This is a genomic window from Kitasatospora sp. NPDC004615 (assembly GCF_042873545.1).
Taxonomy (GTDB): domain Bacteria; phylum Actinomycetota; class Actinomycetes; order Streptomycetales; family Streptomycetaceae; genus Kitasatospora.
In genome coordinates, this window is sequence record NZ_JBIALQ010000004.1 from 234,922 (window position 1) to 445,991 (window position 211,070).

The 211,070-nt window shown below is 73.4% G+C and carries 157 protein-coding genes; 95 read left to right on the plus strand and 62 right to left on the minus strand.

Going from position 1 to position 211,070, the window contains the following annotated elements; all coding sequences use genetic code 11:
• Positions 1 to 83: 83 nt before the first annotated feature.
• Positions 84 to 431 (minus strand): hypothetical protein, encoded by a 348-nt coding sequence (locus tag ACFYS8_RS15945; protein WP_387641218.1) that lies wholly within the window; start codon positions 429 to 431, stop codon positions 84 to 86.
• A gap of 83 nt (positions 432 to 514) precedes the next feature.
• Here ACFYS8_RS15945 and ACFYS8_RS15950 point away from each other — a divergent pair, with 83 nt between their 5' ends.
• The 5 genes from ACFYS8_RS15950 to ACFYS8_RS15970 all read left to right on the plus strand — a co-directional run bounded on the left by ACFYS8_RS15950 (position 515) and on the right by ACFYS8_RS15970 (position 5,135).
• Positions 515 to 922 carry a heavy metal-responsive transcriptional regulator gene (locus tag ACFYS8_RS15950; protein ID WP_387641221.1) on the plus strand — a complete coding sequence of 136 codons (408 nt, stop codon included), beginning with the start codon at positions 515 to 517 and terminating at the stop codon, positions 920 to 922.
• Positions 923 to 1,016: 94 nt separating this feature from the next.
• Entirely contained in the window at positions 1,017 to 2,582 is a 1,566-nt protein-coding gene (locus ACFYS8_RS15955; protein WP_387641223.1) for an AMP-binding protein, read from the plus strand.
• A gap of 92 nt (positions 2,583 to 2,674) precedes the next feature.
• On the plus strand, positions 2,675 to 3,298 hold the full coding sequence (locus ACFYS8_RS15960; protein WP_387641226.1) for an MBL fold metallo-hydrolase: 624 nt from the start codon (positions 2,675 to 2,677) through the stop codon (positions 3,296 to 3,298).
• Between the two features lie 266 nt (positions 3,299 to 3,564).
• A complete protein-coding gene (locus ACFYS8_RS15965; protein ID WP_387641229.1) occupies positions 3,565 to 4,512 on the plus strand; it encodes a phosphatase PAP2 family protein in 948 nt (315 codons plus the stop codon).
• 428 nt (positions 4,513 to 4,940) lie between these two features.
• Complete coding sequence (locus ACFYS8_RS15970) at positions 4,941 to 5,135, plus strand: hypothetical protein (RefSeq protein ID WP_387641232.1); 195 nt, start codon at positions 4,941 to 4,943, stop codon at positions 5,133 to 5,135.
• Positions 5,136 to 5,158: 23 nt separating this feature from the next.
• Here ACFYS8_RS15970 and ACFYS8_RS15975 read toward each other — a convergent pair whose 3' ends face one another.
• Positions 5,159 to 6,220, minus strand: coding sequence for a hypothetical protein (locus ACFYS8_RS15975; RefSeq protein WP_387641235.1), 1,062 nt, complete (start codon positions 6,218 to 6,220; stop codon positions 5,159 to 5,161).
• 24 nt (positions 6,221 to 6,244) lie between these two features.
• Positions 6,245 to 6,688, minus strand: coding sequence for a hypothetical protein (locus ACFYS8_RS15980; RefSeq protein WP_387641238.1), 444 nt, complete (start codon positions 6,686 to 6,688; stop codon positions 6,245 to 6,247).
• Between the two features lie 261 nt (positions 6,689 to 6,949).
• Here ACFYS8_RS15980 and ACFYS8_RS15985 point away from each other — a divergent pair, with 261 nt between their 5' ends.
• Positions 6,950 to 7,384, plus strand: a complete 435-nt coding sequence (locus tag ACFYS8_RS15985) for a VOC family protein (protein WP_387641241.1) — start codon at positions 6,950 to 6,952, stop codon at positions 7,382 to 7,384.
• A 59-nt stretch (positions 7,385 to 7,443) separates the two neighbouring features.
• Here the strand turns inward: ACFYS8_RS15985 and ACFYS8_RS15990 are convergent, their stop codons facing one another.
• The 3 genes from ACFYS8_RS15990 to gcvH form a co-directional block, all read right to left on the minus strand.
• Positions 7,444 to 7,971 (minus strand): SixA phosphatase family protein, encoded by a 528-nt coding sequence (locus tag ACFYS8_RS15990; RefSeq protein ID WP_387641244.1) that lies wholly within the window; start codon positions 7,969 to 7,971, stop codon positions 7,444 to 7,446.
• A gap of 116 nt (positions 7,972 to 8,087) precedes the next feature.
• On the minus strand, positions 8,088 to 9,074 hold the full coding sequence (locus ACFYS8_RS15995) for an endonuclease/exonuclease/phosphatase family protein (protein WP_387641246.1): 987 nt from the start codon (positions 9,072 to 9,074) through the stop codon (positions 8,088 to 8,090).
• Positions 9,075 to 9,229: 155 nt separating this feature from the next.
• Positions 9,230 to 9,613, minus strand: coding sequence for a glycine cleavage system protein GcvH (gene gcvH, locus ACFYS8_RS16000; RefSeq protein WP_387641249.1), 384 nt, complete (start codon positions 9,611 to 9,613; stop codon positions 9,230 to 9,232).
• Between the two features lie 299 nt (positions 9,614 to 9,912).
• Here gcvH and ACFYS8_RS16005 point away from each other — a divergent pair, with 299 nt between their 5' ends.
• The 4 genes from ACFYS8_RS16005 (at position 9,913) to ACFYS8_RS16020 (ending at position 16,441) form a co-directional block, all read left to right on the plus strand.
• Entirely contained in the window at positions 9,913 to 11,565 is a 1,653-nt protein-coding gene (locus ACFYS8_RS16005; RefSeq protein WP_387642154.1) for an acyclic terpene utilization AtuA family protein, read from the plus strand.
• On the plus strand, positions 11,562 to 13,160 hold the full coding sequence (locus ACFYS8_RS16010) for an acyl-CoA carboxylase subunit beta (RefSeq protein ID WP_387641252.1): 1,599 nt from the start codon (positions 11,562 to 11,564) through the stop codon (positions 13,158 to 13,160). The genes ACFYS8_RS16005 and ACFYS8_RS16010 overlap by 4 nt, the downstream gene beginning before the upstream one ends.
• Before the next feature lie 46 nt (positions 13,161 to 13,206).
• A complete protein-coding gene (locus ACFYS8_RS16015) occupies positions 13,207 to 15,177 on the plus strand; it encodes an acetyl/propionyl/methylcrotonyl-CoA carboxylase subunit alpha (RefSeq protein ID WP_387641255.1) in 1,971 nt (656 codons plus the stop codon).
• Between the two features lie 73 nt (positions 15,178 to 15,250).
• On the plus strand, positions 15,251 to 16,441 hold the full coding sequence (locus ACFYS8_RS16020; protein WP_387641257.1) for an acyl-CoA dehydrogenase family protein: 1,191 nt from the start codon (positions 15,251 to 15,253) through the stop codon (positions 16,439 to 16,441).
• A 128-nt stretch (positions 16,442 to 16,569) separates the two neighbouring features.
• Here the strand turns inward: ACFYS8_RS16020 and ACFYS8_RS16025 are convergent, their stop codons facing one another.
• The 3 genes from ACFYS8_RS16025 to ACFYS8_RS16035 are packed head-to-tail and all read right to left on the minus strand — an operon-like array spanning position 16,570 to position 23,509.
• Positions 16,570 to 17,526, minus strand: a complete 957-nt coding sequence (locus tag ACFYS8_RS16025; RefSeq protein ID WP_387641259.1) for an ABC transporter ATP-binding protein — start codon at positions 17,524 to 17,526, stop codon at positions 16,570 to 16,572.
• Complete coding sequence (locus ACFYS8_RS16030; protein ID WP_387641261.1) at positions 17,523 to 20,270, minus strand: hypothetical protein; 2,748 nt, start codon at positions 20,268 to 20,270, stop codon at positions 17,523 to 17,525. The genes ACFYS8_RS16025 and ACFYS8_RS16030 overlap by 4 nt, the downstream gene beginning before the upstream one ends.
• Positions 20,267 to 23,509: an FtsX-like permease family protein gene (locus ACFYS8_RS16035; RefSeq protein WP_387641264.1), complete on the minus strand. Its 3,243-nt coding sequence runs from the start codon at positions 23,507 to 23,509 to the stop codon at positions 20,267 to 20,269. The genes ACFYS8_RS16030 and ACFYS8_RS16035 overlap by 4 nt, the downstream gene beginning before the upstream one ends.
• 371 nt (positions 23,510 to 23,880) lie before the next feature.
• Between ACFYS8_RS16035 and ACFYS8_RS16040 the strand changes: the two genes are divergently transcribed.
• The 6 genes from ACFYS8_RS16040 to ACFYS8_RS16065 all read left to right on the plus strand — a co-directional run bounded on the left by ACFYS8_RS16040 (position 23,881) and on the right by ACFYS8_RS16065 (position 31,901).
• Positions 23,881 to 24,714: an inositol monophosphatase family protein gene (locus tag ACFYS8_RS16040; RefSeq protein ID WP_387641267.1), complete on the plus strand. Its 834-nt coding sequence runs from the start codon at positions 23,881 to 23,883 to the stop codon at positions 24,712 to 24,714.
• A gap of 163 nt (positions 24,715 to 24,877) precedes the next feature.
• Positions 24,878 to 26,455 carry an AMP-binding protein gene (locus tag ACFYS8_RS16045; protein WP_387642157.1) on the plus strand — a complete coding sequence of 526 codons (1,578 nt, stop codon included), beginning with the start codon at positions 24,878 to 24,880 and terminating at the stop codon, positions 26,453 to 26,455.
• A gap of 53 nt (positions 26,456 to 26,508) precedes the next feature.
• A complete protein-coding gene (locus tag ACFYS8_RS16050; RefSeq protein ID WP_387641269.1) occupies positions 26,509 to 27,123 on the plus strand; it encodes a TetR/AcrR family transcriptional regulator in 615 nt (204 codons plus the stop codon).
• Between the two features lie 140 nt (positions 27,124 to 27,263).
• Positions 27,264 to 29,789 (plus strand): SpoIIE family protein phosphatase, encoded by a 2,526-nt coding sequence (locus ACFYS8_RS16055; RefSeq protein WP_387641272.1) that lies wholly within the window; start codon positions 27,264 to 27,266, stop codon positions 29,787 to 29,789.
• A gap of 110 nt (positions 29,790 to 29,899) precedes the next feature.
• Positions 29,900 to 30,370: a hypothetical protein gene (locus tag ACFYS8_RS16060; RefSeq protein ID WP_387641275.1), complete on the plus strand. Its 471-nt coding sequence runs from the start codon at positions 29,900 to 29,902 to the stop codon at positions 30,368 to 30,370.
• Positions 30,371 to 30,500: 130 nt separating this feature from the next.
• A complete protein-coding gene (locus ACFYS8_RS16065; RefSeq protein WP_387641277.1) occupies positions 30,501 to 31,901 on the plus strand; it encodes an MFS transporter in 1,401 nt (466 codons plus the stop codon).
• Positions 31,902 to 32,054: 153 nt separating this feature from the next.
• Here the strand turns inward: ACFYS8_RS16065 and ACFYS8_RS16070 are convergent, their stop codons facing one another.
• The 5 genes from ACFYS8_RS16070 to ACFYS8_RS16090 all read right to left on the minus strand — a co-directional run bounded on the left by ACFYS8_RS16070 (position 32,055) and on the right by ACFYS8_RS16090 (position 36,282).
• On the minus strand, positions 32,055 to 32,630 hold the full coding sequence (locus tag ACFYS8_RS16070; protein ID WP_387641280.1) for a hypothetical protein: 576 nt from the start codon (positions 32,628 to 32,630) through the stop codon (positions 32,055 to 32,057).
• Entirely contained in the window at positions 32,627 to 34,027 is a 1,401-nt protein-coding gene (locus ACFYS8_RS16075; RefSeq protein WP_387641282.1) for a hypothetical protein, read from the minus strand. Before ACFYS8_RS16075 ends, ACFYS8_RS16070 begins: the two co-directional genes overlap by 4 nt.
• Complete coding sequence (locus tag ACFYS8_RS16080; RefSeq protein ID WP_387641284.1) at positions 34,024 to 34,830, minus strand: ABC transporter ATP-binding protein; 807 nt, start codon at positions 34,828 to 34,830, stop codon at positions 34,024 to 34,026. Before ACFYS8_RS16080 ends, ACFYS8_RS16075 begins: the two co-directional genes overlap by 4 nt.
• 76 nt (positions 34,831 to 34,906) lie before the next feature.
• Positions 34,907 to 35,725 carry a zf-HC2 domain-containing protein gene (locus ACFYS8_RS16085; RefSeq protein ID WP_387641286.1) on the minus strand — a complete coding sequence of 273 codons (819 nt, stop codon included), beginning with the start codon at positions 35,723 to 35,725 and terminating at the stop codon, positions 34,907 to 34,909.
• Positions 35,722 to 36,282: an RNA polymerase sigma factor gene (locus tag ACFYS8_RS16090; protein ID WP_387641289.1), complete on the minus strand. Its 561-nt coding sequence runs from the start codon at positions 36,280 to 36,282 to the stop codon at positions 35,722 to 35,724. The genes ACFYS8_RS16085 and ACFYS8_RS16090 overlap by 4 nt, the downstream gene beginning before the upstream one ends.
• Before the next feature lie 989 nt (positions 36,283 to 37,271).
• Here ACFYS8_RS16090 and ACFYS8_RS16095 point away from each other — a divergent pair.
• Entirely contained in the window at positions 37,272 to 37,760 is a 489-nt protein-coding gene (locus ACFYS8_RS16095) for a hypothetical protein (RefSeq protein WP_387641292.1), read from the plus strand.
• Between the two features lie 430 nt (positions 37,761 to 38,190).
• The gene (locus tag ACFYS8_RS16100) at positions 38,191 to 38,577 is read left to right on the plus strand and encodes a hypothetical protein (RefSeq protein WP_387641295.1); all 387 of its coding nucleotides are present in this window, start codon (positions 38,191 to 38,193) and stop codon (positions 38,575 to 38,577) included.
• A 261-nt stretch (positions 38,578 to 38,838) separates the two neighbouring features.
• Here the strand turns inward: ACFYS8_RS16100 and ACFYS8_RS16105 are convergent, their stop codons facing one another.
• Positions 38,839 to 40,509, minus strand: a complete 1,671-nt coding sequence (locus ACFYS8_RS16105; RefSeq protein WP_387641298.1) for an FAD-dependent oxidoreductase — start codon at positions 40,507 to 40,509, stop codon at positions 38,839 to 38,841.
• A gap of 216 nt (positions 40,510 to 40,725) precedes the next feature.
• On the opposite strand from ACFYS8_RS16105, the gene ACFYS8_RS16110 reads away from it, so the two are divergent.
• The 10 genes from ACFYS8_RS16110 to ACFYS8_RS16155 are packed head-to-tail and all read left to right on the plus strand — an operon-like array spanning position 40,726 to position 49,463.
• Positions 40,726 to 41,874: a SchA/CurD-like domain-containing protein gene (locus ACFYS8_RS16110; RefSeq protein ID WP_387641301.1), complete on the plus strand. Its 1,149-nt coding sequence runs from the start codon at positions 40,726 to 40,728 to the stop codon at positions 41,872 to 41,874.
• Between the two features lie 41 nt (positions 41,875 to 41,915).
• Positions 41,916 to 42,347 carry a cupin domain-containing protein gene (locus ACFYS8_RS16115; RefSeq protein WP_387641304.1) on the plus strand — a complete coding sequence of 144 codons (432 nt, stop codon included), beginning with the start codon at positions 41,916 to 41,918 and terminating at the stop codon, positions 42,345 to 42,347.
• A complete protein-coding gene (locus tag ACFYS8_RS16120) occupies positions 42,344 to 43,606 on the plus strand; it encodes a beta-ketoacyl-[acyl-carrier-protein] synthase family protein (protein ID WP_387641307.1) in 1,263 nt (420 codons plus the stop codon). Before ACFYS8_RS16115 ends, ACFYS8_RS16120 begins: the two co-directional genes overlap by 4 nt.
• Positions 43,603 to 44,826 (plus strand): beta-ketoacyl synthase N-terminal-like domain-containing protein, encoded by a 1,224-nt coding sequence (locus ACFYS8_RS16125; RefSeq protein ID WP_387641310.1) that lies wholly within the window; start codon positions 43,603 to 43,605, stop codon positions 44,824 to 44,826. The genes ACFYS8_RS16120 and ACFYS8_RS16125 overlap by 4 nt, the downstream gene beginning before the upstream one ends.
• Positions 44,827 to 44,852: 26 nt before the next feature.
• Positions 44,853 to 45,107, plus strand: coding sequence for an acyl carrier protein (locus tag ACFYS8_RS16130; RefSeq protein ID WP_387641313.1), 255 nt, complete (start codon positions 44,853 to 44,855; stop codon positions 45,105 to 45,107).
• A gap of 1 nt (position 45,108) precedes the next feature.
• Positions 45,109 to 45,567, plus strand: coding sequence for an SRPBCC family protein (locus tag ACFYS8_RS16135; RefSeq protein ID WP_387641316.1), 459 nt, complete (start codon positions 45,109 to 45,111; stop codon positions 45,565 to 45,567).
• A complete protein-coding gene (locus tag ACFYS8_RS16140) occupies positions 45,564 to 45,893 on the plus strand; it encodes a TcmI family type II polyketide cyclase (protein ID WP_387641319.1) in 330 nt (109 codons plus the stop codon). The genes ACFYS8_RS16135 and ACFYS8_RS16140 overlap by 4 nt, the downstream gene beginning before the upstream one ends.
• 34 nt (positions 45,894 to 45,927) lie before the next feature.
• On the plus strand, positions 45,928 to 47,604 hold the full coding sequence (gene accA, locus ACFYS8_RS16145) for an acetyl-CoA carboxylase carboxyl transferase subunit alpha (RefSeq protein WP_387641322.1): 1,677 nt from the start codon (positions 45,928 to 45,930) through the stop codon (positions 47,602 to 47,604).
• On the plus strand, positions 47,601 to 48,098 hold the full coding sequence (locus tag ACFYS8_RS16150) for an acetyl-CoA carboxylase biotin carboxyl carrier protein (protein ID WP_387641325.1): 498 nt from the start codon (positions 47,601 to 47,603) through the stop codon (positions 48,096 to 48,098). Before accA ends, ACFYS8_RS16150 begins: the two co-directional genes overlap by 4 nt.
• 9 nt (positions 48,099 to 48,107) lie before the next feature.
• The gene (locus tag ACFYS8_RS16155; RefSeq protein WP_387641328.1) at positions 48,108 to 49,463 is read left to right on the plus strand and encodes an acetyl/propionyl/methylcrotonyl-CoA carboxylase subunit alpha; all 1,356 of its coding nucleotides are present in this window, start codon (positions 48,108 to 48,110) and stop codon (positions 49,461 to 49,463) included.
• A 65-nt stretch (positions 49,464 to 49,528) separates the two neighbouring features.
• Here ACFYS8_RS16155 and ACFYS8_RS16160 read toward each other — a convergent pair whose 3' ends face one another.
• Positions 49,529 to 50,644 (minus strand): methyltransferase, encoded by a 1,116-nt coding sequence (locus ACFYS8_RS16160; RefSeq protein WP_387641331.1) that lies wholly within the window; start codon positions 50,642 to 50,644, stop codon positions 49,529 to 49,531.
• 46 nt (positions 50,645 to 50,690) lie between these two features.
• Positions 50,691 to 51,893, minus strand: a complete 1,203-nt coding sequence (locus ACFYS8_RS16165; protein ID WP_387641334.1) for a nitrous oxide reductase family maturation protein NosD — start codon at positions 51,891 to 51,893, stop codon at positions 50,691 to 50,693.
• A 229-nt stretch (positions 51,894 to 52,122) separates the two neighbouring features.
• On the opposite strand from ACFYS8_RS16165, the gene ACFYS8_RS16170 reads away from it, so the two are divergent.
• Positions 52,123 to 52,410, plus strand: a complete 288-nt coding sequence (locus tag ACFYS8_RS16170; protein ID WP_387641338.1) for a hypothetical protein — start codon at positions 52,123 to 52,125, stop codon at positions 52,408 to 52,410.
• 91 nt (positions 52,411 to 52,501) lie between these two features.
• Here ACFYS8_RS16170 and ACFYS8_RS16175 read toward each other — a convergent pair whose 3' ends face one another.
• Positions 52,502 to 53,206 (minus strand): hypothetical protein, encoded by a 705-nt coding sequence (locus tag ACFYS8_RS16175; RefSeq protein WP_387641341.1) that lies wholly within the window; start codon positions 53,204 to 53,206, stop codon positions 52,502 to 52,504.
• Between the two features lie 254 nt (positions 53,207 to 53,460).
• Here ACFYS8_RS16175 and ACFYS8_RS16180 point away from each other — a divergent pair, with 254 nt between their 5' ends.
• Positions 53,461 to 54,822 carry an alpha/beta-hydrolase family protein gene (locus ACFYS8_RS16180; RefSeq protein ID WP_387641344.1) on the plus strand — a complete coding sequence of 454 codons (1,362 nt, stop codon included), beginning with the start codon at positions 53,461 to 53,463 and terminating at the stop codon, positions 54,820 to 54,822.
• A 55-nt stretch (positions 54,823 to 54,877) separates the two neighbouring features.
• Here the strand turns inward: ACFYS8_RS16180 and ACFYS8_RS16185 are convergent, their stop codons facing one another.
• The 4 genes from ACFYS8_RS16185 to ACFYS8_RS16200 form a co-directional block, all read right to left on the minus strand.
• Positions 54,878 to 56,461 carry an MFS transporter gene (locus ACFYS8_RS16185; RefSeq protein ID WP_387641347.1) on the minus strand — a complete coding sequence of 528 codons (1,584 nt, stop codon included), beginning with the start codon at positions 56,459 to 56,461 and terminating at the stop codon, positions 54,878 to 54,880.
• On the minus strand, positions 56,458 to 57,012 hold the full coding sequence (locus tag ACFYS8_RS16190; protein ID WP_387641350.1) for a TetR/AcrR family transcriptional regulator: 555 nt from the start codon (positions 57,010 to 57,012) through the stop codon (positions 56,458 to 56,460). Before ACFYS8_RS16190 ends, ACFYS8_RS16185 begins: the two co-directional genes overlap by 4 nt.
• A 342-nt stretch (positions 57,013 to 57,354) precedes the next feature.
• A complete protein-coding gene (locus ACFYS8_RS16195; RefSeq protein WP_387641352.1) occupies positions 57,355 to 57,750 on the minus strand; it encodes a cell division protein SepF in 396 nt (131 codons plus the stop codon).
• A gap of 426 nt (positions 57,751 to 58,176) precedes the next feature.
• The gene (locus ACFYS8_RS16200; protein ID WP_387641354.1) at positions 58,177 to 58,710 is read right to left on the minus strand and encodes a DinB family protein; all 534 of its coding nucleotides are present in this window, start codon (positions 58,708 to 58,710) and stop codon (positions 58,177 to 58,179) included.
• Positions 58,711 to 58,857: 147 nt separating this feature from the next.
• Between ACFYS8_RS16200 and ACFYS8_RS16205 the strand changes: the two genes are divergently transcribed.
• Entirely contained in the window at positions 58,858 to 59,214 is a 357-nt protein-coding gene (locus ACFYS8_RS16205; RefSeq protein WP_387641357.1) for a YrdB family protein, read from the plus strand.
• A 183-nt stretch (positions 59,215 to 59,397) separates the two neighbouring features.
• Here ACFYS8_RS16205 and ACFYS8_RS16210 read toward each other — a convergent pair whose 3' ends face one another.
• Positions 59,398 to 60,192: a TVP38/TMEM64 family protein gene (locus tag ACFYS8_RS16210; protein WP_387641360.1), complete on the minus strand. Its 795-nt coding sequence runs from the start codon at positions 60,190 to 60,192 to the stop codon at positions 59,398 to 59,400.
• Positions 60,193 to 60,307: 115 nt separating this feature from the next.
• Positions 60,308 to 61,210, minus strand: coding sequence for a deoxyribonuclease IV (locus tag ACFYS8_RS16215; protein WP_387641363.1), 903 nt, complete (start codon positions 61,208 to 61,210; stop codon positions 60,308 to 60,310).
• A gap of 180 nt (positions 61,211 to 61,390) precedes the next feature.
• Here ACFYS8_RS16215 and ACFYS8_RS16220 point away from each other — a divergent pair, with 180 nt between their 5' ends.
• On the plus strand, positions 61,391 to 62,035 hold the full coding sequence (locus ACFYS8_RS16220) for a class I SAM-dependent methyltransferase (RefSeq protein ID WP_387641365.1): 645 nt from the start codon (positions 61,391 to 61,393) through the stop codon (positions 62,033 to 62,035).
• A 146-nt stretch (positions 62,036 to 62,181) separates the two neighbouring features.
• Here ACFYS8_RS16220 and ACFYS8_RS16225 read toward each other — a convergent pair whose 3' ends face one another.
• The gene (locus ACFYS8_RS16225; RefSeq protein WP_387641367.1) at positions 62,182 to 63,375 is read right to left on the minus strand and encodes an MFS transporter; all 1,194 of its coding nucleotides are present in this window, start codon (positions 63,373 to 63,375) and stop codon (positions 62,182 to 62,184) included.
• A gap of 86 nt (positions 63,376 to 63,461) precedes the next feature.
• On the opposite strand from ACFYS8_RS16225, the gene ACFYS8_RS16230 reads away from it, so the two are divergent.
• The 4 genes from ACFYS8_RS16230 (at position 63,462) to ACFYS8_RS16245 (ending at position 68,517) form a co-directional block, all read left to right on the plus strand.
• A complete protein-coding gene (locus ACFYS8_RS16230) occupies positions 63,462 to 64,769 on the plus strand; it encodes an ROK family transcriptional regulator (protein WP_387641369.1) in 1,308 nt (435 codons plus the stop codon).
• 327 nt (positions 64,770 to 65,096) lie between these two features.
• Positions 65,097 to 65,510, plus strand: coding sequence for a molybdopterin-binding protein (locus ACFYS8_RS16235; protein ID WP_387641372.1), 414 nt, complete (start codon positions 65,097 to 65,099; stop codon positions 65,508 to 65,510).
• 197 nt (positions 65,511 to 65,707) lie between these two features.
• The gene (locus ACFYS8_RS16240; RefSeq protein WP_387641374.1) at positions 65,708 to 66,409 is read left to right on the plus strand and encodes a glycerophosphodiester phosphodiesterase; all 702 of its coding nucleotides are present in this window, start codon (positions 65,708 to 65,710) and stop codon (positions 66,407 to 66,409) included.
• Between the two features lie 974 nt (positions 66,410 to 67,383).
• Positions 67,384 to 68,517: an AI-2E family transporter gene (locus tag ACFYS8_RS16245; RefSeq protein ID WP_387641377.1), complete on the plus strand. Its 1,134-nt coding sequence runs from the start codon at positions 67,384 to 67,386 to the stop codon at positions 68,515 to 68,517.
• Positions 68,518 to 68,697: 180 nt separating this feature from the next.
• On the opposite strand, the gene ACFYS8_RS16250 is transcribed toward ACFYS8_RS16245, so the two are convergent.
• Entirely contained in the window at positions 68,698 to 69,651 is a 954-nt protein-coding gene (locus ACFYS8_RS16250; RefSeq protein WP_387641379.1) for an alpha/beta hydrolase, read from the minus strand.
• Between the two features lie 187 nt (positions 69,652 to 69,838).
• Here ACFYS8_RS16250 and ACFYS8_RS16255 point away from each other — a divergent pair, with 187 nt between their 5' ends.
• The gene (locus ACFYS8_RS16255) at positions 69,839 to 70,684 is read left to right on the plus strand and encodes a spermidine synthase (RefSeq protein ID WP_387641381.1); all 846 of its coding nucleotides are present in this window, start codon (positions 69,839 to 69,841) and stop codon (positions 70,682 to 70,684) included.
• A gap of 213 nt (positions 70,685 to 70,897) precedes the next feature.
• Here the strand turns inward: ACFYS8_RS16255 and ACFYS8_RS16260 are convergent, their stop codons facing one another.
• Positions 70,898 to 71,902, minus strand: coding sequence for a GNAT family N-acetyltransferase (locus ACFYS8_RS16260; protein ID WP_387641384.1), 1,005 nt, complete (start codon positions 71,900 to 71,902; stop codon positions 70,898 to 70,900).
• A 736-nt stretch (positions 71,903 to 72,638) separates the two neighbouring features.
• Entirely contained in the window at positions 72,639 to 72,854 is a 216-nt protein-coding gene (locus ACFYS8_RS16265) for a heavy-metal-associated domain-containing protein (protein ID WP_387641386.1), read from the minus strand.
• A gap of 543 nt (positions 72,855 to 73,397) precedes the next feature.
• Between ACFYS8_RS16265 and ACFYS8_RS16270 the strand changes: the two genes are divergently transcribed.
• Complete coding sequence (locus ACFYS8_RS16270) at positions 73,398 to 73,970, plus strand: chloramphenicol phosphotransferase CPT family protein (protein WP_387641388.1); 573 nt, start codon at positions 73,398 to 73,400, stop codon at positions 73,968 to 73,970.
• A gap of 504 nt (positions 73,971 to 74,474) precedes the next feature.
• Positions 74,475 to 75,191, plus strand: a complete 717-nt coding sequence (locus tag ACFYS8_RS16275; protein ID WP_387641391.1) for a carbon-nitrogen hydrolase family protein — start codon at positions 74,475 to 74,477, stop codon at positions 75,189 to 75,191.
• 33 nt (positions 75,192 to 75,224) lie between these two features.
• Here the strand turns inward: ACFYS8_RS16275 and ACFYS8_RS16280 are convergent, their stop codons facing one another.
• The gene (locus ACFYS8_RS16280; protein WP_387641394.1) at positions 75,225 to 75,719 is read right to left on the minus strand and encodes a DUF5709 domain-containing protein; all 495 of its coding nucleotides are present in this window, start codon (positions 75,717 to 75,719) and stop codon (positions 75,225 to 75,227) included.
• 372 nt (positions 75,720 to 76,091) lie between these two features.
• On the opposite strand from ACFYS8_RS16280, the gene ACFYS8_RS16285 reads away from it, so the two are divergent.
• Positions 76,092 to 78,926: an AAA family ATPase gene (locus ACFYS8_RS16285; protein ID WP_387641396.1), complete on the plus strand. Its 2,835-nt coding sequence runs from the start codon at positions 76,092 to 76,094 to the stop codon at positions 78,924 to 78,926.
• A 78-nt stretch (positions 78,927 to 79,004) separates the two neighbouring features.
• On the opposite strand, the gene ACFYS8_RS16290 is transcribed toward ACFYS8_RS16285, so the two are convergent.
• The 3 genes from ACFYS8_RS16290 to ACFYS8_RS16300 form a co-directional block, all read right to left on the minus strand.
• Positions 79,005 to 79,157 (minus strand): hypothetical protein, encoded by a 153-nt coding sequence (locus ACFYS8_RS16290; protein WP_387641398.1) that lies wholly within the window; start codon positions 79,155 to 79,157, stop codon positions 79,005 to 79,007.
• 137 nt (positions 79,158 to 79,294) lie between these two features.
• The gene (locus tag ACFYS8_RS16295) at positions 79,295 to 80,524 is read right to left on the minus strand and encodes a glutathionylspermidine synthase family protein (protein ID WP_387641400.1); all 1,230 of its coding nucleotides are present in this window, start codon (positions 80,522 to 80,524) and stop codon (positions 79,295 to 79,297) included.
• A gap of 6 nt (positions 80,525 to 80,530) precedes the next feature.
• Positions 80,531 to 80,869: a hypothetical protein gene (locus ACFYS8_RS16300; protein ID WP_387641402.1), complete on the minus strand. Its 339-nt coding sequence runs from the start codon at positions 80,867 to 80,869 to the stop codon at positions 80,531 to 80,533.
• A 145-nt stretch (positions 80,870 to 81,014) separates the two neighbouring features.
• Here ACFYS8_RS16300 and ACFYS8_RS16305 point away from each other — a divergent pair, with 145 nt between their 5' ends.
• Positions 81,015 to 81,437 (plus strand): DUF350 domain-containing protein, encoded by a 423-nt coding sequence (locus ACFYS8_RS16305; RefSeq protein ID WP_387641404.1) that lies wholly within the window; start codon positions 81,015 to 81,017, stop codon positions 81,435 to 81,437.
• Between the two features lie 32 nt (positions 81,438 to 81,469).
• Here ACFYS8_RS16305 and ACFYS8_RS16310 read toward each other — a convergent pair whose 3' ends face one another.
• The 3 genes from ACFYS8_RS16310 to ACFYS8_RS16320 all read right to left on the minus strand — a co-directional run bounded on the left by ACFYS8_RS16310 (position 81,470) and on the right by ACFYS8_RS16320 (position 85,066).
• Positions 81,470 to 82,612, minus strand: a complete 1,143-nt coding sequence (locus tag ACFYS8_RS16310; protein ID WP_387641406.1) for a homoserine O-acetyltransferase — start codon at positions 82,610 to 82,612, stop codon at positions 81,470 to 81,472.
• A gap of 8 nt (positions 82,613 to 82,620) precedes the next feature.
• Positions 82,621 to 83,940, minus strand: coding sequence for a bifunctional o-acetylhomoserine/o-acetylserine sulfhydrylase (locus tag ACFYS8_RS16315; RefSeq protein ID WP_387641409.1), 1,320 nt, complete (start codon positions 83,938 to 83,940; stop codon positions 82,621 to 82,623).
• A 241-nt stretch (positions 83,941 to 84,181) separates the two neighbouring features.
• Positions 84,182 to 85,066, minus strand: a complete 885-nt coding sequence (locus ACFYS8_RS16320) for a LysR family transcriptional regulator (protein WP_387641412.1) — start codon at positions 85,064 to 85,066, stop codon at positions 84,182 to 84,184.
• 91 nt (positions 85,067 to 85,157) lie between these two features.
• On the opposite strand from ACFYS8_RS16320, the gene ACFYS8_RS16325 reads away from it, so the two are divergent.
• Complete coding sequence (locus tag ACFYS8_RS16325; RefSeq protein ID WP_387641415.1) at positions 85,158 to 86,108, plus strand: EamA family transporter; 951 nt, start codon at positions 85,158 to 85,160, stop codon at positions 86,106 to 86,108.
• A 36-nt stretch (positions 86,109 to 86,144) separates the two neighbouring features.
• Here ACFYS8_RS16325 and ACFYS8_RS16330 read toward each other — a convergent pair whose 3' ends face one another.
• Positions 86,145 to 87,182 (minus strand): NlpC/P60 family protein, encoded by a 1,038-nt coding sequence (locus ACFYS8_RS16330; RefSeq protein WP_387641418.1) that lies wholly within the window; start codon positions 87,180 to 87,182, stop codon positions 86,145 to 86,147.
• A gap of 395 nt (positions 87,183 to 87,577) precedes the next feature.
• On the opposite strand from ACFYS8_RS16330, the gene ACFYS8_RS16335 reads away from it, so the two are divergent.
• Positions 87,578 to 88,270: a DUF4253 domain-containing protein gene (locus tag ACFYS8_RS16335; protein WP_387641420.1), complete on the plus strand. Its 693-nt coding sequence runs from the start codon at positions 87,578 to 87,580 to the stop codon at positions 88,268 to 88,270.
• Positions 88,271 to 88,473: 203 nt separating this feature from the next.
• A complete protein-coding gene (locus ACFYS8_RS16340) occupies positions 88,474 to 89,883 on the plus strand; it encodes an oxygenase MpaB family protein (protein ID WP_387641423.1) in 1,410 nt (469 codons plus the stop codon).
• 121 nt (positions 89,884 to 90,004) lie between these two features.
• Here ACFYS8_RS16340 and ACFYS8_RS16345 read toward each other — a convergent pair whose 3' ends face one another.
• The 3 genes from ACFYS8_RS16345 to ACFYS8_RS16355 form a co-directional block, all read right to left on the minus strand.
• Entirely contained in the window at positions 90,005 to 92,527 is a 2,523-nt protein-coding gene (locus ACFYS8_RS16345; protein WP_387641426.1) for an FtsX-like permease family protein, read from the minus strand.
• Positions 92,528 to 92,648: 121 nt separating this feature from the next.
• Positions 92,649 to 93,461, minus strand: coding sequence for an ABC transporter ATP-binding protein (locus ACFYS8_RS16350; protein ID WP_387641429.1), 813 nt, complete (start codon positions 93,459 to 93,461; stop codon positions 92,649 to 92,651).
• A 339-nt stretch (positions 93,462 to 93,800) separates the two neighbouring features.
• Positions 93,801 to 94,847 (minus strand): hypothetical protein, encoded by a 1,047-nt coding sequence (locus ACFYS8_RS16355; RefSeq protein ID WP_387641431.1) that lies wholly within the window; start codon positions 94,845 to 94,847, stop codon positions 93,801 to 93,803.
• Positions 94,848 to 95,485: 638 nt separating this feature from the next.
• On the opposite strand from ACFYS8_RS16355, the gene ACFYS8_RS16360 reads away from it, so the two are divergent.
• Positions 95,486 to 95,914 (plus strand): DUF6086 family protein, encoded by a 429-nt coding sequence (locus ACFYS8_RS16360; RefSeq protein WP_387641434.1) that lies wholly within the window; start codon positions 95,486 to 95,488, stop codon positions 95,912 to 95,914.
• 33 nt (positions 95,915 to 95,947) lie between these two features.
• Here ACFYS8_RS16360 and ACFYS8_RS16365 read toward each other — a convergent pair whose 3' ends face one another.
• The 5 genes from ACFYS8_RS16365 to ACFYS8_RS16385 all read right to left on the minus strand — a co-directional run bounded on the left by ACFYS8_RS16365 (position 95,948) and on the right by ACFYS8_RS16385 (position 100,590).
• The gene (locus ACFYS8_RS16365) at positions 95,948 to 96,370 is read right to left on the minus strand and encodes a hypothetical protein (protein ID WP_387641436.1); all 423 of its coding nucleotides are present in this window, start codon (positions 96,368 to 96,370) and stop codon (positions 95,948 to 95,950) included.
• 262 nt (positions 96,371 to 96,632) lie between these two features.
• Complete coding sequence (locus ACFYS8_RS16370; RefSeq protein WP_387641439.1) at positions 96,633 to 97,145, minus strand: tetratricopeptide repeat protein; 513 nt, start codon at positions 97,143 to 97,145, stop codon at positions 96,633 to 96,635.
• A gap of 914 nt (positions 97,146 to 98,059) precedes the next feature.
• Positions 98,060 to 98,857, minus strand: coding sequence for a hypothetical protein (locus ACFYS8_RS16375; RefSeq protein ID WP_387641442.1), 798 nt, complete (start codon positions 98,855 to 98,857; stop codon positions 98,060 to 98,062).
• A gap of 53 nt (positions 98,858 to 98,910) precedes the next feature.
• Complete coding sequence (locus tag ACFYS8_RS16380) at positions 98,911 to 99,042, minus strand: hypothetical protein (RefSeq protein ID WP_387641445.1); 132 nt, start codon at positions 99,040 to 99,042, stop codon at positions 98,911 to 98,913.
• An 810-nt stretch (positions 99,043 to 99,852) separates the two neighbouring features.
• Positions 99,853 to 100,590: a hypothetical protein gene (locus ACFYS8_RS16385; protein ID WP_387641448.1), complete on the minus strand. Its 738-nt coding sequence runs from the start codon at positions 100,588 to 100,590 to the stop codon at positions 99,853 to 99,855.
• Between the two features lie 329 nt (positions 100,591 to 100,919).
• On the opposite strand from ACFYS8_RS16385, the gene ACFYS8_RS16390 reads away from it, so the two are divergent.
• Entirely contained in the window at positions 100,920 to 101,900 is a 981-nt protein-coding gene (locus tag ACFYS8_RS16390) for an NAD-dependent epimerase/dehydratase family protein (RefSeq protein ID WP_387641451.1), read from the plus strand.
• Between the two features lie 440 nt (positions 101,901 to 102,340).
• On the opposite strand, the gene ACFYS8_RS16395 is transcribed toward ACFYS8_RS16390, so the two are convergent.
• On the minus strand, positions 102,341 to 102,631 hold the full coding sequence (locus ACFYS8_RS16395) for a hypothetical protein (protein ID WP_387641453.1): 291 nt from the start codon (positions 102,629 to 102,631) through the stop codon (positions 102,341 to 102,343).
• 76 nt (positions 102,632 to 102,707) lie between these two features.
• Between ACFYS8_RS16395 and ACFYS8_RS16400 the strand changes: the two genes are divergently transcribed.
• Positions 102,708 to 103,415 carry an HAD family hydrolase gene (locus ACFYS8_RS16400; protein ID WP_387641455.1) on the plus strand — a complete coding sequence of 236 codons (708 nt, stop codon included), beginning with the start codon at positions 102,708 to 102,710 and terminating at the stop codon, positions 103,413 to 103,415.
• Between the two features lie 390 nt (positions 103,416 to 103,805).
• Here the strand turns inward: ACFYS8_RS16400 and ACFYS8_RS16405 are convergent, their stop codons facing one another.
• Entirely contained in the window at positions 103,806 to 104,300 is a 495-nt protein-coding gene (locus ACFYS8_RS16405; RefSeq protein WP_387641457.1) for a cupin domain-containing protein, read from the minus strand.
• A 309-nt stretch (positions 104,301 to 104,609) separates the two neighbouring features.
• On the opposite strand from ACFYS8_RS16405, the gene ACFYS8_RS16410 reads away from it, so the two are divergent.
• The gene (locus tag ACFYS8_RS16410) at positions 104,610 to 104,984 is read left to right on the plus strand and encodes a nuclear transport factor 2 family protein (protein WP_387641460.1); all 375 of its coding nucleotides are present in this window, start codon (positions 104,610 to 104,612) and stop codon (positions 104,982 to 104,984) included.
• A 31-nt stretch (positions 104,985 to 105,015) separates the two neighbouring features.
• On the opposite strand, the gene ACFYS8_RS16415 is transcribed toward ACFYS8_RS16410, so the two are convergent.
• Positions 105,016 to 105,834: an MBL fold metallo-hydrolase gene (locus ACFYS8_RS16415; RefSeq protein ID WP_387641462.1), complete on the minus strand. Its 819-nt coding sequence runs from the start codon at positions 105,832 to 105,834 to the stop codon at positions 105,016 to 105,018.
• Positions 105,835 to 106,318: 484 nt separating this feature from the next.
• Here ACFYS8_RS16415 and ACFYS8_RS16420 point away from each other — a divergent pair, with 484 nt between their 5' ends.
• The 3 genes from ACFYS8_RS16420 (at position 106,319) to ACFYS8_RS16430 (ending at position 107,510) form a co-directional block, all read left to right on the plus strand.
• Positions 106,319 to 106,669 (plus strand): 5-carboxymethyl-2-hydroxymuconate Delta-isomerase, encoded by a 351-nt coding sequence (locus ACFYS8_RS16420; protein ID WP_387641464.1) that lies wholly within the window; start codon positions 106,319 to 106,321, stop codon positions 106,667 to 106,669.
• Between the two features lie 124 nt (positions 106,670 to 106,793).
• A complete protein-coding gene (locus ACFYS8_RS16425; protein WP_387641466.1) occupies positions 106,794 to 107,324 on the plus strand; it encodes a HEAT repeat domain-containing protein in 531 nt (176 codons plus the stop codon).
• Between the two features lie 42 nt (positions 107,325 to 107,366).
• Positions 107,367 to 107,510: a hypothetical protein gene (locus ACFYS8_RS16430; RefSeq protein ID WP_387641468.1), complete on the plus strand. Its 144-nt coding sequence runs from the start codon at positions 107,367 to 107,369 to the stop codon at positions 107,508 to 107,510.
• 8 nt (positions 107,511 to 107,518) lie between these two features.
• On the opposite strand, the gene ACFYS8_RS16435 is transcribed toward ACFYS8_RS16430, so the two are convergent.
• Positions 107,519 to 107,902: a DUF4345 domain-containing protein gene (locus ACFYS8_RS16435; RefSeq protein ID WP_387641470.1), complete on the minus strand. Its 384-nt coding sequence runs from the start codon at positions 107,900 to 107,902 to the stop codon at positions 107,519 to 107,521.
• 91 nt (positions 107,903 to 107,993) lie between these two features.
• On the opposite strand from ACFYS8_RS16435, the gene ACFYS8_RS16440 reads away from it, so the two are divergent.
• On the plus strand, positions 107,994 to 108,602 hold the full coding sequence (locus ACFYS8_RS16440; RefSeq protein WP_387641473.1) for a TetR/AcrR family transcriptional regulator: 609 nt from the start codon (positions 107,994 to 107,996) through the stop codon (positions 108,600 to 108,602).
• A 13-nt stretch (positions 108,603 to 108,615) separates the two neighbouring features.
• Here the strand turns inward: ACFYS8_RS16440 and ACFYS8_RS16445 are convergent, their stop codons facing one another.
• Complete coding sequence (locus tag ACFYS8_RS16445; protein WP_387641475.1) at positions 108,616 to 109,062, minus strand: aldo/keto reductase; 447 nt, start codon at positions 109,060 to 109,062, stop codon at positions 108,616 to 108,618.
• A 108-nt stretch (positions 109,063 to 109,170) separates the two neighbouring features.
• Here ACFYS8_RS16445 and ACFYS8_RS16450 point away from each other — a divergent pair, with 108 nt between their 5' ends.
• From ACFYS8_RS16450 to ACFYS8_RS16475, 6 genes are all read left to right on the plus strand, one after another.
• Positions 109,171 to 110,385 (plus strand): NAD(P)/FAD-dependent oxidoreductase, encoded by a 1,215-nt coding sequence (locus tag ACFYS8_RS16450; protein ID WP_387641478.1) that lies wholly within the window; start codon positions 109,171 to 109,173, stop codon positions 110,383 to 110,385.
• Positions 110,386 to 110,395: 10 nt separating this feature from the next.
• The gene (locus ACFYS8_RS16455; RefSeq protein WP_387641481.1) at positions 110,396 to 111,334 is read left to right on the plus strand and encodes a sigma-70 family RNA polymerase sigma factor; all 939 of its coding nucleotides are present in this window, start codon (positions 110,396 to 110,398) and stop codon (positions 111,332 to 111,334) included.
• A gap of 49 nt (positions 111,335 to 111,383) precedes the next feature.
• On the plus strand, positions 111,384 to 112,208 hold the full coding sequence (locus ACFYS8_RS16460) for an alpha/beta fold hydrolase (protein WP_387641484.1): 825 nt from the start codon (positions 111,384 to 111,386) through the stop codon (positions 112,206 to 112,208).
• 86 nt (positions 112,209 to 112,294) lie between these two features.
• Positions 112,295 to 113,065: a MerR family transcriptional regulator gene (locus ACFYS8_RS16465; protein WP_387641486.1), complete on the plus strand. Its 771-nt coding sequence runs from the start codon at positions 112,295 to 112,297 to the stop codon at positions 113,063 to 113,065.
• 24 nt (positions 113,066 to 113,089) lie between these two features.
• Positions 113,090 to 113,497 (plus strand): DUF6193 family natural product biosynthesis protein, encoded by a 408-nt coding sequence (locus tag ACFYS8_RS16470; RefSeq protein ID WP_387641489.1) that lies wholly within the window; start codon positions 113,090 to 113,092, stop codon positions 113,495 to 113,497.
• Between the two features lie 10 nt (positions 113,498 to 113,507).
• Positions 113,508 to 113,687: an Imm7 family immunity protein gene (locus tag ACFYS8_RS16475; protein WP_387641491.1), complete on the plus strand. Its 180-nt coding sequence runs from the start codon at positions 113,508 to 113,510 to the stop codon at positions 113,685 to 113,687.
• 7 nt (positions 113,688 to 113,694) lie between these two features.
• On the opposite strand, the gene ACFYS8_RS16480 is transcribed toward ACFYS8_RS16475, so the two are convergent.
• Positions 113,695 to 114,420: a class I SAM-dependent methyltransferase gene (locus ACFYS8_RS16480; RefSeq protein WP_387641494.1), complete on the minus strand. Its 726-nt coding sequence runs from the start codon at positions 114,418 to 114,420 to the stop codon at positions 113,695 to 113,697.
• Positions 114,421 to 114,702: 282 nt separating this feature from the next.
• Between ACFYS8_RS16480 and ACFYS8_RS16485 the strand changes: the two genes are divergently transcribed.
• Positions 114,703 to 115,077: a VOC family protein gene (locus ACFYS8_RS16485; RefSeq protein WP_387641497.1), complete on the plus strand. Its 375-nt coding sequence runs from the start codon at positions 114,703 to 114,705 to the stop codon at positions 115,075 to 115,077.
• A gap of 41 nt (positions 115,078 to 115,118) precedes the next feature.
• Complete coding sequence (locus ACFYS8_RS16490) at positions 115,119 to 115,688, plus strand: maleylpyruvate isomerase N-terminal domain-containing protein (RefSeq protein WP_387641500.1); 570 nt, start codon at positions 115,119 to 115,121, stop codon at positions 115,686 to 115,688.
• A gap of 107 nt (positions 115,689 to 115,795) precedes the next feature.
• On the opposite strand, the gene ACFYS8_RS16495 is transcribed toward ACFYS8_RS16490, so the two are convergent.
• Entirely contained in the window at positions 115,796 to 117,076 is a 1,281-nt protein-coding gene (locus ACFYS8_RS16495) for a YhgE/Pip domain-containing protein (RefSeq protein WP_387641503.1), read from the minus strand.
• Positions 117,077 to 117,228: 152 nt separating this feature from the next.
• On the opposite strand from ACFYS8_RS16495, the gene ACFYS8_RS16500 reads away from it, so the two are divergent.
• Both ACFYS8_RS16500 and msrA read left to right on the plus strand, forming a co-directional pair.
• Positions 117,229 to 117,807, plus strand: a complete 579-nt coding sequence (locus ACFYS8_RS16500; protein ID WP_387641505.1) for a YbaK/EbsC family protein — start codon at positions 117,229 to 117,231, stop codon at positions 117,805 to 117,807.
• Between the two features lie 131 nt (positions 117,808 to 117,938).
• Positions 117,939 to 118,445, plus strand: a complete 507-nt coding sequence (msrA, locus tag ACFYS8_RS16505; RefSeq protein WP_387641508.1) for a peptide-methionine (S)-S-oxide reductase MsrA — start codon at positions 117,939 to 117,941, stop codon at positions 118,443 to 118,445.
• A gap of 414 nt (positions 118,446 to 118,859) precedes the next feature.
• Here msrA and ACFYS8_RS16510 read toward each other — a convergent pair whose 3' ends face one another.
• Positions 118,860 to 119,429: a TetR/AcrR family transcriptional regulator gene (locus tag ACFYS8_RS16510; RefSeq protein WP_387641511.1), complete on the minus strand. Its 570-nt coding sequence runs from the start codon at positions 119,427 to 119,429 to the stop codon at positions 118,860 to 118,862.
• Between the two features lie 87 nt (positions 119,430 to 119,516).
• Between ACFYS8_RS16510 and ACFYS8_RS16515 the strand changes: the two genes are divergently transcribed.
• The gene (locus ACFYS8_RS16515) at positions 119,517 to 120,014 is read left to right on the plus strand and encodes an FBP domain-containing protein (protein ID WP_387641513.1); all 498 of its coding nucleotides are present in this window, start codon (positions 119,517 to 119,519) and stop codon (positions 120,012 to 120,014) included.
• A gap of 268 nt (positions 120,015 to 120,282) precedes the next feature.
• Positions 120,283 to 121,113, plus strand: coding sequence for a class I SAM-dependent methyltransferase (locus ACFYS8_RS16520; protein WP_387641516.1), 831 nt, complete (start codon positions 120,283 to 120,285; stop codon positions 121,111 to 121,113).
• Here the strand turns inward: ACFYS8_RS16520 and ACFYS8_RS16525 are convergent.
• Positions 121,110 to 121,481 carry a winged helix-turn-helix transcriptional regulator gene (locus ACFYS8_RS16525; protein WP_387641519.1) on the minus strand — a complete coding sequence of 124 codons (372 nt, stop codon included), beginning with the start codon at positions 121,479 to 121,481 and terminating at the stop codon, positions 121,110 to 121,112. The two genes, ACFYS8_RS16520 and ACFYS8_RS16525, sit on opposite strands and share 4 nt — an antisense overlap.
• A gap of 102 nt (positions 121,482 to 121,583) precedes the next feature.
• Between ACFYS8_RS16525 and ACFYS8_RS16530 the strand changes: the two genes are divergently transcribed.
• Positions 121,584 to 122,213: an NAD(P)-dependent oxidoreductase gene (locus ACFYS8_RS16530; RefSeq protein WP_387641521.1), complete on the plus strand. Its 630-nt coding sequence runs from the start codon at positions 121,584 to 121,586 to the stop codon at positions 122,211 to 122,213.
• 38 nt (positions 122,214 to 122,251) lie between these two features.
• Here ACFYS8_RS16530 and ACFYS8_RS16535 read toward each other — a convergent pair whose 3' ends face one another.
• A complete protein-coding gene (locus tag ACFYS8_RS16535) occupies positions 122,252 to 122,968 on the minus strand; it encodes a GNAT family N-acetyltransferase (RefSeq protein WP_387641524.1) in 717 nt (238 codons plus the stop codon).
• A 153-nt stretch (positions 122,969 to 123,121) separates the two neighbouring features.
• Between ACFYS8_RS16535 and ACFYS8_RS16540 the strand changes: the two genes are divergently transcribed.
• Entirely contained in the window at positions 123,122 to 123,862 is a 741-nt protein-coding gene (locus ACFYS8_RS16540; protein WP_387642160.1) for an alpha/beta hydrolase, read from the plus strand.
• A 38-nt stretch (positions 123,863 to 123,900) separates the two neighbouring features.
• On the opposite strand, the gene ACFYS8_RS16545 is transcribed toward ACFYS8_RS16540, so the two are convergent.
• Positions 123,901 to 124,179 carry a hypothetical protein gene (locus ACFYS8_RS16545; RefSeq protein WP_387641526.1) on the minus strand — a complete coding sequence of 93 codons (279 nt, stop codon included), beginning with the start codon at positions 124,177 to 124,179 and terminating at the stop codon, positions 123,901 to 123,903.
• A gap of 28 nt (positions 124,180 to 124,207) precedes the next feature.
• Entirely contained in the window at positions 124,208 to 124,807 is a 600-nt protein-coding gene (locus ACFYS8_RS16550) for a hypothetical protein (RefSeq protein WP_387641527.1), read from the minus strand.
• A 160-nt stretch (positions 124,808 to 124,967) separates the two neighbouring features.
• Between ACFYS8_RS16550 and ACFYS8_RS16555 the strand changes: the two genes are divergently transcribed.
• The gene (locus ACFYS8_RS16555; RefSeq protein ID WP_387641530.1) at positions 124,968 to 125,333 is read left to right on the plus strand and encodes a S26 family signal peptidase; all 366 of its coding nucleotides are present in this window, start codon (positions 124,968 to 124,970) and stop codon (positions 125,331 to 125,333) included.
• Positions 125,330 to 126,106 carry a class I SAM-dependent methyltransferase gene (locus ACFYS8_RS16560; protein WP_387641532.1) on the plus strand — a complete coding sequence of 259 codons (777 nt, stop codon included), beginning with the start codon at positions 125,330 to 125,332 and terminating at the stop codon, positions 126,104 to 126,106. The genes ACFYS8_RS16555 and ACFYS8_RS16560 overlap by 4 nt, the downstream gene beginning before the upstream one ends.
• A gap of 7 nt (positions 126,107 to 126,113) precedes the next feature.
• On the opposite strand, the gene ACFYS8_RS16565 is transcribed toward ACFYS8_RS16560, so the two are convergent.
• Together ACFYS8_RS16565 and ACFYS8_RS16570 are read right to left on the minus strand one after the other, a co-directional pair.
• Entirely contained in the window at positions 126,114 to 126,911 is a 798-nt protein-coding gene (locus ACFYS8_RS16565; protein WP_387641534.1) for a GNAT family N-acetyltransferase, read from the minus strand.
• 111 nt (positions 126,912 to 127,022) lie between these two features.
• Positions 127,023 to 127,541, minus strand: coding sequence for an NUDIX domain-containing protein (locus ACFYS8_RS16570; RefSeq protein WP_387641537.1), 519 nt, complete (start codon positions 127,539 to 127,541; stop codon positions 127,023 to 127,025).
• A 250-nt stretch (positions 127,542 to 127,791) separates the two neighbouring features.
• Between ACFYS8_RS16570 and ACFYS8_RS16575 the strand changes: the two genes are divergently transcribed.
• The 3 genes from ACFYS8_RS16575 (at position 127,792) to ACFYS8_RS16585 (ending at position 129,796) form a co-directional block, all read left to right on the plus strand.
• Positions 127,792 to 128,655, plus strand: a complete 864-nt coding sequence (locus ACFYS8_RS16575; RefSeq protein WP_387641539.1) for a S1 family peptidase — start codon at positions 127,792 to 127,794, stop codon at positions 128,653 to 128,655.
• Positions 128,656 to 128,794: 139 nt separating this feature from the next.
• Positions 128,795 to 129,229: a DUF6228 family protein gene (locus ACFYS8_RS16580; RefSeq protein ID WP_387641541.1), complete on the plus strand. Its 435-nt coding sequence runs from the start codon at positions 128,795 to 128,797 to the stop codon at positions 129,227 to 129,229.
• Between the two features lie 114 nt (positions 129,230 to 129,343).
• On the plus strand, positions 129,344 to 129,796 hold the full coding sequence (locus ACFYS8_RS16585) for a DUF2199 domain-containing protein (RefSeq protein WP_387642163.1): 453 nt from the start codon (positions 129,344 to 129,346) through the stop codon (positions 129,794 to 129,796).
• Positions 129,797 to 129,901: 105 nt separating this feature from the next.
• Here ACFYS8_RS16585 and ACFYS8_RS16590 read toward each other — a convergent pair whose 3' ends face one another.
• Positions 129,902 to 130,264, minus strand: coding sequence for a hypothetical protein (locus ACFYS8_RS16590; RefSeq protein ID WP_387641544.1), 363 nt, complete (start codon positions 130,262 to 130,264; stop codon positions 129,902 to 129,904).
• 385 nt (positions 130,265 to 130,649) lie between these two features.
• On the opposite strand from ACFYS8_RS16590, the gene ACFYS8_RS16595 reads away from it, so the two are divergent.
• From ACFYS8_RS16595 to ACFYS8_RS16605, 3 genes are all read left to right on the plus strand, one after another.
• Positions 130,650 to 131,465, plus strand: a complete 816-nt coding sequence (locus ACFYS8_RS16595; RefSeq protein WP_387641546.1) for an ArsR/SmtB family transcription factor — start codon at positions 130,650 to 130,652, stop codon at positions 131,463 to 131,465.
• Between the two features lie 53 nt (positions 131,466 to 131,518).
• Positions 131,519 to 132,010: a YfbM family protein gene (locus tag ACFYS8_RS16600; RefSeq protein ID WP_387641549.1), complete on the plus strand. Its 492-nt coding sequence runs from the start codon at positions 131,519 to 131,521 to the stop codon at positions 132,008 to 132,010.
• 136 nt (positions 132,011 to 132,146) lie between these two features.
• Positions 132,147 to 133,784, plus strand: a complete 1,638-nt coding sequence (locus tag ACFYS8_RS16605; RefSeq protein WP_387641552.1) for an alkaline phosphatase D family protein — start codon at positions 132,147 to 132,149, stop codon at positions 133,782 to 133,784.
• Positions 133,785 to 133,876: 92 nt separating this feature from the next.
• On the opposite strand, the gene ACFYS8_RS16610 is transcribed toward ACFYS8_RS16605, so the two are convergent.
• Positions 133,877 to 134,632 (minus strand): alpha/beta fold hydrolase, encoded by a 756-nt coding sequence (locus ACFYS8_RS16610; protein ID WP_387641554.1) that lies wholly within the window; start codon positions 134,630 to 134,632, stop codon positions 133,877 to 133,879.
• An 819-nt stretch (positions 134,633 to 135,451) separates the two neighbouring features.
• Between ACFYS8_RS16610 and ACFYS8_RS16615 the strand changes: the two genes are divergently transcribed.
• The 11 genes from ACFYS8_RS16615 to ACFYS8_RS16665 all read left to right on the plus strand — a co-directional run bounded on the left by ACFYS8_RS16615 (position 135,452) and on the right by ACFYS8_RS16665 (position 144,968).
• Positions 135,452 to 136,480, plus strand: a complete 1,029-nt coding sequence (locus ACFYS8_RS16615) for a zinc-binding dehydrogenase (RefSeq protein ID WP_387641556.1) — start codon at positions 135,452 to 135,454, stop codon at positions 136,478 to 136,480.
• Complete coding sequence (locus ACFYS8_RS16620) at positions 136,477 to 137,394, plus strand: ROK family protein (protein ID WP_387641559.1); 918 nt, start codon at positions 136,477 to 136,479, stop codon at positions 137,392 to 137,394. Before ACFYS8_RS16615 ends, ACFYS8_RS16620 begins: the two co-directional genes overlap by 4 nt.
• 82 nt (positions 137,395 to 137,476) lie before the next feature.
• On the plus strand, positions 137,477 to 138,490 hold the full coding sequence (locus ACFYS8_RS16625; RefSeq protein ID WP_387641562.1) for a phosphotransferase family protein: 1,014 nt from the start codon (positions 137,477 to 137,479) through the stop codon (positions 138,488 to 138,490).
• Positions 138,491 to 138,647: 157 nt separating this feature from the next.
• On the plus strand, positions 138,648 to 139,172 hold the full coding sequence (locus ACFYS8_RS16630; protein WP_387641565.1) for a dioxygenase: 525 nt from the start codon (positions 138,648 to 138,650) through the stop codon (positions 139,170 to 139,172).
• A gap of 26 nt (positions 139,173 to 139,198) precedes the next feature.
• Positions 139,199 to 140,467 (plus strand): aspartate aminotransferase family protein, encoded by a 1,269-nt coding sequence (locus ACFYS8_RS16635; RefSeq protein ID WP_387641568.1) that lies wholly within the window; start codon positions 139,199 to 139,201, stop codon positions 140,465 to 140,467.
• The gene (locus tag ACFYS8_RS16640; protein ID WP_387641570.1) at positions 140,467 to 141,405 is read left to right on the plus strand and encodes an inositol monophosphatase family protein; all 939 of its coding nucleotides are present in this window, start codon (positions 140,467 to 140,469) and stop codon (positions 141,403 to 141,405) included. The genes ACFYS8_RS16635 and ACFYS8_RS16640 overlap by 1 nt, the downstream gene beginning before the upstream one ends.
• Entirely contained in the window at positions 141,402 to 142,265 is an 864-nt protein-coding gene (locus ACFYS8_RS16645; RefSeq protein WP_387641573.1) for a diiron oxygenase, read from the plus strand. Before ACFYS8_RS16640 ends, ACFYS8_RS16645 begins: the two co-directional genes overlap by 4 nt.
• A gap of 54 nt (positions 142,266 to 142,319) precedes the next feature.
• Positions 142,320 to 143,198 (plus strand): hypothetical protein, encoded by an 879-nt coding sequence (locus ACFYS8_RS16650; RefSeq protein WP_387641576.1) that lies wholly within the window; start codon positions 142,320 to 142,322, stop codon positions 143,196 to 143,198.
• Complete coding sequence (locus tag ACFYS8_RS16655) at positions 143,195 to 144,238, plus strand: NAD(P)H-dependent flavin oxidoreductase (protein ID WP_387641579.1); 1,044 nt, start codon at positions 143,195 to 143,197, stop codon at positions 144,236 to 144,238. The genes ACFYS8_RS16650 and ACFYS8_RS16655 overlap by 4 nt, the downstream gene beginning before the upstream one ends.
• Positions 144,231 to 144,476 (plus strand): acyl carrier protein, encoded by a 246-nt coding sequence (locus ACFYS8_RS16660; RefSeq protein ID WP_387641581.1) that lies wholly within the window; start codon positions 144,231 to 144,233, stop codon positions 144,474 to 144,476. Before ACFYS8_RS16655 ends, ACFYS8_RS16660 begins: the two co-directional genes overlap by 8 nt.
• Entirely contained in the window at positions 144,477 to 144,968 is a 492-nt protein-coding gene (locus ACFYS8_RS16665) for an MOSC domain-containing protein (RefSeq protein ID WP_387641584.1), read from the plus strand.
• A 16-nt stretch (positions 144,969 to 144,984) separates the two neighbouring features.
• Here ACFYS8_RS16665 and ACFYS8_RS16670 read toward each other — a convergent pair whose 3' ends face one another.
• A complete protein-coding gene (locus ACFYS8_RS16670; RefSeq protein ID WP_387641586.1) occupies positions 144,985 to 146,562 on the minus strand; it encodes a long-chain fatty acid--CoA ligase in 1,578 nt (525 codons plus the stop codon).
• A gap of 7 nt (positions 146,563 to 146,569) precedes the next feature.
• Positions 146,570 to 148,114, minus strand: a complete 1,545-nt coding sequence (locus ACFYS8_RS16675; RefSeq protein WP_387641588.1) for an AMP-binding protein — start codon at positions 148,112 to 148,114, stop codon at positions 146,570 to 146,572.
• Between the two features lie 211 nt (positions 148,115 to 148,325).
• Here ACFYS8_RS16675 and hemA point away from each other — a divergent pair, with 211 nt between their 5' ends.
• The 10 genes from hemA (at position 148,326) to ACFYS8_RS16725 (ending at position 210,933) form a co-directional block, all read left to right on the plus strand.
• Positions 148,326 to 149,537, plus strand: coding sequence for a 5-aminolevulinate synthase (gene hemA / locus ACFYS8_RS16680; protein ID WP_387641591.1), 1,212 nt, complete (start codon positions 148,326 to 148,328; stop codon positions 149,535 to 149,537).
• 268 nt (positions 149,538 to 149,805) lie between these two features.
• Complete coding sequence (locus ACFYS8_RS16685) at positions 149,806 to 164,055, plus strand: type I polyketide synthase (protein ID WP_387641594.1); 14,250 nt, start codon at positions 149,806 to 149,808, stop codon at positions 164,053 to 164,055.
• 16 nt (positions 164,056 to 164,071) lie between these two features.
• Complete coding sequence (locus ACFYS8_RS16690; RefSeq protein WP_387641597.1) at positions 164,072 to 179,065, plus strand: type I polyketide synthase; 14,994 nt, start codon at positions 164,072 to 164,074, stop codon at positions 179,063 to 179,065.
• A 37-nt stretch (positions 179,066 to 179,102) separates the two neighbouring features.
• Positions 179,103 to 190,853: an SDR family NAD(P)-dependent oxidoreductase gene (locus tag ACFYS8_RS16695; protein WP_387641600.1), complete on the plus strand. Its 11,751-nt coding sequence runs from the start codon at positions 179,103 to 179,105 to the stop codon at positions 190,851 to 190,853.
• 103 nt (positions 190,854 to 190,956) lie between these two features.
• Positions 190,957 to 201,168: a type I polyketide synthase gene (locus tag ACFYS8_RS16700; protein ID WP_387641603.1), complete on the plus strand. Its 10,212-nt coding sequence runs from the start codon at positions 190,957 to 190,959 to the stop codon at positions 201,166 to 201,168.
• A gap of 31 nt (positions 201,169 to 201,199) precedes the next feature.
• Positions 201,200 to 207,460 (plus strand): type I polyketide synthase, encoded by a 6,261-nt coding sequence (locus ACFYS8_RS16705; protein WP_387641605.1) that lies wholly within the window; start codon positions 201,200 to 201,202, stop codon positions 207,458 to 207,460.
• Between the two features lie 17 nt (positions 207,461 to 207,477).
• On the plus strand, positions 207,478 to 208,347 hold the full coding sequence (locus ACFYS8_RS16710; protein ID WP_387641608.1) for a 3-hydroxyacyl-CoA dehydrogenase family protein: 870 nt from the start codon (positions 207,478 to 207,480) through the stop codon (positions 208,345 to 208,347).
• Positions 208,348 to 208,407: 60 nt separating this feature from the next.
• Positions 208,408 to 208,689 carry an acyl carrier protein gene (locus ACFYS8_RS16715; protein ID WP_387641610.1) on the plus strand — a complete coding sequence of 94 codons (282 nt, stop codon included), beginning with the start codon at positions 208,408 to 208,410 and terminating at the stop codon, positions 208,687 to 208,689.
• On the plus strand, positions 208,682 to 209,797 hold the full coding sequence (locus ACFYS8_RS16720) for an acyl-CoA dehydrogenase family protein (protein WP_387641613.1): 1,116 nt from the start codon (positions 208,682 to 208,684) through the stop codon (positions 209,795 to 209,797). The genes ACFYS8_RS16715 and ACFYS8_RS16720 overlap by 8 nt, the downstream gene beginning before the upstream one ends.
• Positions 209,798 to 209,832: 35 nt before the next feature.
• A complete protein-coding gene (locus ACFYS8_RS16725; RefSeq protein ID WP_387641615.1) occupies positions 209,833 to 210,933 on the plus strand; it encodes an HAD-IIIC family phosphatase in 1,101 nt (366 codons plus the stop codon).
• Positions 210,934 to 211,070 lie beyond the last annotated feature (137 nt).

Below are 211,070 nucleotides of genomic sequence, written 5' to 3' on the forward strand. Positions count from 1 at the left end.
GCCGGGGCGGCCTGCCCGGCCGATCTTGTCGAGCGCGCGCCGCCGGATCATCCGACAGGACCGGCCGGCCAGGCCCGAGCCGGTCAGTCGGTCGAGCAGCAGTCCGCGGCCCCGCCGTGCTGCGCCGGGGCGGCCTGCCCGGCGAGGGCCCGGCGGAGGGCGGCGGCGTCCGGCAGGCCGGACATCGTGCCGTCGGCGTGCCAGTAGAGGCGGCAGGACAGGCTGGGCTCCGCGCCGGGCGGGGCGAACGGGTCGGCGCCGTCGATCAGGACGGTCGGCGAGCCGTACATGCCCAGCCGGGCGGCCTCGGCCTCGTCTGCCACCTCGACCAGGCTCACCTCGGCCTCCCGTCCGGCCAGCGCGCCGGTCACCAAGTCCAGCGCGGGGCGCGCGTTCGGGCAGTCCGCCACCGTCAGCACCGTGATGCGCATGGGCGAGTCCTCCACTCCTCCGGGTCGTCGTCCGAGGCTAAACCTTCCACCGCGCTGGAAGGTCAAGCGTTAGCGTGGAGAGCATGCGCATCGGCGACCTCGCCGCCCGGGCCGGGCTGACGACCAAGACCATCCGCTTCTACGAGGACAGCGGCCTGCTGCCCGCGCCGCCGCGCACCCCGGGCGGCTACCGGGACTACCCGGACACCGCGGTGACCCGGCTCGCCTTCGTCCGCGACGCGCGGCGGGCGGGCCTCACGCTCGCCGAGATCCGCTCGGTGCTCGAGCTGCGCGACGACGGCCACGCGCCGTGCGCCCACGTCACCGATCTCCTCCACGAGCACCTCGCCGACATCGAGCGGCGGATGGCCGACCTCGCCGCCACCCGGGAGGCGCTGCGCGGCCTCGCCGCGCGCGCCGCGAGCACCGATCCCGCCGCGTGCGGCACGGACGGTATCTGCACCATCGTCAGCCCCGGAACGTTGACCTGACGCACCGTCAGAAATGCGCCGGTGGCGGACAGTTCGCGCCAATTCCCCGCAATCCCTCCCCGGTGCGGCGGCCCTGCGGGGTTAGCCTGAGGCCATGGTTGCCAACCACAACGAAGAAGTAGCCATGCCCGACGCGGAGTTCGTCAGCGGTCCCGCGACAGTCCTCCGGTCCCTCGCCACCGACCCCCACCGGCGGGCCGTCGTCGCCGCCGACGGCACCGAGATCATCGCCGGCGAGTTCGCCGCCGCCACCTACCGCCTCGCCCACGAACTGATCGCCCGCGGCGTCACCCGCGGCACCACCGTCACCCTGCTGACCGGCAACACCCCCGAGGCGCTGAGCGCCCGGTTCGCGGCGGGCCTCGCCGGTGCCCGGGTGGTGAACCTGTACGACGGCATGAGCGCCCCGATCCTGGCCGAGATCACCACCAGCGTGGACACCGGCGTGCTGCTGATCGACGCCGAACGGTACGCCGACGCACCCGAGTTGATCCCGCTGATCGACGTCCCGACCATCCTCGCCCTCGGCCCGGGCAGCGTCGTCGCGGAGGACGTGATCGCCGCCTCCGCCCACCGCCCCGCCGAACCGCCGGACGTCCGGATCGGCCCCGAGGACGACCTCAACATCCGCCACACCGGCGGCACCACCGGCATCCCGAAGGGCATCCTCAGCCTGCACGGGCCCTACCGCAGCATCTTCGACGCCCCGGTCGGCAGCGACCCCGCCGAAGGCGCGCCCCGCCTGCTCGCCGCCACCCCGCTCGCCCACCTCTCCGGCGTCCTCGCCGACATGACCCTGTACCGCGGCGGCACCGTGGTCCTGCTGCGCTCCTTCGACCCCGGCGCCGTCCTGCGGGCCGTCGAACGCGAACGCATCACCGAGTTCTGGGTGCTGCCCGCGCTGCTCCACCAGCTGCTCGACCACCCGGCGATCGGCCGCACCGACCTGTCCAGCCTCCGGCAGATCATCTACGGCGGCAGCGCGGCCTCGCCGACCCGGCTCCGCGAGGCGCTCAAGGTCTTCGGGCCGGTCCTGGTCGGCGGCTACGGGATGTCGGAGGCCCAGCTGATCACCGTGCTCGCCCCCGAGGACCACGACCGGATCACCAACGGCGAACCCGTCCCGGTCGGCCGCCCCCTGCCGGGCGTCGAGGTGGCGATCCGCGGACTCGACGGCGCCGACCTGCCGGCCGGCGAGCAGGGCGAGATCCACGTGCACTCCGACACCCTGATGGCCGGGTACTGGAAGCGGCCCGACCTCACCGCCGAGGTGCTCCGGGACGGCTGGCTGAACACCGGCGACGTCGGCTACCTCGACGAGGACGGCTTCCTCCACCTCTCCGACCGGGTCAAGGACCTGATCATCGTGGTCGGCGGGCACGTCTACCCCTCCGAGGTCGAGGACCTCCTGCTCACCCACCCGGCGGTCGCCCGCTGCGCGGTCTTCGGCGTCCGCGACGAGCAGGAGACCGAGCACGTCCACGTCGCCGTCGTCCCCGCCCCCGGCCGGCAGCCGCACCTGGACGAACTCCGCGCCTTCGTCACCGCCCGCAAGGGGCGGATCTACGCCCCCGAGGTGCTCCACCTGGTCGACGAGATCCCGCTGACGCCCGTCGGCAAGCCGGACAAGAAGCGCCTGCGCGCGGCCGCGACGCGCTGACGATTCCCGGAGCCCCCCGGCGCTGACGAGGCGTCAGGGGGCTTGGGGAAAAAGGGAGGCGGCTCTCCGGAGGGGGCCGGTACGTTGACCCGATGCTGCTGACGAAGTATGCCCACGCGTGCGTCCGGATCGAGGACGACGAGAAGAAGTCCGTATTGATCGACCCGGGGTGCTGGACGGCGCCGGAAGCCTTCGCGGGAGTCCGCGCCGTGCTGATCACCCACGGTCACCACGACCACGTGGACCGCGAGCTGCTGGCGGCGGCCCGCAAGGCCGACCCGGCACTCGAGGTGTTCGCCCCCGAGGACGTCGCGGCCGAACTGGGCGACGGCGTCCGGGCGTTGGCGGTGGGGGAGCGCTTCGAGGCCGGCGGCTTCGCGGTGCGCGCCGTCGGCGGGCGGCACGCCCAGGTGATCGACAATTACCCGGACTGCCCGAACCTCGGCTACCTGGTCGAGGGCGTCTACCACCCGGGCGACTCGCTGCACGTCCCCGACCAGGAGGTGCACGCCCTGCTGCTGCCCACCACCGGGCCGTGGCTGACGATGCGCGGGGCGATCGAGATGGTGCGCGCCGTCCGCCCAGGGCAGGTCGTCCCGATCCACGACGCCTACCACAGCGAGGCCGGCAGGGAGAACTTCGACGGCTGGCTCGACGGCGAGGCGGACGCCCGCTACACCCGCATCGCCGTCGGTGAGTCCGTCCGGCTCGGCTGAGACCGGGCGCTTTCCCTCCCCGCCTGGCCACCCGGCAGCGCCGGGCCGGCCGGGCCCCGGGGTGGGCCGGAGGGGCGTCGGGGCGGGCCGGCGGGGCGTCGGGGGAGGCGGCTCACCCTCGTGGCCCGTCCGTGTGCCGTCTGGGAATTCACTGGGAGCCCGGTCGCGCGGCTCGAGGTTTCTCAAAGACGGTCTTGCTAGCTTCGTGACGCATGATCGACTCGTCCCACTTGGCAGCCCGGTCACGCTCGCTGATGGTCAATCTGGTGACCAGACTCCGCCCCCGGCACGTTGCCTGGCCCCTGTTCGCCCTCACCTTCTGGTGGTACCTCGCGGTCTACGGACTGCCGTACGCCAACGACGTGGTCTTCCTCTGGCTGATCGGCGCGCTGGTCGCCGCGTCCGTGCACAGCGGCGGCCGCAAGGGCTGGCTGTACGTGCTGCGCGACTGGGTGCCGGTGATGGCCGTGGTCTGGGCGTACTCGCTGCTCAGGGGCTACGGCGCGCACACGCCCTGGCAGCCGCACTACGCTCCCCAGCTCGCCTTCGACAAGGTCCTCGGCTTCGGCGAGACGTGGACGGTGCGCCTTCAGCACCTGCTCTACCACCCAGGCCGGCCGCAGTGGTACGACTATGCGATAGTCGGCGTGTACATGTCGCACTTCTTCGCGGTGTTCGTGATACTCGCCGTCCTCTGGAAGCGCGACCACGCCCGGTTCCGGCACTTCCTCGCCTGCTACCTGTCCATCACCTTCGCCGGCTTCCTCACCTACGTGCTGTACCCGGCAGTGCCGCCGTGGCTGGCCGGGATCGAGAACCACATGCCGGCCGTCGACCGGATAGTCAACGCCGTCCTGGAGAACAGCGGCCTGCACCGGGCCGGCACCATCTTCGAGAACGGCAGCCGCTTCGCCAACGACGTCGCCGCGATGCCCTCGCTGCACTCCGCGTACCCGATGATGATCGCCCTGGTGTTCTGGCCCCGGGCCGGCCGCACCCTGCGGGTGCTGCTCGCCGCGTACCCCCTGGCCATGGGCTTCACGCTGGTCTACGGCGGCGAGCACTTCATCATCGACGTGCTGGTCGGCTGGGCCTACGCCTGGGTGGCAGTCGCCCTGGTGAACCGTTTCGTCGCCCGCCGGGCCGCGGCCCGCGCCGCGAAGCAGGAGGCCGTCGCCGTCAACGCGACGCCGACCACCGTCCCGGTCGGCTGATCCTCGATTTCCCCCGGGCCCCCGGCCCCGGTTTCGGCAAAGTGGTGCCGGACCGGGCCCGGGGGCTTTTTGCGCACGACCTCCGCAGAGCCGCCGCGCACTCGTCGCGTTCTCCTCACCACCCGCGCAACCCTCGCGGAACCCCCCTACGAGCGGGCCGGGAGTTTCCTGGGCGTTCGCTGGGAATCGAACGACGCCCGTCGCCGCCGGTTGGACCGCGTGCACGAGCTGACGCACCGTCAAAAACCGGAACCCGCCCGACCGCCCGACGGTCGCGGTGAAGGCTTTGCCAATCCGTGGCGGAGTCTTGTTACGGACGGAGGTAGCGTCGTGCGGAACACCGCAGGAGGACCCACCATGGCCGCACCCCACGCCCCATCTGCGCCCGGCGGGCGCCCCCGACCGGCCGCCACCCAGCAGACGGCCCGATGATCTCCGGTTACGCTGTCGCGCCCCTGCTCTGGGTGGTCCTGACCCCGCTCGGCGTCCTGCTCTTCGGCATCGGCCTGGCCTCCACCATCCGGATCCGCCCCGGCACCGACCGCCCGCGCGACCACCTCCTCGGCCCGCTCCTGATCGCCACCGGCATCCTGGTCACCGGCTTCGGCCTCTGGCTCCTCTGACCGGTCCCGGCGCGGCTCGTGGATCAGCCGGTGGGCGCGAGCGACCAGCGGTGGACGAGGCCGGAGCGTGGTTCGAAGGTCAGCCAGGTGCCGTCGCCGAGGGGGCGGGCGTAGCCCGGGGTGTGGCCGGGCGGGTAGCTGAGTCGGTTGCGGAGGGTGAGGGTGGTGGCGTCAAGCAGCCAGTGGGCGCCGTCGTCGTCGTAGTCCAGGGTGGAGGCGAGGACGGTGCGCGGGTCGACGAAGCCGCACTGCCAGTCCCAGCCGGCCGGGCTGTCCGGGTCGGTGGACGGCGGGGGTGTGCCCTCGGCGAGCAGTGTGCCGTCCAGGTCGTGCAGCTGGACGTCCCAGCCGTCGTGCTGCACGGTCAGGTAGGCGGGACGCTCGGGGTGGACGTCGGTCAGGATGCGCTCGCCGACCTCCTCCACGCGGACGTCGCGCAGCCGTTCGCCGTCCCAGCGCGCCCAGTACAGGCCGATGCCGTCCTGCCCCATGCCGACGCACAGGCCCACGTGGCCGGTGTCCGGGTGCGACTGCTGGTGCGAGCCCTCCGCGACGGACTCCAGCGGCAGGCGGGCCAGCTCCCGGCCGTCCTCGGCGTCCAGCACCACCCACGCCTCCGCGTAGTCGTCCTCGCCCGGGCCCGACACCGGAACGTGCGCCCACACCAGCAGGCCGTCGTCCGAGACCCGGCAGGAACCGTGCTCGGAACCCTCGCACACCTGCTGCTCGTCCCCGCTGTGCGGATGCCCCACCTCCGGCCCCCAGCAGGCATGCCGGTACTCCCACCGGGTCGAGCCGTCACGGTTCACGGCCCGGACGGCGCGCTGCCCCGAGAACGCGGCGAACGCGCCGTCCGGGCTCACCGAATGCACCCCGCCCGACCAGCCCGGCCACGGCAGCGGAAAGGCGGCGGACGGCTCCGGCCGCCCGCCGAACACCGCGTCCAGCTCGAACACCGCCAGCCGCGCCCCGTCCCGCAGCGCCGCGCGGCGCGCACCCGGGCGCCCCTCCCACCCGAACCCGAGCACCAACTCCCGCCCGCCCGGCAGGGCCACCGCACCACGCAACACCGCATCGACCGCCATGCCGCCCGACCCTACCGTCCGCCCTCAGGGGCAGGCCCAGCAGTACAGCCGCGCACCGCCGGCCACCGCCCGCGACGCGAGCCCGGCCAACTCCCGCAGAAAGTCAGCGAGGTCGGCCGGCTCGTAGTGGACGCCCTCGGCCACCGCCCACCGCTCGGCGACCTCGCGCAGCGCGGCGTCCTCGTGCCGCGCCAGCGCGTCCCGGAACGCGTCCGACAGTGTCAGCACCACCACCTCGCCGTCCTCGATCATGCCGACCAGCGCCGCGCGCCGCGGGTCCGCCCAGAGTTCGGCGGGCGAGCGGCCCGTCACCAACTCCTCGGCGGGCTCGAGCATCACGACCGGATCGATGCCCTTCACCACCACCTCGTCGTACCCCGCCCCGAAGGGCTCGTCGTCGTCCCGGACGATCGCCCCCAGGGCGTCGTCATCGTCAGTGGCGGCGAAGTAGCCGATCAGCGTTCCCATATGCCGGAGCATCACACGACGCACCGACATGTCGCCGCTCCGTCTCTGGTTCGGCCTGGAGGAGTTCCGCACGATGCTGCAGCGGGCCGGCTTCACCGGGATCACCGTGCACGGCGGCTACCGGGCGGGCAGCGCGCCGACCGCCGGCGACGAGGTGTGGACCTTCGAGGCCACCCGCGGCTGGCGCCCGCCGGCGTCAACTGTCCGGCGCCGCCGCTTAATTCGGTCGAGGGCAAGATCGGCTGCTGCTACGGTGGCGCGATGCCAACGGTCAAGAAGTTCCAGGTCACCTTCGACTGCGCCGAGCCGGAGCGCGTCGGCCGCTTCTGGTGCGAGGCGCTCGGTTACGTTCCCCCGGCCGTGCCGGAGGGCTTCGACAGCTGGGACGCGTACCAGGAGGCGCAGCCGGCCGAGACGCGCGGATCCTGGTTCGTGGCCAGCGACCCGGAGGGTGTCGGCCCGCGGATGTACTTCCAGCGCGTCCCCGAGGGCAAGGTCGTCAAGAACCGCGTCCACCTCGACGTCCGGATCGGCACCGGCCTGGTCGGCGCGGAGCGCCTCGCCGCTCTCGAAGCCGAATGCGCCCGCCTCGAAGCCCTCGGTGCGACCCGCGGGCAGCTCCTGATCGCCGACGGGGTCAACGAGTCCTGCCAGAACATGCAGGACGTCGAGGGCAACGAGTTCTGCCTCGACTGACGGTCCGCTCGTCAGCAGGCGCCCGGTCCAGCTCCCCAGCCGGACCGGGCGTCGTCCTGTTACGGCATCCAGAAGCCGGTGACCCGTGCGGTGCCGGGACCGAGGTCCTGCCAGGAACCGTCGAACTCCAGGACAGCCACCGAGGCGGTCGGGAACCCGGAGTCCTCCACCAGCTGCGCGAGTGCGCCGCCAGCCGTTCCGGCGAGAACCGTTCCGACGAGAAGCCCGATCAGCTCGGGCAGGCTCGGGTTGTGCCCGACCACGACCAGCTCGCCCACGTCGTCGGACGTCCCCTGCAGCAGCGTCACCAGCTCGCCGAGACCGTTCGCCCGCCGGTGGATCTCCACGCTGAGGTCGTAAAGCCCCTGCTCGTGGACCGTCTCGGGCAGCCGCGACAGCGCCGCGGCCACGCACTCCCAGGTCTCCCTGGTCCGCCGGGCGCCGGACACCCGCGCGAGATCCGGCGCGACGCCGCGACCCGCGAGCCACCGGCCGGCCGCGAACGCCTCCGCCCGCCCCGGCCCGTCGAGACGCCGCTCCTGATCGACCGCCGTCTCCCGCTCCGCCTGCGCATGCCGAACCAGCACAAGCCTCCGACCGGTACCCGCGCTCACGTTGCCCTCCCTCGCCCGCCGGCCGGTGGTGCGGCCCGGCGGAATCGCTTGATCATTTTCCCCCCGCACGCTATCCGTCGTTCCGGAGCTCAGCTGTCGCGTACGGCGAGTTCGGCCACCACCGCGCGGTGGTCCGTCCGGGCCAGGGTGTGTTCCTCGATCGACACCGGGAGCAGCGCCGGGCCGTGCAGGACGTGGTCGATCTGGAGCATCGGCGGCAGGTACGGGAGGTCGAGATTGTGCTCCGGCCAGGTCGGGAACAGCCCGGCCCCCAACTCGTCGTGCGTGTCCGCCAGTCCGGTGGCCAGCAGGCTCCGCATCGGCGCGTGGTCGAGGGTCGCGTTGAAGTCGCCCAGCAGTACCGCGTTGTGGTTGCGGCCCGGCACGGCGTCCCGCAGCGCGTGCATTCCGGCCGCCCACTTGCGGGCGTCGCCCAGGGGGTAGTACGTGTGCACCGCCACGAGTTGGACCGGCCGGCCGTCCACGGTGATCGTCACGTTGGTGGTCGGCCAGGCCGGGTCGGCGGCCGCCGTCACGGGCAGGCGGGTGTAGATCGCGGTGTCGGTGCCGTCCGGCAGCTCGCGGTGCGGAAGCAGCTCGCGGATGCCCGCCGCGTCCAGCGCGTCCGCCGCCGAACCGCTCAACTCCTCGACCGCCAGCGCGTCCAGGCGTTGCGACCGGACCAGGTCGACCAGCGCCGTCGGTGAGATGTTGCCCATGTAGGCGTTGCTGGTGGCCACCCGCAGTCGCGGCGCACCGGCCGGCACCTCCGTCCCGTCCGGGACGAACCGCGGTACCAGCCACCACAGTTGCAGCCCGACCAGGACGGCCGCCAGGCCCGCGAGCCAGCGGCGGCGCAGCACGGCCAGCGCCGCCGTCAGCAGCAGCGTGAGCAGAGCGGCGTACTGCAGCCCGGCCATCGGCAGGGCGAGGACGGTCCCGTCGTCCAGGCCCAGGACCCGGACCGCCGCGAGGGCGGCCGGTCCGAGCAGCAGCAGGCCGCACAGGGTGGTCAGCGTCGGACGCCACCACCGTCTCCGCGCGGGTGAACCGGTTTCCGACCTGCCGTCAGCCACGATGCTCCTCCGATGGGGGCGCCGGTGGCATTCATGATCACCGGTCGCCGTTGTCGGGAGAAGACGTCCGGGGGCGGAGCTCAGTTCCGGACAGCTGTGCGCGGGCCCCGGCCGTGTGCGGGCCGCAGCCGGGACCGTCGGGTCCGGCCGGACGGCTATTCGCCGATGACCTTCTTGTAGCCGGCCGCGTCCAGCAGGTTCTTGAGGTCGGACTTGTCGGTCGGCTGGAGCTTGAAGATCCAGGCGTCGTAGGGCTCGTCGTTGAGGAGTTCCGGGCTCTCGTTCAACTCCTCGTTGACGGCGAGCACCTTGCCGCCGATCGGCGCGTAGATGTCCGATGCGGCCTTGACCGACTCGACCACTCCGGCCGGGTTGCCGGCCTTGAGGGCCCTCCCCACCTCCGGCAGTTCCACGAACACCACGTCGCCGAGCGCCTTCTGGGCGTGGTCGCTGATTCCGATCAGCACGGTGCCGTCGGCCTCCAGGCGCGCCCACTCGTGGGACTCGGCAAACCGCAGATCAGCAGGGATGGTCGACATGCTCGCTCCTCCGGAAGGTGGTCGATCACAGCAGGCTCAGCATGCCCGAGGCCGTCTCCTCGCCGGTGGATTTCCTTCGCAAAACCGACGAAACGTCAGTTTTGGTTGACAGGCGGGCGGGCGGGCCACTACTGGCAGAAAAACAAGCACGCGTGCTTGATTTGTCGGCGGGCCAGTGCCACGCTCGGTCGCGACCGGAACGCGAACGGTGGTCGGACGGCCGGGAGTTGGGAGGCTTCGTGCTGCGGATCGGCAATGCTTCGGGGTTCTACGGGGACAGGTTCGCCGCGTTCCGGGAGATGCTGACCGGCGGCCCGCTGGACGTGCTGACGGGCGACTACCTGGCCGAGTTGACGATGCTGATCCTGGCCCGCGACCGGCTGCGCGACCCGCAGCGGGGGTATGCGCGGACGTTCCTGCGGCAGGCCGAGGAGTGCCTCGCGGAGGCGATCGACCGCGGGGTGCGGATCGTCGTCAACGCGGGCGGCCTCAATCCGGCGCGGCTGGCCGAAGCGCTCGGGGAACTCGCCGACCGGCAGGGCGTGCAGGCCCGGATCGGCTACCTGACGGGCGACGAACTACTGCCCCGAGCCCCTGAGTTCGGCTGGACGGGCGAGGACCCGCGGCGCCCGCTGCTCGCCGCCAACGCGTACCTGGGGGCGTTCGGCATCGCCGAGTGCCTGCGCGGCGGCGCGGACGTGGTGGTGACGGGACGGGTGACCGATGCCGCGCTGGTGGTCGGGCCGGGGATCGCGCACTACGGGTGGACGCCCGGAGACCTGGACGCGCTGGCAGGTGCGGTGGTGGCCGGGCACGTACTGGAGTGCGGGGCGCAGGCCACCGGCGGGAACTACGCGTTCTTCGCCGAACACGGGGACGACGGGGGCCTCGACCACCCCGGCTTCCCGCTCGCCGAACTGCACGTCGACGGCAGCAGCGTCATCACCAAGCACCCGGGCACCGGCGGCGTGGTGAACATCGGCACCGTCACCGCCCAACTCCTGTACGAGACAGGCGGACCGCGCTACCTCGGCCCGGACGTCACCGCCCGCCTGGACACCGTGACGCTCACCCAGGACGGGCCGGACCGGGTGCGGATCGACGGGGTGCGCGGCGAGGCCCCGCCGGCCACCCTCAAGGTCGGGCTGAACCGGATCGGCGGCTATCGCAACGAGCTGGAGTTCGTCCTCACCGGGCTCGACATCGAGGCCAAATCGGCCTTCGTGCAGCGGCAGTTGACCCGGGCCCTGACCGACCCGCCGGCCGAACTGCGCTGGACGCTGGCCCGCACCGACCACCCGGACGCCGACACCGAGGAGCGGGCCAGCGCGCTGCTCCGGCTCACCGCCCGCGACCCGCAGGAGACGAAGGTCGGCCGCGCCCTGACCGCCGCCGCCGTCGAACTCGGCCTGGCCGGCTACCCGGGCTTCCACCTGACCGCCCCGCCCGCCCCGGCCGCGCCCTACGGCGTCTTCGAGGCAGGGGAGTTGGACGCGAAGGAGGTCGATCACCTGGCTCACCTGCCCGGCGGCGCTACCGTCGCCGTCCAGCCCGGGCGGGTGGGATCGGGACAACTCGCTCCCGATGAACCGAAGTTGCCGCCGGAGCCCGAGCAGGGCCCGACCCGCCGGGCCCCGCTCGGCCTGATCGTGGGCGCTCGCAGCGGCGACAAGGGCGGCGACGCCAACCTCGGCGTGTGGGCCCGCAGCGAGGCCGGCTGGCGCTGGCTCGCACACACCCTGACCATCGACAGGCTCCGCGAACTCCTGCCGGAGACCGCACAGTTGACCATCGAGCGGCACCTGCTGCCGAACCTCCGCGCCGTCAACTTCACCATCCGCGGCCTGCTCGGCGAGGGCGTCGCCGCCCAGGCCCGGTTCGACCCGCAGGCCAAAGCACTGGGGGAGTGGCTGCGCTCCCGGCACCTCGACATCCCGGAGGCACTGCTGTGACCGTACTGCCCACCCGGCTGGACACCAGCGGGCCCGCGTACACCGCCAACCGCGCCGCCATGCTGGAGAAGCTCACCGCGCTGGACGCCGAGCACGCCAAGGCGCTGGCCGGCGGCGGGCCCAAGTACGTGGAGCGGCACCGCAGTCGGGGCAAACTGCTGGCCCGCGAGCGGATCGAGCTGCTGATCGACCCGGACTCGCCGTTCCTCGAACTGTCGCCGCTGGCCGCCTGGGGCAGCGACTACCCGGTCGGCGCGTCGCTGGTCACCGGGATCGGCGTGATCGAGGGCACCGAGTGCGTGATCACCGCCAACGACCCCACCGTGCGCGGCGGTTCGTCCAACCCGTGGACACTGCGCAAGGCCTTGCGGGCCAACGAGATCGCGCTGCGCAACCGGCTGCCGCTGGTCAACCTGGTGGAGTCCGGCGGCGCGGACCTGCCCAGCCAGAAGGAGATCTTCATCCCGGGCGGCGCACTCTTCCGCGACCTCACCCGGCTCTCCGCGGCCGGAATCCCCACCGTGGCCGTGGTGTTCGGCAACTCCACGGCCGGCGGCGCGTACGTGCCCGGCATGTCCGACCACGTCATCATGGTCAAGGAGCGGGCCAAGGTGTTCCTCGGCGGACCGCCACTGGTCAAGATGGCCACCGGCGAGGAGTCCGACGACGAATCCCTCGGCGGCGCCGAGATGCACGCCCGCACCTCCGGCCTGGCCGACCACCTCGCCCTCGACGAACCCGACGCGCTGCGCCTCGCCCGCCGGGTGGTGTACCGGCTGCACTGGCGCAAGTCCGGCCCACAGCCGACAAGTTGGTACGAGCCGCCGAAGTACGACGAGGACGAGCTGCTGGGCATCGTCCCCGGCGACCTGAAGGCGCCGTTCGACCCGCGCGAGGTGATCGCCCGGATCGCCGACGGCTCCGACTTCGACGAGTTCAAGCCGCTCTACGGCAGCAGCCTGGCCACCGGCTGGGCCACCGTCCACGGGTACCCGGTCGGCATCCTGGCGAACGCGCAGGGCGTGCTGTTCAGCCAGGAGTCGCAGAAGGCGGCCCAGTTCATCCAGCTCGCCAACCAGCGCGACCGGCCACTGCTGTTCCTGCACAACACCACCGGCTACATGGTCGGCCGCGACTACGAGCAGGGCGGCATCATCAAACACGGCGCGATGATGATCAACGCGGTGTCGAACAGCACCGTCCCGCACATCTCGGTCCTGATGGGCGCCTCCTACGGCGCCGGGCACTACGGCATGTGCGGCCGCGCCTACGACCCGCGCTTCCTGTTCGCCTGGCCCAGCGCCAAGTCCGCCGTGATGGGACCGCAGCAACTCGCCGGTGTGCTCTCGATCGTGGCCCGCCAGTCCGCCGCCGCCAAGGGCCAGCCCTACGACGAGGACGCCGACGCCACCATCCGTGCCATGGTCGAGCAGCAGATCGAGGCCGAGTCGCTGCCCGCCTTCCTGTCCGGCCGGCTCTACGACGACGGGGTGATCGACCCGCGCGACACCCGGACGGTGCTCGGCCTCTGCCTCTCCGCGATCCACAGCGGACCGGTCGAAGGCGCCCGCGGCTACGGCGTGTTCCGGATGTAGCGCCATCAGTAAGGTCAACTTCCCTACCGAGAAAGCGAACTGACGGATGATCAGCTCTGTGCTGGTGGCCAACCGCGGTGAGATCGCGCGCCGGATCTTCCGCACCTGCCGCACCCTCGGCATCGCCACCGTCGCCGTGTACGCCGACCCGGACACCGACGCCCGGCACGTCCGGGAGGCCGACACCGCCGTCCGGCTGCCCGGCGCCGCGCCCGCCGACACCTACCTGCGCGCCGACCTGCTGATCCGCGCCGCACTGGACGCGGGCGCCGACGCCGTCCACCCCGGCTACGGCTTCCTCTCCGAGAACGCGGGCTTCGCCCGGGCCGTCCAGGACGCCGGACTGGTCTGGGTCGGCCCGCCGCCCTCCGCGATCGCCGCCATGGGCTCCAAGACCGCCGCCAAACGGCTGATGGCCGCCGCCGGCGTCCCCGTGCTGAGCGTCGGGCCCGAGCCCGCCGAGGCCGACCTGCCGCTGCTGGTCAAGGCCGCGGCCGGCGGCGGCGGACGCGGCATGCGGGTGGTGCGCACCCTTGCCGAACTGCCCGCCGCGCTGGCCGCCGCCCGGGCCGAGGCGGCGGCCGCGTTCGGCGACGACGAGGTGTTCTGCGAGCCCTACCTGCCCACCGGCCGGCACCTGGAGGTCCAACTGCTGGCCGACGCGCACGGCACCGTCTGGGCCGTCGGCGACCGCGACTGCTCGTTGCAGCGCCGGCACCAGAAAGTGATCGAGGAAGCCCCCGCCCCCGGCCTCGACCCCGAACTCCGCACCCGCCTGCACACCGCCGCCACCGCCGCCGCCCGCGCCATCGGCTACCGCGGCGCCGGCACCGCCGAGTTCCTGCTCGCCCCCGACGGACGACTCGCCTTCCTGGAGATGAACACCCGCCTCCAGGTCGAGCACCCCGTCACCGAAGCCGTCACCGGACTCGACCTGGTCGCCCTCCAACTCGCCGTCGCCGAAGGCGAGAAGCTCCCCGCCGCCCCGCCGCCCACCCAGGGCTGCGCGATCGAGGCCCGGCTGTACGCCGAGGACCCCACCCGCGACTGGCAGCCCGCCACCGGCACCGTGCACCTGCTCGAAGTCCCGGGCGTGGACGTCGAGTTCGACACCCTCCCGGCCCCCGCCGGCCTGCGCCTGGACGCCGGAATAGGCGAACGCACCGGCACCGGCAGCGCGGCCGGCACGAGCACCGGCGGCGACCGGATCACCGTCCACTACGACGCCATGCTCGCCAAGGTGATCGCCTGGGCCCCCACCCGCCGCGCCGCCGCCCGCCGTCTCGCCGACGCCCTCGCCCGCACCCGCCTGCACGGCCCGGCCACCAACCGCGACCTGCTGGTCCGCGCACTGCGCCACCCGGCCTTCCTGGACGGCGCCGTACACACCGCCTTCCTCGCCGAGCACGCCGACCAACTCCTCGGCCAGGACGGCAAATCCGCGCCACTGGCCGCCCTCGCCGCAGCCCTCGCCGACGCCGCCCGCCACCCCGGCACCGGACCGTCCGGCTGGCGCAACCTCCCCTCCCAGCCGCAACTCAAGCGCTACCGCACCGGCGACGGCACCGAACTCGACGTCCGCTACCGCCTCACCCGCGACGGCTTGCTCGCCGAGGACCACCCCGACGTCCAACTCCTCGGCAGCACCGCCGAATCCGTCGACCTCGCGGTCGGCCCGCTGCGCCGCCGCTACCGGATCGCCCGACACGGCGACCAGGTCTTCGTGGACGGCCCGACCGAACACCACACCCTGACCGTCCTCGACCGATTCCCGGACCCCGCAGCCCAGTTGGCCCCCGGAACACTGCTCGCCCCGATGCCCGGCACGGTCGTCCGGATCGCCGCCGAGGCGGGCCGGCCCGTCACCGCCGGCCAGCCGCTGCTCTGGCTGGAGGCGATGAAGATGGAACACCAGGTCGCCGCCCCGGCCGACGGCATGCTCGCCGAACTCCCCGTCACCGTCGGCCAACAGGTCGAGACCGGCGCCGTCCTCGCCGTGGTCCGCGCCGAATCCTGAACCAACTCCCCTTAACAGAAAGCCGGTTGTGCGATCCGCGCCGCCCGGCGACCCCGCCCGGAAGGACCCCGTGATGTCTGCACCGCGCACCACCTCGCTACCCGCCTCCCCGCTGATCGAGTCCGAGGACCGCCGCGCTCTGCGCGAAGCCGTCGCCGCGCTCGGCCGCCGCTACGGGCGCGACTACTTCCAGCGCAAGGCCCGCGCCAACCAGCCCGTCGAGGAACTCTGGTCGGAGGCCGCCAAGTTGGGCTACCTCGGCGTCAACCTGCCCGCCGAATACGGCGGCGGAGGCGCCGGAATCAGCGAACTCGCCATCGTGCTGGAGGAGTTGGGCGCGGCCGGCTGCCCACTGCTGATGCTGATCGTCTCGCCCGCGATCTGCGGCACCGTGATCGCCCGGTTCGGCACCGAGGAGCAGAAGCAGCGCTGGCTGCCCGGCCTCGCCGACGGCAGCAAGGTGATGGCGTTCGGCATCACCGAACCCGACGCCGGCTCCAACTCGCACCGGATCGGCACCGTCGCCCGCCGCGACGGCGAGGACTGGCTGCTCAGCGGCCGCAAGGTGTTCATCTCCGGCATCGACCAGGCCGACGCCGTCCTGTTCGTCGGCCGCACCGAGGACGCTCGCACCGGCAAGCTCAAGCCCGCCCTGTTCGTCGTCCCGCGCGACACCCCCGGCTTCGAGTACCGCCCCATACCGATGGAACTCACCGCCCCCGAACGGCAGTTCCAGGTCTTCCTGGACGACGTCCGGCTGCCCGCCGACGCCCTGGTCGGCGACGAGGACGCCGGGCTGCTGCAACTGTTCGCCGGACTCAACCCCGAGCGGATCATGACCGCCGCCTTCACCCTCGGCATCGCCCGGTACGCCCTCGACACCGCCGTCGGCTACGCCCGCACCCGCACCGTCTGGGACAAGCCGATCGGCGCCCACCAGGGCATCGCGCACCCGCTCGCCCAGTGCGCCATCGAGGTCGAACTCGCCCGCCTGATGACCCAGAAGGCCGCCCACCTCTACGACGCGGGCGACGACCTGGCCGCCGGCGAGGCCGCCAACATGGCCAAGTACGCGGCCGGCGAAGCCTCCTGCCGAGCCGTCGACCAGGCCGTCCAGACCCTCGGCGGCAACGGCCTCACCCAGGAGTACGGCCTCGCCGCCCTGATCACCGCCACCCGGGTCGGCCGGGTCGCCCCCGTCAGCCGCGAAATGATCCTCAACTACGTCGCCCAGCACACCCTGGGCCTGCCCCGCTCCTACTGACGCATCCGCAGATCCGGTCGGGCGCTCGGGCGGATCCGGAAGCCGCGACCACGGCCCGGCGAAGCCCACCGCCCGCACCGCCCGCCACCACCTCGGCCACACCCCAACTGCGCTGCGCCGCCCAGCGGTTAGTCCTGGTCGGTGTCGTCCGGGTGGAGGGCGATGTGGTCCGCGGCGAGGTCGGCGGCGACCCGGTGTTCCATGCCGAGGGCGGCGAGGAACTTGGCGGGGAGCTGGATGCGGCCGGTGCGGTCGAGCATGACGTATTCGCGTTCGCTGACGGTCTCTTGGCCGTGTTCGTCGGTGATGGTGCGGCGGAGGACTTCGCTGCTGGTGCGGCCGTCGCGGATGGCGACCGTGCGGCGGACTTCGCCGGCGACCATCGGGTCGTGGGTGACGACGACGACGGTGGTGCCGAGTTCGCGGTTGACGGTGCGGAACGCTTCGAAGATGCCGACGGCGGTCTCGGAGTCGAGTTCGCCGGTGGGTTCGTCGGCGAGCAACACGGCGGGGTCGTTGGCGAGTGCGACGGCGATGGCGACGCGCTGCTGCTGGCCGCCGGAGAGTTCGGCGGGGCGGCGGTGGCCCAGCTCGGCGATGTCCAGGGCCTCCAGGAGTTCGGTGACGCGGCCGCGCTGCCGTTTGGCGGCGCGGTGGCCGGAGCGGAGCTCCATCGGCAGGGCGACGTTCTGGGCGGCGGTGAGGAACGGCAGCAGGTTGCGCGCGGTCTGCTGCCAGATGAAGCCGACCACCTCGCGGCGGTAGCTCAGCCGGTCCTTGGGGGTCATGGTGAGGAGGTCGCGGCCGGCGACGGTGGCGTTGCCGGCGGTGGGGGTGTCGAGTCCGGCGAGCACGTTCAGCAGGGTGGATTTGCCGCTGCCGGACGCGCCGACGAGGGCTACGAGGTCGCCCTGGTCGACGGTGAGGTCGAGGCCTTGGAGGGCTTGGACCTCGATGCCGTCGGTGCTGAAGATCCGGACCAGTCGTTCGCAGTTGATCGCGACGTCGGTTCGGACGGTCCGGGGTGCGGAGGCGGCCAGGGCCTTGGTGCGGAGCTCGTCCAGGCTCGGGGGCGGAGTGCTCATTGGGTGTCTCCCGCTCGTAGCTCGGTGGTGATCTGGCGGCGGGCGGTGACGGCGGCCTCGGCCAGCACCGCGAGGGCGGCCAGCAGGGCCAGCCCGACGGCCTGTTGAAGGATCGGTGCGGTGGTGAGCCGCAGCCCGGTGGGGGTGTCGGCGCCGACGAGTGGGGCGAGGTCGACGGCGGGGCCGAGCAGCAGGACGCCGCACACGGCCGTGAGTGCCCCGCCGAGGGCGGCGACCAGGGACTGCGGCAGTGCTTCGGTGAGGATCAGCGCCAGCCCCTGCCGGGGCCGCAGGCCCATGGTGCGCAGCCGGGCCAGGGTCGCGGCCCGTTCGGGTCCGGCGCGGAACAGCGTGAGCAGGACCGAGAGCACCGCGAACAGCGCGGTGGCAGCGACTGCGACCCAGAACATCCGCTCGGCGGAGGCCTGCAGCGGGTCGTCGCCGAGTGCGGCGGCCTCGCCGGTCACGGTCCGCACCACGTGGCCCGGTCTGATGTCGGTGGCGGGCGGCCCGAGGTACTGCAGGGCCAGCGCGCGCAGTTGGGCGTCGTCGAGGTGACCGGTGGCCATCCACTTCTTCGCGGCGCCGAATCGCGGCAGCAGGTCGGTGGCCGGGCCGAGCGGCAGCAGCACGGTGGTGCCGGCCGTCCCGTTCAGGGCGGGGGTGCCGTCGGCGACGGCGACGGGGTGGACCGGGACCGCCTCGCCGCCTCCCAGCCGGAGGTTGAAGGTGCCGTTCGGCAGGTCGCTGCTGAACAGGGCGGGCATCGAGTTGTCCGGTTGGGCGGTGAAGACCGCCGGGTCGAACCGGCCCCGCCCGGCGGCTTCGGCGAGCTTCGCGTACTTGACCGGGTCGGCCAGCAGCACGTTGACCCGGGCCGAATAGCCGTTGCCGAACGACAGGGTCACGTCGTCCACGGTCCAGACCGGCAGCGAGACGTCCACGCCGGGCAGCCGGTCGGCGGCGGAGAGGAAGGCGTCCGGCAGCGCGCTGCCCAACGGGGCGTCGACCTGGGCGTCGCCGCCGATGTTGTACCGGGCGGCCGTGGCGCGCTTGCCGGCCACCGAGCTCAGCACGGTGGCGCCGATCGCGCCGCAGGTCACCGCCAGCACCAGGGCGAGCAGCGGCAGCACCGAGGGACGCGAGCGCGGGCCGCCGCTGCCGCGGGCGGCGCGGGCCAGGCCGAGGAAGCCGATGGCGCCGGGCCACCGCCCGGACCAGCGGGCCAGCAGCCCGATCACGACGGGCTGGATCCGGGCCAGCAGCAGCGCGCCGGTCAGCGCCAGCAGCAGCGGGGCGGCCACCAGCAGCAGGTCCACCCCTCCGCCGGCCGGGGCCACCCCGCGTCGGACGACCTGGGTGACGGCGGCCGCGGTGGTGGCCAGCACGGCGAGTTCGGCCATCAGGCGGCGGCGTCCGGAGAAGCCGCTGCCGGCCTTGTCGCGGAGCAGCAGCGCCGCCCGGACCGGGAAGGCCAGCAGGGCGAGCAGGGTCACCGAGCCGGCCGCGACGGCGGCGGGCAGCCAGCGCGGGGTGGGCAGCAGGGTGAAGGCGAGCAGCGCGCCGAGCGCGGCGGCCGGCAGCACGGTCAACGCGCTTTCGCCGAGCAGCCGTTGGAAGATCCCGCGGACTCCGGCACCGCGGGCCAGCAGCAGTCGCAGCTCGGCCGTGCGCCGTTCGGTGCTCAGTGCCGCGGCGAGGCAGAGCACCACGGCGGCGACCCCGGCCGCGCCGGCGGGGCCGACCTCGGCGAGCGAGTCGATGGCGCGCTGCCGCTTCAGGGCGCGGTCGATCATGGTGCGCAGCTGGGAGGTGATCCGGACGTTCTCCCGCGCGAGGGCGTTGGTCATCTTGATGGAGACCGGCCCTGCGGTGACCGCGGCGAGGTCGTAGGAGGTCTGCTGGAGCCGGTCGGCCCGCAGCGCGTCCACCCGCACCGGCAGCCGCCAGTAGTCCTCGGCCCCGTGGCCCCAGGTGGCCACCAGCGGCGCGGCCTCGGGGCCGGTCAGCGCGACGGCGTACCAGTACGGGAACGGGGGTTCCCCCGGGCCGCTGCCGGGGGTGAGGTTCAGGCACGCCTTGAGCGCGCAGCCGATCTCGGCCCAGAACGGGTCCGACGGGTCGTCGACGGTGTACAGGCCGACCACCCGGACCTGCTGGGGCGGCGGCGGGCCGGTGCGGTCCATCACCGACCGGCCGCCGTCGTACACCGAGCCGAGCCGGAGTCCGAGGGTCCTGGCGGTGGCCTCCGACACGGCGATGGGGATCGGCTCGCTCTCCGTGGCGGCGCCCGGCCACTGACCGGAGGTCAGCTTCAGGTGCTCGCGCGCCCCGTGCTGGTACTGCACGGCGATCTCGGGCGGGACGCTGTCGGGGCGGGTCAGCGGGGGCTCGCCCGGCGCGTCGGCCAGCGAACGCGGCTGGGTGCCCCGGCGCCCGTAGACCGGGCCGCTCGGGTCGAGCGGGAGCACCGGGCCGACGGATTGGGCGAGTCGGCCCGCGGCGACGTCGAGCACTTGCGCCGGGTCGATCGCCCGGGAAACGGGGGCGGCGACCTGCACGCCGGTGGCGGCCGGACCGGCCGTGCGCAGGTAGCTGCGCAGCGCGCCGTCCGCGCCGCGGTCCTTGGCCAGGGGCAGCGCGGCGGACAGGAAGACCACGGTGAACGCCAGGGCGGCGGCGAGCAGGGCCGCCACTGGCGCGGTGCGCAGCCGGGTGCGGACCCAGGGGGCCGGGGTGCTCAATTGTCCTCCACGAACCGGAGCCGGGCGCCCACGTCCCGGCGGCGACCGCCGACCAGGAAGGCGGACAGCAGGGGCAGGGCGGCGGTCCCGGCCGCCAAGGCCAGCGTCTGGCCGAGCGGCAGCCCGACCAGGACCCCGGGAACCGGCGGGCGGGCCGCCGGGGTGAGCACCACCAGTGGCACCACCAGGTGGACCAGGACCGTTCCGAGCAGCAGCCCGACGCCGGTGCCGATGCCGACCAGCACGACCTGTTCGGCGGTGGCGGTGCGCCGCAGCAGCCGTCGGGGCGTGCCGAGGGCGAGCAGTACGGCCGATTCGCCGGCCCGTTCGCTCGCCGAGGCGGCCGCGGCGGCGGCGAAGCCGATGGTGGCGAGGACGGCGGCGGCCACCGCCAGTGCGGCCAGCGCGCTCTGCGGGGCGGCGCTCAGCGGGTCGCCGGAATGGGCGGCGGCGTCCTCCTCGCGGAGGGTCAGCTGCTGGGCGGTCGGTCCGGCGCGCAGGGCGGCGGCGGCCTCGGCGGGGGTGCGGTCGCCGGTGCCGGTGGCGGGCAGCCACCACTCGGTGACGGGCGGGACCTGGGCGCCCCGCTCGGTCAGCCAGCGGTGGGTGCCGGCCAGGTCGAGCAGCAGGCCGGTGTCGCCGTACACGGGCAGCGCCTCGACCTGGCCGGTGATCCGCACCGGCATGCTGGTGCTGCCGAGCTGGACCTTGATCAGGTCGCCGACCTTGGCGCCGGAGTCCGTCAGGTACGTGCGGGTGGCCAGGGCCTTGACCTCCGGGCCGGTCCCGGTGTCGCCAGGGGGGAGCACCAGGGCGCGAATGGCGTCGTGCCGGACCGAGCTGCCGGATGCGTTCGAGGTGTAGGAGACGGTCGGCAGCCGGTTCCCGGCGGGGTCGTCGGTCACCCGGGCCGCGGAGCCGTCCGCGGCGCTCCAGGAGCCGGGGGGCGCCGGGACGGGCGTGGCCGGTCCGGCTGCGGTGTCGGAGACGGCCAGTTGTCGGATCGTCAGTTCGTTGGTGGTGAAGCCCGTGCTGGAGCCGTACGTCAGCTCGAAGCCGGTCAGGGTCAGCGGCGCGGCGATCGAGCCGAGCGGGGCGGCGGTCTGCGGGCCGAGGTCGACCGAGACGGTGGCCTCGCCCTGGTTCGGGAGCTGCGGCATCAGGATGCGGTAGGCCGCGCCGAAGCCGTCCCGCAGGTTCAGCCAGACGAAGGGCGCCGCCGGCTGCGGCATCCACTCGGGGAGCGGGAGGCCGACGCCGATCCGGACCGCCACGGTCAGGTCGATCCGGGCCGGCTTTCCGGGCAGCTTCATACCGGTCGGCTGCGGTTCGGCCAGCGGCGCGAACAGCTCGGTGGCGGGCCGGCCGCCGAACAGGTCGGGCCGGACGTGCAGTTCGGTGGCGGCGCGGGCGGTGTCGGTGAGCAGCACCCGGCCCCGCTTGTCGCCCGGGAGCCACTGGTCGAACTCGGCGACCGGCAGCAGCCGGTCGCCGCCGGGCAGCGCCGAATACCGGCCGCCCTGGCCGAGCGCGGGCAGCCCGGAGGCCTGGATCCGCAGGCCGCCCGCCGAGGCGAAGTCGGCCTGGTCGCGCTGCGAGTCGCGCCAGGCGGCGTGCTGACCGAGCGCCAGCACACCGGTGGCGACGGCCAGCACCAGCAGCAGCACCGGGCCGTTCGCCCGGCCGGGGCGGCGGGCCAGCTGCCAGCCGGCGAGCGCCGGGCCGAGCGCGCGGCCGCGGGCGGCCAGGCGGGCCCCGAGCCGGGCCGCGAACGGCAGCACCCGCAGCACCAGCAGCGTTCCCGCGCACAGTGCCAGGGTGGGTGCCGCGACCAGCACCGGGTCGATGCCCAGCTGCCCGGCGGCGTCCGCCGAGAGGCCGCCGGTGCGGGCGGCCAGCTGCTGGTAGGTGATCACGGCCAGGGCGAGCAGGGTCAGGTCGGCGCCGGAGCGGGCCACGGTGCTGACCACGGCCTGCCGGCGCGACACCACCCGGTCGGCGTCGCGCCGCAGCACGGCGGGCAGGGCGGTGAGCGCGACACAGGCCAGCGCGCAGGCCGCGGCCACCGGCCACCGGACGGTGGTGTCGGTGTGCTCCAGCGGCATCCCGGCCAGCGGGCCCCACGCGGTCAGCAGCCACAGCACCGGTCCGGTCAGCAGCGGGGCGAGTACCGCGGCGGGCAGGGCGAGCAGCAGCGCCTCGACGGCCGTCCAGGCGGCGAGTTGCCGCCGGGTCGCGCCGCGTGAGGTGAGCAGGGCGTTCTCCGGGCGCTGCCGGTCCGCCACCAGGTGCACCACCAGCAGCAGCGCGGCCGCGGCCAGCACCGCCAGTTGCAGCGCCCCGATCAGCAGGCTGGAACGGGCGACCAGCGTCGCCGAGTGTAACTCGCCGAGCAGGGCCGGCAGTTCGGTCTGCGGTTGGAGGCCGGCGCTGTAGTGCCTGACCAGGTCGGGCAGCTTGTCGGCGCGGGCCCGGACCTGGTCGACGCGCTCCGGGTCGGCGGCGGAGAAGTCGGCGGTCAGCAGCAGGCTTCGTCTGCCCTGCGGCAGCAGGCCGGAGGTGAAGAGGCCGTCGTCCACCGCCATCGGCCCGTACGTGGTGAAGCCCTTGACCTGGATCTCGCGGCCGCCGAGCGGGTCGAGCCGCCAGTACGGTGCCTCCCGGTCGGCGACCTGGTAGGCGCCGGTGACCTCGACGGTGAGCGGGCGGCCGCCGTACCGGTCGGACAGCGTGACCTTGGCGGGCAGCGCGCCGTCGGTCAGGCCCAGCCGGCTCAGGGAGCTCTCCGGCACGGCGGCCTGGACCGTCCCCGCGGTGTCGGGGCCCGCGGGGGCGCCCTTGGCGGTCGGCCACTGGCCGGCCGCCAGCTTCAGCCGGCCGCGGTCCAGCGAGGCCAGCACCGTCAGGTCCGGGTCCTGGGCGTTCGACAGTCCGGGCAGCCCGTACGCGCGGCTGAGCGCGAGCGACTGCGTGGCGACCGGCAGCCCGTTGAACAGCTGGGTGCCGAGCGCGGCGGCCTTCGCGTCGTCCGCCACCCGGGCGTCCACCGCGTCGTCGGCACTCAGCACCACACCGACCCGGTTGCCGCCGTCGAGATTCCGGCGCAGGCCGGCCTCGGCGGCGGTGCGGTTGAAGGCCACCAGGGCGGTCAGCACGGTGGTGGTGATCAGCACCGTGAACAGCACGGCGGCAGCCAGCGGCAGCCGCCCGCGCAGTCGGCGCAGCACAAAGCCAAACATTGTTCCCCGTACCCCCGTTCCGGTCAGCGTGTACCGGATGGCGGACGACTCTGTCAGATGGGATCGGGCAGTGGAAGGGGCTTGCGCGAACCGTTGTCAGAGTGAGCAGAATCGAGGACATCCGCGCCCAACTGCCAATGAGGGCAAGTGAGATGACGGAACCGGCAGCTCCGGAAAGCCGCCCTCCGAGACCGGGCTGGCCGTGCTGGAGCTGCCGCGCGCGGCGGGTGCGGCCGCCTGATCCCGCTCCGGTGCCGACGTCCAACGGGCAGGCGCCCCGGACGCCGTCGCGGGCGGCCTCTGCGCACCGGTGCGCGGTCACATTCGGCGGATCATCGGACTGCACCGGCACGGGCGGTTACGCTCCCGCCATGCCGATCACGTACAAGTCCGACGAGCGCACCGACGCGGACCTCGCCCGCCGGGCCGCCGAGGCCGGCGCCGAGGCGGTTCGCGCCCAGTCCTGGGCCACCGCCGAACGGCACCACAAGGGCGGCGGCGACTTCGCCACCGCCGCCGACCTGGCCGCCGAGGGCGCCATCCTCGACCTGCTGCGCGCCGCCCGCCCCGGCGACGCGTTCACCGGCGAGGAGAGCGGCCGCACCGGCGCGGCGGACGCCGACCGGCGTTGGCTGATCGACCCGCTCTGCGGCACGCTCAACTACGCCGTCGGCACCCACCTGGTGGCCGTCAACGTCGCCCTGCGCGCCGACGGCCGGACGGTCGCCGCCGCCACCGCCGACCCGTACACCGGCGAGACCTACTGGACCGACGGCGAGCGGGCCTACGTCCGCCACGACGGCCAGGACACCCCGCTCGTCCCGTCCGCCGAGTCCCACCTGGTCGACCTCAACCTCGACCCGCCGTACCCGAACGCCGCCGAGTTCCGCGCCGCGCACCTGCTCACCGACCCCGACTTCGAAGCCGCGTTCCGCCCCCGGGTGGTCTCCAGCACGCTCGCCGTCGCCTGGGTCGCCGCCGGCCGGCGCGCTGCCTACATCACCGACGGACACCTCGCCGACAGCGTGCACTTCGCCGCCGGCCTCGCGCTGTGCGAAGCGGCTGGCTGCACCGTCACCGACCTGCGCGGCAAGCCCCTGCACAGCGGCGACGGCGGCCTGCTGGTCGCCGCCGACCCGGACACCCACGCCCGCCTGCTCGACCTGATCGACCGCCAGTACCGCCAGGACCACCAGCACCGCTAGGACCACCAGCACCGCCGCGCGACCCCGTAAGCCCGCCACGCGCCCTGCCCGCGCCCCTCCCCGCCCCGGCAGTCTTGGCCGGCGACACACACGCGTACCACCAGCACCGATGCACCGCACCGCGCCGTCACTCCCGCCCGCCGAGCCCGCCCCGGAGGCCCGCATGGTGTTCCACAGCGACTACCCGACCGTCGCCCCGCTCGACCGGCCCATCCACGACGCCGTCCTCGGCGACTGCGCCACCGGCGAGCACGCCGAACTGCCCGCCCTGGTCGACGCGCTGACCGGACGGACCGTCAGCTACCGCGAGCTGGACGCGGGCAGCCGCCGGATCGCCGCCGGGCTGGCCGCCGCAGGCGTCGGCAAGGGCGAGGTGGTGGCGCTGTTCAGCCCGAACACCGTGGCCTACCCGATGGCGTTCTACGGCACCACCCGCACCGGCGCCACCGTCACCCCCGTCAGCTCGCTCGCCACCGCCACCGAACTCGCCGACCAGCTCCGCGACTCCGGGGCCCGCTGGATCATCACCATCGCCGCGTTCCTGCCGGTCGCCCAGGAGGCCGCCGCCACCCACCCCGTCGCCGAGATCTTCGTCTGCGACGGGGCGGACGGCCACCGCTCGCTCGCCGACCTCGCCGCCGCCGACGCCCCCGAACCGGCACCCGAACTCGACCCGGCCAACGACCTCGCCGTGCTCCCGTACTCCAGCGGCACCACCGGCCTGCCCAAGGGCGTGATGCTCACCCACCGCTCGGTCTCCACCAACCTCGCCCAGACCGACGCGCTGCTGCGCACCGCCCCCGGCGAACGCATCCTCGCCGTCCTGCCGTTCTTCCACATCTACGGCCTCACCGCGCTGCTCAACCGCCCCCTGCGAGCCCGCTCCACCATCGTCGTGCTGCCCCGCTTCGACCTGGAGCAGTTCCTGACCGCCATCCAGGACCACCGCATCGAAGGGGTGTACGTGGCCCCGCCGATCGCCCTCGCACTGGCCAAGCACCCGCTGGTGGACCGCTTCGACCTGTCCTCCGTCCGCTACGTGCTCAGCGCCGCCGCCCCGCTGGACGCCGAACTCGCCGCCGCCTGCGCCCGTCGCCTCGGCCTGCCGCACCTGCTCCAGGGCTACGGCATGACCGAACTCTCCCCGGTGACCCACGTCGTCCCGCCGCACGACCCCAACCCGCCGGCCGGCACCGTCGGCCGCCTCGTCCCCGGCACCGAACTGCGGGTGCTGTCCTGCGACGAGCCGCGCCGCGACCTCGGCCCCGGCGAGGACGGCGAACTGCTGTTCCGCGGCCCGCAGGTGATGAAGGGCTACTTCGGCCGGGACTCCGACACCGCCGCCACCGTCGACGCCGACGGCTGGCTGCACACCGGCGACGTCGGCCACGTCGACAGCGGCGGCTACCTGTACGTGGTCGACCGCGTGAAGGAGCTCATCAAGTACAAGGGCTACCAGGTCGCCCCCGCCGAACTGGAGGCCCTGCTGCTCACCCACCCCGCGATCGCCGACGCCGCGGTGATCGGCGTCACCGACGCCGAGGGCACCGAACGTCCCAAGGCGTACGTGGTGCCCGCGTTCGGCTGCGAACTCGCCGAGCAGGAGGTCATCGAGTACGTGGCCCGCCGGGTCGCCCCGTACAAGAAGGTGCGCGAGGTGGAGTTCCTGGACGCCGTCCCGAAGTCCGCCAGCGGCAAGATCCTCCGCCGCGAACTGCGGGACCGTGCCGCAGGCAAGTGACGATCTGCCAGGATCGGGACGCGCACACCCGCCCAGCCGAGCAGGAGCCGCCGATGACGACCAGCACCCCCGCCGCGCGCGCCCCCCAGCAGGACCGCAGCCGCGCCACCCGCCGCCGGCTGCTGGAGGCGGCGGTGGAGTGCCTGGCCGAGGTCGGCTGGAACGGCTCCACCGTCGCGGCGGTCGCCGAGCGGGCCGGCGTCACCCGCGGCGCCGCCCAGCACCACTTCCGCACCCGCGAGGACCTGTTCACCGCCGCCGTCGAACACGTCGCCGCCGAGCGGCTGGCCGCCGTCCTGTCGCACGTCCAGGAGCTGCCGCCGCCCGGGCCGGCGCGCACCGAGGCGGTGGTGGAGATGATCGTCCGGCTCTACACCGGCCCGCTGTTCCGGGCCGCCCTGCACCTATGGGTGGCCGCCGCCACCGAACAGCCGCTGCGCGAACGGATCCTCAGCCTGGAGAACCACGTCGGCCGCGAGGCGCACCGGGCCGCCGTCGAATGCCTGGGCGCCGACGAGAGCGCCACCGGCGTCCGGGAGACCGTCCAGGCGACGCTGGACCTCGCCCGCGGCCTCGGCCTGGCGAACCTGCTCACCGACGACGGCCCGCGCCGGGCCGGCATCGTCCGCCAGTGGTCCCGCCTGCTGGACGCCGCACTCGCCGGCTGAGCGCCCCGTCATGCCCCTGACCGGCGGCGACCACCGGCAGATCACCGTCTGCCCCTTGCCCCGAAAGGCCAGGATCGAGGAGACTCTCACCTTCGGTCACGTCGCCCGCACGATCACCAGTCGCAGGCGTGCGGCAGGCCATGCAGTCTGGTGGAAGCCGGAACTACCGGCAGAACCGGGGAAGGTACCGGGCAGGTGGCCAACTGAGCACGCACGGATTCGAACAGACGCCTGGCCGGGACGCGGCGGGCGACGCTTCCGCGCGCCTGGCCGGGCACCGCCTGGTCCCACTGGCCACCGCGCTGGTCCAGGACGACGGCCGCATCCTGCACTGGAGCGAGGAGGCCGAGGCCCTCACCGGCTGGTCCGCCCACGAGGCCCTCGGCGCGCACCCCGCCCGGCTGCTGCTCGCCGACGACGGGATCGACACCGGCGAGAAGGTGTTCCGCAAACTGCTGGCCGGCCACGGCTGGACCGGCACCCACTCGGTCCGCCGCCGGGACGGCTCCACCGTCGAGCTGGAGTTCCACACCTACCCGATCGCCGGCCCCGACGGCCGCACCCTGCTGCTGGCCACCGCCTCCGACGTGCACGCCCTGCACGAGGTGGAGTCCGACCTGGCGGTCTTCGACGGTTTCTTCAACCAGTCGCCGATCGGCCTCGCCGTCTACGACACCGACCTGCGCTTCGTCCGCCTCAACGAGGCACTCGCCCGGATCAACGGCCTCACCATCGAGCAGCACCTCGGCCGGCGGATCACCACCGTGCTGCCCGGCATCAACGCCGCCGAGGTCGAAGCCGTGATGCGGCAGGTGCTGGCCACCGGAAAGCCCGTCATAGACGCCCGCTCGCACGGCCGCGTCCCCGCCGACCCGCGCCACGACCGGGCCTGGTCGGCGTCCTACTTCCGGCTGGAGGACTCCACCGGCCGGGTGCTCGGCGTGTCCTCCTCGATCATCGACGTCACCGAGCGCTTCCGGGCCGAGGCCCGCGCCGCCCGCGCCCAGGAACGCCTCGCGCTGATCGCCTCCGCCAGCGCCCGCATCGGCACCACCCTCGACCTGAAGCGCACCGCCGAAGAACTGGTCGAGGCGGTCATCCCGCGATTCGCCGACTTCGCCACCGTCGACCTGCTCGAACCGGTGGTGCGCGGCGAGGAACCCGCCCCGATCCAGCCCGGCAAGGCCGTCCAGGTCCGCGCGCTGGCCGTCGGCGAGGCCTACGGCACCAGCCTGACGGGTGCCGCCGACCAGGTCGGCGGCACCACCGAGTACGGCGCCGAGCGCACCTACACCCAGTGCATGCGCAGCGGCCGCCCGCTGTTCAAACCGCACGTCGACGAAGAGGTGCTGCGCGGCATCGTGCCCAGCGAGGACCGGGTCGCCCCCGGCATGGCCGCCGGCATCCACTCCTACCTGCTGGTGCCGCTGATCGCCCGCGGCATGGTGCTCGGCGGCGCCGAGTTCATCCGCACCCGCAACCCCGAACCGTTCAGCGCCGCCGACGTCTCGCTCGCCGAGGAACTCGTCGCCCGCACCGCCCTCGCCATCGACAACGCCCGCCTCTACCGGCGCGAACGCGAAACCGCCCTCACCCTGCAACGCAGCCTGCTGCCGCAGGAGATCCACCGCACCCTCGGCCTGGAGATCGCCCACCGCTACCTGCCCTCCAGCGTGGTCAGCGAGGTCGGCGGCGACTGGTTCGACGTGGTCCCGCTGTCCTGCGGACGGGTCGCCCTGGTGGTCGGCGACGTGATGGGCCACGGCATCCGGGCCGCCGCCACCATGGGCCAGCTGCGCACCGTCGCCCGCACCCTGGCCACCCTCGACCTGTCGCCCGAACAGGTCCTCGGCCGGCTCGACGAGACCGCCTCCGCGATCGGCGACGGCCAGTTCGCCACCTGCGTGTGCGCCGTCTACGACCCCGTCGACCGCAGCGTGGTGATCGCCTCCGCCGGCCACCTCCCGCCGGTACGGGTCGACCCCGACGGCAGCGCCCACGTGATGCACCTGCCGCCCGGCGTCCCGCTCGGCATCGGCGGCGGCGCGTTCGAATCCACCGAGTTCACCCTGCCGCCCGGATCGACCTTCGCGCTCTACACCGACGGCCTGGTCGAACGCCGCGGCCGCGACATCGACGAGGGCATCGACCTGCTCGCCCGCACCCTCGCCGCCCCCGGCCGCACCCTGGAGGAGAGCTGCGACGCGGCCCTCGCCGCGCTGGTCACCGACGGCACCGAGGACGACATCGCGATGATCATGGCCCGGGCGCTGCCCGTGCCCGCCGACAAGATCGCCACCCTGATCCTCCCCACCGAGGGCCCGCTGCCCGCCCGCGCCCGCCGATTCACCCGCGCCACCCTGGACAGCTGGGGCCTGTCCACCCTCACCGACTACGCCGAACTCGTGGTCAGCGAACTCGTCACCAACGCCCTGCTGCACGCCGCCGCCCCCCGCCGGCTGCGCCTGTTCCGCGACCGCACCCTCACCCTGGAGGTCTCCGACGCCGGCGGCCAGCCGCCCCGGCTGCGCAGCTCCGCCGAGGAGGACGAGGGCGGCCGCGGCATCCACCTGGTCAGCGAACTCGCCCACCGCTGGGGCACCCGCCCCACCAAGAACGGCAAGGTGGTCTGGGCGGAGATCGAACTGCCCTACCGCCCCGGCTGACATCCGCCGCGCAGACACGCCGGGACAACACCCGCCTGGCGGCCACGACTCGCCCGCACGGCGGGGCTGACGGACAGTCGGAGAAATCCCTCCGTCCGGAAGGCCCCGCCGTGCAGCTCCGCCTCCCCACCGCCCTCACCGCCCTGGCCCTGGGCCTGGCCCTGGTGCCCGTCGCCCTCGCGCCCGCCGCCCTCGCAGACCAGGACCCCGACGCCGACGCCGCGACCGTCATCGGGATCACCGGGGTCAGCATCGACCCGAAGATCCCCAGCCGGGTCCGCGTCGAACTCACCTACACCTGCGCCCCCTCCGACGGCCCGCGCTCCCTCAACACCTCCGTCGAACAGACCGACCCCGAGGACCCCGCCAGCATCGCCTTCGGCTCCACCCGCACCTCACCCACCCAGGTGTTGTGCGACGGCACCGAACACATCCAGACCGTGGTCGTGCAGTCCAAGACCAGCAACTGGCTGACCGGCGTCGACGCCGTCGTCATCACCACCCTCACCGACCTCGGCGCCGAGCCGGCCGCCTTCGCCGACGCCCAGCAGCTGCTCCTCGACCTGCCGTCCGACGCCTGACCTGCCGCCCGACGCCCGACCCGGCGTCCGCCGACCGGTCGTCCACCCCGGCGCGCCGCCCGCCCGCCACCGTCCGCGCCGCCCAGACTGGACGCCGCCCGGACCGGGCGCCGGACGGAAGGACACACGTATGGCCCAGCCCACGACAGTCGGCGGCGCGACCACCGGAGTACGCCGCTGGCGGGCCCTCGCGGTGTGCCTGACCGCCGGATTCATGACCCTGCTCGACGTGTCGATCGTCAACGTCGCGCTGCCGTCCGTACGCACCGGCCTGCACATGTCGGAAGCCGGACTCCAGTGGGTGCTCTCCGGCTACTCGCTGGCGTTCGGCCTGGTCCTGGTCCCCGCCGGACGGCTCGGCGACGCGATCGGCCGCCGCCCGGTCTTCCTCACCGGACTCGCGGCGTTCACCGCCACCAGCGCGCTGGCCGGCGCCGCCCAGAACGAGGACTGGCTGGTCGTCGCCCGCCTGCTGCAAGGCATGTCCGGCGGACTGCTGGTACCGCAGGTCTCCGGCTTCATCCAGCAGCTGTTCCGCGGCGGCGAACGCGCCCGCGCGTTCGGCCTGCTCGGCACCACCATCGGCTTCTCCACCGCCGTCGGCCCGATGCTCGGCGGCCTGCTGATCGCCGCGTTCGGCACCGAGGAGGGCTGGCGCTGGGTGTTCTACGTCAACCTCCCGATCGGCTTGGCCCTCCTCCCGTTCGCCGGCCGCCTGCTGCCCGCCCCCACCCCCGACACCTGCGCCCGCCGCGACTTCGACCCCGTCGGCGTGCTGCTGCTCGGCACCGGTACCGTCCTGCTGCTGCTCCCGCTGGTCCAGGCCCAGTGGCACGACCCCCGCAAGTGGCTGCTGCTGGCTGCCTCGGTGCTGGTGCTCGCCGCGTTCGCCGGATGGGAACACCGGTACGCCCGCAGCCGCGAACCACTGGTCCACCCCGCGCTCTTCCGCACCCGCTCGTTCACCTCCGGCTCGCTGGTGTCACTGCTGTACTTCGCCGGATTCACCGCCGTGTTCTTCGTGTTCACGCTCTACCTGCAGGCCGGCCGCGGCTACAGCGCGCTCTACGCGGGCCTCGCCATCACCCCGTTCGCCCTGGCCTCCGCGGTCGCCTCCACCATCGGCGGCCGGATCGTGGTCCGCTACGGCCGACGGCTGATCGCCGTCGGCCTGGCCACCGTCGCCGTCGGCCTGGCGTTCGCCGCACTCGCCGTCCACCTCTTCAACGGCCCGTTCGTCGGCTGGGCCACCGCCCTGCCACTGCTGGTGGCCGGCCTCGGCAGCGGACTGGTGGTCTCCCCGAACCAGGCCCTCACCCTCAACGAGGTACCCGTCGCCCGGGCCGGCAGCGCCGGCGGCGTCCTGCAGACCGCCCAGCGGATCGGCTCCGCGGCCGGCATCGCCACCGTCGGCGCGACGTTTTTCGGGCACCTGCACATGCCGGCCGACTACCCCGGCGCGTTCCAGCTCAGCCTCGCCGTGGTGATCGCGTTCGTCCTGCTGGCGCTCATTGCTGCGCTGCGCCCATAAGGGGTGCGAAATGCAGGCGGGCGCGAAAACAGGGGCGCGGGGAACTGCGCGAAGCGGAAGGCACCCGTCAGCAAGATCGCGACGCACGACAATGACTTGCACTTGATCGCGACCTTGCGGACGGGCTTTGCGCTTGTCGCGCGCCAATTTCGCTTACCGTCGCGGACCCGCCGCAGCGTAGAGCGTGGTGCCAACCACCAGCAGCGCCGACGCCGTCACGGTGGCCGCCGTGGTCCCGGCCGGCTGGATCAGCCACATGCCCACCCGGCCCTGGACGCCGCCCAGTGGCGGAACCAGCATCGTGAACGCCAGCCAGCCGGTCGGCAGCGCCCACGCGTACGTGGTGCCCCAGCAGGCCGCGCCGAGTGCGGCCAGGCCCGCCAGGCCCGCACTGTCGCGGACCACCACCGAGACGGAGGCCAGCTCCGGTCCGACGGCCTGCACGGCCAGCACGGCCGCGCCGGCGGCGGCGCCGATCAGCAGGACGTGCGCGGCCCGGCGTGGCGCCCAGCGGATCGCGGCGGTGCGGTCGAGCACCGCGTCCTGCCCGCCGAGGCCGACGACGGCGGCCAGCACGTTGGCGGTCAGCACGAGCGCGGTGGTGCCCCGGTCCTCCGCGCCCGCCGGGGCGGTGTCCACCAGCGCCCACACGCTCAGCGCCACGGCCGCGACGACGGCCGCCGAGAGCGGCACCTGACGTGAACGGGCGTACAGCACCAGCCAGTTCATCGGGCCTCCGATCCGGCCAGGACGTTCAGGCGGCGGTCCGTCGAGCAGGACAGCGCGTCGTCGTGCAGCGCGGCGATCCGGGCGCGCTGTTCGGCCGGGGGAGCGGCGGCGAACGCGGTCCAGGCGGCCCGGGCGTTCTCCCAGGCCTGCTGGTCGTACGAGCTGTCGCCCGGGGTCTCCACCGGCACCAGCGCGCTCTCGCCGAGCGCCCAGCTCGCGGCGACGCTCTGCGCGGCGGCGTCGTCGACCAGTCCGCCCTCCCGGTCGGTGCGGGCGTAGCAGGTCGGGACGAGGCCCTGCGCGACCAGGGCGCGGGTGAGGTCCCGGCCGCTCGCGTGGCCGAACTCCCGCTCGTCGAAGTCGACGAGGATCGTCCCGGCGTCGATCCGTCGCAGGTCGCCGAGGGCGCGCGGCTCGGCGTCCTCGCGGATCGCCCGCGGCGCCCCGTCGCCCAGTACGTCGTGCAGGATCCGCAGCGCCTCGGCGCCGCGCTCCGACAGCTCCGGCAGCCGGTGCCGGTCGGCCGTCGTCACGCACACCGGACCGTCGCAGACGGGCCGGGCCGCCGCCGCGTCCACCACGTACGTGTGACGGGCGTCGCCGGGCAGCACCGCCAGCGCCAGCGCCGCGCCCACCAGCACCGGGGTGAGGGCCAGCAGCCGGTTCCGGCGGGTCGCGGCGACCAGCAGGGCGAGACCGGTCGCGGCCAGGCCCAGCAGCCACAGCGTCTGGCCGAGGTGGACGGAGCCGGACAGGGTGAGCAGCGCCTCACGCGGATCGACCGTCACCGGGGAGAACAGGGCGAGCCGGTTCGGCGCGACGGTGGCGCCGGGCACCGCGCCGTCGCCGGTGAACCGCAGCGTGCCCACCGTCACCAGCGAGAGCACCACCAGCGCGGGCGGGGTCAGCACCGACGGCACGGTCTTCGCCACGCCCATGCCGAACACCGCTCCCGCCGCCAGGGCGAGCGCCGCCACCAGCGAGATCGGCACCCAGCCCAGCGTCCGGTACCCGGAGTCGCCGAGCGCCACCTGCACCGCGCCCGCCGTCACCACCACGCCGTACCCGGCCACCAGGACCCCGGCCATCGCCCCGGCGGGCAGCGCGGCGCGCCGCCAGGCCGGCTTCGGCACCGTGCCGAACAGCTCCGCCGTTCCCGAGCGGGCGTCGCGCAGGCCGTACAGCGCGCCGACGCCCACCGTCAGCGGCCACCAGAAACCCAGCAGCCAGCGCGTCCACATCGCCATCGGCGTCCACTGCGCCGTCCAGCCGGCCGTGCCGCGCCACCAGATGCCGTCGATCAGGAACAGGACCGCCAGCGAGCCGCCGAGCACCAGCAGCCCGGCCCACGGGGCGGCCGAGCGACGCAGCTCGGTCCGCAGCACACGTACGTTCACCAGATACCCCCGGGCTGCTCGGTGCGGCGGAGCAGCGCCGAGTAGCCGCGCTCCAGCGGGCTGTCGCCCGGGTGTTCGGGACCGCCGGCGGCGGCCAGGTCGTCCGGGGTGCCCTGGAAGACCAGGCGGCCGTCCGCGAACAGCACCACGTCGGAGCAGGCGGCGGCGACGTCCTCGACCAGATGGGTCGAGACCACCACGCAGGTGTCCCGGCCGAGTTCCTGCAGCAGCTCGCGGAACCGCAGCCGCTGCGCCGGGTCCAGCCCGGCGGTCGGCTCGTCCAGCAGCAGCAGGTCGGGGTCGTTCACGATGGCCTGCGCGATGCCGGCCCGCCGCACCATGCCGCCGGACAGCGTTTTCATCCGGTGATCGGCGCGGTCCGCGAGGCCGACCCGCTCCACCGCCCGCTGGACGGCGCCCGGGATCTCGGCCTTCGGGACCTCCTTCAGCCAGGCCATGTACTCGACGAACTCCCGCACGGTGAATCGCCGGTAGTACCCGAAGTCCTGCGGCAGGTACCCGATCCGGCGGCGCAGCGCCCGAAGGTCGGCGTGGCCGGCGGCGGTGCCGAGCAGTTCCAGCTCGCCACCGGCGGGGCGCAGCACGGTGGCCAGCGCCCGGATCAGGGTGGTCTTACCGGCCCCGTTCGGGCCGAGCAGGCCGTGGGCGCCGGTGCCCAGGGCGAGGTCGAGGCCATTGACGGCCATTTTCTTGCGTCCGGCCCGGACGAGCAGGCCCTCGGCCCGGATCTCCCAGGCATGGGTTTTGGGCGCGACGGAGGCCGCGCTGACGGCGCGTGGCATGGAGGTGGTTCCTTCCGGAAAAGGGGTGGGTCAGGTGCGGCGCTGGTGGCCCAGACGGCGCGTGGCAGGGAGTGGTTCAGGTACGGGGTGCGGAGTAGGCGCGCCGACGGGCGAGCACCGTGGCGGCGCCGAGGACGAGCAGCAGCGCCCAGCCGGGCAGCTGCTCGGGCCGTAGCACGAACGGCAGGCGGCCGGTGGCCCAGACGGGTGCCGCGACGGCCGCGGCCCAGACGGCGACCAGCGCGGCGGCGGCCCGGCCGACGCCGACGACGCTGCCGAGAGCGAGCGCGGTGCTGGTGAAGGCCAGCGAGGGCAGCAGCCACTGCGCGGCCGTCATCGCCCCGGTCAGCCCGCCCGAGGCCAGCAGTACCGGCAGCACCACGGCCAGTGCGGCGACGGTGCGCCGCAGCAGCAGCGGGAGGCCGGAACGCGGGGTGGCGGCGGTCAGTTCGTGCGCCGGGTCGAGGACGGGCGCCCAGGCGGCGGCGGCCGCGCACAGCGGCAGCACGGGCGCCACCAGCAGCAGCGGCGACACCTGGCCGAACATGTCCGGCGGCCCCGCGGAGTCCAGCGTCAGTGCCAGCAGTGCCACCGCGACGGCGGTCAGCAGCCAGGGCGAAGCGGCCGGCGCGGCCCAGGCCGGCAGCCACCGGGTCCGGCGCCGCACGGGCACCGGGCGGGCCGCGTCCAGCTGCGGCCGCAGCGCGGCGTGCACGGAGCCGACGAGCGCCGCGACGCCGGGCGCCGCGTCGGGCACGGCCGCCGCCAGCAGCCCCCGGCAGGGCGCGCAGCCCTCCAGGTGCGCCTCCAGGGCCCAGACGGTGTCCGCGGGCAGCCCGTCGCCACCTCGCGCATACGCGTCGATCAGCCCCGCCGATGCGTGGTCCGCGCTCATGCCAGTTCCTTCCGCATCGCGATCCGGGCCCGGCGGGCACGGGTCTTGACCGTGCCTTCGGGCAGTCTGAGCAGGACGGCCGCCTCCCGCACGGAGAGCCCGTCGAGGACGGTGGCCTGCAGCACCGCGCGCAGCTCGGGGGCCAGGCGCCGCAGCGCGTCCCCCACGTCGCCGCCGACCGACGCGGCCAGCGCCTCGTCCTCGGCGGCCGGCGCGATGGCCGTCCCGGCCGCGGCGGCCGGCGGTTCGGCGTGGTGCGCGCGGCGGCGGAAGGCGTCGACCAGGCGGCGGGCCGCGATGGTCCACAACCAGCCGACGGCGCTCCCGCCCACCGCGCTGCCGGCGAAAGCGCCCGCCGCGCGCCACACCGCGAGATAGGTCTCCTGCATCACCTCGGCGACGATCTGCTCGTCCGCACAGCGACGGCGCAACCGCACCGCCAGCCACGGCGCGGTGCGCCGGTACAGCTCGTCGAACGCCGCCCGGTCGCTCCTGGCGACCAGCCGGAGCAGACGTTCCTCGTCCAGCTCGTCCAGTGCTCTCCTGCGTGCTCTCACACCTGCCAGACGCGAGCACCCGCGGCCGGGTTCTCGATGTGGCGTGATCCGTGTCACACGTTGGCAGCAGGGCGTGGCAGGGGGCGGGACAACCTCGACCGGCCCCGGACCGGCCTCCACGGCGGCCCGACGGCCACCCGGACCGACCACCCGGCCCCGGCCCGCAACGGGCACACCCAGCCGGAAACGGGTCCCAGGTTTGGGCGGCGGCTGGGCAAGGCACAGCGGCCCGGGCCGGGAACGCGGGCGCAAGTGAAGCCGGTCAGCCCCGGCGTCAGATCAGCTCGACCAAGAGACGGGCGCCGAGCTCGGCGAATCCGAGCCCGTGCGCGACCTTCCTCGCCGCCGCGCTCCGTGTCCGCCACTGCGGGAGCATGCCTTGCGCCACCCGGTCGGCCACTCGAGACAGACGGCCGCAGCAACGACCTGGCCATCTACTCGGAGGTCACGCACCAGCCCGTTCGACCGGCCATCGTCGGACATTTCGGTTCCGGTTCCCGCTCCTCGCCCAAGGCGTCCGCCGCCCTCCCGGCCCGCACGGCACCGGTCATGAACTGTCGCCCGTGACACAGGAAGTGACGATGCGACAGATGTGACTCAGCCCGGTCCTCGCACCGCGAACTTCCCCAAAGGGAAGCCGGTCGCTCGTAAGGGAATGGGTAGATAACCTTCATGGAGATTCTGATCTGGGCCGGCATCATCTGGGCTGCCGTCACGGTCATCAGCTGGCTCTCGAACCAGGACGACGCTAACAGGCGATCGCGGTACAACGGCGGCGGCGGAGACAGCGGCGGCGGGGACAGCGGCAGCGGCGGAGGTGGCTGCGGAGGCGGCGGCGGTTGTGGCGGGGGAGGTGGAGGTGGCTGCGGAGGGGGTTGCGGCGGCGGAGGCTAAGTGCCCAGCCGTACCGACGTCTCGTCGGGACCGGAGCGGTCGGCACGAACCTGCTGCCGAGGTAGTTCTTTGGCCATCCAGGACGGAGAAGCGGCGTGCTTTCAGGACGGTTCTCACGACGGCTCGACCGTGTGCAGTCGGCGGTCGACGCGCTTGAACTTCCCCCTGCCGTCTACAGGACCTGTCCCTTCCGGCCGCGGGAGCTGGTCGAGACCGGGCTGCGACAGTGGCTACGGTGCTGCGGAGCGGCCCTGCTGGACGAGCAGATCATCGGCATGCCCTCGTTCGCTGTGGACGAGGCGTGGCACGGGTTGATTCTGTGCACCGCGCGCTACGCGGCCTTCTGTCAGGCAGGCTACGGGCAGTTCCTGCATCACCATCCCCAGGGCGGTGAGCTCCCCGGGGATGCGAGACGCGCGGGATCGATGCGGGAACAGCTGCACCGGACGGCCGTGGCATGGTCGTTCGTTGCCCGGCCGGACGAGGAGTGCGTCCTCTGGGACCTCGACGTGCGAGTGGGCGTGCCCGAGCCGTGGAGCACGGGCCGGCCCGCTCCCGTTCCCGGCGATTCGGCGCCACGTTGAATCCCCGGCGTAGCTCACAGCAGGTGAACCGGCCTGCCGACTGGAGCGTGACCGCCGAGGTGCCGCTCGAGTCGGCGGTGACGGTACGACCGCTCGCGGGGCAGCGCAGCCGGCGGCACCGGCCGGACCCGTTCAATGTCGGCCAGTACCACCGAAGTGAGCTGCTCCTGGTGATCGCCGGCGGTTTCGCGATGTCCGCCAGGACATCCCCGCCGTCCGGGCGCCGCGGGGTGAGGGTGAAGGTCGGACAGGTGGTGTGCCACGGGCGAACACCTGCCCCACGTTCGTGTGTGTGACCGACGATGTTCGGGCAAGTCCCCCTGGAGGCCGATCACTTTGAGTCACTGGCAATGTCGGATGTGTGACACGCCGGGGCTGCCGGGCACGCTGGGAGCCAGTCAGTTCGCAGGCACACAGCCAGGAGTGAGACGTGCTCAGCAAAGTCCGAACCGCCAGGATCACCGCCGCCGTTGTCGCCACCGCCCTCGCCGTGAGCCTGGGTGTCGTGGCAGCGCCGTCCGCCTCGGCGGCCGACAACTGCTGGCCCGGTGAGAGCAACCGGTGGTACTGCTACAACGTGCCCGGCTCTCCGGTCTACGGCACGGTCGGCAACAACCACCTCTACCCGGACCCCTCCACCGTCGTCGGCTACATGAACTCCAACCCCAGCTGGTTCTACTGCAAGGAGGACGGCCAGGCCTGGGTCGGCGGGCCGCACCCGAACCGCTGGCTGATGACCGTTGCCGACAACGGTCAACTCGGGTTCATGAAGGACACCGACATCACCAGCGAAACCGATCCCGTTCGGGACTGCTGACCACGAGGCGGCGCCGCACCAGTAGCCCGGGCAGGCAAGCGGCGGGTACCTTGACCAGCCGTCGGCGCCTGCCCCGATGGACCCGGGCTGGAGCGGGGCGGAGAACTGCGCGAAGCGGAAGGCACCCGTCAGCAAGATCGCGATGCGGAACAGTGACCTGCACTCGATCGCGACCTTGCGGACGGGCTTTGCGCTTGTCGCGCAGTTCCGCCCCCTCGGCTTCGCCTGGGGGTACCCCAGCGCCCCTGATTTCGCGCCCTGTCAGGCCAGGCCGGCCACCCCCCGCACGCCGACCAGCAGTGCCGCGGCCGGGTCGCCCACGGCTCCGGTCGCGCGCCAGCCGACGAACCCGTCCGGACGGACGAGCGCGGCGCCGCCCGGGTGCAGCCCGTACGCCTCGGGCCAGGTGGTGGGGGAGACCGGGCCGGTGGGGCGGGCGCCGGAGGGGAGGTCGGCGGGGGGCTCGGGACGCAGGTCGCCGCCCTCGCCGATCAGGAGGCAGCGCACCGGGACTCCGGTCTGCTCGGCCACCTTGCGGGCGGCCTCCGGCCATGCCGTGCCGCCCTCGGCGGGGGCCAGCAGGAGCGGTCCGCCGCCGAACAGGTCGAGGGTGGACAGGCGCTTGCCGGCGGCGTCGCGCAGCCATACGTGCGGGGCGCGGGTGCCGGGTTCGCCGGTGGCGGCGAATCGCTCGGGGACGACGCCCGCCGTGGCGTCCGCGCCGACCAGCGCGCCTTCCGGGTAGCGGTAGCCGAGCGCCACGGCCAGGACGTTGGTGCGCGGCCCGCCGGCGGGGGCGGCGTCGAATCCGGGGTGCTGGTGCTCGACGGAGCGGGCCGCGGCCCGGGCCGCGGTCTGTACGGCGACCGGGCGGCGTTCGCTCTCGTAGGAGTCGAGGAGTCGGGGCCCGCCCCAGCCGGCCAGTACGGCGGCGAGCTTCCAGGCCAGGTTGTGGGCGTCCTGGATGCCGGTGTTGGAGCCGAACGCGCCGGTCGGCGGCATCTCGTGGGCGGCGTCCCCGACCAGGAACACCCGTCCGGCGCCGTACCGGTCGGCGACCCGTTCGGCGGCGTGCCACGGGGCCCGGCCGGTGATTTCCACCTCGAGGTCGGGGACCCCGGCGGCGGCCCGGATGTGCGCGATGCAGCGGGCGTCGGTGAAGTCCTCGACGGCCTCGCCGCGTTCGGGGTGCCACGGCAGGTGGAACACCCACTTCTCGCGGTTGTCGACCGGCAGCAGCGCGCCCGCGCCCGCGGGGTCGGTCAGGTAGCAGGCGATGAACAGCCGGTCGCCCACCACGTCCGCCAGCCGCTTGGCCCGGAAGGTGACGCTGACGTTGTGGAACAGGTCGCCGCGCCCGGACTGTCCGATGCCGAGGCGTTCCCGGACGGGGCTGCGCGGCCCGTCCGCGGCGATCAGATAGTCGGCCCGCACCTCGCGTTCCTCGCCGGTGGCCCGGTCCAGCAGCCGCCCCGTCACCCCGTCGGCGTCCTGCTCGAAGGAGACCAGTTCGGTGTTGAACCGCACGTCGCCGCGTTCGGCGGCGTGCCGCTGAAGGACCGGCTCCAGGTCGTTCTGGCTGCACAGGCACCACGAGGACGGGCTGAATCTGGCCAGGCCCCCGCCCGGGTCGATCTCCCGGAACAGCCACTCCTGCTCGCCGCCGGACAGCGTCTCGGCCTGCAGGATGCCGTGGTTGTCGGCCAGCACCGACGCGGCCGCCCGGATGTCGTCCTCCACCCCGGCGGTGCGGAACAGCTCCATGGTCCGCAGGTTGTTGCCGCGCCCGCGCGGATGCCGGGACGTCTCCGCGTGCCGTTCCACCAGCAGGTGCGGCACGCCGAGCCGGCCGAGGAAGAGGGACGCCGACAGCCCCACCAGGGAACCGCCCGCGACCAGGACCGGCACCCGGTCCGCCATCTGTGTGTTCATCAGACCTGCTCCATCCGTGCGGGGCGCTGGATGCGCCAGACCCCGCAACCATCCCCCGCCGCCGACGGCCACGCAGGGTGCTTCGCCCGGATGGCCGCGAACTCTCGCGCCACCCCCGCACCCCCGTGACGATCGAGTGCGAACCACGACCCGCCCGCCGACCCGACGACCGGCCGGCCGAGCACCCATGTGAACAAACGACAGGATCCCGCTGCCATGACCCTGCTCTCCACAACCGAGGAGACCGCCACCACCACCGGCCGGCCCGCCACGGGCCGGCTTCGCGTCGTCCTGATGCTCGACGTCCACGACGGCGCCCAGGACCACTTCCTGAACGTCTACGAACTGCTCCGCCATCAGGTGGCCGCCGTCCCCGGCCACATCAGCGACCAGCTCTGCCAGTCCATCGACGACCCGTCCCGCTGGCTGATCACCAGCGAATGGGAGAGCGCCCCGCCGTTCCTCGCCTGGGTCGACAGCCCCGCCCACCGCGACATGGTCAAGCCGCTGCACGGCTGCGTCCGCGACACCCGCTCACTGCGCTACACCGTGCTGCGCGAAACCCAGGGCACGCACACCATCGACAGCCTCGCCGCCCCGCTGGGCCCCGGCGAACACCACCCGGGCGTGCCCGCCGCACCCCGGCCCGGGCCCGACGGCGTGGTCCGGCACGCCCTCAGCTTCACCGTCCGGCCCGGCGCCGAGGCCAAGGCCGCCGAACTGCTGTCCGGCTACCGCTCCCCGCAGGCCCGGGTCGACGACACCACCCGGCTGCTGCGCACCTCGCTGTTCATGCGCGGCAACCGGGTCGTGCGCTGCGTCGAAGTCGCCGGCGACCTGGTCGCCGCGCTGCGGCACGTCGCCCAGCAGCCCGAGGTGCGGGCCGTCGAACAGGCCATCAACCCGTACCTGGAGGAGCACCGCGACCTGGACGACCCGATGGCCGCCCGCGACTTCTTCCAGCGCGCCGCCATTCCCGCCGTCCACCACCACGCCGCGCTCAAGTCCGGCCCGGTGCAGCGGCACGCCTACCTGTACCCGGTCCGCCCCGGCTGCGGCGCGGCGCTCGCCGAACTGCTGGCCGGCGAGGACGAGCACGCCGCCGCCGACCCCGGCTCGCCGCTGGTCCGCGCCACCGTCCACCGCCGCGACGACCTGGTGGTCCGGCTGGTCGACCTGCTCACCGACCCCGCGAGCGACCCCGCCACCGCCCTCGGCGTGGCCGGCCCGCGCGCCGCCGCGGTGCTCGGCAAGCTCGCCGACATCCCCACCGAACACCCCGTGCCCAGCGCCGACGGCCTGCGCCACCTGCTCGCCGAATGCACCATGACCCCGGTCACCGACCGCCGCTCCGCCGACGCCTGACCACCCGTCCCGCACATCCCACGCCCGGAAGGAAGTCCACCGTGACCACCGAGATGCCACCTGTCGTCCACGTCGACGACGCGCCCCCGAACCGCAAGCGCGGCGGCGACCTGCGGGCCATGCTCACCCCGACGGCGTGCGGCGCCACCAGCGGATTCATGGGGGTGGCGATCGTCGAACCGGGGGAGCGGATCGGCGAGCACTACCACCCCTACTCCGAGGAGTTCGTGTTCGTGATGTCCGGCGAACTCGAGGTCGACCTCGACGGCAAGACCCAGCCGCTGCGCCCCGACCAGGGCCTGATGATCCCGATCGGCATGAAGCACCGGTTCCGCAACGTCGGCACCGGCCAGGCCCGGATGGTCTTCCACCTCGGGCCGCTCGCGCCGCGCCCCGAACTCGGCCACGTCGACACCGAGGAGCAGCGCACCTCCGAAGCAGGGCCGCCGGAACCGGCAGGAGCGGCCTCGTGAACCGCCGGGTCGCGGTGACCGGGATCGGCGTGGTCGCACCCGGCGGCATCGGCGTCCAGCAGTTCTGGAAGCTGCTCACCGACGGCCGCACCGCCACCCGCGGCATCACCCTGTTCGACCCCGACGGCTTCCGCTCCCGGATCGCCGCCGAGTGCGACTTCGACCCCGCCGCGCACGGCCTGACCGCCGACCAGATCGCCCGCAACGACCGCTACGTGCAGTTCGCGCTGGTCGCCACCGCCGAAGCGATCGCCGACGCCGGACTCGAACCCGACCGCGAGGACCCCTGGCGGATCGGCGTCTCGCTCGGCACCGCGGTCGGCGGCACCACCCGGCTCGAAGCCGACTACGTGCTGGTCAGCGGCCGCGGCGAGCACTGGGACGTCGACCACCGGCCCGCCAAGCCGCACCTGGAACGGGCCTTCACCCCGGCCACGCTGGCCTCCGCGGTCGCCGAACGGATCGGCGCGCACGGCCCCGTGCAGACCGTCTCCACCGGCTGCACCTCCGGCCTCGACGCCGTCGGCTACGCCGCCCTCGCCATCGAGGAGGGCCGCGCCGACGTCATCGTCGCCGGGGCCTGCGACTCACCGATCTCACCGATCACCGTCGCCTGCTTCGACGCCATCAAGGCCACCTCGGCCCGCAACGACGACCCCGAACACGCCTCCCGCCCCTTCGACAAGAGCCGCGACGGCTTCGTGCTCGGCGAGGGCGGCGCCGTCCTCGTGCTGGAGGAATGGGAGCACGCCAAGCGGCGCGGCGCCCGGATCTACGCCGAACTCGGCGGCTTCGCCACCTTCGGCAACGCCTACCACATGACCGGACTCACCCAGGAAGGCGTGGAGATGTCCGAAGCCATCGACCGCGCCCTCGCCCACGCCCGGCTGCCCGGCGACGCCATCAACTACGTCAACGCGCACGGCTCCGGCACCAAGCAGAACGACCGGCACGAGACCGCCGCCGTCAAACGCTCCCTCGGCGCGCACGCCAGGTGCACCCCGATGAGCTCCATCAAGTCGATGGTCGGGCACTCGCTCGGCGCGATCGGCGCCATCGAACTGGTCGCCTGCACCCTCGCCCTGCACCACGGCGTGGTCCCGCCGACCGCCAACTACACCGAACGCGACCCCGAGTGCGATCTCGACTACGTCCCCCGCACCGCCCGCGAACTGCCGCTGCGCCACGTGCTGTCGGTGGGCAGCGGCTTCGGCGGCTTCCAGTCCGCGGTGGTGCTGAGCAGAGCGGAGGCGGCATGAGCCGAACTCGTAATGCGGTGATCACCGGCGTCGGCGTGGTCTCCCCGCAGGGCATCGGCGCCGACGACTACTGGAAGGCGCTCAGCCAGGGCCGCTCCGCGCTCACCCGGATCGACCGCGAAGGCTGCGAGAACCTTCCGCTGCGGATCGCCGGCCTGGTGCGCGGCTTCGACGCCGAGGAGTACGTCGAGCCGCGCTACCTGGTGCAGACCGACCGGTTCACCCACTTCGCGATGGCCGCCGCCGAACTCGCCATGGCCGACGCCGACCTGACGTCCCACCCCGACGACCCGTTCCAGGTCGCCGTGGTCACGGCGGCGGGATCCGGCGGCGGCGAGTTCGGCCAGCGCGAACTCCAGCACCTGTGGGCCGAAGGACCCCACCACGTCGGCCCCTACCAGTCCATCGCCTGGTTCTACGCCGCCTCCACCGGCCAGATCTCCATCCGCGGCGGCTTCAAGGGCCCGTGCGGCGTGGTCGCCTCCGACGAGGCGGGCGGCCTCGACGCCCTCGCGCACGCCGCCCGCGCCGTCGGCCGCGGCACCGACACCGTGCTGGCCGGCGCCGCCGAGGCACCCATCGCCCCCTACTCGATGGTCTGCCAACTCGGCTACCCCGGGCTGTCCACCACCGACGACCCCGACCGCGCCTACCGGCCGTTCGGCTCCGACGCGGCCGGCTTCGTCCCCGCCGAGGGCGGCGCCATGTTCGTGGTCGAGGACGCCGACACCGCCCTGCGGCGCGGCGCCCGCACCCGGGCCCGGATCGCCGGACACACCGCCACCTTCACCGGCGCCGCCCGCTGGGCCGAGAGCCGCGAAGGACTCGCCCACGCCATCCGCGGCGCCCTCGCCGAGGCGCACTGCGCACCCGACGAGATCGACGTGGTCTTCGCCGACGCCCTCGGCGTCCCCGAGGCCGACCGCGCCGAAGCCCTCGCCCTGACCGACGCACTCGGCGAACACGCCGAACGCGTCCCCGTCACCGCCCCCAAGGCCGGCTTCGGCCGCGCCCACTGCGGCGCCCCCGCCCTCGACGTGGCCGCCGCCGTGCTCGCCCTCGAACAGGGCCTGATCCCGCCCACCCCGCACACCGAGGACTGCCCGTACGGCCTCGACCTGGTCATCGGCCACCCGCGGCCCGCCGAACTGCGCACCGCCCTGGTGCTCAGCCGCGGCCAGATGGGCTCCAACACCGCCCTGGTACTGCGCCGGGCCTGACCCCACCCCACCGCTAGGAGCAACAGATGGCATCCGAGATCACCTACGAGGAACTCGCCACCCTGATCAAGGCCCGGGCCGGCGTCCAGGTCACCGTCGACGAACTGGCCGACCCGGGCTGCATGTTCCTCGACCTCGGCGTCGACTCGCTGGGGGTGCTCGGCGTCCTCGCCGACCTGGAGAACCGCTACGGCGTCTCCATCGACTCCTCCGAACTGCTCGGACGCCCCGTCGCCGAGTTCCTGCAGACCGTCAACTCCACTGTGAAAGCTGGTGCCTGAGATGCCCGGACACACCGACAACACCATCCTCATCGACGCCCCCGTCGACCTGGTCTGGGACATGACCAACGACCTGGAGAACTGGCCGCAGCTGTTCAGCGAGTACGCCTCCGTCGAAGTCCTCGACCGGCAGGGCCAGCTGGTGAAGTTCCGGCTCACCATGCACCCCGACGACAACGGCCAGGTGTGGAGCTGGGTCTCCGAACGCGAGACCGACCGCGACGCGCTCGCCGTCCGGGCCCGCCGCGTCGAACCCGGCCCGTTCGAATTCATGGAGATCCGCTGGGAGTACGAGGACCTCCCGCAGGGCACCCGGATGCGCTGGATCCAGGACTTCGCGATGAAGCCCACCGCCCCCGTCGACGACCTCCAGATGACCGACATCATCAACCAGAACTCCAAGGTCCAGATGGAACTGATCCGCGCCAAGGTCGAACACCGCGCCGGCGGGGCCCGATGACCGGCACCCACCGCGCCCTGATCGTCGCCAGGATGAAGCCAGGCACCGCCGACCACATCGCCGGTGTCTTCGCCGACTCCGACCGCGGCCCGCTGCCCGGGCTGATCGGCGTCCACGGCCGCAGCCTGTTCCAGTACGGCGACATCTACCTCCACCTGATCGAGTCCGAACGCCCCCCCGGACCCGAGGTCGCCAAGTACACCGACCACCCCGAATTCCGCGACATCAGCGAACGGCTCGCCGTCTACGTCGACGCCTACGACCCGTCGACCTGGCGCAGCCCCAAGGACGCCATGGCCCACGAGTTCTACCGCTGGGACCGCTGACCACCCGCCGTTGCACAGGGAAGGGAGAGCCGCCGTGGCCGAACAGAGCGAACCGGCGGACTGGGTGCGCTGCGAAGGCTGCGCCGGCCTGGTCTACGGCAGACGCTACGCACGCACCCTGCAGGTGTGCCCCGACTGCGGGCACCACGGACGGCTCACCGCCCCGCAGCGGCTCGCCCAACTCCTCGACCCGGGCACCGCCGAACCCCTCGGACCGGTGCCCGCCCTGCACGACCCGCTGGGCTTCGTCGACAGCCGCTCCTACCAGGACCGCCTCGACGAGGCCCGCGCCCACACCGGCCTGCACGAGGCCGTGCTGTGCGCCGCCGGACAGATCGAGGGCCAGCCCTGCATCGCCGCCGTCATGGACTTCCGCTTCCTCGGCGGCAGCCTCGGCTGCGCCGTCGGCGCCCTCATCACCCACGCCGCCACCGTCGCGCTGGAGCGCCGCGCCCCACTCGTCCTGGTCACCGCCAGCGGCGGTGCCCGGATGCAGGAAGGCGTGCTGTCACTGATGCAGATGGCCAAGACCGCGCAGGCCATGGCCGAACTCGACGAAGCCGGCATCCTCACCGTCTCGGTGATCACCGACCCCACCTACGGCGGCGTCGCCGCCTCCTTCGCCACCCTCGCCGACGTCATCATCGCGGAACCCGGCGCCCGGATGGGCTTCGCCGGACCCCGCGTCATCGAACAGACCACCGGCGAGAAACTCCCCGCCGGCTTCCAGACCGCCGAATTCCTGCTCGCCCACGGCATGGTCGACGACGTCGTGCCCCGGATCGGCCTGCGCCCCGTCCTCGGCCGGCTGCTCGGCCTGCGGCCCCCCGCCGAACCCCGGCCCCCCGGCGACCCCGCCGCCATCCTGCGCGCCGCCGACGAACTCGCCGACCGCGACCCCTGGCAGAACGTCCGCCTCGCCCGGCACCCCGAACGGCCCAGCACCCTCGACTACATCCGCCGCCTGGTCGACGACTTCCAGGAACTGCACGGCGACCGGCTCACCGAGGACTGCCCCGCCATCGTCGCCGGCACCGGACGCCTGGCCGGCACCCCCGTCGTCCTGATCGGCCACCACAAGGGCGGCACCGACCTCGGCGAACGCAAACGCCGCCGATTCGGCATGGCCCAGCCCTCCGGCTACCGCAAGGCCAACCGGCTGATGCGGCTCGCCGCCAAACTCGGCCTGCCCGTGGTCACCATGATCGACACCCCCGGCGCCAACCCCGGACCCGAGGCCGAATCCGGCGGACAGGCCGCCGCCATCGCCGAGAACCTGCGCCTGATGGCCCGCCTGCCCGTCCCCATCGTCGCCGTGCTGATCGGCGAGGGCGGCAGCGGCGGCGCCCTCGCACTCGCCGTCGCCGACCGCGTCCTGGTCAGCGCCAACGGCATCTACTCGGTGATCAGCCCCGAAGGCTGCGCCGCCATCCTGTGGAAGGACCCGCAGGCCGCACCCACCGCCGCCGCCTCGCTGCGCATGCACCCCGGCGACCTGCTCAGCCTCGGCGTCGTCGACGGCATCGTCCCCGAACCGCCCGAAGGAGCCCACCAGGACCACGCCGCCGCGGCCGACCTGCTCGAAGCCGCCGTCACCGAGGCCCTGCGCGAACTGATCCCCTGGGACCCGGACCGGCTGCGCGCCGCCCGCCGGGCCCGCTTCCACCGCTACGGCGCCGACACCGCCGCGGCAGATTGGAGCCAGCCATGACCGTCGAGGTGAAAAACCAGCCGTCCCATGGACGGATCACCCTCACCGGTGACGGATCCGGCGGCCCCGACCAGGTCGCGGACCTCGCCGAACTGTGCCGCAGCGTCGCCGAACTCGCCCGCACCCGTGCCCAGCCGCCCCGCCGGATCCGGCTCGAACACCTCGGCACCGCCGTCGAGATCGAATGGGACGAGTCCGGTGCGCCGGACCGGACCAGCCCCGAGGTGGAACCCGAGGCGGAACCCGAAGCAGCCGGCCACCACGTGTGCGCCCCGATGATCGGCACCTTCTACCACGCGCCCGAACCGGGCGCGCCGCCGTTCGTCGCCGTCGGCGACACCGTCACCGCGGGCCAGCCCATCGGCATCCTCGAAGTGATGAAGATGATGAGCCCCGTCGAGGCCGACCTCGCCGGCCGGGTGGTGGAGATCCTGGTCGCCGACGGCACCGCGGTGGAGTTCCAGCAGCGCCTGATCGCCGTCGAACCCGCGTAAGGGGCCCGCATGTTCACCACCGTGCTGATTGCCAACCGCGGCGAGATCGCCCTGCGGATTGCCCGCACCTGCCGGGAGATGGGGATCCGCACCGTCGCCCTGTACTCCACCGCCGACCGCGACTCGGCGGTGGTCCGCTTCGCCGACCGGGCCGTCCACCTCGGACCCGCCGCCGCCAGAGCCAGCTACCTGCACATCCCGTCCATCGTCGAAGCCGCCCGGCTCACCGGCGCCCAGGCCGTCCACCCCGGCTACGGATTCCTCTCCGAGGACCCCGACTTCGCCGAGATCTGCGAAGCCAACGGCCTCACCTTCATCGGCCCGCCCCCGCACGTGATCGAACAGCTCGGCGACAAATCCGCCGCCCGCCGGCTGATGGCCGAAGCCGGACTGCCCGTCCTGCCCGGCTCCACCGGCGCCGTCCGCAGCCCCGCCGAAGCCCGCGAGATCGCCGCCCGCACCGGCTACCCCGTCATCCTCAAAGCCGTCGCCGGCGGCGGCGGACGCGGCATGGCCGTGGTCCGCGACCCCGCCGACATGCCCACCGCCTTCCAGGAGACCCGCGCCCACGCCCGCGCCGTCTTCGGCGACGACCGGCTCTACCTCGAGCACTACGTCGACGGCGCCCGGCACATCGAGGTCCAGGTGCTCTGCGACCGCCACGGCAACGCCGTCCACCTCGCCGAACGCGACTGCTCCGTGCAGCGACGCCACCAGAAACTCATCGAGGAATCACCCGCACCCAACCTGTCCGACCCGCTGCGCCACGAGATCTGCGCCGCCGCCGTCCGCGGCGCCCTCGCCGTCGGCTACGTCGGCGCCGCCACCTTCGAATTCGTGCTCGCCACCGACGGAGCGTTCTACCTGATGGAGGTCAACTGCCGCCTCCAGGTCGAACACCCCGTCACCGAGATGGTCACCGGCATCGACCTGGTCCGCGAACAGCTCACCATCGCCGCCGGCGAACCCCTGACGCTCCGCCAGGACGCCGTCCGCCCGCGCGGCGCCGCCGTCGAGGCCCGGGTCAACGCCGAGGACCCCGAACGCGGCTTCCTGCCCACCCCCGGACTGCTCACCGAATTCGTCCCGCCCGGCGGCCCGTTCGTCCGGGTCGACACCCACGCCTACCCCGGCTGGCCGATCGGCCCCGACTACGACTCGCTGCTCGCCAAGACCATCGCCTGGGCACCCGACCGCGAACAGGCCATCGCCCGTCTCGACCGCGCCCTCGCCGAGTTCCGCATCGACGGCCCCGGCGTGCGCACCACCACCGACTACCTGCGCCGCACCCTCGCCGACCCGCGCTTCCGGGCCGGCCGGCACACCACCGCGCTGGTCGCCGAAATGGCCGCGGAGGTGTCGTAGCCCTTCTTCTCGCGATGGAAAAGCCGTCCGGACCGACGTGGTCCGGACGGCTTTCGGCTCTCCCGCTACGGCACCGTGCAGGTGAAGGCGTGCAGGTACGGGTTGACCGGGGCGACGGCCTTCAGCAGCAGGCCGGACTCCTCGATCAGCGCGGTCAGACTGCCCAGGGTGTGCTTGGCGCCGCCGACATTGAGCAGCAGCAGCAGGTCCATCGCGGTGGTGAAACGCATCGACGGGGAATCGTCGACCAGGTTCTCCACGATCACCACCCGGGCACCCGGGCGGGCCACCTGACGCAGATTGCGCAGAGTGCGGCGGGTCGACTCGTCGTCCCACTCCAGGATGTTCTTCACCAGATACAGATCGGCCTGCACCGGGATCGCCACCCGGCAGTCGCCCGGCACCAGCCGCGCCCGGTCGGCCAGCGCGCCACCGGGCAACAGCCGCGGATCGGCGTGCTCGACCACCTTCGGCAGATCCAGCAGCGTGCCGTGCAGGCCCGGCTGGCGCTCCATCAGGGCCGCCAGCGCCTGGCCCTGACCGCCACCGATGTCGGCGGCCGTGGCGACGCCCGTCAGATCCAGGAAGTCGGCCAGATCCTGCGCGGACTGGCGGCTGGACTGCGTCATCGCCCGGTTGAACAGCGCCGCGGACTCCGGCGCGTCGTCGTGCAGGTACTGGAAGAACTCCTTGCCGAACGCGTCGGCGAACACGCTGCGCCCGGTGCGCACCGCGTCGTCCAGCCGGGACCAGGACTGCCAGGTCCACGGCTCGGTGCACCACAGCGCGATGTCGCGCAGGCTGCCCGGCTCGTCGGAGCGCAGCAGACGCGACAGCGGGGTGTGGCAGAAGCGGCCGTCACCGGCGGCGGCGAACACCTCGTAGCTGGCCAGGGCCCGCAGCAGGCGCTCCAGCGGGCCGGCCTCGACGCCCAGCCGCACCGCCAACTCCTCGGCGGTGGCGGGCTGTTCATCGAGCGCGTCGGCCAGCTTCAGACTGGCGGCGGCGCGCACCGCACCGGCGCAGGCGGCGCCGAAGACCAGCTCGCGGAGCAGCATCGCGGGCGGCACACCGGTGCGGGCAGCCGGGGCGGTGACGGGTTCGGAGGGGGTGGTGGTCACCGGAGCGGTCGCCGCGGGGGAGGAGGACGGCGGGACCGGTCGGGTCGGGGCGGAGGTCATGGGCGCGGCGGCCTTTCGTCGGGGCTGGAGGGCTCGGGAGGGCCGGTCAGCAGTGGCCGGCGGGCTGGGAAGTACTGCAGATGTTGTTCGTGAAGGAGTCCCCGGTGCCCTGGTCACGATCGGCGAGATCGGTGGGCCGGTTGTCGTTCAGCGTGTTGCCGGTGACGACCGCGCGGGTGTTCGGCGCGCCCACCACGCTCGGGTACAGCACGATGCCGCCCGACATCGGGGAGTTGCCGGAGTGGTCGGCGACCAGGTTCTCGACGACCGCGACGTCCTCGGTGCCGGTCAGCAGGATGCCGGTCCCCTGGACCGAGTCCAGGCGCGGATTGGGCGCGCAGTAGCGGTTGTTGGCGCGCACCACATTGCCGGTGACGGTCAGCGCACCGGCCCGCGGCACCCCGTCGTCGCCGACCACGAAGATGCCGCCGCAGTTGCCGGACACCAGGTTGGCCATCGCCGTCAGGTCGCGCACCCGGCGCAGCTGCAGGCCGATCCGGTTGCCGGTCAGCCGGTTCGCCGCCACCTGGGTGCCGCGGGTCTCCAACGCGCCGCCCTTGCGGTCGAACCAGTTGGCGATGAAGATCCCCGCCTGGCCGTTGTTCCGGGCCTCGTTGTCGATCACCGTGGCGCGGGTCGACATCTCCACGCTGATGCCCTGCAGGCCGTTGTCGTGGGACGTCACCCGGCGGACCGTCAGCCCGTCGGTGACGGCGGCGGCGATCCCGTTCTTCGCGAACCCCGCCACCGTCAGCGCCTCCACCACCGCGCCCGACACCGGCCGCACCGGCGCCCCGTTGTCGTCCGCCACACCCGTCACGCACAGCCCGTTGCCGGCCTTGGCACAGGCGCTGCCGTCCGCCGGGTCGGGCACCAGCACGGTGCGGCTGCCCTGCCCGCGCAGCGTCACCCCGTCGGTGGCGAGGGTGACGCTGCCCGGGTAGCTGCCCGCGGCCAGCTCCACCACGTCACCCGGGTGGGCCGCGTCGACGGCGGCCTGCACCGAGGCACCGGGCGCGAGGTGAACCACGTTCGGACGCGCGGCAAGGGCAGAACCGGCGAACGCGGCGCCCGGGATCGGGACGGGGACGAGGACGTGGCCGGGGGCGGCGAAGAGAGCGGACGGCAGGACGGTGGAGACGGGCGGTGCCGGACTGACGGCCAGCAGGGCGGGCACGGTGGCGGCGGAAGCGAGCAGGACGGCGGCGAGGCGGGTGCGCGGGCGCGCCGGAGCGAAGAGAGGAGTCATCAGGGAGAGCCGGTTTCCAAGGGGTTGCGGTCGCGGACGGCCTTGGCGCGCGCCCGCCGCCTCGAAGCTATGGCCGCGACCCGCCCGCGGCCAGCCGGGTTCGGTCGCACGAGTTGCCCACACCCGCCGACCGGGTGGCCCGGGAGGACGGCACCACCCGTACACCCGATCGGGGGGCACTTCGGCCGGGCACCGGGCCCCCCTCGGCCGGTCGAACCACTATGGACCCATGACCCTGCAACGTGGACGCACCTCCGAACAGACCGACCCCGCCCCCGACGACCTGCGCCCCACCGGCGCCGGCCGGACCGACCTGTTCCCCGCCGAACCGCACTCCGCCGACCACTACCGCACCGAGCGGCAGCGCAGCGAGGAGTACCGGCTCGACGAGGAACTCGCCGCCCGGCCCACCGCCGCGGACATCGGCCCCGAGAGCGAAGTGGAGACCGCGAGCTGGCCGGACGCCGAGGACCCCTCCTGGGACTACGACGACGTCATTTTTCGGTCGGTCAACTGAGTGCCCCTCAGCACACTGTGCCCGCCACTCGACCGTGATCGAGCGGCGGGCACAGTGCGCTGAGGGGCGCTCAGCGGACACTCGCTGCGGGTCAGTAGCGCTGGGCCTTCACCACCACCGGCGTCAGCGTGGTGCCCGCGCCCTTGGTGGAGAACGCCACCGGGTTCACGGTCGCGCCCGGCGCGACGTTCTCCACCCCCACCACCGAGGAGTCCACGCTCTGCCCGTTGGGGTCCGTGAAGTCCACCTGGATCGCGTACGAGCGGGTCTCCTGCGTGCTGTTGGTGATCGTCACCTTCGCCGCCGACACATCGCCGGTGGTCTGAGTCGGAATCCCGGTCAGGGTCACATCGCCCAGCGCGTTGCCCGACCCCTGAACGGTCGACAGCACCGCCGTCGCCTTCTCCCGGCCCGCCGCCAGCTGCGCGTTGGCCGACGCCTCGAACTCCGCCGCCCGCTGCGAGGCCGACGCCTGCGCCGCCGACACCGACGCCAGCGCGGACGAGTGCAACGAACCGAGCGGGGACGGCGGCTCGCCCGAGAACCGCTCCGTCCCCACCACGAACGTCGACATCGCCGCCTGCACCGGATCCTCGCCCGACGTGCCACCGCAGGACGCCATCACCGCGATCCCGGCCGCGCCCGCGCCCAGCGCCAGCATCAGCCGCGCGCCGCGGTGGACCCGCCGCCGTCCGGGCTGCTCCGCCCGGGCCGGCGGGCCGACCCGGCCCTGGCGCACCAGCGGCTGGCGGGGCGTCGGCCCCTGGCCGGAACTGTTCTGGTCCGCGTCTCGCATCGCGCTGCACCCTTTCGCTCAGAACCGCGCCGGCCACTGCGCGCCGCGGTCGATCCGACGAGCCGTCGGCCCGCGCCCGGACGTGCGGAACCAACGCTCCGCTCTCCGTCCCCATCGTCGGAGCCGGGCAACCCCTCCGGCCAGCGGCGCTGCGCCATTCGGGGGGAGTCCGACGGGGCATCAGATCGGCAACGGCGGTGGGGAGATACGTATGCCGGGTGACTGACGGGCGAAGGAGTACGGGGAGGACGCCGATGCCGGTGGGGGAACAGCGGATCGTACGGCGGCTGCCGAGCTGGAGCGCGCTGGTCGGGGCGGTGCTGTTCTACTGCCTGTCGTTCACGCCGTCGCTGCTGCCCGGGCCCTGGCTGCTGCAGGCCGCCGCCGGGGCGATCACCGCGTTCTTCGGGTACGGACTCGGTGCGTTCTTCGGCATGGTCGCCCGCCGCTGCGGGCTGCTTCCCTCGCCGGCCGTGCGGCGTGCCGGGTGGTGGCTGCTGGCCGTCGTCGGCGGCGGCTCCGTCGTCGCGATCACCGCCTGGAGCGTGCGCCGGCAGGGCGACCTGCGGCGGGCCGTCGGCCTCGACCCGCGGATCGGCTGGTGGCAGTGGGCCCTGGTGCTGCCGGTCGCGCTGCTGCTCGGCGCGCTGCTGGTGCTCGCCGCACGGGGCGTCCGGCTCGGCACCCGGACGCTGCGGGAGGTCCTCGGCCGGGCCGTTCCCGGCTGGGCGGCCGCCGCCGGGGCAGCCGCGCTCGCCGTCGTACTCGTGACCGGCTTCGTCCAGGGCTTCCTGCTGCGCGCCCTGCTCGGCGCCGCCGAACGCGGCGCCGCGCTGACGGACCGCTCCACCAGCCCCGGCACCGTCCGGCCGGAACTTCCCACCCTCTCCGGCAGCCCCGAGTCCCACGAGAGCTGGGACAGCCTCGGCAAGAAGGGCCGCGACTTCGTCGGCCGCGCCCCCACCGCCGCCCAGATCTCCGCCTTCACCGGGCGCCCCGCGAAGGACCCCGTCCGGGCCTACGTCGGCCTGCGCTCCGGCGAAGGCGTCGGCCTGACCGACCCGGAACGCGTCCTGAAGGAACGGGCCCTGCGCGCCGTCGCCGAACTCGACCGGGCCGGCGGCTTCCAGCGGAAGGTCCTGGCACTGCTGGTCGGGCCCACCCCCGACAACCCGCTGCGGACGGTCATCACCGATGGGCGCGCCCCCGGCAGCCCCGTCTGGCGGCCCGTCTACCAGGACGGCCGCACCGTGCGCTTCGCCCAGCAGACCTCCGACTTCACGGTGCCCGACGCGCCCCGGCCGCAGCCCCGGGTGGTCTACCTGCAGAACGGCAGCGACCCCGTGGTGTGGTGGGAGCCCGCCCTGATCTGGAGCCGGCCCGCCTGGCTCAACGGGCAGCGCGCCCACGACGTCTCACCGACCATGCGCTGGTACCCCCTGGTGACCTTCTGGCAAGTCACCTTCGACCTGACGGCCTCCGAGGCGGTGCCCGACGGGCACGGGCACCGCTACCGCCGGATGCCCATCGAGGCCTGGGCCAGGATCGTCCCGCCCGACGGCTGGACCCCGCAGGACACCGAGCGGTTGGTGGCGTACCTGGGGGAGCAGCCCTGACGGGGTGTTGTTGACGCGAATTGTTGACGCTGTCCGTTGACGGGCCTGGCCGGTTTTAGTGGTGAACCGGCTCGTGGGCGGTCTCGGCGTTGGTGGGGGTTTCTGCGCGGCTCCGGGGCCGGAGGAGGTGGCGGGCGAAGGCGGCGGAGGCCAGGAGCAGGGCGGCCGAGACCCACGCGGCGATGTTGATGCCGTGGACGAACGCGTCGTTCGCGCTGGTCAGCAGCTGGTTCGCGAGGTCGCTGGGCAGCGTCGAGGCCGCCTCCACCGCGCCGCCGAGGGACTGCCCGGCCTGGTCCACCAGGGCCGGGTCCGTGTGCGCCGGGATGGTGAGGGCCCCCGCGTACAGCGCCGTCACGATCGAGCCGACCAGGGCGATGCCGAGCGCCGCGCCCAGTTCGTACGCCGTCTCCGACACCGCCGAGGCGGCACCCGCCTTGTCGGCCGGGGCGGCACCCAGCACCAGGTCCGAGGAGAGGGTGTACACCACACCCTCGGCGGTACCCAGCGCCAGGAAGGACGAGCCGAGCAGCAGGTACGTGCTGTCGACCCGGACCATGCCCAGCGCCGCGATGCCCAGCCCCATCACCAGCAGGCTGACCGTCAGCACCCGGCGCGCACCCGCACGCCGAGCCAGCCGGGCCGTGAGCAGGCCGCCCACCACCGAGCCGACGAAGGCCGGCATCTCGGCGACACCCGCCGAGAGCGGCGAGTAGCCGCGTACCAGCTGGAGGTACTGCGACATGAAGAAGATCACACCGGACAGCCCGATCAGGCTGATCAGCGAGGACACCACCGCCGCCGTGAACCGCGGGTCACGGAACAGCCGGACCTCCAGCAGCGGGGTCTCCAGGCGGAGCTGACGCCGCACGAACAGCGCCAGCGCCGCCACCCCGAGCACGAAGGTAGCCGGGGTGATCCAGGTGTCCAGGCCGTGCGCCGCGAACTCCTTGATCCCGTACACCGCGCCGATCACACCCGCCATCGACAGCAGCACACTCAGCATGTCCCAGCGGCCCGGGCGCGGATCGCGGGACTCCGGCAGCAGCCAAGCACCGAACACCAGCAGCAGCACCATCACCGGCAGGTTCAGCAGGAACACCGACCCCCACCAGAAGTGCTCCAGCAGCACCCCGCCCACCAGCGGCCCCAGCGCCGCACCCGCCGTCGCGCCCGCACCCCAGATGCCGATCGCCGTCGCCCGCTCCCGGGCGTCCGGGAACAGCGAGCGGATCAACGACAGCGTGGACGGCATGATCGTCGCGCCCGCCACACCGAGCAGCGCCCGGGCCAGGATCAGCCAGCCCGGCCCCGGCGCGTACGCCGCCAACAGCGAGGCCACGCCGAACGCGGCCGACCCCGCCAGCAGCACCCGCTTGCGGCCCAGCCGGTCACTGAGTGCGCCCATCGACACCAGCAGGCCGGCCAGCACGAACGAGTAGATGTCGCCGATCCAGAGCAGCTGGGTGCCGGACGGGCGGAGGGTTTCGGTGATCGAGGGGATGGCGAGGGACAGCACCGTCGCGTCCACCGCCACCAGGGTGACGGCGAGCACGAGGACGCCGAGACCGGTCCAGCGGTGGCCGGACCGTCCGTTCCGGACGGTCCGGGTGGACTGGTCGGCGAGGGGGGAACTCATTGGGTATCAGGTCTCCGTAGAGCGCCGCCGAGGAACAGTTCGGCGAGCGAGAATGCGCTTTCGCGAGGGGCGAGCCGGCCTTCCTGGACGGCCCAGCCGATGCCGGCCACCAGATCGAAGAACGCCTCGCTGAGCCAGCCGGCCGAGAGCTCGATCCGGAACGTTCCTTCCCGCTGCCCGCGCAGGAACAGCGCGCGGACCCGGGCGTCCTGGAGCTCCCAGAGGTCATTGATGTCGGGATCGTCGTACAGCTGGTTCTCGCCGGCCAGGAAGGCGCACAGCGCCGCATCCGGCACCACCGCATCCACCAGCCGGCGCAGCGCCGCCTCGGCGTTGCCCTCCTCCACCCGCGCGGTGTCCAGCGCGGCGGCGAACCGGCGCAGGCCGAGCGCGCCCACCTCGCGGATCAGGGCCTCCCGGCCCGGGAAGATCCGGTGCAGAGTGGCGCGGCTGATGCCGGCGGCGCGGGCGATCTCGTCGAGATGGGCCGTCGGGCGTCGGGAGAGGACGCCGACGGCTGCCTCGAGGACGGAGTCGCGGTCGGTTGCCATGAGAGCAGCATAGTGCAAGTGAGACATTGATGTCTCACATTGGAGCTGTGGGTCTCGCGCTCTGGGTCTCGCGCTCTGGGTCTCGCGCTCTGGGTCTCGGGCTCGGGGTCTCGGGCTCGGGGTCTCGGGGTCTCGGGCCTGGGTTCGGGCTCGTCGGGTTTTGGGCCCGGGCTCGGGTTTTGGGCTCGGCGTCTTGGTTTCGATGGGGTGGTGGGGTGCGGGTTGCGGGTTGCGGGGAGCTTGGGGGCGCACGCAGAAGACCCCGCGCGGGGCGCGGGGTCTTCTGCGGCGTGCTTTGGGGTTGTGCCGTCGGGCGTGGGCCCGCTGGGCTGCCCGATGAGGTCAGCTCTGGTTGTAGAAGCCGGTCTCGTCGAGCGGGCGGTCGATGACCATCACCTCGACGTCCGCCGGCGTGAGCAGGAACACCCGGCGGGCGATCCGCTCGATGCCGCCTCGGGTGCCGAAGATCAGACCGGATGCGAAGTCGACCATCCGCTTGGCCTCGGCGTCGTTCATCTCGGTGAGGTCCATGACCACCGGCGTGGCGGCGCGGATGTGCTCGCCGACGGTGCGGGCGGCCTCGAACCCGGTGGGCCGGAGCGAGATGATCTTGGACGGCCCGATCTGCCCGCTCGGCAGCGTCTCCTCGCCGTCCCACGATTCCTCGTACATCGCGGCCGGGTAGCTACCGGAGGGCATAAGCCACCCGTTGTGGTGCTCGTCGCGAAGTGCTCCCATTAACCGCGCCTCCCTGTCTCGTTCCGTACTCGTCCCCCGGGGGACGACGAGTCGTTTTGACACGTCATCCACTTGTTGGAACTGTCCGAGTATCGCACTGATCACCGCGGAAGTGCCCGCACGTGCCCACCCCACGGTTGTGGCGCGGGCGAATATCCGTGCTTACTCGGATATTCGTAACGACGCAGGCGGTCGGTGAACGGTTGCGCCCAACGACACTATCGGTGGGGACCTAAGGGCAGTTGACTGAGTGTCAACAATCCTGTAACGGCGTCACCTGATGGGGTTCATTTCGGCCGCGGGTTCTCGGTTCTGTCCCCGGCGTGTCGTGTGTGTCGTGGGTGTCGTGGTTTTGGGCGTGTGTGTCGTGGTTCCGGTGCGGCTCGGCCGGGTCGGCGGGCCTTTGGCGAGCCGGGGTTTGTGCGGTCACTCGCCGGTCGCGCCGTCGATCCGCTCGCGGATCAGGTCGGCGTGGCCGTTGTGCCGGGCGTACTCCTCGACCATGTGGAACAGAATCCACCGGAGCGTCACCTCGTTGCCGCGCCAGGGGCGCCTGGCCACCGTGTCCAACGAGACGCCCTCGACCGCGGCGCGGGCGTAGGCGACGTCCTGCTGCCAGGCGGCGGTGTCGGCCACCGGATCCGCGGAGTCGACCAGGTCGAAGTCGCCGTCCGGGAACTCCTCGGTCCAGTACCGGCCGACCGGCCCGAGATCCTCGCCGTTCAGATACAGCCGGAACCAGTGCCGTTCCACCTCCGCCATGTGCCGGACCAGCCCCAGTAGCGACATTGGCGATGGAAGGCAGGACCGTTCGCGGAGCTGGTCCGGTGTCAGACCCTCGCACTTGAGGGCCAGGGTGGCGCGGTGGAAGTCCAGCCAGGAGTTGAGCATGGTCGCTTCGTCGGAGGCGAAGGCCGGGCTGATGCGGGCGGTGGCAGGGGAGCCGCTGGTGTTCGTCATGCCGCCATGGTGGGGGCGGGTCGGCGTAGGGGGCGAGCCGATTTCCGGAGCTGGGCGGTGGTGTGCGGGCACGGAGGCGGAGCTCGGTGCGATGATCTGATGTTCATTGCTGGTTGACTCGGGTGGGGTGTCGTTGTGCGCAAGGTGATGACGGGGGTCCAGCTGACGCTACGTCTGCTGCTGGAGCTGGCCTCACTGGCCGCGTTGGCGGTGGGTGGCTACGGGCTCTGGCACGGGGGGCCCGTGGTGGTGCGGGTGCTGATCGCGCTCGCCCTGCCGGTGGCTGCGGCCGTGCTGTGGGGGCGCTATGCGGCACCGCGACGGCCCGTGCGTGATTCGGCGGTGGCCTGGTACGGCGTCCAACTGCTGATCTGGGGCGGCTCGGTCGCCCTGCTGGCCATCACAGGCCACTCGGGCTGGGCGATCTGGCTCGGTGCGCTGATGGTCGTCAACACGGTGTGGCTGCGGCTGGCGGGTGAATGGTCGCCGGAGATCGAGCGGTAGGCGGATGGTCGGCGCCGCACTCGTTCTCCGTTGCGGCGCCGGGACGTTGACGTGTGTGCGGATGTGGCGTGCGGCCGGGTGCCGGTCCGGCTCGGGAGCGGTGTTGGCATCGGTGGCGGCGCGATGCTTGGGCGGTCAGGCGGTCAGGCGGTCAGGCGGTCAGGCGGTCAGGCGGTCAGGCGGTCAGGCGGAGCGGCGGGGGCGGGCCCGCCAGAGCGAGACGGCGCTGAACACGCACATCGCGGCGATCACCGACGCCGAGATCAGGAACGCCGGGGATCCCGGCGAGCTCGCGCTGGCCCCCGCGATGACGTACGCGGCGGTGGTGGGGACCACTCCGAGCACAGTTGCCGCCAGGTACGGCCAGAACCGGACTCCCGAGAACGCACACGCGAAGTTGCCCGCCTGGAACGGTGCCCCCGGAAACAGTCGCACCAACAGCACGCTGCGGAAGCCCTGTTCGGACAGCCGGCGGTCGATCTCGGTCAGCACCTTGCCGCGCACCAGCGGCCGCAGCGCCTCCCGGCCGAGCGACCGGCCGAGGGCGAACGCCGCGATCGCGCCGATCGCCGACCCCGCGATCGCCAGCGGCACGCCCCACAGCGAACCGAACAACAAGCCCATCCCTGCGTTCAACGCCGGGCGAGGCAGAAACGCCACCGTGCCGAAGGCGTACGCCGCCAACGCGATCGGCATCCGCCACGGACCGGCCGCCGCCGCGAGCACCGCCGTCGGATCCCAGAGCAGCAGCGAGGCCGCTGCGGCGGCGAGGACGGCCGCGAGCAGACCGAGGCGCAGCAGCGCGTGGCGGTGCGGGCGCGGGCGCGGTGCGGGCGCGTTCGGTGCGGGCGCGTTCGGTGCGTTGGCTTCGGTGCGGGTGTCCGGGACGGCGCTTGCGGTGGTGCTGGCGTCGGTGCCGACGTCGGCGTCGGCGGGGAGTGGCGCGGTGGGGCCGGATGTCGGCTGCGGGGCGGGCACCCGGGGAGCTTAACCGGCGCCGGGGCCGGGGTGTTTGCGAGGGGCCTGGCGGGTGCGGGTGCGGGTGCGGGTGCGGGCTTGGGCTTGGGCGGCAGCGCGGTCAGTCGGTGGGTGCTCAGGTGGTGGGGAGGCGCAGTTGCTTCAGTAGGGCGATGTCGGCGGCGTGCCGGACGCCTTCGATGCGCTCGGGGTCGTGGCGACCGTCCGGGGTCTCGATGATCAGCGGGACGCCGGCGGTGGCCGGGTGCGCCAGCAGGGCCTGGAACGCGGGGGCGCCGATGTGACCGGCACCGATGTTCTCGTGGCGGTCCTTGCGGGCGCCGGCCACGTCCTGCGAGTCGTTGGCGTGGATCAGCCGGAGCCGGTCCGGGCCGACCGCCCGGTGCAGGGCGTCGAAGAGCTCGTCGACCCCGCCCGGGGCGGCCAGGTCATGACCGGCGGCGAAGGCGTGGCAGGTGTCCAGGCAGACGCCGACCAACGGGTGGTGGTCGAGCGCGTCCAGGTAGGCGGCGAGGTCCTCCATCCGGGCGCACAGCGAGCTGCCCTGCCCCGCTGTCGGTTCCAGCAGCAGCCAGGGCGCGTCGTCCCCGTACCGGTCGAGTCCGTCCAGGATCGGCAGGACCTGCGCGCGAACCTGGGCCAGCGCCTCCTCGCGAGTGCCGCACAGTGCCGAACCCGTGTGAACCACCGCACCGAGCGCGCCGATCGCCGCCGAGCGGTGCAGCGAGTGCGTCAGCGACTCCGCCGAACGTTCGCGGGTCGCCGCCGAATCGGAGCCGAAGTTGATCAGGTAGGGCGCGTGGACGTAGGCCGGGATGCCCTGCTCGGCGCAGGCCGTGCGGAACGCCAGGTCGTGCGCTGGATTCCCGGCCGGAGTGGCCCACCCACGCGGGTTGGCGACGAACACCTGCACTGCCTCCGCGCCGACCTTCTCGGCGTAGGCCAGCCCCGTCCCCGCCAGACCCTTTCCGGCAACTGGAACATGGGCGCCGATCGGGTTTCGCGGGGCGGAATTCATGGCCACGAGCATCCCACGGCAGGATGGACCGGCAGGTCACCGGGGTCGGCAGCGGCCATTTCGATGCGGCGGCCGGCAATTCGGGGGAGTCGGTCAGCAAGAGCCGGCCGGGCAGAGCAGGTCGGGCAGAGCCGGCCGGACGGTTGACGGGCGGCTACAGGACGGAAGGCGAGAAAGCAGATGGACAAGTCATTGGCGCGGGCGCAGCGCGAGCACTGGGAGCGCACGTACTCCGAGCACCCCGGCATGTACGGGGACCAGCCGTCGGAGTCGGCGGAGTACGCCGCCACGGTGTCCACGCCCGGGGGAACCGTGCTGGAACTGGGCGCCGGCCATGGGCGCGACGCCCTGTTCTTCGCCCGCCGGGGCTTCACGGTCACCGCAGCCGACTTCAGCCCCGTCGCCCTCGACCAACTCCGCGAGCGGGCCGCCGCCGACGGTCTGACGGTGACCACCGTGGTGCAGGACGTCCGCCAGCCGCTGGACCTGCCGGACGCGTCCGTCGACACGGTGTACGCGCACATGCTGTTCTGCATGGCGCTGTCCACGGCCGAGCTGGAGGCATTGGTCGGGGAGGTGCGGCGGGTGCTGCGGCCAGGAGGCGTGCTGGTGTACACCGTGCGGCACACCGGCGATGCGCACTACGGGGCCGGGATCGGCCACGGCGACGACATCTGGGAGAACGGCGGTTTCGCCGTCCACTTCTTCTCGCGGGAACTGGTGGACCGCCTCGCGGAGGGCTGGGACCCGGCTGAGGTCGAGCCGTTCGAGGAGGGCGATCTTCCGCGCCGGCTCTGGCGGGTGACGCAGCGCCGGACCGCCTGAGACGCGGCGCGGGGCGGGCTGAGCGCGTGGGTGCGGTGGGGCGGCTGACGTGGTGAGGGGTGCGGGGGCGGTTCCCGCACCCCTTGCGTGGCGGTTCGGTTGGCGGCTTGGCCGGTGGCGCCGGCGGTCCGGCTGCCGGCACAGTCTCAGCGTGATGGCTCCAGGGAGCCCGATGCGGCCGGCGAGTCCGCCGACCTGCGCTGGCGCATGGCAGTGGCGGACGGGATCAGGGCGGCCGCCAGCAGCGTGACGATGAGGAACGAGACCGTCAGCGAACTCGCCTGGGCGATGCCGCCCACCACGGCCGGGGCGACCAGGCCGGAGGTGTACGTGATGGTGGCGACGCCGGCGATGGACTGGCTCGGGTTGGTACCGGCCCGTCCGGCGGCGGCGAACGCGAGCGGAACCACCACGGCGATACCTATGCCGATCAGCGCGAACCCCGGAATGGCCAGGTACGGGCTGTCGGCGACGACCACCAGCAGTCCGCCGACGCCGGCGACCGCGCCGCTGACCCGTACCGTGCGCACCGGGCCGAGGCTGCGGATCACCGCGTCGCCCGCCAGGCGGGCTGCGGCCATGGTGGCGGCGAAGGCCGTGAAGCACGCGGCGGCAATCGACGGGGAGGCGCCGGTGACGTCGCGCAGGTACACGCCGCTCCAGTCCATCGACGCGCCCTCGGCGAAGACCGCGCAGAACCCGACCAGACCGATGAGCAGTGCCTCCTTAGGTGGCAGTGCGAAGCGGGGCGGTGCCTCCTCGTCGACGGCCGGCCGAACGTCCAGCACTCCGCGCGACACGATTTGTGCGAGCAGCACCAGAACCAGTGCGGTCACCGCGAACTGGATCCGGGCGTCCACCTGCTTATGCGCGGCCAGCACACCGAAGCCGGAGGCGACCAGACCGCCCAGGCTCCACATCCCGTGCAGACCCGACATGATCGACCGGCCGAGCCGTTCCTCGACCTCGACGCCCTGGGCGTTCATCGCCACGTCCGACATGCCGGACGTCGCGCCGTAGATGAACAGCGAGAGGCAGAGGACCACCAGGTGCGGGGAGAGCGCGGGCAGCGCCAGCGACAGGCACCACAGCGACAACAGGCCCTGCAGCGCGGCCCGGGCGCCGAAGCGGTGCACGATGCCTCCGGCCAGCGGCATCGCGATCGAGGCGCCGATCGCCGGGAACACCAGGGCGAGACCGAGCTGGCCGGGACTCAGATCCAGCTGGTCCTTGATCCACGGGATGCGGCTGACGAAGGTGCCGGTGACGGCTCCGTGGACGGCGAACACCAGCGCCACACTCAGCCTTGCGCGCCGGACGTCCTTGAGAGTTTCGCCCACGCCGGGCTCCCCCCTTGGGTCGGTCGGATTGGAAATAAACTATCAGGGACCCTGCCTGATAGAAACCTCTGGAAGGATGCAGGCTCATGACGACCGCTCGCACTGCCACGCCGAGCACCGCCCGGGCCATCAACGACCGGCTCGCCCTCGACCTGCTGCTCGAACGGGGCCCGCTCACCGCATCCGACCTGCGCACGCTGACCGGACTCTCCCGGCCCACCGTCGCCGACCTGCTCGAACGTCTCCAACGCAGCGGATTGGTCGCCCAGGCAGGGGAGAGCGCCGCACTCCGCCGGGGCCCCAACGCCCGGCTGTACGGGCTGGTCTCCGATCGGGCGCACCTCGCCGGGATCGACATCCGCGCCACCGGTGTCAGCCTGGTCGTTGCCGACCTGACCGGCCGCACCCTCGGCACGGCCACCATCGCGGCATCGGCGCGGAGCGAGGCCGAGGGATCGGGCAGGCCTCCGACCGCGGTCGATGGGGCGGCCGGAACCGCCGGAGCCGCTGCTGATGTCTCGGCGCCGACCAGGGCGGGAACAGCCGTGTCCGCCGAGGGCGGGCCGGGGGACGGCGATCTGCTCGTCGAGCGGACGGTCGAGGCACTACTCGCGACCGCCGCTGCGGCCGGTGCGCAGGACCTGCACACCGTCGCGGTCGGCGCGCCCGGGCTGGTGGACCCGGTGAGCGGCGCACTCAACAACTCCGGGAAACTGCCCGAGTGGCACACCAAGTTGCTCGCCGCCCTGCGCGCCCGCCGCGGGACAGAGGTGATCCTCGAGAACGAGGTGAACCTGGCCGGGATCGCCGAGCACCGGATCGGCGCAGCCCAGGACCGGAAGGACTTCGCCCTGATCTGGTTGGGCCACGGCGTGGGCGCGTCGGTCGTCCTGGATGGTCGGCTGCGACGTGGAGCCTCCGGCGGCACCGGCGAGATCGGGTTCCTGCCCGTCCCGGGAACCGGCGGCCTGCCGGACGCCACCCGGTGCGACGGCGGATTCCACTCGCTGGTCTCGAGCGCCGCGATCTGCGAACTCGGCGCCCGCCACGGCCTGGACGCCGAGCCTGACGGATCGGAACCCGGCGCCGAAGCCGTCGTACGACTCGCGGTCCGGACCGGAGCCCGCGACTTCCTGGAGGAACTGGCCGGACGGATCGCCGTCGGAGCCTCGTCGATCTGCGTGGTACTCGACCCCGGCTGTGTGGTGCTGGGCGGTGAGATCGGCCAGGCCGGGGGCCCCGAACTGGCCGCCCGGGTCGAGCGCCAACTCGCCCGGCTCTCCCCACTCGCCACCGAAGTCCGCGCCGGTACGGCCGGTGGCGGCGCCGTGCTCGCCGGTGCAGTGCTGACCGCCGGGGACGCGGTGCGGCGCGAGCTGTTCGGAGGCGAGTGAGGCTCCGGTCGTGGCCGATGCGCGGGTTGGATGTGGTCGTTTCGTGCGGCCGGCGGGTGGTCGGGTCGTGCGTGGGCAGCGCGCTTTCTGGGGTGAGCAGGGCCTTCGAGGGACTGGATCGGCGCCGCGACTGCTGACTGCCGCCTTGGCGTGGTCGTCGGGAGCTGCGGCGCGGCTGAGGTTGGGGCCGATCCGGAGACCCAGCCGCGATCGTCCGGGCGGCGGTTCGGGGGCCACTGATGGTGGGGTCGGTACGGGGCCGGTTGCCGGTAGGGCAGGATGGCGGAGTCTGTCCCACCTTCCGTGAGCTGCCCAGGAGCTGCATCCATGGTCATCCCCGACCCGCCCGTCCACCCGTACCGCATCGGCGAGGCGGCCTCGATGCTCGGGGTGAGCGCCGACACCATGCGGCGGTGGGTGGATGTGGGGCGACTGCCGGCGACCCGGGACGAGCACGGGCACCGGATCATTGCCGGGGCCGAACTCGCCGCCTTCGCACGTGAGTTGGCGCGCCCCGAGAACAGCGAGGCGGAAGGCCGGTCCTCGGCCAGAAACCGGTTCCCGGGGATTGTGACCGCGGTGGTGCTGGGCGACGTGGCCGCACAGGTGGAAATCCAGGCCGGGCCGTTCCGGGTGGTTTCGCTGATCAGCCGCGACTCCGCGGAGGAGCTCGGTCTGGTGCCCGGGGCACCCGCCACCGCCGTCATCAAGTCGACCAACGTCGTGGTCGAACGCCGTTGACCCGTTGCCCGGCCGATGAGCCGAGGCCGCGTTTGCAGTGGCCTCCCGGCCCGGCGGGGCGTGATGCCCGCCGCCAGGTATCGGAGGTACCTGCACAGCGACGAGCGGGCGCCGCCTAGGATGCGGAGTTCTGCGGCCAACCGCCGGCGAGGCGACCCGTGGTGTGAGCTGCCCGACCGTGTGAGAGGACGACCCCGTTGAAGAGCCGCGTGCGCGCCGTTGCCCACCGTGGTGACCCGTACCAGTACCGCGAGAACACCCTGCCCGCGGTCAGTGCCGCCCTCGCGGCGGGAGCGGACGCCGTCGAGGTCGACGTCCAACTCACCAGGGACGGCGTGCCGGTCCTGCTCCACGACCGGACCCTGGAACGGCTCTGGAACGACCCGCGCCCGATCAACCGCGTGACCTCCGAACAGCTCGATGAATTGGCCACGCCCGGCCTCCGGATCCCCACCCTCGCGGAGATCCTTCCGGTCGTCGCACAGGCCGACGGCCGACAGCTGCTGGTCGACCTGGACGACGCCCAGCCGGCCGCCGCGACCTGGCGCACCGTCAGCGATCTCGGCCTGGCCGACCGCGTCGCATTCTGCGGGTCCGTCGCCGCGATGCTCGCCGTGCGGGAGCTCGCACCCCAGGCGGAGATCTCGCTGACCTGGAACCGACTTCAACTGCCCAAGCAGCGGCTGCTGGACGAACTGCGCCCCAGCTACCTCAATCCCCCCTTCGGGCTGGTCGACGAGCGACTGGTGGCGACTGTGCACGACGCCGGCCTCGCCCTCGCCACCTGGACCGTCGACCTCCGCAGGACGATGCGACGAATGCTCGACCTCGGCGTCGACTCGCTCACCTCCAACCGAGTGGCCCTGCTGCGCCGGACGATCGACCAGCACGCCCGCTGAGCCGGGGCGCCCGGGCCGCGCCGCCGGTCGGGCCGGGCCCGACGCTGAAGGGCTGTGGCGCACCGACTTGATGTCCGAACCGGTGCTGCGGTCGCGGTTCTGGTCGGTGGCCGCCGTGAGGCCGACCGCAGGCTCGAACGTCGGGCCTTGGGCCCTGCTCCGGCGATGGAGCCGGTGTGCGGGCATCGGGGCTGCACTGCGTGCGACGTCTGCGGCGGGCGGTGTCTCAGGGGTCGGCGAGCCTCGTGACACCCCACTGCTGTTGGGCTCGTCGGCGAGCCGCCGGAGGAGACGCCAGTGTGTTGTCCTCCGTGCGATGCCGAAGACCCGAGCGGACGCCTTGGAGAGGAAGGCGAATGCCGTGCAGACAGTGCTGACAGGTGCGGTCACAGTATGTCCAATCTGCTTGTCGACCCGGCAGCGTGTCCGGGAGTGCGAGGGCGTAGTGGGCGGCAGGGGTTCTGGGTTGGGCTGGGAGCCAGGTAGCGCTGACGAGTTGATGGTCCGTTCGGCGGCGGCGTGGGCGGCGCGCCGCCCCACAGGCGACTACCTGCTGTGACGGCAGGTGTGTGCTGAAATGACACGATCATGGCGGCGCGTGGGCGGAGGTGGCGGTGGCAACGGAAGGCCCCCCGGGACCTCGCGAACCGAACGAGCACCCCGGGCCGCCAACGCCGTCCGGTGACGAGGACGGCTCGGAGCAGCCCAATGTGAACGACTCGGCGGGTGACCCATCAGGGGCAGAGCCGGCCGACAACTCCGGCGCATCTGGGCCTGCTGATCGCAGACCGTCCTTGGGCGGAGACTCCGGTCCGGCCGATGACGGCGCAGCTGGTGAGACCAGCGGAGAGAGGGCTGGCGGTACTGCCTCCGGCGAGAAAGCCGGGAAGGGCGGCCGGCGCCCCTCCGGTACGGTGCCGGCAACTGGCGAGCAATCGACGTCAAGTGCGTGCACCTCCATAGATGCTGAGGGCTTGTCGGAAACGGGCGCGGTGGTGGCCACCCGCAGTACGGCGCCGGACGATCGGAGGCCGGCCCTGATGCTGCCGCCATCCGTTCGAGCCGCCGCTGCCTGGTCGGCCGCGGTGATCCTCTTCGTCACCGTCGCCGTGGCCGCGGTGTTCGTGGTCGTGGCGCTCAGAGCAGCGACCATCCCGATGGTGGTTGCACTCCTGGCCACCGCGCTGCTCTACCCGGTCATGCCATGGCTGGTGAACCGGGGCGTCGGCCGTGGAGCGGCAGCTGGACTGACCTGTGCCACCCTGGTCCTCGTTGTCACCGGAGGCATCGCACTGCTCGTCAACTCTCTGGTGAACAGCGCCCCACAGATCGCTGCGGGACTCCAACAGGCGGGCGACCGGATCGCCTCGTGGCTCGGACCACTCGGCGACAGGATCCAGTACGCGCTTCGGCAGAGCGCAGGCTCGGGAAGCAACCTGGTGGATTCCCTCGCCAACGGGGTCCTGTCGGGACTTGGCCTGGTCACTCAGCTGCTTACCGGAGGAGTGCTGGCCCTCGCGCTGGTCTTCTTCTTTCTGCGCGACGGCCATCGGTTTGCCGACGCCATCCACGAACTGATGCCGGGCAAGCACTCCGACACGGTGATCGCCTGCGGTCAGCAGGCCTTCGCGGCCATGGCCGGCTTCATGCGCGGCACCACTTTAATCGCGCTGATCGACGCGACATTCATCTCCATCGGACTGCTGCTCCTCGATGTTCCGGGTGCGGCCGGACTGGGGGCTCTCGTTTTCATGGGGTCCTACATTCCGTTCGTCGGGGCCTTTCTCTCCGGGACTGTGGCGGTACTCGTGGCCCTGGCGAACGGCGGTCTCGGCACCGCCCTCTGGGCTCTTGGCGTGGTGCTGGCAGTGCAGGCGATCGAAGGCAACGTGCTACAACCGGTCATTCAGAGCCGCACCGTCGAGCTCCACCCGGCGACGATCATGATCGCCGTGGTGGCCGGCTCCGGGATCGCCGGAATCATCGGAGCGTTGCTCGCCGTGCCGGTCAGCGCGGCCGGCCTCGGCGTGGTGTCGGTGCTGCGTGGCGGCGCGGAGACACCTGGGGCGCCCACGAGCCGCCGCAGGCGAGTGCGCTCCGAGAGCTGAGGTGTTCGCTGATCAGCGGCTTGCCGTGGCGAACGTAGTTGGGTGGGGCGGACAGCTGCGGATCTGACTGCTGGTCAGCGATGGCCTCCTGGGTTGAGGTCCCGGCGGTCGACACCGGGTCGACGGTTCGGCAGCACCACCGGGTCGGGTTGGGTGGTTGCCCCGGTGGTGGTGCGGTGGTCAGGGAGCGGGGAAGTAAGCGGCGAGCCAGCGGTCGAGTTCGGCGAACACCTGGGCCCGGACCGGCTCGGCCGAGAGGACCAGGTCATGGATACCGCCTTCGATGCGGATAGTGGTGACGTGCTGGCCGAGGCGTGGTGCGAGCGCGGCGATGTCGTCGGCGCGGAGGACCGCGTCGGTGTGCGTCAGTGCGGGATCCCACCGACTGGTGACGGTGGACGCGGTGGAAGCCATCATCAGGATCGGGCAGCCGAGGGAGAGCCCGCGTCGGACCGTACGGTGTCCGCGCTGGATCGCCGCCAGCCAGCCGGCGTAGAGCGGGAAGCCCTCGGCCGGCTTCAGCGCGAGGTCGAACTCCCAGCTACCGCGGTGCTTCCGGTGAAGACTGTGGACATAGTGCGGGTTGAGCGGTGCCGGCAACTTCCGGGTGGGGGCGGCCCGGCCGAGAGCATCGAGGGCCGGCGCCCCGAGCTTGCGGACTGCGGGTGGGGCAGGCATCGACAGGAACGGGCTGTTGAGGAACAGACCGTCGACCAGTCCACGTCCACCACGACGGGACGCCCACAGTGCCGCCACCAGCCCACCCGTGGAGTGCCCGTTCACCAGCACCCGACTGTGGCCGTCGAGTTCCCGGATCACGCGGACGGCTTCGTCCAGTTCTTCGTCGTACGAGGCGAGGTCCGTGACGAAGTTGGGGGACTGGTGGGGCCGAATCGACCGGCCGTACTTGCGGAGATCCAGGGCGTAGAAGGAATAGCCGGCGGCGGTGAAATGATCGGCGAGGTGGGTCTGGAAGAAGTAGTCGGTGTAGCCGTGCAAGTACAGCACCGCCTGGCGGGATCCCGGAACCAACCGGCGGACCAGCGTGGCGCTGACCTCTCCTTCTTCGTCCGGGATCAGTGGGAGCTCCGCCGCCTCGTACGGGGCACCCAGGATGTCTTCGCGGAACTCCATGTCAACCACACCCACTTCCTGCTCTGCTCGCCGCCCCGAGGCCGTTCGAGGCGGTGCCACTTCCGCGACCATACCGGTCGGTAAGCCGCTCCGTTTGGGAAGACTGCCCTGGTCGGGCCTAAGCTGCCCGCATGGCTGCCCCTTCGTTGATCGTTCTCCTCACCGTCACCTTCCGGAGGGCTGTCCGATGACCGGCCCGGCCGCCGGCCTACCGGAGCCGCGCCCCGTCGAGCGCGAGGTGGCGCTGGGGACAGCCAAGCTGATGCCCGACATCGACGACGAGGGCGGTTGGCTGCTCACCCTCGACGGCACCCCGCAGTCGTATGTCGACCTCCAAGACCCCACGCATCTCGAGTTCGAATACGTCCAGCGAATTGCGCACCTGCTGGACGTGGTCGCGGACTCCGGAGAGCCGCTCGACGTCCTGCACCTCGGCGGTGGCGCGCTCACCCTGCCCCGCTACCTGGCACATACTCGGCCCGGCTCGCGGCAGCAAGTGGTTGAGGTCGACGGGCCGTTGACCGAGTTCATCGCGGAGCACCTTCCTTGGCCGTCCGGCATCGACGTGGTGGTCGGCGACGCGCGGTCGGCACTCGAATCTGTGGCGCCGAGAACATTCGACGTCGTGGTGGCTGACGTCTTCCGGGGCTCGCGGACGCCGGCACACCTCACCAGCGTGGAGTTCGTCCGGCTTGCCGCCGCCACGCTCAGGCCCGGCGGGTGCTACGCGGCGAACCTCGCAGATGGCCCGCCACTCGCCTTCGCCAAGGCCCAGGCGGCCACCGTCGCCGCTGTCTTCGCTCATGTCTGCCTGGTGGCCGAGCCCAGTGTGCTGCGAGGCCGGCGGTACGGGAACGTTCTGCTGATCGGCTCCGATGAGCCGCTGCCCACAGGGGAGTTGAGTCGGCGGCTCGCCTCCGACCCCTTCCCTGCCAGGCTGACGGAATCGCCGCAGCAGGCTTCCGAGCCGGTCACGGATGCGACTGCCGAGGATTCGCCGCCGCCACCGGCCGGGGCGTTCTCGCTGAGCTGAGGTGGACAGCGGGTCACGCGGGCTGCTGTGCTGGAAGTCGTACCTGATGGCGAGCTCCTTCCCTGGAGGCGAGGTCGGCTGGTCGGCTTTGGCTGGCGAGCCGGACATTGGCTGAGGCATCGGCTGGACGGAACGCTGGAGAGCGGCGGCGTGGGCGGACCGTCCAGCCGACTTCGCGCGTGGTCGGGCGGATTGGCTGTGTGGAGGGGCTGATCAGTCTGCGGAGAGAACAAGCCGGCGCGCTGTCTCGCGGTAGCCGAGCAGTTCGAAGGCGGCGATCATCGGGTGATTGGCGAGGTCCGTGTCGGCGCGGATGGCGGTTGCCATGGCCTCGGTGGCGAGGACCCGGGTGACCTCGGCGAGGATCTCCGCCACGAAACCCCGCCCGCGGAACTCGGGAAGGACTCCGAGATAGCCCACCACCGAAGCGGCGGAGTTGCGTGAGGGGATCCCGAAGCCGACCACCTGCCCCGTGGGAGTTCGAGCTATTCGCCACCAGGAGCGGTCACCGAGCATGTCATGGTGGTAGAAGGCGACGTCGTTCCGGGCTTGCTCCGCCGGCCCGAGAAGCAGCGACTCCCGTGTGGTGGCCGCGTCCAGGCTCCCCGGTAGAGCCCGGCGGAAAAGATCGACGAAGACCTCGTCGTCGGGTTCCGGTGTGAACACCAACCGCTCGGACACGGTGGGGACTGGCCGCTCCGCTTCCCACTCGAAACGGAGACGCTCGGTGGCAAGACGGAGGCCGGCCAGCTTCGCGGCCTCGCGGCGCCACTCCACTGCTGCCGCAGCCTCAGGTTGGCCGCGCCAGTTCGCAGGCAGGAACAGGTGGTACTCCGGTGGGACGGCCAGGCTGTCGGCGGCGAAGACCTGGTGGGCTGCGGTGAGCAGAGCGGCGGCGATCGCAGAGCGAGGGTCGCTGGGCAGCAGGCGCGCTCCAGGCCCCGGTGTATCGAGGTTTGTGAGAGCTGTGGCTGCCTCAGTGGTGAACAGTGCGTCCAAGCTTCGGGGAAGGATGTCGTCGGGCAGGCCCCACCAGATGGCGAGCGCCAAGGGCACTCGTTCAGGGCCGGCCTCCGCGATCCAGATCCATTCGGGTCGGTACTCGCCATCGGCGATGCGGGCGCGGACGACCTCGGCGGAGATCGTGGTGGACGGGTCGGACCGAAGGCAGGTCAGGGCCGTGTCGAGTTCTTGAAGGACGATCGGGCGGAAGATCACAGGGTCTCCGAGGCAGGGGAGTAGTGGACGCATCCCGACCGCGATGATCCGTGGCGACCGCCCAAGTGGGGGCGTGTCAGCTGGACGCGCGGGTGATCGGATGCGCTGTGGGACGGAGCTGAGTTATCGGGACCACCACAGGACCTCCTCTCGGTGCGGGGCATCGTGGGTGCGAAGCCACTCTGCGGCTGGGCGTGCACTGGACCGTCGGTAGAGTCGATCCACCGTCAGTGGCCCGAAGCTTAGAGAGGTTGGTGGGTGGTTCGCAAATTATTTTTCGGAGATTATTTCGCAGGCTTGTTGCGGCCGGGGAAATGGGTTGCTCCGGGGGCGGTGCCGAGTGGTGGCGCTTGCATATTCAGCGGGAGAGCCTGGCAGGTTCCTGTGTTGTGAAGCACTGTTGAAATAGCCTGCGTTATGAAGCTTTTTCTATAAGCATCCATTTGAGGCTGGGCTGGTTTTTGGTGCGACAGGGGGCCGGGCAGCGACGCGCATCAGGGTCGTCGGGTGCGTAGATGGTGAAGGGCTGGAGCAGGTTACGCTGAATTACTCGAAAGAGTGGATCGGGAAATATCGACCATGAGTGCGGTTGGTGCTGATCCGGCGGCGGTAGAAATGTCACTGGCGGCAGCGAACCTGGGAGGAGGTGTCGGCGAATGAGTGGGTGGAGTGGCAGGCTGGCGCACGTGGGCGCCGGCCGCTAGCACTTCGGACGGTGTTGGGGGATGTCAGGAGATCAGATACGGACGCCGAGGATGAAGCCGGATCCGGTTACGGCGGATCGGACCTGGTCGTCATCCAGTGGCTGGGCCGACTCGATGGTGACTTGGCCGGCCCGCGTGTCCACGGTGACATCAGTGATACCTGGCAATGCGGTCAACTCGGCCGTGACGGTCCGTTCGCAGTGGCCGCAGCTCATTCCTTCGACGGTGAAGACAGTGGTGGTGGACATGGGTTACCTCCGTTGAGCTGGTTGCGTGTGGCGGGTTGTCTGGCGGGGCAAGGCGCCGCCGTGTTGCTCAACGGGCGCGCCGGGATGGGGGCATCGGGGCGCACTGTCAAATGCCCCCAAGGAGTGGTTTCTCGACAGGGAGGGAGGGTGGCCGAGCCTCGAGGGCGGACTGCGTGAGGCATAAGCGGCATTCGCTGTCGCCTGACGCTCATGCCGGGCGATGGTGCTTGCCGAAGTGTTCGTGATGTGTGGATTTGATAGGAAGGTTTTGGGTCGTAGGGGCCTGGGGTGAAATTTTGTGAAATGCTCACTCTGGCCTTGAACCTGCGAAGGCTCGGGTGGTGATGGTGGCGGGAATGTGAACCGTCTTGGGTTGCTCGGCTCGGCTGGGTCAGATGGACCGTTGTGGCTGGGTCGGTGAGGCTTTGGCGTCCTTGGTCCAGCTATAGATCGGCATGCGGTTTCTGGCATGGGTGGCTGATGGGGTCGATGGGCGTGCCGGAGACTCGACTTGTCGAGATGTCAAATCAATGGAATGAAATAATGGGTGATCACATGAGTGAAGCGCCAGGGCGCATTATTTTCCTCAACGGAACGTCGAGCTCGGGAAAGTCGAGCATCGCACGTGAGTTGCTGGAAATTCTCGATGACGAGGTCTGGTTCCATCTTGGCGTCGACATGTTCAACGCCATGCGGACGATGCGCGCGATAGAGCAGGCCCAGTTCGATGAGGCGCTGAAACGGACCAGGAAGGGATTTCACCGGTCGATCGCGGCGATGGCGGATGCCGGCAACAACGTGATCGTCGACCATGTCCTGAGCGAGCCGTGGCGGCTGTCCGACTGTTTGGACGTGCTCAGTCCCTACCGAGTCATGTTCGTTGGGGTTCGCTGTGACGTGGAGGAGTTGACCCGGCGCGAGGAAGCTCGGGGTGACCGGCCCCCCGGTCTGGCAGCCCGGCAGCACGACCTGGTGCACCAGCACGGCGACTACGACTTCGAATGTGACAGCGGAGCGTACTCGCCGCGCGAGTGTGCCGAGCGGATCAAAGCGTTTCTGCCGAACCAACCGGACCAGACCGCCTTCGAGCGACTGCGGGAGGGCATACGCCGGTAGTCCCGATGCCCCAGAAAGCCGCCCGAGCAATGGGTGGGAATTTGGGAGGGGTGGACAGAGCGATCACGTTGGGACACCGCCCAATTGGCGAGCTGATGGGGTGACGTCGCCGGTCGCAACGACCGGAACGAGTCGGTGACGGAGGCTCGCAGGTCTGAGCGGCGAGGTGCGGTTCGGGGCTGACTGAAGGTCAGCCCCGGACCGCCAACGGAGAACAGAGGGCCGGTCGCGGTCAGTTCGGCAGGGCGCGTGAGCCCGGTTCCGGGTGGCGACTGGGAGTCCCGCCGGAGGCCGGGGCCGGACGCCCTACGGTGTACCTCGAACTGTCCTGATCGGGACGGGAGCAGTCGGGCGCGGGGCGGGGCGATCCACAAGTGCTGTTGCTAGTGGCGCGGTGGTGGCGGGCCCGCAACTCGGGCCCGGGAAAGGGCGGTGTGGTGATGGCCGGTCAACAAGACGGGTGATGGCGTGTCGGAGGAAGGAAGCAGCATGGGACGGGTTCGGGTGGCGGCGACTCAGTTCGAATGTGTGCCGGGAGATGTGGAGGCGAACATCGAGCGGATCACGGCGCTGGCGCAGCAGGCACGGGAGGCCGGCGCGGCTGTGGTGTTCGGGCCGGAGTTGTGCCTCACCGGATATGAGCTCGGGATGATCGCCACGGATCGGGGGCTGTGGACGGAGCCGAACGACGCGCGACTCGATCCGGTGCGCAGTGTCGGTATCGCGGTCGTGGTCAATGGCGTCGCTGCGGGGCCGGGGAATCAACCGCAGATCGTCAGCACCGTGTACGGGCCGACTGGGGACGTGGTGACGACGTACGCGAAGGAGCACTTGTACGAGAACGAGCAGGAGGTGTTCGCAGCCGGCAGCGGTGGTGGCCGGTTCTGGCTGGATGGGGTCGGCTTCTCGCTGGCCACCTGTTTTGACAACCACTTCCCAGAGGTGTCGGCGCGAAATGCGGCGCTGGGATGCCAGGTGCACCTCGCCAGTTCGCTGTACGGCACCGAAGGTGGGAGGGAAGAGCGGCGGACGGTGCATCCGGCGATAGCGAAGGCGACCGGTATGCACGTGATGCTGGCCAATCATGTGGGCGTGGCCGGGCCGTGGACGGGCTGCGGAGGCAGCGCTGTGTGGGCTCCGGACGGCGCCGTGGTGGCGGAGGCGGACGAGACGGGTCCGCAGGTGCTGGTGGCTGACCTGGAGGTGGAGATGAGCAAGTGAGACAGGCCGGGAGTCGGCGGTGGGCGTTGGTCGTCAGCGGAATTCGTCGTCGGGCACCCGGTCGGCCAGGTCGTCGAGAACGGTGAACTGGACGGCCTCGCGCAATGGCTCGTCGGGTGCTGCGTCATCGAACTGTGCCTCGGCGTCCTCGTCCGGGTAGACCAGGTGCACGGCGGCCTCCTCGGCGCTGGCCGCCCCACCGTCGGGGCCGACATCGGAGCCTGCGGTGTCGATTCCGTCCTCGACCAGGCGTCCGGCCCGTGGGGACGGCCCTTCATTCCAGCGGTCGTCGACCATCTCCGGGGTGTCGTCGGGCTCCTCCTCGGACAACAACTGGTCGAGGGACTCCCCGCGCGCGGCCTCCCCGGGTGTCGTTCCGTACGCGGTCGAGCCGTAGTACCCGTCGGGAGGGATGACTCCGGTGTCCAGCGGGTCGTCGTCGAGCCGGTCCGTGAGCAGGGAGTCGGCCGGTTCGAGAACGCCGTCGTCCTCGGCGGGTTCCGGGTCCTGAGGGTCCCAGTCGGTCATGACAGCACCTGTCCTCGTCACTCGGGGTGAGGTCCCACGCAGCTTCTTCATGCTCGCCAGGGAGCCACCCGGCTCGCAACACGGCGCGGCGGCAGCAGCCTGAGAGGGAGGGCGCGGGAAGGCCGGGCAGGTTGGCGTTGCGGGTGGGGTGGGGTCGCGTGCAGATTGCGGCGGAGGCAGGTCCCGCTGCGGTGCTTGGAGCCGTTGGTCCACGAGGTGGCGTGTCGAGTGGCCAACGGATCGACGGCGGCGACGGGAGGTGGTGAGCGGAGCTGGTCGGGGTGGTGGAGCAGCAGCGCATGATGAGCGGAGCGGAAGCGATGTGCTCCCGCCGATGGGCGAGCTCGGAACGGTCGACGGAGAAGGTGTGCGGTGTTGAGGGTGCCGGGGTTTGTCGGGCGGCGGCGTGAGCGGGCCCGGTTGGTCGCCGCCTTGCGGGCGGCACCTTCGGTGGTATTGGTGGAAGGTGAGGCGGGTGTCGGCAAGTCCGCACTGGTGCGACAGGCTTTGGCGGAGGCCGGCGTGGCGCCTGGGCGGGTGCTGACCGGGCGCTGCCATCCGGTTGCCGAGCCGACGCTGTACGGGCCGGTGCTCGATGCGCTTCGACGCAGTGGTCCGTTGCTTGCGGAGGCGGCGGAGCTGCCACCGAGTGCGGGTGCGCTTCGGCCGTGGCTGCCTGACATCGGAGCCTGGCTTCCGGGAGAGGTCGAGGGCGGCGACGAACGGTACCGGCTGATGCAGGGCATGCGGGCGCTGCTGGGTGCGCTGGGTGGCGTGGTGTTGCTGATCGAGGATGCGCAGTGGGCGGACCCGGCGAGCCGCGAGCTTTTGCTGTTGCTGGCCAGGGATCCGTTGCCGGGCCTGTCGTTGCTGGTGACCTACCGGGCGGAGGAGATGGCGGTAGGTGTGTCGGTGCTGGGTGCGGCCTATCGCTGCCCGCCAGGGGTGGCAGGTGGGGTGGTCCAGCTCGGTCCTTTGCGGGAGTCCGAGGTGCGGGAGATGGTCGGCGGGGAGTGGGGTGCTGATGCGGTGACCGGGCTGGCAGCCGTGCTTTGCGAGCGGTCCGGGGGGCTTCCGGTGGTTGTCCTGGAGGACCTGACGGCCTTGCGAGACGGCGGCCCGCATTCCGATCCGGTTGCGGCGTTGATGGCCGCGGAGCCACCGCGGGGCTTGCGGGACGCGGTCACCGAACGCCTGGCCGCGCTCGGATCGGACGCGCTTGCGGTGGCGGAGACAGCCGCAGTGCTGGGTGAGCCGGCCGGGGAGGAGATGATCGGCGAGGTGGCGCAGCTATCGGCCGAACGGGTGGCGGCGGGCCTGGTGGAGGCGCTGCGGGCGGGGGTGCTGGCCGAGCCCACCGCAGCCCGGTACGCCTTCCGGCGGGAGCCTGCCCGGCAGGTGGCGTACCGGCGTATTCCGGGGCCGTCGCGGTCGGCGCTGCACCGGCGGGCGATCGCTGTGCTGCGCGGCCTCGAGCCGCAGCCGCTCATCCGGATCGCCGCACACACCGGGGCCCTCGGTGATCGGGAGGCGTGGCAGCAGGTGGCCGAAGCGGCGGCCGAGCAGGCGATGGAGCAGGGTGATCCGGCGGATGCGGGGCTGCTGCTGCGCGAATTGCTGGCCGAAACGGATTTGGCATCCGAGCGACGGGTGCGGGTCGCCCGGGCCCTGTCGGCGATCGCCGCGAACGCCGCCGACGACACCGCGAGTACCGCGGCGCTGGTCGGCATCATCGCGGACCCGCGTCTGCCGGTCGGCGATCGGGGCGAGATCCGGCTCACGCTCGGCCTGCGGGTGGCCGTGCAGGGCGGCGACCGCGCCGGGTTCGCGCAGATCGAGCAGGCTGCCGACGAGCTTGCCGGGCGTCCCGCCCGGGCGGCGCGGGCACTGTTGGCGCTGGCGATGAACGAACGAGACGGTGCCGGTGCTGCCGCCCGGGAGCGCATGGCGAACGCTGCGGCAGCGCTGGAGGCCGAGCCGGACGAGGAGGTCACCGCCGCGTACCGGGCCACCCTGCTGACCTTCCAGGCCCGCGAGGGTGACCCCGAACTGTGGCCCGAACTGGACCGCTTGCCGCGCCACTCCACCAACCCCGAGGTGGTCCGGCAGACCACCCGCGCCCTGTACAACGTCGGCGACATCGCCCTCGACACGGGGCACGACCAGCAGGCGGGTCGGCTGCTCGCCGAGAGCCGGGCGTTGGCCCGGCAGGCCTCGATCGCCTACCTGGAGTGCTACAGCCGAATTGCCCTGCTGAGGTTGGACGGGTTGGCCGGGCGGTGGCAGGGGCTCGAGGAACGGTTCGCGGCGCTCGGAACGGAGTTCCCCGACGTGGCCATGGCGGGTGCCGAACGGGCCATGCTGTTGGGCCGGCTGGCCGCCGCCCAGGGGCGGTTGGCGGTGGCCAGGGCCGAGTTCACCAGCGCGGCCAGGTACGGTGAGCGGGAGTCACAGGTCACCGCCGCGCTGCGGGCTGCCGCCGGTCTGGGGTCGCTCGAACTGGCCGAGCGCGGAGGGGCGGCGGCTGCCGCAGTGGTGGCGCCCGCCGTGGCGATCCTGCGGCAGGCGGGGGCGTGGGCGCGCAGTGCGGAACTGCTGCCGCTGGCGGTGGAGACCGCACGGGCGGTCGGCGACATCGACGCCGCCCGGCACCTCACGGAAGAGGCGGCGGAGGCGTTGGAAGGCGTCGATGCGCCGGCCGCGCACGCCGGACTCGAACTGGCCAGGGGCTTCTTGTTGGACGGTGTCGGCGGTGCTGCCAGTGGTGGCGACGGCGCGGCCGAGGCCTTCGGGCGGGCGCGGGACGCCTGGCGGGCGATCGGGCGGCCGTACGAGGCCGCCCGCGCGGAGGAGCGGCTGGCCCGGGTGCTGGCCGAGCACGACGCGCAGAGCGCGGCCGAGCGGCTGACCGCCGCGGAGGCGACGTTCACCACGCTCGGGGCCGCGTCCGACGCGGCGCGCTGCCAGCACGTCCGGCGCGATCTCGGCCTCGGGCGGATGGCGTCGCCGGGGCGGCGGGGCTACGGCGAGGCACTGTCGCCACGCGAGCGGCAGGTCGCGGAGCTGGTTGGGCAAGGGGCCACCAACCAGGACATCGCCCAGGCGCTGTTCCTGTCGCCACGTACGGTCGAGCACCACGTGGCGAGCGTGCTGCGGAAGCTCGGGGTGGGGCGGAAGGAGGTGGCGGAGGCGTTGGCGGCGACGTGACGGCCGGTGAGCCGACGGGCGTGGGCGCCGAGTTGGCAGGTGTGGGCCGAGAGGCGGTGGATCAGCGAGTCGCGGGACTCAGGGACGAGGGCGATGGGGCAGGCGGGCGAGGCGGGAGAGGGTGGCACGGCGGGTCTGGCGTTCGACGAAGCCGCGGCGGGGGGCGGGGCGTTCGGCGAGTGCGGTGAAGTGCTCGCTGGCGTACAGGCGGAAGCGTTCGCGGCGGGTCATCCGGATCTCCTGACTGGGGGTGGGGAGAGCGAATACCAGCTTTGCGGTGGGCGGTGGGCTGATCAATGCGTAGGGGATACCCATCCGGCACGGCGAAGAGTACGTAGTGGCCGAGGTGGGTCGACAGGACAAGGAGTTCAGCGGATGACGTGCGGGAGGAAGCGGGCGCCCTGGTGGGTGATGGGGCTGTCGTCGGTTTCACGGATGCCGAGGCCGGCGGATTCGCCGTCGACGACCCAGGTGCCGAGGACGGGCCGGTTGCCGTCGAAGTCGGGGAGGGGGTGGTACTGCTGGTAGCAGTGGCCTTCGGCACCGTAGCGGTCGGGGTCGCCGGCCCAGTCGGCGAGGCGGGTCTGGGTGCCGTCCGGTTCGACGATGCGGATGCCCGCGCCTTCGCGGCCGAGCAGCGGCTTGGCGGCGTAGCCGGGGCCGTCGGGGTCGGCGAGTTCGCGCGGGCCGTCGAGGTAGGCGGGCAGCAGGTTCGGGTGGCCGGGGTTGAGTTCCCACAGGACGGCCAGCAGCGCCTTGTTGGACAGCAGCATCTTCCAGGCGGGCTCGATCCACAGGGTGGAGCCGGTGCTGCCGCCGAGGTCGATGACGTCGAGGAGCTGGTCGGCGAACTCGTCCTCGGCGAGCCACTCCCAGGGGTAGAGCTTGAACGCGGAGCGGATGAAGCGGTGTTCGAGATCGACGAAGCGGCCGGTCAGGCCGTCCCAACCGATGTCCTCCATGGCGATGCCGATGGTCTGCAGGCCGGCCTGTTCGGCGCACTCCTGGAGGTAGAGGGTGGTCAGCCAGTCCTCGCCTTCGGTGTCGCCGCGGGAGTGGGCGAAGTGCACGGGCCCGGGCGGCAGCAGGTGCTTCTGGCGCTGCCAGGAGGCGATCAGGCGTTCGTGAAGGGAGTTCCATTGGTCGGCGTCGGGGAAGCGGTCTTCCAGCCAGAACCACTGCGGCCCGGCGGCCTCGATCAGCGAGGTCGGGGTGTCGGCGTTGTACTCGAACAACTTGGCGGGTCCGGTGCCGTCGTAGGCGAGGTCGAACCGGCCGTAGACGCTGGGCTGTTCGTCGCGGCGGTGCCAGGATTCAGCGACGATCGCGGCGAGCCGGGGGTCGGTGATGCCGAAGTCGGCGAAGCGGCCGCTGCGCACCACGTGGTCGGCGGCGGCGAGGGAGAGTTCGTGGAGTTCCTCGACGACCTCCTCCAGGGCCTCGACCTCGGGCAGCGAGAACTCGTAGTAGGCGCTCTCGTCCCAGTAGGGGTGCGGGCCGCCCTGGTTGCAGGGGTCGGAGCACATCGCGTAGACGAGGCCCTGGGATTCGACGGTGGCCAGCCAGTCGGGGCGCGGGGTGATGGTGTGGCGGCGCATCAGGGGTCAGCCGCCGCCCGAGCCGCTGCTGCTGCCCTTGGGGCAACCGAAGCCACCGCGCTTGGTGGCGGCCTTGTCGAAGGTGCCGCCGTTGGCGGTGTCGGTGCCGTACCCGCAGTAGTACCAGCGGCCCGCGCCGGAGCCTCCGCCCGAGCAGGAGTGGCTGTCCAGCACCTTCAGCGTGGTCGGGTCGACGCAGCGGCTGGGCGGGGCGCTGGAGGAGGAGCAGCCGGACAGCGTGAGGGCGAGCGTGCCGACCATCCCCAGCGTGACGAAACCGGACCGGCGACGGCCTTCCGGTATCGGAAGGCCCGGGGCGGAAGTGGCGGGCGGCGGCGGTGTCATGGCGGACCATCGTACGCGGAAGATGTGATGTCAGGTCCAGTGCCGTCGGAATCTGACGGGCTGCCGGGGAGATGGGTTATGTTTTGCCGATCCTTGACCATGGCGCGGCCCGGCGCGGCTGCCCGACCCTGGGAGAGCCCCGCTGATGAACGACATAGCCCACGGCCTCGGCGCGGCCGCCGTCTACGGCCTGGTCGGCCTGGTGCTGTTGCTGCTCGGCTACCTGCTGATCGATGTGCTCACCCCGGGCAAGCTCGGCCGGCTGATTTGGGCGGAGGGCAATCGCAACGCCGCCCTGCTGCTCAGCTCGGCACTGCTCGGCGTCGGCGGCATCGTCTACACCGCGATCCGCACCACCTACGACGACTTCGGCAAGGGCCTGATCTCCACGCTGGCCTTCGGCGTTCTCGGGCTGCTGCTCATGGCGCTCGCGTTCTGGCTGCTGGACCTGCTCACCCCGGGGCGGCTGGGCGCGATCCTGGTGTCGAATCAGCCGCACCCGGCGGTGTGGGTGTCGGCCAGCTGCAACCTGGCTGCCGCGGCGATCGTCTCCGCCTCGATCGCCTGACGGCCGGTCATCCCTGGGGCCCCGGTGCGTGTTCATCGGCCGGCGCCCGGCAGGAGTTCGGCGAGCAGCGGTGCGACCTGGCCGGTCTCCAGCAGGAAGCCGTCGTGGCCGTACGGCGAGGAGATCACCCGCAGGGCGTCGGCGTGCGGCAGGTGCGCGGCGAGTTCGGCCTGCTGGGAGGGTGGGTAGAGCCGGTCCGAGTCGATGGCGGCGACCAGCGCGGGCGCGGTCACCCGCCGCAGGGCGGCGGCCGTCCCGCCGCGACCGCGGCCGAGGTCGTGGGCGTTCATCGCCTCGTTGAGGACGACATAGCTGCCCGCGTCGAAGCGGTGCGCCAGCTTCGACGCGTGATGGTCGAGGTAGGATTCGACGGCGAACCGTCCACCGCGCCAAGGGTGTTCGCCGGGCTGCGGGGCGCGGCCGAAGCGGGTGGCGAGTTCGGGTTCGCTGCGGTAGGTGATCTGGGCGAGCCGGCGGGCCAGGCCGAGGCCGCGGTGCGGCCCGGCGCCGAGCGGCAAGTGATGGTAGTCGCCGCCGTGCCAGCCCGGGTCGGTGCGGATCGCGTGCAGCTGCGCGGAGGCGTGCGCGATCTGTTCGGCGGAAGCGGCGGCCGCGGTGGCCAGCACCAGCAGCGCACCCACCCGTCGAGGGTGTGTCACCGCCCACTCCAGCGCCCGCATCCCGCCCATCGACCCGCCGGCCACCAGCGCCCAGTGCCCCACGCCGAGCGCATCGGCGAGGTGGGCTTCGGCGGTGACCTGGTCGCGCTGGGTGAGGAACGGGAAGCGTCCGCCCCAGGCCCGTCCGTCCGGCGCGGCAGCGGACGGCCCGGTGGAGCCCTGGCAGCCGCCCAGCACGTTCGGCGCCACCACGAACCAGCGGTCGGTGTCCAACGCCCGGCCGGGGCCGACCAGTTCGTCCCACCAGCCGGGCGTGGGGTGCCCGGCCGCAGCGGGCCCGGCGAGGTGGCTGTCGCCGGTCAGCGCGTGCAGCACCAGGACGGCGTTGGAGCCGTCCGGAGCGAGCGTTCCCCAGGTTTCGTATGCCAGCCGCCCGCCCGGCAGGGTGCCGCCCGCCTCCAGGGGGAGCGGCCCGGGCAGCGTGAACCAGCGCCGCCGGCCGGCCGGGTCGCCGTCCCGCCAGGCCCCGGTGGCGGGCGGGACGGCGAGGCCCAAGGTGCCGTTCAGGACGCGCCCTTCGCCGAGCGGAAACCAGCCTCCAGGTCCGCCTTCAGATCGGTGACGCTCTCCAGCCCGACCGACAGCCGCACCAGGCCGGGCGAGGTGCCGGTGGCCGCCAACTGCTCGGCGTCCAGCTGGCTGTGCGTGGTGGATGCCGGGTGGATCACCAGGCTGCGCACGTCCCCGATGTTGGCGAGGTGGCTGAATAGTTCGAGCCCGTCCACGAACCGCCGCCCGGCCTCGACGCCGTCGCGCAGTTCGAACGAGAGCACCGCGCCCGCGCCGCGCGGCAGGTAGTGCTGCGCGGCGGCGTGCCAACGGCTGGACGGCAGGCTCGGGTAGTGGACGGCCGCGACCTCGTCGCGGGCCTGGAGCCAGCGGGCCAGTTCCAGCGCGTTGGCGGTGTGCCGCTCCAGCCGCAGCGACAGCGTCTCGATGCCCTGCAGCAGCAGGAACGCCGAGTGCGGGGAGAGCGCCGGACCGAGGTCGCGCAGCAGTTGCACCCGCAGCTTGGCGGCGAACGCGCCCGGTCCGAGGGCGTCCCAGAACCGCAGGCCGTGGTAGCTCGGGTCGGGCTCGGTGAAGCCGGGGAACCGTGCGGGGTGGGCGCCGAAGTCGAAGGTGCCGCCGTCCACCACCACGCCCCCGATGGTGGTCCCGTGCCCACCGAGGAACTTGGTCGCCGAGTGCACGACCACGTCCGCGCCGTGCTCGATCGGCCGGAGCAGGAACGGCGTGGGCACGGTGTTGTCGACGATCAGTGGCACCCCGGCGGTGTGCGCGACCTCGGCGACGCCGCGTACGTCCAGCACGTTGCCGCGCGGATTGCCCAGCGACTCCGCGAACAGTGCCTTGGTGTTCGGGCGGATCGCCGCCCGCCAGGCGCCCAGGTCGTCCGGGTCGTCGACGAAGCTCACCTCGATGCCGAACCGGGGCAGGGTGTGCCGCAGCAGGTTGTAGGTGCCGCCGTACAGCGACGCCGAGGAGACCAGGTGGTCGCCGGCCCCGGCCACCGTCAGCAGTGCCAGCGTTTCCGCGGCCTGCCCGGAGGCCAGCGCGACCGCCGCCACCCCGCCCTCGAGGGAGGCCAGGCGCTGCTCCAGCACGTCGGTGGTCGGGTTGTGGATCCGGGTGTAGATGTTGCCCGGCTCGGCAAGGGCGAACAGGTCGGCGGCGTGCGCGGTGTCCCGGAACGCGAACGAGGTGGTCTGGTAGATCGGGACCGCCCGGGCCCCGGTCGCGGGGTCGGGCTGCGCGCCCGCATGGATCTGCCGGGTCTCGAACGACCAGCCGGGGGTGGCGACGGGGCTCTGCTCGGACATGCTGCTCCTGTACGCGTGCGGGGATGACGACGGCTGCGCGGGCAGGGCGAAGCCGTCGCGGGATGGGGAAGTGAGAGATGCGCGGGGCGGGGGAGGAAGGCCGCCCGGGCGGTCACGGCGTCAGGTAAGCACAGCGCGGGATCGACCCGCCAGCGGATCGCAGGAGCGGACACGCGGGGACATGTGGCGAAACGACACGGAGACCTGACGGGTCATCATCTGATCGTCGGACGAGCTGATTTCAGGTGGACGCGTCGGCCGGGATGCCCAGCAGATCGAGGAATGCCGCGGTGGCCGGCGTGCGGCCCGTGCGGCTCCACACCACCGTCTCGATCCGGGTCGGTGCGTCCGTGACCTCGACGGTGGCGACGCCCGTCAACCGGTCCACGTACGCTGCGGGCAGCATCGCCACCGCCAGGCCAGGGCCGACCAGCCGGGGAATGTAGGCGGCGTCGGTGACCTCGAACGCCACATCACGGACCAGGCCGGCCGCGCTGAACGCCAGATCGGTCTGGGCACGGCCGGCCGTGCCCGCAGGCAGGTCGACGAACGGCTCGGCGGCCAGCGTGCGCAAGCTCACCCGGCTGCGGGCGGCCAGCGGATGGTCCGGCGCGACGACCGCGACCAGGCGGCCGCGGGCCAGCTCACGGGCCGTCACCCCCTGCGGGCGCAGCGTCGGTGGCAGACCGAGGAAGGCCACGTCCAGTGCGCCCTGGCGGACCAGTTCGATCAGGTCGTCGCTGGCGCCGACCCGCAGGCTGATCCGCACCTGCGGATGGCGGCCGCGGAACGCGTGCAGCCCGGACGGGATGTCCACGGCGGTGACGGTGGGGATCAGGCCCACCGCGAGCCGCCCGCGTACCTCGCCGACTGCCGCCGCGACCTCGGCCGCCGCCCGCTCCGCCGCCTCCAGGCACTGGCGGGCGGCCGGCAGGAAGGCCTCGCCGGCCGCGGTCAGCCGCACCCGACGGCTGGTGCGCTCGAACAGCCGGGCGCCCAGCTCGTGTTCGAGTCGGGAGATCTGATGGCTGAGCGCCGACTGCACCACCAGGCAGCGCTCCGCGGCACGGGTGAAGTTGAGTGTCTCGGCCACCGCGACGACGTAGCGCACCTGCTGAAGCTCCATGCGCCCCATCCTGCATCCATCGCGAAACGAGATCAATGCACTGACAAACATGTGTTGGACTCATCGATCGGGTGAAAGTCAGGCTCTCCGCATGACAGCGACCAGCACCGCCACCCCGTCCGCCGAACCGCTCACCACCCGTGCACCGTCCGGCAGTTCGGGCGGCGGCCGCGGCGTCCTGCCGCGCACCGCGCTGACCGCGATCGCCCCCGCCGTCTGGGGTACCACCTACGTGGTCACCACCGAGCTGCTGCCGCCCGGCCACCCGATGTTCGCCGCCCTGCTGCGCGCCCTGCCCGCCGGCCTGATCGCCCTGGCCGTCACCCGGACGCTGCCGCGCGGAAGTTGGTGGGGCAAGGCCGCCGTCCTCGGGGTACTGAACATCGGACTGTTCCTGCCGCTGCTGTTCACCGCCGCCGAGCGCCTGCCCGGCGGAGTGGCCGGAACCCTCGCCGCCGCCCAGCCGATGATCGTCGCCGTACTGGCCGTGGTGGTCCTGCGCCAACGGCTCTCCGGCCGACGACTGCTGTGGGGCCTGGTCGGCGTACTCGGCGTCGGACTGGTGGTGATCGGCCCGAGCGCCGCCCTGGACGCCGCCGGCGTGGCTGCCGGGCTCGGGGGCGCCGCCACCATGGCGCTCGGCGTCACCCTCACCAAGCGCTGGGGCCGCCCCGAAGGCGTCTCCCCGCTCGCGCTCACCGGATGGCAACTCACCTCCGGTGGCCTGTTCCTACTGCCGCTGACCTTCCTGTTCGAGGGCGCCCCGCCGGCCATCGACGGGCGAGCCGCGCTCGGCTACCTGTGGCTCGGCCTGATCGGCGGACTGCTCACCTACGCCCTCTGGTTCCAGGGCATCACCAGCCTTCCGGTCACCGGCGTCGCGGTGCTCGGGCTGCTCTCTCCGCTGGTGGCTGCCGTCCTCGGTGCGGTGGTGCTCGACCAGACCCTCGGCCCGGTCCAGCTGGTGGGTTTCGCCCTCGCGCTGGCCTCGATCGTCGCCGGACAGTTGCCCGACCGCCGCCCCGCCCCCGCTCGGAGCTGATCGGCGATCGGGTGCCGGGGCCTCGGCCCCCGCGCGTCAGACCCGGCGGATGACGTTGATCGAAATCGCGTCGACCTTCATGACCTTGACCACGTCACCGGCCTTCGGCGCGTGCACCACCATGCCGTTGCCGATGTACATGGCGACGTGGCTCCGGTCGGACTTGTAGATCACCAGGTCGCCGGGCTGGGCATTGTGCCAGTCGGTGCCCACGTTGATGCCGGCGCCGGCCTGAGCCTGCGAGGTGCGCGGCAGCGAGACACCGGCCTTCGCGTAAGCCCACACCATCAGGCCGGAGCAGTCGAAGGTGTTCGGACCGGTCGCGCCCGAGACGTAGTCCAAACCCTGCCTGCTGAGCGCGGCGTCCACCGCGACCTTCGCCGCGCCGCTGGCTGCCGGCAAACTGGCCGGATCGACCCGGGAGGCACTCCGCGAGGCGGACCCGTCGTCGCCCCGTACGATCGAGGCCCGGTCGGCCGCCGATACCGTGGACAGCAGGCGCTGCGCCTCCGCCAGCTTGGACTGCGCCGTGCTCCGGGCGCCGTTGAGTTCCTGGGTCCGGCTGTCCAGTTCGGCCAGTACCGTCGCCGCCTCCCGCTTCTGCTGCTCCAAGCGGAGCTGCTGCTCCTGCAACGCCTTCAGCGTGGCGGACTGGGTGCTGGCGGCCTGGTCGAAGGACGACGCCTGGTCCAGGTACTTGTCCGGGTCGGACGAGAGCATCAGCTGCATCGACGGGTCGACGCCGGCGTGCCGGTACTGGTCGCCGGCCACCGCCGCCAGCCCCGAGGCCAGCTCGTTCAACTGCTCCTGGCCGCGGGCCACCTGGTCCTGCAACTGGTCGGCCTGCTTGCGCAGCTGGTCCGCCCGTTCCTTGGCGCCGTTGTACTTCTCGGTCGACTGCTCCTGCTCCTCGAGCAGTTTGTCGACCTGGGCCTTCACCTCGTTCTTGTTCGGCTGGGCCGGCGCGGCGTGTGCGTTCGCCTGGGCCGAGAGCACGACCGCGGTCGCGGCGGCACCGGTCAGGACGTAGGTGCGGGCGCGGCTCGGTTGTTTCGGGCGTCGATGGGAAGCCATGTGGGCTCCTTCTTTCTGCTCCGGTCGGATGCGTCTGAGTGCGTGATCATCCGACAATCGGTTTGGTGCCAGACCGTAATCAAGCCAGGGCCTCTACGTCCACTTCCGCAGGTCCGTGAACCGGCTCGCACGGCTGCCGCATGACTACCCATCAGTAGAAAATGCCTTGCCAGGAGGGCTCGCTAGCTTGCCCGCATGACCGACACCCTCCACCAACTGCGCCACCTGCGGCCCGACGCCGACCTGGCCGCCGCCGCCGCACTGCTGACCGCCGGACGGCTGGTGAAGCCGTACGACAACGACGAAGACACCGCCCCCGTGCTCTGGACGAGCGACGGGCCGGCACCCCTCGGGCTCTGGGAGAAACTGCACCGCGAGCACCCGGCCAGCGGACTGTGGCCGCTACTGCTCGCCCCGCTCTCCACCACCGACGTCGATTCCGCCCCTGGAGCTCCGGCGAACTCCAACCGCGCTATGCCACCGAACCCGACTGGTACGACCCCGCCGCGCTGCTGCGCACCAACTGGGAGCACTACGCAACCCCCGACGCCGACGCTCCCCCCGACCCGGACGAGAGCGCCGAACTCGCCGAGAGCCTCGCCCCGTTCACCGACGGCTGGCCCGGAACGGCGTCTGCCGCCGAACAGCCCGGCGACCCGGACCGGGCCGCCCGCGCACTGGCCCGCGAACTGCTGGCCAACAACGCGCACCTGCGGATCGGCCTGGTTCCGGCCGCCACCGGCGCCGAGGCACTGACCGCCTGCGGCTGGACCGGACCGGTCAACCACGAGGGCGACATCGCCAAAGTCTCCGCCGTACTGCTCGACCGGGAACGCCGCTACGGCACCCGGCTGGTCCAGGTCGGCTTCGCCGAACTCGAGTTGAGCGTCGGCGCGCCACCCCAGGACGACGAACCGGCGCTTCGGATCGCCGCCGAACACGCTGCGTTCTGCCCCGACACATCCCCAAGGAGTCGGCACGATCGCCGACTACGCCCCCGGCCTGGTCGATGCCGACCAGTGGTCCTTCTGGCGGGACTGAGCTGCCTTCGCTTCTTCCGCAATGTGCCATTCACAAGAGGAGATTGAGTGAACGTCAACTTCACTCAGGGCTGATCCACCCGTACGGGCGGAGAATTGCCCTTCGGCTCACCCCGCCGGGTGGTTTGGGGCCTGTGCCAGCGGGTCCGGCTGGGAGCCGCCCCTAGGCTTCGGAACAACCGGAACGGGCCGAAGCCGAACGGCCATTGAGTAGCCGTCGGGCCAGCCGGAGCGAAAGGGGGTACGGACCTATGACGCACACCGCACGAGCGGAATCGGACTCCATGCTGCGCCGCACCCTCGGCGAGCGGCGCATCGCCCTGGTCGCCTGGCGGCTGCTCGTCCTGCAGAACGCCCACCCCGCCGTCGGCGCCGGAGTCGACCAACTGTCGACCTACCGCAGCCACCCCTGGCGGCGGATCGAACACACCATGGACAGCGGCAGGCGCCTGTTCTTCTCCGACCAGGAGGCGCTGCGCCGCGAGATCGAGCGCCTCGAACGCAGCCACCGCCGGATCGCCGGAGTCGACGCCCAGGGCCGCCCCTACACGGCCCTCGACCCCGCCGTCCGGGTCTGGGTGCTGGTCACCCTGTACGAGGCCATGACGGCAATGCGGGCACTCTCCGGCCGCCCGCTGCGCCCCGCCGAACTGGACAAGCTCTACCGGGAGTTCCGCGAGGTCTGCACCGCCTTCCGGCTCCCCGACGAGCTGTTCCCGCCCACCGCCGCCGACGTGCCCGGCTACCTCCGGGACACCATCAGGGAGACGCTCGAACTCACCGCAGCCGCCAAGGACATGCTGTACACCGTCCTCACCCGCGCACCGGCCCCACGCCGCCTCGGCCGGCTCCGACCCGCCTGGCCGCTGCTGCGCCGATTCGTCGCCCGCTTCCTCACCACGCTCACCCTGGCTGACCTTCCGGCGGAGTTCCGCGCCAAGTGCGGCCTGCCACGCAGCCGCAGCGCCGCCCTACTCTCCTGGACGGTCCACCGGGGCGCGCGCCTGATCGCCGAGCGGCTGCCCGACCGGCTCCGCTACCGCACCCATTCCGGCGGCGAGCAGCCCCGGGCGGCCACCACCGCACCGCCCCGGCCGTCACGCACACCACGTACGCCACGGCGGGACGACCGACCGGCCCGGATCGCCGCCTTCTACCACCAGGTGATGGACCAGACCGGCGACGGACGCCTCACCGCCGCCGACTTCCGGGCCATGGCGCACAACATCTGCTGGCCGCTGGAGCGCGACGAGGAGACCGAGTCCGCCGTCTACACCGCCTTCGACACCTGGTGGCAGCACCTGCTGGCCACCATGGACGCCAACGGCGACGGGGAGATCTCCTGCGAGGAGTTCGTCACCGCGATGCTGGCCGGGACCGACCGTGACCCGGGCTACCTGGAGCAGGGCCTGCACGTCGCCGTCCGCGCCATGTTCCACGCCGCCGACGTCGACCACAGCGGCCAGCTGTGTGCCGACGAGTACCGCACCCTGTTCGGCGGCTCCCGCGTCCACCCGGCCGAACTCTCCCACGGCTTCCGCCAACTGGACACCGACGGGGACGGCCAGATCACCGAGGAGGAATTCGTCCGGGGCTTCACCGAGTCCTTCACCGCCCGCTCCAGCAGCACGGCCGGCACTCAACTCCTGGGCCGACCATGACGGACGCCCGGTGCCCGGCGCGCCCGGCGCCGGGGAACGCGGCAGGGCCGCCCCCTCGGGAGGGGCGGCCGCGGAGAGCGCGCGGGTACGCCGGTCGGGATCGCGGAGTTCGGGCGCGGTGTCAGAGCGCGGTGGTGGGACGGGTGCGCAGCAGGGCGCGTCCGGGGAGAGCAGTGGCGGCCAGGCAGAGCAGAGCGGTCGCTGCGCCGAGCGGAAGGGCGGTGGTGAGGGGAACATGTGGAGCTGCGGAAGTCAGCGCGCGGGTGATCGGGGTGAGCGTCGCCCAGGCGATCGCGGCACCGGTCACCAGGCCGATCGCGGTGATCAGCAACGCCTCCCAGCGCAGCATCGCGCGGACCTGACGGCGGGTGGTGCCGGCCAGCCGCAACAGGGCGATCTCGCGGCGGCGGTCCAGCACCGTCATCACCAGGGTGTTCGCGGCTGTCAGCGCCGCGAACCCGGCCAGCACGCCCGCCATCACGTTGTTCACCCAGCCGTTCAGCTCGCGGTCCTGGTCGGTCTGCGCCGCGTAGCCCTGGCGATCCGTCACTGTCAGGCCTGCTGGTGCGAGTTCGGAGAGTGCCTTCGCGGTGGCCGCTCCGTCCGTGCCCGGGGTCATGGCAACCAACAGCCGGGTCGCGTACGGCGAATCGGTGTGCGCGGCGACCGCGGCCTTCGGCAGCAGGGCCTGCCCGAAACCGAGTCCGCGGCGGTAGATCGCGACCACCGTGGGCTCAACCCGGGTGCCGTCGCCGAGCCAGAACGCCGTCCGCTGACCGACCTTCGCATGCAGGCTCTCGGCCAGAAGGCTGTCCAGCGCGACGGTGTCGGCGGAGCGGGACAGGTCGGCCGGCGAACCGGACGTCACACCCAGGTCCAGGAGCTTCGCCAGCGCGGCCGGATCGCCGGCCACCGCCTCGGCGGTGGCCGTGCCGAGCGCGCCGGAGCTCTGGTACGCCAGACCGGTGGGCAGCAGGTCGACCGCGGCGTCCACGCCCGGCATCTTGGCCGCGCGTTCCACCGCGTTCGCCGGCAGTCCCGGAGCGGCTTCGGCGGTGACCACCAGATCCGCCTTCAGACCCTCGCGGACCTGTTCGGAGGCGGCGTGCTGAAGGCTGGACTGCAGGAACACCAGCGTCCCGCAGAAGGCGATGACCATCACGATCGGGACGGTCGCCGAGGCCAGCCGGCGCGAGCCGGCGCGGGCGTTGTCGGCAGCCAGCGAGGCCGAGGCCCCGGCGGCGCGCAGCATCACACCGACCAGACCGACCGCGCCGCGCACCAGCCACGGGCCGAGCAGCCCCACCGCGACCATGAAGCACAGCACCACACCGAGGGCCAGGTTCGCCGCGGTCGCACCCGCCAGGTTGGCGGCGACCACCGCCAGCACGACGGCGCCCGCGCCGAACAGCGCACCGAACACCGCGCGTACCACGCCCGGCGTGCCCGGCCCGGTGCCGGCCTCGCCGAGTGCCTGGGTCGGCCGCATCCGGGCACTGCGCCGGGCCGCGAGCAGACCGGCCGCCAGCGCTGTCCCGGTGCAGACCGCCACCGAGACGAGCAGCGGCAGCGGGCCGGTGTCGAGCGGCACCCCGGAGGGCACCGCACCGCGGGCGACCAGCTCGCCGAACCACCAGCGGGCCAGCGCCAGCCCGGGCAGGATGCCGATCGCGGCGGCAACCGGGGCGATCAGCACCGCCTCGGTGGCGATCGAACGCTGGATCTGACGGGGCGTGGCCCCGACGGTCCGCAGCAGGGCGAATTCGCGGGCCCGCTGGCCGGTGGCCAACGCGATGGTGCTCGCCAGCACGAAGACGGCGACCGTGGCGGCCGTCCCGCCGAAGGAACCGCCGATACCGGCCAGCACCTCCTTCGCCTTCAGCAGCACCGGCTGCTCCACCTCGCCGCGCTGCTGGCCGGTCGCCACCTGTGCCTTGCCGTCCAGCGCCTGGCGCAGCGCGTCGGCCAGTGCGGCCGGGGTAGTGCCCGGCGCGGGGCGGACGGCGAGAGCGTCGATTCGGCCGGGGTGGCCGGAGATCCGGTCGGCGGTGCCGTCCGCGAACCAGGCGGTGGCCCGGCCGGGCTGGGCTTCGGCGAGGCCGGAGATCCGGTAGGACGCGGTGCCGACGGGCGTGTCGACGGTCAGGTCCGTACCGGGGGAGAGGTGGGCGGCGCGGGCGCTCGCGGCGTCCAGGACCAGTTCGCCGTCGGCCGGGGCGCGGCCCTCGGTGAGCCGCTCGCCGGGGGCGATGCCCAGTGCGGCCCAGCCGCGGCCGGTGAGCGCCGGCAGGCCGGATCGGCCGGCCGACACCGGGAACGCGGAGTCGGGCCGGGCCTGCTCGACGCCGGGCACGGCGGCCACGACTGCGGTCAAAGAGGCGTCCAGCCGGGCCCGTTCGGGGAGCGTCTGGGCGATCGTGTCGGGCCTCTTGCCGTGCACGACCGTCATCTTCACCTGCTGGTCGGCGGAGACCACGACCGGTGCGTCCGCGTACCGGTGGGGCGTGATGCTCGCGGTCAGCCCGGTCTGCAGCAGCACGCCACAGGCGGTCACGATCGTCGAGGCGAACAGCAACGCAAGGAAGGTGCCCGCGAACGACGCGGGCCGGAAGCGTATGGCGGCGCGGGCCAGTCCGTTGGTCATGCGGTCAACTCCGGGGCGTGGCAGGGGAAGAGGGTAATGGAAGGCCTGGAGGCGATGCCGGTGCGGGCCGGTCCGTCGGCTGCGCGGCCGACTCCGGGGCGTGGGCGGGGACGGCGCGGGTTCATGCGCGGGTACCGACGGGCTGTGCGGAGAGGGTGAGCATGTGCTCGGAGACCGTGCGGGGATCGGGCCGGTGGAGTTCGCCCGCGAGGAGACCGCCGGCCAGGAAGACCGCGCGGTCAGCGAAGGACGCGGCGACCGGATCGTGCGTGACCAGCACCACCGTGGCGCCGAGGCCGTCCACCGCGTTGCGCAGCAGGCCGAGGACCTCGTGCGCGCTGCGCGTGTCGAGCGCCCCGGTGGGCTCGTCGGCGAAGATCACGTCGGGCCGGGTGATCAGCGCCCGGGCCAGGGCGACGCGCTGCTGCTGGCCGCCCGAGAGCTGACCGGGGCGGCGGGCGGCATGTTCGCCCAGGCCGACCCGGGCGAGCAGTTCGTGGGCCCGGGCCTTGTCCGGTCGGCGCCCGGCCAGGCGCTGCGGGAGCAGCACGTTCTGCAGGACCGTCAGCGACGGAAGGAGGTTGAACGCCTGGAAGACGAAGCCGATCCTGCTGCGCCGGAGCTTGGTCAGCGCGTCCTCCCCGAGCGAGCTGATCGGGCTCCCGGCCAGCAGCACCTGCCCCGCATCGGGCCGGTCGAGGCCGGCGGCGCACTGCAGGAAGGTGCTCTTGCCGGAGCCGGACGGGCCCATCACGGCCGTGAAGCTGCTTGCGGGGAGGGCCAGGTCGATCCCGCCGAGGGCATGCACCGCCCCGGCGCCGCGACCGTAGACCCGGCGCACGCCGCGCAGTTCGACCGCCGGCGTCCCGTCGACGGGCCGTCCGCCCGTGGCCTGCCCGCTCGCCGGCTGCCCGCCGGTGGGCCGTCCGTCCATGGGCCGTCCGTTTACGGGCAGGCCGGGCGTGGACGTGGGCGCGGCATGGCCGGGCCAGGGCGACCCCGGTGCGGCGGCAGCGTCCGGCGTGGCGGAATGGGCGGGCCGGCCGGGCTGGGAACGGCGCAGGCGGGGCGACATGGTGAAGCCTTCCTCGGAGATGAGGCCCCAGTGGTTCTCTCTGCCGGGGCCTCACCAACGCTAGGAAAACCGCAGGTCACCCGCCATGGAGGGGGCACGAAGGTTCGAGGTGGGGTTATCCCCACCGCTGTCTGGTGGCCAACCCCCGGAAGGTTTGGGGAGATTGGGGCAGCCTCAGGAAGAAGGTTCGCGACAGGATCAGATCGGGCTGGTCGCGCGCGCCGGGATCTGGTTGGTGACCGCCAGGACCTCGCCCCGGGTCAGCACCCCGAGGGTGCGCCGCAGCTCGCCCACCTCCGGGTCGGCCAGCGACATCGTGACGGTGTACGGCGCCGGGCCGGTGATGGTGTTGCCGCCGTCGGTGCGCAGTGCCAGCCCGGTCGCCAGGGCCTGCGCGTCGACGCCCGGGCAGAGCGCCGCCGCTGGCAGCACGACGTGCGCGACCGCGCCGTAGTCGGAGATCAGCCAGCCCCGGCCGTCGGAGGTGTGCGGCGCGCCCTCGACTGTCGCGGGCAGTCCGTACGCGCCGGCCACCAGCCCGTTCGGTCCCTCGATCTCCACCGCCACGCCCTCCGGGCCGAGCGGTCCGGACAGCACCATCGGCGTCGCGGAGCCCGAGCTGAGCCGCAGGTCGAAGGTGAACTCGCCGGGCCGGTCGGTGCCGAGGTGTCGGTAACCGTGGGCGGCCAGCAGCAACGCCGGACCTGACGACCCGTCGACGCTGAGCGAGGCGGGCGCGGCCGGGAAATGGTGGTAGCCGCGAGTCCCGCACCGGCTGCCGACGAATATCCCACCGCCCGGCAGCGCACGGTCCTGCGAGGGCGACGGGCTGCCCGGCTCTCCTGCCAGGCGGGCCAGCTGCGGGGTGTGGGCGCGCTGCGGTTCGAACAGCACCCCGCCCACCACCAGCAGGACGATCAGCAGCCCGAGCACCACCGTCCACTGCTCACCCCGGCTGAGCGAGCGGAACCGTCGCAGCCGCCCCAATCGCCGGGTGTGGTAGGGAACTTGGGCTTGCCTTGTCCGCCGGGGCCGCCGACTGCGGCGGGACGGTCGCGACCCGCCCGGCGACCAGTGGCGGCCACCCGGGTCGACCGGCGGCTCATGACGCCAGCGTTCCGCCAGCATCCGGGCCCGCGCGGACGGCTCGGTCACGGTGGCGGAGCGGACGAACTCCTCGTCCAGGACCAGACCTTCGAACGGGTCCGGCGGTTCGATGGCATCGGACGGGCGATGGTCGGACATTGCGCCAGTATGCCTGCCGCCGGCGACATAGCGGGGCCATGTTTTTCGATCTTCTCTGCGGCAAGCCTCATGGGCTCATCGCTCATCGGTGGGGTGCCCGGTCGGCGTGAGGGGAGGTTGGGAGTCCGGGTGGTTGTGGTGGAGGCGGACATGGTTGCTGCGGTGCGCGGTTCATGCGGTTGGCCCCTGCCGGTGACCGGGCTGGCCGGCACGCAGGTTACGTGGGGTCGGCGGGTCAGCCGTGTTGTCGTGGGCCGGCGTTGGTCGGTGCGATCTGACATGTGGCGTGATGCGCGTAGCCGGTTGCAGGTTGGGACGCTGGCGGGGCTGGGACCCGAACGAACTGCCGGCCCCGGAAGCCGGATTGCGAGGGAACCTGCTCCGGCTGCGGTGAGATCCGGGAGGTTGCCGGACCGGCGTGGATGGACTGCTGTGCCGGACCTGCGCCAAGTCGGTCGGTCAGCACCTGCGGGCGCTGCGGCACGGTGGCTTCGAAGTTCTGCGCGAGTGCGTCTTGTTGGCTTGATGGCGGCTTCGTTCATGCGAAGTGGTTCTGGCTTACTTTCCTGGAGGGCTGACTCACCGTATGATCACGCGCTCGCGACGTTGGCCGGTATGACCAGCAAGGAGGGGCTGCATTGAGCCAGTACTACGACATAGGCGACGAGACCGTGTGGAACCCGTCCAACGGGGCCTCCCGGCTGTTCATGAGTCAAGTGAGCGTCTACCAGACGGAACTGGGGCTGCGGTCCGGCATCGGGCCCATGCAGGCTGACGAGTGCCAGATCGACCCCGTCGTGTTCAAGGAGTTCGTCGACGCCCTGCTCGCGTGGCACCGGAGAACGACTCACGATGTCATGGCTGCCCTCTCCGAGGGCTTCGTCGTCACGATGCTGGTCCTGGCGGAAAGGGCAGGCATCGAGGTGAACTGGCAGTCAGCAGGCTCCGCCGAGGACGGCGGCCTCAAGGATGTTCAGGTGCCGGCGGCCCCGGGTTCCGCTGAGGCGGCTTGGATGGCCGCCCTTCAGCACAAGGCGCGCGAGCTGGGCCGATTCATGGCGGCCTGAGCCTGGTCTGCCCGGCGAAGTACATGGATGCCATCAGAACGCGATGTCCTGTGAGTAGAGCAGGACGCGCTTGCGGAGGAGATGGAAGTCGGCTCGGCCGAACCGCTGGGGCTTGAGCATCTTGATCCGGTTGACGTGCCTTTCGATGACGCTGGAGTTCCAGGGAAGGGTGAGGCCTGCGATGACAGCGTCCCGGTCTCGGTCGATTCCAGCAGCGAGTGTGTGCCGGTTGGGCAGGTCGTCCCGGCGGACCGCGTCGAGCCGTTCCGGGAGACGCTCGCCCTGGTGCTCGGCGAGCATGACGGCGGAGGAGCGGACGTGCCGGGTCAGGGCGTCGAGCTGCGGGCAGTGGGCCAGGACGGTCTTGAACTGGAGCTGTTCTGCCTCGGACAGTGCCGTGGGTCGCCGGAGAATCCAGCCGGTGACGGTCCAGGACGACGGCGGCTGGGCGGTCACGGGCTGCGGCGAGGTTCGCTTCTGCCGTAGGGAGGCGTCGATGCGCTGGTGGCAGCTGCCTTTGTGGCCGAGCGGGATGATCTACTCCCAGAGCTTCCAGGATTAGGGTGCGAGAGGAGCCCTCGCCCCAGTCGCTCATCGCGGCAGAGAGCCGGTCCTACGGCGAACACTGCGGTGTGCATGCTGGTCGCGGATGCGCGCATCAGCCAAGGTCACCACGTGCCGGTTCCCCTGCGCCGGCCTTTTACAGGGCAGATGCTTCCTATTCGGGGCGGCCGTCGGCGAGCCACTGGGCGAGGCCGCGGAGCCCGACCGCCCACCGCCCGAGGTCGGTGACCTCGGCATGCCCGGTGACGACGGTGAGCAACTCGGCGACCGCCTCGTCCGGCCGCTGGGCATCGTTGAGGGTCAGAGCGCGGAAGACGCGGACGGAGTCGGAGTCGGGGAACTCCCTGCGGGCGCGGTCGAGCACCGCCAGCGACTCGTCCAACTTGCCCAACCACCTCAGGGTGCTGGCGTACTGGCACAGGCACCGGCGCAGGACGTCGCCGTCGAGGCCGAGGGCGAGCGCGCGCTCGTAGTAGCCGCGGGCGGTCTCCTCCTCGCCCGCGGTGTCGTAGGCGCCGCCCACCTCGTACACGAGGACCGGGTGGTCCGGGTGTTCGGCAAGCAGCGCCTGGAAGTAGGCGATCGTCGGCGCCATGTTCGCCCGGTCGCGTTGGTCATAGCCGCGCTGGATCGCCTCGGCCAGTTCGGGCGTCACCTCGGTCGTCACTGCTACGCCCCCCACGCGTACGAGTCCGGAGATCAACTCACCTTATCGGAGCCTCGCCCGCAGGCGCCTACTTGTGGATCGGCCCGGCATTTGCGGTTCTTTCGTCCTTATTTGACGGTTTCTTCCCGCTGCGTTGCTGGTCAGGCGCAGTGCGCACAGCATGTGCGCGCGAGGCACATGCTTCTCGGCAGATGCGGATGCCTGCCTCGTAGGGAGTGGGCCACTGCCGGCCTGATGGCTGTTGGCCGGCCGGCTGGAACGGTGGGGCGGCACGGACGGCGACGTGCGGACGGCCGTGGGCTCGAGCCCGGGGGAGGCCAGGGATGGGCTAAGGTACGACGAGGTTCCCTGGCGGCGGTTCCGGCACTTCGATGGCCCGTGCGAGGAGATCCCCGGCCTGCTCGCCACGCTCGTGTCCGGGGACGCCGAAGCTGCCGGTGGGGCCTTGTGGCGGCTCTGGACGAGTCTTCACCAGCAGGGCGGAACGATCGCGGTGGGAGCATTGGCGCCGTTCCTGCTTCGGATTGCGGCGACCGGGCGGCCCGAGCTTCGTGCCCGAACCCTTGGTTCGGTTGCCGAGATCGGTCGGTGTCAGTACATGGCGGACGGATCGGGGGAAGGTCTGCTCCGGGTTGCCGAGGAGCCGTTGATGGTTGAGCGCAGCACGGTGTGCCCGGTGGGCTGGACGGTCCAGGCTGGCGAGGGACGACGATGCGGGGGTTCGTGGGAGCCTGATGCCGGCGATCGCCCAACTTGCCTGCGAACGCCATGGTGACCGCGTTCTCGGGTGGGTTCGGGGTCTGGGGTCGGGTCCCGGACGGCCGCTTGAGGTCCGCATCGGTGCCGGCCTGGTCTGACTGTGCGTGGTCACGGCTGGTGCGAGGGTCGTGAGTGCCGTGGTGGGTGGTGGCGGGTCAGAGTTCGAATACCGGTCGGGTGGAGAAGTCCTCGTACATGTCTTCGCCGTCGGGCCCGTACACGAACTCGGCGTAGAAGGGGTTGCGGTTGGCCGTGGCCAGCGGGAGCCATCCGAGGAGGTGGCCGTAGCCGCCGCAGGCCGACTCGCCGCCGTCGCCGCCGTGTACTGCGGTGAGGTCGCTGGTCAGTTCGGTGCGGTACGTGTCGTGGGCAATGCGGAGGCCCAGGGCGTTCGGTTGGTGCTGGGGGCCGGTGTGATCGTCGTAGGGGATGCGGTCGAGGGGGCAGTCGTTGCCCCAGCGGAACAGGGTGTTGGCGCCGGCTCCGCAGGCGTGTTCCCACTCGTCGGAGTTCGGCATTCGCAGGCCGCGGGCCGCGAGGACGGCGGGCATGTCGGTGGGTGGCTCGGTCAGGTTCTCGTCCTCGACGGCCATGAGTACCGTCGCCAGGTTGACGCGCCGGCGCGGGCTGAGCAGTCGGGCAAGGTGGGCCCGGAGGTCGGGGTCGTTGCCGAAGCCCTGCTCCAGGCTCTCCTGGTAGTCGGCGGCCTGTTCGGGCGTCGGTTGCCAGGTGTCGAGGTCGAATCCGAGCGTTACCTGGCCGCCGGGTATCAGGGCGAATTCCTGTGCGTTCCGGTCGATCAGGACGCGGTGCATTCGGGAGCCGAGATGTTCGCCGGTTTCGACGGCAATCACGCGGCCGCCGGCCAGATCAGCTGCCTGCTGCGCGATTTGGCGGGCGGTCGAGAGGTCGAACGACCGCCACTGGTCGAAGGTGAGTTCGGCGAGAGACATGCGTCGCAGTCTTTCACGCAGGCCGGACAGGGCCGTTGCCGCGGGCTGACCCGCTAGCTGTTCGCGGTTGACGGCTGGCCGGGGCCGGAGGGCACGGTGACCAGGTGCAGACGCTGGGACCCTCCGCGGGTGAGCTGGATGCCCGTGCCGGCTGCGAGCGCGTGGGCTGCGTGGCCGATGCGCATGCCGGAGATCCTTCGGCCGTCCGCGGTCGCGACCACGGCCGGCCGGGTGCCTGACCGCAGAGCCTGCCAGACGGTGCGCGTCTGTTCGGTCAGGCGTTGGTGCATCTCGGGCCCAACCTCGGGTTCGAACCAGCGCACGGCGAGGCGACCGGCCTCGAACGCCTCGCCGCGGTGACTCGGCCTGCGCCGTGAGCACAGCAGTTGAACCACCGCAGCGCGCGGCAGCCCAGGACCGTTTGCGTGGCCGGTCAAGTCCTGGACAGCCGCGGGGGCGGCAGCCCCTCCTGGCAGGGCCAGAAAGGCCTGAACCCCGCCGCAGCACAGAGCCTCCTGGACCGTCGAGTGCACATGTACTTGGTGCAGGCCCAGCGGGCCCGGTTGGCTGCAAAGCCATCCAGCACCCGGCAGGAGCTCCCCGATCCGCTGCCCGACCAGGGCCTCGTCCTCCGGTAGCAGCCAGACATCTGTCGTTTTCGTACGGGAGCCGGGGAGTGCCATGGGGACAGCGTTGCAGCAGTTGCTGACAGGACGGCCCGGCGCCATGACGGCGGAGGCTCGGACGAGGGCGTTTCCTCGGGTTGTCGAGGCAGGGACGGTCGGGCAGTTGTTCGCCTGGGGGAGAGAGGTGCCTTGTTGCGGGCGGGCGGGTGGGTGTTCGGCAGGTGGTGGCGGCCTCCGATGATGTGCGAGGTCGAGCAGCGTCGAGTCGGGACCGGCCTGGATCCTGTGCCGAGTTCGATGCTCGCGTCCGGTGGGTCAGTTCGTTCGTTGCTATGGCGGCGGAACGCCGGGGATGGTTCGAGCGGTGGGTCAAGTAGCTGCCGGAGCCTGCTGTGTGGTCGCTGCTCGGGCGGTGGCCGCTTCGACCTGGCGGCGGCCGGATTCGCCTCGGCTCCAGAGGAAGGCACACCAGCGGCGCGGTGCGTCGCTGCTCCAGATCCGGAACTCCTTGACTGCGACGTTGTCGGACAGTCGCCATCGGAGGGTGCGGCCTGATGCTTCGGGGATGTCGGTGAGGCCGTCGAGATGCTGGGCGAGTGCGAAGCTGTCGACGTCGGTGGCGACGCGGTCCCAGGTCGCGAGCGTGTCGGTGAGGGCGTGGGATTCGATGAGTGCCGGGATGGACGGGGCGACTTCGAGGAACGTTCCGCCTCGGTCGGTTACTCCGACCCGGCCGTCCGTGTGTACCAGGTAGCGGACCGGGGAGGACACGTACTCCCCGAACCAGTCGAAGTACCAGCCGTTGGCAGGGCCGGCCCACATGCCTTGGCCCAAGTCGTAGTGCCAGTCGCGGAGCGACTCGTGGCGCTCGCCCTCGATGGTGCAGCTGCTTCGGACTTGGTAACGGAGTCCGCCGTACCTCTGCTCGAATCCCTCCCGGCGGATGACCAGCATCATGGGCGCGGGGGTCAACTGGCCGGAGTGGTCACGGATTTGCAGGAACTCGGTGGAGAGTCGGGGTTCCTGCGGATCGTCGCGTCGGCCGGTTCGGTCGAGCAGGTTCTTTGCACGCGAGGTGAGACCCGTGAGGTCATCCAGGATGTGCATGCTGCACTTCATTTCCCAGGACAGGGTGTGGGTTTGCAGGTCCGAAAGATACCGGGTCGGGGCAGTCAGTACTCCGGCTTCAGATCGTGATCTCGGCTGCCCCTGGACCGGTCCGCGGTGCCGTAATGCTGTCGACGGCCGTGATCGTCTACTGCTAGGTTCGCCTGCGCCAGAGCAGTGCCATGTCGACGCGTCACCGAGAGGGTGAGGTTTATGGCTGCCGGGAGCGAGTTCCGTCACGTCCCTGACCGGGTCGCCGACTGAGCCGGCTTCTGCCGCCAGCGGCCCGGACCGCTTCACAACTCCGGAGTTCGTCAACAATGCAGAGCATGACCCCCCGCCCGCTGAGCCTGCTCGTGCTGGGTGGCACGCGTTTCGTGGGTCGCACCCTTGTCGAGGCCGCACTGGCCGAGGGGCACCAGGTGACGCTGTTCAACCGCGGCCGGACCGCGCCCGAGCTCTTCCCCGAGGTCGAGACCATCATTGGCGACCGCACCACCGACCTGTCCGCGCTCGGTGACCGCCGCTGGGATGCCGTGGTCGATGTCGCAGGCTACGAGCCCGAGGTGGTCCGCCGCTCGGTCACCGCCCTGGGTGAGCGCGTGGACCGGTACGTCTTCGTCTCCTCCCTGTCGGTCCTTGCCGACCAGGCGACCGTGCAGAACGAGGACGGAAATCTGCTCGTCCTCGGCGAGGACCTGCCGCCACACCAGCTCTACGGCGCACGCAAAGCCGCCTGCGAGCGGATCGTGCTGGGCGCGTACGGCGAGCGTGCCAGCATCGTCCGCCCCGGCATGATCGTCGGGCCGCACGACCCGACCGACCGCTTCCCCTACTGGCCGCGGCGCTTCCAGCGCGGCGGCACGGTGCTGCTGCCGGGCGATCCGGCCGATGCGGCCCAGTTCATCGATGTCCGCGATGTCGCGGCGTGGATCCTGGGGTGCATCGCAGCACAGCGCGGCGGCATCTACAACGTCACCGGCCGCACCCTGCCGTTCGGCGAGTTCTTCGCCGTCTGCCGGGCACTGGTGAACCCCGGTGCGGAGCCGGTCTGGGTCAGCAGCGAGAAGCTGCTGAAAGCCGGCGTCAACCCGTGGATGGGCGTCCCGATGTGGATCGGCGCCCCCGAGTGCGTGGCGATCAACCGGGTGGACATCTCCCGCGCCCTGGCCGCCTGCCTGACATACCGTCCGCTCGCCGAGACCGTTGCCGACACACTCGCCTGGGACACCGCCCGCGGTGGACCGGCCGTAGACGAGGAGGGGCTCACCGCTGCGGAGGAGCAGCGGCTGCTGGACGAGCTGACGTGAGTCGGCTCGGTGTGGTCCGGCTCGGTGTGATCCCGCGCTGAGAACGGGTGGTCTCGGGTGAGCGAAGCTGCGGATGGTGGCCGGGGCGCCGACCTCACCGCGGGCAGCTCGCCCGGGGCCACCGTAATTTTCGGCGCCAAGGTGTCGCGGGTGCTCGGCAGGCGGCCCTCCGGCCTGGAGACGACACGGCCACCGTTGATCATCGTCAGGTGTGTCGACAAACGACGACCGGCTGGTGGCCGTGGGCCACAGCGGAGACGCTGCCCCAGTGTCTCGTGGGTGATCTGCAGCCGTTCCGTGAGCTGTTCAGCGGTGGTCGGTCGGCCGGTGAGGTAGGCCCGGCCTGCTCGGTGTCTGTCCGTGCGGCGGCAACTGTTGGGCCGAGCAGGGTTTGTGAGGTACTTGGACGGTGTGTCGATGGCCCGGCTCGGTAGGATCGTTTACTCGAGGGGCTGGGCCGGCACGCGGACGAAGCCCTCGGTCCAGTGGTCCTCATCGAGGTCGTACTCTCCGGCCTGGAAGCAGTCCGGCTCGTTGGCGAAGCCTGGTTGAAGGCGCGCGCGGCGGATTCGTGCTTCGGCTTCGGCCTCGGAGGAGTAGATGCCGAGCAGCTTGACGTCGTCGCCGTCCAGCTCGTCGAGGAACACCATCGTGTCGTTGACGTGAATCGTTTCGCCGTTCGGGCCGGCTTCGTTCTGGTGGCCGATGTGCCACAGGGGGTAGACCTTCACGGGCGCAGGCTATCGGTCCTCCGCTGAAGATCGATTCCGCAGATGTCGGATCGGCGAGGCCGATGGTGTTCCGGCCATGTCCTTCTCCGCTGTGATCTTCGACTTCTTCGGCACGCTGACCCCGAGCACGCCCAGCGGGATCTGGGACGAACATGCGGCCCGCAGTGCGGCCCCGCTCGGGATTCCGGTGGAGCAGTGGCGTCGGGCGCTGGACGAGTCCTTTCCGGAGCGGGCCGTGGGGGCGATGGGTGATCTGCCGCGGACGATCCGCACCCTGGCCCGGCGCTGCGGAGTCGACCCGGGTGACGAAGCGCTGGCAGCCGCGACGGCGGCCAGGCTTGCCTGCCAGCGTGAACTGTTCGTCTTCCGCGATGACGCGCTCGAGACCTTGGAGCGGCTTCGCCGCGACGGCCTTCGGATCGGGGTCCTGAGTGACTGCACGATCGAACTCGCCGAAACCTTGCCGACGTTGCCGCTTGCCCCGCTGGTCGACGCGGTCGTCCTGTCCTGCCAGGAAGGGCGCAGGAAGCCGGATCCGGAGTTGTTCCGCCAGGTCGCGAGGGAACTGGATACGCCGACCGGCGATTGCCTCTATGTCGGTGACGGCGGCGGCGATGAACTGAGTGGCGCAACTGCGCAAGGAATGACCGCGGTCATGCTGCGGGCCGGCGACTGGGCGATCAACGACGCGCACGCCCGTGAGGACAGCTGGCCGGGACCGTTCTTCTCGACGCTGTCCCACGTCGTTGCCGCTGCCGGCGACCCGGCCCTGATCACTGCCTGAGGGCGCCGCCCCGGAGCGCCGTGTCGGTCCGGGCGGTGCCAGGGGGCGGATGTTCGCCGGCACGGTGTTGTGGTCGGTCCGGTGGACGCCGCAGTTCGGATCCGACGTCGCGTCAGCTGGTCGTGGGCTGTGTTCGATCAGGTCCTGATGGCCGGCCAGATGGTCAGGGCCGCAGCAATGGTGAGTCGGGCGTTGAGTGCGATTCGGCGGTCTCCGGTGGTCAAGTGGGCGGTGATTGCGCCGGTTTGGAGGAGGACGAAGCCGGTGGCCGCGGCCGGGGCCAGGGAGGGGGCGATGTCGGTTAGTGGGGGACGATCAGGCCGGTTGGGCCGCCGGTTCACGCGGGACCCGTCGGTTGTGTCGCGTGCCGGAAGAGGCCGGGCCGGGGGTTCAGGCGTGGTCGGTGGCGGGCTCGGTCGCGTAGTGGCTCATTGCGTCGATGTTGGCCTGTGGCGTCAACGGGCGGCCGTCGGTGAGGACTTGCTGGAGGTCCCGGAAGTACTGCACGTACAGGTCGGGGGTGAAGGTGCTGAGCAGGACGGCGGGTTGGTCGGTCGGGTTGGCGAAGGTGTGCGGGGTGCTGGGCGGGACCATCACGAGGGTGCCCGGGGTGGCGTCGTAGTCCGTGTCCCCGACGGTGAACCGTACGGTGCCGGCCAGGATGTAGAAGCCCTCGTCGTGCAGGGCGTGGCGGTGCTGCGGCGGTCCCTGGGTGTGCGGGGCGAGGACGGACTCGGCGATTGCGAGGCGGTGGGCGGTGTGGCTGCCGTCCTCCAGGATGCGCATGCGGGTGGTGCCCAGAACGATTGTCTCGCCGTCGCCGGGGGTCACCACCGAGACGGTATGGGCGGTCTGCGGGTCGCCGGTCTTCGTTTGCTTGGTCATGTGGACGAGTGCACCGCTGGGGGTGGGTCGGTGTCCAAGACCTGTTCTGCGGGGCTGATGCCTTGTGGGTATCGCTGCTGTGTGGGACTGCGGAGCTTGCGCGGCGAAGTCGGTGGCGCCGAGGGGTGAGCGTCCTTTCGGTGGCGGGCCGTCGGCGTACCGTCGCGGTGTATGAAACTCCTTTGATATAAGGGAAGTTGTGGTGGCGGCGGGGTCGTTTCGGCCCTGGTCGTGCCTGCGGGTCTGCCGTCCGGTAGTCCTTCGTCACGTACGCGGCCACCGCCGCCGTTCGACACAGGGAGAGCATCCATGCCTCGTACCGACATCCGTGCCGCCCTCAACGACCTCGTCTTCTCCCCGGACCTCGACCTGAACGAGGCCGCCGAGCGTCACATCACCCCCGACTACGTCCAGCGCACCGACGGCAACTCCCTTGACCGGGAAGCCTTTCTCGCCCACATCGCCCACCTCCGTGCGAGCGTGGCCTCCGGGGTGATCGAGGTGCACCAGGAGCTCTTCGACGGCGACCAGTACGCCGACCGTCACACCGCCACGATCTCGATGAAGGACGGCTCCACCCTCCTCATGGAGGTCCACCTCTTCGGCGAGTTCGCCGCGGACGGCCGCTTTCGTCGTGTCAACGAGACCACCCTGGTCCTCGAAAGCCCCGGCGACGTGCGCTGACCCTCACGGAGTGGCCCGAGGCCGGGATCGGTCAGCCGATCGGTGGGGCGAGGTATTCCAGGGCGTAGCCGTCGCCGGCGGGGGTGACGCGGGCGATGCCGGGGGAGTCGAGGTGGGCGCCGGCCACGAAGTGGTGGGGGCGGGTGAGTTGTTCGAGGAGGGCCGCGCGTGCGGTGCGGGCCTGGGGCTGGTTGCCGTCGAACTCCCAGGACACGTTCGGCTGGTCGAACTGGAGCGTGGGGACGTGGACGGTGTCGCCCCAGACGAGGAGGTGGCCGGCGCTGCTCCTCACCTCGTAGACGGTGTGGCCGGGGGTGTGGCCCGGTGTCGGGATCGCGGTGGTCCAGTCGTTGATCGCGACCTTGTCCGTGACGGGGACGACCCGGTCGCGGATCGGCGCGAGGCGCCCCGTGAAGACCGAGGTGTCGCCCGCGCCGATCCAGACGCGTTCGAGTCCGGTGAACGCCTCCGAACCGTCCGGCGTGATCAGGCCGCTGACGTGGTCCTCGTGCCGGTGGGTGATGGCCACATCGGTGATCCGCGCGCGCTCGACCCCCGCCTCGTCGAGCGCGTCGTAGATCAAGCCCATGGTGGGGTCGTGCCAGACATTGGACGCGCCGGTGTCGATGAGGACCGACCGAGTGCCGTCGGTGACGAAGAAGGCGTTGACCGACAGCCGCAGGTTCTCGCCGACCAGCGGGACGGCGGCCGGCAGCACGTCGAGCGTGCGCCCGTCCTCGTCGCGGAGGCGGGTCGGCGGCATGTCGATGTACCCGTCCCGCAGCGAGACCACCTGCAGGTTGCCGAAGTCGAACGTGGCGTGGTGCCTGCCACTTGAGATCAAGTGCACGGAGCCTCCGTCGGGTTGGGGGTGGATCGCGTTCCGTGTTCGATGGAAGGGGTCGTCTCCTTCGGGAGAACATTAGGCGGTCGCGCGGCGAGGTACCTACGGTGGTCGAGCAGGCGGATGCGGGGCCGAACCGCAGCGCGGAGGCCGAGGAGGTGGAGCGCGGCCGGTGTCGGTGGCGTCTGGGAGCATGCCTTGGGCGCGCGGTCGGGTGGGGAGCGGGTGGGGAGCATGGCGACGGCCATCGCGGCGACTGCGTCTCCGTCGGCGGGATCGGGGACCTGGCTGCGGGCATCCTCGATCAAGTTCCAGAAGCGCTGAGTGTGCATGACGCCGGAGCATGTCAGCGGGGTCCGACATCGGCGCGCGGGGGGAGGGGCGGCTGCGTCGGGTCGGGTGGGTTGGCGGGTCAGTAGAGTCAGCTGACCATGGACGCCGTCGTGCCGGGAGGGTCCCGGGGCGTTGTGCGTCCGGGAGGGTGTTTGTCATGCCGCAGATCCTGATCGATCACTCGCCGGGGCTCGAGTTCGACGCCACGGCGTTTGCGAAGGAGGTTCATCAGCTGATTCCTGAGGTGATCGACACGGCGACGGGTGACTGCAAGACGCTGGTGCGGCCGGCGGTTTCGCATCTGGTCGGGGACGGGGCGTCGGGGGAGGCGGTGGTGCTGGTGGAGATCAAGATTCTGGGCGGGCGCAGTGTCGCGGCGCGTAGTGAACTGTCGGTGCGGGTGACGGATTTGCTGCGGTCGCATGTTCGGGTGCCGGCCGCGTTCTGTGTCGAGGTGAGTGAACTGGACCGGGAGACCTACGTGTTCGTGCATCACGCCGGGCACTGAGGTCGGCGGGCCGGGGTGGAAGGGGGCACCTCGGCCTTCGGCGGTGGGGGGTGGGGGTGGGGGTGGGGGAATTTCGGTTGTCGGGGTTGTTGGACGGTTCGACACTGAGGTCATGCTCGGATTCGTGAGGACCGACAACGAAGCCCTCGTCGCGTACTTGGGCGACCCGCAGCGTGCCGTGGCGGCCTACTGGGAACTGTTGCGGCGCAAGGGGGATGCGGTGGGTGCCATCAGGGCCGGCCTGTCCCATGAGAGTGCGGCTGTCCGGGAGGGCTGCTGCCGGTTGCTGGACCACCTGGTCGACACGGAGTCGATGGGGCAGCTGATCACGATGGCCGACGATCCGGACGCCCGGGTCAGGATCGCCGCGTTCCATGCCCTCGCGTGCGACCGGTGCAAGGACGACGCGTGCGCGCCGGGTGCGGACCGGGTGCTCGAACCTGCGTTGCTGCACCTGGCTTCCGATCCCGACCCGCAGGTGCGGTCGCGGGCCGCCGAGTTGGTCGGCAAGTTCGCCCGTACGGATGCCCGGGCTGTTGCCGCTCTGCAGGTGTCGCACCGGCAGGACCCGAGTCCGGCTGTGCGGAAGAAGGCGGGCTGGTACATCCCGGGCGGGGCCGTTTACGAGCGGACGGGTCCGCGGGCGTCCAGGTGACGGGGCGGGCGGTGCCCCGGTGAGGGGCGGCAGACTGCGCGCATGCTGTTGGACTGGATCGCCGAGGTGGCGGACGAACCGCTGGTGCTCAGCTCCGGGGGCCGGCGGGAGGAGTGGGACACCACCGAGTCTGCCCTGGCTCGCGTTCTCCACCGGTCGGACTGCTGCTCCTCGGCTGGCAGTTGATCGTGCGCCTACTGCTCGGAGTCGGTGCGGGCCAGCCAGAGGAACAGCGGCGGCAGGGCCAGTTCGACGATGCCCAGGGCGACCTGGAACCAGTGCGGCCAGCCGTGTACGGCGAGCGAGAGGATTCGTCCGAGGCCGCCGAGAAACAGGATGCCGGCCAGCCAGCGGACGGCGGTGGTGCGGATCGGTGACTGGCGGGCGGCCTGGAGCCAGGCGACGCCGTAGCCGGCGAAGATCGCGCCGAAGAACCGGCCGAGGCTGTCGATGGTCGGGCCAGCCGAACTCTCACCGGGGATCGCGGAGTTGCCGAGCAGGACGTGGAAGAGCCCGATCGCCACGCAGCCGTAGCCCATGGCGAGCATGAGTGCGTGCAGTGCCTTGTCCTTGGTCATGACAGCGCCGACCCCCTGTTAGTAGACACGCGTCAACCAGGAGCAGCAGGCTACGCGCCGCTAGTAGACACGTGTCAAGTAGGATGACCGGGTGCCTCCTCGCCAGCGCCTCAGCCCCGCCGACCGCCGCGCCCAACTCCTCGCTGTCGCTGCCCAGTTCTTCGCTGCGCACACGTACGACGAGGTGCTGATGGAGGACGTCGCCGAGCGCGCGGGGGTGTCCCGGGCGCTGCTCTACCGGCACTTCCCGAGCAAGCGCGACCTGTTCGCGGCCCTCTACCGGCAGGTCGCCGAGCAGTTGCTCGCCAAGACCCGGTTCGACCCCGCCGACTCCCTGGTCGAGCAGCTCGCCGAGGGCCTGGACGCGCACATCGAGTACTTCGCGGAGAACCGCAACACCGTGCTCGCGGCGAACCGGGTGCTGGCCGGTGACCGGCTGGTCCAGACGATCATCGCCGACGAGCTCGACGCGCTGCGCGAGCGCCTGCTGAGTGCGCTCCCGCCCGCCGGCGACCGGACCAGGGAGGCCGTGTCGGGCGTGCTGAAGAGCTGGCTGGTGTTCGTCCAAGTCCTGTGCGTGGACTGGCTGATCGAGCCGCACTGCACCCGCGCCGAGCTGCGCGACATCTGCATCGGCGCCGTCCTGGGCGCGATCAGGCCGCTGCTCGACGAGGATCCCGCCCCGGACTGGCCGCACTGAGCGCCCAACAGGGTCACGCGTACTTCAGGAGGAGTTCGAGCATCCGCGGGTCCTGGTGGGTGAAGCCCAACCCCGGCTGGTGGCGGTCGAGTTCGGCGATGGCGGCGAGCTCGTCGGGGGACAGCTCGAAGTCGAACACGGCGATGTTCTGGCGCAGCCGCCCGGGGTCGGTGCTCTTGGCGACCAGCGGGATGCCGCGCTGGAGCAGCCGGCGCAGGGCGATCTGCGGGACGGACCTGCCGTGGGTGGCGGCGATGCGCCGCAGGACGGGGTGCGCGCACAGGTCCGGGTTGCCCTGGGCGAGCGGGCCCCAGGCCTGGAGGACGGTGCCGTGCCGGTCCTGGAGTTCCTTCGCGGCGGTCTGCTGGAGGAACGGGTGGACCTCGCGCTGGTTGACGGCGGGGACGATCCGGCTGTGGGTGGCGCTGACGCTGCTGGCCAGTTGGGCCGTTACCAACACCGGCCGGGGGCAGCGGAGTTCGCGGTGACCCAGCTCACATCCGGGCGCTGTCAGCAATCGGTGCGCCGTCCCGTTCAGAGGGCACGCGAACCAGACAGGAGCACCCTCATGAGGCACCGCATCGTCGTCCTCGGCGCCGGCTACGCCGGAGCCTTCGCCGCCGGGAACCTGGCCCGCCGGCTGAACGCCGAGGACATCGAGATCACCGTCGTCAATGCCGCCCCCGACTTCGTCGAGCGGATGCGGCTGCACCAGCTCGCCAGCGGGCACAAGGTCGAATTCCGCCCGCTCGCCGACATGTTCGCGGGCACCGGGGTGCGGGTGCGGGTGGCCCGCGTCACCGGGCTCGACCCCGAGCGCCGGGCCGTCGCCGTCAGCGACGCGGACGGAGACGCCGAACTCGCCTACGACACGCTGCTGTTCGCGCTCGGCAGCGCGGTGGACCGGCACGACGTCCCCGGCGTGGCGGAGCATGCGTTCGACGTCACCGGCCTGCCCTCGGCGCTGCGGCTGCGCGACCGGCTGGCCGAGCTGGGTGCGGGAGGCACCGTGCTGGTGGTAGGGGAGGGGCTGACCGGCATCGAGACCGCCGCCGAGATCGCCGAGGCCCGCCCCGACCTGGCGGTCGCGCTCGCCGCCCGGGGCGAACTCGGCGCCTGGCTCTCCCCGAAGGCCCGCCGCTACCTGCGGGCGTCCTTCGCCCGGCTCGGCATCACCGTCCACGAGCACACCGGCATCGAAGCCGTCGAGCCGGGCCGGGCGCTCGCCGCCGACGGCCGCGCCGTGCCCGCCGAAGTGACGATCTGGGCCGCCGGGTTCGCCGTGAACCCGCTGACGGCCGCCAGCGGCCTGGAGCTCGCCGCGGACGGCCGGATCCTGGTCGACCGCAGCATGCGCTCCGTCTCGCACCCGGACGTCTACGTCGCCGGGGACAGCGCCCACGCGATCGGCGTCAACGGTCGTCCGCTGCCGATGTCCTGTGCCTCGGCCGGCCTCACCGCCACCCAGGCCACCGCCGCCGTCATCGCCCGCCTGACGGGCCGGGAGGCCCCGGTCTCCGCGCTGAAGTACTTCGGCAACCACATCAGCCTCGGGCAGCGGGACGCGCTCGTGCAGATGGTGGACGGCGCCGAACGCTCCAAGTCCTGGTACCTGGGCGGCCGGACCGCCGTGCGGTTCAAGACGAGCGTGCTCAAGGCCTCCGCGTGGACCATCGCGCACCCGACCTACGGCATGCCCAAGCGCAGGCGCCACCTGACGGCAGTTCCGGTGAAGAGCCCCGCACAGAGCCCCCAGCAGACCCGCACGCGGAGCGCCGCCTAAGTTGTTGTGCATGGACAGCGCCGCCATCGACCGCTTCGAGGCCAGCCGGAGCCGGCTGGCCTCGCTCGCGTACCGTCTGCTCGGTTCGGCCGGCGACGCGGAGGACGCCGTGCAGGACGCCTTCCTGCGCTGGCAGGCCGCCGACCGCGACCGGATCGAGGTGCCCGAGGCATGGCTGACCAAGGTCGTCACCAACCTCTGCCTCGACCAACTCCGTTCGGCCCACGCCCGGTACGAGCGGGCCGCCGGCGACCTGCTCCCCGAACCGCTGCTCCAGGGCGACCCGATGCTCGGCCCCGCCGACACCTTCGAGCAGCGCGAGTCGGTGTCGCTGGCCGTGCTGACCGTGATGCAGCGCCTCGCGCCCGTCGAACGCGCCGCGTACGTGCTGCGCGAGGCCTTCGCCTACCCGCACGCCGAGATCGCCGGGATCCTCGACATCAGCGAGTCCGCGAGCCAGCAGCACGTCCACCGGGCGCGCCGGCGGGTGGCCGCCGAGCGGCGCGGCGGCCCCGAGACGGATCCGGCATCCGCGAAGCGGGTGGCCGAGGAGTTCCTGATCGCCGCCACCTCCGGGCGGGTCGACCAGTTGGTGGCGATGCTCACCGCCGACGCCACCGCGGTCTCGGACGGAGCGGGCCTGGCCAAGCGGCTGCTGCGGCTCACCAGCCGCGAACAGATCGCCGCCGGCGTGCGGGCCGGCTTCCGGTCCACCCCCGCCAAACGACGGCTGGCGGGCGGCATCTCCGCGCTGCACATCGCGCAGGTCAACGGTGCCCCGGCGGTCGTCGCCGTGGTCGACGGCCGGGTCAAGGGCGCCGTGGTACTGGAACTGCGCGACGGCAAGGTCGCCGGCCTGTGCGGCGTCGCCGCCCCGGACCGGCTGGCGCGTCTCGACACCGCCTGGCAGCGGTACGAACCCGGGGAGCCGGTCGTCGCCGAGTGGTGAGCGGAAGCGGCTTGACCTTGACCCAAGGTCAAGCCCCACGCTGAAGGGCATGACGAAGAACGCGAACACGAAGACCCGCAACGCTGCCTGGTCCGGGCTGGTCCCGGTGGAGGACACGGCGCTCGCCGTCACCGACACCGGCGGCCCCGGGCAGCCCGTGCTCTACCTCAACGGCTCCTACGCCACGCAGCGGAACTGGCGGCACGTCATCGCCGAACTCGGCGACGGCCACCGTCACATCACCTTCGACGAACGGGCCCGCGGCCGCTCGAAGCAGTCGGCCGACTACTCGTTCGCCGCCTGCCTGCGCGACATCGACGCCGTCCTGGACGCCACCGGGGTGCAGCGGCCGCTGCTGGTCGGCTGGTCCTACGGTGCCGCGCTGGCCCTGCACTGGAGCACCCGCAACCCGGACCGGACCGCCGGCGTGGTGATGGTCGACGGCGGCTACCCCTGGGACTACCTTGCCACCGTCGAGGGTGGCCGGGAGGCCAGCCGCGAGCAGATCCGCACCATGTTCCGGAAGTTCGGCTGGATCATGCCGCTGGTCCGGCCGCTGGGGATGGCCGCGCGAATGTCCGCCGAACAGCACGCCGAGATCAACATCGAACTGAACGAGATCGTCGCCGACAGCGACCCGGTGTTCGACCAAGTGACCTTCCCCATGCGTTTCGTGGTCGCCACCGGCGCCAGCCTCGGCGGCACCGCGGAAGGGCTCGCCGCGATGCGCGCCACCCTCGACCCGATCCTCGTCCGCAACCCGCACGTGCAGGTCAGCGCCACCGTCCCGAGCAAGCACACCACCATCGTGCGCAAGGACTTCCGGGCCATCGCCACCGCGGTTCGGGAGGTTGGACAGGACAGCTTGCAGTGAGGTTTTCTGACGGGATGACAGGCGGATCGGTAGGCGGATCGGTAGGCGGATCGGTAGGCGGATTGGCAGGCGGATCGGCAGGCGGGATGACGGACGGGATCACCATCGGCCAGGCCGCCGCGTTCGCCGGCATCACGGTGAAGGCCGTCCGGGTCTACCACCGCACCGGTCTCGTCGCCGAACCCCGCCGCGACAGCTCCGGCTACCGGCGCTACGGCACTGCCGAACTGCTGCGCCTGGTCCAGGTCCGCACCCTGGCCGGGGCGGGCGTGCCACTGGCCGAGATCGGGCCGATCCTGGACGCCGAGGGTGAGGAATTCGCGACCGCGCTCGACCAGGTCGAGGAGAACCTCACCCGGCGGATCGAGGAGCTGACCGCCCGCCGCGCCACGCTGCGCCGCCTCGCCACCGGCGACCGGGTGCTGCTGCCCGACCGGGCCTGCGCCATTCTCGACCGGATGCCTGGATTCGGTTTCTCCGCCCAGGACATGGCCATCGCGCGGGAGGGCCTGATCCTGGTCCGGGCACTGATGCCGGAGGGCTTCGAGGACTACCTTGCGCAGATCGAGCACGGCCTGGACGACCCCCGGCACGTCGCCCTGATCAAACTCACCTGGAGCGCCGGGAGTTGGGCGGCCGACGACCCCCGGATCGAGGACCTCGCCGAGGAGATGGCCCAGCACTTCCTCGCCGACCCGTCCCTGCTGCCCACCCTGACCGGCCTTCAGCACCAGGACGACGCCGTCACCCGCCACGACCTGCTCACCCACCACGGCGAGGACGACCGGCCGGGGTGGCGCCGGCTTACCGCGCTGATCCAGCAGAAGCTGCGCGCGGCCGGCACCGAACTGCCCTGACGGCGATCTGGGACGATGAGGGACGTGAACGACTCACCGAACCCCGCCGACGCCACCGTTGACCAGGTGGTGGAGTCCCAATGGCAGTTCAAGCGCGCGGAGGCGGCCGCGATGGAGTACTCCTGGGCCGATTCGTACCGGCAGTTGATCGAGGCCGCCTACACGGAGCCGGTGCTGCGGGCCCTGTATCCCTTCACCAGCCACTGGGGACTGCGCTTCTCCACCACCACCGGGCCCCTGATGGCGGCGGTCGGCCCCGTCGTGTCGGCGAACGGCGACGGTGATTTCGGGGTGGGCACCGGGATTCTCGCGCCCGACCTCGGACGCTTCACCACCGCGGCGGAGGCGGTCGCGTGCGCCGTGCGCGAACTCCCGTCCGACATCGGGCCCGTGATTCTCGGCTCGGCGCTGCGGCCGATGGGCGCCGGGTAGGCTGCCGGGCATGTTCGAGTACCACGGCTGGGTGACCATCCGGGAACGCGCCGACGCGGAGGACGACGAGGACCGGGCGCACGCCGACGGGTTCGTGGTGCACCGGATGGTGCGGGGGCAGGTGAGCGTGCACGAGGACACCCACCTGTCGCCGTGCATCCCGGTGCTGGAGGACCCCTGGGTCTCCTGACGCGAGGTCAGGGGCGGCGGGCCAGGAAGACGAACTCGCGGCCCGGGCGGTCGGGTGCGTCGCAGACCTCGTGGAGGCCGAAGCCCGCCGCTTGCAGGTCGGCCGTCACCTCGGCGCGTTCGCGGAAGCGCAGGGTGGAGTCGGAGGTGAGGTGCCGGCCGTCCGAGGCGAAGACGTAGTGCGAACGGAACGTCACCAGCGGCCCGTTGACGTCCAGCAGGTCGATCCAGGACTCCACCTGGCCGACCTCCGGCAGGTCGTCGAGCTGGTGGGTGGCCTCCCGGGTCCAGCCCTCCCAGGCGCGGCGGGACGGGTCGCGGGTCTCGAAGACGAGGTGGCCGCCGGGGCGGAGTGCCGCGTGGGCGCCGCGCAGGGTCGCGAGCCAGTCGGCGGGGTCGGTGATCGCCTGGGCGACGTTGGCCGTCATGGTGACCAGGTCGACCCGCAGCGGCGGCAGCGTCGTCGCGTCGCCGCAGATCCAGCGGACGCCGTCGCCGCCCGGCTTGGCCCGGGCCACCTCGACGGAGGCCGCCGCCGGGTCCACGCCCGTCACCTCGATGCCGCGCTCGGCCAGCAGCAGGGCGAACACGCCGGTGCCGCAGCCGAGATCGAGGACGCTGCGGGCGCCGAGCTCGTCGGCCAGGGCGAGATAGGGGAGCAGGTCGGAGCGGTCCGGGTCCAGCGCGTCGTAGAGCGCGGCCAGTCGGGGGTCGGTGAAGCACTCGTCAGCCATGCGGGCGAGAGTACGCCCGGGCACCTGCCGATTCGGGAGGCGGTGGAAACCGGTTGTCGCCGGGACGGGATGTTGCGTACGGTGCTCGGGTGAACACCGGAACGGCCATGGGCCACGCACGGATTGGTGAACCGGTGGGCGGCTGAGGCCGCCCCGGGTGCCTTCGGGGTGCCCACCGGTCAGGGGACCGCCCGGTCCTGGGAGCACGTAACCGCCCAGACCGAGCAGGCCGGCCATGCCTGCGCCAACCCCCCGACACCGGAAAGAGGTTCACCTACCACCATGCCTGCTGCTTTCAACCACACCATCATCCCGGCCGTGGATCGCGCGGTCTCCGCGCTCTTCTACCGCGAGCTGCTGGAAGCCGAAGAGGCCCCGTCCTGGGGGCCGTTCAGCAACCTGACGATCGCCGACGGTGTGCTGCTCCAGTTCGCCGAGCCGCCGGTGGAGATCCAGATGCACCACTACGCGTTCCTGCTCGACGACGAGCACTTCGACCGCGCCTACGCGCTGCTGTGCGAGCGCGACATCCCGCACTGGGCCGACCCGCAGATGCAGCGCCTGGGCGAGACCAACACCGAGCACGGCGGGCGCGGCGTCTACCTGCTCGACCCGGCCGGTCACGGCCTGGAGCTGATCACCCGCCCCTACCTGTAGGCGCCGTAGGCGTTCCACGGTGCGGGTGCGAGGATGACCTGATGGACGATCAGGATCTGCGCGCGGCCCTCGCGGAGCTGCAACTCACCCTCGCCCCGCACCTGGACGCCGACTGGGGCGTTCCGGCCGGCGGGCTGGAGTGGTCGTGCCAGGAGACGCTGGCGCACATCGGCCACGATCTGCTCGCCTACGCCGGGCAGCTGGCGGCCCGTCCCGACGACCGGTACCTGCCGTTCGACCTGACGGTCCGGCCGGGCACCGACCCCGCCACCACCTTGCAGATCGCGCTGGCCTGCGGCGAGTTGCTGGCTCTCGCGCTGGCCGCCGCCGGGCCCGACCTGCGGGCCTGGCACTGGGGGCCGGCCGACCGGACCGGCTTCGCCGCGATGGGCGTCGCCGAAATCCTGCTGCACACCCACGACATCGCCACCGGCCTCGGCCTCGACCGCACCCCGCCGCCGGCGCTCTGCGCCGCCGTGCTGGCCCGGCTGTTCCCCGACGCGCCGGCCGGCGACCCGGTGCGGGTGCTGCTCTGGTGCACCGGACGCGGCGAACTGCCGGGCCTGGCGCGGCGTGAGTCGTGGGGGTGGCGAGCGGCGCTGTCGTCCTGAGCGGCGCTGTCGTCCTGGGCGGCGCTGTCGTCCTGGGCGGTGCTGTCGTCCTGAGCGGTGGTCAGGACGGTGCGAGTCGTGCAGCCGGTGCGTCCTGAGCGCGGTGGTCAGGACGGCGTCGGGACCATCCGGTGCAGGCCCTTGCGGTCGTAGTAGAAGGTCATCGCGAAGCCGAAGACCAGCGCCACCACGAAGCCCACCGCGATCATCACCCAGGCCCGGGTCAGCCCGGCGTCGGCCTGCGCGTCGAAGTACAGGATCGCCCGCACCCCGCCCGCGACCTGGCGCATCGGTTCGAACGCGCCGAGGAAGTGGTAGAAGGACGGCGTGGCCTCGAGCGGGATCGTCGCGCCCGAGGACGGCAGTGCGAGCGCGATGAAGACGAACATCGCGACCAGCTGGCCGAGCGTGCCGAACGCCGCGTTGATCGCCTGCACGCCCAGGCCCACCGTGACGCAGGCGGCGAACGAGAACACCCACAGCAGCGGCAGGTGCGGGGCGTCCATGCCGAGGATGCCGATCGTCGCCAGCATGATCATCGTGGTGGTGACGACGGACAGCCCCGCGGTCATCTCCATCTTCACCACCAGCGTCTGGGTCCGGTTGATCGGCACCGTCGGCCGGCGCCAGTGCCACGGCCCGATCTCGCTGTCTGCGTAACCGAGCGACGTGTCCACCCCGTTGTGCACCAGGTTGGCGCTCAGGAACCCCGCCAGCACCAGCAGCAGCGTGTAGTAGAAGGCGCTCAGGCCGAGCCCGCTGTGCCGTCCGATCGGATGCCCCGGCTGCACCCGGACGTCCACCGGGTCGGTCAGCAGCAGCCGCGCCGTCGCCGAGGCGTTCGGCACGGCCGCCGTCAGCTGCTTGCCGAGCGCCTGCGAGGAGCGGTGCGCCGACTGCTGGGTGATCTGGCTCGCCAGCGAGGACGCCAGCGAACCGGTGCCCGGATTGGTCAGTGCGAACAGCACCGGACGCGCCGAGGCCTGGTTCGTCGTCAGCGCGGCCACGGTGCGGGAGAAGTCCTCCGGCACCACCAGCGCCCCGTACACCTGCCCCGAGGCCAGCAGCTCCTGCGCCCGCTCGCGCGACACCCGCTGCCACTGCACCTGCCCCGGCGGCGTCCCCGCCGCCACCGCGTCCGTCAACTCCACTCCCAGCGGCGCGGATTGGCCCGGCAGCGGCGGTCCGGCGTCCGCGTCCACCAGCGCGATCGGCATCCGGTGCAGATGGTCCGTCGGGGTCAGGATGCCGCCCATGTACAGCAGCGACAGCACCAGCGCGACCAGCGCGCTCAGGACGCCGGGGACCAGCCACATCCGCCACCGGCGCAGCACCTGCCACGCGCGGGCCTGCCGGGCGGGTTGTTGCGGGGGAACCTCGGTCGCCATGCCACTCCACCCTGTCGACGCCGGCTGCCGTCCCGGCCTGGAAACCCCCATGACGATAGGGTCCGGGCGCCGTCCGAATGGCCGCGACACCGGCCGGGCTCACCCCAATGGGCCAGCCCGGGTTGCGCGGTGGCGTTCGCTAGGGTTGGTCCATGGACGAACAGGACTCCCTGGACGAGCAGGTGACGGCGCCGTTCGGGAACTTTCCGGACGTGCGGCGGGCGCTGGACGCCGTCGCCGAACTGGCCGGGCCGGTGGCGGCCGCGCTGAAGCACTGGGACGCCGAACTCGCCGGCGCCGTGCGGTACGTGGACACCGACCCGGAACTCGCCGGCACCGCCGTGTTCTGCGCCGCGTACGACGTCCCCGCCGAGGCGTCCGCGAACTGCGTGGTGGTCGCCGCCAAGCGCGGCGGCGAGACCACGCTGGCCGCCGGGCTCGTGCTGGCCACCACCCGACTCGACGTCAACAAGGCGGTGCGCGGTCACCTCGGCGCGCGGAAGGCCTCGTTCGCGCCCATGGACACCGCCGTCGGCGAGAGCGGTATGGAGTACGGCGGCATCACCCCTGTCGGCCTGCCCGCGCACTGGCCACTGCTGATCGACGCCGCCGTCGCCGCCACCCCGTGGGTGCTGATCGGCAGCGGACGGCGCCGCGGCAAGCTGATCCTGCCCGGCGCGGCACTGGCCGCACTGCCCGGCGCGCAGGTGCTGGACGGGCTGGCCGGCTGAACCTTTCGGCAGCGGGAACACCGGGCGGGCGGCTGAGGTTGGAGGGGATGGTCCCGCCGGGCAGCGCCCCGGCGGACGGGCCACGCACCGCACCAGGGGTGCGGACGTCCCACGCGAGGAGTGAGAACGAGATGACCACGGACCGGGCTGTCCTGGCCGGCGGCTGCTTCTGGGGAATGCAGGAGCTGATCCGCAACCTCCCCGGCGTCCAGTCGACCCGCACCGGCTACACCGGCGGCGAGAACGCGCACGCCACCTACCGCAACCACCCCGGCCACGCCGAGGCGCTGGAGATCGTCTACGACCCGGAGCGAATCAGCTACCGCACGCTGCTGGAGTACTTCTTCCAGATCCACGACCCGAGCACCGTGGACCGGCAGGGCAACGACATCGGCAGCAGCTACCGCTCCGCGATCTTCTTCGGCGACGAGCAGCAGCGCGCCACCGCGCTCGACACCATCGCCGATGTCGACGCGAGCGGCCTGTGGCCCGGAAAGGTGGTCACCGAGGTGACGCCGGTGGGCGACTTCTGGGAGGCCGAGCCGGAGCACCAGGACTACCTCCAGCACTTCCCCAACGGCTACACCTGCCACTTCCCGCGGCCGGGGTGGAAGCTGCCGGTGCGTGACGGCGCCTGACGGCGGGTCGGCGGGTGGTGTGGGGATGATCGTCGGCCGGGTGCGGTTGGTCGTGTGTCGGTCGACGGCCGGTGGTTCGGGGTGGTGTCAGCTGTGGCCGGGGTGAGAGCTGCCAGTGCGTGACGCCTGACGGCGGGTCGGCGGGTGGTGTGGGGGTGATCGTCGGCCGGGTGCGGTTGGTCGTGTGTCGGTCGACGGCCGGTGGTTCGGGGTGGTGTCAGCTGCGGCCGGGGTGGAAGCTGCCGGTACGTGACGGCGCCTGACGCGTAGTCGGGGGTTGGCCGCCGATCGGGTATGCCCGGTCGGCGGCCGCGTGTTTTCGGGTCGAGCCGGGTCGAGCCGGGGCGAGCCGGGTGGGGTCAGTGTTCGGCGCGGGCGCGCAGCCGGTTTCGGGGCGAGTGGTTCCGGGCCGGGTCAGTGTTCGGCGCGGGCGCGCAGCAGGGTGTCCAGGGAGTCGACGATCCAGTCCCAGGACGCCTGCGGGTCGACCGGTGTGTGGGCGAAGCCGCCGGCGGCCTCGAGTTCGATGTAGCCGTGGAACGCGCCGCCGAGCAGGCGGACCGCGTGGGTCTGGTCCGGCTCCGGCAGGTGGTAGCCGCGGAGGATCGCCCTGGTCAGCTGGGCGTGGCGGGGCGCCGCGCTGCTTGCCGCCGTCTCCGGGTCCAGCCGCAGGCGGGTGGCCTGGTAGCGCCCCGGGTGCTCGACGGCGTAGCCGCGGTACGCCTCGGCGAACGCGGCGAGCGCGTCGCGGCCCGCCCGTCCGGCGACCGCGTCGGCGGCCCGGTCGGCGAGTTCGGTGAGCGCCAGCAGGGCGATCCGCACCTTCAGGTCCTGCGAGCTCTTCACGTGCGAGTACAGGCTGGCCACCTTCACGTCGAAGCGCCGCGCCAGCTCCGTCACCGTGACCTGCTCGAAGCCCACCTCGTCGGCCAGCTCCGCACCCGCCCTGGTCAGGACCTCCGCCGACAGACCTGCACGCGCCAACTGGACCCGCCTCCTGCTGCTCGATCGTTCCTTCTCCAGCGATTATCCATTTGCCTAAACGACTTAGGCAAATTAGCGTGGCGTTTCGTGAGAGAGCTGACCGACCCCGAGATCCGCGCCGCGTTCCTGAACTGCTCCAAGGGCGAGGCGAAACGCCTCAACCTCCCCCGCGACCTGGCCGACCTGCCCTGGTCCGACCTCGACTTCCTCGGCTGGCGCGACCCGCAGGCCCCCGACCGCGCCTACCTGGTCACCGTCCACGACGACCGCCCCCGAGCCGTCGTCCTGCGCAGCTCCGCCGCCGCCAGTTGGCAGCCCCGGCGCAGCATCTGCTCCCTCTGCGTCACCACCCACACCGGCGGCGTCTCCCTCCTCGTCGCCCCGCTCGCCGGCCCCGCCGGCCGCCAGGGCAACTCCGTCGGCGCGTACATGTGCAGCGACCTCGCCTGCTCGCTGTACGTCCGCGGCCTGCGCGAAACCGGCACCCGGATCCACGAATCGCTGACGGTGGAACAGCGGATCGATCGGGTACGGGACAATCTGGCAGGCTTCCTCGCCAAGGTGGAGGGCGCGGAAGCGAGTTGACAGGTGTCCCCGCCTCAACGAAGGCTGCGCGTTCTCGCTGAACCCTGGTGACCGCCAGCTTGCGTAGGCAGACCAGGGCCCGCCGGGAAGGCCGGAGTTTGCGGCGGCGGCCACCAATGCTCCCCGGCGATGGACCAGTTGACCGGTAGCCAACCAGGGCCTGGGCGCTCGGGCCTCCCGGCGGTGTGCTTAACCTTTGGTGAGACTGTTCAACCTTCGCTTCGCTGAGACAGGACAGAAGCGAGTCGACATGCCGGAGGGGGCAGGAATGGGCGGGATCGCCGAGGCGGACGTGGACGCGTTCGACGCGCTGGAGCGCCGGATCTGGGCGGGCCGGGCCACCGCCTACGCCGCGAGCGTCGCCCGGCTGTGCGCCCACCCCGTGCCCGCGCTGCTCGACGCCGCCGGCGTCGGGCCCGGCAGCGCGGTGCTGGACGTCGGTACCGGGACGGGCACCGCCGCCGCGGCGGCCTGTGCGCGCGGTGCCCGCGTCACCGCCGTGGACGCCGAACCGAGCATGCTGGCCGAAGCGAGGCGCGCCGCGCCCGAGGCCGAGCTGCACACCGCCACGCTGCCCGAACTCCCCTTCGCGGACGGCACGTTCGACGCGGTGGTCGGCAACTTCGTGCTCAACCATGTCGGACGACCCGCCGAGGCGCTCGCCGAACTGCGCCGCGTGCTGCGCCCCGGCGGACGACTCGCCCTCACCACCTGGGCCGCCCCTGCACCGCCCGGACAGTCCCTGCTCGGCCGCGCCTTCGAGGCCGCCGGGGCCGTCCGCCCCACCGACCTGCCCCCGCCACCTGCCGCCCTGCGGGCCGTCACCGAGGTCGACGGCTTCCTCGCGTTGCTTGCCGCAGCCGGTTTCGGCGGGGTGGACGGCCGGGTGGTGGCGTGGAACCACCGGACGGCCGTGGAGACGTGGTGGGGCGGCCCGGCCGACGGGGTCGCGTTCCTGGGGGAGCTGTTGCGCCGCCAGTCGCCGGAGGTGCGGGCCGGGGTGCGGCGCGAGTTCGATCGGCTGGCGGCCGAATTCGTGGGCGAGGACGGCGGGTTGGAGCTGCCGCATGCGGCGGTGCTGGTGGCTGCGCGGCGTTAGGCAGTGCGGTCGGCCGCTTCGCGGGCGTCCAGCAGTTCGTCCAGGTGGGTTTCGGCCCAGGTGCGGGCGGTGGCCAGCAGGTCGAGGAGGCTGCGGCCGAGCGGCGTCAGCTCGTAGTCGACGCGGCGGGCGGGGCCGGGGTGGACGGTGCGGAGGACGAAGCCGTCGCGTTCCAGCGACCGGAGCGACGCGGTGAGCACCTTGGGCGTGATGGTGCGCAGCGGGACCCGGAGTTCGGAGAAGCGTCGGGGACCGTCCGCCAGGCACTGGACGATCATGCCCGCCCACTTGTCGCCGCCCACCCGGATCGGCACCAGCTCGGACGGGCACACCGGATCGAACATCTCCGGGTCCAGGGGCTCGCGCATTGGCCCACCGTAGCGCCGCGCCCCGGTATCCGGGCGGAAACCAGGGGGGCGGCTACCGTCCGGAGGCACTACCGGCAGTGCGACAGGTCGAGGGAGCAACTCATGCGCAGGATCATCATCTTCGGTGCGGGCGGACGCGTCGGACGTGCGGCCGTCGCGGACGCCGTCCGCCGAGGGCACCACGTCACCGCCGTGGTGCGGAACCCCGACGCCCACCCGGACCTGGCGGGCCTCCACGTGGTGGCCGGTGACGTCACCGATGCCGATGTCGTCGCCGACCGGGCGGCCGGACACGACGCCGCCGTCATGGCCGCGTACGACGCCGGTGCCCGGCCGGACGCGTTCTTCGCCGCCGCCGCGCACGCCCTGGTCGACGGACTGGAACGGGCAGGCGTCGAACGGCTGATCACCCTCGGCCTGGCCGCCACCCTCGAACTCGCCCCCGGCACACCGCTGATGGACGCCCCCGGCTTTCCGCAGGAGTACCGCCCGTTCTCGCGCGCCCACGCCGTCGGCAGCGCCGTGTACCGCGCCGCCGATACCGTGCTGGACTGGCTGATCGTCAGCCCCGCCGGCGACTTCGACCACACCGCCGCACCCACCGGCCACTACACCGTCACGACCGGCGACTTCGCCGCCCGCGTCACCCACGCCGACTTCGCCCGCGCCCTGCTCGACGAGATCGACACCCCTCGCCACCACCGCACCCACCTCGGCATCGCCGGGGCCTGAACGCTCAGCGCACCTCGGCATCGCCGGGGCCTGAACGCTCAGCGCACCTCGGCGGACACCTGGGTGCCGAGTTCGCGGAAGCCGAGCCGGGCGGCGACCCGGCGGGAGGCCGGGACGCGGGCGCGCCACTGGGGGAGAAGGCCGGCGGCGAGGGCGTGCCGGGCGGAGGCGGCGGCGGTGTGACCGGCGAGGCCGCGGCCGCGGTGGGCCGGGTCGGTGAGCACGCCGAGATGGGCCGTTTCGAACGGCCAGGCGCGGTAGCCGCAGGCGCCGATCGCCCGGTCGTCGGCGAGCACGGTGAAGACGGGGGAGGTGAGTTCTTCGAGTCCGGCCTCGTCGGCATCCTGCTCTCCGGCCCGGCGCTCCAGGTCGCGCAACCGGGAGTCGGTGGGCGGGAGTTGGACCGTCGAGAGGGTGGTGGGTGGCTGGGGCCGGAGCCCGTCCGGGGCGAGGTAGGCGAGCGTGGCCGGGCCCAGCAACTCGCCGATCGGGAGGAGTTCGCGCAGCCGCTCGGCGTCCCCGGCCACCGCCGTCGGGTCCTTCCGCAGTGCCGCGCGCACCAGCCGCGCCCGCCGCTCGTCCGGTGCCGTCGCCAGCACCGCACCCCCGAGTGCGATCAGCCCGACCCACCCGGGCGGGCACAGACCGGAGCGCGGCACGACGGCGACGGCCACCCCGCCGGGTGGCGGGAAGGTCGCCCCGGCCAGACCTTCCCAGAGACGCCAAGCGGATTGCGGCAGCGAAGAGTTCGTCATTGCCGCATCCTGCCCGGCCTGCCGCGCCCCCGGCACGTCGATTTCCGGGAGGGGCCGGGGCAGCGAGTTGAGGTGACGTCGGGTCGGTCGACCGGGGTTGGTAGCGTGAGGCCTTTCGTGGTCCGACGAGTCGGGGGTGTCGCGGTGACCACCATGGTTGTCGTCAGGTACGGGGCCAGTGGCAAGCTCATGGACGTCCACCGGCCCGCGGACGCGCCGGAGCCGATGCCCGCGGTGCTGCTCTGGCACGGCCGGGGCCCCGACGAACGGGACGTCCTCGCGCCCGTCGCCCGCGCCGCGGCGGAGCGGGGCGTCGTCGTCCTGGTGCCGGACTGGAGTCCCGACGCCCCGGACGGCGGGCGAACGCACCTGAGGGAGTCGGCCGCCTTCGCACGGCAGCACGTGGCCGAGTTCGGCGGGGATCCCGAGCGGATCGCGCTCGCCGGCTGGTCGCTGGGCGGCAAGGCCGCCGTGGGCGTCGCCGTGAACCCCGGAGCCTTCGGCGACTGGCGGCCGCAAGCCGTGGTGGGAATCGCCGGCGCGTACGGATCGGCGGCACCGACCACCGGTACCGTCCCGCTCGACGACCTGCGCGTGGGCGGCGACCAGGGGGCGCCGGTACCGGTGTGGCTGGTGCACGGCACCGCCGACGCGGTGGTGGACGTCGAGCGGTCACGCGAGTTGTTCACGGCTCTCACGGAACGGGGCCGGCCGGTGCTGCTCCACGAGGACGTGACCGACCACGCCGGCGTCATCATGACCGAGTTCGTCCCCGAACACGCCCGCTGCCTGCCCAGCACCGCCGACCACGCCGTGCGGGCGGGGACGCGGACCGCCGAGGTGCTGGCGCGCGCGGCGGGCATCGCTGCGCACAACTCCGGCCGTCGGTTGTGAGGTGACGCGCTGAAGGCGGCGGCAGTGCAGCGAAGGGTTCAGCGATCGAGCCCCAGTGCGTCGGGAATGCCCCCGATCCAAGCCGCTCGATCAGGTTCCTGTGCGGCAACGCGGTCCAGCCCCTCGATGAACCGCCGGCGCTCCTCCGGCTCCATGCTGCCCAGTTCGTGGGCGATCTCTTCCAGGGCGTTCAGCGCAATATGCGAGTCATGGCCCACCGTGACGAGGTCGTCCAAGGCCGCGATCGCCGCCAGCAGGGCCCTGACGACTTCGTCCCCCCGAGTCACAACTTCGCCTTCCTCGATGTGAGTTGTCACGGTGCGACGCCGCCACCTTCCGGATCGGTCAGTGGCCGCCGCGGGGGCGTTCGCAGCCGCCTTCGAGGTAGGCGCCGTGGACCTCGATGCGGGCGGCGGAGGAGAGGTTGCCGGTGAGGCAGCCGCCCGGGCCGGGGACGGAGAGGGTGAAGTGGATGCCGTCGCCGTAGGGGGTGAAGTTGGCGTCGGGGTAGCCGAGGCCGGTCATCAGGGTGCGGGCCTGGCTCACGTCGATGGGGGCGGACTTGACGGCGGCCGTGATGCGGGCCGCGTGGGCCTCGCCGCGGCAGCGCTGGTTGTCCGTCAGGGTGGCCATCTGCAAGTAGGCGTGGTTCTCGGCGTACTTGGAGTTCTCCGGGTCGGTCCCGGAGGTGGCGGGCGGCGGGGTGGGCGCCGTGGTGGCCTTGTCCGCGCAGAGCTTCGCCACGTCGGGGAACTTCCGGTCCACTTCGGCGAGTTGCTGCTGCCAGCGGTCCTGCGCCTCCTGCTGGGCCTGGTTGGTGCTCGCCGAGGTCTGCGGGGTCGGGGCCGCCTGACCGGAGTCGGTCACGTGCTTGCTGCCGCAGCCGGTCAGGGCCCCGGCGGCGGCGAACACGACGGCGGCGAGGACCAGGACAGGACGCTTCACGGCGAGTACTCCAAAAAGACTGTGGCGGGCCCCGGGCGGCCCGTCCCCCCAGGCAGGCGATCCTTCGGTGTGCGATGGATCGTCCGACAGAGTATCCGTGCTCAGGTTCGGGGCCCGAAATTCGGTGGAACTCCCGGGAAGGAGCCGCCATGATCGTCGAATGGGAGCATTGGACGGCGTGGCGGCAAGAGTCGCCGACGGGGTCACCGTTGAGTTCCGGCCGAGCGGTTCGTCGATGGTGCCGCTGATTCGCAGTCGGCAGTCGGTGCTCGTCGCACCGGTGGACCCGACACTGCTGAAGGTCGGCGACATCGTGCTCGCCCGGGTCGTCGGCACCGTGTACCTCCACCTGGTGTCCGCCCTCGATCCGGCCCGGCGGCGCGTGCAGATCAGCAACAACCGGGGCCGCGTGAACGGCTGGACGGGCCACGACCGGGTCTTCGGCATCTGCGTCTCGGTCGACGGCGTGGCGAGGCCCGGCGCGTCGAGCCGGACGATGCCGGTCGGGTCGGGTGATTCCGCGTGAAGGACGAACACCTGCGGCACCGCTCGTCGTTCGGCGCCGCAGCCGGAGCGTACGCCGCGCACCGTCCGGACTACGCGCCGGCCGCCGTCCGGTGGGCGCTCGAGCCGGCGCCCGGGCGGCGAGTGCTGGACCTCGGGGCCGGGACGGGCAAGCTCACCGGGTGCCTGCTCGCGGCGGGCGCCGAGGTCGTCGCCGTCGAACCCGACGCCGCGATGCTGTCCCAGCTGCGCCGGGAACTGCCGGAGGTGCGGGCGCTGACGGGGTGTGCGGAGTCGATTCCGTTGCCGGACGGGTCGGTCGACGCCGTGCTGTCCGGCAACGCGATGCACTGGTTCGACATGGACGCGGCCGGCCCCGAGATCGCCCGGGTGCTCGCCCCCGGCGGGGTGCTGGCCGGCCTGTGGAACCTGTTCGACGACGGAGTCGCCTGGGTCGCCGGGCTCGCCGAGGCCGGCGGGAGCGCGGCGATCGGGCCGCGCGACGTCCCCGCGAGCTGGCGCACCGGGACGGCCCGGATGCACCTGCCCCCGGCCGGCGGGCCCGCCCGGTTCGGGGCCGCCGAGCAGGCCGAATTCCCGCACGGCCAGCGCCGGACCGCCGATTCGCTGGTGGCGACGCTCGCCACCAAGGCGGGCCTGCTGGTCATGCCGGAGCACGAACGGGAGGCGCGGCTGGCCCGGGCCCGGGACTACCTGGCGGGCCGGCCGGAGACGGCGGACGGCGAGTTCGTCCTGCCGATGCTGACGGGGGTGCTGCGGGCCCGTCGGCTGTGAACCGCGGTCAGGGCCGGTCCTCGTGGAGAGGGATGGCGTACACCGGTTCCGGGCCGAAGGTGGTGAAGCCGGACTTGCGCAGGATCGGGCCGGACGTGGCCGGGTTGGCCTTGACCAGTGCCATCGTCGCGCCGTGCGCCGCACCGTAGTTCAGCCGGGCGCCCAGCACGGCGCGGTACACCCCGCGACCCCGCCACGGCTCGGCCGTCACGCCGCCGGTGAGCCGGGCGACGCCGTCCACCACCGAGACGCCGCCGGTGCCGACGGGCTCGCCGTCCACATAGGCGACGAGCAGGCCGCCGTGGCCGGCCGGGACGGTCTCCGCGTTCTTCGCCGCGACCGCCTCGATCCGTTCGGCGGGCGGGAGTTCGCCGCGGAACCCGGCGGCCTCGATCGTCAGCCCGTCGAGGGCCGTCGTCACGTCGGTGGCCCAGCGCAGCTCGACGTCCACCGTCGGGGGCCGGAGTTCGGGCGCACCGTCACTCAGATCGGCGGCCAGGATCTCCAGCTCGATCTTCACCTTCCCGCCGCGCGCGGACAGTTCGGCCTCCAGCCCCTCCGGGGCGCCGAGCAGCACCTGCCAGTCCAGCACCGGCGGCCCGAAGGCGCGGGCCCGCGCCATCAGGGCGTCAACGACCTGGTCCACTGGGCGAGTCGGCGTGAAGGAGACCACCGAGAGGTCGAACGGGCAGTAGTCGGGCAGGCGGAGGAAGGTGAACTCCGGGTCCTCGACGACCTCGGCGTCGTCCGGCATCCACACCCAGGCCGCACCGGCGGCGGCGACATCAGAAACTGTCAGGCTCATGCGGGGGAGCGTAGGGGGCAGGATCGGAGAGCCCGGCGGCTGTTACCTGATCATGACGTGGCGGTGACGCGGCTGGTGCCCGGGGTCGGAGCAGGCCGGGGGCTTCGGTGATCAGCGGCCGGGTGCGAGGCGCCCGGTGTGGTCGCGCATGCGGGGGCGGTCCTCGGGGAAGCAGCTCGCCCACGGGCGGTCGAGCGGCAGCCACGCTGTCGGCTGCCCGTCCTCGGGGCTGAGCGGGGTGGCGGGGTCGGCCAGTGCGACATAGGACAGGCCGAGGGTCGGCGGCAGGTCCGGGTGGTACGAGCGGACGGTGGCGGCCGCCGGCTGCGGCAGCAACTGTGCGACGAGGCCGGTCTCCTCGCGCAGTTCGCGGGCGGCGGCCTCGCGCGGAGTCTCGTCGTCCTCGACCTTGCCGCCCGGCGGCACCCAGCCCCGGTGGCGGTTGCGCACCAGCAGCACGCGGGTCAGCGCCGGGTCGAAGACCCAGACCTCGGCGCCCAGCGGTTCGACCCGCCCGGTGCCCAGCGCGGTGGCGAACCAGCGGCGGGCATCGTCGAACTCGACGGCGGCCGATGCGGCGTCGGCGGCCGCGGCGGCGAGGGAGCGGCGTCGGATCTCTGCGATGGGCATCGGCGCACTCTATGGTCCGGGTCGGACATCGGGGCCCGGGCAACTGCGCTTCCCACTGGTTGAGTTCGGCCGCCAGGTGAGCGGGGCGGGCGGCCAGGGTTGCTCTGGGCGCCCCTGCGGGAGGGGGATAACCCCACCATCTGTGGGGTCGGTGGCCCCAGGATGCTTCCACCTGCTGTCGCCATGGGCTACTGGATCTTGGAAAGGCAGGCTGAACGCATACGAATTCCCCGAACGGAAGGAATCCTCCGTGCTCAACCTGAAGCCGTCCCGCCGCGCCGCGGCCCGCGTGGCCGCCGCCGGAGCCATCGCCGCAGTCGCCTGTACCACCGTCATGGCGGGAAGCGCCGGGGCCATCGTCAACGGTGACGCGGCCAGCGAGAGCTACCCCTTCATGGCGGTGATCCCGATGGCGGCGCCGGACGCCGGTCTGCTCGACGGCAGCTGCGGCGGTTCGCTGATCGACCAGCAGTGGGTCCTGACGGCGGCCCACTGCGTGACGGGCGAGGGCATCGAACTGGACGGCACCGTGCGGGTGGGTACCGACCAGCGGAAGTCCGGGGGAACGGTCCGGAACATCGACCGGACGTTCGTGCACCCCGGCTACCTGAACGGTGAGAACCTCGGCCCCAACAAGGACGACGTCGCGCTGATCCGCCTCGACCGGCCGGTCATCCAGCAGCCCATCAAGATCGCGAAGGAGGCGGGGCAGCCCGGCACCCCGACCCGGCTGCTCGGCTTCGGCAGCACCGTGGACGGCCAGTTCGCCTTCTCCGAGGACCTCCTGCAACTGAACACCCGGCTGGGCGCCGTCTCCGAATGCGACCCCGGCTACGCGGACCCGACCAGGCTCTGCACGATCAGCCTGAAGGCCAAGGCCATGGCGTGCATGGGCGACTCCGGCGGCCCGCAGCTCCAGAAGGCCCGCAACGGCCGGTGGGAGCTGGTCGGCGTCACCTCCGGCCCGGGCGCCCGCGGCGTGCCGTGCTCGGGCGGGCCGGGCCTCTACAGCAGCGCCCCCGCCTACGCGGGGTGGATCAAGCAGACCATGAAGGACGCCACCGGCCACGGCCAGAACTCCGGCGGCAACGGGTCGAACGAGGATGCCCAGTAGGCGAGTTCGCAGTTCGGGACGCCGGCGCGCGATCGCGCTCCGGCGGTTCGTCGTGCCGAGACGGCGCACCGGCCACCGTGGGGCCCGTCGTATTGTCGTTCGTCGGTGGACGGTCGGGTGAGCGAGGAGTGGGCGAGGAGTGGGCGAGGTACAGGGCGTGGTGGCGGTGCGGTGCGCGGAGTCGGCGGGCGTCGGGGTGCGGTTGGTCGAGCGGACGGGGCCGGAGGCGGGGGCGGTGCGGTTCGCGGTGGAGGTGTCGGCGGCCGGGTTGGCCGCGCGGGTGGAGGAAGTGGTCGGCTGGGTGGGGGCGGCGGACGGGCTCGCGGGGTTCCTGGCGGGGCTGGCGGAGGAGTTCCGCGGGTGGGACGGCGAGCGGGTCTGGGCCACGTACGACCGGGACTTGACGGTCCGCGCGGTGTTCCGCTCCGGCGGGTACGTCGGGTTGACCTGGACGGTGCGGCCGTGGCGCACGGCGCAGCGCGGGTGGGAGGCGTCCGTGACGACGTGGGTGGAGGGCGGGGAGCAACTGGCCGCGCTGGCGGCGGATGTGCGGGCGTTCGTCGACAGGGGGTGAGTGCCTGGGGGAGGCCCGCCGGCCTCGGGAAACGGTCCGGTAGTGTCCGCTGCCATGTCGGCCGATCCTGGATTTACCTGCACCTGCTGCGGCGAGCGTCACGCAGAGCTTCCGATGAACTTCTCCAGCTCCGCGCCCGACTACTGGGAGCCGGGCATGGAGCAGGCGCGAGACTGCGAGCTGACGCCCGACCAGTGCGTGATCGGCGGCGAGGCGTTCTTCGTGCGCGGGCTGATCGAGCTGCCCGTCATCGGCGGGGATGAGGTGTTCTCGTGGGGCGTGTGGGTCTCGCTCAGCGAAAAGAATTTCGTGCGGGCGAGCGAGCTGTGGGAGACCCCGGGCCGTGAGTCGGAACCGGCGTACTTCGGCTGGCTGTCCACCGAGCTGTTCCCATACACGCCGTCGACGATCAACCTGAAGGCGATGCTCCACACCCGCCCCGTCGGCCGGCGCCCCATCATCGAACTGGAGCCGACCGACCACCCGTTGGCGGTCGAGCAGCGCACGGGCATCACGATGGAGCGGGTTCGGGAGCTCGCCGAGGCGGTGCTGCACCCCGAGGCCTGACGCGAGTCGGCGTGCGGGGCGCGGTGGGTTTGGGACCGGAGAGTGGACGGGGGGATGGAATCCGGATTTCCGGATTCCATCCCCCCGAAACTGTTGTTGCTATTGTCAGCCGATGGTGTAGGTGAGAACGGTCGGCGGCGTGGGGTTCGAAATTCCGTTGTGATCGAAGTAGACCCGAGTTCCGGAGGGGCACGCCTTCGGGGTGTAGGTGTACACCTGGTTGCCCGGCCACCAGATCTTGATCTGCACGCACTTGCCGTCGGCGGAGGTGTCTTCCAGCCAGCCCGAGACGTGCGTGACGGTGGCGCCGCAACCCACGGAGTACGCGGACTTCCCGCCCGGGATCGTGACGGGCTTATTCGGACCGCAGACGGCGGCTGCGCTCGCAGGCCCGATGCCGACCGTCAGTACGCCGCCGAACGCCAGCAGGCAGCTGGCCGTCGCGGTGGCGGTTCGCTTCAGTTTCATGTCTCCCCCTTGAACCGGATTTGACCGTTCCATGGGCTTTGTCGTGCGATCGTCCACGAGCAGCCCAGGTCCACATTGCCGAACTGCCCGCCGCTTCGGCGGCCATTGCGGAATACTGCAAAGGTGCCGCAGACAAAGTCGATCAATGCATTGGCATCGATGCCGGGCTTGAATTCGGACGGGGGAGAGCGGAATGTTGAGCTTCCATTTCTCGGGGGAGGACGCGTTACGGATTCGGGTGGCTCCGGTCTCCCATCCGCTGTGGGACGTCGCGTGCAGCCTGCTGGTGCTCGGCGCCAGTGATCCCCCGGCCGCGTTCCGGCCGTGGCGGCGGGTGGTTCGGCGACATGTCGAGCGGGCTGGGTTGTCCGGAGCGTTGCGGGAGTTGACGTTGCTGAACCCCGCCGGTGGCAGCGCCCCGGGCTTCGTCGGCGGCCAGGAGGTGACGGATCCGGAGGCGGGCCCGGACCGGCTGATGTCTGCCGTGCGGGCCACGCTGCGCGAGGAGATGACGCTGTTCGCGCGGCAGGCCCGGCAGCTTCCGGTGTGGGCCGGGAGACTTGCCGAGGGCTACCGTCCGGACGTCCGGCGGCTGGGCGGGCTCGTCCGCCGCTATCACGCCGTCGCCGTCGCCCCGTTCGCCTCGCAGATCACCGCCGCTGTCGCCGCCGACCGGGCGGTGCGGGCGCGGGCCGCACTGGACCGCGGGGTCGAAGGGCTGATGACCAGTTACCGCCCGGACGGCCTTGAGTGGAGCGGTGGGGTTCTTCGGGTCCCGTGCCCGGTGGATGCGGACTTTCACATCGACGGCCGCCCCATGACCCTCCTTCCGTCGTTCTTTGCGACGCGCACCATGGCGATCGCCGATCCGCGCCTTCCCCCCGTGCTCGCCTACCCGCTGTCTCCGGGGGTGTCCTGGATCGCGGCCTCGCCCCGGTCGGCCCCGGCTGGCTCGCACCTGCTGGGCCGGTTTCTCGGCCCCGGTCGGTGCGCGGTGCTGGCCGTCCTGGAGTCCCCGCTGTCGACCGGCCAGCTCGCGGACGCCCTCCACCTGTCGCCCTCCGCTGCAAGCCGGCAGGCCGCCGTTCTCCGCGAGGCCGGGCTGATCTCAACGGTCAGGGAAGGCCGGTGCGTTCGGCACGCACTGACCTCGGCGGGCCGGGAGCTCGTCGAGCGCCTGCGGGAGAGTGGTCGGAGCTGAGCGTGTCAGTGCGGTCCGCTTCACTCTCCGGGGACGGAAAGGGGGACGCCGGGATGGGGTCTCTGGGAGTGCTGTTCGCACTGACCGAGAGCGAGCGGACGCGGCTGTTGGCGTGTGAGGGCGACGAAGAGGTCATGGCGCTGGTCGGGGAGGTGGAGGAGGCCTGGGACAGGCCGCGGGTGTGCGAGTTGGACAAGGCGTGGGACGCGCTGCACCGGTGTCTGACGGACGGTCGGCTGGAGTTCGAGAACGGGGAGTTCCCGCTGTCCCACGTCGTTCTGGGCGGGCGGCTGCTGCTGGAGGACGACGACTACGTGGCCTGCTACGTGGATCCGGCGCAGGTGCGGGCGGTGGCGGCCGCGTTGGAGCAGGTGGACGAGGAGTGGTTGCGGGGGCGGTACGCGGAGCTGGAGTTCGAGGACTACGAGGGCGCGCGCGGCGAGGAGGACTTGGAGTACACGGTGTGCTTCCTGCCGGGCGTGCGGGAGTTCTACCGGCGGGCCGCGAAGGAGGGCCGGGCGGTGGTGTTCACGGTCGATCAGTGAGCGTGCCTGTCGCGGCTCTTCACGACTTTGCCATCAAATGATCATTCGTTTGCCAGGGCGATGACTACGGGCAGACCACCAGGACGGGTCGAATTCCCTTCGCACACCGACCCATTCGGCGAAAGGCGCCCGTCCGATGTCCAGCACTTCCGACCGTCCCACGCCCGACCAGCAGTTGCTCGCCGCCGCCGGACGGCTCGACCGGCGGCGGTTCCTGACCGTCACCTCGGCCGCCGCCGCGCTCGCGTTCGGCGTCAACCTGCCCGGCGCGCACGCCGAGGAGAACGAACTCGCGCCGCGCACCCTCACCGAGAACCCGTTCACCCTCGGCGTCGCCTCCGGTGACCCGCTGCCGGACGCGGTGGTGCTGTGGACCCGGCTCGCGCCGCGTCCGCTGGAGCCCGGGGTGGGGCTGCCGCCGGCGGGGAGCATCAAGGTCGGCTGGGAGATCGCCCGGGACGAGCGGTTCCGCCGTGTCGAGCGGCGCGGCAGCGCGAAGGCGCACGCCGAGTTCAACTGGTCGGTGCACGTGGACGCGACCGGCCTGGAGGCGGCACGCGAGTACTGGTACCGGTTCACCGTCGGGCAGTGGACCAGCCCCGTCGGCCGCACCCGCACCGCGCCCTCGCACGGCCGCAAGCTCGACAGCACGAAGCTCGGGCTGGTCTCCTGCCAGGCGTACGAGGACGGCTACTTCACCGCCTACCGCCACCTCGCCCAGGAGGACCTGGACGCCGTCTTCCACGTCGGCGACTACATCTACGAGTACGGCATCGACTCCGTCGGCGGCGACCGCCGCTACACCGACCGCGTCCTGCCCGCCGCCCTCAACCACGAGACCACCACGCTCGAGGACTACCGGCTGCGGTACTCGCTCTACAAGACCGACCCCGACCTGCAGGCCGCGCACGCCGCCCACCCCTGGTACGTCACCTGGGACGACCACGAGGTGGAGAACAACTACGCGGGCGGCATCCCCGAGAAGAACCAGGACCCGGCGCCGTTCGTCGCCCGCCGCGCGGCCGCCTACCGCGCCTACTGGGAGAACCAGCCGCTGCGGATGCCCAAGCCCAACGGCACCGACCTGACTCTCTACCGCCGCTTCCAGTACGGGCAGTTGGCGCAGTTCGACATCCTCGACACCCGCCAGTACCGCGACGACCAGGCCAACGGCGACGGCTGGCAGTACCCCACCCCCGAATCCCAGGACCCGAAGCGCACCCTGATGGGCGCCACCCAGGAACGCTGGTTCGCGGACGGGCTGCGCCGCTCCAAGGCGCTGTGGAACGTCGTCCCGCAGCAGGTGGTGTTCTCCCGCCGCAAGAACACCACCGCCGCCAGCTCCAAGCTGTCCATGGACGCCTGGGACGGCTACCCCGCCGCCCGCGAGCGCTTCCTGACCGCCGTCGACCAGGCCGGCGTCAAGAACCTGGTGCTGCTCACCGGCGACGTGCACGTCGCCTACGCGCTCGACGTCAAGCGCGACTTCGACGACCCGAACTCCCGCACCGTGGGCGTCGAGTTCGTCGGCACCTCGATCAGCAGCGACGGCGACGGCGAGGCCCACCCCTCCAACTGGGCCACCCTGACCGCCGCCAACCCGCACATGAAGTTCTACGACGGCCGGCGCGGCTACACCGTGGTCACCCTCGACCGCCAGCACGCCCGCGCCGACTACCGGGCCGTCACCCACATCACCCGTCCCGACGGCACCCTGCTCACCGCCGCCTCCTTCGTCACCGAGGCCGGCAACCCGGGCATCCGGCCGGCCTGACGCGGGCGGTGGCCTGCGACGGTTCGTGAGGATCCGGGCCGTCGCAGGCCGCCGGTCAGACCCGACGGCGAAGCCATCACACATCTTCACTGTCAGTCGTGGAGGAAGCCCTCCAGGGACGCCGCGAGGGCCACCGGGGTCTCGTACATCGGGTAGTGGCCGCTGCCGCCCAGCTCTTCGAGTTCGGCGTTGGGGTAGTGGGTGAGGAAGGTGCCGCGCATCACGTCGGCGGTGAGGGCGAGGTCGTGCTCGCCGACGATCACCTTGACCGGCACCGGGTTGCCGCTGATCCGGTGCTCCAGGTCGGCCGTCGCCCAGTCGCGGACGTAGCCGCCGAAGGCCTCGGGGGCGGACAGGCGGAGGGACTGGTCGACCATGCGGTCCAGCCAGACCCGGCCGGCCCGTTGGCCGGTGACCAGGTCGAGGATGGCGAGGCGCTTCTCCCGGTCCTCGGCGGCGCCGTAGAACAGCGCCTCGCCCGCCTCGTCCAGCGGGTACGCCCCGGCCGGCACCGGCGCCAGGCCGACCAGCTTGCGCACCCGCAGCGGCGCCTCGGCGAGTACCTGCTGGGCCGCCTTCCCGCCCATCGAGTGGCCGACCAGGGAGAAACGGTCCCAGCCGAGTTCGTCGGCCAGGGCGAGCGCGTCGGCGGCGATCTCGGCGAGCGTGTACGCGCCGGGAACGTCCTTGCGCTGGCCGTAGCCGCGGTAGTCGAGGAAGGCGTAGCTGAAGGCGTCGCCGTCGAGGTAGTCGAGGAACGGGCCCCAGCCGGCGCTGGTGCCGAACCAGTCGTGGAGGACCAGGACATGGTGGTCGCCGGTGCCGGTCAAGCGGTGCGGAATCGTCATGCCCTCGGTCGTTCCCCGCGATCCGCCCGCCTGAACAGGCAGTTCAACCGGAACGGGCGGCCGCCGCCCGATGAACCGGAACCCCGGAGCGCCACCGGATGCCGCACAGCGTCGGGCGCCGTGGCGGCGGGCCGCATGGGCGGAGGACGCGGAGCCCGTGTCCGGCCGGCGAGCTGGACTGCCGTCATATGACGGCGGCAAAATACCCTTTGGAGCGAGCTGGCTTCACGCGGACACCACCATTGTTGCCCTTTCCCTTCAGTGAACTCGCGGACACCGCAATTCACAATTCCACCGCCGACAGCAGCAGGCGCTGGGGAAATATTTCTCGGATTCCGGCCGGGCCGATCCGGAGTGGATTTCTCGCCACCACTGTGCCTCGCCGACATCCCAGTGGCACCACCAGTGGCTGCCGCTCCCGCCCGGTGTCGGCTGCGGGACGGGGCGGGCTCCGGTCCAGCGTGCGGGCGTTGGCCGGCGCGGGGCGGCGGTGGAACGGGGTGCTGTGCTGCGCGGTCTCTTTCGCCCGGGCCGGGCGGGCCGATTTCCGTTCGGCGCGCGATCCGGAAATCACGCCGGGCGTACGCCCCCATACGGGTCGGGGGTGTCCGACGACGACTGAAATACGGACGGTTCGGGGGAGGAGGGCGCAGGCTACAGTGAACCCCTTGCAAGCCAGATCGGTGACAGGCACCTGGTAGCGGTAGGCCCACCGGCCCCCAAGGAGACGCCGTGCGAGCTCTGGTATTTCTCGGTTCCGGTTTCCATTCCGATTCCGGTCCGCATCCCGTCGAGTTGCGGGACCATCCGCGTCCGGAGGTGTCCGGACGTGACGACGTCGTGCTGAGGGTCGTGGGGACGGGTATCTGCGGGACGGACCGCAAGATCCTGCTGGGCCGCTTCCCGGCCCGGCCCGGCGTGGTCCTCGGGCACGAGTCGGTCGGCGTGGTGGAGGCGGTCGGAGCGGATGTGACGTCGGTCCGTCCCGGCGACCGGGTCGTGGTCAATCCGACGCTGTACTGCGGCAGTTGCCCGCCCTGCCGGCGGGGCGCGACCAACCACTGCCGGAACAAGCGGGGCACCGAGGTCGGTGTCGACCGCGACGGCACGTACGCCGACCACGTGGTGCTGCCGGAACGTTTCACCGAGCGGCTGCCGGGCGTCCTGGCGTTCCGGCGCGCCGTGCTGGTGGAGCCGCTGGCCTGCGTCCTGAACAACGTGCTCGCCGCGGACGTGGGCTACGGCGACACCGTGGCCGTGCTGGGGGCGGGACCGATCGGCCTCCTCACCGCGCTGGTCGCCGCGCGCCGCGCGCGCCGGGTGGTGATCGCGGAGTCCGACCCGTACCGGCTGGCCGTCGCCGGATCGCTGGTCGACCGGACCGTCGACGCCGGCGGGCCGAACCCGCTCGAAGCGGTGGCCAAGGCCGGGGACGGACGCCGGCCCGACGTCGTGTTCGACACCACCGGGGTCACCGTCGAGCACGCGCTGCAACTGGTGGCCGACGGCGGCCGGGTCGTCGCCATGGGGTTCGACGACGGCTACCGGCCCCGGATCAGCCCGCTGTACCTGACCAACCACGGCGTCAGCCTGATCGGGGCCGGCGACTACCGGGCGGACACCTTCCCGATCGCGGTCGACCTGATCGGCGACCTGCCGCTGGAGACGCTGGTCACCCACGAGTTCCCGCTCGACCGCTACCAGGACGCCTTCGCGCTGCTCTCCGCGGGCAGCGACAGCGGCGCCGACGGGACCGGCCACGGCGCCGGTTACGGTGCGATGAAGGTCGTCATCCGGTCCGACGCCGGCCCGATGGGCCCGGACGGCTGGCCGGAGGTCGCCGGATGAGCCCGCGTCACGCGCTGTACGGCTCGGTCGAGTCCGGCGGCACCAAAGTGGTCTGCCTGGTGGGCACTTCACCCGACGACGTGGTGGACCGGGCCAGGTTTCCCACCGGAGCGCCCGGTGAGACCCTGGCACGCGTCGTCGACTTCTTCGGCCGGGCGACGCGGCAGCACGGACCGCTGGCCGCCATCGGCGTCGCCTCGTTCGGCCCGCTGGAGCTGCGCCCGAACCTCCCGAAGTACGGGTTCACCACCGACACACCGAAACCGGGCTGGGCCGACATCGACGTACTCGGCCCGCTGGCACGGGAGTTGAACGTACCGATCGGCATCGACACGGACGTCAACGGCGCCGCCCTCGGCGAGGGACGGTGGGGTGCCGCGCGGGGGCTCGACACCTACCTGTACCTCACCGTCGGGACCGGCATCGGCGGCGGCGCGATAATCGGCGGACGGACCGTCAGGGGCCTGGTCCACACCGAGATGGGGCACGTGGCGGTGAGCCGGCGGCCGGGCGACGACTTCCCGGGCAACTGCCCCTTCCACGGCGGCTGCCTGGAAGGCATGGCCGGAGGCACCGCCGTCGCGGACCGGTGGGGGCGGCCCGCGGAGCAGCTGACCGGGGACGAGCTGCACCGGGCGGTCGAGCTCGAAGCCGGCTACCTGGCCGAGGGACTACGCAGCATCGTCTACTGCACCGCTCCCGAGCGGATCGTGATCGGCGGCGGCATGTCGGTGCTCCCCGGCCTGCTTCCCGCCGTGCGGGCGGAACTGCTCAAACAGCTCGGCGGGTATCCGGGGCTGCCCGAACAGAGCGCCGACGACTTCGTCGTTCCGGCGGAGCTCGGTGCGATGGCCGGCCCGGCCGGCGGCCTCGTCCTGGCGTTCCGGGCCGAGGCGCGGCACGACCTCCACTGACCGCGGCGCGCACGGCGTCCGGGCGCCGGACGCCGCGGTGTGGCGCGTCCGACAGCAGGCGGAGGACAGGAAGGATGAACGAGTGACGACGACCGGCCCCATCGAGCTCGACGCCGGCACGCGCGCCTGGCTGCACGACGAGGCCCTGCCCGGGGAACGAGTCCAACGCGCCGGCCGGCTCCTCGGCGGCTGCAACAACGAGCTGATCCTGCTGGTGACCGAGGCGGACGAGCGCTACGTCCTGCGCCGCTTCCGGCCCGGCGGGGACAGCGGGGTCCCGCGCAACACGTGTGAGGTCGAGGCCGCGCTGCTGCGGCGACTGCACGGGCGGCTTCCCCTGCCCGAGCTGGTGGCTGCCGACCCGGACGGCGCGGCCACGGGGTGTCCGTCCCTGCTCTACCGCTACATCCGGGGTGTTCCGCTGACCGAGGCGCTGGCGGACGTCTCCGGACCGGCCGCCGCAGATCTGGGCCGGGCGGTCGGCACGGTCCTGGCCCGGGTCTCCGCATGGGAACTGTCCGGGCCCGGCCGCTTCGAGGAGGCGTCGCTCGTTCCGCAGCCGCCGGACGGCCGGAGTGACCTGCGGGACTTCGTGGAACACTGCCTGGCGGCCGCGGAGCGACGCCCCCCAGCGGCGCCCCGGCTCAGCGCGTCGGACGCCCGGACGCTGCGGCTGCTGGCCGAACGGGCGGCACCGCTCTGCGCCGCTGCCGCCGCCGACCACCGGCTCGTCCACAACGATTTCAACCCCAAGAACATGCTGGTCGGAGCGGGCCGCGACGGACGGTGGGAGGTCGCCGCCGTCCTCGACTGGGAACTCGCCTTCAGCGGCCCGCCGCTGACGGACGTCGGCAACATGCTGCGTTTCGAGGACGACTACCCGCCGGACTACTCCCGGGCGTTCCTGGACGGGTACCGGGACGGCGGCGGGCTCCTGCCCGACGGCTGGCGCCGCACCAGCGAAGCCCTGGACCTGTTCGCCCTGGCCGACATCCTGACCGATCCGCCGGACCACCGGGTGTTTGCCCGGGTCCGCGCCGTCATGCTGCGCCGCGCGGCCGCGGGGAATGTCTCTCCCCGCTCCGTTCCGCGCTGATTCCCGGCCCGTCCGAATTATTGACACGGCCATCCCCGGAAGACAGTCTGAACGACAGGAATTCGTGGTGCCGAATTTCGGCGGACTTCCCGCCGGGCTTTTCGGTCGGCTTCTTCGGCGGTCGGTGGAAAACCGGCCCGATGGAAGGCAGGAAACAGTGGCAGAGAATCCTGAGAACGATGTCCTGATCATCACTCCCGACGTCAAGTGCAACGGCATACCGCCGACCCCGGCACAGACCGAGGGCCCGTACTACAAGCCGGCCACACCGCTCAAGACGAGCTTCCGGTCCGACGTCCCGACCGGGACGCCCATGGTGCTGTCGGGCCGGGTCGTGGACCCGGACGGCAAGCCGATCGGGGGCGCCCTGCTGGACTTCTGGCAGGTCGGCGACGAGGGCGTGTACGACGAGGAGGGGTTCACCCTCCGCGGGCACCAGTTCGCCGACGACGAGGGGAACTGGCGGCTGGAGACCGTTCTGCCGGCCGAGTACCCGGGCCGGACGCGGCACCTGCACGTGAAGGTGCAGCCGCCCGGCGGCGGCGTCCTGACGACCATGCTGTACTTCCCCGGCGAGCGCCGGAACCGGCTGGACAAGTATTTCCGCCCCGAATGCCTGATGGACGTGCAGGAAACCCCGGAGGGGTGGCTGGCGAGTTTCACCTTCATTCTGCCCTCCTGATCGATTCCCAGACCTCGGGAGGAATTGTGGAAGACGCACAGAAAATCGAGGACCTGATCTACTACCAGGTCAGCGAGTACAAGATGCGGCACGGTGAGGGGATCCACCTCTACGACGCCGACGGCAGGGCGTACATCGACTGCGCCTCGGGGACGTTCAACCTCAGCCTCGGCTACGGGCACCCGGAGATCGTCAAGGCCATGCGTGAACAGGCCGACCTGCTGGTCCACGCCACCTCGACGTTCCAGACCGAGCCGGTGGACCGGCTGGTGCGCCGGCTGGTCGCGGTGTCGCCGCCGAACCTCACCCGGGTCCACCTGAAGGTCTCGGGCGGTGCGACCGCCAACGAGGGCGCGGTGAAGATGGCCCAGCTGCGCACCGGACGGCGGGACGTGATCACGCTCTTCCGCAGCCACCACGGGCAGACCGTGCTGACCACGGCGATGTCCGGGGAGGCCTTCCGCCGGGCGCCGTTCCCGACGCTGGTCGCCGGCATCACGCACGTCCCGGACCCGTACTGCCTGCGCTGCTTCTACCGGCAGAGCCCCGACAGCTGCGGCCTGCTGTGCGCGGAGCGGATCAACGACTTCATCGACCACGCCTCGTCGGGCAGTGTGGCCTGCATCGTCGTGGAGCCGGTGTCCGGCTCGGGCGGCAACATCGTGCCGCCGGACGGCTACCTCGCCGCGCTCCGCCGGATCTGCGACGAACGCGGCATCGTGCTGGTCTTCGACGAGGTGCAGACCGGCATCGGCCGCACCGGCCACATGTTCGCCGCCGACCACTTCGGCGTGCGGCCGGACATCATCACCACCGCCAAGGGCCTCGGTGGTTCCGGTGCCCAGGTCGCCGCGATCCTCACCACCGAGGAACTCGCGGGCCTGGACGGCGAATACCACTCGTTCACCTACGGCGGCAACGTGCTGGCCGCCGCAGCCGCGGACAAGACCCTGGAACTCGTCTCCCGCCCGGAGTTCCTGGCACACGTCCGGGCCGTCGGCGCCCACCTGATGGAGCGGCTGCGCGACCTGGCGTCCCGCTACCCCCGGATCGGCGACGTCCGCGGGCTCGGGCTGATGATCGGCCTGGAGATGGTCGACCGGGACGGTCGGCCGGACACCCCGCTGACCCTGCACCTCGCCCACCGCGGCATGGACCACGGCCTGATCCTGCGCACCTCCCGCTACGGGCGCGGGAACGTCCTGAAGATCCGGCCGCCGCTGATCATCACCACCGAGGAGGCGGACCTGCTCTGCGACCGGCTGGAGACCCTCTTCGCCGCGGAGGCGAGCTGATGGCCGGCATGCTGGACTACCTGCTCGGCCTCGCCCGGCTCGTCCGCGAGGAGATCACCGCCGGCTGGGCCCGGTCCGAGAACCGCGGCGTCCGCGGCCACTCGCCGGGCGGCGACGCCCAGTTCGGCATCGACGACGTCGCCGAACGGGCCGTCTGGAAGTACGTCGTCGACCACGACCTGCCGGTCGCCGTGTTCTCCGAGGACCGCGGCCTGCGCACCCACGGCCGCGACCCCGAACACCTCCTGGTGGTCGACCCCATCGACGGCACCCGGCCGGCCGTCGCCGGCCTGGAGTCCGCCACCGTGTCCATCGCGGTCGCCCGGCTCGGCGACCGCCCCCGGATCTCGGACGTCGAACACGCCCTGCTGATGGAGTGGAAGACCGGCGCCCACCTGTACGCCGAGCGCGGCACCCCAGGGGTGGTGGCGCACGGGTACGACCACCCCGTGCCCGCGCCGACCCGGACCACCGACCTCTCCCGGATGTTCTGGTCCCTGGAGTTCAACGGCCACCCCGCCCAGCTGATGACCGAGGCCTACGGGCACCTCATCGACCTCTCGGCCAACACCGGCGGTGTGTTCGTCTTCAACAGCGCCACCTACTCCATCTCGCGCCTGATCACCGGTCAGCTCGACGCGTACGTCGACATCGGCAACCGGCTGCTGCGCGACGACCCCGCGCTGCTGGGCGAGTTCCAGCGGGTGGGCAACGGGCGGGTGCTGCACCTGTTCCCGTACGACATCGCCGCCGCGGTGCTGCTGGCCGAACAGGCCGGCCTCGTCATCACCGACGCCTACGGGCAGCCGCTCGGCGACACCGCGCTCACCGAACTGGACGTCACCAACCAGCGGTCCTGCATCGCGGCGTCCACCCCCGAACTCCACCGCAAACTGCTGGACGGCGTCGCCTGGCGCACCCCCGGGGAGCGGGCATGACGGACGACACCGAATTCCGGCAGCTGCTGGAGCGGCTCTCGGCCCGGGCCAGCAGCGACTACTACAACCCGTACACCACCTTCGACTGGCCGGCCGAACTCCCCGAGGACGAGCCCTGGTTCTCGCCCGAGCTGCTGTCCGTCCACGGCACCGAGTACGCCGAACGGCTCACCCCGGACCAGCTGCGGGCACTCGGCCGCGGGGAGAGCGTCAACTTCTACAGCCTGAACGTCCACGGCATCAGGGAACTGCTCATCGAGGTGATGCGGCGGATCCACACACCCGGATTCGAGATCCCGTCCGAGTTCTTCCACCACTTCATCGGTGAGGAGAACGAACACATGTGGTTCTTCGCGACGTTCTGCCTCAAGTACGGCGGACGGATCTACCCGGAGAAGCGGCTGAAGCTGGCCGTGCCCGCCGACGACCCGGCACGGGAGAACTTCCTGGTCTTCGCCCGGATCCTGCTGTTCGAGCAGATCGTCGACCACTACAACGTGCGGCTCGCCGCGGACGAGCGGCTGCACCCGACCATCCGGCAGCTGAACCGGATCCACCACCAGGACGAGAGCAGGCACATCGCCTTCGGGGCCCGGCTGGTCCAACTGCTCTGGGAGCGGCTGCTGGAGGCCGGACTGGGCGAGGACGATCGCCGGGCCATCGGCCAGTACCTCGAGGGCTACCTGTCCGCGAGCATCGGCTCCCTCTACAACCCGGCCGTCTACCGGGACGCCGGGATTCCGGACGGACTCGCCCTCCGCAAGCGCCTGCTGGACCACCCGGCGCGCCGGACCGAGCACCAGCGGGTGCTGCGCAAGTCCAGGGACTTCCTCCGGCGGATCGGCGTCCCGGAGGCGTGAACCGGCTCCGCGCCGACCACACCCTGATCTTCGACCGCCGTCCGGAGGAGGACGATGTCCCACACCCACCGTGCCGCGGCCCCGCCCGGCACCCGCACCGCCTGGTCCGTCCGGGACGGCCTCGCGACGCTCGACGGCCCCGCCACCGCTCTGCTGTGCGCGCTCGACGACGTCTTCACGGGCTGGGCGACCGCCCGCGGCGCCGAGCCGATGACGCTGCCGCCCCTGCTGCCCGCCGCCGAACTCCGGAAACTGGACTACTTCCAGAACTTCCCGCACCTCGGCAGCACGGTCAGCCGGATCCGGCCCGACCGGCTCGACCAGGACAGCGCCAAGGTCGGGGCCGACCCGGTCCCCGCCCACGACCTCGCCGACGCCACCCACCTGCTGCCCTCGGCCGCCTGCTACGGAGCGTTCCTGCACCTCTCCGACAGCTCGCTCGACCGGGACGCCTCCCTCGTGACCACCGTCGCCCACTGCTACCGCAACGAGGACCACCACGACGGCCTGCGCCGGCTCTGGGGGTTCACCATGCGCGAAGTCGTCTGCCTGGGCAGCCAGGACGCCGTCCGCGCGCACCTGGACCAGTACCGGACGGAGGTGGCCGCCTTCGCCGACCGCCTCGGCGTCGAACTGCGCCGCGCCCCGGCCAGTGACCCCTTCTTCCGGCGCGACAGCCCACGCGCCGTGCTGCAGGTCCTCGCACCGGTCAAGGAGGAGTTCCTCGCCGCGGACGGCACCGCGGTGGCCTCGCTCAACAACCACCGCAACTTCTTCGGGGAACGCTGCGCGATCCGGCACGACGGCATGCCCGCCTTCACCGGATGCGTCGCCTTCGGACTGGAACGCTGGCTGCACGTCCTGGACCTGCGCTTCGACGGGGACCTCGCCGCCGCCCGGGACGCGGTCGCCGAAGCCGGGGCTCCCCGGTGACCGGGCCGGCGCCGCGCCGGACCCGGCTGGAGCAGCGCCTCGGGGTGACCCTGCCGCTGCTCCAGGCCGGCATGGGCGGCGTCGCCGGGCCCGAGCTGTGCGGCGCCGTCTCCCGGGCGGGCGCCGGCGGCGTCCTCGGCCTGTACAAGGAACCCCCCGAACGGATCCGCCGGCTGATCACCGACACCGCCGCCCGGACGGGGGACCGGCCGTTCGGGATCAACCTGGTGCCCGAGGTACTGGCCCCGGAGAAGTGCCGGGCCCAACTCGACGCGGCGGTCGGCGTCCTGCCGGAGCGGGCGTTCGTGACGTTCTACGGGCTGCCCGCACCGGACCTGCTGACGGCGGCCGTCCGGTCCGGGCTGCCGGTGGTGGTCCAGGTCGGCACCGCGCACGCCGCCGGCCGGGCCCTCGAACAGGGCGCCGACGTCGTCGTGCTCCAAGGCGTCGAGGCAGGCGGGCACCTCCTCGGCACCCTGCCCGCCCTGCCACTGCTGCGCGCCGCCCGCCGCGACCACCCCGACGCCGTCCTCGCCGTCGCGGGCGGAATCGCCACCGGAGCCGACCTCGCCCGGGCCGTCTCCGAGGGCGCCGACGGGGCGATGGCCGGCACCGTCTTCGCCGCGGCCCGGGAATCCGAGGCGCACCCGCTGTTCAAACGCCGGATCGTCACGGCCGGAGCCTCGGACACGGTAGTGACGACGGTCTTCGACATCGGCTGGGCGAACCGGCCCCACCGGGTCCTGCGCAACGCGCTGACCGTGCCCGGCCCCCGACTGGCCGCCCGGTTCGTCGCCACCACCATCGCACCCGACGGCCGGCGGCTGCCCGTCCCCCGGTACAGCGCCGCCGTACCGTCCATCCGCACCGAGGGCCGGATCGAGGACATGGCGATGTACTGCGGCGACTCCTGCGAACGGATCACCGCCACCGAACCCGTCACGGTCCTGGTGGAGCGCATCCGCACCGAGTACCGCCGCGCGCTGCGCCACACCCGCCCCGACCCGGCCCGCCACGAAGGAGAGTGCCAGGGTGAATGACTCCCTCAAGCCGGTGGTCGACTGGCTGCGCGCCCGCAACCCGGCGCTCGGCGAGATCCCCGCCGACCTCGACCTGATCGAGAACCGGATCGTGGACTCCCTCGCCTTCATGGAGTTCATCCTGTTCCTGGAGGACCTCGTCGGCCGTGAACTGGACGTCGCGGAGCTGAGCGCCGACCAGTTCCGCACGCTGCACGCCATCGAGGAGAACTTCCTGGCGGGAGAAGGGGGCCGCTGAATGTGGCAGGGCACGGCGGTCTCGCTCCACCTCGCACCGACCCACGGCGCACCCCTCGTCGAGGTGCGGGAAGCCGTCGCCGTCACCGGCCGCGGCCTGGAAGGCGACCGCTACTTCCAGGCCGCGGCCGGTGACGCGCCACCCCGACGGGCTCCCGGCCGAGCGTCCCGCGTCTGCGAGATCTCCCTGCTCGACATGGACGCCCTGACCGCGCTGGAACGTGAACACGGCATCCGCCTCACCCCCTCCCAGGCGCGCCGTAACGTGGTCTGCCGCGGCGTTCCACTGACCGAACTCGTCGGCCTGGAGTTCACCGTCGGAGACCACGTCCGCCTGCTCGGCCTCGCCCTCAGCGAGCCCTGCGCCCGGCTCGAACAACTCACCGCCCCCGGCGTCCTGCGCGGCCTCCTCCACCGCGGCGGCCTGCGCGCCCGGATCCTCGAAGGCGGCACCCTGCGCACCGGCGACCCGATCCGCCCGGCAGATCCGTGAATCGACGGCCCCGGGCTCAGTGCGGGCGCGGCGGGCCGGCCGGTGGCCGGTCCGGGTTCGCGGCGCTCAACCGGGCGACCAGCTCGCGTTTGAGTACCTTGCCGCTGGGGCCGAGGGGGAAGGCGTCCACGAACTCCACCCGGCGCGGGTACTTGTACGGCGCCATCCGCTCCCTGCTCCAGGCGACGATCTCGGCGCCGAGGGCGGGGCCCGGCGTGCTGCCGGGGTGGGCCCGCACCACCGCGCAGACCTCCTCGCCGTGGACGGGGTGGGGGAGCCCGACGACGGCTGCCTGGGCGATCGCCGGGTGCCGGGCCAGGACGTCCTCGACCTCGCGCGGGTAGACGTTGTAGCCGCCGCGCAGCACCACGTCCTTCTTGCGGTCGACGATGGACAGGTAGCCCTCGTCGTCCTTGACGCCGAGGTCGCCCGAGCGGAACCAGCCGTCCACGACGGCCTCGGCGGTCGCCTCCGGCCGGTTCAGGTAGCCGGCCATCACGTTGTGCCCCCGGATGACGATCTCCCCGGTCTCGCCGGCGGGCAGCAGCTCGATCCTGTCCGCGACCTCCGCCCGGGCGATCTCGACCTCGACGCCCCAGATCGGCCGGCCCACCGTGCCGGGCCTGAGCGGCCACGCCTTCTGGTTGTAGGCCACCACCGGGGACGTCTCGGTCAGCCCGTACCCTTCGAGGACCGGGCAGCCGAACGCCTCGCGGAACGCGTCCAGGACCGCCACCGGCAGCGCGGCGCCGCCGGAGAACGCGCGGTCGAGCGCCGGCCTGCGCGAGTCGGCGCGGGCCGCGTCGAGGAGCGCCGTGTACATCGTCGGGACCCCCATGAACACGGTGCAGCCCTCCCGCACCATGAGCTCCAGCGCGCCCGGTCCGTCGAACCGCGGCATCAGGACCATGGTCGCCCCCGCCCGGAAGCAGGTGTTCATGCCGCAGATCTGGCCGAAGGTGTGGAACAGCGGCAGGCAGCCGAGCAGGACGTCGTCCGGGGTGAAGTCGAACGGCGACAGCATGGTCGTGTCGACGTTCATCACCACGTTGAGGTGCGTGAGCAGGGCGCCCTTGGGCCTGCCGGTGGTGCCGGAGGTGTAGAGGACCAGCGCGATGTCCCCGGGGTCGCGCGGCACCTGGCGGTCGATCGGGGCGCTGCGCGCCGCGAGCACGTCCAGCTGCCGATCGGGGGCACCCTCCCGCTCCATGACGGTGAGCAGGGGCGTGCCGGCCGTCTCCGCCGCCTTGCCGCCCTCGGCCAGCAGCGGGGCGGCACAGATCAGTGCCACCGCCCCGGAGTCCCGCAGGACGTACGCGATCTCGTCCGCCCGGAGCAGGGCGTGGACCGGGACCGCGACCGCGCCGAGCGCGAGCACGCCGAAGTAGGCCAGCGGGAAGTGCGGGGTGCTGGGCAGCAGCAGCGCCACCTTGTCGTCGGGGCCGATGCCCCGCGCGCGCAGCACCGCCGCGTACCTGCGCGCCCCGTCCCACAGCTCGCGGTAGGTGATCTTCCGGGTGCCGGACACGATCGCCGGGTGCTCCGGCCGGCGCAGCGCGGACTCGGCGAGGATGGCCGCCACGGAGAGGGTCACGGGGGTCTCACCCGCTCGCTTCCGCGGCCAGCCGCGCCTTGTCCGGTTTGCCGACACCGGTGAGGGGCAGCTCGGAGCGGACGCGGATCCGCGCGGGGACGTGCTTGGGCGAGACGGTGGCCCGGACGTGCTCGGCCAGCTCGTCGGGGCCGGCCGTGCCCGCGTCGCGCAGCACCACGGCGGCGTGCAGGTACTCGATCCGGTCCCGGTCCCGGACGCAGAAGACGGCGGCCTGCACCACGTCGGGGTGGGCCAGCAGGGCGTTCTCCACCGTCACCGGATGGATCTTGATGCCGTTGGTCTTGATCACCTCGCCGATCCGGCCGCGCAGGTGCAGGTAGCCGTCACCGTCGACGAATCCGAGGTCGCCGGTGTGCACCCAGCCGTCCCGTACGGTCCGGGCGGTGAGCTCGGGCTCGGCCACGTACGCGCTCATCGTGAAGGGCGACCGGACGCAGACCTCGCCGATCTCGCCGGGCGGCAGGTCGTGGTGGTCGTCCGGATCGGTGATCCGGACCCAGTCGGGCATCGGGCGGCCGACCGTGGCCCGCAGCCGGGGGTCGAGGTGCTCGGCGGGCGAGAGCATGCTGACGAAACCCGCCTCGCTGGTCGCGTACACCTGGAGCAGCACGTCGCCGAAGACCTTGACCGCCTCGGCCAGTCGCTCGGGGGACGCGGGGGAGCCCAGGTAGGTGACCATCTGGAGACTGGACAGGTCGGTCGAGCCCAGCTCCGGATGGTCCATCAGCAGGTACAGCTGCGGAGGGGAGAGCAGCATCCGGGTGATCCCGTGCCGCGCGACGGAGCGCAGCACGTCGCCCGGCTCGAAGCCGTCCCGCAGGACCACCGAGCCGCCGGACGCGAGCGAGTCGTCGGCCGTGGCGCCGCTGGAGTGGCTGAGCGGGAGGCAGGCCAGGTAGACGGACCGCCAGCGCATCTGGAGCCCGGCGGAGATGAAGCCGTTGCGGGCCCGGAAGTCGAAGGCGATGCCCTTCGGCTCGCCGGTCGTCCCGCTCGTGTACGTCACCACCGCGGGCCGGTCGGGGGCGATCTCGATGCCGGCCGGGTCCAGCGCGTCCGGGTCCCCGGTCGTCAGGTCCAGGACGTCGGGGCCGAGGTCGCCGAGGGCGACCAGGGTGAGCGGCGTGCCCAGCCGCTCGCGCAGTTCGCGGGCGGACGCCAGGTTCTCCTCGTCCACGGCCAGGTGCGTCGCGCCGGTGTCCCGGAGGATCTTGAGCTTGGCGCCGGCGGCCAGGTGGTCCGCCGGGTCGACCGCGTTGGTGGTGTGCAGGTGGACCACCGTGGCCCCGACCAGGTTCGCGGCGTACCGCAGGACCAGGGTCGGGGCGGTGTTGGTGACGGTCAGGACGGCGACCACGGCGCCGGCGCCGTTCCCGCCGGTCTGCCGGTGCAGGGCCTGCGCGGCCGACCGGACCAGGGCGGTCAGCTCCGCCGCGGTCAGCGTCCGGTCGCGCCAGGACAGGACCACTTTCTCCGGTTCCGCGGAGATTACCTCAAGGATCTGGCTGACATATGTTTCGTCCGACGGCATGGGAAACTCCAGTGGTGCCGTTTCGAGGAATTTCCGCACAGCCTACAACGCGCAAAGCGGGTCCACCAGGGGGCGTGAATCGGAAAAGCGGATGCGCGGTGGGTTCTCAATTGTCGCACCCCGCGCCATCGAAGTGATATTTCGCCCTGAGACAATTCCCTCTACCGGTCCGGGCCCCGCATCGGCGTAGTCTTCGGAGAAAAGGGTCGTCATGAACCAATACCTGGAGCTCTTCTCGCGGCGCATGAAGGAAGGCGGATCACCGAAGGCGAAACGGGAGTTCCTGGAGATCGGCCGGCTCGCCGGGAAATTCCCGGCGGCCAAGAGCCTGCGGGACGGGGTCACCTCCGAGATCAGCGTGTGGTGCAGCAACGACTACCTGGGAATGGGCCAGCACCCGCTGGTCCTGGCGGCGACCCGCGAAGCCCTCGACGAGTACGGCGCGGGCTCGGGCGGCTCCCGGAACATCGGCGGGACCAACCACTGCCACGTGCTGCTGGAGAACGAACTGGCGGATCTGCACGGAAAAGAGGACGCCCTTCTCTTCACCTCCGGGTACACCGCCAATGACGGAGCCCTCACGGTCCTCGCCGGCCGGCTGGGGGACTGCGTCGTCTTCTCCGACGAGATGAACCACGCCTCGATCATCGACGGACTCCGCCACAGCGGCGCCGAGAAGCACATTTTCCGGCACAATGATACGGCGCACCTGGAAGAGCTGATATCCGCCGCCGATCCCGACCGGCCGAAGATGATCGTCATGGAATCGGTCTACTCGATGGCGGGCGACGTCGCCCCGCTCGCCGAAATCGCCCGGATCGCCCGGAAATACGGCGCGATGACCTTCCTCGACGAGGTCCACGCGGTCGGAATGTACGGGCCGCAGGGGGCCGGTATCGCCGCCGGCCTGGGCATCGCGGACGAGTTCACCGTCATCATGGGAACGCTCGCCAAGGGATTCGGCACCACCGGCGGGTACATCGCCGGTCCCGCCGAACTGGTCGACGCGGTGCGCGGCCTGTCCCGCTCCTTCATCTTCACCACCGCCCTGCCGCCGGCGGTCGTGGCGGGCGCGCTCGCCGCGGTCCGGCACCTGCGCACTTCCGACGAGGAACGCGACCGGCTCCACGCGAACGCGCGGCTGACGCACCGGCTGCTCACGGAGCACGGCATCCCCTTCGTCTCCGACGGCTCCCACATCGTCTCGATCTTCGTCGGGGACGACGCGCTCGCCCGGCGGATCTCCGCCCTGCTGCTGGAGCGCCACGGCATCTACGTGCAGGCGATCAACGCGCCCAGCGTGCGCGCGGGACAGGAGATCCTCCGGAGCGCGCCCGGCGCCGTCCACCAGCCCGCGCAGGTCGAGGCGTTCGTCGCGGCACTGGACGGGATCTGGCGCGAGCTCGGGGTGCCGCGTACGTAGGGCCTGTACGGCCGACCCGCTCCACGGGGTACGCGCGCGGCCCTCCCGCCGCTCCGCGCCCCGCCCGCTCCCGGTACCCGCGTCGTGTCGCGGCCCGCGCTATCGGGCTGCTATGCGGCAGTGGGCAAGATCGACGTCGCAGGTCCGGTGGGGGTACGCGCCGGGCCTGACGAAGGCGTCCCGGTCGGCGCGCGACCCGCGAGAGCGGGCGCCCGCCACGGTTCGGCGACCGGTGGTCCCGCTCGCCGTGAAGGAGTCCGAAGACACGATGGCGCACCCCGACGGTACGGAAGCACCGCTGCTGTGGACACTGGCCGGCAGCGGCAGGGAGTCGCTGGCGGCCGGCGCGCGCGGCCTGCACGGGTACCTGGCCGGTCGTGACGACTGGAGCCCCCAGGACATCGCGCTCGCCCTCGCGCGCACCGCCTCCGAGGGGAGCCGGCGGGCGGCACTGGTGGCCGACGGCCGGGACGGGTTCCTGCGGCGGCTGGACGCGCTCGCCGACGGCAGGAGCATGCCCGGCCTGGTCGAGGGCACCGCCGCGGCGGGCCGCCGGGTCGCCTTCGTGTTTCCCGGACAGGGCGCGCAGTGGCCCCGGATGGCCGTGGACCTGCTGGACACCTCCGCGGTGTTCCGCGACCGGATGGACGCGTGCGCGCAGGCCCTGGAACCGTTCACCGACTGGTCGCCGATCGACGTGCTCCGCGACCCGGACGCGCCGGGCGCCCCCGCCGCGGACCGGGCCGACGTGGTGCAGCCCCTGCTGTTCGCCGTGACCGTGTCGCTCGCCGAGCTGTGGCGCTCCCACGGCGTGGAACCGGCCGCCGTGCTCGGGCACAGCGTCGGCGAGGTCACCGCCGCCGCGGTCAGCGGCGCGCTGTCCCTGGACGACTCCGCACGGGTGGTCGCCCTGTGGAGCCAGGCCCAGGCGACCCTGGCCGGGCAGGGCGACATGGTCTCCGTCATGGCCCCGGCCGACGCGGTCGAGCCGCGGCTGCGCCGCTGGGACGGCCGCCTCGTCGTCGCCGCGCACAACGGTCCGCGGTCCGTGATCGTCTCCGGCGACCGCGACGCCGCGGCCGAACTCCTCGCCGACCTGGCCTCGGAGGGGGTGCACGCACGGCGGATCGCGGTCGGCCTGGCCGCCCACTCCCCCCACATCGACGCGATCGTCCCCCGGATGCACGCCGACCTCGCACCGATCCGGCCCCGCACACCGCAGCTGCCCTACTACTCCGGACTGACCGGCGGACGACTGGACGCCCCGGTCCTGGACGCCGACTACTGGTGCCGCAACCTGCGCAACCCTGTCCGGTTCCACCAGGCGGCCGGCGCCCTGCTCCGGGACGGGTACGGCGTCCTGCTGGAGGTCAGCCCGCACACCGTGCTGACCTCCGCCCTCACGGACTGCGCGGAGGAACACGGCGCGCAGGCCGCCGTCCTCGGAACGCTGCGCCGGGACCAGGGCGGTCCGGGCCGGTTCCTGACCTCGCTCGGCGACCTGTACGTGCACGGTGTCACCCCGGAACGGGAACCGGAGGCGCCGTCCGCAGGGGTACGGGAGCTGCCGGCGGCAGTCCTGGCGGCGCTCGCGGAGCCCGGCCCGGCGGACCCGGACGGTGCGGGCGGTACGGGCGGCGGCCGGGACGCCGGCGGCGCGCTGCACGCGGAGCTGGCCGGCATGGACGCCCCGGAACGGCGCGCCGCGCTGGCCCGGCTGGTGGACGAGGAGATCGCCGCGGTGACCGGGCGGTCCGAACCGGTCCCCGCCGACGTGGCCTTCCTCGACCTGGGATTCGACTCCGTCACCGCCGTGGAGCTGCGCAACCGGCTGAGCGCGGCGACCGCGCTGCGCATCCCGGCGACGGCCGTCTTCGACTGCCCGACCCCGGCGGCCCTGGTCGCGTACCTCAGCGCCCGGATCGGCGGCGACCGGCCCGACCTGCGCACGGACGCGGTCGAGCCGGTGCGGCGGCCCGCGGACGACGACCCCGTGGTGATCGTCGGCATGGGCTGCCGCTACCCCGGCGGCGTCGGCAGCCCCGACGACCTCTGGGAGCTGGTGTCGGCGGGCGCCGACGCCGTCTCCGCGCTGCCCGACGACCGCGGCTGGGACACCGCCGGACGGTACGACCCCGCACCGGGCACACCGGGCCGGTACTACCAGCGGGAGGCGGGTTCGCTCGCCGGCGCGGCCGACTTCGACGCCGAGTTCTTCGGCATCTCGCCGCGCGAGGCCCTCGCCATGGACCCGCAGCAGCGGCTGCTGCTGGAGACCACCTGGGAGGCGCTGGAGCGGGCCGGGATCGACCCGTCCACCCTGCGGCGGACCCCGACGGGCGTCTACGTCGGGGCGATGACCATGGACTACGGCCCCTCCCTCGAACAGGGCGCCGACGAGGGCGGCCACCTGCTGACCGGCAACACCGGAAGCGTCGCGTCGGGCCGCCTGGCCTACACCCTCGGCCTGGAGGGGGCGGCCGTCACCGTGGACACGGCCTGCTCGTCCTCGCTGGTGGCCCTGCACCTCGCGGTCCGGGCGCTGCGCTCCGGCGAGTGCTCGCTGGCGCTGGCCGGCGGCGCGACCGTGATGTCCACGGTCGGCATGCTCGTCGAGTTCAGCCGGCAGGGCGGCCTGGCCCCCGACGGCCGCTGCAAGGCGTTCGCGGCGGCCGCCGACGGCTTCGGCCTGGCCGAGGGCGTGGGCATGTTGCTGCTGGAGCGGTTGTCGGACGCGCGGCGTCTCGGGCATCCGGTGCTGGCGGTGGTGCGTGGTTCGGCGGTGAACCAGGACGGTGCGAGCAATGGTCTGACGGCGCCGAACGGTCCGTCGCAGCAGCGGGTGATCCGGGCGGCGCTGGCGGACGCGGGGCTGACGGCCTCGGACGTGGACGTGGTGGAGGCGCACGGTACGGGGACGCGGTTGGGTGACCCGATCGAGGCGCAGGCGCTGCTGGCCACCTACGGGCAGGGGCGGCCGGCGGACCGGCCGGTGTGGATCGGGTCGCTGAAGTCCAACATCGGCCACGCCCAAGCCGCGGCCGGTGTCGCGGGCGTCATCAAGTCGGTGTTGGCGCTCCGGCATGGTGTGATGCCCAGGACGCTGCACGTGGACGGTCCGACGCCCGAGGTGGACTGGTCGGCGGGCGCCGGCCGGCTGCTGACGGAGGCCCGTGCCTGGGACGACACGGGACGCCCGCGCCGGGCGGGCGTGTCCTCCTTCGGCATCAGCGGGACCAACGCCCACGTGATCCTGGAGTCCGTGCCGGCCGAGGCGGTGGAGGACGCCCCGCGTCCCGGGCCGGTGGTGTGGCCGGTGTCGGCGCGCAGCGCCGAGGCACTGCGCGCGCAGGCGGAGGCGCTGGCGGCGCGGGTGGCGGCGGAGCCCGGGCTCGGCGTGGCGGACGTGGGCTGTTCGCTGGCGGTGGGGCGCGCGTCCTTCGAGCACCGTGCGGTGGTGGTGGGCGGGGACCGGAGCGAACTGCTCGACGGCGTGAAGGCGCTGGCGCAGGGTGCCGCGGTGTCCGGCGGCGGGCTGGTTTCCGGTCGGGTGGCGCTGGTGTTCCCGGGCCAGGGCTCGCAGTGGGTCGGGATGGCCGCGGAACTGCTGGCCGAATCGGCCGTGTTCGCGGAACGGATGGCGGAGTGCGAGCGGGCGCTGGCGCCGTACGTCGACTGGTCGTTGGCGGAGGCGCTCGGCTCGGAGGCCCTGCTGGCGCGGGTCGATGTGGTGCAGCCGGTGCTGTGGGCCGTGATGGTGTCGCTGGCCGAGGTGTGGCGCTCGTTCGGCGTCGTTCCGGACGCGGTGGTCGGCCACTCGCAGGGCGAGGTCGCCGCGGCGTGTGTGGCGGGCGGTCTGAGTCTGGAGGACGGGGCGCGGGTGGTCGCGCTGCGTTCCCTGGCGATCCGCGCTCTGGCGGGCCGGGGCGGCATGGCTTCGTTGCCGCTGCCGGTGGACGTGGTGCGGGAGCGCATCGCTCCGGGCCGGCTTTCGGTGGCGGCGGTGAACGGGCCGTTGTCGACGGTGGTCTCGGGTGACGCGGACGCGGTCGGCGCGCTGGTGGAGGAGCTGGTGGGGGAGGGGGTGCGGGCGCGGTCGATCGAGGTGGACTACGCGTCGCACTCCGCGCATGTGGAGGAGGTCCGCGAGCAGCTGCTCGCCGACCTGGACGGCATCGTGCCGCTGTCCGCTGCGGTGCCGTTCTACTCGAGCGTCACGGGCGGCCTGTTGGACACGAAGGCCCTGGACGCCGAGTACTGGTACCGCAACCTGCGGGAGACCGTCGAGTTCGAGCAGGCGACCCGCGCGCTCCTGGCGGCCGGGCACCGCTTCTTCGTCGAGTCCAGTCCGCACGCGGTGCTGGGCGTGGCGGTGGGGGAGTCGGTGGAGGCCGCGGGTGCGGACGCCGTGGTGCTGGGGACCTTGCGTCGCGGGGAGGGCGGCCCGGCGCAGGTGCTGCGCGCGGTCGGACGCGGCTGGGAGCGCGGGCTGGGGGTGGACTGGTCGGGTGCGTTCCCGGGAGCGCGCCGCGTCGAACTGCCGACGTACGCCTTCCAACGCACCCGCTACTGGCTGACGGCCCCCGCCGCCGTCCCGGCCGCCCCCGCCGAGGACCACTGGGACGACCTGGAACTGCAGGACCCCGCCCGGCTCGCCGAAATCCTCGGGGTCGGCCGCGCCGCCCTGGACGAAGTCCTGCCCGCGCTGGCGACCTGGCGCTCCGCCAGGAGCCGTGAGCGGAAGGCGGAATCCTGGCGCTACCACGTCGCCTGGGCACCCCTGCCGGTCACGCCGGCGGACGGCCTCCCCGGTCGCTGGCTCGCCCTGCGTCCCGAAGGCGGCGACGCGGCGGCCGTCCTGGACGCCCTCCGCGAGGCCGGGGCCGACCTCCTCCCGTGCGTCGTCGCCGATCCGGGCGCGACCCGCGAACAGCTGGCCGCCCTGCTCACGGAGACCGCCGGGGAGCAGCCGATCGCCGGCGTGCTGTCCCTGCTGTCCTGGGAGGAACGCCCCCACCCCGAACACCCCGACCTGCCCGGTGGTCCGGCGCTGACCCTCGCGCTGGCCCAGGCACTCGAGGACGCGGGCATCCGGGCCAGGCTCTGGATGCTGACCAAGGGACTGGCTGTCCTGGGCGGCGCGGAGCGGCCCGGACACGTCGGTCAGGCCGCCTCCGCCGCCCTGGGCCGGACGCTGGCCCTGGAGCACCCGCACCGCCGGGGCGGTCTGGTCGACCTGCCCGAGGTGCTGGACGCACGGGCCGCCCGCCGCCTGTGCGCGGTGCTCGCGGGGGCCGCGGCCGACGAGGAACAGGTGGCGGTGCGCTCCACCGGGGTCCACGGACGCCGCCTCCGGCCCGCGCCGTCCGTGCCGCCGAAGGCCCGTGCGGGCGGCCCGGACGCCCGGTGGCGGGGCACGGTCCTCGTCACGGGCGGCACCGGCGGCGTCGGCTCGCACACGGCGCGCTGGCTCGCGGGCCAGGGCGCGGAGCGGCTGCTGCTGGTCAGCCGGCGCGGCGCCGACGCCCCCGGCACGGACGCGCTGCGGGCGGAACTGACGGCGCTGGGCACCGAGGTGGCCTTCGCGGCGTGCGACGTCGCCGACCCGGCCGCCCTGGCGGCGCTGGTCGCCGACATCCCGGCGCGGTACCCGCTGTCCGCCGTCATCCACGCGGCGGGCGTCCTCGACGACGGTGTGCTCGACGCGCTGGACCCCGCGCGGCTCGCCGTGGTGCTGCGCGCCAAGCTGACCGCCGCCCGGAACCTGCACGAGGCCACCGCGGGCCTCGACCTGTCGGCCTTCGTGGTGTTCTCGTCGGTGATGGGCGTCGTGGGCAACGCCGGGCAGGGGAACTACGCGGCCGCCAACGCGGCCGTCGACGCGCTCGTCGCCGCCCGCCGGGCCGCCGGGCTGCCCGGCACGTCCGTGGCCTGGGGCGCCTGGGCCGGACCGGGCATGCTGGCGGACGAGGTCGCCGGCCGGCTGCGTGACTTCGGCATGCCGGTGATGGAGCCCGAAACGGCCGTCACCGCGATCGGCCGGGCCCTGGAGGCGGACGACGCGCTGGTCGTGGTCGCCGACGTCGACTGGAAGCGCTTCACCGCGGCCATCGGCCTGCGGTCCACCGCCCTGCTCGACGGGATACCGGACCCGGCTGCCGCGCGGCCCACCCAGGACACCGCCGCACCGTCGGCGGCCCGGGAGGGCGACGGTGCCGCCGACACCCTGCGGCAGCGGATCGCCGCACTGCCGCGCCACGAGGACCGGGTCGGAGCCCTCACCGAACTGGTCCGCACCCAAGCGGCGACGGTCCTGCGCCACCCCGGCGTCGACACGGTTCAGCCCGGAAAGGCGTTCTCCGCGCTCGGCTTCGACTCCCTGATGGCGGTGGAGCTGCGCAACCGGCTCGCCGCCGTCACCGGGCTGGCCCTGCCGGCCACCGTCCTCTTCGACCACCCCACCCCGTCGGCACTGGCCGACCGGCTGCTCGCGGAACTGGACCTGGACCAGGCCCTCGACCCGGGTCTGCCGGACGAGGCGAGCGACACCGCCGACCCCGTCGGCAACGAGCCGATCGCGATCGTCGGCATGGGCTGCCGCTTCCCCGGCGGGGTCGCCCGGCCCGAGGACTTCTGGCACCTGCTCGCCCAGGGCACCGACGCCGTCGGCGACTGGCCGTCGAACCGGGGCTGGGACACCGAGGGGCTGTACGACCCGGACCCCGACCACCCCGGCACCACGTACACCAGGCAGGGCGGCTTCCTGCACGACGCGGCCGAGTTCGACGCCGAGTTCTTCGGCATCTCGCCGCGCGAGGCCCTGGCCATGGACCCGCAGCAGCGGCTGCTCCTGGAGACTGCCTGGGAGGCGGTCGAGGGCGCCGGGCAGGATCCGACCGCGCTGAAGGACCGGCAGGTCGGCGTCTACATCGGCACCAACGGACAGGACTACTCCGCGCTGCTGGAGGGCGCCGAGGGAGTGTCCGAGGGCCACCTGCTGACCGGGAACACGGCCAGCGTGCTGTCCGGGCGGCTGTCCTACGTCCTCGGCCTCCAGGGGCCCGCACTCACCGTCGACACCGCGTGCTCCTCGTCACTGGTGGCGCTGCACCTGGCCGTGCAGGCACTGCGGCGCGGCGACTGCGAGCAGGCCCTCGCGGGCGGGGTGTCGGTGATGAGCACCCCGCGGCTCTTCGTGGAGTTCAGCCGTCAGCGCGGGCTCGCCGCCGACGGACGGTGCAAGGCGTTCTCGGCGGACGCGGACGGCACGGGCTGGGGCGAGGGCGCCGGCGTGCTGCTGCTCGAGCGCCACAGCGACGCCCTGCGCCACGGCCACCCCGTCCTCGCGCTGATCAGCGGTACCGCCGTGAACCAGGACGGCGCCAGCAACGGGCTCACCGCCCCCAACGGCCCGTCCCAGCAGCAGGTCATCCGCGCCGCCCTGGCCGACGCCGCGCTGCGCGCCGAGCAGATCGACGCGATCGAGGCCCACGGCACCGGCACCAGGCTCGGCGACCCGATCGAGGCGCAGGCGCTCCAGGCCGTCCACGGACCGGAGCGCCCGGCGGACCGCCCGCTGTGGCTCGGCTCGGTGAAGTCGAACATCGGGCACACCCAGGCAGCCGCCGGGGTGGCCGGGGTGATGAAGATGGTGCTGGCCATCCGCCACGGAGAACTGCCCGGAACCCTGCACGCCGGGACGCCGAACCCGCACGTCGACTGGTCCGACGGCGGCATCCGCCTGCTCACCGCGCACACCCCGTGGCCGGAGACCGGGAACCCGCGCCGGGCGGGCGTGTCCTCGTTCGGCATCAGCGGCACCAACGCGCACCTGATCATCGAGCAGGCGCCCGCCATCGCGGCCGTGCCCGCCCTGGACCGGACCGACACCCCGGCCGCCCCCACCACGGACACCCCGGCCGCCACCCCCGCCGCCGCCACGATGGCCCTCGCCGCGGACACCGCCACCCCCACCGCCCGCCGTACCGGCCCGCCCGTGCCGCTGCTGCTCTCGGCCAGGACACCGGAGGCCCTGCGGGCCCAGGCCGGCCGGCTGATGGGCCGGCTCGACGCCGACCCGGACGTCGAACTGGTGGACGTCGCCTACTCGCTGGCCACCGGGCGGGCCCCGCTCGAACACCGGGCCGCCGTCCTGGGACGGGACCGGGCGTCCGTCCGGCGCTCGCTCACCGCGCTCGCGCGCGGCACGACGGCGGGCCGACTGCTCACCGGCGGCGGCGTGCGCCCCGGCCGGACCGCCTTCCTGTTCCCGGGACAGGGCAGCCAGCGGGCCGGAGCCGGCGCGGAGCTCTACGGCGAGGACCCGGTGTTCGCCGACGCCCTCGACGAGGTGCTGACCGGCCTGGACCCGCACCTCGACCTGTACCTGCGCGACCTCCTGTTCGCCGAACCCGGAACCCCCGACGCGGAGCTGCTCGACCGCACCCGGTACACCCAGCCCGCGCTGTTCGCCCTGGAGACGGCGCTGTTCCGGCTGGTACGGCACTGGGGCGTGCGGCCCGACCTGCTGATGGGGCACTCCATCGGCGAACTCGCCGCCGCCCACGCGGCGGGCGTGCTGGACCTGCCCGACGCCTGCGCGCTGGTGACGGCCCGGGGCCGGCTGATGGACGAACTGCCCGAGGGCGGGGCGATGGTGGCGGTCGAGGCCGGCGAGGAGGAAGTGCGCCAGGCCCTGTCGGCCGAGGACCGGGACGCGGTGGACATCGCCGCCGTCAACGGGCCCGCCTCCGTGGTCCTGTCCGGTGACGAGGACGCGGTACGCCGCCTGGCCGGGACGTTCCGCGACCGCGGCCGGCGCACCCGGCGCCTGAGCGTGAGCCACGCCTTCCACTCCGCCCGGATGGACGGCATGCTCGACGCGTTCCGGGACGTGGCCGAGTCGCTGACCTACCACGCGCCCGGCATCGAGATCGTCTCCAACCTGACCGGGCGCACCGCCACGGCCGCGGAACTCCGCTCCCCCGACCACTGGGTGCGGCACGCCCGGGGCACCGTGCGCTTCCTGGAAGGGGCCCGCCAACTGCGGGCCGCGGGCGCGACCACGTACCTCGAACTCGGACCGGGCGGCGTGCTGTCCGGCATGCTCCACGCCTGCCTCCCCGAAACCGGCTCCGACTCCGCCCCCGGCGGCTCCGCTCCCGCCCCCGGCGACCCCGGGGCGGTGCCGCTGCTGCGCGGTGACCGCGGCGAGTCGGACGCGGTCCGCACCGCACTCGCCTCGCTGCACCTGCGCGGCGTGGCGGTGGACTGGTCGGCGGGCTGGAGCGGCACCGACGTGCGGCGGGTCGACCTGCCCACCTACGCCTTCCAGCACCGGCGCTTCTGGCCGGTGGCCGCGCCGGACCCGGCCCCCGCCGCGTGGCGCGGCCGCCGGGGGACCGCGGCCACCGCCGGCCCGCACCGCTACCGCATCGGGTGGGAGCCGCTCACCGCGCCCGCGGAGCCCCGCCTCTCCGGCCGCTGGCTGCTCGTCGTCCCGGACGGACCCGGTGCCGAGGACACCGCGCTCGCCTGCGAACAGGCCCTCGCCGGACACGGCGCCGATGTGGTCGTGATCCGAGTCGGGGCCGCCGTCGAACGCGCCGAACTGGCCTCGCTGCTCCCGGAGTTCGGCTCCCTGGAGGGCGTCCTGTCGCTGCTCGCCCTGGCCGAGGGGCCGCACCCCGGCCTGCGGACGCTCGACGCCTGCCTGACCGGGACCCTGCTGCTGATCCAGGCCCTGGGCGAGAGCGGCATCGACGCACCCCTGTGGTGCGCCACCCGCGGCGCGGTGGCGGCCCACGGCACGGAGGAGGTCCGCCCCGAGCAGGCCCAGGTGTGGGGCCTGGGCCGGGTGGCGGCCCTCGAGCACCCGCTGCGCTGGGGCGGCCTGGTCGACCTGCCGGAGCTGCTGGACGAGCCCGCGCTGGACGGGCTGTGCGCGGTGCTGGCCGGACTGGACGGCGAGGACCAGGTGGCCGTGCGCGTGCCGGCACCGCTGGGCCGCCGGCTCGTCCCCGCGCCGGAGCCCGCGACACCCGCACCCGCACCGTGGACGCCGCGCGGCACGGTCCTGGTCACCGGCGGCACCGGCGGCCTCGGCGCCCAGGTGGCGCGCTGGCTCGCGGAGCGCGGCGCGGACCACCTGGTCCTGCTCGGCCGGCGGGGCCCCGAGGCCCCGGGAGCCGACGCGCTGGTCGACGCCCTGGCGGCGCTCGGCGCCCGGAGCACCGTGCTGGCCTGCGACGCCGCCGACCGCACCGCGCTGGAACAGGTCCTGGAGCGGCTGCACGCCGAGGGCGACACCGTACGGGCCGTGGTGCACACCGCAGGACTCACCTCGGACACCGCGCTGATGGACTGCACGCCGGAGGAACTGGCCCTGCGGACGGCGGCCAAGACGCGCGGCGCGGCCCACCTCGACGCCCTGTTCGAAGGCCGCCAACTGGACGCCTTCGTGCTGTTCTCCTCGATCTCGGGCACCTGGGGCAGCGGCGGCCAGGGCGCGTACGCGGCGGCCAACGCCTACCTGGACGGCCTCGCCGCGGCGCGGCGCGGCCGGGGCCTGCCGGCGACCTCGGTGGCCTGGGGCCCCTGGGCCGGCGCGGGCATGGCCGAGGGCGCCGTCGGCGACGGCCTGCGCCGCCACGGGCTGGTGCCGATGGACCCTGCGGCGGCGCTGTCCGCGCTCGGCCTGGCGCTGGCCCTGGACGAGGGCGAAGCGGTCGTCGCCGAGCTGGACTGGAGCCGCTTCGCGCCCACCTTCGGTTCGGTCCGGGAGAGCGCGCTGCTGCGCGGCCTGCCCGCCGCCGCGGAGTACCGGACGGCGGACGGCGGCCCCGCGGACACTTCTGTCGGGTCCGCACCCGGTACGGGCGGCGACCCCTCGTGGTCGCACCGGCTGCACCGGCTGTCCGGGCCCGAGGGCCGCAAACTGCTGACCGAGCTGGTCCGGAGCGAAGCGGCCGCCGTGCTGGGCCACGAGTCGGCCGTCGGCCTCGCCGCCGACCGCCCGTTCCGCGAGGCAGGCTTCGACTCGCTCACCGCCGTCGAACTCCGCAACCGGCTGGTCGCGGCCACCGCCCTGCCGCTCGCGCTCACCTCCGTCTTCGACCACCCGACGGCGGCCGCCCTCGCCGAGCACCTGTTCGCCGGGCTGAGCGGCACGGAACCGGGCGCCGACGACACGACCGGCACGACCAGCGCGACCGCGGCGGATCCCGCGGCGGCCGACGAACCGCTGGCGATCGTCTCGATGGCCTGCCGGTTCCCGGGCGGCGTCCGCTCGCCCGAGGAGCTGTGGCGGCTGGTGGCCGACGGAGTGGACGCGGTCGCCGAGCTGCCCGCCGACCGCGGCTGGCCGCTGGAGGACCTCTACGACCCGGACCCCCTGCACCCGGGCACCTTCTACACCACCGGCGGCGGATTCCTGGACGGGGCGGCCGAGTTCGACGCGGAGTTCTTCGGCATCTCGCCGCGCGAGGCCCTGGCCATGGACCCGCAGCAGCGGCTGCTGCTCGAAACCAGCTGGGAGGTCCTGGAGCGGGCCGGACTCGACCCCGCGTCGGTACGCGGCAGCGAGGGCGGCGTCTACGTCGGCGTCGCCTCCCAGGGCTACGGCACCGGCCCGCAGGACCCGTCCGACCAGGTCGAGGGGCACCTGCTCAGCGGCACGGTCACCAGCGTCGCCTCCGGCCGGATCGCCTATACCCTTGGCCTCGGCGGCCCCGCCGTGACCGTGGAGACGGCCTGCTCGTCCTCGTTGGTGGCACTGCACCTGGCCGGCCAGGCACTGCGCGCCGGCGACTGCTCGTTCGCCCTGGTCGGCGGCGCCGCGGTGATGGCGAGCCCGGACGTCTTCGTCGAGTTCAGCCGCCAGCAGGGCCTGTCGCCCGACGGCCGCTGCCGCTCCTTCGCCGAAGGGGCGAACGGCACGGGGTGGGGCGAAGGGGTGGGCGTCCTGCTCGTGGAACGCCTCTCCGACGCGCGCCGCCTCGGGCACCCGGTTCTCGCGCTGGTACGGAGCACCGCGGTGAACCAGGACGGTGCCAGCAACGGCCTCACCGCCCCGAGCGGCCCCGCGCAGCAGCGGGTGATCCGGGCCGCGCTGGCCACGGCCGGACTGTCCGGCGCCGAGGTCGACCTGGTCGAGGCGCACGGCACCGGCACCGTGCTCGGCGACCCCATCGAGGCGCAGGCCCTGCTGGCCACCTACGGCCAGGACCGGCCCGCCGACCGCCCGCTGTGGCTGGGTTCGCTGAAGTCCAACATCGGGCACACCCAGGCCGCCGCCGGAGTCGCCGGCGTCATCAAGACGGTGCTCGCCCTGCGCAACGGCGTGCTCCCCGGCACCCTGCACGCCCATGAGGCGTCCAGCCGGGTGGACTGGTCGGCCGGCGCGGTCCGGCTGCTCGCGGACGCCCGCCCCTGGGACGCCCCGGACGGGGGCCGGCCGCGCCGGGCCGGCGTCTCCGCGTTCGGCATGAGCGGCACCAACGCCCACGCCATCCTGGAGGAAGCACCCGCCGCCGACCACCGCCCGCCGGCCGAGGAGCCCGGGACCACCGTTCCCTGGCTGCTCTCCGCCATGACCCCCGCGGCCCTGCGCCGCCAGGCGCGCCGACTGGGCGAGCACCTGCGGGCCGACCCCGACGCGGGCGCCGCCGCGGCCGCCCGGGCGCTCGCCACCACCCGCCCCGCCCTGCCCTTCCGGGCGGCCGCCACCGGCCGCGACCGCGCCGCGCTGCTCGGCTGGCTGGACGCCCTCGCGGCGGGCGAACCCGCCCCCGACGCCGTGCAGGACCGGGCGCGCGGCGGCCGCACGGTCTTCGTCTTCCCCGGCCAGGGCTCGCAGTGGGCCGGCATGGCCGCGGCGGCGCTCGACACCTCCGCGCCGTTCGCCGCCGCCATCGCCGACTGCGAACGGGCGCTCGCCCCGCACACCGACTGGTCCCTGACCGAGGTGCTGCGCGGCGCGCCCGGCGCGCCGACGCTCGAGCGCGTGGACGTCGTCCAGCCGGTGCTCTTCGCCGTGATGGTCGCGCTGGCCGCGCACTGGCGCGACACCGGGGTCACCCCGGACGCCGTCGTCGGCCACAGCCAGGGCGAGATCGCCGCCGCCTGCGTCGCCGGAGCGCTGTCGCTCGACGACGCGGCCCTCGTGGTGGCGCTGCGCAGCCGGGCGCTGCTGAGGTTGGCGGGACGCGGCGGCATGGTGTCGGTCGCCGCCTCCGCCGAGCGGACCACCGGCCTGCTGCCCGCCGGCGGACGCGCGTGCGTGGCCGCCGTGAACGGCCCCGAAGCCGTCGTCGTCGCCGGGGAGCCCCAGGAACTGGCCGCCCTGCTCGCGGCCTGCGAGCGGGAAGGCGTCCGGGCCAAGGCGATCCCGGTGGACTACGCGGCCCACTCCGCCCAGGTCGCCGAGATCGAGGACGAACTGCGCGAAGCCCTCGCCGGGATCCGCCCCCGCGCCTCGGCCGTCCCGCTCTACTCGACGGTGACCGGCGAACCCGTCGCCGGAGAATCGCTCGACGCCGCCTACTGGTACCGCAACCTGCGCGAACCGGTCGACTTCGCCGGAGCGACCCGCACCCTGCTGGACGCCGGCCACACCCTGCTCGTCGAGGTCAGCCCGCACCCGGTGCTGCTCGCCGGGATCGAGGCGGTGGCCGCGGAGACCGGGCGGGAGGTGTCGGCGGTCGGCACGCTGCGGCGCGGCGACGGCGGCCGGGACCGGCTGCTGGCCTCGCTGACCGAGGCGTGGGCGGCCGGCGGCGGTCCGGTGGACTGGTCGCCCTGGACCGGGACCCCCGGCCCGGCACCCGTCCTGCTGCCGACGTACCCGTTCCAGCGCGACCGGTACTGGCTGGCCACCCCGGGCCGGACGGCCGCCGCCACCACGGCAGTGCCGGCCGAGGAGGCACCGGAGGCCGCGGGCGACGACGACGAGACCCCCGCCGAACGGCTGGCCGCCCGGCTGGCCCCGCTGGACCGGCGGGCCCGCCGGCAGGCGGTGCTCGACCTGGTCGTCCGGCACTCGGCCGCGGTCCTCGGCCATCCCGGAACCGGCCCGGTGCGCCCGGAACGCACCTTCGCCGAGGTCGGCTTCGACTCGATGCTCGCGGTGCGGTTCCGGAACGCACTGTGCGAGGCCACCGGGCTGGCCGTCCCGCCGACGGCCGTCTTCGACCACCCGACGCCTGAGGCACTCGCCGCCTACCTGGACGCGGAGCTGTCCGCCGCGCCCGAAGCGCCCTCGCCGCTGCTGGCCGAGCTCGACCGGCTGGCCGCGCTCCTCACGGCCGCCCCGCCCGGAACGGCCGACAGCGACGGGGTCGGCGAACGGCTGGACGAACTGCTGCGCGGCTGGCGCCGGCGCGCCGGCGCACCGGGCGGCAGGGCACCGGGCGGCGGGGCAGTACCTCCCGGGGCGGTGGACGACACCGCCACGGTGACCGAAACGGCGACAGCGGACGAGCTGTTCGCCCTGATCGACAACGACTTCGGGAACGTCTGAGAGAGAGCTGGCACTGATGTCCGACGACAAGAAGCTGCTCGACTACCTCAGGCGCGCCACCGCCGACCTCGGTGACGCCCGGAGGCAGCTGCGCGAGGCCGAGCAGGCCCGCCACGAACCGATCGCCATCGTCTCCATGGCCTGCCGCTACCCCGGCGGCGCCGACACGCCCGAACTGCTGTGGGACCTGGTCGCCCGGGGCGCCGACGCGATCTCCGCCTGGCCGGTCAACCGCGGCTGGGACCTGGAGGGCCTCTACGACCCGGACCCCGAGCGGCCCGGCACCTCCTACACCCGCAACGGCGGCTTCCTGCATGACGCCGCCGAGTTCGACGCCGAGTTCTTCGGCATCTCGCCGCGCGAGGCCCTGTCGATGGACCCGCAGCAGCGGCTGGCCCTGGAGACCGCCTGGGAGGCGGTCGAGCGGGCCGCGATCGACCCCCGCGCGCTGCGGCGCACCGGCACCGGCGTCTTCCTCGGGGCGATCGGCAACGGCTACGGCGCGGGCTCGCGCCACCTCCCCGAGGTCCAGGGCCTGCTGGACACCGGAACCGCGAGCAGCGTGGTCTCCGGCCGGATCGCCTACACCCTGGGCCTGGAAGGCCCCGCGGTGACCGTGGACACGGCCTGCTCCTCCTCGCTGGTCGCCCTGCACCTGGCGATCCGCGCCCTGCGGGCGGGCGACTGCACGCTCGCCCTGGCCGGCGGTGTGTCGGTGATGGCGACCCCCGACCCGTTCGTGGCGTTCAGCCGCCAGCGCGCGCTGTCGGCGGACGGCCGCTGCAAGGCGTTCTCGGCGGACGCGGACGGCACCGGCTGGTCCGAGGGAGCGGGCATTCTGCTGCTGGAGCGGCTGTCGGACGCCCGCCGCAACGGGCACCCGGTGCTGGCCGTGGTGCGCGGTTCGGCGGCGAACCAGGACGGCGCGAGCAACGGCCTGACGGCGCCCAGCGGCCCGTCGCAGCAGCGGGTGATCCGGGCGGCGCTGGCGGACGCGGGGCTGACGGCGTCCGAGGTGGACGTGGTGGAGGCGCACGGTACGGGGACGCGCTTGGGCGACCCGATCGAGGCGCAGGCCCTACTGGCCACCTACGGCCAGGGGCGGCCCGCCGAACGGCCGCTCCGGCTGGGCTCGTTGAAGTCCAACCTCGGCCACACCTCGGCCGCGGCCGGCGTGGGCGGCGTCATCAAGATGGTGCTGGCGATCGGGCACGGCGAACTGCCCAGGACGCTGCACGCGGACCGGCCGACCCCCATGGTCGACTGGTCGTCGGGCGCCGTGGAAGTCCTCTCCGAGGCCCGCGCCTGGGACGACACGGAACGCCCGCGCCGGGCCGGCGTGTCCGCCTTCGGCGTCAGCGGCACCAACGCCCACCTGATCCTCGAACAGGCCCCGGCGGAGGAAGCCGAACCGGCGGCCGAAACCGTGGCCGACGGCGACCCGCACCCGCTGCCCTGGGTGCTGTCGGGCCGCACCGACGAGGCGCTGCGCGCCCAGGCGGCCCGGCTGCTGGCCCACCTGGGCGCCACCCCCGGACCCCTGCGGGCCGCCGAAACCGGCCGCGCCCTCGCCCTCACGCGCACCGCCTTCGAACGGCGGGCCGTCGTGGTGGGCACCGACCCGGATCAGCTGCTCGACGGCGTGAAGGCGCTGGTGGAGGACCGCTCGGTGCCGGGCCTGGTGCGGGGCGACGGTGTGTCCTCCGGCCGTTCGGTGCTGGTGTTCCCGGGTCAGGGTTCGCAGTGGGTCGGGATGGCGGTGGAGCTGCTGGGCGAGTCGGAGGTGTTCGCCGGGCGGATGGCGGAGTGTGAGCGGGCGCTGGCGCCGTATGTCGACTGGTCGTTGGTGGAGGCGCTCGGCTCGGAGGCTCTGCTGGCGCGGGTGGATGTGGTGCAGCCGGTGCTGTGGGCGGTGATGGTGTCGCTCGCGGAGGTCTGGCGTTCGTTCGGCGTGGTTCCCGACGCCGTGGTGGGCCACTCGCAGGGCGAGATCGCCGCCGCGGTGGTGGCGGGTGGTCTGAGTCTGGAGGACGGGGCGCGGGTGGTCGCGCTGCGTTCCCTGGCGATCCGCGCGTTGGCGGGCCGGGGCGGGATGGCTTCGCTTCCGTTGCCGGTGGACGTGGTCCGGGAGCGCATCGCTCCGGGCCGGTTGTCGGTGGCGGCGGTGAACGGGCCGTTGTCGACGGTGGTGTCGGGTGACGCGGACGCGGTCGGCGCGCTGGTGGAGGAGCTGGTGGGGGAGGGGGTGCGGGCGCGTCTGATCGAGGTGGACTACGCGTCGCACTCCGCACATGTGGAGGAGATCCGCGAGCAGCTGCTGGCCGATCTGGAGGGGATCGCTCCTGCCTCGGGCGAGGTGCCGTTCTTCTCGACGGTGACGGGCAGCTGGCTGGACACGAAGTCCCTGGACACCGAGTACTGGTACCGCAACCTCCGGGAGACCGTCGAGTTCGGCAAGGCCACCGAGGTGCTGCTGGAGGAGGGCTTCCGGTTCTTCGTCGAGTCCAGCCCGCACCCCGTGCTCACCTTCGGTGTCCAGCAGACCGCCGACGCGGCCGACACCGCCGGCTCCGCGCAGGGCCCCGCCGTGGTCGTGGGCACGCTGCGGCGCGGGGAGAGCGGCCTCGACCGCTTCCTGACGTCCCTGGGAGAGGCCCACGTCGGCGGCCTGCTGCCCGACTGGGAGCGGGTGTTCGCCGGACACCGCCCCGGCCGGGTGGAACTGCCCACCTACGCCTTCCAGCGCCGCCCGTACTGGCTGGAGGACACCGCCACCGCGGCGGGCGGTCCGTCCGCGGCGGGCGACGACTTCTGGGAGGCCCTCGGCGGTGGTGACCTGGACCGGTTCACCACCGCTCTCGGGGTGGCGGCCGAGGACCCGCTGAATGTGGTGCTGCCCGCGCTCGCCACCTGGCGCACCGAGCGCACCGAACGTTCGGTGGTCGACTCCTGGCGCTACCGGGTGACCTGGCGGGCCCTGCCCGAGGGCCCGGCGGTCGCACTGGACGGCAGCTGGCTGGTGCTGTCCTCGGACGGCCAGTCCGAGGACGGGGCGCACCGGTCGGAGGCGACCGTCCACGCCATGGAGCAGGCCGGGGCCTCGGTGGTCTACGTACGGATCACCGAGGCGGCGGCCGACCGCGCCGTGCTGGCCGACCGGATACGCGAGGCCCTCGACACGCTGCCGGGACCGGTGGCGGGAGTGCTGTCGCTGCTGGGCCTCGACGAGCGCCCGCACCCGGCGCACCCCGCCGTCCCGCTGGGCACCGCGCTCAACCTGGCCCTGGTGCAGGCCCTCGGCGACGCCGGGATCGGTGCGCCCCTGTGGTGGGCGACCCGGGGCGCGGTGTCGGTCGGGGGCACGGACACCGGGAGCGGGGTCAGCGCCGCGCAGAACCTGCTGTGGGGCCTGGGCCGGGTCGCCGCGCTGGAGTTCCCGCAGCGCTGGGGCGGTCTGGTCGACCTCCCGGAGGTCCTGGACCCGGACACCGCCCAGCGGTTGTGCCGGGTACTGGCAGGCCGGGCCGGGGACGAGGACCAGGTGGCCGTCCGGGCCACCGGCTGCCACGGCCGGCGGCTGGTCCGGTCCGCCCTGGGCGACGCCGCGCCGCGGCGGAGCTGGCGGCCCGGGGGCACCGTGCTGATCACCGGCGGCACCGGCGGGATCGGCGCGCAGATCGCGCGCTGGCTGGCCCGGCGGGGAGCCGGGCACCTGGTGCTGGTCAGCCGGCGCGGCGCGGACGCGCCGGGTGCGCCGGAGCTCGCCGAGGAACTGGCCGCGCTCGGTACCCGGGTCACCCTGGCCTCGTGCGACGTCGCCGACCTGGACGCCCTGCGCACGCTGAAGGACGGCCTCGAACAGGACGGCCACCGGCTGAGCACCGTCTTCCACGCCGCTGGGGCCGGGCTGCTGGTGCCACTGCCCGACACCGACGCGGACGAGTTCGCCGACACCCTGCACGCCAAGGTCGGCGGGGCCCGGAACCTGGACCTGCTCTTCGACCGGGACACCCTCGACGCGTTCGTGCTGTTCTCCTCCATCTCCGGGGTGTGGGGCAGCGCCGTCCACGGCGCCTACGCCGCCGCCAACGCCTACCTCGACGGCCTCGCCGAGGACCGCCGGAGCCGCGGCCTCGCCGCGACCTCCGTGGTGTGGGGGATCTGGAGCCCCGAGGACGGGGCCGGCGGGATGGCGGCCGAACTGGCGGAGGAGACCCTGCGCGGCCACGGTGTGCTCTTCATGCCGCCCGCGGTCGCGATCACCGGGCTCCAGCAGGTCCTGGACCACGACGAGACGGTGGTCGTGGTCGCCGACATCGACTGGGACCGCTTCGCGACGGTCTTCACCTCGGCCCGCCCCAGCCCGCTGATCGGGGAACTCCCCGAGGTGCGCGCCGCGCTGGCCGCCGAACCCGAGACCGGCGAGGCCGGCGCCGGGGCGGCCCCCTCGGCGCTGCGCGACCGGCTGGCGCCGCTCCCGGCGGCCGAGCGGACCCGCGTGCTGGTCGACCTGGTCCGGACCCACGCGGCCGCCGTCCTCGGCCACGACTCGCCGGACGCGATCGCCCCCGGCCGCGCCTTCCGCGAGCTGGGCTTCGACTCCCTGACCGCCGTGGACATGCGCAACCGGCTGAACGCCGCCACCGGCCTGCGGCTCCCGGTCACCGTCGTCTTCGACTACTCGTCGGCGACCGCCCTCGCCGGACGCCTGGAGACCGGACTGCTGGGCGCCGCCGGGGAGCCCGACACCGTCCGGCAGCCCCCGACGGCGGCACCCGCCGCCGACGACGACCCCATCGTGATCGTCGCCATGAGCTGCCGCTACCCCGGCGGCGTCCGCACCCCCGAGGACCTGTGGCGCCTGGTCGCGGACGGACGCGACGCCGTCTCCGGGCTGCCGTCCGACCGGGGCTGGGACCTCGACGCGCTGTACGACGCGGACCCCGACCGGCCCGGACGGAGCTACGCCGCCGCGGGCGGATTCGTCAGGGACGCGGACCGCTTCGACCCCGGGTTCTTCGGGATCTCCCCGCGCGAGGCCCTCGCCATGGACCCGCAGCAGCGCCTGCTGCTCGAAGCCTCCTGGGAGGCGATCGAGCGCGCCGGCATCGACCCGTCCACCCTGCGCGGCACCCCGACCGGCGTCTTCGCCGGCGCCTCCTACCAGGGCTACGGCGGCAACCTGCGCGACGTCCCCGAGGAACTCGAGGGTCTGTTCATCGCGGGCATCTCCACCAGCGTCCTGTCCGGGCGGGTCGCCTACCAACTCGGCCTCCAGGGGCCCGCCGTGACCGTGGACACGGCCTGCTCCTCGTCACTGGTGGCGGTCCACCTCGCCGCGCAGTCGCTGCGCTCGGGCGAGTGCGCGCTGGCCCTCGCGGGCGGCGCCACGGTGATGGGCACGCCGCTGTCGTTCACCGGCTTCAGCCGGCAGCGCGGCCTCGCCGAGGACGGGCGCTGCAAGTCCTTCGCCGCCTCGGCGGACGGCTTCGGCATGGCCGAGGGCGTGGGCCTGCTGCTCCTGGAACGCCTCTCCGACGCCCGCCGCAACGGCCACCCGGTACTCGCGGTGCTGCGCGGCTCCGCGATCAACCAGGACGGCGCGAGCAACGGCCTGACCGCACCCAGTGGCCTGGCCCAGCAGCGGGTGATCCGCGACGCGCTGGCGAACGCCCGGCTGACGGCCGCCGACGTGGACGCCGTCGAGGCGCACGGCACCGGCACCCGGCTGGGCGACCCGATCGAGGCCGACGCGCTGCTCGCCACCTACGGCCAGGACCGGCCGGCCGACCGGCCGGTGTGGCTCGGGTCGCTGAAGTCGAACATCGGGCACACCCAGGCCGCCGCCGGCGTCGGCGGCATCATCAAGATGGTGCTGGCCATGGGGCACGGCGAACTGCCGCGCACCCTGCACATCGACGCGCCGACCCCGAACGTCGACTGGACGGCGGGCGCCGTCGCCCTGCTGACCGAGGCCACCCCCTGGCCGGAGACCGGCCGGCCGCGCCGCGCCGGAGTGTCCTCGTTCGGCCTGAGCGGCACCAACGCCCACGTCGTCATCGAACAGCCGCCCGCCGAGCCCGCGTCCGCCGAGCCCGCGCCCGCCGAGCCCGCGTCCGCCGAGCCCGCGTCCGCCGAGCTCGTGCCCTCGTCGTCCGCTGTCCCGTGGGTCCTGTCCGGGCGGACCGCCGAGGCGGTGAAGGACCAGGCGGAGCGGCTGCACGCGTACCTGACGGAGCGGCCGGAGCTGCCGTCCGCCGACGTCGGCTACTCCCTGGCCACCACCAGGACCGCCTTCGAGCACCGCGCGGCCGTCGTCGGCGGCGACCGGGAGACCCTGCTGGGCGGCCTGGCCGCGCTGGCCGCGGGAGAGCGCGCACCCGGCCTGGTCCGGGGCACCGTCGCCCGGTCGGCCAGGACCGTCTTCGTCTTCCCCGGCCAGGGATCCCAGTGGGCCGGCATGGCCCGGGAACTGCTCGACCACGCCCCGGCCTTCGCCGACCGCGTCGCGGCCTGCGAACGCGCCCTCGCCCCGTACCTGGACTGGTCGCTGCTCGCCGTCCTGCGCGACGAGCCGGACGCGCCCCCGCTGGACCGGGTGGACGTGGTGCAGCCGGTGCTGTGGGCGGTGATGGTGTCGCTGGCCGAGCTGTGGCGGGCGCACGGGATCGTCCCCGACGCCGTGGTCGGCCACTCCCAGGGCGAGATCGCCGCCGCCTGCGTGGCGGGTGGTCTGAGCCTCGAGGACGGGGCCCGGATCGTCGCCCTGCGCAGCCGGGCCCTGCTGGCCCTGACCGGACGCGGCGGCATGCTGTTCGTGCCGCAGCCGGTCGAAGCCGTGCGCGAGGCACTGTCCGCCCACGACGGGGCACTCGACGTCGCCGCGGTCAACGGGCCGACGTCGGTGACGGTCTCCGGCGACCCGGCGGCCCTGGAACGCCTCCGTGAGCAGTACGCCGAGGCGGGCGTCCTGGCCTGGCCGGTCCCCGGCGTGGACTTCGCCGGACACTCGCCCCAGGTGGAGGAGCTCCGCGAGGAACTGCTCGCCCTCCTCGACGGCACCGCGCCGCAGACCTCCGCCGTCCCGTTCTACTCGACGGTCACCGGCGGCCCCGTGGACACCCTCGGCCTGGACGCCGCGTACTGGTACGAGAACCTGCGCCGGCCGGTGGAGTTCGGCCGGGCGCTCGACGCGCTCGTCGCGGACGGGCACCACACCTTCGTCGAGTGCAGCACCCACCCCGCGCTGACCGTCTGGATCCAGGAGGCCGTCGAGGCCGCCGGGGTCGGCGACGGCGCCGTCGTCGGCACCCTGCGCCGCACCGAGGGCGGCCCCGGCCGCTTCCTCGCCGCGCTCGCCGAGGTCCAGGTCCGCGGACTGCCGGTGGACTGGGACGCGGTGTTCGCCGAAACCGGCGCGCGCAGGCGGCCCCTGCCCACCTACGCCTTCCAGCAGCAGCGCTACTGGCTGGACGCCATCCCCGGCCGTCCCGCCGACGCCGCGACCGGCACTGTCGCCGCGACCGGCACCGGCCCGGCCGACTCCGGCTTCTGGGCGGCCGTCGACCACGGCGACCTGGACGCCCTCGCCACCACCCTGCGGGTCGAGGACGGGGAACTGCGGGCCTCCCTCGCCTCCCTGGTGCCCACCCTCGCCGAGTGGGCGCGCGGCCGGGCCGACGACCGGACCGCCGACAGCTGGCGCTACCGGGTCACCTGGAAGCCCCTGCCCGCACCCGAGCCGCCCCGGCTCACCGGCAGCTGGCTCCTCGTCGCCCCGGCCGGCGCCGCCGCCGACCCGGCCGTCGCGTTCGCCGCGGACGCCCTGCGCGGACACGGCGCCACCCCCGTCCTGGTCGAGGCGGGCCCCGACGCGACCGACCGGACCCGGTTCGCCGCACTGCTCCGCGACGCCCACGACCGCGCCGACGGGCCGCCCGCCGGAATCCTGTCGCTGCTCGCCCTGGACGAGGAACCGCACGGCGACGGATCGGCGCTCCCCCTCGGCCTCACCCTGACCGTCGCGCTCCTCCAGGCCCTCGGCGACCTCGGCACCGACGCCCCGCTCTGGAGCGCCACCCGGGGCGCGGTCTCGGTCGGCCGCTCCGACCGGATCGACAGCACCCTCCAGGCCCTCGCCTGGGGCCTCGGCGGGGTCGCCGGTGTCGAATACCCGCAGCGCTGGGCCGGCCTGATCGACCTGCCGCGACGGCTCGACGACCGGGCCGCGACCCGGCTCGCCGAAGCCCTGACCAACCCCGACGGCGAGGACCAGCTGGCGGTGCGCGCCACCGGCCTCTACGCCCGCAGGGTCGTCCACGCCGGACTCGGCGACACCGCCCCCGCACGCGACTGGACACCCGAGGGCACGGTCCTGATCACCGGCGGCACCGGCGGCCTCGGCGCCCAGATCGCCCGCTGGCTCGCCCGCACCGGCACCGCGCACCTGCTGCTCACCAGCCGGCGCGGCGCCCAGGCCCCGGGAGCCGACGCCCTGCTCGCCGAACTGCGCGGACTCGGCGCCGACGCCACCGCCGTGGCCTGCGACGTCGCCGACCACGACGCACTGGCGGAACTCCTCGCCGGCATCCCGGCCGAGCGCCCGCTGCGCGCCGTCCTGCACACCGCGGGCGTCCTCGACGACGGGGTCATCGACTCGATCACCCCCGAACGCGCCGCCGGCGTCCTGCGCCCCAAGCTCGACGGCGCACGCAACCTCGACGCGCTCACCCGCGGACTCGACCTGACCGCCTTCGTGCTGTTCTCCTCGCTGGCCGGCACCCTCGGCGGCACCGGCCAGGGCAGCTACGCCGCCGCCAACGCCTACCTCGACGCCCTGGCCCGGCAGCGCCGCGACCTCGGACTGCCCGGCACCTCGGTGGCCTGGGGCCTGTGGGGCGGCGAGAGCCTCGCCTCCGGAGCGGTCGCCGAACGGCTGATCCGCGACGGCCTGCCCGCCATGGACCCCGCCACCGCCACCACCGCGCTGCGCCAGGCCCTCGACCACGACGACACGGCCGTCCTCGTCGCCGACTTCGCCTGGGACCGCTTCACCCGGGCGTACACCGCGCTCCGGCCCAGCGCCGCCCTCGGCGACCTGCCCGAGGTTCGGGACGCGCTCGCCGCCGCGGCCGGGTCCCGGGGCACGGCCGACGGCGCCGAGCCGCCGGCCCTGCGGCTGGCCGCCCTGCCCCCGGCGGAACGCGACCGGGCCCTGCTGGACCTGGTCCGCCGCGAGGTCGCCGCCGTGCTCGGCCACCCCGGGCCCGAGGCGGTCGGACCCGACCAGGCGTTCAAGGACATCGGCTTCGACTCGCTGACCGCCGTCGAACTGCGCAACCGGCTCGCGGCGGCCACCGGCCTGCGCCTGTCGGTGACCCTGGCCTTCGACTACCCCACGGCCACCACCCTGGCCGGACACCTGCGCGCCGAACTGCCGGGAGCGCCCGCCACCGAGGCGCCCGACGCCGCCGGGCAGCCGCCCGCGGCCGCCGCGGTGCCCGAGGACGAGGCGATCGCCGTGGTCGGCATGAGCTGCCGCTACCCCGGCGGGGTCAGCACCCCCGAGGAGCTGTGGGAGCTCGTCGCGTCCGGAGGGGACGCGATCACCGGCTTCCCCACCGGACGGGGCTGGGACCTGGACGGCCTCTACGACCCGGACCCGGACCGGGTCGGCAGCACCTACGCGCGGGAGGGCGGCTTCCTGCACGACGCGGACCGCTTCGACCCGGCCTTCTTCGGGATCTCCCCGCGCGAGGCGCTGACCATCGATCCCCAGCAGCGGCTGCTGCTCGAACTCTCCTGGGAGGCGTTCGAGCGGGCCGGCATCGACCCGCTCTCCCTCAAGGGCAGCGCGAGCGGCGTCTTCGTCGGCTGCAGCCACCACGACTACGGGTCGCGCGTCACCGAGCCCTCCGAGGAGTTCGAGGGCTACCTCGGCATCGGCAGCGCGGGCAGCGTGGCGTCCGGGCGGATCTCCTACAGCCTCGGCCTCGAAGGGCCCGCGGTGACCGTCGACACGGCGTGCTCCTCCTCGCTGGTCGCGGTCCACCTCGCGGCCCAGTCGCTGCGGGCCGGCGAATGCTCGCTGGCGCTGGCCGGCGGCGTGACCGTGATGTCGACCCCGGGCGCGTTCGTGGAGTTCAGCCGGCAGCGGGTGCTCGCCGAGGACGGCCGCTGCAAGCCGTTCGCCGCCGCCGCCGACGGCACCTCCTGGGCCGAGGGCGCCGGACTGCTCGTCCTGGAACGCCTCTCGGACGCCCGGCGCAACGGCCACCCCGTGCTCGCCATCGTCCGCGGCTCCGCCGTCAACCAGGACGGCGCCAGCAACGGCCTGACCGCCCCCAACGGGCCCTCCCAGCAGCGGGTCATCCGGGCGGCCCTCGCCGACGCCGGACTGACCGCCGCCGAGGTCGACGCGGTGGAGGCGCACGGCACCGGAACCAAGCTCGGCGACCCGATCGAGGCGCAGGCGCTGCTGGCCACGTACGGCCGGGAACGCGGCGAGCGGGAGCCGCTGTGGCTCGGGTCGCTGAAGTCGAACATCGGGCACAGCCAGGCCGCCGCCGGAGTCGCCGGCATCATCAAGATGGTGCAGGCCATGCGGCACGGGACACTGCCGCGCACCCTGCACGTCGACGAGCCGACCCCGCACGTCGACTGGTCGGCCGGCGCGGTCCGGCTGCTCACCGACGACACCCCGTGGCCGGAGACCGGCCGCCCCCGGCGGGCCGCGGTGTCCTCGTTCGGGGTCAGCGGCACCAACGCCCACACCATCCTCGAACAGCCCACCGAACCGGCCCCGGCGTCCACCGCTGAGGTGGCTGCCGCCCCCGCCCTGCCCTGGCTGCTCTCCGGCCGCAGCGCGGACGCGTTGCGCGAGCAGGCGGCCCGGCTGCTCCGGCACGTCGAGCAGGACCCGGACCTCGCCGTCGCGGACCTGGGCCGCTCCCTGGCGCTGCACCGCAGCGCCTTCGAACACCGGGCGGCCCTCACCGGCACGGACCGGCAGGCCCTGCTCCAGGGGCTCGCCGCCCTCGCCGCCGGCGAGCCGTCGGCGGACCTGGTGCGCGGGATCACCGGCCCGGCCGCGAAGACCGCCTTCCTGTTCCCCGGCCAGGGCAGCCAGCGCACCGGCATGGGCGCCGGACTGTACGCGCGGTTCCCGGTCTTCGCCGACGCCTTCGACGCGGTCTGCGCGGAGCTCGACCCGCTGCTCGACCGCCCGCTGCGGGAGGTGATCGACGCGGCCCCCGGCGACCCCGGCCACGGCCTGCTGGACCGCACCGAGTACGCCCAGCCCGCCCTGTTCGCCCTCGGCGTCGCCCTGTTCCGGCTCGTCGAGCACTGGGGCGTGCGCCCCGACCGGCTGCTCGGCCACTCCGTGGGAGAGCTGGCCGCCGCCCACGTCGCCGGGGTGTTCACGCTGCCCGACGCCGCGGCGCTGGTGGTCGCGCGGGGACGGCTGATGCAGGCCCTCCCGGCGGGCGGCGCGATGGTCGCCCTCGCCGCCGCGGAGGAGGAGGTGCTGCCGCTGCTCGCCGGCCGCGAGGGCCAGGTCGGCCTCGCCGCGGTCAACGGCCCGGCCTCGACCGTGGTCTCCGGCGACGCGGCGGTGGTGGACGAGATCGCCGCCCAGCTCGCCGCGCGCGGCCGCAAGACCCGGCGGCTGCGGGTCTCCCACGCCTTCCACTCGCCCCTCATGGAGCCGATGCTCGCCGAGTTCCGCGAGGTCGTCGCCCGGATCGTCCCGGGGGAGGCCGCCATCCCGGTGATCTCCGACCTGACGGGCGGGCCGGCCACCGCCGAGCAGCTCGGCTCGCCGGACTACTGGGTGCAGCACGTGCGCGGCACCGTCCGCTTCCAGGACGGCGTGCGCCACCTGGAACGCGACGGCGTCACCGCGTTCCTCGAACTCGGACCCGACGGCGCGCTCACCGCGATGGGCCAGGACTGCCTGACCGGCGCCACCGGCAGCCCGGTGCTGGTGCCCCTGCTGCGCAAGGACCGGCCCGAAGCGCCCGCGGCGACGGCCGCCCTGGCCCGGCTGCACGTCACGGGCGTCCCCGTGGACTGGGACGTCGTCCACGCCGTCCAGTCCGGCGGCCCGGCCGGCTCCGCCGTCGACCTGCCGACCTACGCCTTCCAGCGCGGCAGCTACTGGCTGCAGGCCGGCCCGGCCGCGGCCGGACTGCCCGCCGCCGGACTGCAGGCGGTCGACCACCCGCTGCTCGGCGCCGGAACGGAGCTCGCCGACTCCGACGGCTTCCTCTTCACCGCCAGGTTCTCGGTCCGCAGCCACCCCTGGCTGGCCGACCACGGCGTCTACGAGGGCGTGCTGTTCCCCGCCACCGCGTTCCTGGAACTCGCGGTCCGCGCGGGCGACCAGGTCGGCTGCGACCAGGTCGAGGAACTGACCCTGGAGGCACCGCTGGTGCTCCCGCCGGGCGGAGCCGTCGCACTCCAGCTCACCGTCGGCAGCCCGGACGCCGCCGGCACCCGCCCGCTGAGCGTCCACGCCCGGGCCGCCGACGACGGCCCCGACGCCCCCTGGACCCGGCACGCGAGCGGCCTGCTCAGCGCCGCCGGAGCCGCGGACCCGGCCGACCCGGCGGATCCCGAGGCCTGGCCGCCGGCCGGAGCCGTCCCCCTCGACACGGAGGGCCTGTACGACCGCTTCGCGGGCGGCGGGTTCGCCTACGGCCCCGCGTTCCAGGGCCTGCGCGCGGCCTGGCGGCTCGGCGACGAGGTGTACGCCCTCGCGAGCCTGCCGCAGGAGCAGCGGCCGGACGCCGCCGCGTTCGGCCTGCACCCGGCCCTGCTGGACGCCGCCCTGCACTCACTGGTGTTCGACGTCCTGGAGGGGCCCGCGCAGGGCTGGCTGCCGTTCTCCTGGAACGGGGTGCGCCTGCACGCCTCCGGGGCCGCCGAACTCCGGCTGCGGCTGACCCCGACCGGCCGCGACGCCGTCGCCGTACGGGCGACCGACGCCACCGGCCGGCCGGTGCTCTCGGCCCGCTCCCTCGTCCTGCGGCCCGTCTCGCCCGACCGCTTCAAGGCCACCCGCGCCGGACACCACGAGGAACTGTTCCGCCCCGAGTGGCAGGCCTTGCCCGAGCGCGCCGCGGGCACCGCCCTCGACCCGGAGTCCTGGACCGTGCTCGGCACCGGGACGCCCACGCTCCCCGGCCGCCCGGTCGCCGACCTCGCCGCGCTGTCCGCACTGCTCGACGCGGGCACCCCGGCGCCCCGGCTGGTCCTGGCGGCCTGCCCGCCCGCCCCGGCCGGCGCCCTCCGCGACGCGGTCCACGACGGCCTCCGCACGGTCCTCGCGCTGCTGCGTGACTGGCTGGCCGAGGAGCGCCTGACCGGCTCCAAGCTGGTCCTGGTCACCGCGGGCGCCGTCCCGGTGACCGACGACGACGCACCGGACCCGGCCCTGGCCGCGCTCTGGGGCCTGGTCCGCTCGGCGCAGACCGAGAACCCCGACCGCTTCGTCCTGCTGGACCTGGACGACCCGGAGACCCCGCCCGCCCTGCTCGCCGAAGCCCTCGCGTCCGGGGAACCCCAGCTCGCGATCCGGGCCGGAGCCGTCCACGTCGCCCGGCTGGCCCGGGTACCGCTGGCCGCCACCGGGCGCACCCCCGGCTGGGACGGCGAAGGAACCGTCCTGATCACCGGCGGCACCGGCGCCATCGGCGCCCACGTCGCCCGCCACCTGGTTGCCGAACACGGCGTCCGGCACCTGCTGCTGACCAGCCGCAGCGGCCCCGCCGCCGACGGCGCGGCGGAACTCCTCGCCGAACTCGCCGCCCTCGGCGCGCACGCCGAGATCGCCGCCTGCGACGCCGCCGACCGCGAAGCCCTCGCGGCCCTGCTGGCCGGCCTGCCCCCCGCGCACCCGCTGACCGGGGTGGTGCACGCCGCAGGCGTCCTGGCCGACGGGGTCGTCGCCACCATGACGCCCGAACAGCTGGACCAGGTCCTGCGCCCCAAGGTGGACGCGGCGATCAACCTGCACGAACTCACCGCCGGCCTGGAGCTGACCGAGTTCGTCCTGTTCTCGTCCATCGCCGGCATCTTCGGCGGCATGGGCCAGGGCAACTACGCCGCCGCCAACGCCTTCCTCGACGCCCTGGCCCACCGGCGCCGCGCCGACGGGCTGCCCGGCCGCTCCCTCGCCTGGGGCCTGTGGGCCAACAGCACCGGGATGACCGGCGGACTCACCGAGGCCGACCTGCGACGGATCGCCCGGGGCGGGATCGTCGCCTTCGACCCGGCCCAGGGACTGGCGCTCTTCGACACGGCCGGCACCCTCGACGAGCCGGTCGTCCTCCCGCTGCGGCTCGACACCGCGGCCGTCCGCGCCCAGGCCGGCACCGGCGGCGTCCCCGCCCTGCTGCGCGGCCTGGTGCGCCCCGCCGCCCGGCGCGGCACCGCGGGCCCCGCGGCCGGCACCGGCCCCGACGGGCCCGAGGCCCTGAAGCAGCGCCTCGGCTCCCTCAACGAGACCCAGCGCGGCCGGGTCCTGCTCGACCTGGTCCGCTCGCACGCCGCCCTGGTGCTCGGCCACAGCGGCCCGGCCGCGGTCGAGCCCGGACGCGGCCTGCTGGAGGTCGGCTTCGACTCGCTGACCGCCGTGGAACTGCGCAACCGGCTGCGCGCCGCCACCGGCTACCCCCTGCCGGCCACGCTGCTCTTCGACCACCCGACCCCGGCCGCGATCGCCGCACTCCTCGCCGCCGAACTGCTCCCCGACGCCGGACCCGGCCCACTCCCCGGCCTGGCCGAACTGGACCGCCTGGCGGACGCCCTCGACGGCGTCCCCGACGACCCGGCCGACCGCGAACGGCTCGCCGACCGGCTCCGGGAGTTCCTGCGCCGCCTCGACCCGGCCGCCACCCCGGCCGACGGCGACGGCACGGCCGCCGCCTCCATCGAGGACCGGATGGACGGCGCCAGCGACGACGAACTCTTCGACCTCATCGACAACGAACTCGGCCTGTCATGACACCGACCCGACACCCGAACCAGGACGGCGGCCCCCGATGGTGAACGACGACAAGCTGAGGGACTACCTCAAGCGCGTGACGGCGGACCTGCACCACACCCGCCGACGCCTGACCGAGGCCGAGGAAGCGAGCCGCGAACCGATCGCGGTCGTCGCGATGAGCTGCCGCTACCCCGGCGGCGTACGGTCCCCCGAGGACCTGTGGCGCCTGGTCACCGACGGCACCGACGCCATCACCGGCTTCCCCGCCGACCGGGGCTGGGACCTCGACCACCTCGACGACCCGGAACAGCTGCGCGAAGGCACCAGCCACACCTCCCTGGGCGGCTTCCTCGACGAGGTCGGGCACTTCGACCCCGGCTTCTTCGGGATCTCCCCACGTGAAGCGCTCGCCATGGACCCGCAGCAGCGGCTCCTCCTGGAGACCACCTGGGAGGCGTTCGAACGGGCCGGCATCGACCCCGCGACCCTGCGGGGCAGCAGGACCGGCGTCTTCGCCGGAGTGATGTACCAGGACTACGCGGTACGGCTGCGCCACGTCCCCGACGACGTGGCCGGCTACATCGGCAACGGCAGCTCCGACAGCGTCGCCTCGGGCCGCGTCGCCTACACCTTCGGCCTGGAGGGCCCGGCGGTCAGCATCGACACCGCCTGCTCCTCCTCGCTGGTCGCCATCCACCTCGCCGCCCAGGCCCTGCGGGCCGGCGACTGCACCCTGGCCCTGGCCGGCGGCGCGATGGTCATGTCGACACCCGTCCCGTTCGTCGAGATGAGCCGCCAGGGCGGCCTGGCCCGCGACGGCCGCTGCAAGTCCTTCTCCGCCGCCGCCGACGGCACCGGCTGGGGCGAGGGCGTCGGCATGCTCCTGCTCGAGCGCCTCTCCGACGCCCGCCGGGGCGGCCACCCGGTGCTCGCCCTGATCCGCGGCACCGCCGTCAACCAGGACGGCGCCAGCAGCCGGCTCACAGCCCCCAACGGCCCCGCCCAGCAGCGCGTCATCCGGCACGCCCTCGCCAACGCCGGACTCACCCCCGCCGACGTGGACGTGGTCGAGGCGCACGGCACCGGCACCCCGCTGGGCGACCCGATCGAGGCCCAGGCCCTGCTGGCCACCTACGGGCAGGACCGCGCGGACGGGCAACCGCTGCTGCTCGGCTCGCTGAAGTCGAACATCGGGCACACCCAGGCGGCGGCCGGCGTCGGCGGCGTCATCAAGACCGTCCTCGCCATGCGGCACGGCACTGTCCCGCCCACCCTGCACGCGCAGGACCCGTCCCCGCAGATCGACTGGGCCGCGGGCGCGGTACGCCTGGTCACCGCGAACACCCCCTGGCCCGAGACCGGACGGCCGCGCCGGGCCGCGGTCTCCTCCTTCGGCGTCAGCGGCACCAACGGACACGTCGTCCTGGAACAGGCGGACGAGCCCGTCCTGGAGCAGGCCGCCGAACCGGCCGCCCCCGCCGTCCTCCCCTGGGTGCTCTCCGGACGCACCGCCCAAGCGCTGCGCGCCCAGGCCGCACGACTCCGCGACCACCTCGACGCCCACCCCGGACCCGGCCCGGCCGAGGTCGGCCACGCCCTCGCGACGACCCGCGCCGCGCACGAGCACCGGGCGGTCCTGATCGGCACCCGACCCGACGAGTTCCGGGCCGGCCTCGACGCCCTGGCAGCCGGCCTCGACGCCCCCGGCCTGGTCCTCGGCACCGCCGGAACCGGCGGCGAAGTCGCCCTGGTGTTCCCCGGACAGGGATCCCAGTGGGCCGGAATGGCCGTCGAACTCCTCGACTCCGCCCCCGCCTTCGCCGCCCGCATCGCGGACTGCGAACGCGCCCTGGCCCCCTTCGTCGACTGGTCGCTGGAAGCCGTCCTGCGCGGCGCCCCCGGCACCCCGCCGGCCGAGCGCGTCGACGTGGTGCAGCCGGCGCTGTGGGCCGTCATGGTCTCCCTCGCCGAACTCTGGCGCGCCCACGGCATCACCCCCGGCGCCGTCATCGGCCACTCCCAGGGCGAGATCGCGGCGGCCGTGGTGGCGGGAGCGCTGAGCCTGGAGGACGGGGCGAAGGTCGTCGCCCTGCGCAGCCGGGCGATCCGCGCGCTGTCCGGCCGCGGTGGCATGGCCTCGGTGGCCCTGCCCGCCGCACAGGTCGCCGGACACCTCGCCCCCTGGGACGGCCGGCTCTCCGTCGCCGCCGTCAACGGACCCGAATCCACCGTGGTCTCCGGCGACACCGACGCGCTCGACGCGTTCCTCGACCGGACGGCGGCCCTGGGCGTCCGCAGCCGGCGCATCCCCGTCGACTACGCCTCGCACAGCGTCCACGTCGAGGACCTCCGCACCGAACTGCTCGCCCGGCTCGACGGACTGACCCCCCGCCCCGCCGCCGTCCCCTTGTACTCCACCCTCACCGGCGGCCTGCTCGAGGACACCACCGTCCTGGACGCCGACTACTGGTACCGCAACCTCCGCGGGACCGTCCTGTTCGAGCAGGCGACCCGCGCCCTGCTCGCCGACGGCTACCAGGTCCTCCTGGAGAGCAGCCCGCACCCCGTCCTCACCGTCGGCGTCCTGGAGACCGCCGAGGACGCGGGCGCCGACGCCACCGCCGTGGGCACCCTGCGCCGCGATGACGGCGGCCCGCGCCGGTTCACCGAGTCGCTGGCCGAACTCCACCTGCGCGGAGTCTCCCCGGACTGGGACGCCGTCTTCGCCGGCCGCCGCCCCGGCCGGGTCGAACTGCCCACCTACGCCTTCCAGCGCGACCCGTACTGGCTCGAGGACGGCGCCGCACCCGCCGCCGACGTCGGCTCCGCCGGACTGACTCCCGCGGACCACCCGCTGCTGGGCGCCGTCGTGGTCCTCGCCGACAGCGACGGCCTGCTCCTCACCGGCCGCCTGTCGGCCCGCACCCACCCGTGGCTCGCCGACCACGCCGTCGGCGGCCGGGCCCTGCTCCCGGGCACCGCCTTCCTGGAACTCGCGCTCCAGGCCGGAGCCCGCGTCGGCTGCCCCCGGGTCGAGGAACTCACCCTTCAGGCCCCCCTGGTGCTGCCCGAACACGGCGGCACCGTGCTGCGCCTCACCGTCGGCGCCCCCGACACCCGGGGCCACCGCCCGCTCAGCCTGCACTCCCGGCCGGACGCACCCGCCGACGGCGACCTCGACGAGGAGTGGACCAAGCACGCCGAAGGCCTCCTGGCCGAGGACGGGGCGGACGACGCCGCCGGGCCGATGCCCTGGCCGCCGCCCGGCGCCGAACCCCTCGCCCTCGACGGGCTGTACGACCGCTTCGCGGCGGGCGGATTCGCCTACGGCCCCGCCTTCCAGGGCCTGCGCGCGGCCTGGCGGCGCGGCGACGAACTGTTCGCCGAAGCCGTCGTGCCCGCCGGGCCGGTCGGGACCGCACCCGACGCCGCCCGCTTCGGCCTGCACCCGGCGCTGCTGGACGCGGCCCTGCACGCCACCGGCGTCCCCGGCACCCCCGGCGCGGACGCCCACCCCGAGGGACGGCTGCCGTTCTCCTGGAACGGCGTGACCCTGCACGCCACCGGCGCCGGGGCGATCCGGGTCCGGCTCACCCCCGCCGGACCCGACGCGGTGGCGCTCGCCGTCGCCGACGCGACCGGCGCCCCCGTGGCGACCGTGGACGCGCTGGTCCTGCGACCCGCCGGCACCGCCGCCCTCGGCGCCGACCCCACCCCCCGGGGCCGCCACCACCAGGACCTCTACGCGACGGAGTGGGTCACCGCACCCCCGCGCGGCAGCGGCGCACCCGTCCACCGCACCGCGGACCTGGCCACGCTGCTGGCCGCCGTCGACGCCGGAGCCCCGGTGCCCGAAACGGTCCTGCTCGTCCGCGCCGAGCCCGAGCCCGCGGCCGACCCGGCCGCGGCGGTCCGCGCGGCCGTCCACCAGGCCCTCGCCGACGTCCGGACCTGGCTCGCCGACGACCGCTTCGCCGACTCGCGCCTGGTGTTCGCCACCCGCGGCGCGGTCGCCGCCCGCGAGGGCGAGGACGTCCGCAACCCCGCGCACAGCGCGCTCTGGGGCCTGGTCCGCTCGGCCGGCTCCGAACACCCCGGGCGCTTCGCCCTGCTCGACCTCGACGCCCACGACGAACACGGCACCGCCGCGGCCGTCGCCGCCGCCCTCGCCTCGGGAGAACCGCAGGCCGCGGTCCGCGGCGACGAGGTCCGCGTCCCCCGACTGGCCCGGGTCCCCTCGGACGGTGCGGCCGGGCCGCACCGGGCCTTCGACCCGGACGGCACGGTCCTCGTCACCGGCGGCACCGGCCTGCTCGGCTCCCACGTCGCCCGCCGCCTGGTCACCGGGCACGGCGTCCGGCACCTGCTGCTGCTCTCCCGCAGCGGCCCGGCCGCCGCCGGAGCCCAGGAACTGCGGGACGAACTCGCCGCGCTGGGCGCCGAGACCGCCATCGTCGCCTGCGACGCCGCCGACCGGGCCGCCCTGGCCGCCGTCCTCGCGGACCTGCCGCCCGCACACCCGCTGACCGCCGTGGTCCACACCGCCGGCGCCCTCGACGACGGCGTCGTCACCGCACTCACCCCCGAGCGGGTGGACGCCGTGCTGCGCCCCAAGGTCGACGGCGCCCTCCACCTGCACGAACTGACCCGCGACCTCGACCTCACGCACTTCGTGCTCTTCTCCTCGGCCGCGGGCACCTTCGGCGGTCCCGGACAGGCCAACTACGCCGCCGCCAACGCCTTCCTCGACGCCCTGGCCGTCCGGCGCCGGGCGGCGGGGCTGGCCGGCCAGTCCCTGGCCTGGACCCTGTGGGAGCAGCCCAGCGCCCTCACCGGACACCTGGGCGAGGACGAGGTACGACGCCTCGCCCGGTCCGGGATGCCGCCGCTCTCCACCGAGCGGGGACTCGCACTCTTCGACACCGCCCTCACCGTGGACCGGGCCGCCCTGGTCCCGATGCGCCTCGACGCCGCTGCTCTGCGCTCCGCGGCGGCGGACGGCACCCTGCCGCCGCTGCTGCGCGGCCTGGTGCGCACACCGCCGCGCAAGGCCGCCGCGGCCACCGCGGCGGAGGCCGACGACAACGCCCTGCGCCTGCGCCTCGCGGCCCTCGACGGCACCGGACGGACCCGGCTGCTCGTCGAACTCGTCCGCACCCACGCGGCGGCCGTCCTCGGCCACGCCACCCCGGACACCCTCGACGCCGGACGAGCGTTCCGTGAACTGGGATTCGACTCGCTCGCCTCGGTGCAACTGCGCAACCGCCTGAACGCCGCCACCGGCCTGCGGCTCCCCGCCAGCCTGGTGTTCGACCACCCCACCCCGGCCGCGCTCGCGGCCTTCCTGCGCGCCGGACTCACCGACACGGCCCCGGCCGCCACGCCCGCCGTACCTGCTGTGCCCGCCGGCCGGGACCGGGACGCGGACGACGACCTGATCGCGATCGTCTCCGCGGCCTGCCGCCTCCCCGGCGGCGTCAGCTCTCCCGAGGAGCTGTGGCGGATGCTGGCCGAGGGCCGCGACGGCATCTCCGAATTCCCCACCGACCGGGGCTGGAACCCCGACGCGCTCTACGACCCCGACCCCGACCGCGTCGGCACCTCCATCACCCGGCACGGCGGCTTCCTGCACGACGCCGCCGACTTCGATGCCGAGTTCTTCGGCATCTCGCCGCGCGAGGCCCTCGCCATGGACCCGCAGCAGCGGCTGCTGCTGGAGACCACCTGGGAGCTCTTCGAGCGCGCGGCCATCGACCCGTCCACCCTGCGCGGCGCCGCGGTCGGCACGTACGTCGGCCTGATGCAGCAGGACTACGCCGCCCGGCTGCTGCCCTACATCCCCGAGGACGTCGAGGGATTCCTCGGCACCGGAAACTCGGGAAGCATCGTCTCCGGACGCCTGGCCTACTTCTTCGGCCTGGAAGGCCCCGCGGTCACCATCGACACGGCCTGCTCGTCCTCGCTGGTGGCCCTGCACCTCGCGGTCCGGGCGCTGCGCTCCGGCGAGTGCTCGCTGGCCCTGGCCGGCGGCGTCAACGTGATGTGCAGCCCCGAACTGTTCGTCGAGTTCAGCCGGCAGGGCGGACTCGCCCCCGACGGCCGCTGCAAGTCCTTCGCGGCGGCCGCCGACGGGACCGCCTTCGGCGAAGGCACCGGCATGCTGCTGCTGGAGCGGTTGTCGGACGCGCGGCGTCTCGGGCATCCGGTGCTGGCGGTGGTGCGCGGTTCGGCGGTGAACCAGGACGGTGCGAGCAACGGTCTGACGGCGCCGAACGGTCCGTCGCAGCAGCGGGTGATCCGGGCGGCGCTGGCGGACGCGGGGCTGATGGCCTCGGACGTGGACGTGGTGGAGGCGCACGGTACGGGGACGCGCTTGGGCGACCCGATCGAGGCGCAGGCCCTGCTGGCCACCTACGGACAGGGGCGGCCGGCCGACCGGCCGGTGTGGATCGGCTCGCTGAAGTCCAACATCGGCCACGCCTCGGCAGCCGCCGGTGTCGCGGGCGTCATCAAGTCGGTGCTCGCGCTGCGGCACGGCGTGATGCCCAAGACCCTGCACGTGGACGGCCCCACACCCGAGGTGGACTGGTCGGCCGGTGCCGGACGGTTGCTGACGGAGGCCCGGGAGTGGGACGACACGGGACGCCCGCGCCGGGCGGGCGTGTCCTCCTTCGGCGTCAGTGGCACCAACGCCCACGTCATCCTCGAACAGGCCCCGGCCGACCCGACGGCTTCCGCTGACACGCTCGTCGGCGAGCCCGGGACACCGGAGACCGTCCCCCTGCTCCTCTCGGCGCGCACCCCCGAGGCGCTGCACGCCCAGGCCGCAGCGCTGGCGGCCCGGATCGCAGACGGATCGGGCGTTCGCGCCGCGGACGTGGCCTTCTCCCTCGCCACCGGCCGCAGCGCGCTGGGACACCGCGCGGTGCTGGTGGGTACCGAGGACAACCTTGCCGAGCACCTGACCGCGCTGGCGCAGGGCGCCGCGGTGTCCGGCGGCGGGCTGGTTTCCGGTCGGGTGGCGCTGGTGTTCCCGGGTCAGGGTTCGCAGTGGATCGGGATGGCGGTGGAGCTGCTGGCCGGGTCGGAGGTGTTCGCCGGGCGGATGGCGGAGTGCGAGCGGGCTCTGGCGCCGTATGTCGACTGGTCGTTGGCGGAGGCGCTCGGCTCGGAGTCCCTGCTGGCGCGCGTTGACGTGGTGCAGCCGGTGCTGTGGGCGGTGATGGTGTCGCTGGCGGAGGTCTGGCGTTCGTTCGGTGTGGTTCCGGACGCGGTGGTGGGCCACTCGCAGGGTGAGATCGCGGCCGCCGTGGTGGCGGGTGGTCTGAGTCTGGAGGACGGGGCGCGGGTGGTCGCGCTGCGTTCCCTGGCGATCCGCGCGTTGGCGGGGCGTGGCGGTATGGCGTCGGTGCCGTTGCCGGTGGACGTGGTGCGGGAGCGGATCGCGGGCCGGTTGTCGGTGGCGGCGGTGAACGGTCCGTCGTCGACGGTGGTGTCGGGCGATGCGGACGCGGTTGCGGCGGTGGTGGAGGAGCTGGTGGGGGAGGGGGTGCGGGCGCGTCTGATCGAGGTCGATTACGCGTCGCACTCCGCGCACGTGGAGGAGATCCGCGAGCGGCTGCTTGCCGACCTGGACGGGATCGTGCCGGTTTCGGGCGGTGTGCCGTTCTTCTCGACGGTGACGGGCAGTTGGCTGGACACGAAGTCCCTGGACACCGAGTACTGGTACCGCAACCTCCGGGAGACCGTCGAGTTCGGCAAGGCCACCGAGGCGTTGCTGGGGGAGGGCTTCCGGTTCTTCGTCGAGTCCAGTCCGCACGCGGTGCTGGGCGTGGCGGTGGGGGAGTCGGTGGAGGCCGCGGGCGCGGATGCCGTGGTGCTGGGGACCTTGCGTCGCGGGGAGGGCGGCCCGGCGCAGGTGCTGCGCTCGGTGGGCCGTGCGTGGGAGCGCGGGCTGGAGGTGGACTGGTCGGGGGCGTTCCCGGGAGCGCGCCGCGTCGAACTGCCGACGTACGCCTTCCAGCGCACGCGCTACTGGCTCGACGTGCCGACCACGAGCCAGGACGTCGCCTCGGCCGGTCTCGCCACGACCGGGCACCCGCTGCTCGGTGCGGCGATGCAGGTCGCGGACTCCGGTGAGCTGCTGCTCAGCGGCCGGATCTCGCTGCACACCCACCCCTGGCTCGCCGACCACGCCGTGTCGGGCGTCGTGCTCCTCCCCGGTACGGCCTTCCTCGAACTCGCGCTGCGCGCCGGGGCGGAGGCGGGCTGCCCGGTGGTCGAGGAGCTCACCCTCGGATCGGCTCTGGTGCTCCCGGACGAGGAGGCCACCCATCTGCAGCTCCGGGTCGCCGGGCCCGACGACGACGGCCGGCGGAGGCTCAGCGTGTTCGCCCGGACGGCACGGGACGCCGACGCGTCCTGGACCGAGCACGCCACCGGCACCCTGGCACCCGGGGACCCGGCCGGAACCGCGGCCGGCCTGCTGAGCTGGCCGCCGTCCGGTGCCGAACCCGTGGACACCGGCGACCTCTACGAGCGCTTCGCCGAGGCCGGCTACCACTACGGGCCCGCCTTCCGCGGCATCCGGGCCGCGTGGCTCCGCGGCGGCGAGGTGTTCGCCGAGGTGGTGCTGCCGGAGCAGCAGCACGCCGACGCCGCCGGATGCGTGCTGCACCCCGCGCTGCTGGACGCGGCCCTGCAGACCGCCGCGCTGCTGCCCGACCAGGACGGCGGGGCCCGGCTGCCCTTCAGCTGGACCGGTGTGACCAGCGGGATCACCGGGGCCACCATGCTGCGCGTGCGGCTCGCCGCCGACGCGCCGGACTCGGTGAGCCTGCACGCCCACGACCTGTCCGGGCGCCAGGTGATCGGCGTCGAGGGCCTGCTGCTGCGGCCGCCGGCCGCGGGCGGGCCGCTCGCCGGGAGTGCTCACGCCGACCTGCTGTACCGCCTCGACTGGACCCCGGCGACCGACCCGGCCGACGGCGCCGTGCCGACCTGGGCCGCCCTCGGCGGCGCCGTCCCCGGTGCCGCCGTGTCCTGGCCGGACCTCGACACCCTGGGCGCCGCCCTCGAAGCGGGCGCCGCACTCCCCGAGGTGATCGTGGCGGCCGTCGCCACCGCCGAGCTGCCCGACCCCGCCGACCGGGTCCGCGCCACCGCGCACCAGGGCCTCGCGCTCGTGCAGCAGTGGCTGGCCGACGAGCGGTTCGCCGCGGCCAGGCTGGCCCTGCTCACCAGGGACGCGGTCCGCACCGGACCGGTCGACCGTCCCGTCGATCCCGCCCAGGCCGCGCTGTGGGGCCTGGTGCGCAGCGCGCGGGCCGAACACCCCGGGCGCTTCGTCCTCGTCGACGCGGCCAAGGCCGCCGAGCCGGCGGACGCCCTGCCCGGGGCGCTCGCCGCCGGGGAACCCGAGCTGGCGTTGCGGACCGGCCCGCCGCTGCTGCCGCGGCTGGTCCGCGGCGGACGGCCGGACGGCACGCTGTCGCTGCCGGACGGCGCCGCCTGGCGGCTCACCAGCGACGGCCAGGGCTCGCCGGAGGACATCGTGGCGGAGCCCGCTCCCGCGGCCCTCGCCCCGCTGGGCCGGGGCGAGGTGCGGATCGCGGTGCGCGCCGCCGGGCTGAACTTCCACGACGTCATCGCCGCGCTCGGCCTGGACCCCGACCCCGAACACCAGGGCCTGGGCAGCGAGGGCGCCGGCACCGTCATCGAGGTGGGCCCGGGCGTGGACGACCTGGCGCCCGGGGACCGCGTGATGGGGATCTTCCCAGGCGCGTTCGGCCCGACCGCCGTAGCCGACCGCCGCACCGTCGCCCGGATACCGGCGGGCTGGTCCTTCGCCCGCGCCGCATCCGTGCCGGTGGTGTACCTCACCGCCTACTACGGCCTGTTCGACCTCGGCGGACTGGCGTCCGGGGAGTCGGTCCTGGTCCACGCCGCGGCCGGCGGGGTCGGCACGGCGGCGGTGCAACTCGCCCGGCACGCCGGTGCGCGGGTGTTCGCGACGGCCTCCCCCGCCAAGTGGGACGCCCTGCGGGCCGGCGGACTGGACGACGGGCACATCGCCTCGTCCCGCACCACCGACTTCGCCGAGACCTTCCTGACGGCCACCGGCGGGCGCGGCGTCGACCTCGTGCTCGACAGCCTGGCGCGGGAGTTCGTCGACGCCGGTCTGCGGCTGCTGCCGAACGGCGGCCGGTTCGTGGAGATGGGCAAGACCGACGTCCGCGACCCCGAGGCGGTCGCCCGGCAGCACCCTGGGGTGCGCTACCGGGCGTTCGACCTGATGGAGGCCGGTCCGCAGCGCATCGGCGAGATGCTCGCCGAGATCCTGGACCTGTTCGAGCGGGGGGTGCTGCGTCCCCTGCCCGTCACCGGCTGGGACGTCCGGCAGGCCCCGGCCGCGCTGCGCTCGCTCAGCCAGGCCCGGGGCGTCGGCAAGAACGTCCTGTTGCTGCCCGCTGCGCCGGACCCCGAGGGGACCGTTCTGGTCACCGGGGCCACCGGCACCCTGGGACGGCTGCTGGCCCGGCACGTGGTCGTCGCGCACGGCACCCGGCACCTGCTGCTGGCGGGCCGCCGGGGCGGGTCCGCCGACGGAATGCCGGAGCTGGTGCGGGAGTTGACCGGGCTCGGCGCGTCGGTGACCGTCGCGGCCTGCGACGTCGCCGACCGGGACGCGCTCGCCGCCCTGCTCGGGTCGGTGCCCGCCGCGCATCCGCTGACCGCCGTCGTCCACGCGGCCGGCGTCCTGGACGACGCCACGATCGCCGGGCTGACCCCGGACCGGCTCGACCGCGTCCTGCGGCCCAAGGCGGACGCGGCGCTGGCCCTGCACGAACTCACCCGGGACCTCGACCTCACGCACTTCGTGCTCTTCTCCTCGGGCGCCGCCCAGTTCGGCGCGGCCGGGCAGGCGAACTACGCCGCCGCCAACGCCGTCCTCGACGCCCTCGCCGCCGAACGCCGGGTCGAGGGGCTGCCCGGCCTGTCCATCGGCTGGGGCCTGTGGGAGGAACGCAGCGAGATGACCGCGGCGGTCACCTCGGGCCGGGGTGCCGGGGCGGGCGCGCTGACCTCGGCGGAGGGCCTCGCCCTGTTCGACGCGGCGCTGCACTCCCCGTACGCCTACCGGCTCGCGGCCAGGATCGCCCCGTCCGTGCTGCGGGCGGACGACCGGCTGCCCGCCGTGCTCCGCGGCCTGGTCCGCCCCGCCCGGAGCGGCGCCGCCCCGGCGCAGGCGCCGACCCGCTCGATGGCGGCGCAGCTCGCCGAGCTGCCCGAGGCCGAGCTGCACCGGACCCTGCTCGACCTGGTGCGCGGCACCGCCGCCGCGGTGCTCGGCCACAGTTCGCCGAACCTGATCCGCCCGGCCCGCCCGTTCAAGGACGTCGGCTTCGACTCCCTCACCGGCGTCGAACTGCGCAACCGGCTGGCGTCCTCGACCGGGCTGCGGCTGCCGGCCGCGCTCGTCTTCGACCACCCCACCCCGGAGGCACTCGCCCGCCACCTCGCCGAGCGGGCCGGCGCCGCCCGTCCGACCGGCGACGCGGCGGTCCGGGCCGGCCTCGACGCCCTGGAGACCCTGCTCGACGCCCTGCCGCCGGACGGCGTCAGCGAGAAACTCGCCGCCCGGATCCGGGACGTGCTGTCCCGCCCGCTGCCCGGCGGGGCACCGGCCGCCGCCCGCCCCGCGGGCGACCCGGACGACCTGGACGATCTGGCTCCCGACCTGATCGAGGCGGCCAGCGACGACGAGATGTTCGAGTACCTCGACCGGCAGCTGGGGTCCGCATGACCAGGGCACCGGCCCGCGCGCCCAGCGTCCCCCGCATCCCCCGCATCCCCCGCGTCCTTCGGGACGAGACCCGAGCAGCCCGAGACGAAAGCAGCGGTGTCCAGTGAGCGACCAGAGGATGCGCGACTACCTCAACCGGGTGACCATCGACCTGCGCGACACCCGGCAGCGGCTCCGGGAGGCCGAGGCCCGCACCAGCGAGCCGATCGCGATCGTGGCGATGAGCTGCCGCTTCCCCGGCGGGGTCCGCACCCCGGAGGAGCTGTGGGAACTGCTCGCCGAGGGCCGCGACACCAGCGCGCCCGTCCCCGGCGACCGGGGCTGGGAGCGCGCCTGGCCGTCCGGCGGCACCGTCCCCGGGCGGGGGGCGTTCCTGGACGGCGCGGCCGACTTCGACCCGGAGTTCTTCGGCATCTCGCCCCGTGAGGCGGTCGCCATGGACCCGCAGCAGCGGATGCTGCTGATGACGTCCTGGGAGGCCGTCGAGCAGGCCGGCATCGACCCGCTCACCCTGCGGGGCAGCCGCACCGGGGTGTACGCCGCGGCCATCGACCAGGGGTACGCGACGCTGGGCTCCGCCGCCGCCGAAGCCGTCCAGGGGTTCCTGATGACGGGGAACTCGATGAGCGTGATGTCAGGGCGGGTGTCCTACGCGCTCGGCCTCGAGGGCCCCGCCGTCACCGTGGACACCGCCTGCTCGTCCTCGCTGGTGGCCCTGCACCTCGCGGCGCGGGCGCTGCGGGCCGGCGAGTGCTCGCTCGCCCTCGCCGGCGGCGTCAGCGTGATGGCGCTGCCGGCGGTGTTCGTCGAGTTCAGCCGGCAGGGCGCGATGTCCCCCGACGGCCGCTGCAAGCCGTTCGCGGCGGCCGCGGACGGCACCGGCTGGGGCGAGGGCGTGGGCATGCTGCTGCTGGAGCGACTGTCGGACGCCCGCCGCAACGGCCGTACGGTGCTGGCCGTGCTGCGCGGTTCGGCGATCAACCAGGACGGCGCCAGCAACGGCCTGACGGCGCCGAACGGCCCCTCGCAGCAGCGGGTGATCCGGGCGGCGCTGGCGGACGCGGGGCTGACGGCCGCCGACGTGGACGCGGTGGAGGCGCACGGCACCGGCACCACTCTCGGCGACCCGATCGAGGCCGACGCGCTGCTGGCCACGTACGGCCAGGACCGGCCCGCCGGGCGTCCGCTGTGGCTGGGGTCGCTGAAGTCGAACATCGGGCACACCCAGGCCGCCGCCGGGGTGGCCGGGGTCATCAAGACGGTCCTCGCGCTGCGGCACGGCGTCCTGCCGCGCACCCTGCACGTGGACGCGCCCACCCCGCACGCCGACTGGTCCTCGGGCGCCGTCGAACTCCTCACCGAGGCCCGCGACTGGCCCGCCGTCGACCGGCCGCGCCGGGCCGGGGTGTCCTCGTTCGGTATGAGCGGCACCAACGCGCACGTCGTCCTCGAACAGGCACCGGAGCCGGAACCGGCCGACGCGTCGGAAGCCGTGCCCGGGGCCGTGCTGCCCTGGGTGCTGTCCGGCCGTACCGCGGCCGCGCTCGGGGAGCAGGCGGCCCGGCTGCGTGCCCGGCTCGCCGCGGACGCGCCCGCACGGCCGGCCGACATCGGGTTCTCGCTGGCGACCACCCGGTCCGCCTTCGAACACCGGGCCGTGGTGATCGGCGACGGGCAGCACGAACTGCTCGACGGCCTCGCTGCCCTGTCCGGCCCGGCTCCGGCCGCGTCCGCCGACGTCGTCGCGGGCACCGGCCGGGTCGTCGAGGGCCGGACCGCCATGGTGTTCCCCGGCCAGGGCTCCCAGTGGGACGGCATGGCCCGGGACCTGCTCGCCACCAGCCCCGCCTTCCGGGACCGCCTCGCCGCCTGCGACGCCGCCCTCTCCACCCACGTCGGGTGGTGTCTCCCCGACGTCCTGGCGGGCGCGCCCGGCGCACCCTCCCTGGAGCGGGTGGACGTGGTGCAGCCGGTGCTGTGGGCGGTGATGGTGGCACTGGCCGCGCACTGGGAGTCCTGGGGCGTCCGGCCCGACGCCGTCGTCGGACACAGCCAGGGAGAGATCGCCGCCGCCGTGGTGGCGGGAGCGCTGAGCCTGGAGGACGGGGCGAAGGTCGTCGCCCTGCGCAGCCGGGCCATCCGGGCGCTGGCCGGACTCGGCGGCATGGTCGCGGTGTCCCTGCCCGAGGACCGGGTCCGCGCCGAAATCGCCCCCTGGGCCGAGAAGCTGTCGGTGGCCGCCGTCAACGGGCCCGCCGCCGTGGTGGTCTCCGGGGAGACCGGGGCCCTGGCCGAACTGCTCGCCCACTGCGACGCACAGGGCGTACGGGCCCGGTCCGTGCCGGTGGACTACGCCTCGCACTCGGCCCAGGTCGAACGGATCAGGTCCGAGGTGCTGGCCGCGCTGGCCGGCGTTCGCCCGCTCCCGGCCCGGATCCCGCTGTTCTCCACCGTCACCGGCGACCGGCTCGACACCACGGCCATGGACGCCGACTACTGGTACCGCAACCTCCGCGGGACCGTCCGCTTCGACGCGGCCGTCCGCTCCCTGGTCGAGCAGGGCCATGAGGTCTTCGTCGAGGTGTCGCCGCACCCGGTGCTGACCATGGCCATCCAGGACACCGTCGAGGCCACCGGCGCCGCGGAGCCGCCCGTGGTCGTCGGCACCCTGCGCCGCGACGACGGCGGACCGCGCCGGGCGCTGCGCTCGGCCGCCGAACTGTGGGTGGCGGGCGCGGCCGTCGACTGGTCCGCGGTGTACGCCGGCACCGGCGCCCGCCCGACCGCCCTGCCCGGATACCCCTTCCAGCTGCGGCGCTACTGGCTGGAGCCGGAAGCGCTGCCCGACGCCGGACCGGCCGCCGACCCGCACGACACGGCCTTCTGGCACATGGTCGACCACGAGGCCCCGGCCGAGATCGCCGCCCACCTCGCCGTCGACGAGGACGCCCTCGCCCCCGTCCTGCCGGCCCTGCGCGGCTGGCGCAAACAGCGGCGCGACGAGAGCGTCATCGACTCCTGGCGCTACCGCATCGGCTGGCAGCCCCTGCCCGACCCGCCGGCCACAGGCCCCGCCGCCGGCCGCGCCGCCGGCACCTGGCTCGTCGTCCTGCCCGCCGGACACCGCGACGACGCGCCGGTACGCGGAGCGCTGCTCGCCCTCACCGAAGCGGGCGCCACCGTCGTCACGGCCGAGCTCACCGCCGACGCCGTCCGCCGCACGGACCTCGCGGACACGCTCACCACCGCCCTCGGCGACCGCGTCCCGACCGGCGTGCTGTCGCTGCTGGCCGCCGCCGACCAGCCCCACCCCGACCACCCGGCCCTGCCCACCGGGACGGCACTCACCGTCGCCCTGGTGCAGGCCCTCGGCGACCTCGCCCTCACGGCACCCCTCTGGTGCGCCACCACCGGGGCCGTGTCCACGGGCCCGGACGACCCGGTCACCCACCCCCGCCAGGCACTGGTCTGGGGCACCGGACTGGTGGCCGCGCTCGAACTGTCCGCCCGCTGGGGCGGACTCATCGACCTGCCGCCGGACCTCGACGCCCGCGCCCGGACCCGGCTCGCCGCCGTACTGATGGCCCCCGGTGCGGACGGCGCCGGGCGCGAGGACCAGCTCGCGCTGCGCCCCACCGGCCTGCTGGCCCGCCGTCTCCGGCGCGCCCCCCGCAGCGAGGGCCGCACGGAGCACTGGAAGCCCCGCGGCACCGTCCTGCTGACCGGCGGCACCGGAGCAGTCGGCCCGCACCTCGCCCGCTGGCTGGCCCGCAGCGGCGCCACCCACCTCGTCCTCCCCGGCCGCCGCGGCCCCCAGGCACCCGGCGCGGCCGAACTCGCCGCGGAACTGGCCGCCCTCGGCGTACGACTGACCCTGCCCGTCTGCGACCTGGCGGACCGTCAGGCCGTGGCGGAACTGCTCACCGGCCTGGAGACGGCGGGCGACCCCGTCACCGCGGTCGTCCACGCGGCCGCCTTCGTCGCGCTCGCCCCCCTGGACGGCACGCCGATGTCCGCGTTCGAACAGATCGTCGCCGCCAAGGCCGCCGGTGCCGAACACCTCGACGCCCTGCTCGACCGCGAACTCGACGCCTTCGTCCTGTTCTCCTCGATCGCCGGAGTCTGGGGCAGCGGCGACCACGGCGCCTACGCCGCGGCCAACGCCTACCTCGACGCCCTGGCCCAGCACCGCCGGGCCCGCGGCCTCACCGCCACCAGCGTCGACTGGGGCATCTGGCAGGCCGAGAACCCCCACCTGGACCGCGTCGCCGGAGAGGACGCCGACCTGTTCAAACTGGAGGAGCACGGCCTGCCCCGGATCGCCCCCGACCTCGCGCTGCACGCCCTGCGCCAGGCCCTGGACGACGACGAGACCGTACTCGCCGTCGCCGACGTCGACTGGGAGCGGTTCGCCGCCGTCTTCACCTCCACCCGCCCCAGCCCGCTGCTGACCGGCGTCCCCGAAGCCCGCCGCGCCCTGGAGACCGCGACCGGCGACACGGAGGCACCCGCCGCCGCACAGCTGCGCGAACGGCTCGCCGACCTCGGCGAATCCGAACAGCACCGCCTGCTGCTCGACCTGGTCCGCACCCACGCGGCGGCCGTCCTCGGCCACGCCGGAGTGGACGCCATCCGGCCCGGCACGGCCTTCCAGGACATGGGCTTCGCCTCGCTCACCGCGGTCGAACTCCGCAACCGGCTCAACACCGCCACCGGACTGCGGCTGCCGTCCACCCTGATCTTCGACCACCCGTCGTCCACCGCGCTCGCCCGGGAGATCCGCGCCGAACTGCTCGGCCGACAGGCCGCCGGCCCGGCCCCCGCGGACACCGCCGCGCACCCGGCCGCGCCCGACGACGAGCCGATCGCGATCGTGTCCATGGCCTGCCGCTTCCCCGGCGGCATCGGCACCCCCGAAGACCTGTGGCGCCTGCTCGCCGACGGCGGCGACGCCGTCTCGGACTTCCCCACCGACCGCGGCTGGGACCTCGAGGCCCTCTACGACCCCGACCCCGACCGCCCCGGCACCTCGACCACCCGGCGCGGCGGCTTCCTGCACGACGCCGCCGACTTCGACGCCGAGTTCTTCGGCATCTCGCCGCGCGAGGCCCTCGCCATGGACCCGCAGCAGCGCCTGCTGCTGGAGACCACCTGGGAGGCGATCGAACGCGCCGCCATCGACCCGGCCACCCTGCGCGGCAGCCGCACCGGAGTGTTCACCGGCGTCAACTACGCCGACTACGCGGCCGTCGTCGCCCAGTCCGAGGAAGGAGACGGCCATCTGCTCACCGGCAGCGCACCCAGCGTGGTCTCCGGCCGGGTCGCCTACACCCTGGGCCTCGAAGGCCCCGCGGTGACCGTGGACACGGCCTGCTCCTCCTCCCTGGTCGCCATGCACTACGCCGGCCGTGCGCTGCGCGGCGGCGACTGCTCGCTCGCCCTGGTCGGCGGCGTCGCCGTGATGGCCACCCCCGGCGCCCTGATCAGCTTCTCCCGTCAGCGGGGACTCGCCGAGGACGGCCGCTGCAAGGCCTTCTCGGACGACGCGGACGGCATGGGCATGGGCGAAGGGGTCGGCGTCCTGCTGCTGGAGCGGCTGTCGGACACCCGCCGCAACGGACACCCGGTACTGGCCGTGGTACGCGGCTCCGCCATCAACCAGGACGGTGCCAGCAACGGACTCTCCGCCCCCAACGGCCCCTCGCAGCAGCGGGTGATCCGGGCGGCGCTGGCGGACGCCGGGCTGACCGCGTCCGACGTGGACGTGGTGGAGGCGCACGGCACCGGCACCACCCTCGGCGACCCCATCGAAGCCCAGGCGCTGCTGGCCACCTACGGCCAGGACCGGCCCGCCGACCGACCCCTGCTGGTCGGCTCCCTCAAATCCAACCTCGGCCACGCCCAGGCGGCATCGGGTGTGTCGGGGGTCATCAAGACGGTGCTGTCCATGCAGCACGGGCAGGTGCCCCGCACCCTGCACGTCGGCAGGCCCTCCGGCCACGTCGACTGGACGCGCGGAGCGCTGGCCCTCGCGACCGAGCAGCAGTCCTGGCCCCTCCACGGCCGCCCCTTCCGGGCCGGAGTGTCCTCCTTCGGCCTGAGCGGCACCAACGTCCACACCATCCTCGAACACGCCCCGCTGGACGACGACGGCCCGCCGGCCGAGCGCACCCCCGCCTCGGCGGTGCCCTGGCTGCTGTCGGCGAAGAGCCCGCAGGCACTGCGCGCCCAGGCCGACCGGCTGCGCCGCCACCTGGACGGCAGCCCCGGCTCCGACCCGCGCGACATCGGCTTCGCCCTGTACGGGCGCACCGCCTTCGAGTACCGGAAGGCACTGGTCGGGGACCGGGACCAGCTCCACACCCTGCTGGGCCGGATGGCCGACGACGACTCGGGAGCGTGGGACGGCGGTCGCCCGGTCGACGGTCGGGTGGCGCTGGTGTTCCCGGGTCAGGGCTCGCAGTGGGTCGGGATGGCGGTGGAGCTGCTGGCCGGGTCGGAGGTGTTCGCCGGGCGGATGGCGGAGTGCGAGCGGGCGCTGGCGCCGTATGTCGAGTGGTCGTTGGTGGAGGCGTTGGGTTCGGAGTCCCTGCTGGCGCGGGTGGATGTGGTGCAGCCGGTGCTGTGGGCGGTGATGGTGTCGCTGGCTGAGGTGTGGCGTGCGTTCGGCGTGGTTCCGGACGCGGTGGTGGGCCACTCGCAGGGTGAGATCGCGGCCGCGGTGGTGGCTGGTGGTCTGAGTCTGGAGGACGGGGCGCGGGTGGTCGCGTTGCGTTCCCTGGCGATCCGCGCTCTGGCGGGTCGGGGCGGGATGGCTTCGCTGCCGTTGCCGGTGGAGGTGGTGCGGGAGCGCATCGCGGGCCGGTTGTCGGTGGCGGCGGTGAACGGTCCGTCGTCGACGGTGGTGTCGGGCGATGCGGACGCGGTCGCGGCGCTGGTGGATGAGCTGGTGGGGGAGGGGGTGCGGGCGCGTCTGATCGAGGTCGATTACGCGTCGCACTCCGCACATGTGGAGGAGATCCGCGAGCGTCTGCTGGCCGATCTGGAGGGGATCGCTCCTGCCTCGGGTGCGGTGCCGTTCTTCTCGACGGTGACGGGCAGTTGGCTGGACACGAAGTCCCTGGACGCCGAGTACTGGTACCGCAACCTCCGGGAGACCGTCGAGTTCGGCAAGGCCACCGAGGTGCTGCTGGGGGAGGGCTTCCGGTTCTTCGTCGAGTCCAGTCCGCACGCGGTGCTGGGCGTGGCGGTGGGGGAGTCGGTGGAGGCCGCAGGTGCGGATGCCGTGGTGCTGGGGACGTTGCGTCGCGGGGAGGGCGGCCCGGCGCAGGTGCTGCGCGCGGTGGGCCGTGCGTGGGAGCGCGGGCTGGGGGTGGACTGGTCGGGGGCGTTCCCGGGGGCGCGGCGCGTCGAACTGCCGACGTACGCCTTCCAGCGCACCCGCTACTGGCCCGAGCCGGCGCCCGCCACGGCGGCCGATGTGGGTTCGGCGGGGCTCGACCCGGCCGACCACCCCATTCTCGGGGCGGCCATCGAGCTGGCCGACACGGGTGAGCTGCTGCTCAGCGGCCGGATCTCGCTGCGCACCCACCCTTGGCTCGCCGACCATGCCGTGGCCGGTGCGGTCCTGCTGCCCGGCGCGGCCTTCGCGGAACTCGCCGTACGTGCCGCGGACGAGGCCGGATGCCACGCGGTGGAGGAACTGACGCTCCAGCAGCCGCTGTTGATACCCGCTGACACCGCCGTCCGCGTGCAGGTACGGGTCGGCGCCGCAGACGCGGACGGCAGCCGTTCGCTGGACCTGTTCTCCTGCCGGGAGGACGCGGCAACCCCGCACTGGACCGCGCACGCGACCGGTCGGATCACCGCCGACGCCACGACCCGCGAACCGTCGCCCGCACCCGTACCGGCCGACGCCGGTGCCTGGCCGCCGCCCGGCGCCGTCCCGATCCCCGTCGACGACCTGTACGAGCGGTTCGACGCCTCCGGTTACGGCTACGGACCCGCCTTCCGCGGGCTCACCACCGCCTGGAGCCGGGGCGACGAGATCTTCACCGAGGTGCGTCTGCCCGGGGACCGGGACCGTTCCGCCTCCGCGTTCGGCGTGCACCCCGCGCTCCTGGACGCCGCCCTCCAGGGGCTGTTCCTGAGCGCCCAGCCGGAGACCGGGCCGGGCCCGGACCGGCCCTCCGCCGGGCTGCCGTTCTCCTGGAGCGGGGTCAGGCTGCACGCCTCCGGAGCCACCGCGCTCAGGGTGCGGCTCGGCTTCCGGCCGGACGGATCGGTGTCGATCGACGCGACCGACCCGCACGGCCTCCCGGTCGTGTCGGTCGAGGCGCTCGCCGTCCGCCCGATCGACCTGGACGCCCTCCGCCCCGGCGGCGGCCCGGAGTCCCTCTACCGGCTGCAGTGGTCGGCGGCGCCCGCCACCGCACCCGCCGACCTCCTCGGAGGCTGGGCCGTCCTCGGTGGCCGGGAACTCTTCCCGGACAGCCATCCGGACCTGGCCGCGCTCGGTGCCGCGCTGGACGGGGGAGCGCCGTCGCCCGCCGCGGTCCTGGCCTGGTGCGACCACACCCCGCGCCTGCAGTCCCCGCCCGACGCCGCCTCCGTGCACACCGCGCTGGACGACGCCCTGCGGCTCGTTCAGGACTGGCTCGCCGACGACCGCTTCGCCGACTCGCGCCTGGTGCTCGTCACCCGGGGCGCGGTCTCCACGGAGGCCGGTGAGGAGGTCACCGACCTCACCGGCGCGGCGGTCCGCGGCCTCGTCCGCTCCGCCCAGTCCGAGCACCCGGACCGCTTCCTGCTGATCGACACCGACGACCCGGCCGCCGTGACCGGCCTGCTGCCCCAGGCACTGGCCGGAACGGAACCCCAGCTGGCGATCCGCGCCGAACGGCTCCTCGCCGCCCGCCTCACCAGGGCCGCCGTCGCCACGGACCCGGGCCCGGACGCACCGTCCGGCATCGGCGCGGCCGGCGGAACCGTCCTCGTCACCGGGGCCGGCGGCGCGCTCGGCGGCCTGGTGGCCCAGCACCTCGTGACCGCGCACGGCGTACGGAACCTGCTGCTCGTCGGCAGGCGCGGCGCGGACGCCCCGGGCCTGGCCGACCTCGCCGCCGAACTGCGCGGACACGGCGCCCGGGTGGACGTGGAGGCCTGTGACGTCGCCGACCGGGACGCGCTCGCCGCCCTGCTCGCCGGCATCCCCGCCGACCGTCCGCTGAGTGCGGTCGTCCACGCGGCCGGCGTCCTGGACGACGGGACGGTCGAGTCGCTGACCCCCGACCGGATGCGCCACGTCCTGCGGCCCAAGGTCGACGCGGCCCTCAACCTGCACGCCCTCACCCGTGAGCTGCCGCTGTCGGCCTTCGTCCTCTTCTCCTCCGCGTCCGCCACGGTCGGCAACGCGGGGCAGGGCAACTACGCGGCCGCCAACGCCTTCCTCGACGCGCTCGCCCAGCACCGGCGTGCCCTGCACCTGCCCGCCCAGTCGCTCGCCTGGGGCCTGTGGGCGCAGCGCAGCACCATGACCGGCACGCTCAGCGCCACCGACCTGCGGCGGATGTCCCGGGGCGGCACCGCGGCCATCGGCAGCGAAGAGGGCCTGGCCCTGTTCGACGCGGCGCTCGCCCTGGACGAACCGCTGCTCGTCCCGGTCAAGATCGATCTCGGCCGGCTCCGGACGGCGGCCCGGACCGGGCCCGTCCCCGCCCTGCTCTCCGCGCTGGTCCCCGGGGCCGCACGCCGCCCCGCCTCCGGGGCGGACGCCGCTGAAGCGGACTCGCTGCGCCGCCGGCTGACCGACCTCACCCCGGAGGAGCGCCTCGCCACCCTGCTCGACCTGGTGCGGAGCCGGGCCGCCGACGTCCTCGGCCACGGCGGAGCGGGGGCCGTCGACCCGGACCAGGCGTTCAAGGACCTCGGCTTCGACTCGCTCACCTCCGTCGAACTCCGCAACCGGCTCGGCGCCGCCACCGGCCGCCGGCTGCCCGCGACCCTGGTCTTCGACCACCCCACCCCGGCCGCCGTCGCCGCCTATCTCGCCGGGCGCCTGGTCCCCGACGGGCCGGGCGCCACCGGGAAGGCCACCGGGACGCCGGGCCGGACGGACCGCGCGGACCACGAGATCAGCTCCCTGCTCGCCGCGATCCCACCCGCCGCCCTGCGCCGGGCGGGCCTGCTCGACGCGCTGCTGGACCTCGCCGACCGACCGGACGCACCGGAGACGCCGGCTCCCGCCGCCGACGACATCAGTGGCATGGCCGTCGACGACCTCGTCCGGATGGCCCTGGGCGGCGAACGTGACTGACCGACAGCCGCAGAAGGAGAAGCCCAACCCCATGCCCACCGACACGGACCAGGTGGTCGCCGCCCTGCGCGCCTCGCTGCTGGACAACCAGCGCCTGCGGCAGGAGAACCGGCGGCTCCGCGACGACTCCGCCGAGCCCATCGCCATCGTGGCGATGAGCTGCCGCTACCCCGGTGGCGTGCGCACCCCGGAAGACCTGTGGGACCTGCTGGTCAAGGAGCGCGACGCGGTCTCGCCGTTCCCCGCCGACCGGGGCTGGGACGTCGAGGGCGGCTTCGACGCCGACCCCGACGCCCCGGGCACCTTCTACGTCCGCGAAGGCGGCTTCCTGCACGACGCGACCGGCTTCGACGCCGGCTTCTTCGGTATCTCCCCGCGCGAGGCCCTCGCCATGGACCCGCAGCAGCGGCTGCTGCTGGAAGCGTCCTGGGAGGCGATCGAGCGCGCGGGCATCGACCCGGCGACCCTGCGCGGCAGCCGCACCGGCGTTTACACCGGAGTGATCTACAGCGAGTACGGGTCCCGCCTCGGCCGGGTGCCCGACGAAGTGGAGGGCTTCCTCGGCACCGGCACCATCCCCAGCGTCGCCTCGGGCCGGATCGCCTACACGCTGGGCCTGGAAGGCCCGGCGGTCACCCTGGACACCGCCTGCTCGTCCTCCCTGGTCGCCGTGCACCTCGCCTGCCAGGGACTGCGCTCCGGCGACACCACCCTCGCCCTGGCCGGCGGGGTGACCGTGATGTCCACCCCCGGCCTGTACGTCGGATTCAGCCGCCAGCGCGGCCTGGCACCCGACGGGCGCAGCAAGTCCTTCTCGTCCGCGGCGGACGGCGCCGGGTTCGGGGAGGGCCTGGGCCTGCTCCTGCTGGAACGGCTCTCGGACGCCCGCCGCAACGGGCACCCGGTGCTGGCCGCCATCCGCGGCTCGGCCGTCAACCAGGACGGCGCCAGCAACGGGCTGACCGCCCCGAACGGGCCCGCGCAGCAGCGCGTCATCAACGGGGCGCTCGCCCACGCCGGACTCGCCCCGTCCGAGGTGGACATGGTGGAGGCGCACGGCACCGGCACCGTCCTCGGCGACCCCATCGAGGCCCAGGCGCTGATGGCCACCTACGGGCAGGACCGGCCCGCCGGGCGGCCGCTGCGGCTGGGATCGCTGAAGTCCAACCTGTCCCACACCCAGGCCGCCGCGGGCGTCGGCGGGGTGATCAAGTCGGTGCTCGCGATCCGGCACGGCGTGATGCCGCGCACCCTGCACGTCGACCGCCCCTCGCCCCGCATCGACTGGACCGAGGGAGCCGTCTCGCTGCTCACCGAGGCCACCCCCTGGCCGGAGACGGGACGGCCGCGCCGGGCGGGCGTGTCCTCCTTCGGCGCCAGCGGGACCAACGCGCACGTCATCCTCGAACAGGCCCCGGCCGACCCGACGGCTTCCACCGACACGCCGGTCGACCAGCCTGCCGCCGTCCCCTGGATCCTGTCGGCGCGCACCCCGGAGGCGCTGCGCGCCCAGGCGACGGCGCTGCACGAACGGGTGACGGCGGAACCGGGCCTGAGCGTGCTGGACGTGGGCCGTTCGCTGCTGGCGGGCCGTTCGCGGTTCGCGGAGCGTGCGGTGGTGGTGGGGGCGGACCGGGACGAGCTGCTGGCCGGTCTCGCCGCCCTGTCGCGGGGCAAGGGCTCGGCGGCCGTGCCGGTCGGTGGCGGGCCGCTCCCCGGCCGTTCGGTGCTGGTGTTCCCGGGCCAGGGCTCGCAGTGGGTCGGAATGGCGGTCGAGCTGCTGGGTGAGTCGGAGGTGTTCGCCGGGCGGATGGCCGAGTGTCAGCGGGCTCTGGCGCCTTACGTGGACTGGTCGTTGGCGGAGGCGCTGGGTTCGCAGGCGCTGCTGGCGCGGGTGGATGTGGTGCAGCCGGTGCTGTGGGCGGTGATGGTGTCGCTGGCGGAGGTGTGGCGCGCGTTCGGCGTCGTTCCGGACGCCGTGGTCGGCCACTCGCAGGGTGAGATCGCGGCCGCCGTGGTGGCGGGTGGTCTGAGTCTGGAGGACGGGGCGCGGGTGGTCGCGCTGCGTTCCCGCGCGGTGGGGACGATCGCGGGCCGGGGCGGTATGGCCTCGGTGCCCCTGCCGGTGGACGTGGTGCGGGAGCGCATCGCGGGCCGGCTGTCGGTGGCCGCGGTCAACGGCCCGTCGTCGACAGCGGTGTCGGGCGACGCGGACGCGGTCACGGCGCTGGTGGAGGAACTCCTGGAAGAAGGGGTGTGGGCGACTCGGATCGAAGCCGACTACGCGTCGCACTCCGCACACGTGGAGGAGATCCGCGAGCGCCTGCTCGCCGACCTGGACGGCATCGTGCCGCTGTCCGGCGCGGTGCCGTACTACTCCAGCGTGACCGGCGGCCTGCTGGACACCAAGGCCCTGGACGCCGAGTACTGGTACCGCAACCTCCGGCAGACCGTCGAGTTCGAGCAGGCCACCCGCGCGCTCCTCGCGGCCGGCCACCGCGTCTTCATCGAGTCCAGCCCCCAGCCGGCCCTGATGTACGGGATCGAGGACACGGCCGCCGACGAGGGCGCCCCGGAGACGGTGGTGCTCGACACCCTGCGGCGCGGAGCCGGAGGGCTCCGCCGGCTCCAGCTCGCCCTCGCCGGGGCACACGTCCGGGGCCTGCGCGTCGACTGGGAACGGCTGTTCGCGGGAACCGGCGCCCAGCGGGTGGACCTGCCCACCTACGCCTTCCAGCGCCGCCGCTACTGGCTCGACGCCCTGCCGGCCGACCGGGACCAGGCGGCCACCGGCCAATCCGCCGCGGACCACCCGCTGCTCGGCGCCGCGATCGAACTGCCCGACGACGCGGGCACCCTCTTCACCGGCCGGCTCTCTCCGGCCACCCACCCCTGGCTCGTCGACCACGCCGTGGCCGGAGCCGTCATCCTGCCCGGCGCGGCCCTCGTGGAGCTGGCCGCGTACGCGGGCCGCCACCACGGCTGCGCCCTCGTGGAGGAACTGACCCTCGCCGCCCCGCTGCTGCTGCCCGACGACCACGCCGTACAGCTGCGCGTACGAGTGGGTGCCGAAGACGGCACGGGCCGGCGCCCGGTGGAGTTCCACTCCCGGCCCGAGGCCGCCCCCGGCGCCGCCGACCGGCCCTGGACCCGGCACGCGACCGGCACGGTCGGTCCCCGGGACTCCTCGGCCGATCCGGACGACATGGCCGGACCGGCCGGCGCGTGGCCCCCGCCCGGCGCCGTCCCGCTGGACGTGGACGAGCTGTACGGGCTGCTCGAGGCCCGTGGCGTCGCCTACGGCCCGGCGTTCCGGGGCCTGCGCGCCGCCTGGCGCACCGCGGACGCGATCCACGCCGAAGTGGCCCGGCCCGACGGCCTCCCCGGCACCGGGGCGGACGGCTTCGGCGTGCACCCGGCGCTCCTGGACGCGGCCCTCCAGACGACCGGCCTGCGCGAAGGCGCCGCGACCGCGGAGCCCGCCGACGGCGTCCCCCTGCCGTTCTCCTGGCAGCGCGTCGCGATCGAAGCCTCCGACGCGCCGGTCCTGCGCGTCCGGCTGCGCCCCGACGGCCCCGACGCCGTCACCGCGCGGATCACCGATCCCTCGGGGCGCACCGTGGCGACGGTCGGCTCGCTCACCCTGCGGACGGCGTCCACCGCCGCGCTGCGGGCGTCCTCCGGCTCCGTCTTCCACGTCGGCTGGACGCCGGTCACCGCCGGGCCCGGTCCGCGCCCGGTCACCCGCTGGGGCCTCCTCGGCCCGCGGGACGAGCGGCTGCTGCCGGACGCCTTCCCCGTCGAACCCCGGTCCGCGACACCCGACGCGGTGCTGCTGACCTGCCCGCCGTCCGTCGACGCCCCCGCCTTGGACGCGGACCCCGCGGCGGTGCACGCGGTCGCGGCCGGGGTGCTGGACCGCGTGCAGGCCCACCTGGCCGACGACAGCACCGCCCGGACGCCCCTGGTGGTGCTCACCCGGGGAGCGACCGGCCCGCTCGGCGCGCGGCCGGCGGACCCCGGCGCGGCGGCCGTCTGGGGCATGCTCAGGGCCGCTCAGCTCGAACACCCCGACCGGTTCGTGCTGCTGGACACCGAAGGGCCGGACCAGGACGGTCTCGGCGACGCGCTCGCCGACCTCCTCGCCACGGGCGAACCGCAGGCGGCGCTGCGCGGCGGCGTCCTGTACGCCCCGCGACTGGTACGGCCCACGGCCTCCGCCCCCGCCTCCGCCCCCGCGATCCGGTCGGCCGGCGCGTTCGGGCCGTCCGAGGGGACGGTGCTGCTGAGCGGCGGTGGCGCCCTCGCGGCCGTCCTGGCGCGGCACCTGGTCGCCGCGCACGGGGTACGCCACCTCCTCGTGCTGAGCCGCCGCGGCGCCGACGCCCCCGGCCTGCCGGAGCTGGCGGCGGAGCTGGCCGGGGCCGGAGCCGAGGTGACCGCCCTCGCCTGCGACGTGTCCGACCGCCGGGCCCTGGCCGCCGCCCTGGCCGCCATCCCCGCGAGCCGTCCGCTGTGCGCCGTCGTGCACACCGCCGGAGTGCTCGACGACGGCCTGCTGGACGGGCTGACGGCGGAGCGGATGGCCGCCGTCCTGCGGCCCAAGTTCGATGCCGCCCGCCACCTCGACCAGCTGACGCGCGGAGCGGACCTCGCCGCGTTCGTCGTCTTCTCCTCCGCCGCCGGCGTGCTGGGCAGCCCCGGCCAGGCGTCCTACTCGGCCGCCAACGCCGCACTCGACGCCCTCGTCGCGGAACGCCGACGGCTCGGGCTCCCCGGCCTGTCCCTGGCCTGGGGGCCCTGGGAGCGGGTGAGCGGGATGACGGCGGAACTCGCCGGCCCCGACCGGCGGCGGATCGACCGGCGCGGCGCCCGCGGCCTCTCCGACGAGGAGGCCATGGCCCTGCTGGACACCGTGTGCGCCGCGGACGCCGCCCCGCCGGGAGACGGGAGCCCCGTCGTCCTGGCCCACCTCGACCTCCCCGTGAGCGGCGACGGCCCGGTCCACCCGATGCTGCGCTCCCTGGTCCGGCGCGGCCCGGCCGCGACGGCCGGGGCGAAGGCGGCGCCGAGCGCCACCGCGGCGCTGCGGCACCGGCTCGACACCGCCGCCGGCGCGCGGGAACGCGAGCTGATCCTGCGTGAACTCGTCCTCACCGAGGCCGCCGAAGTCCTCGGCCACACCGACTCGGGGGCACTGTCCGCGACGGCGCCCTTCCTCTCCGTCGGCTTCGACTCGCTGACCGCGGTCGAACTCCGCAACCGGCTGGCCGCCGCCACCGGAGTGCGGTTGCGGCCCTCCGCCGTCTTCGACAGCGGAACCCCCACCGCGCTCGCGGCACGCCTCGCCGCCGAGGCCCGGACGGAAGACACCCCCCGGCCCGAAGCGGCACCCGTGGCCGATGCCGTTGACACCGGCACCGGCACCGACCCGGCGAGCGTGCTGTTCCGCCGGGCCTGCGCACTCGGCCGGGTCGACGAGGGCATCGCGCTGCTCAAGAACGCCTCCGCCCTGCGCCCGGCCTTCCACAGCGGCAGCGACCTCGCGGCCGCCGGCGCCGGCCCGCGGCTGCTGCACCTGAACGAGCGCGCCGACGCCCCCGTACTCGTCTGCTTCGGCTCCATCGTCGCCCTCGGCGGCGCCCACCAGTACGCCCGCTTCGCCTCCCGCTTCCGGGACCGCTACGCCGTCGCCGCCCTGGACGCCCCCGGGTTCACCCCCGAGGAGGAACTGCCCGCCGACATGTCGGCCCTGCTGGACTTCCAGGCGACGACCCTGCTCCGGGAACTGCCCGGACGGACGCTCGTCCTGGCCGGCTCCTCCTCCGGCGGCACGCTCGCCCACGGAGTGGCCACCGAGCTGGAGCGGCGCGGCGCGGGCCCGGCGGCCGTGGTGCTGCTGGACACCTACCTCTCCGACAACCGGGGCATCACGCAGTTCAACGACGTCCTGCTGGGCGGCATGTTCGCCCGCGAGGAGCGGGCGGCCCCGATGGACGGGACCCGGCTGACCGCGATGGGCGGCTACTTCCGGCTGCTCGACGACTGGAAGCCCCCGGCGGTCCGCGCCCCGCTGCTGCTGGTCCGCGCCTCCACCCCGCTCGGCAGCCCGTCCGCCGACGCCGGTGAGTGGCGCGCGTCCTGGGAGGGCGCCGACGCCGTCGTCGACGTTCCCGGAGACCACTTCTCGCTCATGGAGCAGCACGTCGCGACCACCGGCGACGCCGTCGCCGACTGGCTCGACGCGACCCTGCGCACCCCCGACACCTTCCGTACCCCCGACGGCCAGTGAGAACGAAGGAGAACCCGTTGACCACCGCCCCCTATGACGATTCCCCCCCGCGGCACGCCCTCACGGTGCTGGGAGCCGGGGTGATGGGCGTCGGAATCACCGTCCTCGCCCTCGGGCACGGCCTGCCGGTCCACCTGGTCGACGTCGACCGGGAACGGCTCGACCGGGCCGCGGACCTGATCGGCGGCGAACTCCGGCTGGCCGAGCTGATGGGCGCACTGCCCGCCGGGACGCCCCTCGGCACCCTGGCCACCGACACCTCGCTCAAGGCCGCCGCCGGAGCCACCGCCGTCATCGAGGCGGTCACCGAGAACGCCGCGATCAAGGCCGCCGTTCTGTCCGAGGTCTCCGGACTGGTCCGGCCCGGAACCCTGCTGATCACCAACACCTCCTCCATCCCCGTCGACGAACTGGCCGGGGCCCTGGAGCGGCCGGAGGAACTGGTCGGCACCCACTTCATGAACCCGCCCTACCTGATCGGAACCGCCGAAGTGGTCCGCGGCGCCAGGACCGGGGACTCCGCGATGGCCGCCGTGGCGGCCCTGCTCACGGCACTGCGGCGGAAGGCGGTGGTCGTCCGGGACGCGCCCGGCTTCGTGACCAGCCGCATCCTGCACCCGATGATCAACGACGCGGCCCGGGTCGTGCAGGAGGGCACGGCGACCGCCGAGGACGTCGACGCCCTGATGCAGGGCTGCCTGGGACACCCCACCGGCCCGCTGCGCACCGCGGACCTGATCGGCATCGACAACCTCGTCGACTCCCTCACCGTGCTCCACGAACGCACCGGCGACGACGGCTGCCGCCCCACCGAACTGCTGCTCCGGCTGGTCCGCGAGGGCCGGCTGGGCCGCAAGTCCGGGCGCGGCTTCTACGACTACACCTGATCACCCCGACCGCACCTGATCACCCCGATCACCCCGGATCACCCCGAGAAGGAGACGGCCATGAGCACGACGAACACGCCCGACATCCACGCCCTGGAGAAGGAACTGCTGGAGTTCCTGGAAGGACGCACCGGAACCGCCTGGGACGCCGACACCGACCTGTTCGACGCCGGCGGGCTGTCGTCCCTCTTCGCCATGCAGGTGGTGGTGCACCTGGAGAAGACCTACGCCATAGCCGTCCGCGGCGCGGACCTGCGGCTGGACAACTTCCGCACCGTGCGGCGGATGGCCGAGCTGGTGGCCCGGCTCCAGGAGCCCGCCGTCGGGGGCCAGCATGGGTGAGGACCTGAGCGGCGCCATGACCGCCGTCACCCTGCGGGTCGGCGACCTGGCGGGGGAGTGGGACCGGACCGGCCTCATCCCGCGGGACCTGCTCCGCGAGCTGGGTGCCGAGGGCCGGCTGTGCGCCGAAGTCCCGTCGCAGTACGGCGGCTGGGGGCTCAGCAGCACGCACAGCGGCGCGTACACCGCCCACGTGGGCGGCCTGTGCAGCTCGCTGCGCAGCGTGATGACCTCCCAGGGCATGGCGGCGTGGACCATCCAGCGCCTGGGCACCGCCGAGCAGGCGGCCGTTTACCTCCCCCGGCTGACCGGCGGCGAGCTGGCGGCGGTCGGTTTCAGCGAGCCCGGCGCCGGCAGCGACCTCTCGGCGATGACGACGACCGTCCGCCGCGACGGCGACACGGTCGTCGTCGACGGACAGAAGAAATGGGTGACCGCCGCCCACTACGCCGACCTGCTGGTCATCGTCGGCCGCTACGAGGACGGCGCGGTGGCCGTCGTGGTGCCCGCCGACGCGCCCGGCGTCCGGATCGAGCGGATCGCCGACCCGCTCGGCTGCCGCGCGGCCGGACACGCCGACGTGCACCTCGACGGGGTGCGGCTGCCCGCCGACAGCGTCCTGGGCGGTCACGGACTGCCGCCGGCCCTGCTGGTGACGACGGCGCTGGCCTACGGGCGGATGTCCGTCGCCTGGGGGTGTGTGGGCATCCTGCGGGCCTGTCTGGCGGCGGCCACCTCGCACGCCGCCGGACGGGAGCAGTTCGGCAAACCGCTCGCGGAGCACCAGCTCGTCGCCGGACACCTCGCCGACCTCTACACGGCCGAGCAGGTGGCCACCCGGGTCTGCGAGCACGCCAGCCGCTGCTGGGACGAAGGGTCGCCGGACCAGGTGGTGGCGACCGTGCTGGCCAAGCACGTCAGCGCGACCCAGGCCGCGCAGGCCGCGGCGACGGCTGTCCAGGTACTGGCCTCGGCCGGCTCCCGGGACGGGCACACGGTGGCCCGGGCGTACCGGGACGCCAAGATGATGGAGATCATCGAGGGCAGCAACGAGCTGTGCCGACTGATGCTGGCGCAGCACGCCCTCTCCGCTACGGGGGCACTGTGAGCGGTCCCGCGGCCGACGAGACGAGGAAGGACGACATGGCTGAGACCGTCAAGTGCCTGGTCTGGGACCTGGACGGCACCCTCTGGCAGGGCACCCTGCTGGAGGACGGCGAGGTGCACCTGCCGGACGAGGTGCGCAAGGTGGTGATCGAGCTCGACTCCCGCGGCATCCTGCAGTCCGTCGCCAGCCGCAACGACCACGAGCACGCCTGGGCCCGGCTGGAGGCGTTCGGCCTGGCCGAGTACTTCGTCCTGCCGGAGATCGGGTGGGGCGCGAAGTCCGAGTCGGTGCGCCGGATCGCCGACCGGCTGAACTTCGCGCACACGACCATCGCCTTCGTCGACGACCGGCCCGCCGAACGCGCCGAAGTGGCCTTCCACCTGCCCGACGTCCGCTGCTACCCGGCCGAGCAGGTCCTCGACCTCCCCGAACTCGCCGAGTTCACCCCCGCGACCAGCACCGTCGACTCCCGGCGGCGGCGCCAGATGTACCAGGCGGGCTTCCGCCGCGAGGCCGAGCGGGCGGCCGCCCCCGGCCCCGACGAGGAGTTCCTGCGCTCCCTGGACCTGCGGATGCGCATCGGCCGGGCCACCGGCGAGGAACTGTCCCGGGTCGAGGAACTCACCCTGCGCACCAGCCAGATGAACGCGACCGGGGTCCACTACCCGGACGCGGTGCTGCGCGGCCTGATCACCGACCCCCGGCACGAGGTCCTGGTGGTCACCCTCACCGACCGGTTCGGCCCGCACGGCGCGGTCGGCGTCCTGCTGCTGGAGCGGCACCCGGGCCTGTGGCACCTCAAGCTGCTCGCCACCTCCTGCCGGGTCGTCGCCTACGGTGCCGGCGCGACCCTGCTGAACTGGCTGGCCGACGCCGCCGCCCGGGCCGGGGTCCACCTGGTCGCGGACTTCCGGGCGACCGAACGCAACCGGATGATGGAGATCGCCTACCGGTTCGCGGGCTTCGAGGGCCTGGACGAAGCCCCGTGCCCGTGCGCCGACGTCCTCGCACCGGCCCCGGAGGACACCGGACTCCAGCGCCTGCACCTGGTCCCCGGCCCGCGCGTGGTGTCCACCGTCATCAGCGTGGACGCACCCGACCTGACCACGCCGGAAGGGGGTCCGGGAACACCGTGACGGCCGCGGGGCCCGGGGGGCCCCGGGGGGCCCGGCCCCCGCCCCCCGCTTTGAGCGCCTTCGGGCCAGGGTGATCCCCGCGGGCAACAAACTCCCCGCCCACACCCCCCCGCGGGGCCACGGCCGGGCCCGGGTTA

Bases quoted from the DNA above. Each gene is read 5' to 3' on its own strand.
- ACFYS8_RS15945 (WP_387641218.1), bottom strand. From the start codon at position 431: ATGCGCATCACGGTGCTGACGGTGGCGGACTGCCCGAACGCGCGCCCC.
- ACFYS8_RS15950 (WP_387641221.1), top strand. From the start codon at position 515: ATGCGCATCGGCGACCTCGCCGCCCGGGCCGGGCTGACGACCAAGACC.
- ACFYS8_RS15955 (WP_387641223.1), top strand. From the start codon at position 1,017: ATGGTTGCCAACCACAACGAAGAAGTAGCCATGCCCGACGCGGAGTTC.
- ACFYS8_RS15960 (WP_387641226.1), top strand. From the start codon at position 2,675: ATGCTGCTGACGAAGTATGCCCACGCGTGCGTCCGGATCGAGGACGAC.
- ACFYS8_RS15970 (WP_387641232.1), top strand. From the start codon at position 4,941: ATGATCTCCGGTTACGCTGTCGCGCCCCTGCTCTGGGTGGTCCTGACC.
- ACFYS8_RS15975 (WP_387641235.1), bottom strand. From the start codon at position 6,220: ATGGCGGTCGATGCGGTGTTGCGTGGTGCGGTGGCCCTGCCGGGCGGG.
- ACFYS8_RS15980 (WP_387641238.1), bottom strand. From the start codon at position 6,688: ATGGGAACGCTGATCGGCTACTTCGCCGCCACTGACGATGACGACGCC.
- ACFYS8_RS15985 (WP_387641241.1), top strand. From the start codon at position 6,950: ATGCCAACGGTCAAGAAGTTCCAGGTCACCTTCGACTGCGCCGAGCCG.
- gcvH (WP_387641249.1), bottom strand. From the start codon at position 9,613: ATGTCGACCATCCCTGCTGATCTGCGGTTTGCCGAGTCCCACGAGTGG.
- ACFYS8_RS16005 (WP_387642154.1), top strand. From the start codon at position 9,913: ATGCTGACCGGCGGCCCGCTGGACGTGCTGACGGGCGACTACCTGGCC.
- ACFYS8_RS16015 (WP_387641255.1), top strand. From the start codon at position 13,207: ATGATCAGCTCTGTGCTGGTGGCCAACCGCGGTGAGATCGCGCGCCGG.
- ACFYS8_RS16020 (WP_387641257.1), top strand. From the start codon at position 15,251: ATGTCTGCACCGCGCACCACCTCGCTACCCGCCTCCCCGCTGATCGAG.
- ACFYS8_RS16025 (WP_387641259.1), bottom strand. From the start codon at position 17,526: ATGAGCACTCCGCCCCCGAGCCTGGACGAGCTCCGCACCAAGGCCCTG.
- ACFYS8_RS16035 (WP_387641264.1), bottom strand. From the start codon at position 23,509: ATGTTTGGCTTTGTGCTGCGCCGACTGCGCGGGCGGCTGCCGCTGGCT.
- ACFYS8_RS16040 (WP_387641267.1), top strand. From the start codon at position 23,881: ATGCCGATCACGTACAAGTCCGACGAGCGCACCGACGCGGACCTCGCC.
- ACFYS8_RS16045 (WP_387642157.1), top strand. From the start codon at position 24,878: ATGGTGTTCCACAGCGACTACCCGACCGTCGCCCCGCTCGACCGGCCC.
- ACFYS8_RS16050 (WP_387641269.1), top strand. From the start codon at position 26,509: ATGACGACCAGCACCCCCGCCGCGCGCGCCCCCCAGCAGGACCGCAGC.
- ACFYS8_RS16055 (WP_387641272.1), top strand. From the start codon at position 27,264: ATGCAGTCTGGTGGAAGCCGGAACTACCGGCAGAACCGGGGAAGGTAC.
- ACFYS8_RS16065 (WP_387641277.1), top strand. From the start codon at position 30,501: ATGGCCCAGCCCACGACAGTCGGCGGCGCGACCACCGGAGTACGCCGC.
- ACFYS8_RS16070 (WP_387641280.1), bottom strand. From the start codon at position 32,630: ATGAACTGGCTGGTGCTGTACGCCCGTTCACGTCAGGTGCCGCTCTCG.
- ACFYS8_RS16080 (WP_387641284.1), bottom strand. From the start codon at position 34,830: ATGCCACGCGCCGTCAGCGCGGCCTCCGTCGCGCCCAAAACCCATGCC.
- ACFYS8_RS16085 (WP_387641286.1), bottom strand. From the start codon at position 35,725: ATGAGCGCGGACCACGCATCGGCGGGGCTGATCGACGCGTATGCGCGA.
- ACFYS8_RS16105 (WP_387641298.1), bottom strand. From the start codon at position 40,509: ATGAACACACAGATGGCGGACCGGGTGCCGGTCCTGGTCGCGGGCGGT.
- ACFYS8_RS16110 (WP_387641301.1), top strand. From the start codon at position 40,726: ATGACCCTGCTCTCCACAACCGAGGAGACCGCCACCACCACCGGCCGG.
- ACFYS8_RS16125 (WP_387641310.1), top strand. From the start codon at position 43,603: ATGAGCCGAACTCGTAATGCGGTGATCACCGGCGTCGGCGTGGTCTCC.
- ACFYS8_RS16130 (WP_387641313.1), top strand. From the start codon at position 44,853: ATGGCATCCGAGATCACCTACGAGGAACTCGCCACCCTGATCAAGGCC.
- ACFYS8_RS16135 (WP_387641316.1), top strand. From the start codon at position 45,109: ATGCCCGGACACACCGACAACACCATCCTCATCGACGCCCCCGTCGAC.
- ACFYS8_RS16140 (WP_387641319.1), top strand. From the start codon at position 45,564: ATGACCGGCACCCACCGCGCCCTGATCGTCGCCAGGATGAAGCCAGGC.
- ACFYS8_RS16150 (WP_387641325.1), top strand. From the start codon at position 47,601: ATGACCGTCGAGGTGAAAAACCAGCCGTCCCATGGACGGATCACCCTC.
- ACFYS8_RS16155 (WP_387641328.1), top strand. From the start codon at position 48,108: ATGTTCACCACCGTGCTGATTGCCAACCGCGGCGAGATCGCCCTGCGG.
- ACFYS8_RS16160 (WP_387641331.1), bottom strand. From the start codon at position 50,644: ATGACCTCCGCCCCGACCCGACCGGTCCCGCCGTCCTCCTCCCCCGCG.
- ACFYS8_RS16165 (WP_387641334.1), bottom strand. From the start codon at position 51,893: ATGACTCCTCTCTTCGCTCCGGCGCGCCCGCGCACCCGCCTCGCCGCC.
- ACFYS8_RS16170 (WP_387641338.1), top strand. From the start codon at position 52,123: ATGACCCTGCAACGTGGACGCACCTCCGAACAGACCGACCCCGCCCCC.
- ACFYS8_RS16175 (WP_387641341.1), bottom strand. From the start codon at position 53,206: ATGCGAGACGCGGACCAGAACAGTTCCGGCCAGGGGCCGACGCCCCGC.
- ACFYS8_RS16180 (WP_387641344.1), top strand. From the start codon at position 53,461: ATGCCGGTGGGGGAACAGCGGATCGTACGGCGGCTGCCGAGCTGGAGC.
- ACFYS8_RS16185 (WP_387641347.1), bottom strand. From the start codon at position 56,461: ATGAGTTCCCCCCTCGCCGACCAGTCCACCCGGACCGTCCGGAACGGA.
- ACFYS8_RS16190 (WP_387641350.1), bottom strand. From the start codon at position 57,012: ATGGCAACCGACCGCGACTCCGTCCTCGAGGCAGCCGTCGGCGTCCTC.
- ACFYS8_RS16195 (WP_387641352.1), bottom strand. From the start codon at position 57,750: ATGGGAGCACTTCGCGACGAGCACCACAACGGGTGGCTTATGCCCTCC.
- ACFYS8_RS16200 (WP_387641354.1), bottom strand. From the start codon at position 58,710: ATGACGAACACCAGCGGCTCCCCTGCCACCGCCCGCATCAGCCCGGCC.
- ACFYS8_RS16205 (WP_387641357.1), top strand. From the start codon at position 58,858: ATGACGGGGGTCCAGCTGACGCTACGTCTGCTGCTGGAGCTGGCCTCA.
- ACFYS8_RS16215 (WP_387641363.1), bottom strand. From the start codon at position 61,210: ATGAATTCCGCCCCGCGAAACCCGATCGGCGCCCATGTTCCAGTTGCC.
- ACFYS8_RS16220 (WP_387641365.1), top strand. From the start codon at position 61,391: ATGGACAAGTCATTGGCGCGGGCGCAGCGCGAGCACTGGGAGCGCACG.
- ACFYS8_RS16230 (WP_387641369.1), top strand. From the start codon at position 63,462: ATGACGACCGCTCGCACTGCCACGCCGAGCACCGCCCGGGCCATCAAC.
- ACFYS8_RS16235 (WP_387641372.1), top strand. From the start codon at position 65,097: ATGGTCATCCCCGACCCGCCCGTCCACCCGTACCGCATCGGCGAGGCG.
- ACFYS8_RS16250 (WP_387641379.1), bottom strand. From the start codon at position 69,651: ATGGAGTTCCGCGAAGACATCCTGGGTGCCCCGTACGAGGCGGCGGAG.
- ACFYS8_RS16255 (WP_387641381.1), top strand. From the start codon at position 69,839: ATGACCGGCCCGGCCGCCGGCCTACCGGAGCCGCGCCCCGTCGAGCGC.
- ACFYS8_RS16265 (WP_387641386.1), bottom strand. From the start codon at position 72,854: ATGTCCACCACCACTGTCTTCACCGTCGAAGGAATGAGCTGCGGCCAC.
- ACFYS8_RS16270 (WP_387641388.1), top strand. From the start codon at position 73,398: ATGGGTGATCACATGAGTGAAGCGCCAGGGCGCATTATTTTCCTCAAC.
- ACFYS8_RS16280 (WP_387641394.1), bottom strand. From the start codon at position 75,719: ATGACCGACTGGGACCCTCAGGACCCGGAACCCGCCGAGGACGACGGC.
- ACFYS8_RS16290 (WP_387641398.1), bottom strand. From the start codon at position 79,157: ATGACCCGCCGCGAACGCTTCCGCCTGTACGCCAGCGAGCACTTCACC.
- ACFYS8_RS16295 (WP_387641400.1), bottom strand. From the start codon at position 80,524: ATGCGCCGCCACACCATCACCCCGCGCCCCGACTGGCTGGCCACCGTC.
- ACFYS8_RS16300 (WP_387641402.1), bottom strand. From the start codon at position 80,869: ATGACACCGCCGCCGCCCGCCACTTCCGCCCCGGGCCTTCCGATACCG.
- ACFYS8_RS16305 (WP_387641404.1), top strand. From the start codon at position 81,015: ATGAACGACATAGCCCACGGCCTCGGCGCGGCCGCCGTCTACGGCCTG.
- ACFYS8_RS16315 (WP_387641409.1), bottom strand. From the start codon at position 83,940: ATGTCCGAGCAGAGCCCCGTCGCCACCCCCGGCTGGTCGTTCGAGACC.
- ACFYS8_RS16320 (WP_387641412.1), bottom strand. From the start codon at position 85,066: ATGGAGCTTCAGCAGGTGCGCTACGTCGTCGCGGTGGCCGAGACACTC.
- ACFYS8_RS16325 (WP_387641415.1), top strand. From the start codon at position 85,158: ATGACAGCGACCAGCACCGCCACCCCGTCCGCCGAACCGCTCACCACC.
- ACFYS8_RS16330 (WP_387641418.1), bottom strand. From the start codon at position 87,182: ATGGCTTCCCATCGACGCCCGAAACAACCGAGCCGCGCCCGCACCTAC.
- ACFYS8_RS16340 (WP_387641423.1), top strand. From the start codon at position 88,474: ATGACGCACACCGCACGAGCGGAATCGGACTCCATGCTGCGCCGCACC.
- ACFYS8_RS16345 (WP_387641426.1), bottom strand. From the start codon at position 92,527: ATGACCAACGGACTGGCCCGCGCCGCCATACGCTTCCGGCCCGCGTCG.
- ACFYS8_RS16350 (WP_387641429.1), bottom strand. From the start codon at position 93,461: ATGGACGGACGGCCCACCGGCGGGCAGCCGGCGAGCGGGCAGGCCACG.
- ACFYS8_RS16355 (WP_387641431.1), bottom strand. From the start codon at position 94,847: ATGTCCGACCATCGCCCGTCCGATGCCATCGAACCGCCGGACCCGTTC.
- ACFYS8_RS16375 (WP_387641442.1), bottom strand. From the start codon at position 98,857: ATGTCTCTCGCCGAACTCACCTTCGACCAGTGGCGGTCGTTCGACCTC.
- ACFYS8_RS16380 (WP_387641445.1), bottom strand. From the start codon at position 99,042: ATGCGCATCGGCCACGCAGCCCACGCGCTCGCAGCCGGCACGGGCATC.
- ACFYS8_RS16385 (WP_387641448.1), bottom strand. From the start codon at position 100,590: ATGCACATCCTGGATGACCTCACGGGTCTCACCTCGCGTGCAAAGAAC.
- ACFYS8_RS16390 (WP_387641451.1), top strand. From the start codon at position 100,920: ATGACCCCCCGCCCGCTGAGCCTGCTCGTGCTGGGTGGCACGCGTTTC.
- ACFYS8_RS16400 (WP_387641455.1), top strand. From the start codon at position 102,708: ATGTCCTTCTCCGCTGTGATCTTCGACTTCTTCGGCACGCTGACCCCG.
- ACFYS8_RS16405 (WP_387641457.1), bottom strand. From the start codon at position 104,300: ATGACCAAGCAAACGAAGACCGGCGACCCGCAGACCGCCCATACCGTC.
- ACFYS8_RS16410 (WP_387641460.1), top strand. From the start codon at position 104,610: ATGCCTCGTACCGACATCCGTGCCGCCCTCAACGACCTCGTCTTCTCC.
- ACFYS8_RS16420 (WP_387641464.1), top strand. From the start codon at position 106,319: ATGCCGCAGATCCTGATCGATCACTCGCCGGGGCTCGAGTTCGACGCC.
- ACFYS8_RS16430 (WP_387641468.1), top strand. From the start codon at position 107,367: ATGCTGTTGGACTGGATCGCCGAGGTGGCGGACGAACCGCTGGTGCTC.
- ACFYS8_RS16435 (WP_387641470.1), bottom strand. From the start codon at position 107,902: ATGACCAAGGACAAGGCACTGCACGCACTCATGCTCGCCATGGGCTAC.
- ACFYS8_RS16450 (WP_387641478.1), top strand. From the start codon at position 109,171: ATGAGGCACCGCATCGTCGTCCTCGGCGCCGGCTACGCCGGAGCCTTC.
- ACFYS8_RS16455 (WP_387641481.1), top strand. From the start codon at position 110,396: ATGGACAGCGCCGCCATCGACCGCTTCGAGGCCAGCCGGAGCCGGCTG.
- ACFYS8_RS16460 (WP_387641484.1), top strand. From the start codon at position 111,384: ATGACGAAGAACGCGAACACGAAGACCCGCAACGCTGCCTGGTCCGGG.
- ACFYS8_RS16465 (WP_387641486.1), top strand. From the start codon at position 112,295: ATGACGGACGGGATCACCATCGGCCAGGCCGCCGCGTTCGCCGGCATC.
- ACFYS8_RS16475 (WP_387641491.1), top strand. From the start codon at position 113,508: ATGTTCGAGTACCACGGCTGGGTGACCATCCGGGAACGCGCCGACGCG.
- ACFYS8_RS16480 (WP_387641494.1), bottom strand. From the start codon at position 114,420: ATGGCTGACGAGTGCTTCACCGACCCCCGACTGGCCGCGCTCTACGAC.
- ACFYS8_RS16485 (WP_387641497.1), top strand. From the start codon at position 114,703: ATGCCTGCTGCTTTCAACCACACCATCATCCCGGCCGTGGATCGCGCG.
- ACFYS8_RS16490 (WP_387641500.1), top strand. From the start codon at position 115,119: ATGGACGATCAGGATCTGCGCGCGGCCCTCGCGGAGCTGCAACTCACC.
- ACFYS8_RS16495 (WP_387641503.1), bottom strand. From the start codon at position 117,076: ATGGCGACCGAGGTTCCCCCGCAACAACCCGCCCGGCAGGCCCGCGCG.
- ACFYS8_RS16500 (WP_387641505.1), top strand. From the start codon at position 117,229: ATGGACGAACAGGACTCCCTGGACGAGCAGGTGACGGCGCCGTTCGGG.
- msrA (WP_387641508.1), top strand. From the start codon at position 117,939: ATGACCACGGACCGGGCTGTCCTGGCCGGCGGCTGCTTCTGGGGAATG.
- ACFYS8_RS16520 (WP_387641516.1), top strand. From the start codon at position 120,283: ATGGGCGGGATCGCCGAGGCGGACGTGGACGCGTTCGACGCGCTGGAG.
- ACFYS8_RS16525 (WP_387641519.1), bottom strand. From the start codon at position 121,481: ATGCGCGAGCCCCTGGACCCGGAGATGTTCGATCCGGTGTGCCCGTCC.
- ACFYS8_RS16530 (WP_387641521.1), top strand. From the start codon at position 121,584: ATGCGCAGGATCATCATCTTCGGTGCGGGCGGACGCGTCGGACGTGCG.
- ACFYS8_RS16535 (WP_387641524.1), bottom strand. From the start codon at position 122,968: ATGACGAACTCTTCGCTGCCGCAATCCGCTTGGCGTCTCTGGGAAGGT.
- ACFYS8_RS16540 (WP_387642160.1), top strand. From the start codon at position 123,122: ATGGTTGTCGTCAGGTACGGGGCCAGTGGCAAGCTCATGGACGTCCAC.
- ACFYS8_RS16555 (WP_387641530.1), top strand. From the start codon at position 124,968: ATGGGAGCATTGGACGGCGTGGCGGCAAGAGTCGCCGACGGGGTCACC.
- ACFYS8_RS16565 (WP_387641534.1), bottom strand. From the start codon at position 126,911: ATGAGCCTGACAGTTTCTGATGTCGCCGCCGCCGGTGCGGCCTGGGTG.
- ACFYS8_RS16570 (WP_387641537.1), bottom strand. From the start codon at position 127,541: ATGCCCATCGCAGAGATCCGACGCCGCTCCCTCGCCGCCGCGGCCGCC.
- ACFYS8_RS16585 (WP_387642163.1), top strand. From the start codon at position 129,344: ATGAACTTCTCCAGCTCCGCGCCCGACTACTGGGAGCCGGGCATGGAG.
- ACFYS8_RS16590 (WP_387641544.1), bottom strand. From the start codon at position 130,264: ATGAAACTGAAGCGAACCGCCACCGCGACGGCCAGCTGCCTGCTGGCG.
- ACFYS8_RS16600 (WP_387641549.1), top strand. From the start codon at position 131,519: ATGGGGTCTCTGGGAGTGCTGTTCGCACTGACCGAGAGCGAGCGGACG.
- ACFYS8_RS16605 (WP_387641552.1), top strand. From the start codon at position 132,147: ATGTCCAGCACTTCCGACCGTCCCACGCCCGACCAGCAGTTGCTCGCC.
- ACFYS8_RS16610 (WP_387641554.1), bottom strand. From the start codon at position 134,632: ATGACGATTCCGCACCGCTTGACCGGCACCGGCGACCACCATGTCCTG.
- ACFYS8_RS16620 (WP_387641559.1), top strand. From the start codon at position 136,477: ATGAGCCCGCGTCACGCGCTGTACGGCTCGGTCGAGTCCGGCGGCACC.
- ACFYS8_RS16640 (WP_387641570.1), top strand. From the start codon at position 140,467: ATGGCCGGCATGCTGGACTACCTGCTCGGCCTCGCCCGGCTCGTCCGC.
- ACFYS8_RS16645 (WP_387641573.1), top strand. From the start codon at position 141,402: ATGACGGACGACACCGAATTCCGGCAGCTGCTGGAGCGGCTCTCGGCC.
- ACFYS8_RS16650 (WP_387641576.1), top strand. From the start codon at position 142,320: ATGTCCCACACCCACCGTGCCGCGGCCCCGCCCGGCACCCGCACCGCC.
- ACFYS8_RS16665 (WP_387641584.1), top strand. From the start codon at position 144,477: ATGTGGCAGGGCACGGCGGTCTCGCTCCACCTCGCACCGACCCACGGC.
- ACFYS8_RS16675 (WP_387641588.1), bottom strand. From the start codon at position 148,114: ATGCCGTCGGACGAAACATATGTCAGCCAGATCCTTGAGGTAATCTCC.
- hemA (WP_387641591.1), top strand. From the start codon at position 148,326: ATGAACCAATACCTGGAGCTCTTCTCGCGGCGCATGAAGGAAGGCGGA.
- ACFYS8_RS16685 (WP_387641594.1), top strand. From the start codon at position 149,806: ATGGCGCACCCCGACGGTACGGAAGCACCGCTGCTGTGGACACTGGCC.
- ACFYS8_RS16690 (WP_387641597.1), top strand. From the start codon at position 164,072: ATGTCCGACGACAAGAAGCTGCTCGACTACCTCAGGCGCGCCACCGCC.
- ACFYS8_RS16695 (WP_387641600.1), top strand. From the start codon at position 179,103: ATGGTGAACGACGACAAGCTGAGGGACTACCTCAAGCGCGTGACGGCG.
- ACFYS8_RS16705 (WP_387641605.1), top strand. From the start codon at position 201,200: ATGCCCACCGACACGGACCAGGTGGTCGCCGCCCTGCGCGCCTCGCTG.
- ACFYS8_RS16715 (WP_387641610.1), top strand. From the start codon at position 208,408: ATGAGCACGACGAACACGCCCGACATCCACGCCCTGGAGAAGGAACTG.
- ACFYS8_RS16720 (WP_387641613.1), top strand. From the start codon at position 208,682: ATGGGTGAGGACCTGAGCGGCGCCATGACCGCCGTCACCCTGCGGGTC.
- ACFYS8_RS16725 (WP_387641615.1), top strand. From the start codon at position 209,833: ATGGCTGAGACCGTCAAGTGCCTGGTCTGGGACCTGGACGGCACCCTC.